Source organism: Paenibacillus sp. NPDC057967 (assembly GCF_042887015.1).
Lineage (GTDB): Bacteria > Bacillota > Bacilli > Paenibacillales > Paenibacillaceae > Pristimantibacillus.
Genome location: NZ_JBHVQB010000005.1, coordinates 169,153 through 399,838 on the forward strand (window position 1 = coordinate 169,153; position 230,686 = coordinate 399,838).

Genomic DNA, 230,686 nt, shown 5'->3' on the forward strand with positions numbered 1-230,686 from the left:
AGGTGGTCTCGACTTCGGGAGAGGATGCGGAGCTATTCTTGGTCCCTAAGGCGAATGAGAGAGATGCGCTGGGCAAAGCGAAATCCATTAAGACGGATATGAAAATAGTTGGTGTAGATACGCTTCAGGAAGCGCTGGATGCTATAGCTGCGTTTGCGTCGAACCGGTAATATGTGAGTTTCGGAACTTATTAATATGTTGTAGTGTGGTGAACCGAATGGTAGGGGCGTTTGCGACTAGCAGAGCGCTTCAGTGCGGAGTTTTGACGGTGGGTACGCGTCAGTGTGTGAAGTAGGTCGACGAGACCGACTTAAGGTGTCTGAAGAGCCTATACAAGCGAAATAGGTCGCTGAGACCGACTTAAAGTGTCTGAAGAGCCCATACGAGCGAAATAGGTCGGTAAAACCGACTTAAACGTATCTCGTGTCTATGGGCGTCTCACTCATCGCTCAACCTAGCCGACGCGTGTTCAAGAGAAAAGCCCGTCAAATCATGACGGGCTTTTCTCTGTAGTCGCGGAACAGCGACGCTGACAGATGGCGTCCGCTCGCGCCGAGCATATAAGCGTTGCTCGCCCTGACGTCCAGGTCGAGGTAGCGGTAGGGTTCAGGCGGCCTGGCGGCGCTGAGCAGGACGGGCAGGGAGGATGTCACGCGCATTCGCTTCAGCAGCGTCCTTCCCCTCTCGGTGAAGCCCAGCACACGAATATACTCTACCCCGCCGGCTAGCTTGTCCGGCGTAAACTCTTCCTGCGCATGTTCGAGCAAGACGGACAGGAGCGCGCGCTGCAGCCGGGTACGGGTGTAGCGCTTCGTCTTGAGCAGCGACAGCAGCTCCCCGAAGCTTGCTTCGCCAAGCTCAGGCATAGCATTCAGTATGCGATGCTCCAGCCCCTCGCTAACATCGCGGTATGACGCCAGTTGAGCCGTATTGATCGTTAATAGCTTATGCATCAATGCGGGCATATAGCGCTCCCAGCTCACAGGCGAGACGCCAGTCGAGGCGCAGGACTGAATGTTCCGGTAGGTTGATACCGGAACAAATGGCTTTGCCGCCTCCAGTGACTCGCTCTCCAGCAGCAGCTTGCGGATTGCCGTCGCGCTGGCGATGGAGCCATCGGTGATCGACTCCTGATGGTATTGCGCTTTTTCGCGGGCAATGGTGTAAGGGCTCATTGCGCCTTTGATGCGCTTCAAAGCAATAAGGTAATGCAAGCCGAGCGTATGGTTCGGCGTATTGAAGGGGAACGAAGCGGCAGCGGCATGGCCCTGCTCAGTCAGATACGCCTGTAGGGCGTCGCTGTAGGCCACAGGATAACTTACCCCTGTGTCCAACTGGTTTCTGAGCAGCGCTTGAAAGCACGGCGGCTCGGAAGCCGCAATCTCCGCTGCTTGCAGCAGAGGAGCGAGCTCGCCGCTCTCGGTACCGAAGCAGAAGGCGTCGACAACGCCTGTCGCCTCCAATAGCGATACCGCGCCGTAAGCGAACCATTCCGCCGCATGCGTCGCATAGGCGACGGGCAGCTCGATGACCAGATCGCAGCCGCCCTCCAGTGCCATGCGGGTCCGTGTCCACTTGTCCCACATTGCGGGTTCGCCGCGCTGCAGGAAGTTGCCGCTCATGACGGCGACTACGGCATCGGCTTCTGTTAATTTGACCGATTGGCGCAAATGATAAAGATGTCCGTTATGGAACGGATTGTATTCTACAATTAGGCCTACAGCGCGCATTGGATTCGCAAGTCTCCCCATCTTCTTGATTTATAGGTGATTTCACTATAGCATAGAGAGGATGCCGCATCACAGCGGAAGATGTCCAATACGAATTACAACGTGAAATTGTTGACAAAAGATCGTTTGAATAGCTATAATAATCTTTGTTTGTTTGGAGTGATGATATGCAGTTTCATATGCAAGAGATGATGGCCAGGGGCCTGAAGGCAACCGTGCAAGAAGCGCTCGATGTGAGCGAATTGTTCAAGGGACGGGCGGATGTAATTGCGGCTGGTCCGCTCCATGTATCGCTTGAGGTTGCTGGTCACGATGGATTCGTAACGGTCGACGGTACACTAACCATCGATTTGGAGCTTGCATGCTCACGTTGTCTTGAACCGACTAAGGAACATACGGTCATTCCCTTCTTCGAACAGTTCAAGCCTCCTTCCAATGAGGAAGCAGACGGCAACACGGACGAAAACGAAGATTTTGTGGAATTGAAATCGGACAGACTGGACCTGTTGCCGTTTCTGGAAGAAGCGCTTCTGGTGTTCATGCCTTTTGCGCCGCTGTGCGGCAAGGATTGCAAGGGACTCTGTCAGACCTGCGGAGAAAACTTAAATGAGCGAACCTGCGAATGCAAAAACGAGCGGATCGACCCTCGCTTTGAATCGCTGAAGGATTTGTTTAAGGAGTAACGGCATTGATTTTGTGAAGGAGGTGGGAAAGATGGCAGTACCTCAGCGTAGAACATCCAAAACTCGCCGCGACAAGCGTCGCACGCATTTCAAACTTGCGATACCGGGTATGGTAAAATGCGAGCAATGCGGAGAGCTGAAATTGGCTCACCACGTATGCAAAGTGTGTGGATATTACAAAACAAAAGAGATCATTTCCCAATAATAATGATTTCCATGATAGCACTTCATCTCGCGGTGAGGTGCTATTTTTTGGTTTCATTGCGCAGAATGACTTTTTTTTATATACTAATTTAGTACCAGGTGATAAAAATATACGCTTAACATATATCTAGTAGGGAATGGTCGGCGATAACGTTTTGCTAGAAATGGCGCTCAGTCATTCCTAATACACATGATGGACAAAAGGGTGAGACGAGCATGGAACGAATGCCCAAGCGCCAACGGCATCAGCTGCTGGCCCAGCATATCGATGAGAATCCTTTTATGACGGACCGGGAGCTGACGCGCCTGCTGAAGGTCAGCATACAGACGATCCGGCTTGACCGGATGGAGCTCGGTATACCGGAGCTTCGGGAACGGTTGAAGCTGATGGCGGAACGTTCCTATGATTCCGTACGCTCCCTGCCGCTTCATGAGGTGATCGGGGAGATTGTGGACCTGGAGCTGGACAAGAGCGGTATCTCAATCTTTGAGATCAGGGAAGAGCATGTCTTCTCCCGCACGTCTATTGCGAGGGGCCATCATGTGTTCGCGCAAGCGAACTCGCTGGCCGTTGCCGTGATCGACGACGCCATCGCGTTGACCGTTACGGCTGACATCCGCTTCATACGTCCGGTAAGGCTGGGCGAGAAATGCATCGCCAAGGCCTATGTCCGTTCGATCTCGGGAGAGCGAAGCAAATCGAAAGTCGAGTTATTCACATATGTAGGTGACGAAATGGTGTTCCAAGGCAACTTCGTCATCTTCAGATCCGCTGGCAACAGGGATGATGGAGGAGGAGAAGAACATGCGGATCGCCATTGACGCAATGGGGGGAGATCACGCCCCTGAGCAGATTGTAAGAGGCGCACTGGATGCCGCGGCCGAATGGCCGGACACCGAGCTGCTGCTTGTAGGCGATAAAGCTGTGATCGAACCGCTGCTTAAGGAAGGACTTCCTTCCAACGTTCAGCTCATTCACGCGGATGAGGTGATCGGTCCGGATGATGAGCCGGTGAAAGCGGTCAGACGCAAGAAGGGCGCATCCATGGTCGTAGCCGGCCAATTGGTCAAGGACAAGCAGGCTGACGCCATGCTCTCAGCTGGCAATACGGGAGCGCTTATGACGACAGGCTTGCTGGTTGTAGGCAGGATGGAGGGCATCGAGCGTCCCGCGCTCGCTTTTGTTTTGCCGACGATGGATGATGTAGGCATTCTGGCGATGGACCTCGGTGCGAACATGGACGCGAAGCCTGAGCATCTGGCACAATATGCGGTCATGGGCAGCATCTATCGCGAGAAGGTGCATGGCATCAAGCAGCCAAGAGTGGGACTGCTGAATGTCGGCACAGAGGCTAAGAAGGGCAACGAAATAAGCAAAGCGGCTTATGAGCTCATGGAGCAGGCGCCGATTCATTTTGTAGGCAACGTGGAATCCAGAGATGTCCTGAACCGGAATTGCGATGTATTGATTTGCGACGGATTCGCAGGAAACATTATGCTGAAGTCGTTCGAGGGCACCGCAGGCACGATCTTCACAATGCTGAAGAGCGCGTTCGGCAGTTCCTTCCTGACGAAGATTGCAGCAGCGATTATGATGCCGCAACTTAAGAAGCTTAAGAAAAAAATGGACTATAAAGAGCATGGCGGAGCGCCGCTGCTCGGCCTCAATGGACTAGTCGTGAAGTGCCACGGCTCATCCGACGCTGTCGCGGTGAAAAATGCGGTTCGTCAGGCAAGAATTGCCCTTCAAGGCAATATGATAGAATCAATCTCTTCTGAAATTAACGGGAAGTGAGTGTGAAGCATGGGTTTGCATCCTGTCGGCATTATTGGAACGGGCAAATATGTGCCCGAACGGATTCTTACAAATCAGCAATTGGAGCAAATGGTAGAAACGAACGATGAATGGATCGTAACGCGGACGGGAATCAAGGAGCGTCGGATGGCAGCGGAAGCGGAGGCAACCTCTGATCTGGCTTATGAAGCGGCAAAGCAAGCGATTGCTGCAGCGGGCCTGACGGCGGAGGATCTCGATCTGATTATCGTATCAACGATTACGCCGGATATGTTCTTCCCGTCCACCGCTTGCCTGCTGCAAACGAAATTAGGGGCAACCAAAGCGGCGGCATTCGATCTGTCCGCAGCTTGCTCCGGCTTCATCTACGGACTGGCGACGGCATCGAATATGATTGCCACCGGCATGTACAAGCATGTGCTTGTCGTAGGCGCGGAGACATTGTCCCGCATTACAGATTATACCGACCGCAACACATGTATTCTGTTCGGCGACGGCGCAGGTGCTGTTGTACTTGGGCAGGTCGAAGAGGGCAGAGGCTTCCGCTCTTTCGAGCTGGGAGCAGACGGAAGCGGCGGCGAGTTGTTGAAGGTTAGCGGCGGCGGTTCGCGTATCCCGTCCTCGGAGCACAGTATCTCCACGAAGCAGCATTACATCCATATGGCAGGCAATGACGTGTTTAAGTTTGCTGTGCGTATTATGGGCAGTGCTGCAGAGGACGCGCTTGCCAAGGCAGGCCTTGCGAAGGAAGACGTAGATCTGCTTATCCCGCATCAAGCGAACATCCGGATTATTCAATCGGCGCTGAACCGGCTGAATCTGCCGGAGGGGAAAGCGATGATCAATTTGGACAAATACGGCAATATGTCGGCTGCATCCATTCCGGTTGCTCTGGCCGAAGCCGTAGAGCAGAACCGCGTAAAGCAAGGCGATACACTGGTGTTCGTCGGCTTCGGCGGCGGCTTGACATGGGGAGCATCCGTACTGGTTTGGTAATATAATGCGGTGACAGGTCCGCTTGTGAAAGCGGATGAACCGTATGGGAATTGGCTTAGGAGGGGAAACGCGTTGGCGAAGACGGCATTTGTATTTCCCGGACAAGGAGCTCAGGCTGTAGGCATGGGCAAGGACGCATACGACGCGTTCGAGAATGTTCGGGACATCTTCCAGAAAGCCGATCAGGCACTGGGCATGGAATTAACCCAGCTTATTTTCGAAGGACCGGACGAGGCGCTTAAGCAGACAGCAAATACGCAGCCGGCACTACTCACGGTAAGCGTTGCGTACTTGAAGCTGCTGGAAGCGAGCGGCCTTAAGGCGGATTATGTAGCGGGCCACAGCCTGGGAGAATATAGCGCGCTCGTCGCGGCGGGCGTATTGTCCTTCGAGGATGCGGTGCGTACGGTTCGCGCACGCGGCTTGTATATGGAGCAGGCCGTGCCTAGCGGGCAAGGCGCTATGGCGGCTGTGCTTGGCGCAGAGCGCGACGCGCTAGGGAGCTTGTGTGAAGCGATTACTGCCGAAGGAAGCGCGGTGGAGCTGGCGAATGTGAACTGTCCGGCTCAGATCGTAGTCTCCGGTACAGCGCAAGGCGTGCAGGCTGTTGTGGAGCGTGGCAAGGATGCGGGAGCGAAGCGGGTCATTCCGCTTGAGGTAAGCGGTCCGTTCCACTCCTCGCTGATGAAGCCAGCGGCTGAACAACTTGCGTCTACACTTGCAGGTGTGACGTTCTCGGATGCATCTGTTCCAGTAGTGGCGAACGTAACGGCTCGTGAAGTGTCGGATGCTTCCGCTATCCGGAAGCTGCTTGTGGAGCAGGTCTATTCTCCTGTATTGTGGGAGGACAGCGTGCGCTACCTGATCGAGCAAGGCGTAGATACGTTTGTGGAAATCGGTTCGGGTACGGTGCTTGCGGGCTTGATCAAGAAAATCGACCGCAATGTCCGTGTCATATCGGTAAATAACATCTCGGCGCTGGATGCGCTGCAGGTGAACTAATCCAAGACGGAGGGGATCCTAATGTTTGCGAGTCTGGAAGGGAAGAAAGCGCTCGTAACAGGCGCTTCGCGAGGCATCGGCCGCGCCATTGCAATTGCGCTTGCAGAGGCGGGCGCCGACGTGGCGATTAACTATTCCGGCAGCGAAGCCGCTGCTGCGGAGACAGCATCCGCTGTTGAAGCGCTGGGACGCCGCGCGATCATTGTGAAAGCGAATGTCGGCAAAGCCGATGAATTCGACGCCATGGTGAAGGAAGTTATCGCGCAGCTTGGCGCGCTGGATATTCTTGTGAATAACGCTGGCATTACAAGAGATAATTTAATTATGCGCATGAAGGAAGAAGAATTCGATCAGGTCATTGAGACAAATCTGAAAGGCGTGTTCAACGGCATCAAAGCGGTTACGCGTCCGATGATGAAGCAGCGCTCCGGCCGGATTATTAACATCTCTTCCGTCGTCGGCGTGCTCGGCAATCCTGGACAAGCTAACTATGTTGCGGCGAAAGCCGGCGTTATTGGCTTGACGAAGGCTAGCGCGAGAGAACTTGCTTCGCGCGGCATTACCGTCAACTGCGTCGCGCCTGGATTTATCCAGACCGACATGACGGACAAGCTGCCGGAGGATATGAAGGAATCGCTGTCCGCCGGAATCCCGCTCGCGCGCCTTGGCGACGCGGCAGATATTGCCAATGCGGTCAGATTCCTCGCATCCGATGCGGCAGCCTATATGACAGGCCAGACGGTCCACGTTGACGGCGGCATGTACATGTAGCAATTAACCTGTGAATGTAGGCCTTTTGCCCAGTAAGGTAAAGATGGCAATTTACATTTAATTCTCGTATAATACGGTGGAGGAGGTGAACCGGATGTCCGAAGTAGTAGAACGCGTAAAACGTATTGTCATCGACCGCCTTGGCGTAGACGAAGCAGAAGTAACCCTTGAAGCTTCCTTCAAAGATGACCTCGGAGCTGACTCTCTTGACGTCGTTGAATTGGTCATGGAGCTGGAAGACGAGTTTGATATGGAAATCTCTGATGAAGATGCAGAGAAAATCACTACGGTGGGAGAAGTTGTGACTTACATACAATCTCATACCTAAGGATGGACAAGTCCCGTTGCGATATACGGGACTTCTCTCCATGTAGCGCATTTTCGACGCTTTTATAACGTTTATAATGAAGCCTAACCGCTTTTCATATAGAAGGAAGATTCATCATTATGGTCTTCTAAATCGCTGTCTGCAGAGGTGAATGCAATGAAACAGAGAGTTGTCGTTACAGGCATGGGGGTCATTACATCGCTAGGTTCCGATTTGGAGCAATTTTGGGGGAACCTGCTTGAAGGAAAGTCGGGCGTATCCGTAGTGGAGGCATTCGATTTCTCCGAATATCCGACGCGCATTGCGGCGGAGGTCAAAAACTTCAATCCCGAAGAGTACGGTTTGGATAAAAAAGAAGCGCGCCGCATGGACCGCTTCGTTCAATTCGCAGCTGTCGCAAGCAAGCTGGCTGTGGCGGACTCGGGCATCAAGATCGGCGAGAATGCCGACGCTGAGCGCGTAGGTGTGATGATCGGTTCCGGCATCGGCGGTCTTGGCACTTGGGAAGATCAGCATAACGTATTGCTGGAGAAAGGTCCGAAGCGCGTTAGCCCGTTCTTCATTCCGATGATGATCGCGAATATGGCATCCGGCCAAGTGTCGATGCTGACTGGCGCGAAAGGTCCTAACAGCACAGCGGTTACCGCTTGTGCGACAGGCACGCACTCCATTGGCGATTCGTTCAAGATGATTCAACGCGGCGACGCTGACGTTATGTTCGCCGGCGGTGCGGAAGCAACAATTCGTCCGACAGGCATGGCCGGCTTCTGCTCGATGCGCGCGATGTCGACGCGCAACGAAGAGCCTGAGAAAGCAAGTCGTCCGTTCGATGTGGATCGTGACGGCTTCGTAATGGGTGAGGGTGCAGGCGTGCTCGTACTGGAGTCGCTTGATCATGCCATCGCTCGCGGCGCTAAGATTTATGCCGAAGTGGTTGGTTATGGCATGAGCGGAGACGCTCATCACATGACAGAGCCTGATCCGGATGGAGCTGCGCGTTGCATGGTGAAGGCAATCCGTGATGCTGGCATCGAGCCGACCGACATTGATTACATCAATGCACACGGCACATCCACACCGGTAGGCGACAAGTCCGAGACAACGGCTATTAAGAAGACGTTCGGTGATCACGCTTACAAAGTGGCGGTCAGCTCCACGAAGTCGATGACGGGCCATCTGCTCGGCGCGGCGGGCGGCGTAGAAGCCGTTATTCTTGGCCTGACGCTGAAGAGCGGTGTCATTGCTCCAACGATTAACCTGGACAACCAGGACCCTGAGCTCGACCTGGACTACGTGCCGAATACGCCTCGCGAAGCGAACGTGAAGTACGCGCTGTCCAATTCGTTCGGCTTTGGGGGCCATAATGCTACGATCGTGATGAAAGCATATGAAGCATGAACATTTTGACGAGCTGCAGCAGAAGCTGCAGCTCGCTTTCAAACGTCCAAGACTGCTGAGACAAGCGTTCACGCACACCTCTTATGTGAATGAGCATAAGCGGGGCTCGGTACAGGATAACGAGCGTCTGGAATTTCTGGGCGACGCGGTGCTTCAATTGCTCGTCTCTGAATACTTGTTCACCACCTATCCGAAGCGGCCGGAAGGCGAGCTGACCCGGATGCGGGCATCCGTCGTCTGTGAACCGTCGCTCGCTTACTTTGCGGAGCGGATGGAGCTGGGCAAGTATGTGCTGCTGGGACGGGGTGAGGAGCAGCTTGGGGGCAGGCATCGTCAAGCGTTGTTGGCAGACTTGTTCGAGTCGTTTATCGGAGCGATCTTCCTCGATGCGGGGATCGAGCGCACGCGTGTATTTCTGGAAGAGCATATGTTTCCCTTCATCGAATCCAACGACTTTGGCTTGCTCATGAAGGATGCCAAGTCCAAGCTTCAGGAGAAAGCGCAGCATAACGGCCTTGGTCCGGTTGAATACCGCATTGTGGAAGAGCGCGGACCTGCTCATGACCGTGAATTTATCGTCGAGGTATGCCTGGGCGAGGAACGGTATGGCCTTGGAGCCGGTCGCACGAAGAAGGAAGCGGAGCAGCGGGCAGCTGCGGAAGCATGGAATACGCTTACTGCTCAAGACGCGTGAAGGCGCGTGTGGAACAGTTACCGTGGATGCTGGAGAGCGCATGGACTCCGGCGATGATGACCATATCGGATGGATAAGACCTCTTTTGGCCGGATGACGGTACGAAGGGGTCTTTTTGATGGAGATGATAGGTTTAATATGGTAAAATGAGGGTGAAATCCTTGAAGAAGCAGCGTATGCGAGTGAAAGAGGAGATGGACGTATGTTCTATATCGTGCATGTTGTACTTATTGCAGCAGCAGTCCGGACGTTCAGTTATTATGGCGTTGCGACGCCTTATTCGAAAGGCATCCTCTTGGCAACTGGCTTTTCTTTCTTGGCGCTCATCTGCCTGGCACACAATCACGCAGTCAGCCTGTCGGCGGAGGCCAATGACGGCATTGGGATATCCAATGCAATCGCCTATATGATTATTGGCGAGGACAGATGGTCGGTCCAATTGTTCGAATCCTATATGACTGGTTCGATTCTGCTGACCTTTTTGCTGCTTTTAGCTTATCCCTGCATGTTGACAATAGAGAAGAAAGCGAGCAGGCTTCGGCAAGCGGCCGGCAGCGTAGCCGCAACTGAATAAGGAAGTTTATGGAACCTGATTGAGGAGGCGGATAGCCTCTTTTTTGTTGCCTCCAGGCGGTGTGATTACGGATGCGCAGCGTCTGAAATGATTAACGCAAATAACAATTATGTGGTACAATGGTGGGTGAGGTGAAAGCCAAACTATGTTTTTGAAGCGGATTGAATTAGCGGGTTTCAAATCCTTCGCCGACAAGACCGAGCTTGAATTTGTAACCGGTATTACGGCGGTGGTCGGGCCTAACGGCTCAGGAAAAAGCAATATCTCCGACGGCATCCGTTGGGTGCTTGGCGAGCAAAGCGCCAAGAGCCTGCGCGGAGGCAAGATGGAGGATATTATATTCGCCGGCAGTGACGCGCGCAAAGCGGTCAACTACGGTGAGGTTTCGCTTACCCTCGATAATGCGGACGGGGCTTTGCCGCTGGAGTACAACGAGGTTACGGTGACCAGAAGGGTACACCGGAGCGGCGATAGCGAATATATGATTAACAAGCAGCCATGCCGGCTGAAGGATATAACGGAGCTGTTCATGGATACGGGAATTGGCAAGGAAGCTTATTCCATTATCGGCCAAGGGCGTATCGAAGAGATTCTGAGTACGCGCTCCGAGGACCGCCGCGGTATCTTTGAGGAAGCATCTGGCATTGTGAAATACAAGTCCCGCAAGCGCGAAGCGCAGAAGAAGCTCGACGAGACCGAGCAGAATTTGCTGCGGATTCACGACCTCGTGTCGGAGCTGGAGGATCAGGTTGAACCGCTGCGCAAGCAGTCGGAGAAGGCGATTCACTTCAAGGCGCTTAAGGAAACGTTGAAAACCAAAGAAATTTCGATGTACGTACATAATATAGAGACGGTTCATCAAGCCTGGTCACAGGCGACGGACAAGCTGGAGAAGCTTCAAGGGGAGCAGCTTCAGCTATCTACAGTCGTCAGCAAGCATGATGCGCATCTGGAGCAAGACCGTCTTCAATTGCGCGAGATCGAGCAAGAGCTGGATGTCTTGCATGCTTCCATGCTGCAAATCAGCGAGGATGCGGAGAAATGCGAAGGCTACGGCGAAGTGCTGAAGGAGCGCGGCCGCAACCTGGAACAGAACAAGCGGCAGCTGGAGGAATCCATTGCATCGCAGGACGAGCGGATTTTGGCGCTGGTCAAGGAAGAGGCAGAGTTCCGCAGCCGCGCCGCTGCGCTTGAGCTGGAGCTTGCTGAGCTCCGTGTCAAACTGGCAGCCGAGGAAGCGAACCTTGTTGGCGTTGCTGGCGGGGCGGTTGTGGATGCGGAGGAGAAGCTGAAGAGCGAGCTGCTTGACGTGCTGAGCGCAATGGCGCAGCATCGCAACGAAATCCGTTATGCGTCGCAGCAGAGAGAGACGCTTCAGCGTCGGATGGAGCGGCTCAGCGAGGACGAATCGAAGTGGACGGAGCAGATGGCCCGGCTGGATGAGAGGCGCAGCGCGCTGGAGCAGTCACTAGCCGATGCGCTGACTACGCTTGGCACGACAAGAAATCGTATGCTGGAGCAATCGGAAGCGACCAAGTCGCTCACATTGCAACTGGAGGAAGTGATGTCGGCAATCCGCAAGTGGGAGCAGCGGCTTGACAGCCACATTTCCCGGCGGGATACGATGAAGGAGATGCAGGATGCGCTAGACGGCTTTATGCAGGGCGTTAAGGAAGTTCTGAAGTCTGCTAGGCGCGGCTCGGGCGCGGTTGAAGGGGTTCACGGCGCAGTAGCCGAGCTCATCCGCGTGCCGCAGCGCATTGAGGTTGCCGTGGAGACGGCGCTTGGCGGCGCTCTCCAGCATGTCGTCATGGAAGATGAGCGCACGGCACGGGCGGCTATTGCTTTCCTTAAGCAGCGCCAGCTTGGACGAGCGACCTTCCTTCCTCTGGATGTTATCAGGGGGCGGATGGTGCCGGAAAACGACAAGCGGACGTTTTCCGCTGTGGAAGGTTTTGTCGGCGTGGCAGCAGATCTGGTCGGCTGTGATGACCGTTATCAGGCCATCGTGAACAACTTGCTGGGCAACGTGCTGCTCGCGGAGACGCTTGAGCAGGCGAACAAGATTGCATCCAGGTGTCAGTACCGCTATCGTGTCGTTACGCTGGAAGGCGACGTCGTCAATGCCGGCGGCTCGATGACGGGCGGCAGCTTGCAGAAGAAGGGCGCGAGCTTGCTAGGAAGAGGACGGCAGATCGAAGCGCTTGATCAGGAGATTAAGGATGCGAAAGCGACGGTTGCGGAGCTGAAGAACCGATTAAGCGACTTGCGTAAGGAACAATTGATCCGTTCGCAGGATATGGAGGAGCTGCGCGAGAACGCCGAGCAAACCCGGATTCGCGAGCAAGGCATCCGTGCTGAGCTGCAGCAGCTTGGTTCAGAGGCGAAGCATCTGTCGGAACAAAACGCGGTGTCGACCTCTGAGCGAAGCTCACAGACGGAAGAGCGGGAGCAGATTGAGCAGATGGCGGCAGCGGCGGAGCAGCGTCTGGAGCAATTAACGCTGGATGAGGCAAGGCTGCAGGAAGCGATCCGATTGGCCGAGGAGCGCCGCAAGGCAAGCGAATCGGCTAAGGAAGAGCTGCAAGGACAATTGACCGATATTAAGATTGCGGTCGCGAAGACCGATCAAGAGAAGCATAGCTTCGAGGATCAGGCTAACCGCGTGAGAAGCGATATTCAGCGCGCCAAGAGCGAGCTGTCGGGCCTCCGCGCCTTGTCCGAGCAGCAGGTTGAAGAGATGGCAAGACATGCCGAGGAGAGCGTTGCCCAGATTGAGCAGCTCAATCATCTGCGAATCAAGAAGGCGAATTGCGCGGAGCAGACAGACCTGAAGCGGGCAGCCAGAGCGCAGCGCATCGCCGAGCTGGAGCAAGGCGAAAGCGAGACGAAGGAGCAGCGTGCCCAGCTTCGCGTCGTAGAGGATCAGATGAGAAGCACGGAGATTGCCGTTAACCGGCAAGACGTGGAGCTGGACAACCTACTTCGCAAGCTGAGCGAGGAGTATGAGCTCAGCTTCGAGCTGGCGAAGGAGCAATATCCGGTGCCGGAAGATGTGCTTGGCACACAGAACGAAGTCCGCGATTTGAAGCGACAGATTGCCGCGCTGGGCGAGGTCAATCTGGGTGCGATCGAAGAATACGAACGCGTCAAGGAACGTTACGAGTTCCTCTCGGAGCAGAAGAACGATCTGATCGAAGCGAAGACAGCTCTCTATCAGGTCATCAAAGAGATGGACGACGAGATGTCGAAGCGATTCCGGACGACATTCGAAGCCATTCGCGGACATTTTGGCGTCGTCTTCGCCAAGCTGTTCGGCGGCGGACGGGCTGACCTGGTCATGGTCGATCCGGATAGAGTGCTTGATACCGGCATTGATATTGTGGCTCAGCCTCCGGGCAAGAAGCTGCAAAACCTTCAGCTGCTGTCTGGCGGAGAGCGGGCGCTTACGGCGATTGCGCTGTTGTTCGCCATTCTGCAAGTGAAGCCGGTGCCGTTCTGCGTGCTTGACGAAGTCGAAGCAGCGCTGGACGAAGCAAACGTAGCCCGTTTCGCACAATACTTGCGCGAATTCTCGGAGCTGACGCAATTTATCGTCGTGACCCACCGCAAAGGAACGATGGAGGAAGCGGATGTGCTGTACGGGGTTACGATGGAAGAAGGCGGCGTATCGAAGCTGGTATCGGTACGTCTGGAAGAAGAAGCGGGAGAGCCGGTATCGGCTTAAGTGTAACCGTACATGCAGGTTAGGAAAGGTCAGGAGGAACGGCTGGGATGAGTTTTTTCAAGAAGCTGAAGGAAAGCATTGCTTCCAAGACGGAAGCGGTCACGAACGTATTTAAGGAAGGACTGGCGAAGACGCGTACGGCTTTCGTCGAGAAGGTCGAAGAGCTGATTACTCGCCGCAAGAAGATTGATGAAGAGTTTTATGAGGAGCTTGAGGAGATTCTGATTGGTGCGGACGTTGGCGTTAACACGGTGATGACGTTAATCGATGATCTGCGCGCGGAAGTGAAGAAGCGTAAAATCGAAGATGCGTCCGATCTGCAGCCAGTGCTGTCAGAGAAGCTGGTTGGATTGCTGAAGGGAGACGATCATGCCGAGCTGCGAATGGCGCCTCCTGGGGAAATCACGGTTATCTTATTCGTTGGCGTGAACGGCGTCGGCAAGACGACGACTATCGGCAAGCTTGCGCATAAGTTTAAGAGCGAAGGCAAAAATGTATTGCTGGCAGCAGGCGATACGTTCCGCGCGGGAGCTATCGAACAGCTTGAAGTGTGGGGGCAGCGCGTAGGCGTGGACGTCATTAAGCAATCATCGGGCGCCGATCCCGCAGCCGTCATGTTCGATGCCGTTCAGGCGGCCAAGCAGCGCAAGGTCGACGTATTGCTATGCGACACGGCTGGACGCTTGCAGAATAAGACGAACCTGATGGAAGAGCTGAACAAAATTTTCCGCGTCATTCAGCGCGAGCTGCCGGAGGCTCCTCATGAAGTGCTGCTGGTGCTGGATGCGACGACAGGCCAAAACGCGCTTAGCCAAGCGAAGCTGTTCGGCGAGAAGAGCGGCGTGACAGGTCTTGTTCTGACGAAGCTGGACGGTACGGCGAAGGGCGGTATCGTTGTGGCGATCCGCAATGAGCTGAATCTGCCGGTGAAGCTGGTAGGCCTTGGCGAGAAAATGGGCGATCTGCAAACCTTTGATTCCGAACAGTTCGTACATGCCTTGTTCGCGGGCTTGATCAGCCGCGAGTCGGAAGAGCAGCCGCCAGCTGCCAATTAAGTATGGCATTACAGGAAGAATGAACAACGTCTAATGGCGACCGATCAGTCGCCATTAGACGTTTTTTTGTATGCCTTCCATTTTGGCCGTTCGCCGCGACACGGTTCTGCATAATTTAGCGTTTTCTACATCTTTAGCGAAATGCCTCACCTCCGGTGCCAGTCAGGGCAAGGGCTGAGGGGAAATCGGAAGCGGCATGTCCGAAATTGCTCAGCATCGGGAAATCGATAGATTTACGAAAAAAGAGGAGCTTGTATACAATGATGGCGTACGGAGTAATGCAATCGCGAACACAGGGGGTGACGCTTGTACATGAAGATTTGGTAAGCGCATACATGAGGCTCAGTTCGAATGAAAGGAAAGCAAACAAATCGCCATGCATTCGGAATGGAGAGATACAATGAGGAAATTATGCTATTGGGTGATCGCCTTCGTCATCTGTTGCTCTGTCATGGATATGCCCGCTTATGCTGTAGCGGAATCAACGGAGCTATCGCTGTCCGCCTCTAAGGACGCCATAGTCAAGGGCGCTGAGACGGAAGTGCTAGTATCGGCCAATGCGCAGGAGGATGTATACGGAATTGAGTTCATCTTGGAATACGACTCCAGCGCTATGATGCTTCACGAGTCAACGGGAGTCGACTATTCCTTATTTGAAAGCGAAGCGGCTAACCCGGCAACAGGCATCCTGCATCTATCGGCTATTGCCAAACATTCCGAAGACACCGCTGCCGGCGAAACGATAATCGCCAAGCTTAGATTTCGCGCTTTGACATCAGGCATTCATACAGAGATCAAGCTTACAGCGGTTAAAGGGGTTAGCCGTGAGCGGACAACAAGAGAACAGGACGGCCAAGCTTACCCCGACTTGAAGGAAGTAAAGCTGCATGCTGCCTCGCCGCTGACGATCCGGCTATTGCCGTCAGGTGGTCCCGTTGCTCCTGTTGATCCCTCTACATATCCGAGTCAATTGGACATCCGGGGGGAGGCAGATGCCCGGAAAGCGGCTGCGCTCTTGACGGATCGACTCGGACGACCGGATATTCAGTTGGATATCGAAGGCTGGTCGGCGCTTGTCCGGGACACTTCTATCCGCTTGCTGACCATTCATCCCGTTCTGATAGAGGCTGGGCACATGCAGGCTGTATTCAATAATGCCTCGATTACGCCTGCTCTGGATGCTTATGGCTTGCTGCAGCAGGCGGCCAAAGCAGCAGGAGCTGCCGCCTCCTATCCATATGCTCTGACATTAGCGGCGGATGAGCGCGACCGATCGGAGCTGCGTATAGCTTTATCGATTAAGAATCATGTTGTGGCGCTCGGGCTTGGCCTGGAAATGAAAAACAAGCATTTTGCCGTCATGCTGGAGCCGGAACAGCTGTTGTTCGATTCTTCGGGATATGCCAGTCTATCGGTTGACCCGCTTATTCGATCTTCTGAACGGCATGGGATTACCCGAGTGGAGCCGATTGGAAGCTATCGATTTCAGTTCGGGCTGCATCATGAAGCTCCCGCAGCCAAGGTTCGATGGCTCATTCCACCAAGTATGGATAGCGGCCTGGCCGGAGTCTATCGATGGCACGCACCATCCGGGGAATGGGTCTATGTACGCGAGAGCGGGCGGAATGCAGCGGAACGCACGGTTACGACGCATTTGGAGGATGGAGAATACGGCTTTCTGCTCTACGCGAAGGAATTTATCGATCTTGGCTTCACGTACGATGAAGCGGCCCAATCGATCCGTATGCTTGCGGCCAAAGGCGTGGTGAATGGCATAAGCGACGATTCCTACGGCGTGGGACGTCCAGTGACTAGAGCGGAGTGGACCGCCATGCTTGTCCGGGCATGGGGGCTGGACATCTCAACAGAGGAGCAAGCAGGTAGCGCTTTATTCACAGATGTGGAGGATAGTCGCTGGTATGCGCCGTATATCGCTGCCGCTGGCTTGCAAGGGTGGATAACGGGCTATGAAGATGGTTCCTATCGTCCCGACGAGCGAATCAGCAGAGCCGAGCTTGCAGTCATCTTGGATAAGATGAGTTCGGACAAGGGAGCGGGAGCCCATCCAACCGTCCAAAGCTATATTGATGACGCAGATATCCCGCAATGGGCGAAGGCTGCCGTATACCGGTTGCGCACATCCGCACTCATGCAGGGCGACGAGCATAATCGTTTTCTTGCAAATGATGGAATCGGCCGCGACGATGCTGCAGTGGTGCTTATGCGCATCATCAGAGCTTGGGGTTTCGGCTATTCAATTGAACAAGTTCATGAAGCTGACGAGGAGGAATGAGTCATGTTGATTCGGAACAGCTGGCATCGGGCAATCGCCATTGCACTTGCTGCCGTGCTTGCATTATCGCTTTGGGTTTCGGCAGGGACCGCATTTGCATCGCCGGCGGAACTGCGCAACGGCGGGTTCGAGGAGCCTGCAGCCGGAGGCATTATCCCGGGCTGGACAACCTTTATAGCACCCAAGGGAAGCTCCGTTACGTACGAGATTACGGACGAGAGGGCGCATAGCGGCAGCTACAGCCTCAAAATTACGGATAAGGACGGCGCAGATGGCGTGTCGATCTGGTCTCAGGCGATGGACATTGTGCCTGGAGAGAATTACACAGGCTCCGTGTGGATGTATATTGAAGGTTCGTCATTCATGCACAACGGAGCTTCCGTTCCCAATCGCGGCAGCTTTATTATGAGGTTCTACAATGAAGCGGGTCAGCAGGTTGGCTCCGATACGGATGCGCTTATTCATCATACGGGCCAATCCAAGTGGGTGAAGCTGACGACCAAGTCGCTGCAAGCGCCTTCTGACGCCAAGACGGTTCGTTTAATGGCGTCGCTCTCTAATTTTTATCAGACGTCAGGCGCTTTTTATGATGATTTTGAAATCGAAGGTGTTTTTCCCGGAGAAACAGCTCCTGCCGCCCGTTCGTTATCGATAAGCGGTCCTGCGGCTGCGACGGTGAAAGAGAACTATTCGGTCAACCTGGCGGCTATGGGAGCATCCTCCTTATATGCGGTTGAGACTATTCTGTCCTATGATCCCGCCCAGTTCCAGTATGTATCTGTGCAAGCCGCTGAATCGTTCCATGGTGGTGAAGAGGTGTATGCCGAGGCGCGTGAGCTGGCTCCCGGCAGATTAAAGGTGATTGTAACACAGCTAGGCGAGCGTGCTGTATCGGGTGATTCGGAGGTTGCAATCGTGCAATTTCAACCGCTTGCCGCCTCGGCGTCCGCCAAGATTGAGCTGGAGCCCTTCGCTATTGCAGCGAAGCAAGATGCGGACGAGACGGGCGTATCGACCGTATTCCAAGAAGGTATGACGCTGGCTGTAACCGTTAAAGCCCATGCCGGCGATGTGGATGATAACGGCAGAGTTGACCTGGCGGACTTGATTATCGTCGCACAAGCTGTAGGCAGCCCCGCGAGCGGAGCCTATGCCCGGTTTGATCTTAATGGCGATGGTAAAATCGATTTCGCAGATATGGCCATGATTTCACGCTTATTGGTGGAGGGGGATACCGAATGAGGACGAAACGCTATACGCTGGCTCTGCTTCTGTCTGTTGCTCTGATTGCGGCTGCGCTGGCCATCCCGGCTCATCATGCAAGTGCTGCGCCGGCACATCACTTCGGAACGCCGGTCGAATTAGGAGAGCCGATTCAGCAGGCTGCCTTATTTGAAGGAGTATACGGAAAGGAAAACGGTCATGACATGGTTTACACGACGTCTGCGGGCAATCCGGCTATGTTCAATGCGGTGGACCTGGACGCCAACCGGCTGGTGAAGGCCGTGCCGCTGCCGGAAGGGAAAAGCGCTTGGTCTCATACCATAACGCCGGATGGGAGCGTCTATATTGGCGTCTCCGATGGCGGGCCGATTCTGCATCGCTATAATCCTGATAGCGGCACGATCGAGCAACTGGGGACCGCGGTGTCTGATGCAAAGTCGATCTGGTCGCTAACGGTTGATGAGAACGGCAACGTCTATGGCGGTACGTTCGATCAAGGGAAGGTGTTTCAATATAACCCCTCTACAGGACAATTCAGAGATTATGGCGTGATGGTAGAAGGACGGGATTATGTCCGTTCCATTGCTTATCATGATGGATATGTCTATGCCGGCATCGGCTCGATTGGCGATATTGTGAAGCTGAATGTCGAGACCGGGGAGAAGACGCTTATTCCGCTTAAGCCCATTGACGGTGTCCAGCAGTATCCGTTCGTATATGGCCTCGATGTGCACGGCGATTACCTGTTTGCTTTTCTCAGCGGCGACGGCAAGGCGATCTATATCATCTATGATCTGGCAAGTGGCGCATGGCTTGAGGAAGAATATTGGGGAGCGGCAGGATTGCGGGCTTCTCCTGCATACAACGGCAAGGTTTATTTCCTGCAAAACAAAGAGCTAATGGCATGGGACATGGCAACCCGCGAAGCGGTGTCCACCGGCATCTCGTATGGCTCCAGCCTTCGCAATTCAGGCTGGGTGGAGCTTGAAGATGATCCCGGCTTCAAGAATCCAGTGCTTGCTACGGTGCATTATGGCGGCAGCGTCGCCCTATTCGACGTCGAAGCGGGTAAAGTAACGACTCGCCTGCCCGGTATTCAAGGCAGCGCATTGTCTATTCACGCACTGGAGAAGGGGCCTGGGGGCAAGCTGTTCATGAGCGGATATACGGCCGCGACCGCTGCGGTATACGACCCTGCCATTGAGCAGTTCTCGACGTTCACTATGGGGCAAGCGGAGAGCATCGGCATAAGCGGCAGCCGGGTCTACTATGGGGAGTACCCCGGCGCATCCATCCATAAGTATGATACGGCTCTGCCGCTGCAGCCGGATGCGGCGAAGCCGAACCAGAATCCGGTTAAGCTTCTTCAAATCGGAGAATCCCAGGATCGGCCCTATGTGAATACATTCGGAGACGGCAAAGCCTTCTTCGGCACGATACCGTCCTATGGAGAAATCGGCGGAGCGCTAGCCGTATTCGAGGAATCCGATCCGCAGGGCACGCTGCGCGTTTACCGTAATATTGTACCGGGTCAAAGCATTGTAGGACTCGCTTACCGTGACGGCTTGATCTATGGTTCCACGACAATCCGCGGGGGGCTGGACAGTGCAACGCCGGAGACTAGGGCCAAGATGTTTATTTGGGATGTGGCCAAGGAACAGAAGATAGCTGAATGGGAGCCGAATATTCCTGGCGCGTCCAAAGCGCCGATCATGATTAGCGGACTGACCTTCGATAAGGATGGATTGCTGTGGGCGGCAGCAGACGGGGCATTATTCGCGATCGATCCTCAGACGAAAGCTATCGTAAAGAGCAAGCAGATATTCAGCGGCGTGCAAAATTACGGCATGTGGCGTCCGATCCATTTCCGGTTCTCGGATGACGGGTTTATGTATGCTGATCTTTACGGCAAGCTGATTGCCGTTGATCCCGAGACACTGGCTTACGTGGATTCAGGCATTGCGACCGCATTGTTTGATGTCGGCGATGACGGCCGGATTTATTATGCGCAGGAGGGCAGACTCATGAGCGTGGCCCTGGAGGAGGAGCAGTATGCTTCGCCGGGAGAGCTGCGCTTGACTGCACCGATTGCAGCCGTGCCGGGCACAACCTTTGAGATCCGCGTCAGAATGGATGAAGCGGTAGGCTTATATGGTGCCAATATGGCCTTCAGCTTCGATCCTCGCCAGCTTGAATTGAAGGAAATCAAGCGAGGAGACAGCTTTGGCGAAGGAGCTTTTCTGGACAGCCGCATCGATCAGGCGGGAGGCAGCGCATTTGCTGTCGTCTCGGCGACAGGAGCAAACGGAGTGAATGGGAATATGGATATCCTGAGATTGCTCTTCGAAGCCAAAGAAGGGAGCGGCCAAGCTGCAGTCGTTCTGAAGAAGGGTTCGACTGTAGGGGCTGTGCATACGCCGGACAGCGGCGTTCTGTATCCGACCGATCGCGATCTAACCGTCAGTGTAGCATTGAAGCAGCATCGCGAGGATGTGAATGGCGACGGCAAGGTGAGCATTGAAGATCTGGTTGCTGTTGCGAAGCAAGCGGGCAAGCCGGGAGCCGATGAACGATATGATCTGAACGGAGACGGCAAAGTAGACGTCACCGATGTCGCGCTCGTCGCGCTCATTTTATTCGAAGACTAGCGATGAATGGAACTACGCCCGGGCACTTGGTGTCCGGGCATTTCGTGTTGCCAAGAGAGCATCAGGTGGTGACAAGGTCAAAAGCTTGACAGGGCATTTGCCATCCTGTATGATAAGAGTCGTTGCATAAGTGTAAAGGGATTTTCCTTGACGGTAACATTTGCGGCAAGACGAAGAAGGGGGCGACGGGATGAAGGAACATATGCCGGATGCCTTAGCCAGAACGACAAGAGTTAATTTGCTGTTCGACTTCTACGAGAGCTTGCTTACAGATAAGCAGCGTACTATACTTACTTATTATTATCACGATGACTTCTCGCTCGGCGAGATTGCATCCGAGTTCGGGATCAGCCGCCAGGCGGTCTACGACAATATCAAGCGCGCCGAGGGCATTCTGGAGAGCTATGAAGAGAAGCTGTCCCTGCTGGCAAGACACGAGCGGCTGATGGAGATAACCGATAAGCTGGAGCGCGACGTGAAGGCCATCGTGACGAATGAATGGGATAAACAGTCGATCATCGACGCCATCGGGCAATTTCGGGCGGCGGAAGGAACGGCAAGAGAAGGAGGCGGGAGTTCATGGCAGCATTTGAAAGCTTAAGCAATCGGCTTCAGAATGTGTTCAGCAAGCTGAAGGGCAAAGGCAAAGTATCCGAAGCCGATGTCAATGACGCGATGCGGGAGGTTCGCCTGGCGCTTCTGGAGGCCGATGTTAACTTTAAAGTCGTGAAGGACTTTATCGCCAAGGTGAAGGAGAAGGCCATCGGTCTGGACGTCTCGAAGAGCTTCACTCCGGGCATGGTCATCATCGATATTGTCAACAAGGAATTGACGGAGCTGATGGGCGGCACGCAGGCGAAGCTTGCCAAGGCGAACAAGCCTCCGACGGTCATTATGATGGTCGGCCTGCAGGGCGCCGGTAAGACGACCACCTCTGGCAAGCTGGCGAAGCTGCTTCAGAAGGGCAACCATAAGCCGCTTCTGGTTGCCTGCGACATCTATCGTCCGGCTGCGATCAAGCAGCTGCAGGTGCTGGGCGAGCAGATCGGAGCGCCGGTATTCTCGCTTGGGGACAAGACTTCTCCGGTCGACATTGCGAAGGCCGGTCTGCAGCACGCGAAGGATAACGGCAATGATTACGTCATCTTCGATACCGCAGGCCGACTGCATATCGACGAAGAGCTGATGGATGAGCTGAAGCGAATCCATGAGCATGTGTCACCGGATGAGGTTCTCCTCGTTGTTGATGCCATGACCGGTCAAGACGCGGTCAACGTAGCGCAGAGCTTCCATGAACAGCTGGAGCTGTCCGGCGTCGTTCTGACGAAGCTTGACGGCGATACGCGCGGCGGCGCTGCGCTGTCCGTCAAGGCGGTTACAGGTCGTCCGATCAAATTCGCGGCTATGGGCGAGAAGATTGACTCTCTGGAGCCGTTCCATCCGGAACGGATGGCTTCGCGGATTCTGGGCATGGGCGACATGCTGTCCTTGATCGAGAAGGCTCAAGCAGGCATTGACGCGGACAAAGCTGCCGAGATGGAACGCAAGATGCGTACCGCCGAATTCACATTCGATGACTTCCTGGATCAGATGGAGCAGGTTCGTAAGCTGGGGCCGCTGGATCAGATTATGGATATGCTGCCTGGCATGAACAAGATGAAGGGCGGCATGAAGGATCTGAAGGTCGATGAGAAGCAGATCGGCCGCATCGAGGCGATTGTCCGCTCCATGACGAAGGAAGAGAAGCAGAAGCCGGAGCTGCTCAACCACAGCAGACGCAAGCGCGTTGCGGCGGGCAGCGGAACGACCATCGTTGAAGTGAATCGTCTGATCAAGCAATTCGATGATATGCGCAAGATGATGAAGCAATTCTCGTCCATGATGGGACCGAAAGGTCCGAAGGGGCTCAAAGGCGGCAAGAAAGGCCTGAAGGGCATGCTTGGACGCAATATGAAGTTTCCATTTTAATGTGAGATAGACCGCAGTTCATTTTTCGAAGGAGGTGAATGATAATGGCAGTACGTATTCGCTTGAAACGTATGGGTGCTCACAAGGCTCCTTTCTACCGCGTAGTTGTTTCGGATTCCCGTTCCCCGCGTGATGGACGTTTTATTGAAGAGATCGGTACTTACAATCCGGTTGCACAGCCAGCTCAAGTTTCGATCGACGAAGAGAAAGCTCTGAAATGGCTTCAAACTGGAGCGCAAGCTTCCGACACTGTTCGCGACTTGCTTTCCAAAGCTGGTGTTCTGAAAAAGTTCCATGAGCTTAAGCTTCAGAAGTAACGGTTGAAGAGCGGAGGGCTTTGTGATGAAAGAATTAATTCTTGTCATAGCGAAGGCTTTGGTGGATCATCCGGACGAAGTGCAGGTCGGCGTGAAGGATGATGAACGCAGCACGGTTTACGAGTTATCGGTTCATCCCGATGATGTAGGCAAGGTAATCGGCAAGCAAGGTCGTATCGCGAAAGCGATGCGGACGGTCGTAACCTCCGCCTCCGTCAAATCGAGCAAGCGCGTCATCGTCGATATACTTTCATAATGGACTGGCATCTTCAGGGTTGGGACGAATGTCCTGACCCTCTTTGCCGTGTTATAATAGTCGTAACCAACGGAAAGAAGGTATGATGGCATGAACGGGAAATGGTACACGGTAGGCAAAATCGTGAACACGCACGGTATCCGTGGTGATGTGAAGGTATTGCCGCAGACGGATTTTGCGGAGGAACGGTTTGCCCCGGGAGGCAAGCTGCTTATGGTGAATGAGGAGAACGGAGAATCGCGAGAGATCAAGATTATAAGCTCCAGAGAGCAGAAAAACGTTTATCTGCTCAAGCTGGACGGCTTCAACAATATTAACGAGGTCGAAAAATACAAGGGCTGGCTGCTGAAAATCTCCGAGTCGGAGCAAGGTGAGCTGGAGGAAGGGCAATACTACTACCATCAGATTATCGGCTGCGCTGTCGTCACAGAAGAGGGAGAAGAGCTCGGTGTCATTGCCGAAATTTTGAGCCCCGGAGCCAATGACGTGTGGGTCGTAGATCGTCCGAAGTCGAAGGGCAAACAGCTTCTGCTGCCGGTGATCGATGAGGTCGTATTAGATGTCAATGTAACGGACAAGCGGGTTACCGTAAGGCTGATGGAAGGATTGATCTAGCGACGTGAGAATTGACGTATTGACGCTGTTCCCGGAGATGTTCGAAGGTGTGTTCGGAGCAAGCATTCTGGGCAAGGCGAAGGAAAAAGGAATCGTATCGCTGGAAGCGGTCAACTTCCGCCAGTACTCGGGTAACAAGCATAACACCGTGGACGATTATCCGTACGGCGGCGGCGGGGGCATGGTACTGAAGCCAGATCCGGTGTTCGCGGCAGTAGAGGATCTGCAGACGGACCCGGGTATCAAGCCTCGCGTTATCCTGATGTGCCCGCAAGGGGAGACGTTCACGCAGAAAAAAGCAGAGGAGCTCTCGAAGGAGCAGCATCTTGTCCTCATCTGCGGCCATTACGAAGGTTATGACGAGCGTATTCGGGAGCATCTCGTGACGGACGAGTTGTCTATCGGGGATTATGTGTTGACTGGCGGAGAGATACCCGCTATGACGGTTATCGACAGTGTCGTCAGGCTGCTGCCCGGCGTGCTCGGCAATGAGACGTCCGCGGTAACGGACTCCTATAGCACGGGATTGCTGGAACACCCTCACTATACAAGACCTCCTGAATTCAGGGGATGGAGCGTACCGGATATTCTCGTCTCCGGGCATCATGCCAATATTGAAGCATGGCGAAGAGAACAATCGCTTCTGCGGACGCTGGAGCGCCGTCCCGATCTGCTGGAGACTGCGGAGTTGACCGCAAAGGAGAAGAAATGGCTGGCTTCCTTGCCCAAACGGGAGAATACCGAACAACAATAAGGGAATGCGGCTTCCGGAGGAGGCTGCATTCCCTTATTGGCTGTAAAGCTATTCTTCCGCCTGAAGCGGCGTGTAGAAGTCCTGAGTATAATACACTTGATAATAACCGCCAATCGCAACACCGGTGCCCAGCCGAGTCAGCTTGGCGTTAAGCAGCGTCTCGCGGTGGCCAGTCGTTGAATTTAGAAGAGTATAATGTGCGAATATACTATTGTCGAAGCCGGCGGCAATGTTCTCCGAGGCTAGCCGGTACGATATTCCTTTTGCTTTCATGCGGTCGAACGGCGTTTTATTGTCCAGGTTTTTGTGGCTGAAAAACTGCTTGTCCCGCATGTTCTCGCTATGGCTTCTTGCCGCTGAGCCAGCTAGCTTGTCCCATTGCAGCACGGGAATGCCTCTAACGGCGCGCTCCGCGTTGACGAGATCGAATAATTGCCGTTCCATTGCGTCGCGGAACGCTGTGTTTTTGCCGTTTGGCGCTTGTTTGGACAATGAGTTTTTTTGCCGCAGGATGCCTGAGATCTTGTCCCCGTCTTGCGAATCGATGAACAAGGTAGTCTGGATTCCATTAGCCGTATACGTATAATAGGTTTCCTTCTTCTCCGCATCGGATGTGCCGCTGAGTCCCTTTCGGGCTTCGCCTAGCGCAAGGCCTGTCGTAAGGCCGCCGGGAAGGCTCCAGTCTTTTTTCGACATTGAAAACTGGGCTGCAATCTTGCCGTCCATGACGCCATACATTGCTAGCTGTGCATGGTTCCGGTTATATACATACCAACTGTACGAATATTCGCTTGGGTCGATACGATCCGGCTTGCCGAGCTTGAAGGTGAGCTTCTCTACCTGATCTCCGATGTCAATGCCGTGCAACCCGGCAGGCTCCTGCTGAACCTTGGTACCCGACAGCTGCCTCGTGTGATCTTTGAGCATGAACAGAAAGGTCAGCGCCTCTGCTCGCGTGACGCCGCCATCCGGCACAAATCCCTTAATGGTCGCTGAGGTGCGACCCTTGGATATGCCTTCGTCCAGCAGCCACTGAATCGCTTCATTTTCAGAATAATGCTTGCCGCTTGCAGCCGTTGCCATTAACAATGCCGCTTGTCCCCTTCGGAAGCTTCCGCGGTCATTATTGAAGGATACGGGCCAACCGAAGCGTTCCGCAAACTGGTAATACGAGTCGTACCATTGGCTTCCTGCGCTGGCTTCGGGCAGAGCTGATCCATATGCTCTCAGGAGCATGGCGAGAAATTCAGCTTCGCTTACCGCTCTGTCAGGTTGAAAGGTTCCGTCCTCGTAGCCTTTCGCCAGTCCTTCGTCCAACGCCCATTCGATGTACGATGAAGCCCAGTGGCCTCTCGTATCGGTTAAGGCTTCCGACCATACCTGCTCGGCTGGCGCGATAGGAGAGAGGAGCAAGCCTGCCACTGTCATCATGCTAATGATTGTTTTTGCGGGTCGTATGGGAACCGCCTTTAGGCCAGGTTCCGTTTTATGTGGCAACAAGGCACACCTCCATCTGACTCATATGTCAATGACAGTATACATGAACATGCCAGGTGGAAGAAACCAGTTGATTTGTGCATCTAACTATGGTAAAATTTCTAATGTTGTTCGTAAAGTCGGACGGTCCGCTATAAGCGAAGATCGGCTCAGAGGAGTCCAGGAGCTTACATGAACGTCTATGGTGGAAGGAGTGAACTCAATGAATATCGTACAAGCAATTACTCAAGAACAATTGCGTAGTGATCTTCCTAGCTTCCGTCCTGGTGACACGCTGAAGGTTTACGTTAAAGTTATCGAGGGAACGCGTGAGCGTGTTCAGCTGTTCGAAGGCGTTGTTATTAAACGTCGCGGCGGCGGAATCAGCGAGACTTTTACGGTGCGCAAAATTTCTTACGGTGTTGGCGTGGAAAGAACTTTACCAATCCATTCGCCTAAGATCGACAAAATCGAAGTAGCACGCCGTGGTAAAGTACGTCGCGCTAAGCTGTACTACCTTCGCAATCTGCGCGGTAAAGCTGCTAGAATTAAAGAGATTCGCTAAGAACAAACGTCAAGAGGGGCTTGCGCAAACAAGCTCCTTTTCGTTTTTTTATCGCTACCCTTACATATTACAGCGTTAAAGGAAAGAAGGCGAAATGGATGGATTCGCAACATCGCAACGAGGATAAAAGCCCGGATGAAACAATCGGCGCTTCACCCAACGAAGCGAACCGTCAATCCGACGAGATGACGGGACGTTCCACCAGACAGCGTTCTGGTGACAAAAAAGGGGGAGCGTATAAGGAAATTGTAGAATGGATCAAGGCGCTCGTCATTGCGGTCGTACTTGTATTTTTCATTCGCCAGTTCCTGTTCTCGCCGTTTATCGTGGACGGACCGTCTATGGAGCCTAACTTTGAGTCGGGCGAGCGGTTAATCGTAAATAAAATTTTGTATACGTTCAGCGAACCGAAATTCGGAGAAGTGGTCGTATTCGACGTTCCGGAACAAGGACGCAAGTTCATTAAGCGCGTAATCGGAGTGCCGGGAGACAAAATCAAGCTCGAAGGCGACGATTTGTACCTTAATGATAAGCTGATTGAGGAACCTTATATTAAGCAAGCGATTGAAGAAGCTCACGCCAGAGGAGAATTGTACAATGGCGACGGCACAAGCTATAATTTCCCGAACGATATGGTGCAGGAGATGGTGGTGCCGGAGGGGACGATCTTCGCGATGGGCGATCATCGCGACAACAGCACAGACAGCCGTATGATCGGTTTTGTAGAGGACAAAGAGATCGTGGGACGGGCGGATGTCATCTTCTGGCCGCTCGACAAGATCAGTTTTATCAAGCATCGGTATTAGACATGAGGTGAAGGCATGGCCATTCAATGGTTTCCGGGTCATATGACCCGTGCCAAACGGCAAATTCAAGACAAACTTAAACTTATCGACATTGCCATAGAGCTGCTTGACGCGCGTGTGCCGTTATCAAGCCGAAACCCGATGGTGGACGATATTCTGCAAAACAAACCGAGATTGATTGTGCTCAACAAATCCGATCTCGCAGATCCGAAGACGACGGACAAGTGGATGACTTATTTTGCCCATGAGGGTCATGCGTGTGTCGCCGTCGATTCTCAGACAGGAACCCGAGTAGGCGATATTCCCGCTAAGGCCAAAGAGATATTGCATGAGAAAATCGCGAGGCAAATTTCCAAAGGCATCAATCCGCGCGCTGTGCGTGGCCTGATTGTCGGCATTCCGAACGTAGGGAAATCAACGCTGATCAACCGTCTCGCAGGCCGCAATATTGCTGCTACCGGCGACAAGCCAGGCGTCACGAAAGGTCAGCAATGGATCAAGGTTGGCACAGAGATGGAGCTGCTTGATACACCTGGTATCCTGTGGCCGAAGTTCGAGGATCAATTGGTCGGTTACCGGCTGGCCATGACAGGAGCGATCCGGGAACAAATTCTTAACGTGGACGATATTGCGTTTTTTGCCGTACGTGAGCTGGCTGACCGTTACTGGCCTGCACTGCAGGAAAGATACGAGCTTGAGAAGCCGCCTTCCGATCCCGAGGACAGTGAAGAGATCGTGCGCATCATGGAAGATATCGGCCGTAAGCGCGGTTGCTTGATGGGAGGCGGACGCGTCGATCTGGAGAAGGCGTCTGGCATTATCCTGCGCGACCTCAGAGCGGGCAAGCTGGGCAGAATTACGCTGGAAGCCCCTTACGACGATATGCCTGTGAGAGAACGCTAGGCAGCGTTATGGGGGAAACGGGGGAAAGAAACTTGCTGGGACTGGAACGCGCGGTTTGGAATGAAGGGATAGTCCGCATTGCGGGTGTGGATGAGGTAGGGCGCGGATGTCTGTTCGGCGATGTAGTCGCTGGCGCGGTCATCCTGCCTCCCAATCTTATCATTGATGGAATCAACGACTCCAAGAAGCTGTCCGAGAAGAAGCGCGAGTATCTGTACGATATCATTGCGGAGAAGGCTATTGCCTGGTCCGTCGCGCATGTCGACGCCGAGACAGTGGATCGGATTAACATTAAACAGGCGGCTCGCCTGGCGATGAAGCTAGCTGTGGAATCGCTTAGCGTGCCGGCGCAATACTTGCTAGTCGATGCAGAGAAGGTTGACCTGGAGCTGCCGCAGCAAGCTATTATTAAGGGCGATGCGACTAGCCAGTCCATCGCAGCGGCATCCATTATGGCCAAGGTCACGCGCGACCGGCTCTGTGCCGGCGACTGGGACCGCAAATTTCCCGATTACGGGATTGCCATACATAAAGGGTATGCGACCAAGCTTCATCAGGAGCGGCTGCTTGAGCTCGGCCCGTCTCCTCTCCATCGGCGCACGTTTTTGCGCAAGCTGCTTGGAGAGGTACAGAAATAGATAAACGCTTGTCATTCGGCGAAGAACGCCTTGTTCGTTCTGCTGCTGAAGTGCGGGCGTTTTTTTGTGTTAAAAGGGTAGGATCGCATATTGAAATTCATCATTAATCGGACCTTCAGGGATAGAGGCTGGGGACCGATATACTAGTTATATCTTTTTATGTGGAAGCAATCCGCGGGGCGGAGGAGAATCGATTGTGAATATCAGTCAAATGATGCGAGGGTTGCTGGGAGATGCGGTAAGCGGGGATGCCCGGGCTATGGAATTAAGAGTCGGCCAGGTCGTAAGAGGCGTCGTGGTGCAGACATTTGAAAATAATGAAGCGCTTATTCAAATCAATGGCGTACAAGTTCGCGCCAAGCTGGAGATGCCTATGACGGCTGGTCAGTCAGCTATGCTGCAAGTGCAGCCCGAATCGAATGGATCGCTTGTGATGTTAAAGGCAGTAGATCTAAGCGCGTCCGGCTTGCTGGACGATACGTTCCGGGATTACGCCAAGCAGCTTGGGCTTCCGGATCAGCGCTGGGCGCTTGATATTATTAAGGATCTAAGAAGAGAGGGCTTCCCGTTCAACCGGGCAACAGCGCAGGCATTCCAGGCGGCGCTGGCGGCAATGCCGCGAGGAATGGATGTGGAGCAATGGATGACGGCAGCCGCAGCTGCTTTCAAACGTGGCTTGCCGATGACGGCAACCACAATTGCGTCTATGGGCCAGGTGATGTTCGGCCGTGCGCCGCATGAGCTGATGGACTCGCTGCAGCGGCAACTGGGATCGTTTGTGTCAGGCTCCGGCTCAGCGGAAGCGGGCGTCAATGCGGGATCGGCTCAGCAAGCGGGAGCGCGCGTACTCGCGCTGCTGATGCAAGGCGATGCTTTGTTGCGTGGAGGGCTTGCTGCAAGCGGCAACGGCAGCGGCTCGGCGAGTGGGGCTGCGGCCGCACAAGGTCAAGGGCAGCAGGCGGCTGCAACTGCGCAGACAGCTGCACCAGGGCAATCTGCGCAAGCTGTCACCCAGCATGTCTCCCAGTCCGCAGCGCAGAGTGCTGCGCAAGCTACAGGACAGAGTGTATCGCAAGTTACAGGACAGAGTGCAGTGCAAGCTGCTGCCGGAGGGACGAGCGGGGCTCTTGCCGGACAAGCAGCCGCAACCCAGTCTACAGCACCGGCTGCCGGCACCAACTGGCTTGGCGGCATGATGAAGTGGCTTGGCGTTGATCATGAGCTGCAGCTTGCGAAGGCGGCGACCGCGGTAGATTCCAGCGGGCAGCAGGGGGCAGCGCAGACATCTAAGCAAGCTGCAGCCGATACGGGCTTGTTGCGTCCCCAAACCGGAGCGGCTGGCGCACAGCCTCAAGGCGCAGCTCCAGGTCAGGCAGCGTCTCTGGCGGCTGGTGTCGAAGGAGAAACGCCAGCAACCGTCGCAGCCCGGACTGAGCCGCCTGCGGCGGGAGTGCGAAGCGATACCGCTGCCCTATTGGCAAGAGGCGCGGAAGCGGGTGCCACAGAAGCAGGAAGAGCACAAGCGGCTTCGGCGCAGCCTGCTTCTCAGCAATCTCCACAGGTTACCCAGCCGCTTCAAGCAATTATATCTGATGCGGTGAGTCGCGGAGATCAGATCCCTGCGTCATCGCAGCCTGTCCCACATGCAGCAGCACCTGCAAGCGCAGTGCCGACGGAGACATTGAAAAACGCATTGCTTACCCTTATGCAAGCAAGCGATACGCCACCAGCAATCAAGGAGACCGCTCAGCAGCTTATCCATCAGATTACCGGCCAGCAGCTTCTGCTGACCCCGGAGCGCAATAGCTCTGTGTTCACCCATGTAACGATGTTTATTCCGCTTAAGGATGCTGACGGGGGAACGACAGCATCCGTCCATATCCAGACCAGGCGCGGAAAAAAAGGGGAGCTCGATGCGGATAATTGCCGCCTACTGTTCAATCTCTCCATGGCGTCATTAGGCGATACGCTGGTCGATGTGAATGTAACGGATAAAATCGTCAGCTTAAATATATGGAATGACCATCCTGCGATAGCGGATCTTATCGAGGGCTCGCGTAGCGATATTGCCGAGCGGCTCCATGGCACGGGGTACCAGCTGCTGTCGCTGCGCACCACTCCTCTGCCGAACCGGGATGCAGGAGAGGCGCCGGCGAGCGTGGCGAAGGATAAGAAGCAGCAGGCGCCGCCTGATCTTGCGCAGTTCGCCTCAACGCGGTACAAAGGAGTGGATTACCGGATATGAGCCCGGAGCATGAGAATAAGGACAGGCCGGCGCCTATGCGCAAGGCTGTAGCACTCAAGTATGAGCCCGGGGACCGGGCCGCTCCTGTGCTCGTGGCAAAGGGGCATGGACTAATTGCCGATCGGATTCTGGAGAAGGCAAAGGAAAACGGAGTGCCCGTTCAAGAGGATTCGTCGCTCGTTGAAGTGCTGTCCAAGCTGGATGTAGATCAAGAAATACCGCCAGAGCTGTATGCTTTGGTTGCAGAAATATTGACCTTCGTCTATCAGTCAGACCGGAGAGCGAAAGAGATGATCGATGAGCGCTAATCGCCTGCGAATAGGCCGGATCGGGGAGGCGGAGGCCAAGCGGCGTCTGGAGCTTGGGGGTTATGTTATTCTGGCTGTCAATTGGCGCAGGAGGCAGGGAGAGCTTGACTTGGTTGCCAGAGACGGCGAGCGGATTGTTTTTGTAGAAGTCAGGTCTCGCAGCGCCGCCAGCAGCGGCAGATACGGGACGGCTGCGGAATCGGTCGATCCCCGCAAGCAGAGGCAGGTTCGAATGCTTGCGCAGAAGTATATGCAATTGACTAACCGGCATGACGCCGCTATGCGATTCGATGTGATTGCCGTTACGATCGGTGCTGATGATACCATTGCCGAATATAGACATTATGAAGCCGCATTCTGAACCGGGGGGAACATCTCTTCAGGTTCATGATGCGGCTATGTTGGTTGTTTAATGCTTTACTGAATAGACTGATCCTGCTGATTGGTAAGAGGAGATGATCAGGTCATGCGAGCATCCATACGGCGATATTGGATCGCTTCCGCCACATGCTCGGCTTCGACCGATTCGCTGCATTCGATATCAGCGATCGTTCTTGCTAGCTTTAGCAATCGGTCATACGCGCGCATGCTGATGCCAAGAATCTGGAATGCATTCTCGAGCAGCTTATAGGCATCAGGCTTCAGCATTGCCGTCTTGCGCAATCCCTCGCTAGTTAGCTCGCCGTTGGTCATAGCGCCCCACCTGCGGTTTCTATCCATTTGGATGGAGCGTGCGGCCTCCACTATATCTTTAAGCTCTGCTGTGGAGCAAACGGTATCGTTGCCCGGTTGATCAAAAGAAACCGGCCGCGGTACCTCAATATGCAGATCGAGGCGGTCGAGCAGCGGGCCGGACAGCTTGGAGCGATAGCGCGCTATGACCGGGGCGCTGCAGGTGCATTGCTTCTCTCCATAGTCATGCCCGTAATAGCCGCATGGGCATGGGTTATAGGATGCGGCAAGCATAATGTTGGCAGGGAAACGCACTGTAGCTCGTGCTCTTGCGATCGAGACGATCCGATCCTCAAGCGGCTGTCTCAGCAGCTCCAGCACCATGCGCGGGAATTCCGGCAGCTCATCCAGAAACAAGACGCCGCGATGTGCGAGCGTAATCTCGCCTGGCTTCGGTATCGAGCCGCCTCCGATCAGTCCGCCGGATGAGGTGCTGTGATGAGGAGACCGAAAGGGTGGACGGACCATCAAGCCGCCTGCTCCATCCGGCAGCTTGCCGGCGACGCTGTATATTTTGGTCACCTCCAGCGCTTCTTGCTCAGTCAATTGCGGCAGGATGCCCGGCAGCCGCCGGATCATCATCGTCTTGCCGGTTCCCGGAGGACCGCACAGCAATATATTATGCTTGCCTGCAGCGGCTATCAGCATAGCCCGCTTGGCCTGATGCTGCCCGATAATATCGGCGAAGTCCTCGCAGTCGGGACTCCGTCCTATCTCACTGCCGCTTGCTTCTGGGTTTTCTGCCACAGAGTCATCGATGAACTGGTCCCAGTACGAGGGATAGCCGCTCTTGGGCTTAAGCTCGTGCAAATGAGACAGGGCGTAAATGTGGATTCCGGATATCCATGCGGCTTCTTTCCGGTTGGCAGACGGAAGGAGTACGCGTCTAATTCCCATTTGCTTGGCTTGCTCCAACATCGCAAGCACGCCTGTAACCGGCTTGATTCCGCCGTTAAGCGACAATTCCCCGATGAGCAGGACATCTTCCAAAAGAGAGGCCTCCAATTGTCCGCTTGCAGTCAATATTCCGGCTGCAATGGCCAGGTCGAATGCTGTTCCCTCCTTGCGAAGATCGGCTGGAGCCAGATTGACAGTAATACGGTCCATTGGGAATGAGAAGCCGCTGTTCTTGATCGCGGCTCTGACTCGCTCTACCGATTCGCGGACGGCGGGATCTGGCAGTCCGACTACACTTACTTGAGGAAGGCCGCTGCTAATATCGACCTCTACCGAAATGTTCTTCCCCTCCACGCCGATTACGCTGGCGCTGTGCATGATGCTGAACAAATAAAAGCACCTCCATTGACGGTCAAATCCATCACGAAGGTGCTTCCTCACGTATCTCATTTCATTCGATTGATTCTTATCATAGCGGCAGGGAACATCGCTGTCAATAACAGTCTGCCCTGCGATTAAAAGACATCAATTAGGTCATACTAGTTGGCGTAAGTCAGGCTTTGATCTCATTTTGAGATGATATCCATATCAAAAAGGTTTGCGCTTTCAAGGAAAAACTAAGGAACTGGACAAGGAAAAGTGCTACAATGATAAAGGTTTGTGTACATATGACTGATTCAAGTCTGTGAAATGGAGGATTTCAACAATGAATATCCATGAGTATCAAGGCAAAGCGGTGCTGAAACAGTATGGTGTAGTCGTGCCGGAGGGCAAAGTCGCATTCTCCGTTGACGAAGCTGTCGAAGCGGCACAAGCGCTAGGAACACCGGTGGTTGTCGTGAAGGCGCAAATCCACGCAGGCGGCCGCGGTAAAGCGGGCGGCGTTAAAGTAGCCAAAAATTTGGACGAGGTTCGCGCGTTCGCGAGCGAAATCTTGGGCAAAGTGCTTGTGACTCACCAAACGGGTCCGGAAGGCAAAGAAGTCAAACGTCTTCTGATCGAGCAAGGCTGCGATATTAAGAAAGAATACTATATTGGCGTCGTACTGGATCGTGGCACTGGCCGTGTGACGATGATGGCTTCCGAAGAGGGCGGCACGGAGATTGAAGAAGTAGCCGAGCATTCCCCTGAAAAGATTTTCAAAGAAGTTATCGATCCGGCTGTCGGCATGCAAGCTTTCCAAGCGCGCAAGCTGGCTTACGCGATCAATATTCCAAGTGAGCTTGTGAACAAAGCTGTGAAGTTCATGCTGGCTCTATACACAGCTTTCGTCGAGAAAGACTGCTCGATCGCCGAGATTAACCCGCTTGTTGTAACGGGTGACGGCAACGTAATGGCGCTTGACGCGAAGCTGAACTTCGATTCCAACGCGCTCTATCGCCAAAAAGAAATTCTTGAGCTGCGCGATCTGGAAGAAGAAGACGCAAAAGAAATCGAAGCGTCCAAATATGATCTTAGCTACATTGCGCTTGACGGCAACATTGGTTGCATGGTTAACGGCGCAGGACTTGCTATGGCTACAATGGACATTATCAAATACTACGGCGGCGACCCGGCCAACTTCCTGGACGTAGGGGGCGGTGCTACGAAAGAGAAAGTTACGGAAGCTTTCAAAATCATCCTGTCTGACGAGAAAGTAAAAGGCATTTTCGTCAACATTTTCGGCGGCATCATGAGATGCGACGTTATTGCGGAAGGCGTTATTGCGGCTGCAAAAGAGCTTGGCCTTGACCGTCCGCTTGTCGTTCGCCTGGAAGGCACGAACGTTGAGCTTGGCAAGAAGCTGCTGAACGAATCCGGCCTTAACATCGTCGCAGCTGATTCCATGGCTGACGGCGCGCAAAAAATTGTCGCACTCGTAAAATAAAGCCGCTGAACCTGCGGCTGACGATACGCATACGAATTCAATCAGGGGATGTGAGTTAAGTTGAGTATTTTGGTCAATAAGGATACAAAGGTCATCACTCAAGGCATAACAGGCAAAACTGGCATGTTCCATGCCAAGGGAGCTCTCGACTACGGCACGCAGATGGTAGGCGGAGTAACGCCTGGCAAAGGCGGCACGAACGTTGACATTACGCTGGAGAACGGCTCCGTCGTTTCCCTGCCGGTATTCAACACCGTTCTGGAAGCCAAAAACGCAACGGGCGCTACGGCATCCGTTATCTATGTTCCGCCAGCGTTCGCAGCTGATTCCATTTTGGAAGCCGTCGATGCTGAGCTGGATCTGGTCATCTGTATTACAGAAGGCATTCCGGTTCTGGACATGGTGAAAGTGAAACGTTACATGGAAGGCAGCAAGACGGTTCTGATCGGACCGAACTGCCCTGGCGTAATTACGCCAGGAGAATGCAAAATCGGCATCATGCCGGGCTACATTCACACAGTTGGCCATGTAGGCGTCGTATCGCGCTCCGGAACACTGACTTATGAAGCGGTTCATCAGCTGACGACTCGCGGCATCGGTCAATCTTCCGCAGTCGGTATCGGCGGCGACCCGGTGAAAGGCTCCGAGTTCATCGATATTCTGAGTCGTTTCAACGACGACCCTGACACATACGCGGTTATCATGATCGGCGAGATCGGCGGCACGGCTGAGGAAGAAGCAGCTGAGTGGATCAAAGCGAACATGAAGAAGCCGGTTGTTGGCTTCATCGGCGGCGCAACGGCGCCTCCGGGCAAACGTATGGGCCATGCAGGCGCGATCATCTCCGGCGGCAAAGGTACTGCAGCTGAGAAAATCGCTACGCTGGAAGCTTGCGGCATCAAAGTAGCTCCAACTCCATCGGAGATGGGCTCCACGCTTGTAAGCGTTCTGGAAGAACAAGGCTTGCTAGAGAAATGCATCACTCGCAAGTAAACATATAATAAAGGTAAGCAACCTTTGGACGCCAAGCACGGTGTCTGAAGGTTGCTTTTTTTGTTTGAACGGTTCGTACCGACTTGAATGCTGATCGTTCAGTATAGAACATGGCTAATGGATGTTTTTCATGGAGAGAATCACGGATTCACGCCGTATAAGCTTGGACGTCCAACCTGGGACGGCTTACAAATTTGGCGGCCGACTTGCATTCTGCTTCTCCGTAACGCACAATAGATAGGAATGCAGGCCGGCCCGAAAGAAATGAGGGCTAGTTATATGGATAACGAGCATAAGTTGCGCAGAAGAATGGTCATTGCCTATTATGAACGGCCAGGCATTGGCTGGCATGCCGTTGAGAAAGCGGTGCGTCATCGGTTGTGGCGCAAGCATGACTGGACCTTGCAAGAGTTGCTGGACATCGGTCTTAAGCAGGAGCAAGCGGAGAAGACGGGGCATTTTTTTCGAGATGCTGCCTGGAGGGAAGCGGCGGGCGCAGGAGCGCTTAAGGATCGAGACGATGTAGCTGTCCTTACGCCTTTCGATGTTGAGTATCCTTCCATACTGCTGGAGATCGCGCAGCCTCCCTGGGTATTATACGCCAAGGGGCGATTGGAGCTGCTGGAGCGTCCAGCTGTTGCGATGGTCGGTACGCGAGTGCCGACAGCCTATGGAAGACATATGGCTTCTGCTATCGCTCAGGAGCTCTCTGAGGCGGGGGTTACAGTTGTGAGTGGTCTTGCTCGGGGGATTGACTCCAAAGCCCATGAAGCGGCAATGAAGGGCCCAGGAGGCACGATTGCTGTGCTGCCAACGCCGATTGATACCTGCTATCCGACAGAGAACGCTTCTTTATTTCGGCAATTGAGTGAAAAGGGCTTGCTGCTGTCGGAGACTCCGATCGGCACAAAGCTCCATCCAGGCCAATTTCATCAGCGCAATCGTATTATTGCAGCGCTCAGCAGGGCGACAATTGTCGTCGAAGGTGCTCGCAAAAGCGGCTCGCTGATTACAGCCAAGCACGCGCTTCAGATGGATCGCGAGCTATTTGCTGTCCCAGGACAGATTACGTCTCCAAAAAGCGATGGGCCCAATGAGCTTATACGTGAGGGGAAAGCGCGATTGCTGAGCGAGACGCCGCAGATATTTGAAGAGCTGCCTTGGCTTCTCGACCAAGCCGCCCCATTTGGGAGCGGCGGAGCGCATGATTCAGCGATGCTGGTGACAGAATCGCTAGAGCCGGAGGAGCGCAAATTAATTGCTTTTTTACAGGATCAACCCTTATCCATTAATGAATTGCACGAGCTGTCCGCTATTCCGTTTGGACATTTGAACGCACTTCTGCTAAATTTATGTATAAAACGGAAAATCGAGCTTCAGCCCGGTTCCATATATATAGCATTGTAACTTGTCGTAGAGAGAGGAGGCACCTCGCATGGCAGATTCATTAGTCATTGTCGAATCACCGGCCAAAGCCAAAACGATTGGAAAGTATTTGGGCAGCAAATATATCGTAAAAGCGTCCATGGGTCATATCAGGGATTTGCCTAAGAGCCAGATCGGCGTCGAGGTCGAAAATGATTTTAATCCGAAATACATTACGATTCGCGGCAAGGGCAGCGTGCTGAAAGAATTGAAGGATGCCAGCAAAAAAGTGAAAAACGTCTTTCTAGCGGCTGACCCCGATCGCGAGGGAGAAGCGATCGCCTGGCATTTGGCCCATTACCTGGAGCTGAACGAAAAAGATACTTGCCGCGTCGTATTTAATGAAATAACAAAGCAAGCCGTTAAGGATGCGTTCAAGCATCCGCGGAAAATCAACATGGATTTGGTTAACGCCCAGCAGGCGAGACGGATATTGGATCGTCTGGTAGGCTATAAGATCAGTCCTTTATTATGGAAGAAAGTCAAAAAAGGGCTGTCTGCCGGACGGGTGCAATCTGTCGCGGTGAAGCTGATTATTGATCGCGATAATGAGATTGACGCGTTCGTGCCGGAAGAATATTGGTCGATTACAGCAAAGCTGAGCCATGGCGGCATTGCATTCGAAGCCAAATATCATTCCATTCTTGGAGAGAAGCGGGAGCTTGGCAAGGAAGCCGATGTGCAGGAAGTGCTGCAGGCTATGGGCGGCAATCCGTTCACCGTAGCCCAAGTGAAGGAGAAGGAGCGTCTTCGCAATCCGGCTCCTCCGTTCATTACAAGCTCGCTTCAACAGGAAGCGGCACGCAAGATCGGGTTCCGTGCATCAAAGACGATGTCCGTAGCTCAGCAGTTGTATGAGGGTGTCGAGCTGGGGAAAGAAGGTACGGTGGGTCTCATTACGTATATGAGAACGGATTCGACCCGGATCTCTCCTGTAGCCCAAGAAGAAGCAAAAGAATATATCGTCGACAAATACGGACCGGATTACGCACCAGAGCAGCCGCGTGTCTACACCAAGAAGAACAGCAATGCACAAGATGCGCATGAGGCGATCCGTCCGACATCGATTCTACGTGATCCGGAGACGATGAAGCCATTTCTTTCAAGAGATCAATTCCGGTTGTACAAACTGGTATGGGAGCGTTTTGTCTCCAGCCAAATGTCCTCCGCGATTCTTGACACGATGACTGTCGATATGGAATCCGGCAAGACGGTGTTCCGAGCTACTGGCTCCAAGGTGAAATTCGCCGGGTTTATGAAGGTGTATGTTGAGGGCAATGATGACGGCACCGTTGAAGAACACAAGTTTTTGCCGCAGCTTGCAGTTGGCGACGTCATCCAGTCGGACAGCATCGAGCCTAAGCAGCACTTCACACAGCCGCCTCCAAGATATTCAGAGGCAAGGCTCGTCCGAACGCTGGAGGAGCTGGGCATTGGCCGGCCAAGTACGTACGCGCCGACGCTGGAGACGATCCAGAAGCGCGGGTATGTAGCGATGGAAGAAAAGAAATTTATGCCGACAGAACTTGGTGATCTGGTCATTCAGTTGATGGAGGAGTTTTTCCCCGAAATTCTGGATGCGGAGTTTACGGCTAACATGGAAGGCAACCTCGACCATGTCGAGGAAGGAACGGAAGATTGGGTAAAGGTACTGGCTAATTTCTATGATTCCTTCGAGAAGCGGCTTGAAGTTGCGGAAGAAGAGATGAAAGAAATCGAGATACAAGACGAGGTATCCGACGAGATCTGCGAGAAATGCGGCAGACATCTGGTGTACAAGATGGGGCGCTTCGGCAAGTTCCTGGCATGCTCGGGCTTCCCGGAATGCCGGAATACAAAGCCGATCGTCAAAGATATCGGAGTCGACTGTCCGAAATGCGGCGAAGGCCATATTATTGAGCGGCGCAGTAAGAAGGGCCGCATCTTCTACGGCTGCGACCAGTATCCGGGCTGCGATTATGTATCCTGGGATAAGCCGACCGGCAAGCCGTGCCCGAATTGCGAGGCCATGCTTGTCGAGAAGCGAAATCGCAGCGGCGTGAAGCTGCAATGTGTTTCCTGCGATTATTCGGAGGAAGTACAGGATGATGATCAGGAAGAACAGGCGTAGGGTTTGTAACATGGCCTCGCGCTGACTTGCATATCGCACACACGTAACCACACGTCCTCCCTGCATCAGGGAGGATGATGTTGTTTGAAGGACTTCCTCAGGCTTGGAACTGTTTGCCAAGGCAAGTTTATTATTTGCATATAAAACGCACATTTGGCGCTCTTGTTGATTCTATATTAGATCAGCCGTCCCGATTGTGGTATAATCGATCGTCTGCGCCTTGCAATATCATTTATGAAATGAAAAATAGCATCACGCGATGCAGAACTATTCATAATTACGAATCGCCTTATAGCAAAAATAAAGAATCTTAAAAACCCACCAAGGGTTAATCGCGCGAGCTTGGAGCTTGTCTCCGGGCATTGAGCTGAGTCACACGAATGGTTGCCAGTAGATGGGTTGTATCTGAGTACAAACTGGAGCTTGTCCCGAAAGGGGCTGTTCGCACGAACTGGAGCTTAACCGAAAGGTTTGTTTGCACGATCTGGTGCTTGACTGAAAGGTTGTTCGCATAAACTGGAGCTTGTCCCGAAGGGGCTAAGCGTTCTATGCAGGCAGGCTCAACAAATCCTAGCTGTAGGTATGTTCGTCATTCAGGCGGGTGTCCAGAGGGGCGCAGCACCTTGGGGCCCTCCCTTGGAAGGGAGGGTTTGGGAGGGTTCGAAATCCCTTAGGGGTTTTGGGGTTTAAACTACGGAAAGGAATGAACACCATTGACACAGAAAGTAACCGTAATCGGAGCAGGACTTGCCGGAAGTGAAGCCGCTTGGCAAATCGCCTCGCAAGGCGTGCCCGTTACTTTATATGAAATGCGCCCAGTAAGACAGACGCCAGCCCATCATACGAATCAATTCGCTGAGCTGGTATGCAGCAACAGTCTTCGCGCTAATGGCTTGGCCAATGCAGTAGGCGTATTGAAGGAAGAAATGCGCATGCTGAACTCTATTATCTTAAGCAGCGCTGATCTTCATGCGGTGCCTGCAGGCGGGGCGCTTGCGGTTGACCGCGACGGATTCTCCGGTGAAATTACGAGCAGGCTCCATAATCATCCGCTTATTGAGGTGCGTAATGAAGAAGTAACGGAAATTCCGCAAGACGGCATCACGGTTATTGCTACCGGCCCGCTTACGGCGCCGGATCTCTCCAAGCAAATACAGGGTTTGCTCGGCGAAGAATACTTCTACTTCTACGATGCGGCAGCTCCGATTATAGACAAAGAATCGATTGACATGAGCAAAGTCTATTTGGCGTCCCGATATGACAAAGGTGAAGCTGCTTATTTGAACTGCCCGATGACCGAAGAAGAATTCAACGTGTTCTACGAAGCCATCATCACAGCTGAGAAGGCGGAGCTTAAGGAATTCGAGAAAGAAATTTATTTCGAAGGCTGCATGCCGATCGAGGTTATGATGAGCAGGGGCAAGCAGACTGCTTTGTTTGGCCCGATGAAGCCTGTGGGACTGGTCAACCCGCATACGGGCAAGCTTCCTCATGCGGTTATCCAACTGCGTCAGGATAATGCTGCGGGTACGCTTTATAATATGGTTGGCTTCCAAACCCACTTGAAGTGGGGCGAGCAGAAGCGCGTATTCTCGCTTATTCCAGGGCTTGAGAATGCGGAGTTTGTCCGCTATGGCGTCATGCACCGCAATACGTTCATCAACTCGCCCAAATTGCTGAAGCCGACTTACCAGACTCAAAACAGGGATACATTATTTTTTGCCGGCCAAATGACGGGCGTGGAAGGGTACGTCGAGTCGGCTGCATCGGGCCTGATTGCGGGCTTGAACGCCGCTCGTGTGGCGAAGGGACTCGAACCTCTCATATTGCCTGAGCAGACAGCACTAGGCAGCATGGCTCATTATATTACGACGGCAGATTTCAAGCATTTCCAGCCGATGAACGCCAATTTCGGCTTGTTCCCGCCGCTAGAGAAACGGATCAAGAACAAGAAAGAAAAAAATGAAGCGATTGCGAATCGCGCTTTGGAGCGCATTGAGCAATTTAAACAGGAACATTTATCGTCGGCCGCCGTACAGTAACATAGAGGTGTTCAGCCTATCCGGCTGCGATTTATTCTCAAAACAAGTATTTTGCAACACTATGAATCATAGTACTTAAGCATATGCGCCGGTTGCAACGGTTTGTACCGTAAGAGATGATCCTCTTCATTCGAGGGCGAATACGATTTCTTACTACTTGAAGGAGGCCTGGCCGATGGAAATGCAATTTCATGCGACGACGATCTGTGCGGTTCGTCATGAAGGAAAAGGAGCTATTGCAGGCGACGGTCAAGTGACGTTCGGCAATAGCATGGTGATGAAAAACACAGCGAAAAAGGTTAGACGTCTGTATCGGGGTCAAGTTGTTGCCGGGTTCGCCGGGTCGGTAGCGGATGCGATCACCTTGTTTGAGAAGTTCGAGGCGAAGCTGGAGGAGCACCACGGCAATTTGCAGCGTGCCGCCGTCGAATTGGCCAAGGACTGGCGTTCCGACCGCATCCTGCGCAAGCTGGAGGCAATGATGCTTGTCATGGATAAGAGCGGCCTCTTGCTCATCTCCGGCAACGGGGAAATCATTGAGCCAGATGATGATATTCTGGCTATTGGCTCCGGCGGAACGTTCGCCTTGTCGGCTGCCAGGGCGCTTAAGCGTCATGCACCTGGTATGGAGGCGAAAGAAATCGCGAAGTCGTCCCTGCAGATTGCGGCTGAGATATGCGTGTATACGAATTCGAACATTATTGTAGAAGAAATCGGCTAGTAGAAGAAGCGGAGGCGATGGAGAATGGGAAAAGACGCACTGACACCGCGCCAGATCGTCGCGGAGCTGGATAAATATATCGTTGGCCAGAAGGACGCCAAGCGTTCCGTTGCGGTAGCGCTTCGGAACCGTTATCGGAGAAGCAAGCTGGATGAGACGATACGGGATGAGATCGTGCCGAAAAACATCCTGATGATCGGGCCTACCGGCGTCGGCAAGACCGAAATCGCACGCAGGCTCGCCAAACTGGTCAAAGCGCCGTTCGTTAAGCTGGAGGCAACCAAGTTTACCGAGGTCGGATACGTCGGCCGTGATGTGGAGTCGATGGTCCGTGATTTGGTGGAGATCGCGATTCGCATGGTCAAGGCGGAAAAAACAGAAGGCGTCAAGGATAAGGCGGAGAAACTGGCTAACGAGCGGATCGTTCTGCTGCTTGCTCCTTCCGCGGTGAAGCCGAAGTCGAATAAAAATCCGTTCGAGATGCTGTTCGGCGGCGGCAGCGAAGAGAAGGAAGAGGAGAAAGACCAAGAACAGGATCATTCTCTGCAAGCCAAACGTTATCAAATCCGTGAGCAGCTAGAGGCAGGAAATCTTGAGAATGAAGTGATCGAGATTGAAGTGGAGGACACGTCGCCTAATATGCTCGATATGCTATCGGGCCAAGGTCCCGAAGGCATGGGTATGAATATGCAAGAGCTCTTCGGCCAGCTGATGCCTAAAAAGCCTAAAAAACGTAAGCTCCCTGTGAAAGAAGCGCGGAAAGCGCTCATTCAGGAAGAGGCGAACAAGCTGATCGACATGGACGACGTCATCTCGGAATCGATCATTCGCGCTGAGCAAAGCGGCATTATCTTTATCGATGAGATCGATAAGATTGCCAGCCCTTCACGCGGTTCAGGTCCTGATGTGTCCCGTGAGGGCGTGCAGAGAGATATTCTGCCGATCGTTGAGGGATCAACCGTCATGACCAAGTATGGCCCGGTCAAAACGGACTACGTGCTGTTTATTGCGGCAGGAGCATTCCATGTTGCCAAACCTTCGGATCTTATTCCGGAGCTGCAGGGACGGTTCCCGATCAGGGTGGAGCTGACTAGCCTTAGTCTGGATGACTTTATTAGCATCCTGACCGAGCCGAGAAATGCGTTAACGAAGCAGTATACGGCATTGCTGCAAACGGAAGGCATTGAGGTGGAGTTTTCGCCGGAGGCGATCCATGAGCTGGCGTCTATCGCCGCGGATGTGAATCGCAATATGGAGAATATCGGTGCGCGCAGACTCCACACGATTTTGGAGAAGCTGCTAGAGGACCTTTCCTTTGAAGCGCCTGAGCTTTCTTTGGAGAAAATGACAATTACGCCGGAATATGTGCGCGAGAAACTTGGCAGCATTGCCAAAGATCGCGATCTGAGTCAATATATATTGTAGTGGTTACAGTTTTGGGAGGCATTTGGAAATGAGTTTATTGAACAAGACAAGAACGCTGAACCGGCTGCTCCAGCGAGCGGCCGGCAAAGCTCTCAGCTTCAGAGAAATGGCTGAGGTGCTATGCTCTACCGTGCAAAGCAACGTATTCGTCGTAAGCCGCAAAGGCAAAATTTTGGGTTCAGCAGCCGTGGACGTGTATGATCATGATTTTATCCGTAATCTTACGGGGGACGAGCTTCGCTTCTCGCCAGAGACGAATGCCAGCTTCCTGGAGACAGGAGAATCGATGACTAACGTCAAGCCTGAGCCAGACATGTTCCAGTCGCTGACACGCCTGGGTGACCAGGAAATAATGACAGTAGTACCTATTATTGGTGGCGGTGACCGGCTTGGCACGCTTGTGCTGACTAGGCCATCAGGCTCATTTAATGATGATGACTTGGTTCTTGCCGAATATGGGTCGACGATCGTTGGAATGGAGATTTTGCGTGAGCGCGCTGATGAGATTGAGCAGGAGGTTCGCAGCCGCGCCGTTGTCTCTGTTGCGGTAGGATCATTGTCCTTCAGCGAACTTGAGGCCGTTGAGCATATCTTTGAAGAGCTGGACGGGAAGGAAGGTCTGCTGGTCGCATCAAAGATTGCAGACCGCGTTGGCATTACACGTTCCGTGATCGTCAATGCGCTGCGTAAGCTGGAGAGTGCAGGCGTCATTGAGACGAGATCACTCGGGATGAAGGGGACCTATATCCGGATTTTGAACCATCAGCTGCTGCAAGAGCTCGAAAAGATAAAATCATAGGACCTAGTCCGATTTAACCATGGAAGCCCTATCTTTTAATCAAAGATAGGGCTATTTTCTTATTGTAATAATTTAGGGAATTGATGAAGATATTCGTGTCAGCAATAATCGACAGATTTATCTCATTTTTTTAATGTTTTTATGTCGAATGAAGAAGGAATGAAGATTATTCTGTTGAATAGGTAACTTAAGATTTCTATAGCGAAAGTGGTGAAACTACATGAAATTGTTGAATGGCGCAGCATTTCAACGGATGGAGGCTGCGGCATATGCTGCAGAAATCAGGCAGCGCGTCATCTCGAACAATATTGCTAACGCCGAGACGCCGCATTTCAAACGATCAGAGCTAGTATTCGAGCAATTGCTAGAGGAAACGATGGGGCCAGAACGTAAATTGGCGGGTCGAAGCAGTGACAGCAGACATATTCCGATCGGCTCGAACGCTTCCAGATTGCCAGTTGCTGAGGTCGTAACCGACGAATCGACTACCATGAACAACAATAAGAACAACGTCGACCCTGATCGTGAGATGTCACTTCTTGCCAAGAACCAACTGAGCTATTATTTGTATACCCAGCAAATTAATCATGATCTGAAAATGATGCGTACCGCAATAGAAGGGAGGGGCTAGACGATGAAATTGTCAACGGGATTTGATGTAAGCGCATCGGCGCTAACGGCGCAGCGCATGCGGATGGATGTCATCTCCTCCAATATTGCCAATGCCGAGACAACACGCGGAAGCTTCGTTAACGGAAAGTTCGAACCGTATAAGCGAAAGCTGGTCGTGTTGGAACCGAATGGGCAATCATTTTCGAATGTCCTTGCCAATGAGATGGGGCGCAGTGGAACTGCTCAAGGGGTAAAGGTAAGCCGCATTCAAGAAGACCAGACGCCAAACAAGCTGGTATACAATCCAACTCACCCCGATGCAGATGAAAGTGGTTATGTACATATGCCTAATGTTGACGTAGCAAAGGAAATGGTAGATATGATTGCAGCATCGAGAGCCTATGAGGCGAACGTGACAGCGATCAACGCCACAAAGTCGATGTTTATGAAGGCGCTCGAGATCGGAAGAGGTTAAAAACGATAGAAGACCGGAGGAATATGATGATTCAATCGATGTCATTGGGCCCGGTGGCCCCAGCTAAAATGGTACAGACCAAGCCGATTGAGCAAGCGACTCCGGCTGAGTTGACACAGAGTTTTGGTCAATACCTGCAGACAGCGCTTGAGAGTGTCAGCGCTCAGGAGAAAAATGTCCACAAGCTAAATGATCAGTATTTGGTTGGTCAGGTTGACGTTACGCAAGTGCTTCTGGCGTCAGAACAAGCACATCTCAGTTTGCAGTTTACCTCACAAGTCCGCAACAAGGTTGTTGAGGCATATCAAGAAATTATGCGGATGCAAATTTAATCGTACTTTTTTCCTAGCAAAGTATTTGGGTGAGGTGACAATGTGAACGAGAGATTCGCCCAATATCGCGAACGGCTCAAGCTGTTCTGGAGCCAGATGGGCAAAAAACAAAAAATATGGTTGGGGGCATCTATTAGCGGATTGTTGTTGGCGGTCATCCTGCTGACAATTGTGTTCACGAGAACGGAATATGAGCTTGCGTTCCAAAATCTGGATGCGACAGATTCAGCAGCGGTTATGAGCTATCTGGACGCTAGCAGTATTCCTTACAAGCTTGAAGCCAATGGCACTAGCATCTTAGTACCAAGCAATATCGCATCCCGAGTGAAAGTGGATGCAGGCTCTCAAGGCTTGGTGCAGAATGGTTCTATCGGTTTTGAAATTTTCAGCTCTAATTCGTCTAAGCTTGGCACGACGGAAAATGAATTTAATGTTCTTTACCAGAATGCGCTGAATGGCGAAGTTCAGAAATTGCTTAACGGACTGCAAGGAGTTGAGAGCTCCAAGGTGCTAATCAACTCGCCAGAAGAAAGCGTGTTTTTAAGACCGGAAGACGCAACCAAAGCATCGGCTGCGATCGTCATGCAATTCAAGCCGGGATACAGACCGAATCAAAAAGAAATCGACGGCTATTACAATTTGGTGAGAGCTACAGTCGCGGATCTTGCGATCAAGGATATCACGATTTCTTCCAAGCAGCATGGCGAACTGGTTTCCACTGAGGCAGGTGGAGTCGGAACAGGGAGTACGGACCTGGTTGAGTTGCAGTTCCAGATTCAAAGCAAATACGAGTCGGATCTTAAGAAGAATATCCAGGAGTTCCTTGGTCGTATTGTAGGCACCGACAATCTGGTGGTCAGTATCTCCAGCAGCATGAACTTTGATAAGAAGCTGACACAGGAGAGCCTGGTTAGACCTTTGCAAAATAATAACAACAACGGCATTGTTCTGAGTGAAGAGTTGAACAGCTCGTCTTCAACGGGATCTTCCGCGCAAGCGGGTGGAGTAGCAGGGACGGGCGAGACAGATATACCGGGTTATGAAGCGGCGGGACAAGGCAGCAATTCGTCGGAATCAAACTCGCAAGTTCGGAATTATGAATTTGATCGTATCAATAACAATATCGAATCTGGGCCTTTTGTCCTAAAAGACTTGTCCATCAGTATTGGTGTTGAAGCAGCGCAGCTTAACGACGAGGATTCTAGAGCGGCAATTACCAATTACTTGACTACTTTGGTTCGCTCCCAGCTCGCTGATTCGGGACAGGATGTTAATGATGACGCTCTAATCAACAAAAAAGTTTCGCTTATCGCAAGAAATTTTGCGGAAAGTGCCACGGCAACTCAAACAAGCGGTCTTTCCATGCCTTGGGCAATCGGCATCGGCGTTGCTGCGCTGGCCATTATCGGCGGACTCGTCGTTATGCTCACACGCAGACGGAAACAGGCGCAAGTTGAGGAAGTGGAGATGGCTGCTGCTCCTTCTAAAATGGAGTATCCGACACTTGATTTTGAAAGTGTCAATAACGACAGCCAAGCACGTAAAAATCTTGAAACACTCGCCAAACGCAAGCCTGACGAATTCGTCAACCTCCTTCGCACCTGGCTTGTGGATGAATAGAGGTGCTGTAATTGTCTAAACCAACGCAAGGCTTATCGGGACGCCAGAAGGCGGCAATTTTGTTAATTACACTAGGTCCTGAAGTGTCGGCGCAAATCTTCAAGCACCTGCGAGATGAAGAGATCGAACAGCTTACTCTTGAAATTGCGAATGTACGGAAAGTCGACAGCCATGATCGAGAGCTGATCCTGAGTGAATTTCATCAGATCTGTCTGGCGCAGGAATATATATCGCAAGGCGGCATTACGTATGCCAAAGATATTTTGGAAAAGGCGCTTGGCGAAGCGAAAGCTCTGGAAGTTATCAATCGTCTGACGGCAACGCTTCAAGTACGGCCGTTTGACTTCGCTAGAAAAGCGGAGCCGACGCAAATCCTGAACTTTATTCAAAATGAAAACTCGCAAACGATCGCACTCGTGTTATCGTATCTGCAATCCGAGCAGTCATCGCAAATTCTGTCTTCCTTGCCGCAAGACAAGCAGGCAGATGTTGCAAGAAGAATTGCGCTTATGGATAGCACATCACCGGAAGTTATCTCTCATGTTGAGCGGGTGCTGGAGCAAAAACTATCGGCGACGGTTACACAGGACTATACGAATGCGGGCGGTATTGATTCAATCGTACAAATATTGAACGGCGTAGACCGCGGTACGGAACGGACCATTCTCGATGCGCTTGAGATTCAAGATCCGGAGCTGGCGGAAGAAATCAAAAAACGGATGTTCGTATTCGAAGATATCGTCAATATCGACAACCGTTCCATCCAGCGCATCATCCGGGATATCGAAAACGCAGATTTGCAGCTTGCGCTCAAGGTGGCAAGCGAAGAAGTTCGCGAAGCGATCTTCCGCAATATGTCCAAGCGTATGGCCGAGACGTTCAAGGAAGAAATGGAATTCATGGGTCCTGTGCGGCTGCGTGACGTGGAAGAAGCCCAAACCCGAATCGTGGCTACGATTCGCAGGTTAGAAGAATCGGGTGAAATCATCATCGCACGCGGCGGAGGAGATGATATCATTGTCTAATTTGATTAAATCTTCCAGTGTTATTCCGTTGGATCAACTGAAGCAGCTGAAATGGCTCAATCCTTACCAGGAGCCAGAACGCTCCGATATGGACATGGAGCCGCTCGCGGAACCGGGTCCAGACGAAGAAACGGTGATGCTCCGGGATCAGATTTTGGAGGATGCCGAAACATTTGCCGAAAATCGACTTCAGGAAACCGAGCAGGAATGCGAGAAGATGCTCGCTGACGCACAAGCCCAGATCGATGTATGGTGGCTCGAAAAACGGGAGGCAGACGAGCTTGCCTCTACAGAAGCCAGGACATCCGGCTATGAGCAAGGTTACGCTGAAGGGAAAACAGCATCCGAGGCGCAATTGCGCCAAAACTGGGAATCCAAAATTTCGGAAGCAGCTGAAGTGCTACAGCACGCTTACGCTTCACGAGAACAGATCATTCAAGAGGCAGAGCCGTTCCTGGTGGAGCTTAGCTGTGCTATAGCCGAGAAGATTATCGGTCAGCAGCTGTCGCTAACACCGGATGTAACGATTGATATGATTCGCCGCTCATTATCCCGCAGACGGGAGCAAGGTGTAATTACGCTTTGTGTAGCTCCTTCACAGCTGACATTCGTTCAAGCTGCCCGCGAAGAGCTCCATGCGTCGATTGATTCTCAAGCGGAGCTTCAGATCTTGCCGGACTCTTCGGTCAAGGATAACGGTTGTGTCATACGCTCCGCTTACGGCAGCATTGACGCAAGAATTGATACCCAATTGTCGGAGATTAAACGCGAGCTGATCGCGCTTGCCCATCAGAACGATGAAAGAGGACATGCGGATGAACGCGAGTGATCTGGACGCACTGAAGTATCTCGAACACCTTAGACCGCTTGACCCGGTTCGAGTGAATGGCAAGGTGACGCAGGTTATCGGACTGACCGTTGAATCGGAAGGGCCGGACGCGAGCATCGGCGATCTATGTTATATCTATCCGTCGAAAAGCGCTAAACCGCTGAAAGCGGAAGTGGTTGGCTTTCGAGACAACAAGGTTATCCTGATGCCTCTGGGCGATCTGCATTCCATTAGCCCGGGTTGCGATGTTGTCGGTACTGGCAAACCGCTTACCGTACAGGTAGGCTCCGAGCTGCTTGGCAAAGTGCTGGACGGGCTCGGTAATCCGCTCGACGGCTCGTACTTGCCTAGCCGGATGCATCACTATTCGACCCATAATGAGCCAAGCAATCCGCTCAGCCGCCCCCGGGTGACAGAGCCGCTAAGCATCGGCGTGCGGGCTATAGACGGACTGCTGACGGTCGGCCAAGGCCAACGGGTTGGCATTTTCGCAGGTTCCGGGGTCGGCAAGAGTACACTGCTAGGCATGATTGCCAGAAATACATCAGCGGATGTAAACGTCATTGCTCTTATCGGTGAACGCGGCCGCGAGGTGCTGGAGTTCATCGAGAAGGATCTGGGTCCGGAAGGGCTTGCAAGATCTGTGGTTATTGTAGCTACTTCCGATCAGCCCGCGTTGATCCGGATGAAAGGCGCGTTAATCGCAACGACCATTGCGGAATACTTCAGAGATCGCGGTCTGAACGTCATGCTGATGATGGATTCCGTTACTCGTTATGCGATGGCCCTGCGTGAAGTCGGACTCGCTATTGGCGAACCTCCCGCTACAAGAGGTTATACGCCGTCCGTATTCGCCGCACTGCCCAAGCTGCTGGAACGTGCTGGGACGGGACCGGCAGGTTCGATTACCGCATTCTACACAGTTCTGGTAGATGGCGATGATATGAATGAGCCGATTGCCGATGCGGTACGGGGCATTCTGGATGGACATATTGTGCTCAGCCGCCATTTGGCGCATAAGGGACATTTTCCCGCTATCGACGTACTGGCATCCGTCAGCCGCGTCATGAAGGAAATAGTGACCGAAGAGCAGCAGGATGCAGCTAATGATCTGAAGCGACTTCTTTCTATTTATAAGGATTCGGAAGACCTGATCAATATTGGGGCGTATCAACAAGGTTCCAACAAAGAAATTGATCTTGCTCTCGAATATATAGACGCCATTCATTCCTTTACGAGGCAAAAGACGAATGAAAAAGTGACGCTTAGCGAATCGCAGGAACGATTGGTGAACGAATTTCACAGGAGTTGAGTCATAGGTGGCTTCCTTTCATTATTCTTTTCAAAAAGTCGTTGATCTGAAGACAAGCCAAAAGACCCAACAGGAATGGATGTTATCAAGTGCGTTGGGAGCTCTGTCAGCAGAGGAGAAGTCGCTGCATGAGCTTGAGGAGACGAAGCTTGAATGGGAAGAGCGGCTTCAAGCGGCTTCGCAACGTGCTGTGCCGCTTGCGGAATTGCAGATTATTGGTCAATATCTGGATTACCTGCAGACTTGTATTGAGAGCAAGCTGCTGGATGTGAAGAAGGCAGAGCGGGTCGTCGAGCAGAACCGCTCGAAGCTGGCGGACAGAATGAAAGATGAGAAAGTGTGGCTCAAAGCAAAAGACCATGCCATGGATCGCTTCCGGCAAGCGCTGCAGCTCAAGGAGCAGAATGAGCTGGATGAAATGGCAACTGTCCGCTTTATCATGCCAACCCCATAAGTGAAGCGTAACACCGGCTAGAGGAGTGAGTGGAATTGGCGGATAAAGAAGTAGAAAAACAAGGCTACAACGCATTTGAACGATTGATGTTCATGTTAATACCCATCCTGTTTGTCATCGTGCTGCTTGGCGTGCTCTATGCGATGTTCGATTCAAACTTCCGCAATCGTGCGCTGGAATTCGGACAATCCATTCCTATTGTCAAAAATGTGTTGCCTGAACCACAGGTGACCGGAGGCTCTATGGATGACAGTCAGATCCGCTCCATTAAAATGATGGAGAAGATCGAAGAGCTTGAGACGGAGCTTGCCTCCGTCAAGCAGGAATTGGCTGTTGCAAATGGGGAAAAAGGCGCTCAAACAGATGCGGTTCAGGATTTGCAGTCGGAGAACGCGCTTCTGAAGCAGCAGACCGAAGACAAGAGGTTGGAAGACGAGGAATATGCGGCCAAGATTACGGAACTCGCCAGCATGTTCTCGAAGATGACGCCTAGCAAGGCCGCTCCAATCGTACAGAACATGACGACAGATGAGATCGTATTGCTGTTCTCCTCCATGAGACCGGATGACCGGGTGCGCATTATGGAGAAGATGGATCCGCGCATTGCGGCTGAGGCTACTATGAAGCTGAAGGACAGTCAAAATGCGAAGGACATGCAGATTGCCGCCTTGCAAGCCCGTCTGGACAAAACGGAGAAGGCGGAAGAGAAGCCGGTATCGGCTACGCTTAATCAGGAACAGCTTAATGCGACCTTTACCTCAATGGATGCGAAGAGCGCAGGAGAGATGCTTATCAAAATGATGGAAATCAGCCCTAGCAAAGTGATCCGGATTTTGAATTCAGTAGAAGATGCGGCACGATCCGCCATTTTAACGGAAATGTCCAAAGCGGATAAAACAGCGACGGCGAATATCATGACGAAGCTAATGTCCGGCACATAAGGGTAATGAGCTCCTTCCAGACACTATTGAACGGGAAAGGAGGTGAATACATATGGAAATGATTATTCCAGGCATGGCCGTTACAGGACAAGCATCCGCGATCAGCGGAACAGCAACGACGAAAACAGGTACAGGAGCGGAAGGCAGCTTTAAGCAAGCGCTTGTACAGCAAATCGTCGGAGAGTCGACTCCATCGGGCACGTCCACACAACAAGCGGGACTTCTTGGCATCGTTACGTCCCAGAATACAGTTGTGTCATTAAATGCTGATGAATCAGCGGTCTCAACTGAAGAGCTAATGTCGCTAATTGATGGACTGATGGACAAGTTGGATGCTGTAACCGAGAATGAAGGTGCAGATCCGGACAGCACGCTCGGTCAACTGCAGTCGATGCTGTACGCGCTACAGGCTTTGCTTGCACTTCTCGGTATACCTGCACCACGTACACCGCATATCGCTTTGGATACAGACCAATCCACTGCCTTGAACCAAACGGCTTTTGCAATGAATCAAGCGAAATCTAGTTTGCAGGATGGATTGATTCAACTTCAAGGGTTGCTGCAACAGGGTTCGCTGAAACTAGTCCAAGGCCAAGAGCCGAATGCACTTATTAGCACTCAATTGCAGTCACTTGCTACAGCGCTGATGAGTGAAGGTTCTAGTCAGGAGACGAAATCTGTGAAAACGGAGACGGCATTACCTTCTTGGTTAATATCAGAACCAACAGCCACGAAGGATTCGAGCGCATTGTTGCAACGTTTATCTCAGCAGGCAGTACATCCATCCGTATTGAATGCATTGGCTTCTTTAAATGAAGGCAGAATGGAAACAGCAGCAACAGCAGGGTTAGATGGTCTTGTGGTTGATTCGGATTCTGACATTCAGCTGCCAATCGTTGGACCAAACAATATTCGGGAATATGGCGCACTGTTGACGAGATCTTCCACGCCTACCGCTTTTGTACTGGCGGATAATTTTGCGGACACAATGAATGGATTAATTGTTCAGAAGTTCGATATTCGAGTATTAGACGGTCTGACGGAAGCTAAGCTTAAGTTGTTCCCGGAGCAATTAGGTCAAGTTGACGTTCGCATCTCTATGCAAAACGGTGTGCTGACAGCGATGTTCCAAACGGATACTTCGAAAGCCAAGGATCTTTTGGAAAACCAGATGGCTCAACTAAGAGCAGCACTACAAGCGCAAGGTCTGAACGTCGAAAAACTTGAAGTAACCCAAAGTCCGGCTTCAATGGAGCTGTCGCAGCAACATGGTGGACAAGGCCAACAAGGAAGACAGACATTTGATAACCGTCATGGCGTCGGTGAAGACGAAAATGTGACAGATACTGCATTTGAGTCTGAACTGGTAGAACAAGCGGCGATACAAGGTCTGGGTTATGGGCGTGCTATTAACGAGATGGCTTAATAACCATACACGGGAACAACAAGGCCTACAGATCGGAGGTGAACAGTAGTGGCGAATAGTATACCGACAAATGTAGTCTGGCCGAACTACGATAAGGTTAATGTGCAGGCTGCAGCCAAACGTCAGCCCTCAGACACGCTTGGTAAAGATCAGTTTCTTTCCATTCTTGTCGCTCAGCTACGGAACCAGGATCCGATGCAACCGATGCAGGACAGAGATTTCATTGCTCAGATGGCTCAGTTCACATCCGTTGAGCAATTAATGAATATGTCGGGCGAATTAGCATTGATGCGCCAAAGCATTGGATCGGCATCTAGTCTGATTGGCAAATGGGTTCAGTGGTATGAATATGATGAAGCTGGTCAGGTAACAACTTCAACCGGGCAAGTTGATTCTATCCTTTCTAAGGATGGTATTCTTTACTCCAAAATCGGCAATAAGGAAGTTGCACTGGATTATCTGGTATCTATTTCAGAGAAACAACCACAGGAAAACGGGAACGAAGAGGGTTCAGATGAGGTGGAGACACCATGAGCGATAGTATAAAGATTGGACATTTATATCCGCTTAGAACGACGCCTCTGCAGATTGATAAATCATCAAGAGCTCTGCAAGGTAAATCTACTTCATCCACCGAATTTCACGATTTACTGGAGTCGCAGGTTTTAAAATTCAGTCATCATGCCGAAGTTCGTATGGAACAGCGGGGAATTACTCTCCAGCCTGAGTCTCTCACTAAAATTATGCGTGCTGTAGACGACGCTGCCTCAAAGGGAGCTAAGGATTCACTCATCGTATTCAAAGACATTGCAATGATCGTGAATGTTCCAAGCAGAACCGTTGTTACGGCAATGGATGGAAAGCAAATGCAAAGCAATGTGTTTACGCAGATTGACAGCGCCATTATCTTGTCATGAAGAAGGCTGGACCTAAATAGGAAGCCTTAGGCTGCGGATCGACTGAAGCAGTCTCGAGTCAAATACAACTCATTGGAGGAATTAAGCATGTTGAGATCCATGTATTCAGGCGTTTCCGGTATGAGAGGATTTCAAACCAAGCTCGATGTCATCGGCAATAACATCGCGAACGTAAACACGGTTGGATTTAAAGCCGGTCGCGTGATGTTCCAGGACATTCTGAGCCAAACGGTATCAGGCGTTACCGCTCCTGAAGAAGGAGAGCGTGGCGGTGTAAATGCGAAGCAGATTGGCCTTGGAGTATCCATCGGATCGATTGATACGATCCATACGGCGGGCAGTGCGATGACGACAAATCAGGCGACTGATGTTCGTATTGACGGCGACGGATTTTTCGTCGTATCGGCAGGAGATGGAGCCGAAATGCTGCTAACGCGTGCGGGAAACTTTACACTCGACGCTGCAAGACAACTCGTAACGGCTGACGGTTTGTTCGTTCTTGGTCAAGACGGAGCGCCAATCGTACTGGATGAAGAAATTACCGCATTCAGCATTAGCCAAGACGGAACAGTCCTTGGTGTGACGGTAGATGGACAGGTGGAAGTGGCTCAGTTAGGGATTGCCAAGGTTGTCAATCCAAGCGGCCTTGAGAAGCTTGGCGGCAACCTGTATCGAATGACGGTCAACGCGAATCCGGACGGCGAGTTCGAGCTGTTGGCTGCCAATGACCCTGAATTCGGAACTGGCGCTATTATCTCTGGTCAGCTGGAAATGTCCAACGTCGACTTGACGGCTGAATTCACCGAAATGATCGTTGCACAGCGTGGATTCCAGGCCAACTCCAGAATCATTACGACTTCGGATGAGATTTTGCAGGAAGTCGTTAACCTGAAACGTTAATCGATAATATAGGAATGAACTAAGCGGGAGGCTACCAGCCTCCCCTACATAAGAGGGGGGTAGCTGATGATTACCGTAACGCGTTTAAACGGAACGAAAGTAACAATAAATGCACTTTTTATTGAATTGATTGAAGAGGCTGCTGATACGGTTATAACGCTTACGACCGGCAATAAGCTGGTTGTTAAAGAGAAGACTAGCGAGCTCATCGAGCTGAATCAGCAGTTTCTTCAAACAATTGGCCTCGTTGCAGCGGCCCAAAAGAGTGAATAACAGGAGGGTCCTTCGACATGAAAAAAATGTTGCCTTGGTTAATAACCATTTTGCTATCCATTACGCTCATCGCAATCGTGGCCATATTTTTGTTCAACTCGCTGACTAAAGATCCGTCAGATGCAGAGGCGGCGAAAAAGCCTGTGAAGATCGAAGTATTGTCGGCGAAAGAACGCGTGGAGGTAACATCAGAGCTTAAGGATTTCCGTCGCAACCTAGCGGATTCCAAAAATGTTGTCATTGTTAGCTTTGCATTCCAACTGGATTCCAAGAAGACAAAAGAAGACTTCGACAAAGTGCTGGAGATCGAGATTAAGCCAATCATTAGCCGGACACTTGCAGATATGACGGCAGAAGACCTTAACGGATCTGTTGGCGAAGACGCGCTGGAAGCGAAGCTGCTGAACTTGATTAACCCTGTCATGCCGAAAGGCAAGCTGGTGAAAGTAGAAATTACAAACATTATGGTCGCAAGAATGTAAATCCATCAGTAGCGAGATTCCTCGAAGGGGGTGAGAGAAGTGGTTGATGTTTTATCGCAGAACGAAATTGACGCGCTGCTCGCTGCGTTGTCCTCAGGTGAAATGGATGCTGAGGATTTAAAGAAGGAAGAAATTTCGCGCAAGGTTAGTGTATATGACTTCAAGCGTGCCGTTCGTTTCTCGAAGGATCATATCCGAAGCTTGACACGCATTCACGAAAACTTCGCGCGATATTTGACAACTTATTTCTCGGCGCAGCTTCGCACGTTTGTTCAGATTAACGTCGTTGACGTAGAACAATTGCCTTATGACGAGTTTATCCGCTCCATTCCGAAGATGACGATATTGAATATTTTCGAAGCTGAGCCGCTCGAGGGACGCATGGTGCTGGAGGTTCATCCGAACGTCGCCTACGCTATGCTGGATCGCATGTTAGGCGGACAAGGAATTGCGCCATCAAAGATCAACAATCTGACTGAAATTGAGACGACCATTATGGAGCGCATCTTCGCAAGAACGTTCGACAGCTTGCAGGAAGCGTGGAAGACGGTTATCGATATCTCGCCAAGACTCGAAGCGCTGGAGACGAATCCGCAGTTCATGCAGATCGTATCTCCAAACGAAACGATTGCGCTTATTTCATTCAGCACCAAAATCGGCGATACTACGGGCATGATCAATCTTTGTATCCCGCATGTCGTGCTGGAACCGATTATGCCAAGATTGTCCGTCCATCACTGGTTTGTATCGCAGAAGAAGGAACGGATTCCGGAAGAGGTTGAAATTCTTGAACAACGCGTGAATAAAGCCAAGCTGCCAATCGTAGCGGAGCTGGGAGAAACCTCGATAACGATCCATGAGTTTTTGAACCTGGGGATCGGCGATGTGCTAACGCTCAATAAATCAGTCGATGAAGGTCTGAAAATAAAAGTTGGTGAGAAGTTGAAATTTATCGGCAGCCCTGGCTCGATTCGAGACAAGATGGCTGTTCAGGTGGAAGAGATTGTGAGCGAAGGAGCGGAAGAAGATTATGATGAGTAAGGATTATTTGTCACAAGAGGAGATTGACGCGTTACTTCGTCAATCCTCTAACGAACCAGATGACGTACTGGCTCCATCGAATGAAGTACAGCTTTCCGATTACCTGTCCTCTATGGAGCAAGATGCTTTGGGCGAGATCGGCAACATTACATTCGGCAGCGCTGCTACTGCACTGTCAACCTTGTTGGGAAAAAAAGTAGACATTACAACGCCGCAAGTGACGCTGGTCAGACGCGAAGAGCTCGGCGATATTTTTCCTAAGCCTCATGTTGCGGTAAGCGTTCAATATGTTGACGGATTTGAAGGCATCAATTCCCTGGTCATTCGTACGAAAGATGCACAAGTTATCGCCGATCTTATGTTGGGCGGGGAAGGACAAGTAACAGCTGAGGAACTGAATGAAATTCATATCAGCGCTGTCCAGGAAGCGATGAATCAGATGATGGGCTCGTCCGCGACATCGATGTCTACCATCTTTAATCGATTTGTCAACATTTCGCCTCCAGGCATTGATATTCTGGATGTCAATAACGGAGACGGTATGAATCACTTGCCGCCAGTTGACGTATTTATCAAAATTTCATTCCATCTTACGATTGGAGACTTGATCGATTCGACCATTATGCAGTTGCTTCCGGTTTCCTTCGCAAAGCAGATGGTTTCGACCCTGATGGGAACGACGGAAGAGCCGTTAACGCCGTCCGATGCGCCTGCAACCCAGCACATTGCTGCGGCAGCGGAACAACAAGCAGCGGTGCAGCAGACGGCTGCTGCCAGTGTGCCCGCGCCTCCGCCCGCGATGACGCATCAAGCGCCGCCACAGCCTGCTGGGCAGCCAGCAGCGGCTTACGATCCGTATGGTGCGCCTCCAGCCGGATTCGCCCAAAGCGCAAGTCGCAATGTGAATGTTCAGCCCGTACAATTCGCGAATTTCAGCCAGCCACCATATGCGCCGACTGACGGAACGAATTTGAATTTATTGCTCGACATTCCGCTGAAGGTCACTGTAGAATTAGGAAGGACCCAGAAGCAAATTAAGGATATTCTGGAGTTGTCGCAAGGCTCTATCATCGAATTGGACAAGCTGGCAGGCGAACCGGTTGACATTCTGGTCAATAACAAACTTATCGCCAAAGGTGAAGTCGTTGTTATCGATGAGAACTTCGGCGTTCGTGTTACAGATATCGTAAGCCAATGGGACCGCATTCAAAAATTACAATAACATCCTAGGAGGAAATGAAGATGGCAAACCGCATTCTTATCGTAGATGATGCTGCTTTCATGCGCATGATGATTCGCGATATCTTGTCTAAAAATGGTTACGAGGTAGTAGGTGAGGCCCAAGACGGCGCACAAGCTATTGAGAAATACAAGGAACTGAAGCCTGACTTGATCACCATGGATATTACAATGCCTGAGATGGACGGAATTTCCGCCCTGAAGGAAATTAAAAAGATGGATGGCAACGCTAAAGTCATCATGTGTTCCGCAATGGGACAACAAGCGATGGTCATTGACGCCATCCAAGCAGGTGCCAAAGACTTTATCGTCAAGCCTTTCCAAGCTGATCGCGTAATCGAAGCTATCAAGAAAACACTCGGCTAACGGCGTTTCTTATGGGGAAATCAAGAATGCGCGCGGCGATCCTTACCATCATCGGGCTTTCGACTTTGCCAACAATCGCTGCTGCTGGCTCCAGCGGCAGCAACTCCGATATCGAGCAACCCATAGATATCGCTAACACAAGCCCAGGCGAGCTGCTGGGCAATATGGTTTGGGTTATGGTGGCGCTTGCCATCGTCATCACGCTAATCATTCTGGTTATCAAGTGGCTGTCGAGACGCAACCAGCTCTGGGGAGCCAATCGCTCGATGCGATCTTTAGGCGGCATAGCGCTTGGTCAGAATAGCTCGATCCAGGTCGTGGAGATCGGCGGCCGGGTATACATCGTTGGAGTTGGCCAGCAGATTACGCTGATAGACAAGTTTTTGGATGCTGAAGAAGCTGCCGAGCTTATCGCGTCTTTGGACAACCAGTCGAACACTGCCTGGTCCCCAAAGGATTTGACAAATATGGTGAAGCAATGGCGGAATCGGCATTCAGCACAGCCGGAACCGGGGAAAGAGCAATGGAATTCTTCTTCCTCGTCCTTCGAGCAGATGCTGCAAAACAAGCTGAATAAGCAATCTGACCGCAAACAGCAGCTTGAGGACATGCTGCAAGACCAAAACAAGAATGAACGGTTGATGGAACATGAGAAATAAGAGGTGGCTTTCTTTTACGGCTATCCTGCTGCTGTCCCTCCTCATACATACTCAAGCGTTTGCAGAGCCGCTGCCCGATATCTCCATAAATATCGGAGGCAGTCAAGGGGAACAGCCGGGAACAAGCGCTCTGTCGCTTCTGCTGCTCATTACCGTACTAAGCATTGCACCGGCTATCATGGTGCTTATGACGAGTTTTACCCGAATAGTTGTTGTACTTGGATTTGTACGTACTTCATTAGGCACACAGCAGATGCCGCCTAATCAAGTATTGATTGGACTGGCGTTGTTTCTTACGTTGTTCATTATGGCTCCGACATTTGGGCAAGTGAATGAAGTGGCTTTACAGCCTTACCTGAAGGGAGAAATCTCTCAGACAGAGGCATTTGATAAAGCAGCTGTGCCTATGAAAAAATTTATGTTCTCTCATACGAGGGAAAAAGACTTGCTTCTATTTATGAATTATACGAAAACGGAAAAGCCTGAATCCTTTGAGGATATACCCCTCACGGTACTCATTCCCGCTTATGCAATCAGTGAATTGAAGACAGCGTTCCAGATGGGCTTTATGATCTTTATCCCTTTCCTCGTCATTGATATGATCGTAGCCAGTACGCTTATGGCGATGGGGATGATGATGCTACCGCCGATTATGATATCATTACCGTTTAAGCTGTTGCTTTTCGTATTGGTAGATGGCTGGTATCTGATCGTGAAGTCGCTGTTGCTTAGTTTCAATACATGATGAAAGCTGGAGGGAAAAAGGATGAGTGCTGACTTTGTCATCGGATTGGCGGGCGAAGCTGTCTTTACGGTATTGAAAGCCAGCGCTCCGATGCTTGTTCTTGCATTGGTTGTGGGATTGTTAATAAGCGTATTCCAAGCGACTACGCAGATCCAGGAGCAGACGCTCGCTTTTGTTCCGAAGATTGTTGCCGTCTTTATATCTATTATCGTATTTGGACCGTGGATTCTGAATACGGTTGTCGATTTCACTTACCGTCTACTGAACAATCTTCATCACTATATCGGTTAGGTTGTGGGTGAATGAATGCGATCGTACAAGGCTTTCCTATTTTTTTGCTAATATTTTGTCGAATCACAGCGTTTTTCGTCGTTGCACCTATATTTTCTTCGAGAGGCGTGCCGAATACCTTTAAGATCGGATTAGGTTTTTTTATCTCTTTTATCGTATTTTTGTCCTATGGGATGAGCCAGACCATGGTTCCGGACACTGCTGAGTATGTCGTATTAATTTTAAGAGAAATTTTGATAGGCCTCATGATCGGTTTTATCGTCTATCTATTTTTCGCGGTGGTTCAGACAGCAGGTGCCTTTATGGATATGCAGATCGGATTTGCGATGGCAAACGTCGTTGATCCGCATACTGGGGTTTCTGCTCCGCTTCTCGGTAACTTCAAGTACATGCTGATGCTCGTTGTTTTTCTAATGATGAACGGCCATCATCATTTGTTGGCTGGACTAATGAACAGTTACCAATGGATGCCGCTGGACAACGAATTATTTGGTAGATTAATGAACGGAAGCGTGACGGATTACTTGGTGCGGGTATTCAGCAATACCTTTCTATTGGCCATACAGGTTGCAGCTCCTCTTGTTGTCGCCATGTTTTTAACGGATCTAGGGCTTGGATTCCTGACGAAAACAGCACCACAATTCAACGTTTTCGTTATTGGCATTCCGCTCAAAATTATTATCGGGATTTTCCTGCTTCTTCTTTTGATGCCCGGTCTTGCTTTCCTGTTCGATAAGCTGTTTACGATTATGTTTCAGTCACTTGAAGGATTGTTCGGTATCGTGCAGGGTCCGCCTGCAGGGCAATAGGAGGCATTCTTAGTGCGACACTATCGTTTAACGCTAGATTTGCAATTGTTCAATCAAGAGAAAACAGAAAAAGCAACACCCAAAAAACGCGAGGAATCCAGGAACAAAGGTCAGGTCGCTAAGTCAACTGACCTGCCTGGGGCTTTCATTCTTCTGTTCGCTTTTGCTTCATTTCTTATGTTAGGCAATTATTATAAGTCACATATCAACCAACTTTTTGGAGGTTTATTCCACAATTGGCTAACGATGGAGGTAACCACTGCGAATATGATGGAATTGTTTCTAAATGTTACGAAACAATGCCTGTTCATGTTGCTTCCTATTTTCGCCATCGTTATGGTGATCGGTATCGCAGGTAATGTGATTCAATTTGGTTTTTTGCTGACAGGTGAACCGCTGAAAATGAAGCTGAATAAGCTGAATCCAATTGAAGGCTTTAAACGAATTTTCTCCATGCGCAGTTTAGTAGAGTTTCTCAAGAGTATACTTAAAGTTAGTATTATTGGCATATTAGTCTATTCGACAATTGTACGGGAATGGGACAAGCTGCTGACATTATCAATGCAATCCCTGGAAACAATCTTTTCGTTTACAGCAAGTTTGACCATAAAGTTAGGAATTGAAATTGGTGCTGTACTAGCCGTACTGGCATTCCTTGATTATCTTTATCAAAGGTATGAACACGAGAAAAGCATTAAAATGTCAAAGCAAGATATTAAGGATGAATATAAGAAAACAGAGGGTGATCCTCTCATCAAAGGGCGTATTCGCGAGAGACAGCGCAAAATGGCGCTGCAGCGGATGATGCAGGATGTCCCCAAAGCCGACGTCGTCATTACGAACCCGACACACTTTGCCATCGCTTTGAAATATGATGCCTCCAAGATGGAAGCGCCGACCGTATTGGCCAAAGGGATGGATCACGTGGCCTTGCGGATCAAAGAGATCGCCAAGGAGAACGGCGTCATCACGATGGAAAACAAGCCGCTAGCCAGAGCGCTGTACGAGCGGGCCGAGATCGGGGATGTCATTCCTGCGGACCTGTTCCAGGCTGTGGCCGAGGTATTGGCTTACGTATATAAGATGAAGGGACGCTAGTTGCGGTTCCTGATCTCACAAAAGCTAGGGAGGAGGAAGACATCATGAAAGTTAAAGATTTGTTCATTATTCTCGGAATTATCGGAATCGTACTCATGATGATTATCCCGATCCCGATCTTCCTCATCGACTTGCTGCTTATTTTGAATATTTCGATTGCATTAACGATATTGTTGGTTGCCATGAATACGAGAGAAGCGCTCGACTTCTCCATTTTTCCGGCAATCTTACTGATTACAACACTCTTCCGTCTTGCGCTAAGCGTTTCGACAACCCGAAGTATTCTCCAGAATGCCGAAGCGGGCGAGGTTATCGCCACCTTCGGGAGTTGGGTGGGCGGCGGCGAGGTCGTAATCGGTTTTATTGTCTTCCTTATCCTCGTTGTCGTACAGTTTATCGTTATCACAAAAGGTTCAGAGCGCGTGGCCGAGGTTGCGGCGAGATTTACACTCGACGCGATGCCCGGCAAGCAGATGAGTATCGACGCGGATTTGAACTCTGGTCTGATCAATGAGCAGCAAGCTCGGGAGCGTCGTTCGAAGATTGAGAGAGAAGCCGACTTCTATGGAGCGATGGACGGCGCGAGCAAATTCGTAAAAGGCGATGCGATCGCCACCATCATTATATTAATCATCAACCTTATTGGCGGTTTCATCGTTGGTATGGCTATGCATGGCATGGCGTTCGGTGAAGCGCTGGAGACGTTTTCCATCCTGACGATTGGTGACGGCTTGGTCGCCCAAATTCCAGCACTCCTGATCTCCACAGCTGCAGGTCTGATCGTAACACGAGCGGCATCAGAGGGAAATCTGTCTGAAGATGTTACATCCCAACTGTTCAAGTATCCGAAGATGCTCTACATCGCCGCTGGAACAATTGCGGTTCTAGGTTTGACACCAATCGGCATTCTAAGCACTTGGCCATTCTCAATTATCTTAGCTGTCGGAGCCTACGTCATGCAGAAGAAGCAGGATAAGCAGCTGGAGCAAGACGAATTGCTGGTGGAAGAGCAGCAAATTGAGGAAGTTCGCAGTCCCGAAAGTGTCATCAGCTTGCTTCAAGTGGATCCGATTGAATTCGAATTCGGATATGGCTTGATCCCGCTTGCGGATACGCAACAGGGCGGCGACTTGCTTGACCGTATTATTATGATACGCAGGCAGTGCGCGCTTGAGCTTGGATTGGTTGTACCGGTCATACGTATCCGCGACAACATCCAGCTTAAGCCAAATGAATATGTGATCAAAATTAAAGGGAACACAGTCGCTCGCGGGGACTTGCTTCTGAATCATTATCTAGCGATGAGCCCGGGTTTCGAGGATGATTCTGTCGTAGGTATCGAAACGACTGAACCTGCATTCGGATTGCCGGCTATTTGGATCGACGAAGCGATGAAGGAGCGCGCGGAGCTGTCGGGTTACACCGTTGTTGACCCGCCATCTGTCGTAGCCACTCATCTTACCGAGATCATTAAGCGCCACGCCCATGAGCTGATTGGCCGTCAGGAAGCGAAGATGCTGGTTGAGAACGTTAAGGAATCGTATCCGGCGCTTATCGACGAGTTGATTCCGTCAATCCTCACCATAGGCGATGTGCAGAAAGTGCTGGCGAAGCTGCTTAAGGAAAAAATCTCGATCCGGGATTTGGTCACCATCTTTGAGACGCTGGCCGATCACGGCCACTATACGAAGGACCCCGATATTCTGACGGAATATGTGCGGCAAGCACTATCTCGCCAAATTACACAGCAGTTCTCTCCTGGTGGAGACACACTGCGTGTCATTACGGTAGGTCCGCAGCTTGAGAAGCGAATTGCAGAGTCAGTGCAGCAGACCGATCAGGGAAGCTATATTGCTCTTGACCCGGTATCTACTCAGCAAATCTATCAGAAGCTTAACGAGCATGTAAGCAGGCAGATCCAATCAGGTCAACAGCCGATCGTACTGGCTTCGCCTACGATTCGGATGTACTTGAGACAAATTATTGAACGAACCATGCAGGAAGTGCCGGTATTGTCTTATAGCGAGCTAGAGCCGAATATTGAAATTCAGAGTGTAGGGGTGGTTAATTTATGAGAGTAAAGCGGTACGTCGTGAATGCTCTCCCCGAAGCAGTGTCTATGATTCGTATGGATCTTGGCAAAGACGCGGTCATTCTGGATACAAAGGAAATTAAGGTCGGCGGATTTATGGGCATGTTCCGCAAGAAACGGATGGAAGTGATAGCAGCTGTAGAGACTGGCGCTTCGAAGCAAGGGGAGCTGCCGCAGCGCAAGCCGTCACCGGAAGTGAATGCGGTCGTCGAGCAAATTCTGCAGACCGCTCAGCGTTCTGGAGCGGCTGCGGCGGTCATGGAGCCACCGCAGCCTCAGCCGGAACCAACGATCTCGGATAAGCGAATGGAGCGCGAGCAGTTTATTATTAACGAGATTCGAGATTTGCGAGAGTACATGGTGAAGCTATCCCGTCACCAAAGTGAGCTCCATACCTTGTCCGAACCGATGATCGCGTTGAAAGAACGATTGTTTGAGCAAGAGCTGGACGAAGAATGGTCGGACAAGCTGATTGAGGCCCTGCGTGAATCCGAGCAGAGCGCGGAACGAGTCTACGACCGCACAGAGGTTTGGAACGAATCCAAGCGAATTTTGGTAGAGTGGATTCGGCCATACAGCAACGCCGAGATTAGCAGAGAAGCGCGTGTGGTGCATTTTGTAGGTCCGACAGGAGTCGGCAAAACCACGACGATCGCAAAGCTGGCGGCGGAGCAAACGATTAAGCGGGGTAGAAATGTCGGGTTTATTACTTCGGATACGTACCGGATTGCAGCAGTCGATCAGCTTAGAACGTATGCGAATATTTTGAATGTACCGCTGGAGGTCGTGTTTTCTCCGATGGATCTGCCCAAAGCTTACAAGGCTCTGTCCGAACGGGATTTGATCTTGATGGATACGGCGGGTCGCAATTTCCGAAGTGAGCTTCATGTATCCGAAGTCATTAGTCTCCTGCAGTCCAGTGAGCCGAATGAGACGGTGCTTGTGCTCAGCCTGACGGGCAAAACAACGGATATGGCGATAATCGCCGAGCGCTTCTCCAAATTCGGCATTCAAAAAGTGTTATTTACGAAGCTTGATGAAACGACGGTATACGGAGCCATTATGAATCTGGTTCTAAAATATGGCTTGTATCCTACACACCTGGCTAGCGGACAGAACGTGCCCGATGATATCGAGCGGTTCAAAGCCGGCAGCTATGTAGACCTGCTGCTTGGAGACGCTGAACATGAATGATCAAGCCGAAGCATTGCGACATATGGTCAGACAGCAAGATCATCGCATGGATCGGAAGGAAACACGAGTCGTTACGGTTACAAGCGGCAAGGGCGGAGTCGGAAAGTCAAACTTTAGCCTGAACTTCGCCTTAGCGCTGCAAAGGCTGGGCAAAAAAGTGCTTTTGTTCGACGCCGATATCGGGATGGCCAACATTGATGTGCTGATGGGACAATCCTCGGCTTACAGTCTCTATCATCTCTTGAAGCAAGAGAAGACGATTTGGGATATTGTATGCACCGGGCCGGAAGGACTGCACTACATCGCAGGAGGCTCGGGCTTCAAGGACTTGCTGGAATTGTCGGAAGATCAGCTTGCCAGATTTGGAGCTGAGGTAGAGAAGCTTCATGGCGAATACGACGTCATTCTATTCGATACGGGAGCGGGCTTGTCCAAGGAAACCGTCAAATTCATTACAGCAGCGCAAGAAACGATTGTCGTTACGACGCCTGAGCCGACATCCCTGACAGACGCGTACGCATTGATCAAAATGGTGAAGTCCATGGATCAGAGTGTCGCGTTCAAGCTTATCGTCAACCGTGCTACCGATGAACGGGAAGGAAAAGCGACTGCACAAAAAATCAGTCTTGTCGCCAGCCGGTTTCTCCATTCCGATATTCCATCGCTAGGCATGATTCCAGACGACCCGCTTGTAACAAAGGCGGTGAAACGGCAAGTACCGTTTATGATCGCATATCCGGAGTGCGAATCAGCCGTTGCAGTAGGGCGAATAGCCAAAACGTTTTTGGACATGCCGTTAACCCGCAGGGATTCAAGCGGCGTCAAAGGATTTTTAACAAAATTGTTCAGACTCTCAAGATAATCCTTTGGAATTGAGGTGAGATACGATTGGCAACCTATCGCGTTCTAGTAGTGGATGATTCCGCGTTCATGCGGACCATTATCAGCGATCTCATCAAGCAGGATGAGCAGTTTGTTATCGCGGCGACAGCTGCCAATGGTGTAGAAGCTGTCGCGGCTGTTGCAGAGCATAAGCCGGATGTCATCACAATGGATTTGGAGATGCCGATACTGAATGGTATCGAAGCCCTTCAACTCATCATGAAGCAGACTCCGACGCCGGTCATCATGCTGTCGGGCATTAGCGAAGACAATGCACGCGATACGATCAAAGCTCTACAGTACGGTGCGCTGGACTTTATCCGTAAGCCGTCGATGTCAAAGTCAGGCGATATCCATCAAGTGGGCGAGCAACTGCTGGAGAAGCTGCGGATTGCGGTATTCGCCGGACGAAGCAAAACGGGAACCCTGCCGGAGAGACCGAAGCCAGAGACAGCCGCGCAGACGCAGGAGCCTCGCGTAAAGGCAAGGCCGAAGCCGACCGACACGCCTCTTTCTTCGGCAACCCCTTTACATAAAGTCAAGACAGAACCTTTGCCGGAGGTGAAGCGGAAGTCCGCAGCGCCAAAGCCAGCAGAGAAAACAGCCAAGCCGGAGAGTCGGTCGACAGCTCTTAGCAGCGGATTGCCACCCAAGCAGCCGCTAGTGCAGTCATCTGCCGCACAACAGCAAGCTGCTCGGAAGGCGTCAGGATCGGGGGTGTTCAAGCATATTGTTGCCATTGGTACATCTACTGGCGGTCCAAGAGCGCTTCATGAGGTCATCTGTTCCTTGCCAAGCGGTTTCCCGGCACCTGTGCTCGTCGTTCAACATATGCCGCCCAAATTCACAAAATCGCTCGCGCAACGGCTGGACAGCTTTAGTGCTCTAACCGTTGTAGAAGCGGAACAAGGGATGCGGGTGAATGCCGGTGTCGTACACGTTGCTCCCGGCGGGAAGCATATGGAGCTCGGCAAGGACGCTGCCGGATACTTCATTCGTTTGACCGATCAGCCGCAGCGCAACGGCCATCGACCATCAGTAGATGTGATGTTTGAATCGCTGCTGTCCTTCTCAGAGATTGAACGGCATGCTGTCATTATGACAGGTATGGGAAGCGACGGGGCCAAAGGGCTGAAGGCTCTGGCTGAAGGCGGTGCTGCCACAACGATCGCAGAATCCGAAGAAACCTGTATCGTATACGGCATGCCGCGAGCAGCCGTCGAATGCGGAGCAGCACAGCATATCCTTCCTTTGCATGCGATTGCCGGACGGCTTGCCAGCACAATTTTGACATAAAAGTAGTTCTCATTACGATCATACTAACAGGAGGTGCTTGGAAATGGATATGAACGCGTATTTGTCCATGTTTATCGACGAATCCAACGATCATCTTCAATCCTTGAACGAAAACCTGCTTCAACTGGAAAGCGACCCTGATGATTTAAGCATTGTGCAATCGATCTTCCGCTCGGCGCATACGCTGAAAGGCATGTCGGCGACGATGGGATTTGAAGATTTAGCGGCTTTGACGCATGAGATGGAGAACGTGCTTGACCTGGTGCGCAACAGCAAGCTGAAGATGGACAGCTTTATATTCGATACGTTGTTCAAGGGGCTCGATGCGCTTGAGGCGATGGTTCAAGATATCGTGGCGGGCGGTACGGGAAAAGCCGATGTTACAGCTATTGTCGCTTCGCTCCAGACGATATTGAAAAGCGACTACAAGAGCGGCAGCTCCGCTGCTCCTGCACCGGTGGCAGCTGCAGCTGCAGCTGCACCATCCATTTCAACAAATGCGGCACTCCTGGACCAATTCCAGTCGTCCATTCTGCTGCAATCGATGGAGAGCGGCCATCAGCCGTTTTTCATCCAAGTATCCTTGGAGGAGACTTGTGTTCTCAAAGCCGTCCGCTCTTACATGGTGTTCGACCTGCTGGAGCGCAACGGCGAGATCGTAAAGTCTGAACCCTCCGTACAGGACCTGGAGCAAGAGAAGTTTGACCGTTCCTTTTCCGTCTTTACCATTTCATCCTTAAAAGAATCAGAGCTGCTCCAGCAAATTGGCAACATCTCGGAAATCGCGACGGTTCAGGTTACGCCACTTGATCCTGAATCATTAGCTGCTCTGACAACAGCGCCAGCGGCTGCTGCTGTGGAAGCACCCGCTGCACCGGCAGCGGAAGCGCCGGCTTCGCCAAGCTCCGCGAAGCAAGCATCGGAGCCGGTCAAGAAGACGCCTCCTACGACCGGAGGCGCGGTAGCCAGAACAATTCGTGTCGATATCGAGCGTCTGGATACGCTGATGAACCTGTTCAGTGAATTGCTCATTGACCGTGTCCGTCTGGAGCAGCTTGCGAGTGAAGTGAAGCGCAACGATCTGACGGAGACGGTGGAGCACATGGCGAGAGTCAGCTCCGACCTGCAAAATATTGTTCTGAAATTGCGGATGGTTCCTGTCGATTCGGTATTCAACCGATTCCCAAGAATGATTCGGGATTTGTCCAAATCGCTGGACAAAAAGATCGAGCTGGTTATAACAGGCGCAGATACGGAGCTTGACCGTACCGTCATCGACGAGATCGGCGACCCGCTCGTTCACTTGCTTCGCAATTCCGTCGACCATGGCATTGAGACGATTGCTGACCGTATCGCTGCCGGCAAGCCGGAGACGGGCACCATCCATCTTCGCGCTTATCATAGCGGCAACCATGTCTTCATTGAAGTGGAAGAGGACGGCAGCGGCATTAACCAGGAGAAAGTGCTCCAGATTGCGATCAAGAACGGCGTCGTAACGGAAGAACAAGGCCGCAACCTGACCTCGGATGAGATCAATATGCTGATTTTTGCCGCAGGCTTCAGCACGGCGGATAAAATCTCCGATATCTCGGGCCGCGGAGTTGGTCTTGATGTCGTTAAGACGAAGATCACATCGCTTGGCGGCAATGTAACCGTCGATTCGGCATTTGGCAGAGGCACCAAATTCTCTGTTCAATTGCCGCTAACACTTTCGATTATCTCTGCGATGCTCATTAAGCTGGGATCGGAGAAATATGCGATTCCACTCACTTCGATCGTCGAGACCGGGATCGTGAAGCGGGCCGATATCCTGCAGGTTCATGGCAATCAAATGATTCAGTTCCGCAATTCGATCATTCCGCTAGTATCGCTCAGCAAAGTGCTGGAGTCGCCGGATTATGACGAGACAACAGAGATTGAAACCGAAATTATCGTCATCCGCAAAGGGGACAAGTGGGCAGCGATAATGGTAGATGAGTTCATCGGCCAAAGCGAGATTGTACTCAAGACACTTGGACAATACCTGACTCAAATCCATGCGATATCCGGGGCTACCATACTGGGTGATGGACAGGTTGCACTTATTATAGATCCGAATGCATTGATTAAATAAGGAGGGGTTTTCGATGGGAGAAGAATTAAAGGTTATCGTGTTCGCGCTAGGCAAGGAGGAGTATGGGATTGAAGTCGATAAAGTCCGTACGATCGAGAGATTGTCGCCCATTACCCGCATCCCGAAGACCGCAACCTTCATCAAGGGAGTCATCAATCTGCGTGGTATCGTCGTTCCGGTGATCGACCTTAGAGGCCGGTTCAACTTGTCCGAGACGGAACATACCGAGCACTCCCGTATCATTGTTGTTGCCGTTGCAGACTTGGAAGTAGGCTTTATCGTAGACTCGGCCAACGATGTAATCGATATCGACACCGATACGATCGATTCACCACCGGAGATTGTCGGGGGCATCAAAGCGAAATATCTTCGCGGGATTGCCAAGCTGGGGGAAGGACGCTTGCTTATTATGCTGAACCTTTCGGAAGTGCTCAACAAAAACGAAATTATCCAGCTTGAGCAGCTTGAGGTATAACCTGTGTCGCTATTCGATTCTTTTAAAGCATTTGAAATGGATGTGCTGAGGGAAGTCGGCAACATTGGGGCGGGCAATGCGGCTACCGCATTGTCCAAGCTGCTGGACAAGCCGGTCGATATGGCGGTTCCAAAGGTAAGTCTGCTGCCGTTCGAGGAAGTGGCAGATCGCGTCGGCGGCGCGGAGCAGATCGTGCTTGCTGTCTTTCTAAGGGTAGAGGGCGAAGCTCCCGGCAATATGTTCTTTATTATTGAAGAGCAGTCGGCCAAGCGCATACTGAATCAGCTTCTTTCGATGAATCATCAGGACGAGAATGGCTATTCAGAGATGGAGCTGTCCGCATTATGCGAAATCGGCAATATATTAGCGGGGTCCTACTTGTCCTCACTTGCCGATTTCACACAACTTCCGATGGTGCCATCCGTACCTGCAATCGCTCATGATATGGCAGGCGCAATACTGAGCTACGGCTTAATGCAATTCGGAGAGATGGGCGATTCCGCCTTATTGATCGAAACGACGTTTCTGGAAGATCGGCAATCGCTGGAAGGACATTTTTTCCTAATTCCCGATCCGGAATCGTTTAAAAAAATTTTTAAGGCATTGGGAGTCGAACTGGGATGACAGGGCAAACGTTAGTGAAGGTGGGCATGGCCGATCTGAATATCGCGATAGATGGTGCCGTTCTGAAAACAACGGGACTGGGATCATGTGTTGGACTGACGCTGTACGATTCCCAGAGCAAAGTTGCCGGCATGGCGCATGTAATGCTTCCTTCGTCGGAGATCGCTCGTGAAGCGCAGTTTAATCAGGCGAAATATGCAGATACCGCTATTCCGGAGCTGCTTGAAAGAATGCAGGCCGTAGGCGCCCGGTTAAACCGGTTAGAAGCCAAGATGGCGGGCGGAGCCCAGATGTTCGCGCTTGGCGGCTCGGATACTCTGCGGATCGGGCCGCGTAATGTGGAGTCTTGCACAGCCATCCTGCAGCACTATCGCATCCCGATTCTGGGGGCAGATACGGGAGGCAACTACGGCAGAACGGTAGAGTTCGACAGTTACAAAGGAATCTTGCTCATCAGAAGCGTGCAGCATGGTGTAAAGGAGATTTAAGATGCAAGGTACTTGGCGGTGGAATGTGGTATTCGGCATAACGGGTATAGTTCTGACGGTTCTCTTCTCCATCGGCAACAATCCGTTATCCGTCATCATGCTTAGAAGTCTTTATGCGTTCATCGCATTTTTTGCGCTTGCTTATCCGGCTCGTTTTCTCATGGCTTTTATACTGAAGCCCCCGGCGATGATCGGAGACTCGCAAGATACTGATGAAGCGAAGGGCAGCTCACTTGATATGACGACCCCGGACGAAGACGAAGATCTGAATGAATTGTTGAAAGCGCAAATGCAAGGAGCTACACCGGCGGAAGAGCAGGGACAGGGCGCGGGCAATGATGAGGCTGCCCCGGGGTTCCGTCCGCTGACGCCTCCGCAATTCGTATCTACAACTAATAAACAGCCAGAAGATTTGGCGAAGGCATTACGTCACCTGACAGGAGAGTGAGTCGATGGCTGAGCTGAAGACGCCTCATTTGACTAACATCCAGATGTGGCAAGCTTGGAAAGAACACGGTGATCTTGAAGCGAAGAAGGCATTGATAGAAACGTTTCTGCCTCTGGTCGAGTATGTAACTAATCGCATGGCAATCGGACTTCCAAAGAATGTAATTAAAGACGATCTTGCCAGCAATGGCGTCATGGGGCTGATTGATGCAATTGAGAAGTTTGATTATTTGCGGGGACTGCAATTCGAGACGTATGCTTCTTGGCGCATTCGCGGCGCTATTATTGACGGCTTGCGTCAAGGGGATTGGGTGCCGAGATCCGTACGCGAGAAAGCGAAGCGGGTGGAGGAGGCGTATCAGCATCTGGAGCAGCAGTATATGCGCTCGGTTACAGATCTGGAGGTCAGTTCGTATTTGCAAGTAACTGAAAAAGAATTTACCAATATGCTTCAGGACATCTCCGTCGCAACGATCTGTTCACTGGAAGATCCGATCCGCGAAGAAGAATCAGAGACGCGCATGTCGCTGCTCATCGATGACAAAGCGAAAAATCCGGATTTCAAAGTACACGAGTTTTATTTGAAAGAGTCGTTGGTCAAAGGCATTGAACGATTGACGGAGAAGGAAAGAACGGTTGTATCGCTGTTTTATTACGAAGAATTGTCGTTGAGCGAAATCGCAGAAGTGATGTCGCTATCCCCATCGCGAATTTCCCAGCTCCATTCCAAGGCTATTTTGAGACTGCGTGGAGCATTGGCTAAACATAAAGATCAACTTATGCAGCATTAGAGAGGAGGGAGTAAGGTGGACAATATTCAATTAGATTCATACCTGCGTATCCAGACTTCAGCTGACAAGCTGTCTGCCTTCCTAACATTCAGTCGGATAACGGAAGATTTTGTATGTGCGTCATCGGATTTAGAACAATACTTACGCAGCAAGGGTGTTGTCCATGGACTCCGAATCGATGTGCTGGATCAAATATGCAGAAATCCGCTTGCCTACTGCAGGGAGCAGACCCTGGTCGCACAAGGGGAAGCCCCTGGAGAAGGAAAGGACGGAGCAGTACGGTTCGTCTATGACATGGAAGACAGCAAGCAGCATAAGCCTGCAGAGGATCAAGAGGGTAATGTAGATCTGAAAGAAGTGACCCGGCTAAAAAATGTCAAGCGCGGACAATTGATCGCCGAGCTTGTGGAACCGCTGTCCGGGTCCTCAGGCATGATGGTAACTGGTGAAGTCATTCCTCCAAAATTCGGCAAGAAAGCCCGGTTTAAAATCGGAAAAAATGTTGTGCAAAATGGCGAAAACGCTCTCTATGCTGCAATTGACGGTCTCATTACGATTACCGATAAAGGGAAAATCAATGTTTTTCCCGTGTTTGAGGTGAACGGCGATGTGGATTACAGCGTCGGCAATATCGATTTCGTAGGCACGGTCGTTATTCGCGGCAATGTGCTGACCGGATTCAGGGTGAGGGCGTCAGGCGATATCCGCGTAATCGGCGGTGTAGAGGGTGCAGAGCTGGAGTCAGATGGATCGATCGAGATCACTAGCGGCATTATGGCGAGCAGTAAGGGGCATGTCAAAGCGGGGCGGAATGTTCGCAGTTCCTTTATACAAGACGGGCATGTTTTTGCTGGGGAGGATGTTATCGTCTCGCAAAGCATCATGCATTCAACCGTCAAAGCGGGCAAAAATGTCATTTGTTCCGGAGCGAAAGGGCTAATCGTCGGAGGTCTTATACAGGCAGGAGAGCAGGTTGTTGCACGTACGCTTGGCAACGCTATGTCTACAGCTACAGCAATTGAGGTTGGTGTAAATCCACAGTTGCGCGAAGAATTGTTAGAACTGCGTGGCAACATTAAACAGCTTTTCGAGAGCACGGACAAGTCTGAGAAGGCCCTTGTTATTCTAGATCAGATGGCCGCAGCCGGTCAACTAACACCTGACCGATTGGAGCTGCGCGCTAAGCTCAATGCGACCAAAAGACAAACTCAGTCGATGATTGAGGAATCAAAGGTACGGATGCTAGAGATTGAGAAGATGCTTGAAGGTACTAATTTCTCCAGAATAAACGTGAGCGGGAATGCATTTGGAGGAACAAAAGTTGTTATTGGCCGATATACAAAACATATCAAGGACAGCGTTCAGCGCGTTTCCTTCCGGTTAATGGAGGGAGATATTGCGATGGTTCCTTATCACCCTTAAAAGACCTATAAGTCTAAATAACGGGAGGTGCGGCTTGAATGACCTTTAAGCCACTGGATCTTCAAATGTCGGTTCCGCGTACGCAGGAGTTCAGCGGCATGCAGCAGCAGGCTGCGCAGCGGCCGCTGGCGGAGCAGAACATGCTGGCGAATCAGGCGTCGAAGCAAACGGAAGAACTGCGCAATCAGAATACAGCGGTCGAGCAGTCCTCGAAGCCTCAAGTACGTGCGGATCAAGACGGTGCGAATGATGGCGGGTATAAGCGGGGAACCCGCAAGAAAGCGGATGGCACGGACGAGGAATTGCCAGCTGACGAGCCGGCGGTGCATCCGTATAAGGGTCATCATCTGGATATCAAGCTGTAGATCAGCAGTATAAGTGCGAGTTCAAAAAGTCCGGTTTTCAGTACAACAGCTTATGCTTCCGATGATGCGTTTTTTAAAAACGCCGCAGAAGATGGGATGAAGCTAGGAAATGATGAGCGGAGCGTAGTGGACGCTACGTGAGCACCGGAAGTTCCGGCTGAATGCCATATTCGATGTCGAGTCGGCTTCCTGTTCTGCTTCGTGATCAAAAGTGGACTTTTTGAACAACCACTATAAGCAAAAGAGGCGGGATGCTACATATGGAACCATGGCAATATATCGTACTCGTTGGGGCGGTTGTGGCCGTAGGCGCCTTCGCCATGCCGCGAAAGAAGCCGGACAGTAATGAAGCCCCGCAGTCCGTACGCAATATGGAGACCGCGCTTGATCAGTTTATGGAAAACATGGAGAAGGACAATGAACACCTGATCCGGCTGATTGCGGAATCACAGCAAACGGCCAAGCAGGAGGCCGACAGCAAGGATAAACGAATTGCTACATTAGAAGAGCGCTGCGGGCAGCTCGAAAAACTGCTTCAGGAGTCGCTTGTGAAGCCTGCCGAAGCCCGCTTGCAGGCGGAAAGGACTGCCGCCGGCATGGCGGGGCAAGCAGCCTACGTACCCGCCGAACCCTCCGCTTGGAAGGAAGCGGCGATTACGATTGAGAATCAAAGTCCCAAGTCCAATTCGATCCATGACCGCTACTCGGAGCTGTTCCGTCTGTATGCGGAAGGCAAATCGATCGAAGCCATAGCCAAGAAGCTTGGCATGAACAAAGGGGAAGTCCAGCTCATTATCGGCTTGTCCAAGCAGGAGGGCTCGCTTCATGTTTAACAAACGATCCTTTGTGCTTGGGCTCGGCGTCGGGATTGTCGCGGGAGCCCTGTTGCTGCAGCTATTCATGCTGGGGGAGAACAGCCAGGACAAGCTGAACAAAATGGAGCAGGAATTAAGGCAAGGCGGCTTGCAGGAGGAACAGCCGTCTGGAGGCGAACCATCGCCTGATTCCTCAGCGGGGAATGACCATGCCGTCACGGGACCGCCGGATGCCGCTCCTGAAGGGACCCCTGTGGCGCCTCCTGCGGAAGCTCAGGGGTCCGAAGCGCCGGTTGCGAATGCAGGGACCGTAGAGCCGGAAGAGCTGAAGGAGCCCGCTCAGAAGCTCATCCGGATCGAGCCCGGCTTTAATTTGACCCAAACATCGGAGCTGCTTCTTGCCAATGACATTATCGATGATGCGCCTGCATTCATCAAACAAATGAAAGCCAAGAATAAGCAGGCCAGAGCCGGTTATTTTTTGATTAACGAGAAAGCCGGAATCGCCGGGGCAATCGCCGGCGTAACGGGGCAACCGATTAGCAAGACGGAGGCGGAAGCGTGGCTGGCTGCGCAATAATGGATTTCTCATACGGAAGTGGCAAAGTGTTCTTGCATGGGCACATCATCTATGATATATTAAATGACGGTGTTAAAAACACACGCTGATCAATTCTGACAACGGTGCTTTCGCCAGGCGAAAGTTTTGTCGGAAAACGCGATCGAGCGGAGGGACACACAAAAACCATTACAGGAGGTGTTGAAGAAATGGCGGTTATTTCCATGAAACAGCTTCTAGAAGCTGGGGTACACTTCGGTCACCAGACACGTCGTTGGAACCCGAAGATGGATCGTTATATCTTCACAGAAAGAAACGGAATTTACATTATCGACTTGCAAAAAACGGTTAAGAAAGTTGACGAAGCGTACAACTTTGTTAAATCCGTAGCAGCTGAGGGCGGCACTATGCTGTTCGTCGGCACAAAGAAGCAAGCTCAAGATTCGGTGAAAGAAGAAGCTGAGCGTTGCGGCAACTTCTACATCAACCAACGCTGGCTCGGCGGCACGCTTACGAATTTCCAAACGATTCAAAAGCGTATCGATCGTCTGAAGCAGCTTGAGAAATGGGAAGAGGACGGCACGTTCGAAGTTCTTCCGAAGAAAGAAGTTATCATTCTTCGTAAAGAAAAAGATCGTCTTCAGAAATTCCTGGGCGGCATTAAAGGCATGAAAGGCCTGCCAAGCGCGCTGTTCGTTATCGATCCGCGCAAAGAGCGCATTGCAGTTGCTGAAGCTCGCAAATTGGGTATCCCAATCGTAGGTATCGTTGATACGAACTGTGATCCGGACGAAATCGACTACGTTATCCCTGGTAACGACGATGCGATCCGTGCAGTTAAGCTTCTAACAGCTAAAATGGCTGACGCGATTATCGAAGCGAACCAAGGCGAGCAAACAACAGCCTAATCGCAAACTAAAACATCATTTCGTAACAACAAAGGGTGGTCAGATGGTGCAAACCTCTCACTACCCTTTTTTTGAACAAAATTCTGATGTAAACTTTTAGGAGGGTTTTTCATGGCAGTTAGCGCAAGCGCGGTAAAGGAACTTCGTGAGAGAACGGGAGCAGGTATGCTCGATTGCAAAAAAGCGCTGGACGAAACAGGCGGCGACGTAGAAAAAGCGATCGCATTGCTTCGCGAGAAAGGTCTTGCTGCGGCAGCGAACAAAGCTGGACGTGTTGCGACTGAGGGCGTAGTTGAATCCTACATCCATGCTGGCGGCCGTATCGGCGTGCTGGTAGAAATTAACTGTGAGACTGACTTCGTTGCGAAAACGGATCAATTCCGTGAGTTTGCTAGAGATATCGCGATGCAAATCGCTGCAGCAAATCCGAAATTCGTTCGTCGTGAAGAAGTTCCGGCTGACGAGATCGAAAAAGAAAAAGAAATCCTTAAAAACCAAGCGCTTAACGAAGGCAAGCCTGAGAAAATCGTTGAAAAAATGGTTGAAGGCCGCATCTCGAAATACTATGAAGAGTATTGCCTGCTTGAGCAGTCCTTCATTAAAGATCCGGACAAAACGATCTCTAACCTGCTGAATGAAAAAATCAGCAAAATCGGTGAAAATATTTCGATCCGTCGCTTCGTTCGTTACGAGCTGGGCGAAGGCCTTGAGAAAAAAGTCGACAACTTCGTTGAAGAAGTTATGGCTCAAGCGAAACTGTAATCCGAACGCACAGGCGGGGCGGGGCGTCCGCCCCGCCTTCTTTTCTATAAATGGCATATCGTACAATTCTAGCTTAATCGGAATAAAAAAGAGTGTCCTCGCTTGCGAGGTGCATGATGGAGGTAATAACGTTGGAACATCCTGTATTTAAACGCATCGTCTTGAAAGTGAGCGGCGAATCATTGTCCGGTCAAGAAGGTTTCGGCATTGAAGCTTCCGTTATCTCTTCCATAGCCAATCAAGTGAAGGAAGTTGTTGATCTTGGCGTAGAAGTCGCTATCGTCGTAGGCGGCGGCAACATCTGGAGAGGCATCGCAGGCACAGCCAAAGGCATCGATCGTGCAACGGCGGATTACATGGGCATGCTGGCCACCGTCATGAATTCACTGGCTCTTCAAGACGCGCTGGAGCAAATTGATGTGCCAACTCGCGTTCAAACTTCGATTGCCATGCAGCAAATCGCTGAGCCGTATATTAGACGTCGCGCAATTCGCCATCTGGAGAAGGGGCGCGTCGTGATCTTCGCTGCTGGAACAGGCAACCCGTTCTTCTCGACAGATACGACAGCCGCTCTGCGCGCTGCGGAGATCGAAGCCGAAGTGATTCTGATGGCGAAGAACAAAGTAGACGGTGTATATTCCGCCGATCCATTCAAAGACGAGAACGCCGAGAAATTCGAAGAACTTACATACCTGGACATGCTTAACCGCAATCTGGGCGTAATGGATTCCACGGCATCATCGCTTTGCATGGACAATAATATCCCGCTAATCGTATTCTCCATCACAGAGAATGGAAATATTAAACGGGTCGTGCTAGGTGAGAAAATCGGTACGATCGTGAAAGGAAGTGCCAAATAACATGCCACAAGCGATTAAAAAAAGTGCAGAAGAGCGCATGGAGAAAGCGATCGGCGCGTTAAAGCGCGATCTGTCCACGCTTCGCGCTGGCAAAGCAAGCCCGGCGCTGCTTGACCGTATCCAGGTTGAATACTACGGCGCCCAAACGCCGCTGAACCAGCTTGCGAACATCAATACGCCGGATTCCCGCACGCTGATGATCCAGCCTTGGGACAAATCATCGCTGGGAGCGATCGAGAAGGCGATTTTGAAGTCGGATCTAGGTCTTACGCCATCCAATGATGGTCTATCCATCCGGATCTCTGTACCGCCTCTAACGGAGGAGCGCCGCGCTGAACTGGTGAAGACGTCCAAGAAATTCGGCGAAGAGGCAAAAGTAGCGGTCCGCAACATTCGCCGCGATGCCAACGATGACGTGAAGAAGCTTGAGAAAACGGATATTTCCGAAGACGAGTCGCGTCGCCATCAGGACGATATCCAGAAGACAACAGATAAATATATCGCAGAAGTAGAGAAAGTTCTTTCTGCCAAAGAAAAAGAAATTATGGAAGTTTAATTCACGCTTTAGCCCCTCCGACAGGTGGGGTTACGTTTTTATTGATCATACGAAGAGGGATGGGCATTACAGCCCATCCTCGAAGTACTCCGATAGACGATTGTTCTTATCGGTTGGGAGGAAGCTAGATGATCAAGCGACTTTGGGCAAGACTAAGCGAATCATTCGCACCGAAGCCGGCTTCAATCGAGACGGGTCATGTGCCGAGGCACGTAGCCATCATTATGGATGGGAATGGACGATGGGCCAAGAAACGCGGTTTGCCGCGTATGGCAGGCCATCACTCCGGGATGAAAACGGTCAAGCGCATTACGATTGCGGCGGATCGGCTTGGGATACAATATTTAACCATGTACGCCTTCTCTACGGAGAACTGGAAGCGTCCTAAAGCTGAAGTCGACTTCCTGATGAAGCTGCCGCAGCAGTTTCTGGAGATTGAGCTGGACGATTTGATTGCAAACAATGTGCAAGTGCGCATGATGGGGTCCAGGGATAACTTGCCTCCCCACACGATACATGCCTTGGAAGAAGCAGTCAGCAAGACAGCCAGCAATACGGGGCTTGTCCTTAACTTCGCTCTAAATTACGGCAGCCGCATGGAGATGCTGGATGCGATCAAACATATTGCGCTCGACGTAAAAAACGGCAAGCTGGATGCGGAAGCAATCGACGAAGACGTCATGTCCAGCCGGTTGCTTACCAGTGACATTCCTGATCCGGATTTGCTCATTCGTACAAGCGGCGAGCTGCGGCTAAGCAACTTCATGCTTTGGCAGCTAGCATACAGTGAGTTTTGGTTTACGGATGTATATTGGCCTGAATTTACGGAAAAGCATTTCCACGAAGCCATTGAAACCTATCAACGACGCGGTCGGAGATATGGCGGACTATAGCATCAAACGACGGAGTGTGACTTGGCATTGAAACAACGATTGATTACAGGTGTCATTGCAGGCGCAGTGTTTGTCGCCCTGGCCGTATTGGGCGGAGCCTTTTATACAGGATTGCTGGTGCTGCTTGCCATTATCGGATTTTATGAATATACCCGTATGAACGGCTTTTCTCCGTTTCACCCTTCTGCGTTGCTTGGCTTCGCCGGAGTGCTGTACTTCGTCCTTCCGTGGGAGGCATGGGGTGTCAGCATGCCCTCGCCGCTCACGATTATGTGGATGCTGGCCTTTCTTCTGCTTGCCGTCACGGTCGTAACCAAAAACAAAACGACCATAGACGGCGCTTCGCTCATGCTGCTTGGCGCGTTATATGTGGGTTATGGTTTTGCTGCCATGATTGCAGTTCGCGACATGGGTGAGCATGGCCTGTTCTGGACGTTTTTATCTTTTGGTTGCATATGGGCTTCGGATATCGGCGCGTATTTCACCGGCCGGGCCATTGGCAAGACGAAGCTATGGCCTTCCATTAGCCCAAACAAAACGATTGAAGGCGCAATTGGCGGCGTTGTACTGTCGTTAATTGTAGCCGTTGTGTTTGCCATTCTGGGTCCGGATACAGTCAGTATCGGCAGAGCGCTGCTGATTGGCGTTGTTGCAGCCATCGCGGGACAATTCGGCGATCTGATTCAATCGGCGTACAAACGTGTGCGGAACATTAAAGATACAGGCAATTTGCTTCCCGGCCACGGCGGCGTGCTCGACCGCTGCGACAGCTGGTTGATCGTATTTCCGCTATTATTGTTAACGGAGCTTATCCCTGTTTAAGTTGGAGGTACTTTAGTTGAAGAAGATAGCGCTATTAGGCTCAACAGGGTCCATAGGCACGCAGACGCTGGACATCGTCAGGCATCAGCCGGACCGCTTCTGTGTCACTGCCTTGTCAGCGGGAAGCAATGTGGAGCTCGTCATCGAGCAAGCGAAAGAATTTAGACCCGCATTAGTTAGTCTTGCTTCAAAGGAGCTGGCAGAGCAAGCACGGCCTTATATGCCGCAGGGAACGCGTGTAACCTACGGTGAAGAGGGGCTGATCGAGGTTGCCGCCGGAACGGATGCGGATACGGTAGTGACCGCCATCATTGGCAGTCGAGGACTGCCGGCAACACTGGCAGCGATCCATGCCGGCAAATCGATCGGGCTCGCGAACAAAGAGACGCTGGTCACGGCGGGACATATCGTCATGCAGCGCGCCATGGAGCGCGGTGTGTCGATTTTGCCGATCGACTCTGAGCATTCTGCTATCTATCAGTGTCTGAATGGCGAGAGACGGAGCGACGTGCTCGGCATTACGCTGACAGCTTCCGGCGGCTCGTTCCGAGATCGCACGAGGGCAGATCTGGCTGGCGTCACCGTGGAGGATGCGCTCAAGCATCCGAACTGGTCGATGGGCGCCAAGATTACGATTGACTCTGCTACCATGGTGAATAAGGGTCTGGAAGTCATTGAAGCCAAATGGCTGTTCGGCCTGGATTACGAGCAGGTGAATGTTCTTATTCATCCAGAGAGTATTATTCATTCTTTTGTTGAATTCAACGACCACAGCATTATCGCTCAGCTCGGCATGCCGGACATGCGCGTTCCTATCCAGTATGCACTGACGTATCCGGAGCGGCTTCCTACTCCTACCGAGCGCCTTAACCTCGCAGAGATTGGCAAGCTTAATTTCAGAACGATGGATTACGAGCGTTTCCCGTGTCTCAGACTCGCTTTCGATTGCGGGCGTTTGGGACAGTCCGCGCCGACGGTGTATAATGCAGCAAACGAAGTGGCGGTAGCCCGATTCCTGAACAGGGAAATTTCCTTCCTCGATATCGAGCGGGTGCTGGAAACTGTAGTAGAGCGGCATAACGTATGCGATGTCCATGATTTACAGACGATTGCCGAAGTGGACGAGTGGGCTCGCGGACTAGCCGCGACGGTCTGACCCTGCCGAAAAAGTGGTTCTCTTGTATCGGGCGGGAGAATAATGATAATCTATGTACAGGCCGTAACGAACAGGAGGCAACACGTCTATGGGGATGATTCAGGTCGTCTTATCGACCGTGCTCGTATTTTTCGTCATTGTGACGATACATGAATGGGGACATTACTATTTTGCCAAGCGGGCGGGTATTCTCGTCAGGGAATTTGCGATCGGCTTTGGGCCGAAGCTTCTTTCCGTCAAACGCGGCGAAACCAGATATACACTGCGGCTCATACCCGCTGGCGGATTTGTCAGGATGGCGGGCGAAGATCCCGAGATCGTGGAAGTCCAGCCGGGGCAGACAGTAGCCGTTCGGATTAAGGATAATCAAGTCACTCGCATCTTCCTCGATCGACTGGATGAGCGGACAGGTACCGTTCGCGGCGAGGTGGAGGATGTTGATTTGGAGCGCAGGCTTTCGATTTCCTTGCTGGTAGAGGGAGAATCGGAGCGATACGACGTTCACCCGCAAGCGCTCGTTATTTCCAAGGGCAGAGACACACAGATCGCGCCGATTGACAGGCATTTCGGCAGCAAGTCGGTGGGCAAGAAAGCAATGGCGATATTTGCCGGACCGATGATGAATTTTATTCTGGCATTCGTGCTCTATGCCGTGTATGCTCAAATGGTAGGCGTACCGGTGGAGAATCCGGATAAGCTGATCATTAGCTCCATTGAGGAGAAAATGCCCGCAGCCGGAGTGGATCTGAAAAAAGGCGATGTGGTGGAATCCGTGAACGGCGTCAAAATCGGCGCGGATTTGGAACAAATGATCGATATCATCGGCAAATCGCCTGGCAAACCGGTCGAAATGATCGTGAACAGGGACGGCCAAGTACATACGATCAAAGTCACTCCAATGTTGAATGAGCTCGGCGTCGGCAAGGTCGGCATCAGTGCGTCGCCGCCGATGAGATCGGCTACATTCACCGAAACTATTTCAAGAGCCGCAACACTCATGAAGGTGTCAACAGAGTTTATATTTGAAAGCTTCAAAATGCTGGTTACCGGTCAATTCAAGCTGGAGGACCTGGGCGGTCCGGTCAGAACGGCTGATATGACAGCTGAGATTGCGCGTAAGGGCATAGTCCAATTGACGTCCTGGACGGCATTGCTTAGCTTGTACCTCGGCATATTCAACTTGCTGCCAGTTCCAGCGCTGGACGGAAGCAGATTGATCTTCCTTGGCCTGGAGGCTGTGCGAAGAAAGCCGATTGATCCGAATAAAGAAAGCATGGTGCATTTCGTCGGATTTGCGATGCTGATGCTGCTTATGCTTGTTGTGACCTATAATGATATTTTACGATTAGTTCGAGGGGGGTAGTCTGTCGCTCATGTCAAAGGAAAAAGGATTTGTAACGGAAATTACGCCGCAAAGCGAAGATTTCTCTAGATGGTATATCGATGTAATCAAAAAAGCGGAGCTTATGGATTATTCGCCGGTGCGCGGCTGTATCGTTTTCCGTCCGGAAGGCTATGAGCTGTGGGAAAACATTCAGCGTGATCTGGACCGCCGCTTTAAGGAAACGGGACATCGCAACGCCTATTTCCCTCTATTCATTCCCGAGAGCTTCTTCCAGAAGGAAAAGGAGCATGTCGAGGGCTTTAATCCGGAGCTTCCGTGGGTAACGGAAGCTGCGGGCGAGAAGCTGGAGGAGCGTCTGGCGATTCGCCCGACCTCCGAGACCATGATCGGCCACATGTACGCGAAATGGATTCAATCCTATCGCGATTTGCCGGTCCTCATCAACCAATGGGCTAATGTGGTGCGCTGGGAGAAGCGCACGCTTCCTTTCCTTCGCACAAGTGAATTCCTGTGGCAGGAAGGCCATACCGCTCACGAGACTGAGGAAGAAGCGCGCCAGGAAACGATGCAGATGCTTGATGTGTATACAAGCTTCGTAGAGGACTTCCTTGCTATTCCGGTCATTAAGGGCGAGAAGACACCTTCCGAGCGTTTCGCTGGAGCTGTGGATACTTATTCGATCGAAGCGATGATGAAGGACGGAAAAGCCGTACAAGCCGGAACTTCGCATTATCTGGGCAATAAATTTGCTATCGCATTCGATATCAAATATTTGGACCGCGAGAATACGCTTCAATTCGCTCATACCACATCGTGGGGCGTCAGCACGCGCTTGATCGGCGCGTTGATTATGGTTCATGGTGACGACCGCGGCTTGGCTCTGCCTCCGAAAGTAGCGCCAACGCAAGTCATTATGATTCCAATCGGACCTGCCAAGATGCGTGAGCAGGTGGTAGGACGCGTGGACGAGCTGTATGCTGAGCTGAAGAAAGCGGGTGTGCGCGTACGCGTAGACGACCGCTCCGATGTGAGCCCAGGCTGGAAATTCAACGAATACGAGATGCGCGGCGTACCGCTGAGACTGGAGCTTGGTCCTCGCGATATGGAGAATGGTGTTGTCGTTCTCGTATCCCGTATCACGGGCGAGAAGCGGATCGTGAAGCAGGATAACCTGATCGCTGAAGTGGAAGCAATGCTGGAGGAGACCCATCAGGAGATGTTCAACCGGGCGAAAGCGTTCCGTGAAGAGAATTCACGTACCGTTGATACGCTGGATGAGATGAAGGCATTCCTGGAAGAGCAGCGCGGCTTCGTAGAAGCCGGATGGTGCGGTTCTGCGGCATGCGAGAAGCAAGTGAAGGAAGAAACTGGCGCGACTAGCCGCAATATTCCCTTCGAGCCTTCGGTTCACAAGACTTCTTGCCTCGTGTGCGGTGATGAAGCGAAGCATACGGTCGTCTTTGCCCGCGCTTATTAAGAACTGAATAGGGTTTTCGGTTCGGATCGACAGGAGCTGATTGTGATGAGCCTAACCGGTAACAAGCGACAGCGCTTCGAGCTGCTATTGCAGCAAGCGGGGCTGCCGCAAGAACTTATTCATACGTATTTTAAGGATGGTTATATAGATCAGGTTGTTGTGAGCAACAGCAACCGCGAATGGACGTTTTGCATCCGCAAGACGTCCATGGTTCCTTTACAAGCCTATAACGGATTATGCCAGGCGGTAAGGATGAAATTCGAGCATATTGCCGCGATAACCTTTGTGTTCCAGTATGATTCGGTTGTGGAGACAGAGAATATCGTTATGCAATATTGGCCGCTCTTCATCGAGTGGGCTCAGCGCGAGATTGCGTCAGTAAACGGCTGGCTTCAGAAGGCGTCCATCGAAGCTCTAGGAAACAGCATTACGCTGTCGCTGCTCGACTCGACGGGACTGGAACTGGCGAGAAAAAAGAAGGTGGACGATGCAGTCGCTGCCTTCTATAAAACCTATTTTGATCGGGATTGCCAGGTTAAGCTGGTCGTAGGCGAGGCAAGACAAGAGATTTATGAAGAGTTTCAACAAAAAAAGATGCAAGAAGAGCGCGATGCTGTTCAGCAACTGATGGCTGATGCGATGGTTGAATCGGCAGCTGGCGAGGATAATGGCGAAGAGGTTGTTCGCCTTGCGGTCGGCTATGACATTCGTGAAGAAGCCGTGCCGCTTATGAACATTCAGGATGAAGAGAAGAAGATTACGGTGCAAGGCGCGGTGTTCGGACTGGATATGAAGGAACTACGCAACGGCAGCACGTTGTTCATCTTCAACGTCACCGACTTCTCTGATTCTATCGCCATGAAGATGTTCGCCAAGACGAAGGACGATGTGAAAGTTCTCTCCCAGCTTGCGAATGGCAAATGGATTAAGGCGCGGGGAAGAATCGAATACGACCGCTTCATGCAGGAGCCTGAGCTTGTAATGATGCCGAATGATCTTCATGAGATCAATTCACCGCCGGAGCGGGCTGACAAGGCCGAGGAGAAGCGTGTCGAATTCCATCTTCATACGACGATGAGTACGATGGACGCCGTGACGCCAATCGGTGAATATGTGAAGATGGCGGCGAAGTGGGGGCATAAGGCAATCGCCGTAACGGATCACAGCAATATTCAATGTTACCCGGATGCCGTGAAAGCTGCCAAGAAGCATGGGATGAAGGTTCTGTTCGGACTGGAGGCGAACGTCGTCAACGATGCAGTGCCGATGGTTTTGAACTCGCGTCCCGCCCCTTTAGCAACTTCCACGTACATCGTATTCGATATCGAGACGACGGGCTTGTCCGTCGTGAACAACAAAATTATCGAGCTCGCGGGGGTGAGGATGCAGGACGGCAAGGAAATCGACCGTTTCTCCACCTTCATCAACCCGCATGAGAAGATTCCTTATCATATTCAGCAGTTGACGAATATTAATGACGATATGGTCAAGGACGCTCCGGAGCTTGAGCCGAAGCTGCGCGAGTTTATCGCGTATATCGGGGACGATATTCTGGTCGCGCACAACGCCAGATTCGATATCGGGTTCATCCAGGCCAACTGCAAATCACTAGGTTTGCCGGAAGTCACGAATCCCGTATTGGATACGCTGGAGCTGGCCAGATTCCTTTATCCGAACATGAAGAATCATCGTCTGAATACGCTGTCTGACAAATACAAGATCAGTCTTGAGAATCATCACCGCGCTGTTGACGACTCCGTAGCGCTCGGCGGTGTGTTGTTTGGACTGATTGGAGACGCTGCAGAGCGCAACATTAAAGATTTGCATCAGCTGAACGATTATGTCGGGCTGGATTTGTCCAACGCGCGGCCGTTCCATTGCAACATCTACGCGCTTAACGCAGTGGGTAAAAAGAACTTATTCAAATTAATTTCATTATCTCATACCGAACATTTCAAACGGGTTGCCACCATTCCGAGAACCAAACTAGTGGCGCTACGGGAAGGGCTGCTTGTCATATCCGGTTGCGAGAAGGGCGAGTTTTTCGAATCGGTGCTTAATAAGTCGCAGGAGGAAGCACAGGAAGTTGCGGAATTTTACGATGTGCTTGAAATTCAGCCGATCGACTTCTATATGCATCTGGTTGAGAAAGGGCTGGTAGGCAGCCGCGCAGAGATCGAAGGTGCGATGCGCCGCATTTGTGAGATTGCGGACGAGCTTGGAAAACCTGTCATTGCGACGGGCAATGTGCATTATTTGAACCCTAGAGACAAGATGTACCGGGATATTACCATTCATGGCATTACGGGCTTCAGCCCGCTTAAAGGACAGCGCAAGCCGGATGCCCACTTCCGCACGACGGAGGAGATGCTGAAGGAATTCGCCTTCCTCGGCGAAGCCAGAGCGAAACAGGTTGTCGTGACGAATACGTCGGAGCTTGCCGATCGCTTCGAGACGTACGACATGTTTCCGAAGGAGCTGTTCACGCCGAATATCGATGGCGCGGATGAAGAGATTCGCAATACGTGCTACGAGACAGCGAAGTCCATGTATGGCGACGAGCTCCCGCAGGTTGTGATCGATCGGCTGGAGAAGGAGCTTGTGCCGATTATTAAGTACAAGTTCTCCGCCAACTATCTGATATCCGAGAAACTGGTGAAGAAGTCCAATCGTGACGGTTATTTGGTCGGCTCCCGGGGTTCCGTAGGCTCTTCGGTCGTAGCTACGTTTCTTGGTATCTCTGAGGTTAATCCGCTACCTGCACATTACTTGTGCCTGAACACGGATTGCCGACACAGCGAGTGGTTCCTCGACGGCAGCGTTCCAAGCGGCTTCGACTTGCCGGTCAAGGCTTGTCCGCATTGCGACAAACCGATGAAAGGCGAAGGCCAGGACATCCCGTTCGAGACGTTCCTTGGCTTCAAGGGTGATAAAGTTCCCGATATCGACTTGAACTTCTCTGGGGAATATCAGCCTATTGCGCATAACTATACAAAAGTGCTGTTCGGTGATAAAAGCGTGTTTCGAGCGGGAACAATCGGTACCGTAGCGGAGAAGACGGCGTATGGCTTTGCCAAGAAATACGAGGAAGAGCATCAAAAGAAGTGGCGCGGAGCAGAGCTTGCGAGACTGGCAAGCGGCTGTACCGGCGTTAAGCGGAGCACAGGCCAGCATCCCGGCGGCATCGTCGTTGTTCCTGATTATATTGAGGTCGAGGATGTAACGCCGGTCCAGTTTCCGGCAGATGATACGAGCGCGGAGTGGAAAACGACGCACTTCGATTATCACGCCTTTGATGAAAACTTGCTTAAGCTTGATATACTGGGACACGATGATCCGACTATGATGAGAATGCTGCAGGATTTGACCGGGGTCGATCCCACGACGATTCCGATGAACGATCCTAAAGTCATGAGCATGTTCAACTCGACCGCAGCGCTTGGCGTTTCGCCGGAACAAATCCGATCGGCCGTCGCTACCTACGGCGTACCGGAGATGGGGACGAAGTTTGTAAGACAGATGCTTCAGGAGACGCAGCCGTCTTCCTTTGCGGATTTGCTGCAAATTTCGGGATTATCCCACGGAACGGGTGTATGGCTGGGCAACGCGCAGGAGCTGATCAAAAAAGGAACGTGCAACATCAAAACCGTAATCGGCTGTCGTGACGATATTATGCTTTATTTGATCTACAAGGCCGGTATGGATGCGGGACTGGCGTTCAAAATTACGGAGAGCGTGCGGAAGGGCAAAGGCCTTACGCAGGAGTGGATCGATGAGATGAAGCGCTGCAAGGTGCCGCAGTGGTATATTGATTCCTGCCTTCGCATTGAATACATGTTCCCGAAGGCGCACGCGGCTGCTTATGTTATATCTGCAGTGCGTACGGCCTTCTTCAAGCTCTATTATCCGATTCATTACTACGCGACTTACTTTACGGTTCGGGCGGATGATTTCGATTTGGAGCTGCTGTGCCAGGGATACGACGCCATTCTCCGCAAGCTGATTGAGATTGAGGCGAAGGGCTTTAATGCGGCGCCGAAGGAGAAAAACATGGTGGCTCAGCTGGAGATGTCGCTGGAGATGACGGCAAGGGGTTTCTCGTTTAAGCCGATTGATCTGTACCGTTCCGATGCGATTAAGTTCCAGGTGGAAGGCGAATCGCTTATTCCGCCGTTTGCCGCAATTGCAGGAATTGGCGATAATGCCGCTCGCAATATTGCGGCAGCGCGCAATGACGGCGAATTCCTCTCCATTGAAGATTTCCAGATGAAGTCCAAGGCGACGAAGACAATCATCGAGGTGCTAAGCGGTATGGGCTGCTTCAGAGGTTTGCCGGAATCCAACCAACTATCCTTGTTCTAATCACGCCCCATGAGAGTTGTTATCATACGGGATGACTAGAAATCATTTCTTGTCACGATTATGCGGTTATGATATAATTTTTGTGGCAATGATGAGGATAGATTCTTGATGCAGAAGAGTGGGGAAACCCACTCTTTACGTTTTGTATTCGGCAATATCACATTGCAACCTATACAGGAGGTTAACCCAATTTGAGCACATCCACTATCAAATCCGCCATTGAGGCTATGGTTCTCCCATTTCTCAATGACAATGGCTTTGAACTGGTCGACATTGAATATATCAAGGAAGGCAGCAATTGGTTTTTGCGCATTTTCGTAGACAAGGAAGGCGGAATTGACATCGACGAATGCCGGCGTATCAGCGAATACGTCAGCGAGCAGCTAGACACTAACGATCCTATCTCCGGAGCCTATTTCCTTGAAGTATCCTCACCAGGAGCGGAAAGACCGCTGAAGAAGCCTGAAGATGTGCGCAAGGCGATCGGGAAGTATGTCTATGTCACGACTTACGAGCCGGTAGACGGCTCCAAGGAGTTTGAAGGCACGCTGCTATCGTTCGACGGCGAAACTGCCGTTGTTCGTATTGGCAAAAAAGAGCATGACATTCCTTACGAAAAAGTCGCCAGCGCCCGCTTGGCTATCCAATTTTAATTTTTGCTTCTATTATGAAAGGGGGAACATCGTTCCAATGAGTATGGATTTTATTGAAGCGTTGCAGGAAATCGAGAGAGATAAAGGTATCGCTAAGGATGTGCTGCTTGAAGCGATTGAGGCCGCTCTAATTTCCAGCTACAAACGCAATTTCAACACTGCGCAAAACGTGAGAGTCGATATAAACCGTCATACCGGCGTCATTAAGGTATACGCGCGCAAAACCGTTGTTGACGAGGTGCTTGACCCTCGCCTGGAGATTACGGTAGAAGCGTCTCGCGAGATCAACCCGCATTACCAGCTGGACGACATCGCGGAGATTGAAGTAACGCCGCGCGACTTCGGCCGCATCGCCGCTCAGACAGCGAAGCAAGTGGTGACGCAGCGTATCCGCGAAGCCGAGCGCGGTTTGATCTACAATGCTTTTATCGACAAAGAAGAGGATATCGTGAATGGTATCGTGCAGCGTCAGGATGTTCGCAACCTGTTTGTTGATCTGGGCAAAGTAGAGGCTGTGCTGCCTCTGACCGAGCTTATGCCAACGGACAAGTTCAAGCATGGCGACCGCGTGAAATCGTTTATTACGAAGGTAGAGAATACGACTAAAGGTCCTCAAATCATTTTATCCCGCACGCATCCAGGACTTCTTAAACGATTGTTCGAGCTTGAAGTGCCCGAAATCTATGACGGCGTCGTCGAAATTCGTTCCGTTGCGCGCGAAGCGGGATTCCGTTCCAAAATCGCGGTTCATTCCCGCAATGACGAAGTCGATCCGGTCGGTTCCTGCGTCGGCCAAAAAGGCATGCGCGTACAGACCATTGTAGGCGAGCTGAAGGGCGAGAAGATCGATATCGTGCGCTGGTCGGAAAATGTGGAGGAATATGTAGCGAACGCACTTAGTCCTTCCAAGGTCCTTGAGGTTATTGTATTCGAGCAGGAGAAGATGGCGAGAGTCATCGTGCCGGACTACCAGCTGTCGCTGGCGATCGGCATCAAGGGCCAGAATGCAAGACTTGCAGCCAAGCTGACGGGATGGAAGATTGATATTAAAAGCGAGACGCAGGCGGAGCAGGAGTACGGACGTCCAAAATCGGCTACTGGTACGATGCATCAGGATTCCGTATCCATCGACTAATCCGTTAGCGGCTAATACGCTGACAAAGGAGGGTGTACGGTGAGACCGAGGAAAGTACCGCTTCGCAAGTGCGTCGCTTGCCAGGATATGATGCCGAAGAAGGAGCTCATTCGGGTCGTGCGCACACCGGATGGAGAAGTCGGCATCGATTTGACCGGCAAAAAAGCCGGTCGCGGAGCATATCTGTGCGGGAAAGTCGCTTGCTTCAAACTTGCGAAGAAATCGAAAGCGCTGGACCGGGCATTGAAGCAGCCTGTCGGCGAGCATATATACGATCAGCTGGAACAAGATTTCATTGCGGTGGAGGAGCAATTCATTGCAACAAAGGAGCAGACGCCGGATGATGAAGACGAATAAGGTGCTGTCGCAGCTCGGAATGGCGATGAGAGCGGGAAAGCTCATCACTGGTGATGAAATTGTGCTCAAAGCTGTAAGAGCAGGCAAAGCCCATCTCGTCATTCTCGCAGGAGATGCGTCCGACAACACGAAGAAAAAATTTCGAGATAAATGCGGCACCTACGGAATACAACTCGCCGAGGCATTCGATCGAGAGCAGCTAGGAAGGGCGATAGGCAAGCCTGAACGCGTCGTGCTGGCGGTTACCGATATGCAATTCGGAAAAATGATTGGAAGTCATCTGAGCCAAAATACGGAGGTGGATTCTATTGAGCAACAAACAGGACAGCAAAGACAATAAAGACAAGCTGCGCGTGTACGAATACGCGAAGTCGCTTAATATGAGCAGTAAAGAAATTATTACGATCCTAAAACGCTTGAATTTGCCAGTGAACAACCACATGAGTGTCATGGAAAATCAAATGGTGCATAAAGTGGAAGGATTCTTCCGGGATATCAAAGCGAACGCTGCGGCAAAGCGCGCCCAAGAATCAAGCGGCGCAGCCGTATCCGCAGCTCAGGCGCCTGCCAATCGCGGGCAATCTTCTCAAAGCGGGCAACAGACCGCGAATACAACATCTCAAGACAGACAGGGGACAATGAACTCTATTAATACGAAAACACAACAACCTTCAGAGCAGCAACGTGAACAAAGACCACAGCAAAGCAATCAAGGTGCTCGTCCATCCGGCCAAGGCCAACAAGGTCAAGGCGGCGGCAACCGTCCATCCGGTCAAGGCCAGCAAGGCGGCAATCGTCCGTCCGGCGGCCAAGGCTATCAAGGCAATCGTCCGTCCGGTCAAGGTCAGGGCGGAGGCAACCGTCCATCCGGCGGTCAAGGCTATCAAGGCAACCGTCCGTCCGGTCAAGGCCAGGGCGGCTATCAAGGGAACCGTCCAGCAGGCCAAGGTCAAGGCGGCAATCGTCCGTCCGGCGGCCAAGGCGGCGGCTATCAGGGCAATCGTCCTGCCGGTCAGGGTCAAGGCCAAGGCGGAGGCGGCAACCGCTCCTTCGGTCAAGGCGGCTCAGGCGCACCATCCGGCAATCGTCCGGCTCAAGCTCCACAAGGACAAAGCCGCAGCTTTGATTCCAATGCAGGCAGATCGCAACCTCGCAGCGGCAGTGATGACCGTGGCGGCAACAAGAACAACCGCAGTGGCGGCAATCAGAAGCGTTTCGAGGACGGTCGTCCAGGCTATGGCGGCAACCGCGGCAACAACCGTGGCGGCAAAGGCCGTAACAACAGAGGCCCGCAACAGCCTCCGCGTGAGAAAATCGACAATACACCGAAGAAAATTATTGTCCGCGGCACGCTGACTGTCGGCGATCTGGCGAAGCTGCTGCATAAGGACGCTTCTGAAGTCATCAAGAAGCTTCTATTCCTCGGCGTAATGGCGACGATCAACCAGGAAATCGATATGGATGCGATTCTTCTGATCGCTGGCGAATACGGCGTAGAAGTTGAAGTGAAGATTCCGGTTGAGGAAGACGACTTCGAGAACGTGGAAGAGAACGATGACGAAGAGGTTTTGATTGGCCGTCCTCCGGTTGTGACCATCATGGGTCACGTCGACCATGGTAAAACAACACTCCTGGATTCGATTCGCAAAACGAACGTAACAGGTGCTGAAGCCGGCGGCATTACACAGCATATCGGCGCATACCAAGTCGAGATCAACGGCAAAAAGATTACGTTCCTGGATACACCAGGCCATGAAGCGTTCACGCTCATGCGTGCACGCGGTGCACAAGTAACAGATATTACAATTATCGTCGTAGCTGCGGATGACGGCATCATGCCTCAAACGGTAGAAGCGATCAACCACGCGAAAGCGGCTGGCGTACCGATTATTGTTGCAGTGAACAAAATCGATAAGCCGGAAGCGAACGCGGATAAAATCAAGCAAGAAATGACGGAGTATGAGCTTGTGCCTGAAGAATGGGGTGGCGATACGATCTTCGTTGAAGTGTCCGCCAAGCAGCGCATTAATCTGGAAGGCTTGCTTGAGATGATCTTGCTCGTTGCAGAAGTGAACGAGTTCAAGGCAAATCCGAACAAGCGCGCCAGAGCAACGGTTATTGAAGCCGAGCTGGACAAAGGCAAAGGCCCAGTCGCACGTATTCTCGTGCAGCACGGTACGCTTAAGATCGGTGACGCATTCGTTGCGGGCAACTGCTTCGGCCGTGTCAGAGCGATGGTGAACGATCGTGGCCGCAGACTGAAGGAAGCAGGTCCTTCGACTCCGATTGAGATTACAGGCTTGACTGAAGTTCCGCAAGCGGGCGATCCGTTTATGGTGTTCGAAGACGAGCGCAAAGCACGCGCAATCGCAGAACGCCGTGCGATCAAGCATCGCCAATCCGAGATGGGCGCGAACACGCGCGTTACGCTGGATGATCTGTATACGCATATCAAAGACGGAGAGATCAAGGACCTTAACGTGATTATTAAAGCCGACGTTCAAGGTTCCGCGGAGGCGCTTAAAGGCTCCCTGGCGAAGATTGATATCGAAGGCGTGCGCGTCAAGATTATTCATAATGGCGTAGGCGCCATTACAGAATCGGATATCATCCTGGCATCCGCTTCGAATGCAATTGTCATCGGCTTTAACGTCCGTCCAGACCCTCAAGCGGAAGCGACAATTGGTCAAGAGAAAGTTGACGTGCGCATGCACCGCGTTATTTATAACGTAATTGACGAGATCGAGCAAGCCATGAAAGGCATGCTGGATCCGATCTACAAAGAAGTTGTTATCGGCCATGCCGAAGTGCGCAACGTATTCAAGGTAACGAAAGTCGGCGCAATTGCCGGTTCGATGATTGTGGACGGCAAGATCACGCGCGCTGCAGAAGCAAGAGTCATTCGCGACGGTATCGTCGTCTATACAGGCAAAATCGACTCCCTCAAACGGTTCAAGGATGATGCCAAAGAAGTGGCCCAAGGCTATGAGTGCGGTATAACGCTTGATCGCTTTAGCGATATTAAAGAGGGAGATATGATTGAAGCGTTTGTCATGGAAACGGTAGAGAGGTGATTAAAGCATGGCAAAAATACGCGTAGGACGGGTCAGCGAACAGATTAAAAAAGAGCTGAGCCAAATTATCCAGATGGAGCTCAAAGATCCTCGTATCGGATTCATTACGGTAACTGGTGTCGAGACAACCAGCGATTTGTCTCAAGCTCGCATCTATCTGAGCGTGCTTGGCAATGACGAACAAAAGGAAGCAACACTTAAAGCATTGGCAAGTGCAACAGGCTACCTGCGTTCCGAGCTGGGCAAGCGCATGAAGCTGCGCCATACACCGGAGCTGCTGTTCAAATTCGACAGCAGCATCGAATATGGCAGCCGCATTGAATCGCTGCTTGAAGATATAAACCGCGGGAACGAATCGAATTGATGAGCGGTAACCAAATGGTACAGCAGTTGGATGAAGCATTGGCCTTTATAAAGGCCAATGCTTCCTTCCTTGTCGTGTCGCATGTTCAGCCGGATGGAGACGCCATCAGCTCGACGCTGGTCGTCAGTTGGCTGCTTGAACGACTAGGCAAAAAGGCAGTCATGATCAATGAGAGCGAGCTGCCTGGCCGTCTGCAATATTTGCGCGGCTTTGACCATATCCTATCGTTAAAGCATGAGCAGCTGGACATTTCCTTCGATGCGGTTATCGCGATCGATTGCGCCGATTATCGCCGCATTGGAGACGTGGCCTCCATGTTTCCGGAGAACTGCCGCCTGCTCAACATCGATCATCATCCGACGAATAACGGCTTTGGTACCGTTAATGTCATTCGTCCCGAAGCCGCGGCGACAGTTGAAATATTGTACGATCTGATCATTCATGCGGGATTCACGCCGGATCTGGAATGCGCAAAGGCCATCTATACAGGTCTGCTTACCGATACGGGCGGATTCCGCTATTCCAATACAACCCCTCGCGTCATGGAGATTGCCGCCAGCTTGCTGGGACTCGGCGTATCCGGAAGCGAACTTGCTGATCATCTGCTGGAGAAAATGACGATTGCCAAGCTGAAGCTGCTTCAAACCGCACTTGCGAGATTGACCTTCAGCGAAGATTTGAAGATCGGCTGGCTCTACATCGGCAAGGAAGACCTGGCCGCGTGCGGGGCCGTTCCTGAGGATCTGGAAGGCATCGTGAATTATGCGCTTAACGTAGATGGCGTAGAAGTCGGCATTCTCTTCAAGGAGACGAGCGATGGCGCCGTGAAAGCCAGCATGCGTTCAGCCGGCAAGGCGGATGTTGCGGCAATTGCCCAATCCTTTGGCGGAGGCGGACATGTGCGCGCATCCGGCTGCAGATTGGAAGGGCCGCTTGGGGGCGCGATGAGCGGTTTGGTAGAAGCAGTTAGAAAGGCGTTGGTATAACCGATGGATGGTATTTTGGCCGTTTGGAAGCCGGAGGGCTGGACATCTCATGATGTCGTAGCCAAAGTTAGACGGCTGCTTAAGCTGAAACGAGTTGGACATACCGGCACACTGGACCCTATGGTTACGGGTGTATTGCCCTTATGCCTTGGCCGGTCCACAAGGGTCGTTGAATATGTGCAGGAGAGGCCTAAAGCCTATGAAGCGGTACTCAGACTGGGCATCGCTACCGACACGGAGGATCTGACGGGCGAGATCATCGACCGACAGCCAGTCGGGACGCTCAGCGAAGCTCAAATCGAGGAAGTGCTGCAACGGTTTCTCGGGACAATCGATCAGGTTCCTCCCATGTTCTCGGCGGTCAAAGTAGACGGGAAGCGTCTGTATGAATTGGCGAGAGAAGGGAAGACGGTGGAGCGCAAGTCCAGGGAAGTCACCATTCATGCGATTTCCTTGCTGAAAGCGGATTTGGAAGGCGACCAGCCTGAAATTACGTTTTCGGTTGTTTGCTCCAAAGGCACGTACATTCGTACGCTATGCGTAGATATCGGAAAAGCGCTTGGGCTTCCCGCTACGATGGCGAAACTGATTAGAACGATGTCAGGCGGCATATCGGCGGAGGGATGCCTTACGCTGGAGCAGATTGCTGAGCTGGTTCAAGCCGGTGAGCTTGAGCAGCATCTCATTGCGGCTGATCAGGCGATTGCCCATATTCCGTATGCGACGGTATCACCGCATTCCGCGCAGCAAGCGCTGCGGGGCCAGAAGCTGCAGCTGTCGCAAGCTGCTCTGGGAGCTGGGGAGTGGAAGCAGGATGAGCTTGTCCGCTTGTACGAATCTTCCGCGGGCGGAAGTTTTCTTGGCATATTCCAAGTCGATGTCGACACCTCGCAGGTGAGACCAGTCAAAGTATTTTCGGATTCCAGCCAACCCTAACATCACGACGATTGACCCGGGATTCACCGCACAACGTTAGCTGGACTTCCGCGAAGGGCGATGCGTCATTCGCGGAAGCACCATTAAAGTTCATGTAGAAATGCAGGTGTCATCGATGGAAATTATTCCTTTATCATATCCTTTGAGTCAAGCGGACGGCTGCAACGGCAAACCAATTGCCGTTGCGATGGGCCATTTTGATGGTGTGCACCGCGGCCACCAGAATGTCGTAAGGCAAGCTGTAGCGCATGCCCGCAAGTCGGACATGTTATCAGCCGTCTTGACCTTCTCACCGCATCCCAAAGAAGTATTGGGCCACGGCGACCAGTATTACCGCTGCTTGACGCCAATGGAGAGCAAGATGAGATTATTCGAGGAGCTGGGCATCGACGTTGTGTTCGTGATGAAGTTCGACCATACGTTTGCGGCTTTGACGCCGGGGCTATTCGTATCGGACGTGCTGATCCCGCTAGGCGTGAAGCATGCCGTCGTCGGCTTTGACTTTACGTTCGGCAACCGGGGCTCGGGCAATGCGGAGATGCTCCGCGAGCTTGGCGGCAGCGATTTTACGATCGATATCGTCGAGCCGCTCTTCGAGAACGGCAAGAAAGTAAGCAGTACCTATACGAGAGAATCGCTGGAGACAGGCGACCTGGCGATGGCCCATACCTTGCTAGGCCGTTCGTATGAGGTCGTCGGCACGGTCGTCCATGGAGACGGAAGAGGACGAACGATTGGCTTCCCTACAGCGAATCTGGAATTGAAAGCTCCTTATGTCTCGCCAAGCCTCGGCGTATACGCCATTACGGCTCGGGTGGACGGCAAGTCATACAGCGGCGTGCTGAATCACGGGATGAAGCCAACCTTCAACAAGTCGGAGATTGTACCGGTGATGGAAGCGCATCTGTTCGACTTCGACGAGGACATCTATGGTATGGAGATGGCCGTACAGTTCCGATACTTTATTAGACCGGAGCAGAAGTTTGGTTCTGTCACAGAGCTGATTGCACAGATTGCCGCGGATTCTGATCGGGCGAGAGCACTGCTCACCGAACTTTAAGCGGGCTTTTCTCGACAAACAGGGAACACTTATGCTATACTTTAGAATGTTGTGACTGGCATAGGGTTCATTCTGTGGACGAGCAGCCAGCCGCATACTGAACCTTAGCTTGGTTGCCCGATCTCACCGTCGGCAGCGAGGCTAATGGCGATTACAAAGAAGGAGGTGAACTAGGATGGCAATCACTCAAGAACGCAAAAATGAACTGATTGAAACTCACAAAACTCACGCGAGCGATACGGGTTCTCCTGAAGTTCAAGTCGCTATCCTTACGGAAAACATCGTGAACTTGACTCAACACTTGCGCGAGCACAAGAAGGATCATCATTCCCGTCGCGGCTTGCTGAAGATGGTTGGTCAACGCCGTAAGCTGCTTGCTTACCTGAAGAACAAAGACGTAAGACGTTACAGCGCATTGATCGAAAAACTCGGCCTTCGCCGTTAAAACATGCGTGACGAAAAGCAACCTGATTCATCCCGACCTCCAGTTCACTGGAACAGGGGTTCGGGTTGCTTTTTGTAATAGGAAAAAGGAGGGACTATGATGCTTCAACGTATTGAAATGTCGCTTGGCGGCAGACCATTGGTTCTGGAAACAGGACGATTGGCCAAACAAGCCAATGCGGCAGTTACGGTTCGTTATGGAGAGACGGTTATCTTATGTACCGTTACCGCTTCTTCGGAACCAAAAGACTTGGATTTTTTCCCGCTGACTGTCAACTATGAGGAACGTTTGTATGCTGTCGGCAAAATTCCTGGCGGATTCATTAAGCGTGAAGGAAGACCGAGCGAAAAAGCGATTCTGTCCAGCCGTTTGACAGACCGTACGATTCGTCCACTATTTCCGGATGGATTCCGTAATGACATTCAAGTTGCGAATATTGTAATGAGCGTGGATCAAGACTACTCGCCAGAAATCGCGGCAATGATCGGCACTTCCGCTGCGCTTTCGATCTCCGATGTACCATTTAACGGCCCTATTGGCGGGGTTGTTGTGGGTCGTGTGAACGGACAATTCATTATTAATCCAACGGTAGCTCAAGAGCAAGAGACAGATATTTTTGTCGTTGTCGCAGGTACTAAAGATGCGATTATGATGGTAGAAGCTGAAGCTAGTGAGGTTTCGGAAGCTGTCATACTGGAAGCGATCATGTTCGGACATAACGAGATTAAATCCATCGTCTCGAAGATTGAAGAACTGCAGGCACTGACCGGCAAAGAGAAGATGGCTGTTAAGCTACATACGGTAAATGCTACTGTCAACAGTGATGTTCGCGCCTTTGCTTCCGCACGTCTTGTGGATGCGATCAAAATTGCGGAGAAGCACGCGCGTCAAGAAGCGATCGATGCGGTTAACGCCGATACTGTCGCTCATTTCGAAGCGCAATATGCGGATACGCCTGAGCTGTTGTCCGATGTGAAGGAAGTACTGTACGATATCGTCAAGGAAGAAGTGCGCCGCTTAATCACGCATGATAAAGTGCGTCCAGACGGCCGCGGACTCGACGAAATCCGTCCAATCGAATGCGACGTTGCACTGCTGCCTCGTACACACGGCTCCGGCCTGTTCACACGCGGTCAGACGCAAGCGCTTAGCATCTGTACGCTCGGAGCAATGGGTGACGTGCAAATCCTCGACGGCATCTCGCCAGAGGAAACGAAGCGCTTCATGCATCATTACAATTTCCCGCCATTCAGCGTAGGCGAGGCTCGTCCGTTGCGTCCTCCTGGCCGCAGGGAAATCGGCCACGGCGCTCTAGGCGAACGTGCATTGTCGAAGGTTATTCCATCGGAAGCGGACTTCCCGTACACGATCCGCCTGGTGTCCGAGGTTCTGGAATCGAACGGTTCAACTTCCCAAGCTAGTATCTGTGCAAGTACGCTTGCAATGATGGATGCCGGTGTTCCGATTAAAGCGCCTGTAGCGGGTATCGCAATGGGTATGATCAAAGACGGAGACCACTTCTCGATCCTGTCTGATATTCAAGGCATGGAAGATCACCTTGGTGATATGGACTTTAAGGTTGCGGGTACTGCTGAGGGTGTAACAGCCATTCAGATGGATATCAAAATCGACGGCATCGACCGCAGCATTCTGGAGCAAGCGCTTGAGCAAGCACGTCAAGGACGGATGCACATTTTGGGCAAAATGACCGAAGTGATGTCCGCGCCGCGCACGAATTTGTCCAAGTATGCGCCTAAGATTTTGACCCTTCGCATTAACCCGGACAAAATCCGTGACGTTATTGGCGCCGGCGGCAAAATCATCAACAAAATTATTGAAGAGACCGGCGTAAAAATCGATATCGAGCAAGACGGCATGGTATTCATTGCTTCTTCGAATGAAGAGATGAACCAAAAGGCCAAAGCGATTATCGAGGGCATCGTGAAGGAAGTCGTGATAGGCGAAATTTATCTTGGAACGGTAAAACGCATCGAGAAATTCGGCGTATTCGTCGAGATTCTGCCTAACAAAGACGGACTTGTCCATATCTCCCAGCTGTCCACAGAGCGCGTAGCGAAATGTGAGGACGTTGTGAAGATTGGCGATCAAATTACAGTTAAGGTGACGGAGATCGACCAGCAAGGCAGAATCAATCTGTCGCGCAAAGCGATTCTTACGGCAGAGGAGCCTGCTCAGTCTTAAGACGAGCGGGCTATCCCCGGCCCAGCCTATAGCATAAGCCAAAGAGTCAGAGCCATCTGTCTCTTTTTTGTTTTTATGGAGACGAGCATATTCTTGTCCTCCTGCTCATACATTGGTTCATGAGCGCATAGGCACCTGTCTCTCGCGCGACTGATGGAAATGGAGTGGGGCATATGCATCTGAAGAAAGCCGCCGCTATTGCGGCGAGTATGCTGATGATACTCGTTTTCGTAAAAATGAACGGGGATATTGCATCCTTCATTGCTACAGTCAAGGCGGGTGACGCAGTTCAGGCAATCGGGCAGCCCGTTTATTCAGAGGAAGAGAAGCGGGAGCTTTATCAAGCGATCGTAGCGGAAGCGGAGACAAGGTCGGTCGCGCCGATCGATGCGCGATTAGATCGCGTATGGTTTGCGATTCCTGGCTATAATGGACTATCCATCGATATCGACAAGACTTATGAGGCTGCGCTGAAGGCGCCGCGCAATAGTCCGATTTCTTATCAATACAAAGAGATTGCGCCGAAAATTCAGCTATCCCAGCTAGGGCCTCAGCCGATCTATCGGGGCAACCCGGAGAAGCCGATGATTTCCCTCATGATTAATGTGGCATGGGGAAATGAATATATGGATCCGATTCTTCAGACGCTGCAGGACAAAGGAGTTAAGGCAACTTTTTTCCTGGACGGCAGCTGGCTGAAGAAAAATGTGGATGTGGCCAAAAAGATTCAGGAGGCAGGTCATGAGCTGTCCAATCATGCGTATTCCCATCCGGATATGAAGTCCTTAAGCAGATCAGAGCAATACAATCAGATCGCGAAAACGGAGCAGCTTTTGAAGGAGCTTTTGCAAGTCGAAAATAAATGGTTTGCTCCTCCATCAGGATCATACAATGCTGCCACCGTGCAAATCGCAAGAGATCAGGGGCTGAGCACTGTACTGTGGACAATCGATACAGTCGATTGGCGGAAGCCGCCAGCTGATGCGGTTATCCGAAAAATTTCTTCAAAGCTGGAGCCTGGATCGCTCATCCTCATGCATCCGACGGCAACCACTCGCGATGCGCTGGCCGGTATGATCGACAGTGCGTTCGCCAAAGGCTACGCGATCGGCACGGTCAGCGAGACGTTGTCATCCGATCGAGTGATTCCACGTGTTGAGGGAGCTCACGTATTTTGATATAGTGGTATCATTCATGTTTGAAGCTTGCGAAGCAATTTTTGCTTCACAAGACTTTAGCTAATGATTACGAAGTTTGTTCTTACTTCGTAAATTTAGGAGGGCAACAGTTGAACAAATATACGCTTAGCAACGGACTGCGCGTTGTCGTGGAATACATACCGACTGTGCGTTCGGTCTCATTCGGCATTTGGGTGAAAACCGGCTCGCGCAATGAGACGAAGGATAATAACGGCATTTCCCATTTTATCGAGCACATGCTGTTCAAAGGAACAGAGAAGCGCACCGCCAAAGATATCGCCGACCTGTTTGATGGCATTGGCGGCAATGTGAATGCTTTTACGGCTAAGGAATATACCTGTTACTTTGCAAAGGTGCTTGATGAGCATCTTCCTCTGGCAGTGGATGCGCTATCCGACATGTTCTTCAACTCCCAATTCGATGAAGGAGAACTGGCGAAGGAGAAAAACGTCATATTAGAGGAAATCGCCATGTACGAAGATACGCCGGATGACAAAGTGCATGACGAAGCATCTCGCGCATCGTATGGCCAACATCCGCTCGCTTATTCCATCCTGGGCATTAAGGAACGTCTGGAAGCGATGGGGCCAGATACGCTCAAAGGGTATATGAAAGAGCGCTATACGATTGAGAATATAGTTGTTAGTGTGGCTGGCAACGTAGAGGAAGCGGGGCTGCTGGAGTTGCTGGAGTCTCACTTCGGTGGATTTTCCAACCATGCGGAGCCTACGGTTCCCGAGGCGCCGGCATTCCAGGGAGAATATATCTTTTATAAGAAGAAAACGGAGCAGAACCATATCTGCATGACCTTCCCCGGATTGTCGAATAAGGATAAGCAGCTTTATGCCATGATTTTGCTTAATAATGCGCTGGGCGGAGGGATGAGCTCGCGATTGTTCCAGGAGATCAGAGAGAAGCGGGGACTTGCTTACTCTGTGTATTCCTATCATATGGGCTATGCCGATTCCGGCTTGTTTACCGTATATGCAGGAACAGCTCCAAAGCAGACAAAAGAAGTGCTTGATCTGACATTGGAGCAAATCAACGAGCTGTCTGTCAAAGGACTGGCCGAGGATGAGCTGCATCGCGGGAAGGAGCAGCTGAAGGGCTCGCTCATTCTAAGTCTGGAGAGCACAAGCAGCCGGATGAACCGGATCGGCAAAAACGAACTAATGCTGGGTCAGCATTACACGCTTGACGAACTGTTGAAGCGAATTGATAATGTGACCATGGAAGATATACAAGACGTCACGAGGAAGATGCTTGCTATGCCGTTCGCGGTCGCCATGGTCGGATCAAGCGACAAGGAAGCGTCTAAGCTTAGGAGGGACCAATATGTACCAGGTGCTGTTTAAACGATTGGAAGGCAATGATGATATCGCGATTCCGCGCAAAATGTCGGAGTGGGCAGCGGGCTTTGACCTGCAGGCGGCGGTAGGCGAACCGCTCGTCCTGGCTCCCGGCGAGCGGATGCTGGTGCCGACAGGATTTGCAATGGCAATGCCAATGGAGCTTGAAGCACAGATCCGACCACGAAGCGGGCTTGCTTACAAGCATGGCATTACGTGCCTGAATTCTCCGGGAACCATTGATGCGGATTATCGCGGCGAGGTGAAGGTGCTGCTCGTTAATTTGGGCCAAGAGCCGTTCACTATTGTACGCGGGGAGCGGATTGCGCAGATGGTATTCCAGGAGGTTCCGGCTGTTGTCATCGAAGAGGCAGCGGAATTGCCGGATACGGTGCGCGGCGCTGGCGGCTTCGGACATACCGGCGTGAAGTAACGGAATAAGAAGGCATAAGGATCGGAGCGATTAAGCGCTTCGATCTTTTTTTATTGTTTTTTCACCCCCCTTTGGGCGCAAGCATACGATAGTCTATATCTATTTGCCAGAAGGGAGTGAAGCCCGATGTTAACTGGCGTTCAAGTGCTGCTGCTTGGCGGCGACGCGAGACAGCTTGAAGTGATTCGTAAGCTGAGCGAGCTGGATGCTTCCGTCACGGTATGCGGATTTGACGGATTGCATTCATCGCTTGACGGCGCCGTACATGCAGAGTTCGATGAAACGCTGTTCGAAGGTGCAGACGCTCTGCTGCTGCCTGCGGTCGGGACCGATGAACAGGGGTTAATCCATGCTGTATTCAGCGACCGCGAGATGAAATTGACGGATGCGCATTTCGCGAGACTGCCGCAGCATTGCACCGTTTATACCGGAATGGCAAAGACTTATTTGCGGCAGCTATGCGAGACCCGCGGACTTTCGCTGATCGAGCTGTTCGATCGTGACGATGTAGCGATCTACAATTCCATACCTACAGCGGAAGGCGCTTTGATGATGGCGATCCAGCATACCGATATTACGATACACGGGTCGAGTTCCATGGTGCTTGGTTTCGGCAGAACCGGATTCACCATGGCAAGAACGCTTCAGGGATTAGGTGCCAAAGTGAAGGTCGGCGTCAGACGTTCTGAGCATTTCGCACGGGCATCCGAGATGGGCTTCGAGCCTTTCTATATGGGCGGTTTGCTCCAAAATGTGGGCAATATCGACTTGCTTTTTAATACAATTCCGACTATGATAGTCACAGCGCAAATTATCGCAAATTTACCATCTCGGGCCGTTATTATCGACCTTGCGTCGAAGCCTGGCGGAACGGATTTTCGTTTCGCGGAGAAGCGGGGAATTAAAGCGATGCTTGCACCCGGACTTCCCGGTATCGTGGCGCCTAAGACAGCTGGACGTATCATAGCGGATTGCTTGAGTCAGTTGATTATGGACGATACGATTAAGCGGGGGAATGGGATATGAATTGGAATGGAATGACGGTCGGCTATGCCCTCTCGGGTTCCCATTGCACATTTGCCGAAGTGATGCCGGAGATTAAGCGATTTGTCGATGCGGGTGCGAACGTTGTGCCTATTGTGTCGAATACGCTGATTACGACGGATACAAGATTCGGCACGGCGAAGGAATGGCAGGAGCAGCTTACCGGTATTACAGGCAATGAAATCATTTCGACGATTGTGCAGGCGGAGCCGCTCGGTCCGTCGAAGCTGCTGGATGTCCTTGTTATTGCTCCTTGTACGGGCAACACGACAAGCAGACTGGCAAATGCGATTACCGACAGTGCGGTGCTTATGGCGGCAAAGGCGCAAATGCGCAACAGTCGTCCCGTTGTACTCGCCATTTCGACGAATGACGGTCTTGGATTGAATGCCGCTAATATAGCAAAATTATTAGTGGCTAAACATATCTATTTTGTGCCTTTCGGTCAAGATAATCCGATTCAGAAGCCGAATTCCCTGGTTGCCAGAATGGATCTGGTTATGGAAGCGTGCGAGGCCGCTTTGCAAGGCAAGCAGCTTCAGCCTCTGCTGATAGAGAGACATTCCTGATACTAACACTGAAGAACAACTAAGAACTGGAAGATGCCAGGCAGCGGCTGGCGGATGTGCGGGCATGATACTCGGCCTGACCATGAAGCCAATCAGTAATACCCGCTTGCGGCGGATACGTCAGAATGACTTGCGTATCCGATAGCCGCTTGAATCGCGACCTCGTTCATAAGCGCGGTCTCGGTATGCGGATTATCTCCGAGAACCTTCTAAACAAGCGCTGCAAGGAATACCGTTCAGATCGTCGAATACACATCACATAAGGTTAATGGATAAGGCACGGGTATGACGCTGCTTTCGTCTTCGGTCGATGATGGAGGCTGACGGTATGCGAATTTTGGTTCAGAAATTCGGAGGAACCTCGCTGTCTACCGATTATGCAAGAGAACGTGTTATTCATCATATAACTAGAGAGCGGGAGAGCGGATATGCTGTCGTGGTCGTCGTCTCGGCCATGGGCCGCAGAGGCGAACCGTATGCGACGGATACGCTGCTCTCGCTTATTCGTGACAACGGCAATTCATTGCCTGCACGCGAGCTGGATATGCTGCTCGGCTGCGGGGAAATCATCTCTGCAGCCGCTTTATGCAGTATGCTCCAGTCCCATGGCATTCAGGCAGCCGCTTTAACAGGCGGAGGAGCAGGCATTGTGACCGACGAGCAATTCGGTTCCGCGCGAATTAAGTCCATCCAGACAGAGCGCCTGCTCAAGCTGCTGCATGACGGGAAGGTTGTCATCGTCACCGGCTTTCAAGGCGTTACGGCAAGCGGTGATATGACGACTCTGGGGCGCGGCGGCAGCGATACATCCGCAACGGCGCTTGGCGCTGCTTTGCGAGCGGAGATGATTGATATTTATACGGACGTAGACGGGATATTGACTGCAGATCCCCGAATTGTCAGCGAGGCCAGACCTCTTGATGTGGTAGGGTATGCGGAGATAGGCAACATGGCCAGGCAAGGAGCTAAAGTCATTCATCCGCGTGCTGTGGAGATCGCGCAGCAAGCCCATATTCCGGTCCGTGTCCGATCTACCTTCTCCGATGGGACGGGTACGCTCGTAACAGACAAGTCAGTCATCAAAGTTGAACAGGCCTTTAAGGATAGACCGGTGACGGGCATCGCACATGTAGCGGGCGTTACGCAAATAACGGTAAGGGCGTTAGAGGGCCGATCAGATATGCAGTTGCAGGTGTTTCAGACGATGGCCAAACATCATATCAGCGTCGATTTTATTAATGTAACACCAAGCGGAGCCGTATACACGGTATTCGATCAGGATGCCCGGCACGCCTTAGAGCTGCTGGCGGCAGGGGGATTCACCCCCCAGGCGATACACGGCTGTGCCAAAATATCAGTCATAGGCGGGGGGATGAATGGTCAGCCCGGCGTGATGGCTCGCATCGTTGAGGCTTTAACGGAGCAAGGCATTACCATCATGCAGTCCGCCGACTCCAATACGACGATATGGGTGCTCGTACAAGAAGCGGATATGGCTAAAGCGCTGCGGGCCCTGCATGCCAAATTCGACCTTCACCGATAGGTTTATAGAGTTATGAATAAAAATCATGCTATAATACGATACAGTGCTAATGAGGTAAGTTTGTTTTCAAACTTTATCATATAAAGCTAGTTGCTCCACAAACTTTAGGCGAATGCTTAGGAAGCAAGTTTGTTTCACAAACTTTAAGCGAATGCTTACGAGGCAAGTTTGCTTCGCAAACTTTAAGCGAATGCTTACGAGGCAAGTTTGCTTCGCAAACTTTTAGGAGGTTCCCAGATGGAATTCGGAAGATTGATCACGGCAATGGTAACACCGTTCGACGCACATGGACAAATTGATTGGCAAACAGCTGGGAAGCTAGTCGATTACTTAATAGAAGAGCAGCAAAGCGACAGTCTGGTAGTCGCCGGGACAACAGGGGAATCCCCGACGCTCTCGGACGGCGAGAAGCTGGAGCTGTTCCGTTTTGTCGTGAAGCATGCAGCGGGCCGCTGCAAGGTTATTGCAGGCACGGGGAGCAATAATACAGCCCATTCCATCCACCTGACGCAGGAGGCGGAAGCATGCGGCGTTGATGGAATCTTGCTAGTTGCTCCGTACTACAACAAGCCATCCCAAGAGGGCTTGTACCAGCATTTCAAAGCCATTGCGGAAGCAACCAAGCTGCCTATTATCCTCTATAATGTAGAGGGGCGCACAGGTGTTAACATCTCCGTCGATACGACGCTCAGACTGGCTCAACTGGACAATGTAGTGGCGACCAAGGACTGCGCATCGCTGGAACAGCTGACCCAAATCGTCAGCGGGGCACCGGAAGGCTTCCTCGTATACAGCGGGGATGACAGTGCGACGCTGCCGGCATTGTCAGTGGGAGCATACGGCATTGTAAGCGTGGCAGGTCATATCGTAGGCGCCAAAATGAAGCAAATGATCGATGCTTATGTAAGCGGCAAGGTCGCAGAGGCAGCGCGCCTGAACGGTGAATTGTTCCCGATCTTCAAAGGACTATTCTACTGTCCGCATCCAGTGCCGAATCCTGTCGCTGTCAAATATGCGCTAGGGCTGAAGGGACTGCCAGTCGGTTCGGTACGTCTGCCGCTAGTGGACGCGGACGATGCAGAAGCCAAGTTTTTGCGCGACCTGGTCTTGTAATATATAAAATTATTTATACTTGAGCCGGTGCATACAGCGCCGGCTTTATTATTTGCTAAAGACTCCCGTCAATAAGTTTGAAACGATTGACTTGTATGACTTGTGTTCCAGCTTTTTCATCATGTATAATGAAATCAAGTGAATGGGTGCGGCAAAATTGAACATGAAGAAATGATCGTCAGAGCGGCATCTGACGTTTATTGTAATACGCATAGATTGCAAGTTTATTTGTTTTTTTCACATTACATTTACCGTAGGAGGTATAGATCCACTTGTCTAAAAAGAACAACCAGGATAAGCTGCTTATATTTGCACTAGGCGGAGTAGGCGAAATTGGTAAAAATATGTACGTTATTCAGTACAACAACGATATCGTTGTTGTTGACTCCGGCCTGAAATTCCCAGAAGAGGACATGCTCGGCATTGATATTGTCATTCCGGACATCTCTTATTTGACAGAGAATCGCGACAAAGTTCGCGGTATTCTCATTACCCATGGTCACGAGGATCATATTGGCGGTTTGCCTTATGTTCTCAGACATCTGAATGTGCCGGTATATGGCACGAAGCTAACGCTTGGACTTATTGAAGGAAAATTGAAGGAAGCGGGCTTGCTCGGAGAAACCAAGCGTATCCTCATTAACGCCGATTCCGAAGTTCAAATGGGCTCCATTCGCGCGACCTTCTTCAAGACTAATCACAGTATCCCGGACTCCGTTGGCGTCAGCCTGGATACACCGGAAGGCATTGTCGTTCATACGGGCGACTTTAAATTCGATCATACACCGGTCAACGATCAATTCGCCGACTTGCAGCGCATTGCCGAAATCGGCAGCCGCGGCGTTTTGGCACTGTTGTCCGACAGCACGAACGCGGAGCGTCCGGGCTACACACCATCCGAGAGCAATGTCGGCGAAGAACTGGAAGACATATTCCGCAAGTCGACACAACGTGTAGTCGTTGCGACATTTGCATCGAACGTACATCGGATTCAACAAATCATTAACGCCTCGATCGCAACTCGCCGCAAGATTGCTGTCGTAGGTCGCAGCATGGTCAACGTAGTTGGCATCGCTTCAGAGCTTGGCTACTTGAACATTCCAGAAGGAATGATTATCGAGCCGGAAGAAGTGAACAAACTTGCTGCCGATCGAGTGGTAATTTTGTGCACAGGCAGTCAAGGCGAGCCGATGTCGGCGCTTACACGCATGGCACGCTCCACGCATCGCAAGGTTGACATTTTGCCAGGGGATACGGTGATCATTGCCGCGACGCCAATTCCGGGCAACGAGCGTTATGTTGGACGTACGGTAGACGAGCTGTTCCGTCTTGGCGCTAACGTCATCTACGGCCCAGGCTCCGTATCCGGCGTACACGTATCCGGTCACGGCAGCCAGGAAGAGCTTAAGCTTATGCTCAACTTGATCAAACCGAAGTACTTTATCCCAATTCATGGCGAATACCGCATGCTTCGCCAGCACGCCAAGCTTGGCGAATCGATTGGCATGGAACGTGAGAATATCTTCGTTATCGATAACGGCGATACCGTGGAATTCCAAGGCGGCAATGCTCGCAAGGGCTCTAAGGTCCAAGCAGGCAATGTCCTGATTGACGGTCTTGGCGTTGGAGACGTAGGCAATATCGTGCTCCGCGACCGCAAACTTTTGTCCCAAGACGGTATCCTTGTTGTCGTCGTTACCCTCAGCAAGCAGGACGGCACGATCATGTCCGGTCCGGACATTATCTCGCGCGGCTTTGTCTATGTACGCGAATCGGAAGGTCTTCTTGATGAAGCGAACCGCATCGTAACATCGACGCTGAACAAGTTGATGAACGATAAAGTGAACGAGTGGGCATCCCTTAAGACCAATGTAAAGGATGCGCTCGGCAGATTCCTATATGAACAAACGCGTCGTCGTCCAATGATACTGCCGATTATTATGGAAGTGTAAGCGACGTAAACCCATCACCTATGAAGCGCTCTTTTATCCTATGAGGATGAAAGAGCGCTTTTTGTTGTTAGACATGGCTGCCAATAAACCTGACTTCTTCTTAACGGGTGCTGTATAAAATTATGTCTCCATTCCATACTATGACGAGCTATTCATTGCCATCAAAGGGGACATGACCAAATGACAAATCCGTTTGATCCAACAGCTTACAGAAGCGACCAGCCGGACCCGGCTATGCCGGATGACAAGAAAAAGATGGGCAGTGTTGTGGAAAATATTCAGCAGCTTGGTACAGCGTTAACTCCTGTGCCGACGGAATCGAATATTTTTTGCATGACCATTATTGGTCAGGTGGAAGGGCATCTCATATTGCCGCCGCAAAATAAGACAACCAAATACGAGCATATTATCCCGCAACTTGTCGCTGCAGAGCAAAACCATAAGATTGAAGGCGTGCTGATCGTATTAAACACGGTAGGCGGCGATGTGGAAGCAGGACTTGCGATTGCGGAGATGATTTCCTCCTTGTCGAAGCCTACGGTGACGCTTGTACTTGGAGGCGGACATTCTATTGGCGTTCCGATTGCTGTTGCTGGCAATAAATCATTTATTGCCGAGACGGCTACGATGACCATTCATCCCATCCGGATGAACGGATTGGTCATTGGCGTACCTCAGACCTTCGAGTATTTGGATAAAATGCAGGAGAGGGTTGTTCGATTCGTCACCTCCCACTCCAAGGTTATGGAGCATACCTTCAAGGATCTGATGTTCAAGACAGGAGAGCTGACACGAGATATCGGAACAACTGTTATCGGTACGGATGCTGTCCGGCATGGTTTGATTGATGCAGTAGGCGGGCTGGGCGAATCGCTGCGGGAATTGAATGCGATGATTGAAATGCGCAGAGCCTCTATGCCGATGCCGATGCCGATGCCGGGAGGCGTGCCGCAATGACGCTTCATACTGTAATGCCGTTAGAACTGGTGCTGCAAGGCATCCATGATGAGCAGGACAAACCCATGCATGAGGTGACGGTGAGAGGCATCAAAATGCAAGTTATTCCCGTTGCGCCTGGCATGGGACGAATTGTACGTTTATTGGATTGCAGCCTTCACGATTATTTGAACCCGGCTTTCATGCCGGGCGCTGTGATCCCCTACAACGAAATAAAAGAATAAGTGTTCCCATTGTTGCGCTCATTCGTAGCCCCTTAACCAATATCTGTGCTATAATGGTAGACCAGAGGTGACGGAATTGGCGAAGAAAAAGAGACGAAAGAAATCCATTGGCGCTCAATTAAAATACGAAGTTTACGGCATATTGCTTATTACGATATCGATCATTGCCCTGTCGGGCGAAGCGGCTGTAGGCCGCGCATTGTCCAAGCTGTTCGGCCTTGCTCTAGGCAAGTTTTATTTTGTGCTGGCTCTTATCGGGGTTTACGTTGGACTTAGCGTTATGGTGAAGCGGGCATGGCCCAAAAGTTGGTCAAGCAGAAGGACAGGCCTCCTTATTCTCGTGCTCGCTTTCACATTAAGCAGCTCCATCTCCGAGGTGAATCTCCGTTTTGCGGGAGTGGAGCGGGAAGCGCTATCGGGTGGAGTGATTATGAGTACACTTGGCACCGATCTCAGAGATCAATTGATTTCGGTGTCGCCTGCGAATGATGTATCCATACGAGACAAGACGATTAGCGGCGGTTATATCGGCGCGATTCAATATTCCTTATTATTTATGTTGTTTGGCTACTACGGTGCTCTAATTATTAATATTGTGATGTTCGCAATCTCCATTATGTTGATTACAGGCAAATCTTATGTCGAATTGCTGGGAGTCATACGCAAACGGGCAGGAAGCATGTACAAGCTGCTCATGGCTAAGCGAAGCGCGATGCGCAAGCGAAAAGCTGCGAAAGTTGCCATCGTTGCCGCACAGGTACAGCCCAATGATCATGATGGGACGATGGAGGACGAGGATGATTATCAGCCCGCTCCGCGACGGAAGCGCAAGTCTCTGTTTTTTGCGTGGAAGCAGGAGGGGCAGCAGGAATCAAAGGCTCAGGACCAGCAGGACGAATGGCAGCTGTCACAGCATGAGCATTCCGAGACGAGTGCAAAGCCGGTCTGGGAGAGTGAATTGGCTGGCGATTGGGAGCCTTCCGGAGAGCGTCCGGTCAATACCGAAGCTACTGTAACTAACGACAATGAGCCTCCTTGGGCGGTTGCTGATCCAGAACCAGGTTCAGCTATACATAATGAATGGAATACAGACGGAGCATCTACTGCGCCAGCTTTGGAAGACGAGCAGGTGTGGCCGCGCCACGACGCAGAGCCGGAAGATCAATCTTTGACTTCTGACGTTTCTTCTAGCGAAGAAGCATATCATCCAACTGATGAGGAGCTACCCGAGAGTGTAGAACAGCGATCCAATCCTCTCCTAGACTCTGAAGCCATTATTGCGGATGGAGATACGGAGGGAGCTGTTCCGAGAAGGCCGGTCGATGGGGAGTCTCCAGCGGAAAAGCCGTATATGCTTCCTCCGTTCACGCTACTGCATAAGCCGAGCGGAATGGCCAAAGGATCGGATGCTACGGATATGTATGACTCCAGACGGAAGCTTGAAGCGACCCTCGAAAGCTTCGGCGTGAAGGCGAAAGTACTGGATGTTGTACGCGGCCCTGCAGTTACCCGTTATGAAGTACAGCCAGCAACCGGCGTGAAGGTCAGTCGGATTGTGGGCTTGACCGATGATATTGCGCTTGCGCTGGCAGCGAAAGATGTGCGCATGGAGGCTCCCATTCCGGGGAAATCGGCTATCGGCATCGAGGTTCCGAACATGGAAGTATCGGTTGTCACGATGAGAGAAGTAATGGAAACACCTGCGTTCCATAACTCTTCCTCCAAGCTGTCTATTGCATTCGGCAGAGATATTTCCGGTCAGACGATCGTCGGCAACCTGGCCAAGATGCCCCATCTGCTTGTAGCCGGGGCGACGGGCTCCGGAAAATCGGTATGTATCAACGGCATAATTACGAGCATTCTGTACAAAGCTCATCCTGACGAAGTGAAGTTTTTGATGATCGACCCTAAGATGGTTGAGCTTAATGTGTACAACGGCATCCCTCATTTGCTGGCGCCTGTCGTGACCGATCCACGCAGAGCATCGCTTGCGCTGAAAAAGATTGTAGTAGAGATGGAGAAACGGTATGAGCTGTTCTCCAAGTCGTCCACGCGCAATATTGAAGGCTACAATACACTAATGGCAAATAATCCGTCTGCAGTGCTTCCTTACATTGTAGTTATTGTAGACGAGCTTGCGGATCTGATGATGGTAGCGGCGGGAGATGTCGAGGATTCCATTGCCAGATTGGCACAGATGGCCCGTGCAGCCGGGATTCATCTGATTATCGCCACCCAGCGGCCGTCGGTTGACGTTATTACCGGCGTGATCAAAGCGAATATTCCGTCGCGTATTGCGTTTGGCGTATCGTCGCAGGTTGACTCGCGAACCATTCTGGATATGGCCGGAGCCGAGAAGCTGCTGGGCAGAGGCGATATGTTGTTCCTGCCTGTAGGCATGTCGAAGCCGATTCGTGTGCAAGGCGCGTTCCTATCTGATCAGGAGGTTGAAGCGCTTGTCGCCTTCGCGCGGGATCAGGGTGAAGCGGTCTACAAAGAAGATCTGGTGCCGGAAATCGAGGAAGAAACAGAAAATCAGGATATGATGCTGGATGAGCTGTTCGATCAAGCCGTCCAAATCGTCGTTGAAGCGAAGCAAGCTTCCGTCTCGCTTCTGCAGCGGAGAATGCGGGTCGGCTATACGCGAGCGGCCAGAATGATTGATCAGATGGAGGCGAGAGGCGTCGTTGGTCCGTATGAAGGCAGCAAGCCCCGCGAGGTGCTAATGACGCTGGAGCAGCTGCAAGCAAGTCGGGTCAGCTCTTAGTCCAAATGCGATAATCGCCTGCATAGAAGCTGGGGAACTTTCTCATACTAGAGTTAGGTAACGCTACCTAAAGCGAACTAACTTGCAAGAGAAAGGCAGATCCCTACATGAGAAATCGTTTGTTAGCGGTGACCTTGATCATCGTTCTGCTCGTATGCGGTACCTTTTCCTTATTCAAAGGGAATAGCCGCGAGTCGACAGAAACGTTCAGCAATGCAACACTTAAGGTTGGATCCACAGGCCAGGATGTGTATGAGCTGCAAGGACGCCTTACGTTTCTCGGCTACTACAACGGGAAGATAGATGGCGTATTCGGCTCCAAGACCAAAGGCGCGGTTACATGGTTTCAATGGAAGTTCGGTTTGAAATCGGATGGCCTTGTCGGTGCAGATACGAAGAAGAAGCTTGTGAACGCGACCAAAGCTTGGAAGCCTGGCCAGACAAGCGGCGGTACGGGGCAAGCGCCGCCATCCGGAGGCAGCAGCGGCGGAGGTGCAGGTTCAGGAAGCAATCTTGCGCCATCCAATAAGCTTGGCCTATCCGAGAATGATATTCAAATTATGGCTAATGCCGTTTATGGCGAAGCGAGAGGTGAGCCTTATGAGGGTCAAGTAGCAGTGGCTGCTGTTATATTGAACCGCGTGAAATCACCAAGCTTCCCAGATACGGTATACGGTGTCATCTTTCAGCCGCGTGCCTTCACAGCAGTGGCTGATGGCCAGATCTACCTGACTCCGAATGCCAAGGCCAAGGAGGCAGTCATGGATGCCATTAACGGCTGGGATCCTTCAGGCGGCTGTCTCTACTACTTCAATCCGGTAACAGCGACATCGGCCTGGATATGGACTCGGACACAGGTAAAGACGATTGGGAAACATATATTTTGTATGTAAGCATGCCGTCAGATAGGCCTGGGATAAGAGAAGCAGCCGCTTCTGCGTGAGCGCAGTGGCGGTTGCTTCTTCCATTTCCATTAGGTTAAAATGGTAAAAACGGCATCTATGAAGGGAGCAAACCGCGTGTCCTTATTCCAAAGGGGGCAGCTGCAGCGAGTTAGACTGCATGTTCTGCCGACGAAACGATTCAAGACGTTTGCGATATCTTTGTTTGCGGGCATTCCGTTAAGTGAGGATACGGTGACGCCGATTGCCCTTATTCCCTTCGTTCTGCGCCGGGGTACGGCTAGAACGCCGGAGACAATCGCGTTTCGCGAGAAGTTGGACGATATGTACGGAGCAGGCTTTGGTTTCGATGTATATAAAAGAGGAGATTCCCAGATCGTACAATTTCGAATGGATGTCATCAATGACCAGTTCGTAAGCTCAGAGCAGTCATTGCTGGCTGCTTCTCTGCAATTTCTTGGCGATGCCCTGACCGATCCGCTCAAGGAAGGCGGCGGATTCCGCGCCAAATACGTGGAAGCGGAGAAAGCGACGCTGAGGAAGAGGCTAGAGGCTATTGTCAACGATAAGATCCGTTATGCCGCAGAGCGCTGTCTGGAGGAGATGTGCGCCAATGAACCGTACCGTCTTCATCCGCTCGGCAAGCTGGAGGAGATTGACGGCATTACGCCAGATGCGCTGTTCCGCCATTACGAAAAATGGCTCGACCGCGCTGCGCTGGATTTGTATGTTGTAGGCGACACCTCGCTGGAGGAAGTGACGCAGCTAGTCGCAGAGGCATTCAAGCTGAAGCCGGGTATGCCTGCGCGCTATTCCATACCAGACGTTAAGCATGACGTTCATGACATCAAGTATGTTGTGGATGAGCTGGATGTAAGCCAAGGCAAGCTCAACATGGGCTTGCGTACGGGGATCGGCTACGACGACAAGCTGTATCCTGCTGCGCTCATGTACAATGGCATCTTGGGCGGATATCCGCATTCGAAGCTGTTCATTAATGTGAGGGAAAAGGAAAGCTTGGCCTATTACGCGGCATCTCGGCTTGACGGGCACAAAGGGATTTGCACCATCCAATCGGGCATCGAATTCAATCATTACGAAAAAGCGGTAGCCATTATCAAGCAGCAATTGGAGAGTATGGCGAGCGGCGAGCTGTCCGAGCTTGAAATCAATCAGACCAAAGCGATGATATCGGGGCATCTGCGCGAGCTGCAGGATTCGGCCTACGAGATGCTCTCTTATGATTTCAACAGTGTCCTGACCGGCAATGAAAGAACGTCGGCACAGCTGCTGGAGCAAGTTCAGGGCGTTACCGCAGACGATATTGTAGAAGTGGCGAAGCGCGTTCAGCTCGACACGGTCTACTTCCTGCGCGATCGAAAGGAGGCTTAAGCGATGGAGACGCTGAATTATCCCAATGTACAGGAGAAGTTGTACCGCGAAGTGCTGGATAATGGCCTTGAAGTAATTGTCCTGCCAAAGGAAGGCTTCCAGAAAACGTACGCTACCTTCTCCACCAAATATGGTTCCGTCGACAATCGCTTCTCTGTCGGCACTCAGGAGGCAGTCCGGGTGCCGGACGGGATCGCGCATTTCCTGGAGCATAAAATGTTCGAGGAGCCGGAGGGCGATATCTTTGCTGTATTTGCTTCGCAAGGCGCTTCGGCGAATGCTTACACGACGTTTGACCGGACGGTCTATCTCTTTTCGGCAACGGAGCAAATCCATGCCAATCTGGAGACGCTGATCAACTTTGTGCAGAAGCCCTATTTCACGGATACCAATGTGGATAAGGAAAAGGGCATCATCGAGCAAGAAATCAATATGTATAAAGACAATGCGGATTGGCGTGTATACTTCGGGCTTATTGACGCTTTGTATCACAACCATCCCGTACACATCGATATCGCCGGCACGGTAGAATCCATTTATCAGATCGACAAAGAAACGTTGTACCGTTGCTATGAGACCTTCTATCATCCGTCCAACATGCTGCTGTTTGTTGTTGGCGGAGTGGATGTGAAGGAAATCTTCGACTTGGTGAAGGCCAACCAAAAAGCGAAGAACTTCGAGCCGCAAGGTCAGATCGAGCGTTACTTTGATGAAGAACCTGTTTCTGTGAAATTTCCACGCAAAGTGGCGCAATTGTCGGTTTCGCTGCCTAAGTGCATGCTGGGATTCAAGGAGAAAGGGGTCGGCTTGACTGGCGAGGCGCTGCTTCGCAATGAAGTGACGACGAAGCTGATGCTTGAAGCCTTGATTGGCCCGAGCACGAAGCTGTACCAGTCACTATATGAACAAAATTTAATTTCCGATTCATTCGGTCATGAATACAATTCCAGCAGCGATTACGCGTTTTCGGTCATTGGCGGAGATACGCCCGATCCGGATGCTTTAATTGAGGCCCTGCGTTCAGGCATTACTTCAGCTGTTAACCAGGGCATCGAACAATCCGCATTCGAGCGTTCGAAACGCAAAAAAATCGGAAGTTATCTTCGCATGCTGAACTCCCCCGAATCCATAGCGGGTGAATTTACCCGATACCGATTCCGCGATGCCGATATGTTCGATGTGCTGGGCTTCTATGAGGCGTGCACGCTTGAAGAAGTGAATCAGCGTCTTCGCGAGCATTTTGATTTCGAGCAGCTGGCTGTCTCCATCGTAGAGAAACCAGCAGCGAAATGATGAAAAATTTGCAGGAGACGACAGTATTGATCACCGGGGGGAGCCGTGGCATAGGCGCTGCGATTGCAAAGCGCTTTGCCGCGGAAGGGGTCAATATTGTTCTCCATTATCTGGAATCACATGAAAGCGCGAATGAGACCGCAAGAATGTGTATGGCGCTTGGAGCCAATGTCATGACGATCTCCGCTGATCTTCGCTCGCGTGAACAATTGTTGAGAATGCGCGAGAAGTTGGAGAGTCATGACATTCGTCCGGATATTCTGGTGAATAACGGCGGAATCTCGCATTATGGCATGCTGGCTGACGTGACGGAGCAGGAATGGGATGATGTGATGTCTGTCAACCTGAAGGGAATGTTTCTTTGTACGCAGCTGTTCATGCCGAGCATGATCGCGCAGCGATACGGCCGCATCATTAATGTATCTTCTGTATGGGGCATGTCAGGCGCGTCTTGCGAGGTGCTTTATTCCACGACAAAGGGCGGGATGAATGCATTCACGAAAGCGCTGGCCAAGGAGCTTGCTCCATCCGGGGTTACCGTGAACGCTGTTGCTCCGGGAGTGGTGGATACGCTGATGATGAACGGGTTTAATCAGGAGGAGAAAGCGGCTTTGCAGCAGGAAATCCCTGCCGGCCGCTTCGGCTCCGCCGAAGAAATCGCATCGCTTGTTTATTTTCTTTCCTTGCCGGAATCATCTTATATTACAGGTCAAATAATTAGTCCGAACGGTGGATGGCATACCTGAGCTTCGTCATATTCAGCCTAGAATTGAATAAGTCGCTGCGGAAATGCGCAGAATAGGACTGTTGATGATTCTTTTCTATCCCACACCAACCTTAGGAGGCGAAGAGGCATGTCAACGGTCCTGACGAATTTCGAGACATGGAAGCATTTTTTGGCCGATCGCGTATCTCAAGCGAAAAAGATGGGGCTGACGGAAGATACGATCGCCAATCTGGCGTTCGAGATCGGATCTTTCCTTGACGAAAAGGTTGATCCCAAAAATGATGAAGAACGCATTTTGAAGCAGCTTTGGGATATTGGCGACGAAACAGAGCGCAAGACAGTCGCAAGGCTGATGGTCAAGCTCGTCGAGAAATCGTAGCACTTATACCGGTCAGCAGGAAAGCCTCCAGAAGCGGAGGCTTTTCTGCAATGTTTTGTTTCATTGCAGGATAATGACGAAAATTGTAGAATAGATGATTAAAGGTATGTTTATGGGGAAGAAACTTGATTTCTGGCCTTATACTCTTTATTATTCAGGTTTAGGACGGTGACATCGTTGGAGACGAAGCAATGGTATATGGAATACAAGATACATAAGAACCGCCCTGGCTTGCTTGGAGATATTGCTTCCTTGCTCGGTATGCTGGAAGTAAATATTATGACGATTAACGGCGTAGAGGACCGCACTCGCGGCATGCTGCTTCAAACCAATGACGATGTGAAGATCGATCTTCTGGGCAAAATGCTGCAGAAGGTTGATAATATTACGGTGAATAAGCTGAGAACGCCTACAATTGTAGATATATTGGCTGTGCGCCATGGCCGTTATATCGAAAGGGACTCCGACGATCGGAAAACCTTTCGTTTCGTAAGAGACGAGCTTGGCTTACTCGTGGACTTTCTTGGGGAAGTATTCAAGCGAGAAGGCAATCAAGTGATTGGTCTTCGCGGCATGCCGCGCGTCGGGAAGACGGAATCGATCATAGCAGGCAGTGTCTGCTCCAATAAACGCTGGGCCTTTGTATCATCTACTTTGCTTCGTCAGACGGTTCGCAGTCAGTTGTCCGAGGAAGAGATGCAGCCCAACAATATCTTTATTATTGACGGAATCGTGAGCACGATACGCTCGAATGAGAGGCATCATTCCCTGTTGCAGGAGATTATGGCGATGCCGTCAACGAAAGTAATTGAGCATCCGGACATATTTGTTAAGGAATCGCATTACGATTACAGCCATTTCGATATTATTATCGAACTGCGCAATACACCGGATGAAGAGATTTCATACGAATCATTCACTGCCAACTATTCGGACGATTTCTAATCCAATCGGAAGGAGGCATTTCCATGTCTGAATTAGGTGCTTTGCTGCGCAAGGCCAGAAATGAAAAAGGCTTGTCGCTCGATGATATTCAAGAGCTGACCAAAATTAGAAAGCGGTATTTGGAAGCGATCGAATCCGGCGACCATAGTGTATTGCCAGGGACTTTTTACGTGCGCGCTTTCGTCAAGAATTATTCGGAGGCTGTTGGTCTTGATCCGGATGAAGTGCTCAGGCTTTATCAGCATGAAGTGCCAGCACCTGCCGTCGAGCCGACAACAGAGCCCATTCCGGTGCGCAAGCCGAGAAAGGTGAAGTCGGGCGCCTCCGAGCGGCTTGGGAAGATTGGCTTTAATGTTGTGATGTGGTGCTTTCTAATTCTAATCGTTGTTGTCATCTGGTACTTTGCTTTTAACAAGGATAATAAATCGCCGGGCAAAGTAGACGACACTAAAATTACGGAAAACTCGAATCCGCCAGAGCCGACAACGAATACAAGCGCGCCGCCTGTATCGCCTACCCCTCCGCCGCCTACGAAAGCTCCGGCGACTGTAACCTTCAACAGCAAAGTAGGGAATGTCGATATGTATGATATCGGTCCTGCGGGCGTCAATCATAAGGTTGAGTTGAAAGTTAAGGGCGGACGTAACTGGGTAGGCGTACAGGAAGGCAGCAAGTCGGGCAAAAAGCTGTATTATACGAATGTGGAAGACGGAGAAGTCTTGACATTTGATTTGACGACACGGCTATATATTAATGTAGGGCGTGCCGACTTTACGGAAATATGGATCGATGGCGTGCTCGTGCCGGACGGCGACCGCTCAAGCTCCAAGCAGCTCCTTATCAATCCGCTGATGGAAGAGGGAGCCCAAGGCGAAGATGGAGCAAGCGGAGGAGAAACCGAAGGCGGCGGTGAAGCGCCGGATTCGATCACTGGCGAATAGGCTGGCCGTATTACATAGCAAAGGGGAGAATAGGATGAGTTCAGAAAGCTCGTTCGATATTGTGTCAAAGGTGGATATGCAGGAGCTTGCCAATGCCATTACGCAAGCGGAGCGGGAGATCGAGACGCGCTTCGACTTCAAGGGCAGCAAGAGCAGCATTGCGCTGGAGAAAGAAGAGCTGGTCGTAGGCTCGGATGATGATTACAAACTGAAAAGCGTCATCGACATTTTGCAATCCAAAATGATCAAGCGCGGCGTGCCGATTAAAAATATGGATTACGGCAAAATCGAAGGGGCATCCGGCGGGACCGTCAAGCAGCGGATCAAGCTGAGACAAGGGATCGAACAGGATATTTCCAAAAAAATCAATATTCTAATTCGCGATTCCAAGCTGAAGGTTAAGAGCCAGATTCAAGGCGACCAGATTCGGGTAACGGGAAAAAGCCGCGACGATTTGCAGGCTGTTATGGCCTTGCTTAGAGGTGCTGATTTGCCTGTGGAGCTTCAGTTTACGAATTACCGCTAATGCGTTTAGAAGGGATTTGACGATAGACAAATGACTGAGAGAGTGAAAGTTGTCACGCTTGGATGCGAGAAAAACTTAGTCGACTCCGAAATCATGTCAGGATTAATCCACGAACGCAGCTTCCGGCTTGTCAAAGAACACAACGGCAGCAAGTTTATCGGGAAAGAAATTGACGTGCTGGTGGAACGTTACGACGGCCGCAGCGATGTTTATATTGGCAGATCGATGTACGATGCGCCGGAAATCGACGGCGAAGAATTCGTCTCGAACTGCCGCGCACCAATAGGAACCATACAAAAAGTACGCGTTACGCACGCGTATGAGTTTGACCTTTCCGGGGAGGGTATCGCGTGAATTTAGCGAATAAGATAACGCTGGCAAGAATTTTCCTTGTCCCAGTCATCATGTTTTTCCTGCTTATGAAGTTGGACTTGGGCACGCTCAGCTTCTCCGATTTTGAGATTACATATAATCAGATCGTAGCTGCACTTATCTTTATCATTGCAGCGAGCACGGATGGTCTGGACGGTTATATTGCGCGCAAGAACAAAATCGTGACGAATCTTGGCAAGCTGCTTGACCCGCTGGCCGATAAGCTGCTGGTAGCAGCTGTGCTAATCTCGCTTGTAGAGATGGACAAGCTGAACGCGCTGATCGCCATCGTTATTATTAGCCGAGAGTTTGCTGTGACCGGCTTGCGTCAAATCGCATTGCTGGAAGGCTCCGTCATGGCCGCAAGTGCCTGGGGCAAATGGAAGACAGCCATTCAGATCACAATGATTATTGCGCTCTTGATCAACAATTTCCCGTTTGCGCTGATCGATTTTCCGTTCGATTTGATTGCAAGCTGGGCGGCTGCCATTATAACGGTCTATTCCGGCATTGATTATTTTGTGAAGAACAAGCACCTTATACCGGTTGAATAACCTGGCCTGGCTCGCTGTTTTCCGGCGAACAGGTTTAAGTCGAAAGAGAGCACTTTCCCACACCCGGGAGAGTGCTCTTCCTATCATGATTCATATCAGCCGCACGGGCTGGAGAAGGGGGCAACGATGAAGGCGGAAATTATTGCGGTGGGGACGGAGCTTCTCCTTGGACAAATTGTAAATACGAATGCGCAGGCGATATCCCAGAAGCTCGCCGAGCTTGGCATCGATGTTTATTTCCAGACGGTGGTCGGGGATAATGCCGGCCGGTTAAGGCAGGCGATTGAAATCGGACGTGGACGCGCCGATCTGCTGTTGTTCACAGGAGGCCTGGGACCGACCCAGGACGATCTGACGAAAGATGTGCTGGCACAATACTTGAATCGCAATCTGATCATCCATGAGCCATCTATGGCTGTTATAGAAGAGATGTTCTCATCCAGAGGGATGGCGATGGTCGAGAGCAACCGCAGGCAAGCGCATATGATCGAAGGAAGCGAGCCGCTTCATAATTCGACCGGACTTGCGGTTGGGAACGCCCTGGAAGCGGACGGTACCCTGTATGTGCTGCTTCCCGGTCCGCCAAGAGAGATGAAGCCGATGCTGGAAGGACCGGCTCAGGACTGGATCCGTTCCATGCTGGGCGAGGAGGTGCCGTTGTTCTCGCGTCTGTTGAAGTTCGCCGGAATCGGCGAGTCCAATCTGGAGGCGAAGCTGCTGGACCTGATTGAAGGTCAGGAAGACCCCACCATCGCTCCATATGCGAAGGAAGGCGAGGTGTCGGTGCGCGTCTCGACGAAGGCACGGACTTCCGCAGAGGCGGATAAGAAGATTGATGCCACCGTCGATGCGATTAAGGAACGCATCGGGGAGCATCTCTATGCCCAAACGGACATTCCAATCGAAGAGGCGATTATAAAGCTTCTCAGAAGCTCCAGACGCCGTCTGGCAAGCGCTGAGAGCTGCAGCGGCGGATTGTTCGCCGAGCTCGTCACGAACGTGCCTGGCAGCAGCGGAGAGTTCGTAGGAGGCGTTGTCACCTATACGAACGTCATGAAGAACAAGCTGCTCGGAATCCCGATGACCCAGCTTGAAGGCCCGGAGGCGCCTGGTGCAATCAGCGAGTCTACGGCAGCAATGATGGCCGAGAACGTACGGCTGATGTCCGATGCCGACTTCGGCGTATCGCTGACCGGCGTAGCGGGACCGGCGGAATCGGAAGGCAAGCCTGTCGGACTCGTCTATTTCGCGGTAGCAGAGCGGGGCAAGGATCCGGTGGTCTATACGGCGAAGCTGAGCGGCGGTCGCTCTATGATCCGGCTGCGCGCTGTGAAGGCGGCGCTATACCGGCTCTGGCTTGCCCTGCAAGCATAAAAAGTGAAATTTTTGTTGTCAAATGTCGAGGCAGACGATATAATTAGTCCTAATTACCGGAAGAACCGTGGCGAAGATTACTTTGCTGCGGTTTTTTTATGTCTTCTTCGCCGCTGGATGGGAGTGGAGGGGAGGGCGTGAGAACAAAAATTACGAATGTGTGTTCGAAAAAACTATTGGCAACCAGTCCGAAATAAGGTATCATACTAGTATAAATAGTGAAGGATGTGAGTGGGTTGGCGGATCGTCGCGCAGCATTAGATAACGCACTACGTCAAATTGAGAAGCAATTTGGCAAAGGCTCCATTATGAAATTGGGTGAATCGACACACATGCAGGTTGAGACCGTGCCTAGCGGCTCGCTTGCTCTAGATATCGCGCTCGGCATCGGCGGATTGCCGAGAGGCAGGGTAATTGAAGTATACGGACCGGAATCGTCAGGTAAGACGACCGTTGCCCTTCATGCCATTGCAGAAGTACAACGCATCGGCGGACAAGCCGCTTTCATTGACGCGGAGCACGCGCTGGATCCCCTTTATGCCAGCAAGCTGGGCGTCAACATTGACGAATTGCTGCTTTCGCAGCCGGATACGGGCGAGCAAGCCCTTGAGATCGCGGAAGCGCTTGTGCGAAGCGGCGCAGTCGATATTATCGTAATTGACTCCGTTGCGGCGCTCGTGCCGAAGGCGGAGATCGAAGGCGACATGGGTGACTCTCACGTCGGCCTGCAGGCCCGTCTGATGTCGCAAGCGCTTCGGAAGCTGTCCGGCGCTATCTCGAAGTCGAAGACGATCGCTATCTTTATCAACCAGTTGCGTGAGAAGGTCGGCGTCATGTTCGGCAATCCGGAGACGACACCGGGCGGACGCGCACTTAAGTTCTATTCCAGCGTGCGTCTGGACGTACGCCGCATCGAGACGCTGAAGCAAGGCAATGATATGGTCGGCAACCGTACCCGTATCAAGGTCGTGAAGAACAAGGTTGCGCCTCCGTTCAAGCAAGCCGAGATCGACATCATGTACGGTGAAGGCATCTCCAGGGAAGGCAGCTTGATTGATATCGGCGTAGAGCAGGATATTGTTCAGAAGAGCGGCGCCTGGTTCTCGTATAGCGGTGAACGTCTGGGCCAAGGACGTGAGAATGCCAAGCAATTTTTGAAAGATAACAAAGAGCTTGCGGCTGCAATCGAGAAGCAAATCCGGGAAGCCAGCAACCTGTCCGCAACCGCTACGCCAGCTAATTTCTCCGCTGATGAAGATGAGGACGATCTGGATTTCGACGAAGAATAATTGTATCGCGTTCGCCGCTCTCCATGGGGAGCGGCGACGTTTTTGTATAGGGAGGTAAGTAACCATGGGCATGGACCGGATAGACCATGAAGACGGGTGGATCATCGGGACAGTCAAGCGGGACCGCGCGGAGAAGAAGCGATACGTGATCTTCCCTGATCCCGAGACAGAGGAGCCGTTGCTTTCTGTACATGAAGATATTATGATTCGCTTCAGACTGCTCAAAGGGCAGTTTCTTCCGAAAGCTGAGCTGGAGGATATTCGGAATGAAGACGAGCGGTATAAGGCTTATGCGCTCGCCATTTATTATTTGGGCACCAAGCCGCGGACGAGAAAAGCGATTGCTCAATATTTGGGACGCAAGGAGCTTCAAGAGGGCAATATTGAATATGCGCTGAACCGTTTAGAATCCGAACAACTTGTGGATGATGAACAATATGCGCGTCAATTCGTAACAAGCCGGATGCGCAGCGGACTAAAGGGCAGGCTGATGATCAGGCAGGAACTGCAACAGCGTGGTGTCCCGAAACAAGTCGCAGCGGAAGCGGTGACAGAGCTGGATCACGAGAGCGAGCTGGATGCGGCCAAAACATTGGCGGAGAAGAAAAGCAGGTCAGTAAAAGGCGACCCGAAGCAGCGTAAGGCCAAGCTGATGGCATTTCTGCTGCGCAGGGGATTTCCTGGAGATATCGTGCGCGAAGCCATTCGCGGCATAGAGTGGAAGGACAAGGATAGTGGGGAGCAGGAAGATGATGGCGTTTTGCTTGACAACTGATTTTATGTAAAGATAAAATGAGGTTGTATTCCTTCACAATTTTGAATCGATTTTTCTTCCAAAAGTTGATTCGAAACGATTTATTTCGTCAAAATGGAACATGATGAAACGGTATGAAACCGGTTGAAAACCTAATAACATCCCAAGCAATGCCTTGGTGTATGCAGCAAGGAGGTGAACAAGATGGGAGATGTAAGCATCTGGATCTTGATTCCGATCTTTATCCTTGTTGGCGCAATTTTCTTTGGGATTGGTTATTTTACTCGAAAGTCGATTGCCGAGGCGAAAATTTCAAGCGCTGAGCAAGCTGCGGTCCAAATCGTAGAAACTGCGAAGAAAGACGCAGAGGCACAGAAGAAAGAAACGGTACTCGAGGCGAAAGACGAAGTCCACAAACTACGTGCAGAAGCTGAGAAAGACATCCGCGAGCGGCGCAATGAGGCGCAACGTCAGGAACGACGCCTGCTCCAGAAAGAAGAGTCGCTGGATAAAAAATTAGAAGCGCTAGAACGCAAAGAAGAAACTGTAGCCAACAAGGAGAAAAGAATCGAAGAAACACAAGAGCAGATTGACTCCATTTATAAGCAGCAGCTTAGCGAACTTGAACGTATTTCCAGCTTAACAATGGAGGACGCTAAGTCAATTATTTTGACCAATGTCGAGCAGGAAGTACGTCACGAGACCGCACAAATGATCAAGGAAATTGAACAGCAAGCGAAGGAAGAAGCAGACAAAAAAGCACGTGACATTATATCGCTGGCGATTCAGCGTTGTGCGGCCGATCATGTGGCGGAGACGACGGTATCCGTTGTTACCTTGCCTAATGAAGAGATGAAGGGCCGTATCATTGGTCGTGAAGGCCGTAATATCCGCGCTTTGGAAACATTGACCGGTATCGATCTCATTATCGACGATACACCGGAAGCGGTCATTTTGTCAGGCTTTGACCCGATTCGCCGCGAAATTGCTCGAACTTCCCTTGAGAAACTGGTGGCGGACGGTCGTATTCACCCTGCGAGGATTGAAGAGATGGTTGAGAAATCCCGCAAGGAAATTGACGAACGTGTCCGTGAATATGGTGAACAGGCGACATTCGAGGTTGGCGTTCATGGATTGCATCCGGATCTGATCAAAATACTAGGACGGCTTAAATATCGGACTAGCTATGGTCAGAACGTACTCAAGCATTCCATGGAGGTTGCATATCTGACAGGATTGATGGCAGCGGAGCTTGGCGAGGATATTACGCTGGCGAAGCGCGCAGGATTGCTGCATGATATCGGCAAAGCGCTTGACCATGAAGTGGAAGGCTCCCATGTCGAGATTGGCGTTGAACTGGCCAAGAAATACAAGGAGCATCCAGTCGTGATCAACAGTATCGCTTCTCACCATGGCGATACGGAAGCTACTTCCGTCATCGCGATGCTGGTCGGAGCGGCGGACGCCTTGTCCGCAGCACGTCCGGGAGCGCGCCGTGAGACGCTGGAGACGTATATCAAGCGTCTGGAGAAGCTGGAAGCTATTACAGAATCGTTCGACGGTGTCGAGAAGTCTTACGCGATTCAAGCGGGCCGCGAGGTGCGCGTAATGGTACAGCCTGAGAAGATCGACGATACGGAAGCGTTCCGTCTTGCTCGCGACATTACGAAGAAGATCGAGAGTGAACTCGATTATCCGGGACATATTAAAGTTACGGTTATTCGTGAGACAAGAGCAGTGGAATACGCGAAGTAACATGCATATGCATTCGGAGAAGTGGCTGCTTGTCAGCCACTTTTCTGCATTGCAGGCTTATAAAGGATGGATAGCAGGATGAATGTATTATTTATTGGTGACATAGTAGGGAATGTGGGTCGAAGCGCGCTGAAGCAAGTATTGCCGGCACTGCGCGACAAATACAATCCGCACATCATTATTGTAAACGGCGAAAATGCCGCCGCTGGCCGGGGCATCACCAAAAACATCGCACGCGAGTTTTTTGAGTGGGGCGTTCACGGGATTACGATGGGCAATCATACTTGGGACAACAAGGATATCTTCGAATGGATCGATGATGAGCCGAGAATCGTACGTCCTGCCAACTTTTCGCCGCAGGCGCCAGGACAGGGGATGGCGATCATTAAGGCGAACGGCAAGCAATTGGCCATTATCAATCTGCAAGGCCGTGCGTTTCTGCCGCCGATCGATTGTCCGTTTCAGACGGCTGACGCTCTGATCGAGGAAGCTCAGAACACGACAAAAGCAATTCTCGTCGATTTCCATGCGGAGGCGACATCCGAGAAGATTGCCATGGGCTGGTACCTGGATGGAAGAGCATCGATCGTGCTTGGTACACACACGCATGTTCAGACGAACGATGATACGATATTGCCGGAAGGAACGGCTTATATTACCGATGTTGGCATGGTCGGCTCCAAGGAAGGCGTGCTTGGCATGGAGAAGGGCGCGGTGCTTCATCGTTTCCTGACCCAGCTTCCATCCCGATTCGTCGTGGACGAAGGCAAGTGGCATCTGCACGGGTTGTCGGTACAGATCGATGATGCGACCGGCAAAGCGACCAAGATGAACAAGATCCGGCTGACGGAAGATGAATGGCTGCTAATGTAGCGAGGAGGCTGCTCGGGGTGAGCAGTCTTTTTTTTGCGCGCAAAAATCAGACAATTCAGAACTGTTAGTAAAGTTCGCGCGATAAAAGCAGGAATTTTTCGCCTTCTCTCGAATAGTATTTTAGAAGTGGAATCCATCCAACATTCCAGGGGAGGTACTTTTTATGGACGTATTAAAAGTATCAGCGAAGTCCAATCCGAATTCCGTCGCAGGTGCGCTGGCTGGCGTATTGCGCGAACGCGGCGGTGCCGAGCTTCAGGCCATTGGCGCTGGTGCATTGAATCAAGCGATTAAGGCGGTAGCCATTGCGCGCGGGTTTGTCGCCCCTAGCGGTGTGGATCTCATTTGCATCCCTGCGTTTACGGATATTGTCATTGACGGAGAAGACCGGACTGCGATTAAACTTATAGTGGAGCCGCGCTAACGGTTCCGCATGTATACGCCTCGACATCAGCCTGTTTACCCCGTAGACAGGTTTTTTGCTTTGAGATAAGCCGAGAGGATGAATGGTTATGGCTATTGTGGATTTTCATTGTGACGTATTGTCCAAGCTGCTGAGGGACCGGGAATTAACCTTTCAAGGAAATAAGCCGAGTGTTCTGGATGTGACACTGGACCGGCTCAAGGCAGGTCATGTCATCTTACAGACATTTGCTGTGTTTATATCGCCAAGCCGTCCCGATTATCATGACATGGACCCGATCCTGGAAAGTATAGATCTATTTTATGAGAAAATATTGAGCTTTCCGGAGCTGCGGATCATACGGACCGTGTCTGACCTCGATGCATGTATCCAGGACGGCAAGATTGGCGCTCTATTGTCCCTTGAGGGCGTGGGGGGACTGAGAGGCAGGCTATCGATGCTGCGGCTCCTGAAGCGGCTTGGCGTGCGGGCAGCGGGGCTTACATGGAATGATGCCAACTGGGCGGCGGACGGCGTTATGGAAGCCAGGTCCGGGGGATTGACGGACCAGGGAGCCGCATTTGTACAGGAGTGCAATAGATTGGACATCATCGTCGATGTATCGCATCTGTCGGAACGGGCTTTTTGGGATGTCGCCTCACTGTCGTCAAGGCCCATTGTCGCATCGCATTCCAATGCGCGCGAGCTGTGCGATCATCCCCGCAACCTGACGGACTTGCAGATCAGGGCGATTATGGATAGCGGCGGATTGATCGGCATCACGTATGTGCCGCAATTTGTCCGTGCTGCAGGCGACGTGACGATCGATGATGTGCTGCGCCATGTAGAGCATATATGCGCCCTTGGCGGGGAGAAGCATCTCGCGCTTGGATCGGACTTTGACGGGATTGATCGCCATGTGCAAGGCTTGTCGCATCCTGGACAAGTTGTGGCGCTGCAAGAGGCGCTGATGAAGAGATATAGCCCAGAGCAAGCCCAAGGCATCTTGTCCGGGAATGCTCTCTCATTCCTGAGGGGACAACTCCCCGTGAACTAAACAGAATTTGATCTCGCGGCGATATGGGAATGATCGAAACAAACTATCTTTTATCTAAGCGTTTACATCTTGCAAAACCGTGACCTCAAACATAAAATTGTTGTGACTATAATCGTTTCTATTATATAATGCTTAATGTTGTCGAATTTTCATGCACCTTCATGAAGCAGAGGAGATGGGCATTTTGATAAGTCAATTATCTTGGAAGATTGGCGGACAGCAGGGTGAAGGCGTAGAGAGTACCGACCGTATTTTTTCCACAGCGCTTAACCGGCTAGGTTACTACTTATATGGGTACCGTCATTTTTCATCACGTATAAAAGGCGGTCATACAAATAATAAAATCCGTATCAGCACGAAGCCGATTCGGGCGATCTCGGATGATCTGGATATTTTGGTCGCATTCGATCAGGAGAGTATTGATCTGAATGCTCGCGAATTGCGCAAAGGCGGAGTCATCGTAGCGGACGCCAAATTCGATCCGGCCGTACCGGATGGAATCGACGCCCGCTTATTTGCTGTGCCGATTACGAAGATGGCCGAAGAGCTTGGCACATCTCTTATGAAGAACATGGTAGCTTCCGGCGCATCATGGGCATTGCTCGGCCTGCCGCTTGAGGTGTTCAACCAAGCGGTGGAAGAAGAGTTCGGCCGCAAAGGACCGGCGATTGTGGAGAAGAATATTGAAGCGGTGAAGCGCGGCGCCGAGTTCGTGCTGGAGCAAGCGGGCGGACCGCTGGACGAATTCAAGCTGGACGAAGCAGACGGCAAGCAGAAGCTGTTCATGATCGGCAATGAAGCGATCGGACTTGGCAGCATCGCGGCTGGCTGCCGGTTGATGTCCGCCTATCCGATTACACCGGCATCTGAAATTATGGAATATCTTATTAAAAAGCTGCCGAAGTTCGGCGGTACCGTCGTTCAGACAGAGGACGAGATTGCGGCTGTTACGATGGCGATTGGCGCGAACTATGCCGGTGTCCGTACTATGACGGCATCCGCAGGGCCAGGTCTGTCGCTGATGATGGAGGCCATTGGTCTGGCAGGTATGACCGAGACGCCGCTAGTTATTATTAACACGCAGCGCGGCGGCCCATCGACCGGCTTGCCTACCAAGCAGGAGCAGTCCGACTTAAATGCGATGGTATACGGCACGCATGGCGAGATTCCGAAGGTCGTCATTGCGCCGGCTTCCATCGAGGATTGCTTCTACGATATGATAGAAGCGTTCAATGTGTCAGAGCAATATCAAGTTCCTGTCATTGTGATGACAGACCTGCAGCTATCGCTGGGCAAGCAGTCCTGCGAGCCGCTTGATTATAGCAAGGTGCAAATCTCGCGCGGAAAACTGGTGACAGACGCTCCTGCACTGGAAGGACCGGAGCTGTTCAAGCGCTATGAGTTTACCGAAGACGGCATCTCTCCGCGTGTGCTGCCGGGCGAGAAGGGCGGATTGCATCACGTGACAGGCGTAGAACATGACGAAGTGGGCCGTCCGTCTGAGAACGCAGTGAACCGTCAGCGCATGATGGATAAGCGTCTCAATAAGCTGAATAGTCTATTGATCCGCGATGCGATTCGCGTCGATGCGCCAAATGATACACCTGATTTATTGATTATCGGCATGGGATCGACGGGCGGAACGATCGATGCGGCTAGAGCTATGCTAGAACAAGATGGGGTGAAGACGAGTCATATTACGGTTCGCCAAATCCATCCGTTCCCTACGGATGCGCTCAAGCCTTATTTGGAAAAAGCCAAAAAAGTCGTTGTTATTGAGAACAATGCTACGGCTCAGCTGGCTGGCCAAATTAAAATGTACGCGGGCTTCTCCGAGAAGATCGAAAGCCTGCTGAAGTACGACGGCAATCCATTCCTTCCGCTTGAAGTCTATAAAGCAAGTAAGGAGCTGAGCTAAAATGGCAACGTTCAAAGAGTTTCGTAACAATGTGAAGCCGAACTGGTGTCCAGGCTGCGGAGACTTCTCGATTCAGGCCGCGATTCAGCGCGCCGCAGCGAATGTAGGATTGGAGCCGGAGCAGTTGGCGGTTATTTCCGGCATCGGCTGTTCCGGGCGGATATCCGGCTACATTAACGCATACGGTCTCCACGGCATTCATGGCCGTGCGCTTCCGATCGCACAAGGCGTCAAGCTCGCCAACCGCGAATTGACGGTCATTGCTTCGGGCGGCGACGGCGACGGCTTTGCAATCGGCATGGGGCATACGGTTCATGCGATTCGCCGTAACCTGAATATTACGTATATCGTGATGGATAACCAGATCTATGGCTTGACGAAAGGCCAGACGTCTCCACGCAGCGCGGAGGGCTTCAAGACAAAGTCGACGCCGGAAGGCTCGATCGAGACGACGCTTTCTCCGCTGGAGATTGCCATGTCGGCAGGCGCAACCTTTGTGGCCCAGTCGTTCTCCAGTGATCTGAAAGGATTGACGAGTCTGATCGAGCAAGGCATCATGCATGAAGGCTTCTCCTTGATCAACGTATTCAGTCCATGCGTCACGTTCAACAAAATCAATACCTACGATTGGTTCAAAGAAAATATCGTCAACCTGGAGCAATTCCCGGATTACAATCCGAGCGATCGTGTAGCGGCCATGAATAAAATTATGGAGACGAACGGCATGCTGACGGGCTTGATCTATCAGAATACGACTCGCAAGTCTTATGAAGATATGATCTCGGGCTTTAAGCCTGAGGGATTGGCGAAGCAAGAGCTTGCCATTTCTGAAGAGCAATTCGATCAGCTTGTCGCCGAATTTAAATAAATGCTATGATAAGCATACGGCTCGGGGGCCGTATGCTTTTTTATAGCTATTAAGGAATAAATCAAGAGAACAGGAGTGCAACAACATGAGCAGACAAGTACCAGTAGGCGTATCGGCACGACATATCCATCTATCGGAGGAACATGTACATATATTGTTCGGCGAGGGTTATCAATTGACGGAGATGAAGCCATTGTCACAGCCGGGACAATATGCGGCGAATGAGACCGTGGCTGTTACTGGCCCGAAGGGCTCCTTCGGCAAAGTGCGCATTCTGGGTCCGGTGCGCAAGCGCACGCAGCTTGAAGTGTCCCGCACCGATGCATTCGCGCTGGGCGTTAATCCTCCAGTACGCGAATCCGGCGATATTGCAGGATCTGAAGGAATTACAATTCAAGGTCCAGCTGGCGAAGTTGTCATTGAGGAAGGCGTAATTGTGGCAGCGCGCCATATTCACTTCCATACAAGTGACGCGGAGCGCCTCGGCATTGCCGATAAGCAAAAGCTGCGTGTTCGTGTAGGCGGTGATCGCGGCGTGGTGTTCGAGCATGTGGTCGCACGCGTCTCGGCTGACTTTGCGCTTGATATGCATATCGATACGGACGAAGCGAATGCGGCAGGCGTGAAAAATGGAGACATAGCGGACATTATCGATTAGTTAGATTGGATCAGCGAGGAAGGCTCTTTGGGTGTGAAACCCGAAGAGCCTTTTTTTTGCTGCATGTCAAATTCTGAATTGACTTAACCGTTCATAGTGTATATATTATATATATACATTAAATACATGATAGACGGTGGTAGATCTATGAATATCATTTTATCGAATGCGTCCGATGAGCCCATCTACGGTCAGATCGTCCGGCAGATTCGCAGTCTGATCTTGAATAGTGAGCTGTCTCCTGGACAGAGCTTGCCATCCATACGCCAGCTTGCGAAGGATTTGGGGATTAGCGTCATTACGACGAAGCGTGCCTATGAGGAGCTGGAGAAGGAAGGGCTGATTGATTCCGTTGTGGGCAAAGGCTCTTTCGTCTCCGGAGCCAACCCTGAGTTTATTAGAGAGCAGCGGCTTAAGCAACTGGAGAGCAAGCTGGCTGACATAGTCGAGGAGAGCCGTTCCCTTCAGTTGACCTTGGAGGAGCTCTTCGACCATATTCGACTTATTGATCAAGGGATGGAGGAGTAGAGAATGGAACAGCATGTCATTGAAGTACGCAACTTAACCAAACGCTTCAAGAGGTTTGCGCTGGAGGATATTCAGCTCGATATACGGCAGGGGTTTATTACCGGATTGATCGGAGCTAATGGAGCGGGCAAGAGTACACTTATCCGGCTGATTATGGGAATGGCGGTTCCCGCGGCAGGAGAGATTCGCGTCTTCGGACGCAGCGTTCAGAAGCAGGAGGCGGAGATTAAGGAACGGATCGGCTTTGTAGCGGATGACAGCCACTTCTACGAGCAATTGACAATAGGGATGCTGAAAACCATTTACGCACCGTTCTACAAGAAGTGGGACGATAGATTGTTCAAGCGGTATCTGGACCGTTTCGAGCTGTCTCCCAAGGCCAAGGTACAAAGCTTGTCCAAAGGGATGAAGATGAAGCTGTCGCTGGCGCTTGCTTTGTCCCATCAAGCCGATTTGCTCATCATGGATGAGCCCACAGCAGGCCTTGACCCCGTATTTCGCAGAGAGCTGCTGGAACTGCTTGCCGAGCTTATGCTGGATGAGCGCAAGTCCATTCTGTTCTCGACCCATATTACGACCGACCTTGATCGTGTTGCCGATTATATTGCTTTTCTTCATAAAGGAAGCCTGGTCTTCAACGAGTCGAAGGAAGGGCTCTTTGATCGGTACGGCCTTGTGAAAGGGAGCAATGAGCTGCTGGATGCGGATGTTCGCAAGCTGTTTGTCGGTATTCGTGAGACGGGCACCGGATTCGAGGCGCTGACGGATAACCGTCAATCGGTGGAGTCGTTACTCGATGGCCATGCGCAGGTAGATAGGCCGACTCTGGAGGACATCATGTTCTTCACCGCGAAAGGAGCGGCGGCGCATGTATAACCTCATTCGAAAAGAAGTTATTGTGCTGAGGTGGTATTTCCTTTTTAATGCAGGCTATGCGTTAGTGTTTGGCGTATTTTTGCAGTCATCCTTTAGTCCGCTAATGATCAGCATGCTTCCTCCTATTATGATGATGATGTTCGCTGCCAATATGGAGCTTCGCAACAAGGCTATGATGTTTATCGGGACACTGCCGATCAGCCGCAAGCAAATCGTATCTGCTAAATATGTTACGGTCTTTTTCTATTATCTTATCGGACTCATCTTAATGGCTGTGATCCATGCCGCTAATGAATTTGCATATTCGGTTGAAAATACGATGGCTATGAGTGCCGAGATTACAATCCTAATGATATTGCTGTCCTTCAGCTTTACGATGCTATATGCAGCGTTTTATTATCCGATTCAATATTGGCTCGGGGTCAAATACTCGAATATCATTTCATTCGTGTCTATCTTTTTTATGGTCATTGTGCTCAGTACGGTTGCGAACATTATTGAGAAGTTCTCTGATTATCTAATAGCGAATGAATTTGTTGTTATCGGCATTCCTGCGCTTAGCCTATTGCTCTTTTATGGTTCGTACCGGCTATCGCTGATCATATTTACGCGGCAGGATATGGCGGGCTAGACCGTGAAAGGGGAGTTTGACATTATCGCCTTGTTTTATCTGTTACGAAAAGATTTTATTGGGCTAAGGTGGTATTTTCCCTTTGTGGCGATCTTTGCTCTTATATTTGGCTGGAATTTTCGAACTTCAGTCTCGCCGCTTTTGATCCTAGTGTTGCCGACTGTAATGATGGTCATGCTGACAGCCAGTATTGAATTTCGAAGCAAGAGCATGATGTTTGTATCCACATTACCGATAAACCGCAAACAGATCGTCTTAGCCAAATATACAGGGATAACCATTCAGATACAAAAAAGCAGCTTGCATCGATGCAAGCTGCTTTTCTTATATTGCAGTTAGTGACCCATCATCATAGATACATCCGGCTTGTCGGATGCGGCAACACCGTCATCCTGTTGCTTCGGCTTGCGAAGCAGCAGGGCAACCAGAATGCCGAACACGCCGATGCAGGACAAGACGAAGAAGGCGTCACCGAATGACAGGTATGGAATTTCCGGTCCCGGGTTCTGAGCGGAATAATGCTTGATCCGGTCCGCCAGAAGCGTAGACAGACCCGCAATGGCGAAGGAACTCATAACCTGCTGAGCCGCGCCTGTAAGGGACGTTACCCGGCCGACAAGATGTCTTGGCGCGGATTGAATGATGTGTGTATTAAGCGGCATCATGGAGAAGCCCATGCCGGAGCCCAGCAGCACAAGTGGCACCATAATTTGCGGAATCGTCGTATCCACCGTAATGTTGGACAGTAAGTATGCGCCCGTCGATACAAGGAGCAGACCGAAGATAACGACAGGCCGCGCGCCCACCTTATCGAACAGCTTGCCGCCGATCGGCATGAACACCCCAGCCGAAAGCGCCTGAGGAAGCAGGATCAAGCCAGTCTCGAACGCGGAGTAGCCTTTCGCCTGAATCAGGAATAGCGGAATAAGGAAGAGCGTTCCGAACAAGGCGATTTGTACGATCCATTGCAGCACGACGCCGCGCGTGAAGTCGGCGGATTTGAATACGCGAAGCTCCAGCAGTGGATTCTTGCGGCGGAGTTCTGCAACAATGAAGATGACAAGGGCGACGCCGCCGACAATCAGACCGATCAGTGTTTCCGGCGCTGTCCAGCCGCTGCCGCCGCCGTGCTCGCTGCCTGCGGAGCTAATGCCGTATGCAAGCGCCGCAAAGGCTAGCGGAGCGAAGATCATACCCAGCAAGTCAAGCGCAGGCACCGTCTGACGCTCCAGATTCGGCAGTGTGCGAAGGCCGATAATGACGGCAATAATGCCGATTGGCACATTGATCAGGAAGATCCAATGCCATGTTGCATATTCAACCAGCCAGCCGGCAACGACAGGGCCGGAAGCGGGAGCCAGCAGCATGGGAATGCCGATCATGCCCATGACAGCTCCTTGCTTGCCCGGAGGGCTAAGCCGGTAAGTGAAAGCCATTGCGATAGGGGCAACCATACCGCCGCCCAGACCTTGGATGACACGGAAAACAATTAATTGCTCGACGGTTCCGGCAAGGCCGCAAAGGATCGAGCCGATCGTGAACATGACGACAGATAGCAAAAAGATCTTTTTGGCTCCGAATTTGTCGGACAGCCATCCAGCCAGCGGAATGACGGCCGCTTGTGCAAGCGCATAGCCGGTTACCGTCCACTGAACAAGAGTGAACGTGCTTTCGAATTCCACCATGAACTGGTTCAAGGCGACATTCATAGCCGTTCCATCCAAAATGACCATAAACATGCCTACGATGATCGCTAAGAGCGGAAGCATGATGCTGCGTATGGATGGTTCGCCGTTATGCGGTGCTGGTATTGAAGGTGAAGCCATTGCGTATTCCTCCTATCCCATAAAGGGTGTTCTCTTTCTTTCATTGACCTGCCGCAGCACCAACGCTAAAATAAAGGTGGACGACAGACTGCGGACAATTGTCCGCATTTCTGAATCATATAGAGGAATCCATTAAAAGTCAAACGAATTTTTTGGTTATAACGGTTCTCTTGGAAGAGAAAACATATGATATTTATAGAGCATGAAATAGATAAATTGAAGCAAGGAGAATTGAGATGTCGGCGACTGAAAACAACCGATCCAAGGAAGAGCTGAGCAAATGCATTAAGGATATCGCTACGCAATTGTTCAGCGAACATGGCGTAGAATCGGTCAGTATGCATCAGATTGCCAAGTCGGCTGGAGTAGGGCAAGGCACGCTGTACCGAAGGTATGCAAATAAAGCCGATTTATGCATTGGACTCATGCAGGATACCTTCGATCAGATGCAGAGCACAATCAACGGTTATATCCGTGAGACGGCTAATCGGCCTGTTCACGAGAGGCTCCGTGGGGTTATAGGGATTCTGCTCGATTTTCTGGGCGAGAAATCGAAGATGCTGGGCGTGATACAAGCGCAGCTTATGACCGAAAGTAATAAAGATGACTTCTATCAGTCTCCGCCCTACCTATTCATGCATGGCATCCTGACAGATCTATTATCCGAGCTGCCTGACGAAGACAGGCTGAAGCAGATCGACGCGCCTTTTATCGCACATTCGTATATCGCGGTATTGTCCCCCCATACTTACAGGCATCTTGTATGCGTGAAAGGGTATAGCCACGAGCGGATTTATGAGCAGTTTTGCAGCTTGTACATCGATCCCTTGTTCAAGTCCTGAGGCTTCTGGCAGGCTTTGGATCGCAATCGCTTCCAAAAGCTGATGTACCAATGGATTAGGCAAGGTCGATGTGGTATAATTTTGTATTGTTGTGTTGGAATGAATTTGCAGTAGCATGACGGATCTAGCATAAAGGAAGTGACAAGAGACATGACGAAAGAGACTCCGAAAGCGCCAGCCGCTGCAGGCGGCAAAGGCGAAAAGGACTATTCCAAATATTTCGACTTCAGCGATGCCAAAATCCTGAGCGAGGAGGATGGCGTCACGACTCTACGCATTAAAGGGCGCAACATCCAGCTATCTTCCGCTCCTTCCTATAAAGACGAGAAAAAACGGGGCAAAGAAGAGATTCAGGTACATTATGACTTTTCCATTCCGGAGGAATTGCGGACGATGGGAAGGGGCAAGCATTATTTGATTCAAACCTATGGCTGCCAGATGAATGAGCATGATACCGAAGTGATGAAGGGCATGTTCGAGGAGATGGGCTATACCGCCACGGAGGACCGGAGCGAGGCGGATGTCATCCTGCTTAACACATGCGCGATCCGGGAAAATGCGGAGGACAAGGTGTTCGGCGAGTTGGGCCATCTGAAGGTGCTGAAGACAGAGAAGCCTGATTTGCTGCTAGGCGTTTGCGGCTGCATGTCCCAGGAGGAATCCGTTGTAGGGCGTATCTTGCAGAAGCACTCCTTTGTCGATATGATATTTGGGACTCACAATATTCACCGCTTGCCGCATTTGCTTCAGAATGCCTATTACAGCAAGGAATTAGTCGTCGAGGTGTGGTCCAAGGAAGGCGACATTATCGAGAACATGCCGAAGAAACGCGAGGGCATGCGAGCATGGGTGAACATCATGTATGGCTGCGACAAGTTCTGTACTTATTGCATTGTGCCATATACGCGCGGCAAGGAACGCAGCCGCCGTCCGGAGGACGTCATTGCCGAGGTGCGCGAGCTGGCGCGCCAAGGGTATAAGGAAGTGACGCTGCTGGGGCAGAACGTCAATGCGTACGGCAAGGACTTCGAGGATATCGCATATCGGTTCGGCGATTTGATGCACGATATGTCTAAGATCGACATTCCGCGAATCCGCTTTACGACCAGCCATCCGCGAGACTTTGACGATCATTTGATCGGGGTGCTGGCAAGCCGCGGCAATTTGGTGGAGCATATCCATCTTCCCGTTCAGTCGGGCAGTACGGAAGTGTTGAAGCGGATGAGCCGCAAATATTCGCGCGAGATGTTCCTTGACCTGGTGTCACGCATTAAGAAAGCAATACCGGATGTCGTGTTAACCACGGATATTATCGTAGGCTTCCCGGGTGAGACGGACGAGCAATTCGAGGAGACGATGTCCCTTGTGCAGGAAGTCGGATTCCACTTTGCCTATTCGTTCATCTATTCTCCGCGCGAGGGCACGCCTGCAGCCGGTATGGAGGACAACGTGCCGATGGAGACGAAGAAGCGCCGTCTGCAGCGGTTGAATGGGCTTCTGGCTGCACTTAGCCGTGAGAAGAACGATGATATGCTGGGCGAAGTGATTGAAGTGTTGATTGAAGGCGAAAGCAAAAACAATGCCAATGTTCTTTCGGGACGCACCCGGACGAATAAGCTTGTCCATATGGAAGGACCCAAGGAGTGGATCGGATCGTTCGTGCATGCGAAGGTTACCGAGACGCAGACCTGGTATATCAAAGCAGAGCCGATACTGTCGGCTTTAGACGAAGCCGTTAGCTAACGGCCATTACAGGAGAGATGACGAATGGCAGAACATCAACATGAGCATGGCGTAGCTTGCAGCCATCATGGCGGCACGACGGATATCCCGTCGTTCCATACGCGCGATCTGATCGTGAAAGAAGACATTATGGCGAAAGCCAAGGAGCTTGCGGAAGTGATATTCCATTCCGACGAAGTTCAGCTATACCGCCGCGCAGAGCAGCAGATTAACACCAATGAACGCGTACAGGTGCTGATCAACCAAATCAAGAAGAAGCAGAAGGAAGTAGTCGCGTTCGAGAAAACATTCAAAAATCCGGATATGGTAAAAAAAATCGAGACGGAGATGGAGTCGCTTCAGGACGAGCTGGACGGCATTCCGATCGTAACGCAGTTCCAGCAAAGCCAATCCGATATCAACTATCTGCTTCAGTTGGTTGTAACGGTTATCCGCGACACCGTGTCAGACCGCATTAATGTGGAAGACGCGAGCGAGCCTGATCCCGAGAATTGCAGCGATTAATAAATAAAATGAACAAAAGCCGCTTGCCGGCTACGGCTGATTGCCGTAGGGGCGAGCGGCTTATTTTCTTGGTTTGTCATTTAGCCTTGGGCTTCGCGAGGAGCGGCTGCAGCCGTCTCGGCTGCGTCTGCGCTGCGGAACCGGAAGACAAATGAAGCAAGCGATACGGCTGCCAGCGCGCCAATAAACGCTTTGATGGCGTCGCCTGGCAGGAAGGAGCTGCCGACGATAAAGGTTTTGGTCCAGGTATATTCAGCTGTATATTTCATCCATAGCAATCCCGGAACATAAGACAGCATGGAGCTGAGGATAAAGAAGATAAGAAAAAATCCGATGAGCGCGTAAGCCTTATTCGAGATGATGCGCTTCGACGTCAGCAGCTTATGTACCGCAATACTGGCGAACATAGCGCAGAACGGGAAGGCAAAGATGAATCCGCCGGTCGGCCCGATCAGATGCGGGATTCCGCCCTTGCCGCCGAACAAAGGCAATCCGAAAGCAGAGAGTACAATGACGACAAATATGCTGGCGAACGCAAGCCGGGGCCTGAGGAACAAGCCGGACAATATAACGGCGAAGGTCTGCAGCGTAATGGGAATAACGGAGAAGTTGAGCTTCATCTGCTGCATGCTCAGCACGATGAACAATGCGGCGAATAATGCGACGTACACGAGTGATCGAATAGAAATGGATTTCATGATCGATAGAATCTCCTTTTCATACTTGCGGAATTATTGTTAACCAATTATTATGTATTCAGGTTAACAAATCGAATTCTAGCACAGCCTTTCGATCATGGGAAGAGGTAAGGGGAAATTTTTTTGAGTCAACATATACAGCTTGAACTAATCGATGTCTCTTATGCGCCGATCTCATTGGCAAGTGAGCCGAGCGCAGATGTACTCGCGGATATTCATTTGACAGTGAATCGCGGCGAATGGATTACGATACTAGGTATGAACGGGAGCGGGAAGAGCACGCTTCTGAAACTAGCAGGAGGTCTCATCCGTCAAGGCGTTCGGGGCAGCCTTCATAGAGCGGGCAGCCAGGGCGGGAAGCCGATACCGATTGTCATGCAGCAGCCAGACGCGGGCCTGGTTGGCTCCACGCCATGGGAGGACGTGGTCACCTTGCTGGAGCGGCAGGGGGCTCCAGCCGATGGTCTGGTTCTGCGCGCGGAGCAAGCGCTTAGGGAGGTTGGTCTTGAAGGCCGCATGCATCAGCCCCTCGATACGTTATCCGGTGGCCAGAAGCAGCTCGTAGCCATTGCAGGCTGTCTCGCGGCAGATGCTCCTATTCTGCTGCTCGACGAGATCACCGCGATGCTCGATCCGGGGATGACCGCGATCGTGTGCGGTCATGTCAGGCGCTTGCATCAGCAAGGAACGACCGTGCTTTGGATAACCCAGCGCCTGGAGGAGCTGCTTCCGGGGGATCGTACGCTCGTCTTGAAGGACGGCCGTATCGTATTTGACGACTCAGCCGGAGCGCTATTCCGGCGTACGGCCTCGGAACCCCCGGATAGTCCGGGAGAGCAGGTAGGCTTCGTGGCTCCTTATACGGTTAAGGTTGGATGGGAGCTTGCGGCACAGGGGATTGAGCTTCCGTTCATTCCATTAACGGCGGATCAGCTGGCAGAGGCGGTGACTGGCTATGGCCGCTGATTGGCAGTTGGACAAGATTAGTGTGTATGCTTCCGGGGACACGGAGCAAGCGCTGCTGCAAGACGTGAGTATGCGTATGGAAGCGGGGAAGATTATGCTGCTGCTGGGCCATAACGGAGCGGGGAAATCAACGCTGCTGGAGAGTCTGGCGGGCCTTCGTGAGCTGGGAAGCGGATCGATAAAGCTGGGAGAAGAATCCTTGTGGACGGAGAAGGGAAAGAAACGGCTTAACAGCGCTGTCATCCGCCGCATAGGCATTGCTATGCAGCAATCGGAAGCGCAATGGTTCGCATCTACCGTTAGAGAGGAGCTTGCCTTTACGTTGCGGCCTTACCGTATGGAAGGCCCGGAAGCAGATGCTCGCATGCAAGCGGCCATGAGCAGCATGGGGCTGGATGGTTCTCTCCTTGAACGAGACCCCTGGACGCTCAGCGGCGGCCAGCAGCGCAGGCTGGCCATCGCTTGTCTCCTGGCATGCGAACCGGATTGGCTGCTGCTGGATGAGCCAACGGCAGGTCTGGATACAGAGGGCATCCAGCGCTTGGTCAGCATGCTGTCGGATTATCGGGCGTCTGGTCGCGGAGCGATCGTAGTGACGCATGATCTTGAGGCACTGCTGCCATTAGCAGATAGCTTGATCATTATACGCGATGGCAGAGCATACGAAGCAGCTCCCGCTGAGGCGGCGCTGGCGCTGGGCGCAGCCTCGCCCCAAGCGATGCTTGCGGAAGCGATGCTTCAAGACAAGGGCTTACTGAGTGAGAGAAGCCCGATCCCCGTAACGAAGGGAATGGGTGATTCATTCTGGCAACGGCCGGAAGAGCTGGCCCGGCGCTTGGCTAGGGAACTGCTGAGTAAGGAGACAGCGGCAGCTGCTGAACAGGTCCAACCGCAACCGGAAGCGAAATTTACTCATCCAGTAGCACGCGCTGGCAAACCAATTGAGCAATTATATGATTATGATACGGGGAGCGATACTGCTAGCAGGGCAAGTGAAAGGGATACGAATCGCATAAAGCTTGAAGAAAAATTCGATCCCAGAGCGCTTGTCTCCGCTTATTTGATCCTGACGACAGGCTTTTTAACCCTCAATAGCTTGCCCAAACTTGCTGTTGGTGCGTTAATTGCCAGTGCGTGCATCTTGCCCTTTCGCAAGCTGCTTATTCCGTTGTTGCCAATCATTCGAGGGTTTCTTTATTTTTCCCTCGCTTTTATTCTGATCGGAGCAATATCGTTGCAGCCGTTCGAGCTGCAATGGAGCAAGTCCGAGCCCCTCGCTATTAGAATGATTCAGCTATGGTTCATTATGATGCTCGGGATGCCGCTGCTCACGCTCATGTCACCGATTCGATTGCAGCGGGGACTGGAGCAAACATTCGGATGGATGACCAAGCTACGAGTGCCGATTCATTCGCTTAGCTTGCTGGTTATGCTGATCTTTCGTTTTATTCCGTTGCTTATGAAAGAATGGGGCCGGTTCGCCAAGATTGTGAAGGCGCGTGGAAAGTCCACGGCAAGGGGAAGTGCCATTCCGCTTCGGCTGCTCCCCTATCTGTTCGTTCCTTATATCCGTGCCATCCTTCGGATGGCAGAGAGCATGGCGGACGCCTTGGAGGCAAGGGGGTTCGGTCAGCATGCAACCCGTACGACCCAAGGCTTCAAGCTCTCTTTTACAAGCGCGGACGGGAGGCTTTTGCTTGCTGCTATTGCAGCTTGCGCAATATTGTTAGCTGCCCGATTCTGGTTGTAGCGTAAGCATTCGGGCCAACCATCGATCTGCTTCGCCAATCCAATGACCTTCCGAATCGGCCTGCAGCGTATGCCAGCCTACAGCGGCGCCTTGGCGCAAATTCTTGTCCTGATCATCGATGAACAGGACAGGGGCCGAGGCTGGAAGCAAGCTGCTGGCATAGTCGTAGAGCTCTCGCTGGGGCTTGCTCATGCCGACCTGGCTGGAGATAGTGACGGTGGTCAGAAAAGGCCGGACCGATTCTAGAATAGGATCGACCCAGGCAGACAGATGATTGCTTAATATATGAATATCGGCTTGTTTGTTCCACTTTGGCAGTTCAAGCAGACCAGGCAGCGGGGTCAGGCTCTCCAACAGGATGGCCTGGCCATGCGCAGCGCTTAGGGATGGAACCTGAGAGCCGATCCAATCCCAGAATTGCACCTCAGACCAATGTCCAACCCATAATCCCCGACTCAATTCTTCTTTATATTTGGCATATAACAGCTCCACCGGAGACTCCGCATGTTTGGCGACCTCATTCCAGAAGCGGGGCGACAGATTGGTCGCAAGCACGCCTCCGATATCCAGCATCAACTGAGGTCGCCTGTCGCTTGCTGCTGAATAACCCTCATTTTTTTGATCAATCATACCGTATTCAACCCCTTATCATCTTCACTTTATCTTATTCTCTCGTTGATTGTCACGCAGAACACTGTGAACCTGCAAAGTGCCTGCCTGCTTACTCTACGCTCATCTTATCGCGCGACAAAGTGTCGGCGAAGCGGAAACGTCAGCCCATGTTGTTTCGTATAAGGGATAGGTTGTAGACTATAGGTAGTAAAGCAATCATTCCTAAATGATATCACGGAAAGAGGAGGCCTCTATATGGAGCAAGAACAAACACAACCAAAGGGAAACAGATGGCTAAAAGAAATCAAGGACTGGACGCTGTCGCTAGGCATAGCGATCGTCGTCGCGCTATTATTCCAAAATTATGTGTATGCGCAAACCGAGGTACATAACGTATCGATGCAGAACACGCTGGTAGAAGGCCAGCGGCTGATTGAGGACAAATGGTCCTATCGATTCAATGATCCGAAGCAAGGAGATATCGTCATCATTAACGGACCGGAACATGAAGATGGCCGGCTGGTGAAGCGGATCATTGCGCTGCCGGGACAAACAGTTGATATGAAAGACGGTTACGTGTATGTCGACGGGATAAAGCTGGAAGAATCCTACGCGAAGGGGCTTACTTATCCCGATGTTGTAGAAATTCCTTTCACCGTACCTGAAGGGCATGTATTCGTCATGGGTGACAATCGAGAAAAAAGTATGGACAGCCGAGCATTCGGAGCAGTAGCGCTCGATAGTCTGGAGGGCAAGGCGGTCTATCGGATTTGGCCGCTCGGCAAGTTCGGAGGTCTTCAATAGGCATTCCCGCTGAAACGTAATAATTTTGTAATAAAAGCGTTCAGTTTCGTTTAGAAATGGTCTTTATGATAGACGATAGGTGAAAACATTGATTTCATCGAATACACGGAGTGTGAAGCAGTGTCTATAAAGGTAAAGCTTTATATGTCTTACCTGGCCATGGCTTTTGTTCCGGTGATCCTGCTCATGCTGTTTATGCTTTTTATTTTCTTTGCCGGTGAGAAGCAGGATTTGCGGGAGTTTACCGACGCCAAACAGAACGAGAGCTTTAATCAGGCGATTATCTACGGAGAGTTGTCTTATGTCATTCGGGAAGATACGGCGAAGCTGGAGAATGAGGCGTTTCTGAAAGGGTTGCAGGAGCGGCTTATGGAACAGTGGGCCGGTTTTATGCTTACCCGAAGCGGAGAGGTTACGGAGGTTTCGCCTTTTCTGCAGGAACTCTCACCGGATGAGGATTGGAAGGTGCTTGCCGACCAGCCTCCGGAGCAGATGTCCTTCAGACTTTATCGGTTCACTTCTCATGAGATCGAATTTGCTTACCCGGATGGAAGTCCTGGAACGATGGTCTTGTTCCATCGTGCGGAACCTGTCCCCATATTCTGGCACCCGCTCACGCTGCTGGCAGGCCTGCTCTTTGTCTGTCTGACGAGTCTGCTGCTGACCTACTTTGTTTCCCGCAGCATCATCCGGCCGATTCAATCGCTGCGTACGGCAGCGCTCCGAATCAAGGAGGGAGATCTGACGCATGAGCTTCGCACGAGGAAGGCAAAGCTAGGCAAGCAGAATGAAGTCGACCAGCTTGGCTCCGCCTTCGAAGAGATGCGTATCCGGCTGAAGCATTCCATTGAGCAGAGCTTGCAATATGAGGATAACCGAAAGCAGCTGTTATCGCATATCTCCCATGACCTGAAGACGCCGATCTCTGCAATCAAAGGATATGTGGAAGGCATTATGGACGGCATTGCCAATACCGATGAGAAGCGTGTGCGATATATGCATACCATCTATCGCAAGGCTACCGACATGGACCAACTGATCGACGAGCTGTTCCTCTTCTCAAAGCTGGATCTGCAGAAGGTTGCTTACGACTTCAAGGTCGTCGATATTGGCCGATATGTGGAAGATTTCATGGGCGAGCAGCGCTTCGATCTGGAGAAGGCGGGCGTTGCCTTGAAGTTCGAGGACTTCTCCGAGGGAGGACTACAGGTTGCGGCTGACCCTGATAAGCTGAATCGTGTATTCACGAACATCTTGAACAATTGCGTGAAGTATATGCAGCAGGATGTCGATGATCGGGAAGACGTGATTACGGTAAGGATAAGAAGTGAAGATGAACACGCCATCATCGAGATCGATGATACCGGTCCCGGGATTGACTTGGCAGATTTGCCTCATATCTTTGACGGCTTCTATCGGGCGGAGCAGTCCCGAAACTCAGAGACCGGCGGCAGCGGGCTGGGACTTGCCATCGTCAAGCAGATGACGGAGGGGCATGGCGGCTTTGTCTGGGCGGAGAACTTGCCGGAGGGAGGAGCGCGCTTCTGCATCAAGCTTCCCCTCAGAACGGCAATCAAGGCGGTGAACGAGCATGAAGAACATATTGATCATTGAAGATGAGAAATCGATCGCCGAGCTCGAACGCGATTATTTGGAAAGTCATGGATATCAAGTGCAGATTGAAGGCAGGGGCGATATCGGCCTGCAGCTGGCGCTTGATGGCAACTATGATCTGATTATCGTGGATGTGATGCTGCCGAAGCTTGATGGCTTTGAGATTTGCCGTGAGATTCGGGTGCGTCAGAACACCCCGATTATTATGGTGACATCCAAGAAGGAAGATATAGACAAGATAAGAGGACTGGGGCTTGGAGCCGATGATTATATGACGAAGCCATTCAGTCCTAGTGAGCTTGTCGCACGTGTCAAAGCCCATCTTTCGCGCTATGAGAGGTTGACGGCTGATAAGTCAAGCCTTGGGCAGCATATCCAAATTCGCGGCCTTACGATTGATAAGGAGGCGCGGCGCGTCACCATACATGACGAAGAGGCTATGTTGACCACCAAAGAGTACGAGCTATTGCTGCTTCTTGCGTCCCATCCCAACCGCGTATTTGAGAAGGAGAAGCTGTTCGAGCGGATTTGGGGGCTGGATTCCAATGGCGATGCGGCCACGGTAACCGTCCATATCCGGCGGCTTCGCGAGAAAATCGAGCACGACCCGTCCAATCCCCAATATATCGAGACGATCTGGGGCGTTGGTTATCGGTTTAAGGTATAGCAGAAAGAGAGATAGAAGACGAGGAGTGGAGAGCATTGAAAAGTGTTATTAAGTTTTCATTGAACAACAAGTTCGCACTGTGGATCATGACTCTCATCATCCTGTTCTCCGGTCTATACGCCGGCACGAGCATGAAGATGGAGACGATTCCGGATATTACGATTCCGATCGTCAGCGTAACGACGGTATATCCGGGCGCGGCCCCGGAAGAAGTGATGGAGAAGGTTACGAAGCCAATCGAGCAAAGAACGCGTAATTTGAGCGGCGTTAATAATGTATCCTCGACCTCCTTCGAGAATGCTTCCTCCGTCGTCATCGAATATACGTACGAGACCGATATGGACAAGGCAGCCGAAGAGGTGAAGAGCCTTCTGTCGGAGCTGAAGTTTCCGGAAGGCGTTCAGGCGCCTGGTGTCTCCCGCATCAGCATGAATGCGTTCCCGGTGCTGTCGCTCAGCTTGTCGAATGACGGGCTGGAGCTGGATCAGCTGACCAAGCAAGTAACGGAAAATATTTTGCCTCGTCTGGAAGGCCTTGACGGCGTAGCGGATGTACAGATTTCCGGACAAAACATCATGGAAGGCGAATTGGCTTTCAACGCTGAAGCTTTGGCTGCAACGGGCTTGACCGAGGATGCTGTGAAGGGCATCATTCAAGCTTCCGCGCTTTCTGTGCCGCTTGGCATCTTCGAATTCGGCGATACCGAGAAGTCGATTCTGGTAGACGGCAACATCGTAACCGAAACGGATCTGAACAACCTTGTGCTGCTTCCAGGCGTGAAGCTAAGCGATGTTGCGGATCTGAAGATTACCGGCAAAGCGGAGTCCGTATCCCGCACGAACGGCAAAAACGCAATCGGCATCAGCATTGTCAAATCAGCCGACGCCAATACAGTCGATGTCGTCAATCGGGTGAAGGATAACATTAAAGAGCTGGAAGAAGCGAACGAAGGGCTGACGATTACGGTTGCGTTCGACCAAGGCGAGCCGATCGAAGCATCCGTTCATACGATGCTGAGCAAAGCGCTGATTGGTGCGCTGGCGGCTGTCATTATCATCCTGTTGTTCCTGCGCAATATTCGCTCAACTATTATATCCGTCGTATCCATCCCATTGTCGATTCTGATGGCGATGCTTGCGCTTAAGCAGATGGATATTACGCTGAACATTATGACACTTGGCGCGATTACCGTTGCGATCGGCCGCGTCATCGATGATTCCATTGTCGTCATCGAGAATATATACCGAAGAATGTCTCTCTCCAGCGAGAAACTGAAGGGCAAGGACCTCATTCTGGAAGCAACGCGGGAAATGTTCGTGCCGATTATGGCTTCTACGGTCGTAACAGTAGCCGTATTCCTGCCGCTCGGATTCGTATCCGGCATGGTTGGGGAAGTGTTCATGCCATTTGCGCTGACTGTCGTATTCGCCTTGGCAGCATCGCTCGTCGTCGCGGTTACGGTCGTGCCGATGATGGCGCATATGATGTTCCGCAACGGACTTAAGGCAAATCAAATTCATGAAGATAAACCTGGACGCCTGGCGCTTTGGTACAAGAAAGTGCTGCGCTGGACGCTGGATCATAAGTTCGTCACCTTTGCAGCAGCCGTGCTGCTTCTTGTAGGCAGCTTATTCCTGGCTCCTGTAGTCGGCTTCAGCTTCTTGCCGGCCGATGAGCAGAAGTCGATGATTATTACGTATAGCCCTGCTCCTGGTGAGACTCGCGACCAAGTAGAGGAAGTCGCGCTGGCGGCTGAGAAGGTTTTGATGGAACGTGAAGGGATCTCCGTCGTGCAATACGCGGTAGGCGGACAAAATCCGATGAGCCCGGGCGCTTCCAAATCGGGATTGTTCAACCTTTCCTATAACAAAGATTTCAAAGGATTCACAGAAGAAAAAGAAAAAATCATTCCGCTGCTGCGCGAGCTTGGCGGACAAGGCGAATGGAAGGAGCAGGACTTCTCCGGCGGCCTTGGCGGTTCAACCATTACGATGAACGTATATGGTCCAGATATGAAGGCGTTGCAGCCTGTCGTTGATGATCTGATGGCCAAGCTTGGTGAAAATTCGGATCTGAAAAAAATCAGCTCCAGCTTGTCCGAGACCTATGATCAATATCGTATCGTCGCTGATCGCGACAAGCTAAGCCAATATGGGCTGACAGCAGGTCAGGTCGCCATGGCGCTGAGTCCTGTGCGTGACCGTCCGCTTCTGACAACAATTGAGAAGGACGGGGAAGACATTAATGTCTACCTGCAAGTTGAGGAGAAAACGTACCGCAATCTGTCCGATCTGGAAAATGTGATGATCATGTCGCCGCTTGGCATGGAAGTTGCTCTGAAGGATTTAGTGAAGATTGAAGAAAGTGAATCGCCGAACACGATTACGCGTCTGAACGATCGAATCTATGCATCGGTATCCGCTGATGTAGCGGCATCCAATGTAGGCGCAGTATCTGCAAACATTCAGAAAACAATCGACAGCATGAAGCTTCCGGGCAACGTCAATATCGACATGGGCGGCGTTACGGAGCAAATGAATGAGACATTCTCACAGCTTGGCATGGCGATTCTGGCGGCAATAGCGGTCGTATATCTCGTGCTGGTGCTGACGTTCGGCGGAGGATTGACGCCGCTGACGATTCTGTTCTCGCTTCCGTTCACCGTTATCGGCGCTATGCTGGGCTTGCTTGTTACGGGCGAGACCATTAGTGCAACTGCGCTTATCGGGGCTCTAATGCTCATCGGTATCGTCGTCACGAACGCAATTGTATTGATCGACCGCGTCATTCACAAAGAGAATGAAGGGCTCACGGTTCGTGAAGCGCTTCTGGAAGCCGGCGTAACGCGTCTGCGTCCGATTCTGATGACGGCGATCGCAACTGTCGGAGCTTTGCTTCCGCTCGCATTCGGCTTCGAATCCGGCGGCTTGATCTCCAAAGGCATGGCCGTTACCGTTATCGGCGGCTTGACGAGCTCGACGCTGCTTACGCTCATTATCGTACCGATCGTCTATGAATTCCTGAATCGGAAAAAAGCGAAAAAAGGCGCTGCAGCGGTAACAAAATCCTAATAGGAAGTTTTGAGATTGCAGCCCTGTGGATAATCGTCCACGGGGCTGCTTTTTTGATATAATGACTGTGGAATAAACGGGAATGAATGAGATCATTTTTATCACGGATAGATAGGGAGAGTGGCAACAGAATGAATCCGCAATCGACTAAAATAGGCTTTATTGGAACAGGCGTCATGGGCGGCAGCATGGCGAGCCACGTACAGCAGGGAGGTTACGAGGTTCATATTTATACGCGTACAAAGGAAAAGGCGCTCCCGCTTATCGAGCAGGGCTTGATCTGGCAGGAGACGCCATCCGATCTGGCACGGGTCTGCGACGTTATTGTGACGATGGTCGGTTATCCGTCCGACGTGGAAGAGCTGTATCTGGGGCCGTCCGGCCTGATTGACTCCGCTCGCAGCGGGACGTACTTTATTGATATGACAACCTCCAGTCCGGCATTGGCAAGACGCATCTACGATGCGGCTAACGCGCGCGGCATGCATGCGCTGGATGCTCCCGTATCGGGCGGAGATATCGGTGCGCGCAATGCGGCGCTGACCATTATGGCTGGCGGCGATCGCGAGGACTATGAAGCGGTGCTGCCGATCCTGTCGCGAATGGGTAAGCAGATGCTGCTGCAAGGCGCAGCCGGAGCTGGCCAGCATACGAAGATGGCCAATCAGATTGCGATTGCCTCTACGATGATTGGCGTATGCGAAGCGCTTATCTATGCAAAGAATGCCGGGCTTGATCTGGACAATGTCCTCCAGAGCATAAGCGCCGGAAGCGCAGGCAGCTGGTCACTCAGCAATCTGGCGCCGCGCATCGTTGCCGGGAACTTTGAACCGGGCTTTTATGTGAAGCATTTTATTAAGGATATGGGCATTGCGCTTGATGCTGCAGCGGAGATGGACATAGAGCTGCCTGGCTTGGCGCTTGCCAGAGAGCTATACCAGCGAATTGCTGACACGGGACTGGGAGATAAAGGAACTCATGCGCTCTACAAAGCTTGGGACTAGCGGCCGAATCCGTTCATTTGTGACTAATAGTGATATACCGCTATGACTAAACAACGGCTTGCCTGGTTAAACTAACCACAACTCTGCCAATTTGGCGTAAGATAGGGAGATGGTTTTCGATTATAGGCCAGGTCGTTGTGAAAGCGATATTCCTGCTTCTGAGCATTGCGAATCCGGATGCGCAAGCGTTCGCTGATCCTGCTGCTGCCGTTCAAGCTGCCGCCCCGGCATATGCGAAGTGGGGCAAGCTTGCGATGGAAGAAACAACCAAAGCTTATCGCGGAGCTTCCATTGTGGATTATAAGTATGAAGGAAGGTTCAGTGGAGCTGAGGGAACAGCGGAGGAACGATTTCTGCTGTGGCTGCGACAGGAAGGCCGTGAATTCGGAGTCCGTGTAACGTTAACGATACAGACGGAGTCGGAGAATCTGCTGACTGTTAAGCTTATGGAGATGAACTAAATAAGGAACGCATTGAAATAGATCAGACAAATAGATGGGATAACACTCTTGTGTATGGCATGTTTTAAAGGACCAGATTGCATCAAATGAAATGATGTTCAAACGTACAAAAGGCATGCTCCTCTTATATTCAACGGAGCATGCCTTTTTCCTGTTTGCTAGCTATTGACGAAGTTGTCTGGCTTCGAGTTGATATCCTGCACGACCTTGTCGACGGCCTCCCAAGCCTGATCGAAGGAGAAAATGCCCATGGAGACGGCCTCGAATTGGGTACGGAACACATCGACTAGTGCTTGCTCTGCCGGTTGGATTAATTGAACAGCAGACATTGACATTGTTCCGGATGAGCCGGTTGCAAGAAGAGGATCCAGCGGAAAGTCTCCAATATCGAGATGCTCCGAATAGGTGACGAACCCTTCTGCTAGGTTATCGGAGGCGATGCGTTCCGCTGCATCCTTGCTCATCAGATACTTCACAATATCCCACGCTTCTTCGCTGTAAGTGCTTTCAGCATGAATCGAGAGCCTTGTAGAAGTGTAGACGGAGCTGCTCCATTGGCTGGAGGGATCTTTTGGCAATTCGATGAGTGCCCAATCGTCGGATGTTTCGTTATTTTTTAAGATGTTTTTGAGATAGGAAGCCCTGCCAATATATAGTCCGGTACGAGTCAGATTAGGGTTGTTAGTAATCATTTGCTGAGATTTGATCGTGTTCTTGAACGTATCCTCGAACAGCTGTTCGAACAATTGGCGCCATTCGATATTATTAATCATGAGCTGATTATTTTCAATTCGCTGCAAGCCTAGTATGTTCTCTCCTACCCAGGAGTAGGAATAATACCAATCGCGATTGATCTTATATCCGGTGGCGGAGGAGTCCTTGGCCTGAATAGCCAAAGCCGATTGGCGGAATTGATCCCAAGTCATCGGGGAGGTCGGTTCCGTTATGCCCAGCTCACGGTATAGCTTGCGATTGACAAATAGCAGTTCACGGTCGAATGTCGGGCTTAATGCGGTCAATTTGCTTTTTGCATTGAGCTGGCTTTCCGTAAATTGCTTCTGGATGTCGTTTAACTCGACGCGGTCGCGTGTCAACAGAGGCGCCATGTCAAGCAGCGGGTAATCTTCGATATAATAATCCGGGGGCATATTCATATGAAAATCCGGCTTCTCCTCTTCGATAATTTCAACCAGACGCTCATCCCATTTATCCAACTCAATTTCTTCTTTTACCATTTGTCTATACACATCGATAACCTGAAAGCTAATATGTGGAAACTTTTCATTTAAAAGCGGCATATAGAGCGGGAAATCTTGGGACGATGCCAATACCTTCATTGTAATCTCTTTTTTTTCTTCCTTGCCAATGCCAATGGCTGAGCAGCCTTGCAGGAGAAGGGCCAGCAGAAGCAGAGCGGAAAACCAATTGAATTTTGCCGATTTCATTTATAATCGTTCCCCCTTTGTATGTATTCTTTCACAAGCCTATGTCCTGTAGCGGCTGCGCTAATAGATTAGAAATAAAAATAGCAGCAAATACATGGAAAAGTATAAAGTTTCATTTATTTATATAAAAATAAGCATCATCTCCTTTTATTCAAATAATTGTATATTTCTAAAATAACCCAGTATACTATTTTCGTCAATCTATACCACCGTGCAGATATAGCTCTGATCTTTTCCGTAGTCTGCATGGCATCCATCTAAACTTTGGCAAATAAAGCAACCATTCCTCTCCCATATTCGTTACAATTAATAACAGAACATAGAATAGAAATGAGGGTGTCCGCGTGAAAAGTAGATGGAAGCGGCTCATTGCATGGCATACGGCAATGATGATGGCGTGCGTACTGATTACGGCTGTATACATACCGAAGGCTGCAGCAGCAGGTGAAGACGGAGGAATCGCCATTCAGAAGAAGGTTGGCTTTCAAGGCTCGTATAAGCAGAACAAATGGTATCCGGTCAGTGTGACTATGACCAATCATACAGGCGAAGACAAATCAGGCGAAGCCGTATTGTCCGTGATTAACTCTCAGGGCATTACGACTGATCTTGTGGTGCCTGTTGATCTTCCTGTCGGCTCGCCCGTAGAGGTTTCCTTTGCGCTGCCGGGTAACGTACTGAACAAGGATTCAAGTCTGATCCGGTTTTTCGAAGGATCATACAAGAGCGGCAAGGCTGTGCCGATCATCGGAGTGGACACGCTGGAGGGGCGAGCGATTGGAGGATCTGTAATCGGCGTCGTCTCGCGCGATCCCGATACGCTTAACTTTATGCCGACCTTGAACCTTAAGGGCTATGAGATTAAGGTTATTCCCTTAACTCCTGAAGAGCTGCCGTCAGACTCGGTTATGCTTGATATGCTCGACGTGTTGGTTATTAACGACATGCCGACTGCCGAATGGAATAAGTCATCTGTGCAAGCCATCAAGGATTGGGTCGTGAAAGGCGGAACGCTTGTGCTGTCGGGCGGAGCCGGTTATGCCAAATCGTCGGAAGCGTTCCGTGATATTGCTGCAGTCGAGGCGACCGGTCTGGCCAAATTGGAACATGCGGATGTACTTGCCGCTTCCGGCGGCGGCGCGGAGCTGAAGCTGGAACAGCCGATTACCGTTTCAAGCGGCCGAATTGTGGCGGGCACGATTGAGATGGCGGATGGAAGCTTACCTCTAGCCGTCAACCGGGAGGTAGGCTTTGGCTCCGTCCTCTATGTGGCCTTTGATCCTTCCCTGTCGCCGCTTGCGGCTTGGCCGGGAAGCGCTACGCTGTGGTCCAAGTTTTTGAAGGACTCTTTATCCAATCCGTTAGGCACAGGCGGCAGCCGGGTCAGCGTGTCTTTCTACAGCGATTTGCAAGGCACCCTGAATTCGGCGATTGACCAATTCCCTTCGATTAAGCCGCCGTCCTTTCCGCTGCTGCTACTGATGTTTGGATTATACGTGCTGATTGTCGCGCCGCTGCTGTACGGAGTGCTGGTCAAGACGGATCGCAGGGAATGGGCATGGTGGCTCATCCCTTCCGTCTCTATTATTACGGGAGTTCTCGTCTTTTTCATTGGAGCGGGAGACAAGCGAAGCACGCAGTCGCATACCATAGAAGTTATTGAAATGTCAGTGGACGGCCGTTCGGTTATTTCGGGAGCGACGGCCATATTCAATCCGACAGGCGGGACAGTAACCGCAGAATTCGGCGAGAACCGGCCGCTCGGCATGTATTCCGACAACAACTGGGTCAGCATGCTGCAACTGAACGGCAATTTTCAAATCATCGACCGGACAGACAGCGTCCAGGCGGTATGGCGTTCCGTTCCTTATTGGTCGACCCGCAAGCTGTGGATGGAGCGTGTGGTCGCAAGTCCCGGAGGGAACGGAGGAATCAAGTCGGAGTACTTGGAGGAGAATGGTTCTATCCAGGTTGTTGTGACCAATGAGACCGGAACCGATCTGACCCGCGTATCAATGCTCTTGAACGGGCAAGTGAAGTCGATCGGGGATTTGAAAGCAGGGGAAAGCTCTACGATAAGCAATATAAGCTATAACATGCCGCCGGTTATTGGAAGCTACTACGATTATTCGGGGATGATTTTCCCTTATGGCACCGTCGGCGGCGTCAAGGATGAATGGCAGCGGGAGCGCGAAGTAATACGCGGCTATTTCGATCATTTGAATAGCCTTCCGTCAATGTCTGCGCCGGTCATTGTCGGCTTCAGCAAGGATCATGAGAGCGGCTATAAGGTAAGCGGGAGCAAAGTGAAATCGGATAATCTGAAAATGTGGGTGCAGGAGCTGCTGCCGATCAATCGGATTGGAGACCGTGTATTTGTTCCTGCCGGCGTTATCAAGCCGCTAATTACTTCAAGCAGTTTGCAAGTGCTGCAAGGCTACGGCAACGGTGTGATGCAGGTAGGCGCGGGCACGGCTGAGTTGGAGTATATGATTCCCAGTGGCGAGCGAATCGCCTATGACAAGCTGGATATTCAATTTGCGCAAGGGTTTGGCAACGCGGGTGTGGATTGGAGCATCTGGCATGAAGCCGCTGGCGAGTGGAGACTGATTCAGGGCGATCTTGGCGCACCAAACGAATATATAACGGAACAAGGAACGATTCGAATCAAGCTTGATGTGCAGAATCAGACGGAAACCGTATTTCCTCACGTTGTCCTGGAAGGAGAGGAGCTGAGCTCATGAATGAACAGAGGGCGGAATTAAACGTTAATACGGGCGAGGAAGAACTCTTCCAGAAAGGGCAGCCCATGATTGAGATACGCGGTTTGGCGAAGCACTTCGGCAGCTTCCAAGCGCTCAAAGGGATTGATCTGACGATTGCCAAAGGAACGGTATTCGGGTTTGTCGGGCCTAATGGAGCAGGCAAATCGACCACGATGTCAATACTCGCTACACTGATGGCGCCTAGCTCCGGCTATGCCAAGGTTGACGGCTTCGATGTCATACAGCATCCTCACGAAGTGAGGAAGAGGATTGGCTACATGCCGGATTTCTTCGGTGTATATGATCAGTTCAAGACGGTTGAATATTTGCATTTCTACGGAGCCAGCTATGGCATTCCGAAGGCGGAGCGTGAAGCGCTTATCCCTCAGCTGCTTGAGCTGGTGAATCTGAGCGATAAGAAGGACGCTTATGTCGATACGCTGTCGCGCGGCATGAAGCAGAGGCTTTGCCTCGCCCGCTGCCTGGTGCATGATCCCGAGCTATTGATTCTGGATGAGCCGGCATCCGGTCTAGATCCGCGTGCCAGAATCGAGATGCGCGAAATATTGAAAGAATTGAAAGCGATGGGGAAGACAATTATTATTTCGTCGCATATTCTGCCGGAGCTTGCGGAGATGGTCGACGAAATTGGCGTTATCGAACACGGCTCCATGGTTGCGGTAGGTAATGTGGCAGATATCCAAAACAGGCTGCGCGTCAAGCGCTTCCTGCATGTCCGCCTGATAGGCCGGGAGGAGGAGGCCGAGCAGTTCCTGCGCGAACAGCCGTATGTCAATCAGCTGCTCCGGGACGAGAGCGGCTGGCAAATTCACTTTGGCGGGCATGACGAGGAGCAGGCGGCTTTGCTGGCATCGCTTATGGCAGCCGGCTTCCGTGTCGTCTCCTTCAGCGAGGCACAGACGAATCTGGAGGATGTGTTCCTGGAGATTACCCGGGGAGGAGGCGGAATCGAATGAGAAACGGCGAGACAAGAGGCTGGTTAGGCAGGTTCCATCCCATTAATCCGGTATTGGACAAAGAATTTCGTCTGCGCATGAGAACGCCTAGGGCGATGTGGACGTTGTTTTTCTATTTGATCGCGATCGGTTTATTGGCATTCGCGGCAATTTATTTGACCCAGGAGATGTCCGGGCGCGGCGGTGTATCCTTTAATCCTGAGCAGAGCAAGGTGCTCTTCTATTTCCTCGCTATGGCTCAGCTTGGCCTGGTGGCATTCATGGCGCCGGGACTTACCGCTGGGGTTATAAGCGGAGAACGCGAGAAGCAGACGCTGAATTTGCTGCTGACGACACAGCAAAGCTCGGCTACCATTATTATTAGCAAGCTGTTGTCCTCGCTTAGCTTTATGGTGCTGATCGTGTTCAGTACGATTCCGATTTATAGCATGGTGTTTTTGTACGGTGGCATATCTCCGAAGCAGATGGTGCTGGTCTTTCTATTTTATTTGTTCATTATGCTGGTGCTAGGCTCCTTTGGCATCTTTTTCTCTACCTTGCTGAAGAAGACCATGCTTTCGGTTATTTCCACTTATGGCGTCACGTTGTTCCTGTTTGTTGGAACGGCGATTCTCTATTTTATCATGATGAATGTGACATCGAATTACTATTACGCCCAGCCTTCTGGAGTGGCGTCCAATTACAGCTGGGTTGGCCATATTCTTGCGTGGAATCCGGTAGCGGCGCTCTACAGCATTCTTGATCCTTCGATTTCGGATGAAGTGTTTAGGTCGGGCCGGTACGGCGGTCAAGTCGGCAGAGGCGCGCCGATGCCGCTGTGGCTGGAATTTATGCTCATCTATTCGGTGCTTTCGGCTGCCGCATTATGGATCGCGATCCGGAACCTGCGGCCAACGTCAAGAAGGAGATAACCCAGTACAGGGAGGAGAGGAATGAGGATGGCAGGGAAATCCTTAATGGAACAGTTGAAGCCCGTCCGCAGACGCTTGACATGGTTCAGGCTGCGGCGCATGGTTTTGAGCGGCTTGCTTGCGGGAAGCATGGCGGGCGTGCTTGTGCTAGGCGCTGCGAGATTGTGGCCTCTCCTTCATGCAGTCATCCTTTGCCTCTCTTTTGTGCTAACCGGTCTTCTTGCAGGCGTGTGGTTTGGATTATGGAGAAGCGTATCAGAGAAGGAAGCGGCAAGGGAAATGGACAAATCCGATACGGAAGACGCTATTGTGACAGCGCTTGACGGGCTGGACGCTTATGAGGTGGAAGAGGAACCAGTCATTGTCCGGCTCCAGCGCGAGGAAGCGACACTGGCTGCCGGTCGGTATGTCTCCGAGCTCAAAGAGCGATTGCCATGGCCTTCATGGCGCACTGCCCGGCCCGTTTTATTCGGTCTGGCGGTGGTGTGGGCGGGAATCGTCTTATTGCTGTTGATTCCGAATCCGCTGCAGGAATTGGCAGAAGCGCAAGCGGAGATTAAATCCTCGGTTGCCGAGCTGGAACAGGTCGTGCAAGGATTGGAAGATGAGCTGGAGAAACTGGAGCTGCCGCAAGGTGCGAAGGAAGAGATATTGAAGCCGCTTGATGAGCTTCGCAAGGAGCTGTCATCCGGCGGCATGAAGCCTGCAGAGGCACTGGAGAAGCTTGCGGAAGCGATGCGGGAGCTGGAGCGGGCTGCCGACACGGCCAAGGAAGCTGTTCAGCGACTGGATGCCATTGCAGAAGCGATGAGCGGTCAGCCGCAGCTGAGGCCGCTTGGAGCGGCGCTGCAGGATCATGACTCGGCGGCGGTGTCTCAGGCGATTGATGATGTTCGCTCCAGCCTGAAGCAGCTTACTGATGCGGAGCGTGAGCAGCTGGCTCAAGCGCTGGAGAAGCTGGCAGAGCAATGGTCTCAGGAGCTAGGCAATCGTGCAGATACGCTAGTGTCGGCTTTTGAAGAGGCGGCGAAGCAGGTTCGGGATAATGGCGAAGCAGACTCAGAAAGCGGAGATGCGCTTAGCGGGCTTGAAGAAGAACTCGGCCGAGAGCTGACGCAAGGGGAGCTGGACCAGTTGGCGAGGGAGATGGTCGAGCAGCTTGGCCGCAGCGGTGAAGCTATTGCCGACAGTATGCGCAGTCAAGGGGCTGGCCCATCCATTCCGTCGTCATGGGGCGGCGCCGCTTCAAGTGCCGGATCAGGAAGCCAAGGTTCGGCAGGCGGCCAGCCCGGCTCCAGTGGCAGCGGCGGTCAAGGGAATGGAAGCAATCCAGGCAGCGAAGAGGGCACAGGCTCCTCCGGCAGCGGCCAAGGAACCGGCAGCGGATCGGCATCGGGAAGCGGTCAAGGAACCGGTAGCGGACCGGCATCGGGAAGCGGTCAAGGTGCTGGCAGCGGATCGGGATCGGGAAGCGGTCAAGGTGCTGGCAGCGGACCGGGATCAGGGAGCGGTCATGGTGCTGGGAGCGGTTCGGAATCGGGAACCGGCCAAGGTACTGGCGGCGGCGCAGGGTCCGGTAATGGAGCCGGATTGGGAGCTGGCAGCCGGACGCTGGTAACGACACCCCGCACAATGGCTGGCCCGGGCGACGTCTACGTGGATGGCGGGCCGTCTACAGGCGGGCAGATCGAACAAGGCGGACAGTCTCCGATGATCGACGGGTTGACTCGGCCATATGAAGAGGTATACAGCGAATACGCGGCGGAAGCCAAGCAGTCGCTGGGCCGATCCTCGCTGCCGGCAAGCATGCAGGATAAAGTAAAACAATATTTTGACGAGATCCAGCCCAATCGCTAGATTGATTGAATGATAGATTGAGATCGGAGGAACTGCGCATGATTGAATCGAAGGAGCAGCTTCAGGCTGCCGTAGAGAAGATTGGGGCGCTTAAGCAAGAGATAGCCAAAGTGATTGTCGGCCAGGAGACGGTCGTTGAGCAATTGCTGTGGAGCCTGCTGGCAGGCGGACATGCTTTGCTGGAAGGGATACCGGGACTAGGCAAGACGATGCTGGTACGGACGGTAGCGGACACGGTGTCACTGTCTTTTTCACGAATTCAGTTCACGCCGGATCTGATGCCATCCGACATTACGGGGACGACGCTAATTGATTTTGGCGCGCACGGCTCGGCATCCCAGCGTTTCCAGCCGGGACCAATATTCGGCAATCTGGTGCTTGCCGACGAGATTAACCGGGCTACGCCGAAGACGCAGAGCGCTTTGCTGGAGGCTATGCAGGAGGGGACGGTTACTGCCGGCGGGATCAGCCATGTGCTGCCAAAGCCGTTTTTTGTACTAGCCACGCAAAATCCGATCGAGCAGGAGGGAACTTATCCGCTCCCCGAGGCTCAGCTTGATCGCTTCCTGCTGAAGATCGGTGTCGAATACCCCACCAGGGAAGAGTTGAAGCAGATTGTGCTGCGCACCACCTCCATGACTTCTCCTGCGGCACGATCCGTTATGACGGGAGAGGAATTGATCGGTCTTCAGCAAGCGGCCAAAGGGCTGCTGGTCGCTGAGGATGTACTGGATCTGGCAGTCCGAATTGTGATGATGACGCATTCGTCCGAGCACGACGCGCCAGATGATGTGAAGCGTTATGCACGGTTTGGTGCGGGACCCAGAGCTCTCCAGGCATTAATCTCCATCGGCAAGGTTCGCGCGTTATGCAGCGGCAGAATGCATGTATCATGGCAGGATTTGCGCGCAGCTGCTTTGCCGGTGCTGCGGCATCGCGTCGTGTTGACGTATGAGGCGCAGGCGCTTGGCGTGACATCGGACCGACTGGCGGAATCCATTTTGCAGTCGATTGAGGCCAATCGTTGAGCCGGGAGCAATCAACTGGTCCGGTGTCTGAATCTGGACCTGCAATGGGCTCCATGACTGCCGAGGAGTCATTCAGGCTCTTATTTCCTGATCCTGGCCTGCTGGCTGAGGTAGAGCGGCTTCGTCTTGCTGGCGGCAACCGGCTAAGAGGAACGATGGCCGGCAAGCGGCGGTCGGCTATGCTGGGCGGTTCGCAAGAATTTGCCGACTATCGCCCTTACGTGCCGGGAGACGATATCAGGCGGCTGGATTGGAATGTCTACGGCCGTACAGGACGCGCTTACATTCGCCAATATTGGGATGAGCAAGAGCTCCATGCAAGCATGTATGTGGACGTCTCGCCTTCAATGGCGTTCTCGGGAGGCGCTGCTTGCACGAAGCTGCAATATGCCTTGAGGCTGGCTACGCTCATTTCGTACGCGGCGCTGGTCGGCGAAGATCGGGTAGAAATTCGTCTCTTCAATCAGAGCGGCATGATCGAGCATCTGCCTGCGATACATGGCAGACCTTCCTTCATGAAGCTGTACCGATTCATGGCGGAGCGTTATCGCGGCAGCCGAATGCCTCAAGAGAGAGAACAAGGAATAGCGAAGAGGGATACCCCCTCGGCTCCGGGCGTACAGACACCGGTATCGGATTTATCCGTACCATTCCAGACGTCCGGGGCGCTTCCGAGACGCTCAGGCATCTCCTGGCTGTTCACGGACGCGATGTTCGAGAAGGGAATCGAGGAGACTTTGCTTACGCTTGCGGCTGCAGGCCAGCGGGTAGTTCTGATCCAGCTGCTGTCGCCAGAGGAGCTTCGCCCTGAGTGGACTGGCGAGCTGAATCTGATCGACAGCGAGCTTGCGACGGGCAAGGAGGTGGCGGTATCGGAGAGGCTGCTTAAGCAATACCGGGAAGAAGTGGCCGACTACCGGGAGACGCTGCGCAAGGCTTGCACTGAACGCGGGGCGGATTATGCATTCGTCGATACGAGCATGCCCATAGAGAATGTTATTCGCGAGTTTGCTGCTATATATGGCATTTTGGCTCGATAGCAAGTTTGCAGGGCTACTTCTCATGATGATTATGGGGTTGGCCCTTTGTTCTTTAGGGAGATGGCTTGGCAGACATACGATTCAGAAATCTGCAATCTGGCAATCGTTCGTGGATAGCAGGAGTCGCAAGAAACGATAGAAAGGAGGAGCATGATGCAATTTCTGTCCGCAGCATCGGCATGGTTCTTCGTGTCACTGCTTGTCATTGTGGCTATGTATCTATTGAAGAAGACTTACCGGAATACGGAAGTGGCAAGCCATTTGTTATGGCGGCGGCTGCTGCAGGAGCAGGAGGCGAATCGTCCTTGGCAGCGACTGCGCAGCCGCTTGCTCCTCCTTCTCCAGCTGCTTGCGGCAGCGCTGCTTGTCCTTGCTTTGATGGAGCCCGTCAGCATGAAGCCCTACAACTCGGATGAATTGGCAGTGCTTGTGATAGACCGCTCAGTCAGCATGACGGCGTTAGCCGAGGCTGAGTCTGCGGCCAATCAGAAGACCAAATTCGAGCTTGCCATTGATGCGGCGAAGGATTGGGTTGACCAGCAGCCCGAGAATCGGCCCGTCAGGGTCATTGCAACCGGCGCTGTCCCGGCGGAGATTGCTTCCTTAGCGAACAGCCGTCAGGACTTGTACCGTGCGCTTGATGAATTGACTCCTTACTACGGACGAACGGATCATACCGCAGCTCTTTCGCTTGCCGATTCCTTGCATTATGGACAAAGCGGCGGTATCACGGTGGTTTTTACAGACGGCAAGTGGAGGGATGCGGAGGAAGCGAACGGCTTGCAGCTGTTTCACCCTCTTCAGGTTGTGACAGTCGGCTCGGAGTCTGCGGATCAGAATGGCTCCATCCTGCACTTCGGTATTCGTCCTGATGCCGGTAAGCCGGGGTATCACCATGCTGCGGTAACGGTGCGCAATGACGCTGAGCGGGAGAGGGAATATACAGTAGAAATCTATTCCGGACATGAGGATCGCCCTCTCGAGCGCATAGCCGCGCGCAAGGTCAGCATTGCTCCTGGAGAATGGGGGAGCGTCGAGCTATCCGGCCTGGCCCCGGCTGCATATTACAAGGCTCAACTGCTTCCTATGAATGATAGTGTTCGAACGGATAATGCGGCTTATGGGTTTCCGGTCATCCAGCGCAGCAACCAAGCACTTGTTGTTTCGAACGAAGGGAATATGTTTTTGGAGAAAGCGTTGCTGCTTTCGGGCGTTATCCCTGTCAAAGCGAGTGCCAGTTCGGTCCCGCCAAGCGGAGAGCAAGCGACAGGGATTGACTGGATTGTGGTAGATGGCGCTTACGAGCAATTGCGGGATGATCAGGCGTGGGCGGCGCTGCTGGCAAGCAAGCCGCTTTGGCTGATTGATCACCCGTTGGCTGGCGAGAGATCGGTAGTGCCCAAGAATACAGTGGTACAGGCTCAGGAGCATGCCGTAACGTCTTATATCACGTTAGCGGATACGCATATCGGACGAATGCATCAGCTGGATCAAAGGGATGGGGACTGGGGAGAAGCCGTACTTACGTATGGGGGCGTTCCAGCGATTCTTGCGGGAATCGTAGAAGGCAAACCCCGGCTCCGGTATACGTTCAAGCTTCAGGATACGGATCTGCCGCTTCGTCCTGAGTTCCCTGTTCTCGTCCTCCAATCCTCTCAATGGATGAGTGGCGGGTCGCAGGGAGAGCTTGGAACAGCTGCCGCCGGAGAGAGGCTTGCGGCATCGCTGCATGCGGAGATTGAGTATGGGGAATGGGAGACGGTGGAACAAGCAGGGGCCGGCACCATGCAGGAGCATCGTCAGTTGAAGGAGCGGCTATCCCTGTCGGATACGGGTGGAATGATTGAAGCGCCAGAGATACCGGGATTGTACCGCTTGCTGGAGCGGGGGGCGGATGGTGAGCTGCTTGCGAGCCGGTATCTGTCGGTTACGGCTCATCCGGAAGAGCTGCTGCCTGCGGCTGAGCTTCAGTTGAAGGGGATATCCCAAGGGGGGCTGCCGGGGGGCAGCTCCGAGTCGAATGAAGATCTGCCGGCTGCTGCCAATCCGCTATTGCCTTGGGTTATCCTATTGATTCTAATTGTCCTGTTGGCGGAATGGGAGGTGTATCGACGTGGGCATGCAAGCTAATTACCCGTGGATGTATACCCTGTTAGTGCCATGGCTTGCCTATATCTACTGGATGCACCGGCATACGCCGCGTCTGGGAGGAGCCCGCAAACACACGGCTATTGCGGTTCGCTCCCTCATCATACTGCTGCTTATTGCCCTGCTGGCAGGAATTCATCCCTATCGATCCCTTGATCAACGGCATGTTGTATTTGTGGCGGATCGCTCCGCCAGCATGAACCATGATGCGCTTATCGGTTCCTGGATTGCGGAGGGATGGAGCGGCAAGTCGGAGCGGGATACAGGCGCCATTATCTCTGCCGGCTTGCAAGCCGTAACAGACCGAGCGCGTTCATCCCAGCAGCTTCCGAGCGAGACGGCATACGACTTCCGCACGTCGCTGAATGCTCGGCATACCGACTTGTCGAGAGGCTTGCAGATGGGAGCGTCGTTGCTTGGCAAGGACGGCGGACGAATCATTCTCCTGTCCGACGGCGAGCAAAATGCGGGAGACGCACTTCGCCAGTCGAGACTGCTGAGAGAAGCAGGCATCCGTGTGGATACGGTCTATATCGCATCCGGACAGGAACAGGATGCGGCAATCGATGAACTTCTCGTCCCGCTTTCGATCAAGCAAGGAGAGACCTTCAGCTTGCAGCTTGCCGTGCAGAGCACCTTTGACGGAAATGCGGAAATTCGGCTATACGAGGATGACCTGGAGATGTCCGTCTCTACGATTCAACTGGAACGAGGGGAGAACCGGTTCTCCTTGCAAGGTGTAGGGCTGGAGCCAGGATTCCACCGGTACCGGGCGGAAATTCACGCGTCTGGCGACGAGCAGCCTGCTAACAATACGGCTTACGCCTTCAGCCGGGTCAGCGGTCCTCCTGCGGTCCTCATTGTGGAAGGGCAGCAAGGCTCTTCTGGCAACATCGAAGAGGCGCTTGCCGCATCGATGATCGGTTACGACACGATTGCGCCGGAACAGCTGTCTCTGGAGCTGGCGCAATATGCGATGTATGACAGCATTATTCTCCATAATGTGCCTGCGACCCGCATTGCCGAGAAACCAATGGAGTGGATTGGCCGCGCTGTCGGCGACTACGGCATAGGGCTCCTGATGCTTGGCGGGGAGGAGAGCTTTGGGCTTGGCGGTTACTTTCATACGCCAATCGAACGGGCGCTGCCTGTCTATATGGATTTGCAAGGCAGGAAGCAAATTCCATCACTTGGACTTGTGCTGGTTATCGATCGTTCGGGCAGCATGTCAGACGGCAAGCTGGAGCTTGCGAAGGAAGCGGCAATCCGGACGGTGGAGCTGCTGCGTGATGATGACAAGGTTGGTGTCATTGCTTTCGATTCGGGACCAGACTGGATTGTCGAGCCGACGGCGTTGTCCGAACGGGATGATGTCATCGCGAAGATTCAGGGCATACAAGCCGAAGGCGGTACAGAAATTTATTCGGCACTAGCCGCCGGTTACGAGGGTTTGTTGAATACGGATGCGCAGCGCAAGCACATGATTTTGCTCACAGACGGCCAATCCGCAGGCAACGGAGCTTACGAATCCGTGACTGCCGGTATGAACGAACATGGGATGACCCTGTCGACGGTCGCCATCGGCGACGGAGCGGACCAGGCACTTCTGGAATGGCTGGCGAGCAAAGGGAAGGGTCGTTATTACTTCACCAATGATCAAAGCACAATCCCTGCTATCTTCAGCCGCGAGACGGTATTAATGTCCCGGACTTACGTAGTGGAGGGTGATATGAGCCCCACCATTGGCCAAGCAGGAGACTGGGGACGATTATGGCAGGATGGCGTGCCGCAGCTTCGCGCATATATTGCGACAACGGCCAAGGAGCTGGCTGAAGTGGCGCTTTGGTCGCATGAAGGCGACCCGATTTTGTCCCGATGGACATATGGTGCCGGACGTACAGTAGCCTGGACAAGCGATATGACGGGCAAGTGGGCGCCGGATTGGGTGACATGGAGCCGATTGCCGCAGGTGCTTGCCGAGTGGGTGAAGTGGACGTTCCCTCAATTCGACAGTTCGCCTTACCGTGCGAGGACGGAGATGAACGGCGGGGCCATCAAGCTGATTGTGGAGTCGACTGGCGGAGCGGATATCGTACCGGAAGGCGGTCTTGCAGTCAGCCTGGAAGGCGAGGATGGCAATCAGGAGGTCAAGCGGCTCATGCCAGTAGCGCCGGGCCGTTATGAGACAACGATTCCTGAGCTTGCTCCGGGCGCTTATTTGTCCTATATCGGAGGGTACGGAGCCGAAGGTGCAGAACCTTCAGTAACAGGCGGGATCACGACAGGACTGGTTGTGCCGTATGCGGCGGAATACCGGATCGGCAATCACGAAGGGGAGGAGCTCCTGGCGAAAATCGCGAATCTCACCGGCGGCAGGACACTTAGTCTGGCAGAGGCAAAGGAAAGCTACCGGTTCCAGCCGGCTTCATATAAGCAGCCGTATGATTGGTCGCGTGAGCTTCTGCTGCTGGTTTTGCTGATGTGGCTGGCTGATATTGCAATTAGAAGGCTTTCCGTTCCGTGGGCGCGAATGGGACAAGCTTTGTATGCTCCGATTCGTAAAATGATGCCCTCTGGCAAACATGCAGAAGCGGCTGGCGTACCGAGCCGGCCGATCAGCCGCTTGAAGCAACGAGCGAGCGAGCGCAGCCGTTTTTACAACCAGAGTAATCGGAACGGATCTTCACTGAACACTGCTGAATCAGCCGCGGCCGCTCGAATCCAGGAGAGAGCGGAACCCGCAGAGCGGGACCAATCAGATCGTCTATCAGATAATCGCAGCGAAAAGAAAAAACCTTCTCAGACTGGAAGCCAAGCGCCAACAGAACGGGGTGAAGCCGGCGAACCGCTTCGGGCGGAGAAAGCGGCAAGCACAGAAGCGGATGCCGGACGGAATGAAGCGGCGTCTCAGGCAACTATCAACAGGCTACTGGCAGCCAAGCTTAAAAATAAGCGTTAGCCAAAGGTTGTCATGGACATTCGTTCCTGTACACGATACAATGCTTTCGAATGGATGATTACGAAATGAAGGGTGATGAATAGATGTATCGCGAAATGACAACTTCCGAGCTGCAAGAGCAGCTGCAATCCGGGGTTAAACTAAATTTGATCGATGTGCGTGAGCCGGAAGAATGGGAGGAAGGCCATATTGCGGAAGCGAGATTGATTCCGCTATCCGAATTTCAAGCCCGTGCCCATGAAGTGCATGACGTTGAAGGCGAAGTCGTATTTATTTGCCGCAGCGGCGGCAGAAGCGGACGTGTATGCGAGCATTTGAGTCTCCAAGGCTTTGATGTCGTGAACGTAGCAGGCGGCATGCTGGCATGGAGCGGCGATGTCGTGACTGGCCAATAAATAAGGTTCAAGGAACGGGAGAAGGCGAATGAAGCCAGATCCCGTTTTTTTTACGTTTATGAAAGGCTTCGCATGCCCAAAATAAGGATGTATGGACTTTATGTTAATTTTGTTTACATCATCCTGGCTCGCGGTATATAGTAAGGTTCAATTCAAATGTCAAAATGCTCGTTTATGCATCCGGTCTATATAAAGCCTGGCGGCATTTGCAAATATGGAGGAGGTCTCTATCATGACGAATCGGATGCTAACCTTGCCGAAAGTGGATCTGCACTTGCATCTGGACGGAAGCGTGAAGCCGGCTGCGATTATGGATTTTGCTCGCGAGATTGGCGAGAGGCTGCCTGTCGAGGAGCCGGAGCTGCTGCTCCCGTATATGCGGGTAGAGGGTGAATGCAAAAGCCTGATTGAATACTTGAACAAATTCCACTTTGTCGGACAGTTTCTTCATACGCCATTTTCGCTGGAGCGTACAGCCTACGAGGTGGTAGAGCAAGCCTCTGCTCATCGCTGCATGTATATCGAGGTGCGATTTGCGCCCCAGCTTCATCGGAAGCTGGGAATGACGGTAGAGGATGCCATTCAGTGCGTGGTGAGGGGATTGCAGCAAGGCGAACGAGATTTCGGCGTGACGGCGCGCTGTATCGCCATTTGCCTCCGGGGGCATTCGGAAGAGCTGAATCGCGAGGTGATTCGGGCGGCTTCGTTATTTTTGGGCAGAGGTGTTGTTGCCGTTGATTTGGCAGGTGCGGAGGCGGCATATCCGGCTGAGCTTTACCGGGATATATTCGCCATGGCCCGTGAGCGCAGCCTTCCGATCACCATTCATGCAGGCGAGGCAGCCGGGGCGGTCAGTGTTCGTACAGCTGTCGAGCTGCTTGGCGCAGATCGGATCGGCCATGGCGTACGGATGAGAGAGGATGCCGCCGTAGTGGAGCTGATCAGGCGCGAGCGCATTCCGCTGGAGCTATGCCCCATCAGCAACTTGCAGACCAAAGCGGTCGAGGATTTGTCGACATACCCCATCAGGGAATATTTTGATCTCGGCATCCCGGTCACCGTCAATACCGACAATTTGACGGTATCCCATACAACAATTACGAAAGAATACGAGCTGCTTCATGCTGAGCTGAGCTTCTCTGAAGCAGAGATTGCCCGAATTGCGCAGAACGGAGCAGAGGCCGCATTCCTTCAAGGCGAGGAGAAAAGGGATTTTCTCGCTCGGTTCGATCAGCAGCTTGCGCTCTGGCAGTCTGAGGTTAGATAGCCAAGTCGTCTTTAATCAAAAGCGCGATGCGGATGCGCAAGCTATCTGACGGATTTCGAACCTGCAAGCCGGTCTGCTGTTCAATCCGGTTCAAGCGGTACAGCACGGTATTGCGATGAATATAGAGCCCTTTTGCCGTCTCGCCGATATGGCATTGATTATCGTAAAAGACGCGAAGCGTCTTGCGCCACTCGCGCTGCTCGCTCTCATCAATACCGCTCCATGTCTCGAACGTTTCCTGTAAAAATTTTTGTAAATCATCCACTGGAATCTGTCTTAACAAGTCGGTAAATTCCTTCGTATGATAATACTGGACAAACCGCTGCTTGTTATGGCTTCTGCCCAACCGGTAAGCGTCCAGAGCCTGCTTGTAGGCGTTTGGGATATCAGCAAGCTTATTGATCGGAGCGCTTATTCCGTACGACAAGCTTATGTCCTCCTCACCGGACAACCTCTCGGATATCCCCGCCAACAGCTGCGATAATCTCAGCTTCCCGTCCGCCGAAGAGCCAAGGAGCTCCTTGGCGGACAACAGGGCTATGCATTTGTCCTTCAAGGTGAACAAGACAAATGGCATGCCCAGCCTCCCGAATTCTTTCGTTAGCGAATGATAGAGAGAATCGTTTTCTCTCGCTCTCCGTTCAGCCTCTGCATGATCTTGGCCAGCGACAGTTCCTTCGTCGGTATCCCTTCCGCATACGACGCATAACATCGATTCCGCCGGGAAGAGGCCATATTGCTTGCCCCGATGGATTATTTCCTGCTCGGAAGCCATTTCTCCTTGAATCAGCTCCGTAAAAAACTCGATCTTGAACCTGCGGGCCCTGTCCTTGACCGCCTGCGTCTTTAATAATTCAAAGCCTAGCACATGCGCAGCCTGTTCCAGCGCCAACGCATGCAGCTTGCGCATGACCCCCTCTTTGGAAAAAGCGATAATATAGCCCGGACGTTGCGGCGTCGGTATGGGTTGAAGGAAGACATAACATGCGCCATCCGATGGCAGTGCGTTCATGATGGGATAGACGCCCGGTGCAAGCTGCTGCTTGGCGGCCTGCGAAATCCATTTGTTCAGAAGATGAATATTGGGCTTGACTGTAGAGGACAGACTGATCAGCTCCAGCTTGGAGCCGAGGATGACGACGGGGTTTGCGATCAATTGAGCCAGCTTGTCGACGATCTCTGACAGCCCTTCTCCATTCAGGATGAGATTGAAGAAGGTATGGTGGGTATCAAGCGCATAGCTGAGCTCTTCCGTCTTGTTCTGAAGGATGCTGCTTAGCGCACCGTTCAGCACTTCTCCAAGCGAATAATCGAGCGGCAGCTCCAGCAGCGGGAATTGGAGCCGGTTCGCTTCTGCGAGGACGGAGGAGGGAATCTCTTCGAGAAACCGGTTTGTCTTAATGGCGAGCCCTGCGCATCCGGTCTGGGCCATATGGGAAACTAGCGTATCCAATGATTCGGGATGGCCTTTCAACGCATAATCAGTGGTCAGCAGCAATTCGTTCGGCTTCAGCAAACGATTGGTATCCGGCACATCCATTATATTAACCGAGTTTACGCTCCGGTTCAGCCCCTCGGCGCCTGCAGTGAGCCGTGCGTTTTGTAGTGCCGGAATTTGAATAAGATCCTTTAACAGCATGATTCATCGCCTCTCTATGTAAGGTTATATAACATAATATACGGGATTTGGATGCGAAAGTGAATAGCTTTTTTTCTTCCTGTTAGTTATTTTGCACGAATAGCTTCTTATTTTTTAGTGATCTTAAACAATGACAATCGATATTAAGCATCATATGATAGTTTCAAACACATTTATGTGATATAACATAACATTTATATAACTTCTGATCGGGATATCGTAGAGCGATCAGGCGAGGGGGAGTAGGGTTGGATCGTGCAAAACAATCCGAGCCGCTAAGGAAGCAAGCCGCTTATTCGATAACCGGCTTTGGAAGACTGCGAGCGATAGGGTCCTATGCTGAAGGCTGCGCGACGATTAGTCCGGTATACCCGGAGGAGCGCCTGGCCTCGGAATTGTTCCAGAGGCGGTTCGGCTGGTCTCATCCCATTGCAGGAACGGTAGGCGACGCGATGGAGGCATTACTGATCAGCTTGATTCGCCCTAGCGAGTCGGTGCTCGTACTGGTGAACGGCCCGCTTGGGAGGCGAATGGCGGATCTATCCGAACGGCTGGAAGCTGATGTCATTCTAATAGAGCAGAGCTGGGGAGAGCCGTTCGATTCCGACGATATAGAGCGGGAGCTGAGGAAGCACAGGCCATCCCTTTTGGCAGTTGCCCACGGTGAATGGGTGACGGGGCGATGCCAGCCGCTTGATCGAATCGGCAAGCTGTGCGGTGAGCTCGACATACGTATTGTCGCCGATTGTACGGCAACAGCTGGTCGAATGCCGATCCGATCGGAGGAATGGCATCTGGATGCGGCTTTCGGATCGATCGGAGCCGATTCCGACGTCACGCAAGGAACGACGATCGTATCATACAACGATCGTATACTGGCAAAGCAGCTGCATCGCCGATGGGGAGATAGTCCGTTTCTTCAGCTATGCGAAGACTGGAGGAACGCCAAGCGATACCCCGCATCATTTGGAGAACAACATGCCTCTGCGGAGTCGGCACTTCAACAATGGATGGATGATGGCAGACGTAACGGTCAGGTTGCAGAGGAGAGGCTTCATGCCGAAGCTTTGGAACAAGGCATGCATGCGATGGGGCTTCTTCCGGCAATGGATACGGAGAGCAAGCTTCCGTATGCGGCTTGTGCATGGGTGCCGAGAGGCGTGGATGGCAAAGAGATTTCACGCAGGCTGCAAGAAGTGCGGGGATTCAGGCTGGATCAGATTGAACGGCGTCACTCCAACGCTTACTGGTCGATTGCGGCAATAGGGAAGCAGGCGGATAGATGCCGCGTTCTGGAGCTGCTCGCCGTGCTGGAGACGGAGCTGCTGGGGGCGGGATTCCGCTTCACGCGCGGGAGCGCGGTGCAGGCGGCGACTGAACGATATGGAAGAGAGCCGGGACGGAGCATGATGGATATAGGAGGAATGATACATGGTGAAGCGGCATGCGAATTGGAGTAACGGCGAACAGGCGGCATTTGTAGAGCGATACGGGCGTTTATTTGATTGCTCGCCATGGGTAGCTGAGAAGGCATGGCATTGCAGGCCATTTCGAACGCGGCAAGAGCTGCTGGCGTCGATGGCGGTAATTGTGATGGAAGCCGAGGAGTCTTTGCAGCTTCAATTGCTTAGGGCACATCCTGAGATGGGTGCGAAGCTGAGAATGACAGCAGCTCCAACGGATGAGCAACGTGGCGGGCTGGATCGCTTGGAGCGTGATGAGGCGTATATTTTCCAGCGCATGAATACCGTATATCGGGAGAGGTTCGGGTTTCCGTTTATTATGGCTGTGAAAGGGCTGACGGCCGATATGGTAGCTGATTCCTTGCAGAAGCGGATGATGAATACAGCGGAACAAGAGAAAAGGCACGCCTTGCTGGAAGTATGCAAAATGGCGGCATTCCGACTTGCACATGTGGAGGAGGACTCCGTTATTGGCTAGCGGGCGGGGGAAATAAGGATGGGCGGTAGACTGACGACGCATGTGCTTCATACGGCTAGCGTTCTACCCGTCGTCCATGTCGTGGTCGAGCCTTTATATGAAAATGCTGACCTGGGATCTTATCTTAATCATTCTGGTATGGTTGGCTGCCGGTTGGCGAGCGCAACATGTCTGCTTCGGAGTTCAAGGTACGGGGTGTGCCTTATGAGAAAGCAGTGGTTCTAGACCACTTAAGACAGGGGAGAAGGATGCGCTATGGCGATGGAATTGGCAGAATGCAAGGATGCGGGGTTTGCGAGTGTATGGCAGCCCGGAAGCGTGGAAGAGGCTTGGCGGCTGAAGCGGAGCTTCGGGGAGAACTCCAGCTACGCAGCTGGCGGCACGCTGCTTCGCATGCAGAGGCATAACGGCATCAGACCGGAGCGGAAACATCTGATCAGCCTGCTCGGCATTCCGGAGCTGCATAACCTCCGGTTGTCGGACGGGGCTGTCAGCATTGGCGCGGGTGCAGCGCTGAACGAATGCCGCCGGCATCCGCTGCTGAAGCGGCACGGCGAGCTGCTGGTCACCGCAATTGACCAGATTGCGGAGCCAGCCTTCCGTCATCTGGCTACGATCGGCGGCCATGTATCCAGCCTTGTCGGGGATGCGGTGCCGGCGCTCATGGCAATGAATGCCCAATTGGTCATCTTTCGCGGGAGGGGCTGGAGCCGCTGTCCCATTCTGGACTGGATTCAAGGAAAGGGAGGCGCGCGCGAGCCGGGTGATTTGCTCGTGAGAGTGGAGATTCCGGTCGTTAGTGAACGCGATACGGACCGTGCGCAGGAAGAGATGTTCGCCTTTTATGAAATAGTAGGCCGGCGGGAAGTGTTCATCCCATCGCTTGAGACGGTTGCCGCGCAAGGCAAGATAGCTGAGGACGTGCGCATTACTGAGCCGCACATATTGGCGGAAGGCGGCACGGCCCTGCCAGACCGGCAGATGGAGGCGGAGCGGACGATAAACGGAACGACCCTTAGCGACCATATGCTTGGGTTAATCCATGAAGCGATTAAAGGACAATACATGGCGGCGGAGAATCTGTTCGCAGGTTCGGCTTACCGGAAGGAGGCTACCGCGAATCTGATCTCTGCACAGCTATGGAAGATGATAAAGCGGAAGTAATCCACCACAGGGCAGGTTCTCGGACTGAATCGGCTCGGCATTATCCAGCCGGATCAGTCTGTCCTATGTGAGGACATAGATCGTTACGTCGGCAATGCAATCACTGCCTTAGTCGACGATTCCTGGGCGGAAGCGGCATAGGCCCTTTCGCTTATTGAAGTCCCGCCTATCCCGGTGGAGAATGCGAATACACGAGTTGCTGCTTATGCATGCCTTAAGGTTTATGGTATGATATGGATAAGCGTCAGCGATTCGATGAGCAAGCAGCCGGTGCCAGAAGCCAGAGCTGCTGCCGCTTGATCTGCAGGCGGAATTTCATTGCAAGTGCGGCCGGCACAGTACAGCCAATCGCAGAATGCTGCTGGAATTCGGCGTGACATTCGGAACATTATAAGGTGTGCCAAAAGCGTCGCGTTGCCGGAACTTCTTCCGGTACGCGCCGCTTTCTTTTCAAATGCGGGGGACTTAAAATCCTGCGGGATCAAGACAGGACATCAAGGCTCGTACGCACGCAAATCAACTTCAGGATAGGTGATTGTTATGAATATACGAAAAATTAGATTCCACGAACCAGATCATACGCCATCGAGCGAGGATCGGGACGAATACGAAAAGGATTACGCGAGGCTCATCCAATCGCCGGCTTTCCGGCGGCTGCAGGGTAAGTCGCAAGTATTCGGCGCGGGCTCCGGGGATTATTACCGGACGAGGCTGACCCATTCTCTCGAAGTGTCTCAGATAGCAAGAGAGGTTGCTCGCAGACTCGGCAAGACGTATCCGTTTCTAGCGAATAATGAGCATCCCGGATTGAAGCTCGTACCCGAGGTTGTGGAATGTGCGGCGCTTGCGCATGATCTGGGGCATCCGCCGTTCGGGCATAAGGGCGAGGAGGTGCTGGATCGGATTTTGAGGGACCGGTATGGCGTGCCATATGAGGGCAATGCGCAAAACTTCCGCATCCTTATGTTTCTGGAGAAGCGGGCTGGCAGTGAACGAGGATTGGATCTGACGGCTGCCGTCCTGCTGGCGATCAACAAATATCCGTATAATATGGATGAGCCCGGTCGGATGAAGGGTGTCTACCCGATGGAATGGAAGGGCATCGAATATTTGCGGGATCTATGGGGGATGCCGGCAGGCTGCAGTACGCTGGAGGCGCAGCTTATGGATCTTTGTGATGACATTGCCTATTCCACCCATGATATCGAAGATGGTATTCGCGCTGGCAAGATCCTCTTGACTGAGGAGTTTGTCGAGGATGATCATTTGGTAGAAGGAGTCGTGCGGGAAATCCTGGATGACCCAGCTAGTATAGCGGCGGTACAGTGGGAGAGCACGAATCTGAAGGCGATGGTGCGCCGGGTGCTGGAGAGCTATTATCGCGAGTGGAAATCAATCTTCGTCCAGTACGGACGAGAGACTTCCCGCACACGCCGGGAGATGAAGGCCAGATGGGTGAGCAAGTTCGCGAGCGGCGTCGGTATTATCGACGACCCGAAGACCGGCTGGAAACGCGTGACGTTCGTTAAGGAAGGCGCCGAGGATTTGGAACTGCTGCGTACGATGGAAATTTTGAAGAAGCTTGCTTGGGTGACGCTGATCAAAGATTTTCGGGTGCAGCGGCTGCAGAAGCGCAGCGAAAACATGCTTATCCGGCTATGGGACAGTCTGGAGCAATACGATACGGGCAGATTGCTCTTGCCGCCGGATTGGGTGGAAAGCTATGACAACCAGAAGGGCGAATGGCCATGGGAGCGGGTTGTCGCTGACTATATTGCCGGCATGACGGACGCTTATGCTGAGAAAGTGTATACCGAATTATTCGCAAGCCGTTCCGGTTCGATCTACGAGCGGGATTAAGAAGCGCTATCTATAGATTCCAATCATGCAATCCGTCTTGCGCTCATATAGTGTAAGGCGGCGGTACAGGCCCCGGCGTCGCAGACGTTCGGGGTTTTTCGCTGATTGGAGGTTAAGTGGCCATGATGGATACGGGTAATCGGAATGGATATAGCCAGGAGCTGGATTTTACGATACAGGGGATGAGCTGCGCGGCATGTGCAGCCAGAATCGAGAAGACACTCAGTCGGATGGAAGGCGTAACGGAGGCGGCGGTGAGCTTTCCGCTGCGTACTGCGTGGGTGCAGGTGAGCGGCGGTCAAGTCACGAAGGAGCGGCTAGCGGAGAAGGTGGGACAGCTCGGATTCAGCGCCAAGCTGAACGAAAGCGCAAGCGAGGGGCTGCACCGGGAGCGGAGTTGGCTTCGTCTTCGGCTTATTGCGGCGATCCTGCTAACGTTGCCGCTAATGGCCGGCATGGCGACGCATCTGCCGGGGTTGCAGCCGGTTGCCGAACTGCTGCCGGATATTCTGTTTTTGCCTTGGCTGCAGCTCGCGCTTGCGACGATTGTTCAGTTTGTGATCGGGATGCCGTTTTACTTTGGCGCCTATTATGCGGTCAGGCAGCGGAGCGCCAATATGGATGTATTAGTGGTGATCGGGACGACGGCAGCCTATTTGTATAGCCATTATGTCGTTTTTCGAGACGGGTTGTTCGATGGCGGGACGCATGGGTCGCCTCTGTACTTCGAGACGTCCGCTGTCGTGATGACGGCGATATTGCTGGGCAAATATATTGAAACATCCGCCTCATTAAAGGCTCAACGGGAGTCGATCGGCTTTGATGAGCTGCGGGTGCAGTCGGCGCTTGTCGAGCGAGGCGGGACGGTCACTTCTCTGCGAACCGAATATGTGCGCAAAGGGGATATCGTCCATGTGGGTGAAGGGGAATTCGTACCTGTAGATGGAATGATCCAGCATGGCGAGTCGACGCTGGACGAATCGCTGCTGACGGGCGAGAGCGCTGCCGTCGCCAAACGATCGGGAGACGGCGTGTGGGCAGGGACGCGCAACGGCTCCGGCAAGCTGACGGTTGTTACGGGAGCGGCTGGTCACGAAACCTTGCTTAGCCGTATCCAGGAGCTTGTTCATCAAGGCCAGCGGGCGAAGTCTTCGCTGCAATCGCAAGTAGACGCCGTCGCCAGCTGGTTTGTCCCCGCCATGCTGATCGCCGCGGTCTTGACCTTGGCCATATGGGGGCTTGCCATCGAGCCGGGCAACTGGAGTAAAGCGGCGTTATGCGCCATAGCTGTCCTATTGGCGGCCTGTCCGTGCGCGCTTGGTCTTGCCGCGCCGATCTCGCTAGTTATTGCATCAGGGCGGCTCGCCAAGCGGGGCATTGTCGCCAAGGAAGCGGGCGCGGTGGAGCGGCTGGCCTCGATTCATACGCTTGTACTGGACAAAACAGGCACGCTGACCGAAGGCAAGCCAAAGGTCAGCTTTGTCGGTCCGATCGGGCTTGGCCGTTCATCTCTTCTTCGATTGGCGGTTGCGCTGGAGTCAGAATCTTCGCATCCATTAGCGGACGCTATAAGGGATGAAGCGGGAAGAATTGGGCTTGTTACGCCTGATGCGGAGCGAATCGCTTATGCGGCGGGAGGAGGCGCACTGGGATGGATACGCGGTGTACATACGGTGATCGGCAATGCCAATTATGTCGAGAGTCTTGGACTTGAAATATCGCCAGAAGCAAGGCGGCAGGCATCGGAGCGGGAGGCGCATGGAGAGACAGTCGTTTACGTTATGGAAGGGGGGGCTTGTGCAGGCGTAATGGGATTCAGAGATCGGCTCAAGAGCGACGCCGCTCAGATGGCAAGAGAGCTTAAGCGCCTGGGCGTCCAGCCGATCGTCGCGACAGGCGACCATGCAGCTCCCGCGAATGCCGTCGCCAAAGCGCTCGGCGTTAAAGAAGTCCATGCTTCCATGCTGCCGGAGAGCAAGCTGGCGCTCGTGGAGCAGCTTAAGCGGGGAGGCAAGCGGGTCGCGATGGCAGGCGACGGATGGAACGATGCGCCTGCGCTGGCTGCAGCCGATGTGGGCATTGCGATGGGAAACGGCACTTACGGCGCCCTTAATGCGGGGCATATCACGCTTATCTTCTCCAGGCTGCAGGCGATTACGGAGGCGATCCGCCTTAGCCGACTGGCGATAAGGAATATCCGGCAAAATCTCGTATTTGCGCTCTGTTATAATGCCGTCATTATTCCCTTTGCGGCTATCGGCTATCTGCAGCCGTGGATGGCGGGTACAGCGATGGCGCTCAGCTCTGTATCGGTCGTTGCCAATGCGCTTCGGCTAGGACCTCGCATGGAACGGTCTGCGGAGAGGAACCGCTAATGTCGCTCAGCCTGAACGGAATTGGCCTCATAATGTTGACGGGATTGTTCAGCGCTCCTCATTGCATCGGTATGTGCGGCGGCATCGTATCGGCTGTATCGCTGCAGTCGGCTGCTTCTGCCAGACGATCGATGCTGCTTTATAACGCGGGTCGGATCGTTTCCTATTCGCTGCTAGGGGCTGCTATGGGGGCGGTTGGCTCGTTTGTCGATGTCGCCGGCAGATTCGCGGGGATCAGAGGGCTTGCTTCCATTATTGGCGGCTGCTTCGTCCTGCTATGGCTATGGCGGAAAGTGCAGATCCCGTTCCTGAACCGCTTGTCAGGGAGGCTTCATCAGGAGCTGGCTTCCGGCGTACGTGTCTCCGAGCGCAAAGAGACGGCTCACTTGCTGGCAACGGGCTTTGCATTCGGCTTCCTGCCTTGCGGCTTGACCTATGCGATGAGCATGAATGCTGCGGCTACCGGCTCATTGGCGGAGGGGGCGGTCGTGATGGCTTTGTTTGGCCTTGCGACTATGCCAGCCCTTGTGTTTGCCGCTTCAATTGCTGCGTTGGCCAACAAACATTGGCGGCGTTTCATGCGTCGAGCCGGCGTCGTGACAGCCGTCGCCGTCGGCCTGATCTCGATTCTAAGAGGACTTGCCGCGAATGGAATCATCCCGTCCGTATCGCCGTGGCTATGGTAGTTCATGATAGGCTCGGTTGGTGAGATAGTGTTGTGTGACACGCTTAATCGTGCGGAAACGGCGACACTGGTAAAATAGTGTTGTGTGACATTTTTAATTGCTCATAACGAGTGAAAATGGTGAAATAAGGTTGCGTGGCACGCCAATTCGCTGAAAACGCCTAAAATGGCAAGCTTAAATAGACCGCTTTTAGCGTTCGGGTTACGATGGCGTCTCGGTCGCCGTCGATGGTCAGCGAAGCTTTCCATAGACCAGGCATTAACGGCACCCCTTCGCCAGAGTATAGGCCTGGCGCCGTCTCGGTTAAGGAGAAATCGAAATCGCCGCAGACCATGCTAATCATCTCCAGCTTGATATCGAGCTGCGCTCCCTGTAGCGGGTTACCCGAAGCATCGCTCATTTTTAACTGAAAGGTGTTGCTGGCGAGGACGGTGGCGGGATAATCGACAATATTCCATTCCAATTGTCCGCCGTTATAGCTGTGTACGGTAATGGCGGCATCCGCAGAGATAGCCTGAGGCCTGAGCATGAGCACGATCATTGCAACCACGGCTATCCCTGTCACGAAGAATAATGTCCAGGAAATCCAGCTTCTGCGGCTGGAAGGGGATGTGTGATCCGACGAATTTACAGCTTTGGTCATCTTGATGCCTCCTTATACGATGAGCAATCATACATCTGTAGAACAAGTAATCCGAAGTTGCCCGATGAACATATGGTCGCATAAGGAGGTTCGAACACTAGATCGTTGGCTGCCCGTTATACATTACCTATGTCGGAAGATGAGCGGTTTATGCCTTGCTGAGCTTGGCCGAATGTCAGTGTGATCGCGCAAATGGATGGACAATTGCGGGCGGGAAGTGTATAGTAACTACTGATATTTTAATAGTTGAAAGCAATGAGGTGCTTTGCGAGGCGCAGCATGTCAACCACAGCGGACAAGCTTGATGTTCGCCTGTGTGTCGCAAAAGCTTAATAGGGAAGCCGGTGCAATTCCGGCGCGGACCCGCCACTGTAAGGAGGGCATGAACACGAATCCGCGATTCGTGTGTGCCAACGCAGCCGTAGTACGTCACTGAGCGATCAGCTCGGGAAGACGCGGCATGCGACAATCCGAGCCAGGAGACCTGCCTTTTTGTATGAACGCTGTTACCTACGTGGACTTAGGGAGGTGTTGGAGAGGCATGTTTCGCTGCGCGTATCGCGGCGATTGACACGGGCGTTTCCGGCACAGGGGCCGGGGATGCTTTTTTTTGTGTCCAAATGCAAGATGCAGAAGCAATTCTGCAATAAAAATGACGATCTGATACAGGAGTGAATGAGAAAATGAAGGTAATGTCTTGGACAAAAATGAAAACAGCCGTAAGCCTGCTGCTCATTATGATGATGGTAGTGTTGGCGGCATGCGGTGCGACCACAGATACAGACAAGGGCGCAGTCAACAGCAATAACCAGACCGAACAGGGCGCATCGGCATCCCCAAGCCCGGAAGCAACGCCGGAACCATCAGAGGAAGCCAGTCAGACGACCTATCCGTATGAGGTAACCGACGCCACAGGCACAGCCATTACGTTCGAAAAAGCGCCAAGCGCTATCGTTACGCTGGTGCCAAGCGAAACCGAAACGATATTCGCGATCGGTGCAGGCGCACAAGTGGTAGGCGTCGACGAGTGGAGCAACTATCCGGAGGAAGCAGCGTCCATCGCCAAGATCGGCGATATGACCACGAATATTGAGGCTGTGACTGCGCTTAATCCCGATTTGATCCTGGCTTCTTCTTCCATGAATGTCGATGCCATTGCGAAGCTGCGCGAGCTTGGACTGAATGTCTACGCCACAAATCCGAAAACCTACGATGAAGTAGTTGCCAAAGTAGAGGAAATCGGTAAAATTATGAATATGCAAGCTGGAGCCGCAGAAGTTGCGGATCATATGCGCGAAGTGAAAGAGCAAGTGACGACTGCGGTTAAAGACGCAGAGAAGAAAAAGGTTTACCTGGAGTTTTCGCCTGGCTGGACAGTTGGTTCGGGAGAGTTTTTGGACGAGCTTCTGACGTTGGCTGGCGGCATTAACATCTCTGCGGCGCAGCCTGGCTGGTTCGAAGTTAATGGCGAAGAAGTCATTACGCAAAATCCGCAGCTGATTATTTACCCTGATTTCGGAGAGGAGAAGAGCTCCATCGTCGCAGGTATCGAGACGCGTCCCGGCTGGGAAGCAATCGATGCGGTGAAGAACAATCAAATGTTCGCCGTAACCAACGATCCGCTTGTGCGCGTTGGTCCTCGACTGGCGGACGGACTGCTTGAGCTTGCGAAAGCGATCCATCCTGAGCTTGTCAAATAAATGTTGCGAATAAAAGGAATAACGTATGGAGGAGCAGCTTTGCTCCTTCTTGCTGTTTCTATGATAGCTAGCCTGTCTATCGGCTCCGCAGGATTGTCCTTTGTGGATGTATGGGGCATATTGATTCACCAGCTTCCGGGAATGCCTGATCCCGCCGACAAATGGACAAGCGGGGAAATTGCGATCGTGACGCAGGTGCGGCTTTCGCGGATATGGCTGGATGTGTTGGTTGGCGCTTGTCTTGCGCTGGCGGGAGCAGGATTTCAAGGAGTGCTCCGTAATCCGCTAGCCGATCCCTATACGCTTGGCGTTGCATCGGGCAGCTCTGTCGGGGCTGCGTTTATTATTTTGACAGGCATGCAGCTTGCGCTTGGCCTCTGGACGATACCGGTGGTCGCCTTCACTACGGGGATTCTAACCTTGCTTGCGGTGATCTGGCTATCACGCAGCAGGGGCGTCATGCAGATCGAGACGATTATTTTGTCCGGCGTCATTATTCAATCGTTCCTCGGTGCGTTCGTATCGCTCATGGTGTCGATGTCGCAAGGGGTCGTCAACCAGATCCTGTTCTGGATTATGGGCTCGCTGGCTCATAGAAGCTGGGAGCATGTATATATGATGATTCCATTCCTGGTCATCGCGCTGCCTATTCTGCTGTACTTCAGCCCATCCTTGAATCTGTTCACGCTTGGTGAGAGGCATGCCTCCCATCTGGGGGTTAAGGTGGAGCGGACCAAGCTGATTGTCATGATCATATCTACGCTGCTTACAGCTGCGGCTGTGTCGGTGTCCGGTGTTATCGGATTCGTAGGTCTCGTGGTGCCGCATCTCATTCGCCTGATTGTAGGGCCGGATTATCGGCTTATTATTCCGCTTGCAGGCATTGGGGGCGGGATATTTATGTTATGGGCGGATACGCTGGCACGCAATGTGCTCAGCCCCAAAGAATTGCCGCTTGGAGTCGTAACGGCGCTAATCGGCGCTCCGTTCTTCGCCTATTTGCTGCACCGCAGGATGAAGGTGGAAGGAGGGGCTAAATCTTGAGTCTGGTTGCCAAGCAAGTCGGCGCTCTTATACAAGGAGCGTCTGTGCTGGAGGCGATATCGGCTACGTTCGAACGAAATCGCATCTATGGCATTATTGGTCCCAATGGCGTTGGCAAATCGACACTGCTCCATATCTTGTCCGGCTCGGATGCGCCAAGCTCGGGGACGGTCACGCTTGACGGCATTCCGCTATCCGATATGCCGGGGAAGACACTGGCCCGAAGGCTTGCTGTCTTGCAGCAAGGCGGGTTGCCGCCAGTTGGATTTACGGTACGTGAAGTGGTGGCTATGGGGAGATTCCCCCACCAGAACTGGCTTGGCGGAGAGCAGGAGGATCCCGAGTCTATTATAGACGGGGCGCTCCATGCAATGGGGTTAGTCGACCTTCAAAGCCGCAAGCTGCATCAGCTAAGCGGCGGAGAACGCCAGCGTGTGGCGTTGGCGAAGCTGATGACCCAGCAGCCGGAGATCCTGCTCCTGGATGAGCCGACTACCTATCTCGATATCGGCTATCAGATCGAGCTGCTGGACACAGTGAAGGCATGGCAGAAGCGTAAAGGCCTTCTTGTTATCGCCGTATTGCATGACTTGAATCTGGCCTCCTTATATTGCGATAAGCTCATCGCCTTGCACAAGGGACGGATTACGGCGGAGGGAACGCCTGAAGAGGTGCTGCAGCCAGTCGTGATTGAACGGCTGTATGGAGCGAAAACGACCCTCATCAAGCATCCCGCAACGGGAGTGCCGCAATTAATATTGCAGCCGGGATCAGAGTAAAGCTGTGCCAGAGATGTTATTCAGGCTTAGCTGATATGAATCCATGTATATCAATTAAAGCGGTTCTGGTTTAGAAGCAACACGCGTAAGTATGCGGCCAGTGTTGCCTATGCGGGAGTTAGCTTAGTCTAGCGAAAACGGCAAACGGAAATAGATCAGCCAGTTGAGGGGGAAGTCATAAGCATGAACAATACCGAACTTGAGGAGCGTCTCTTTGCAGTCCTGAGCGCGATTCCGGCTTTCGATGAAGAAGCGGCCCGCCGGGCGGAGCTTCATTCCGATCAATTGACGAAGCCGCCGGGCAGCCTTGGCAAGCTGGAGGCGATTGCGGCTCAGCTCGCAGGAGCGACAGGCGAGCTATGGCCGGATTTGTCCAAGCGGGCGGTCATAGTGATGGCCGCTGATCACGGCGTATGCGAGGAGGGCGTCAGCGCTTTCCCGCAAGCGGTTACGCCGCAGATGGTTCATAATTTCTTGAGTGGCGGCGCTGCTGTCAATGTTCTGGCGCGCCAGGCAGGGGCAGAGGTGGTATGCGTGGATATCGGTGTCGCAGCCGAGCTCAAGCATGATAATCTCGAAAGCCGCAAAGTCGTATGGGGTACCCGGAATATGGCGAAGGAAGCCGCGATGACCCGGTCGGAAGCCGTTGAAGCCATTATGACCGGCATTGCTGTCACCCAGGCACAAATCGCGAAGGGAACGCGATTGTTTGCAACAGGGGAGATGGGCATCGGCAATACGACAGCGAGCGCTGCTATCACATCTGTCCTTGCGGACCTTTCACCCGAGCTGACCGTTGGCCGCGGCACTGGCATTAATGACGGTGTGCTCGCCCATAAGGTTGAAGTGGTTAAGCGCGCAATCGAGCTGAATCAGCCGAATCCCGGCGATCCACTAGATGTTCTCGCCAAGGTAGGCGGCGCGGAAATTGCCGGTCTTGTCGGCGTTATAATCGGATCGGCAGCGAATCGTTGTCCGGTCGTGATAGACGGCTATATTTCCACGACGGCGGCGCTTGTCGCTTCCAGGCTGTCGCCGCGCACGGTTCCGTATATGCTGGCTTCCCACTTGTCGCATGAGCTGGGCCATTCCAGGCTTATGGAGGCGATCGGCTTGTCTCCGCTCATTCATCTGGAGATGAGGCTGGGCGAAGGCACGGGAGCGGTACTCGGCTTCCATCTGCTGGATGCTTCGCTTCTTCTTATGCAGGAGATGGCGACCTTTGACAGTGCGGGAATATCGAAGTCATAACCGGGAGGAAGGCTCATGGCTATACTGATTACAGGCGGCGCGCGCAGCGGCAAAAGCCGCTTCGCGGAACAATACGCAGCCAGGCTTGGAACCCATGGCGTCTATATTGCCACTTGCCAGCCTTACGATGAGGAGATGAAGGAACGTATTCGCCTGCATATGCGGGATCGTGAAGCTTCTGGCTTCCGTTGGGAGACGAAGGAGGAGCCGCTGGAGGCCGCAGCCTTGCTTCGCAAGCTTGCCTTGGACTTTGCGGATGAAAGCCGTGAGGCCGCAGCTGAAGGCAGGCCCTGGACGGCACCGCCTGTGCTTCTTGATTGTATAACCCTATGGCTCACCAACTGGCTTCTGCATTCGGAGGAAGAACAGGGTGGGGCTGACCGGCTCGCCCGTCAGACGGACGCATTCATTGAAGCCGTTCGAAGCTATCCGTATCCGCTTCTGCTTGTTACGAATGAGGTAGGAGACGGAATCGTGCCGGAATATTCGCTAGGCCGCCGATTCCGTGATGAAGCCGGCAGGCTGAACCAGCGGCTGGCTGAGATATGCGACCGCGTCTTTCTGGTTACGGCGGGTATTCCCGTCGAGCTGAAGGCAATCGCATTCCGGTGGGACGAGCTGTGATCTTCTATAGTGTGCAAGAGCTGCTGCTGCTTGCGATGGCAGCCGTTGTCATCGATTGGATAATAGGCGACCCCAAGTGGCCTACTCATCCCGTCATTTGGATTGGACGGCTCATCAAAGGGTTGGAACGCCTGTTGTATCCGAAGGATATGTCTGCATCGCCATTTGCGGCCAAGCTTCGCGGATGCCTTCTGACGCTAATTACGATCATAGTCAGCTGGGGAGTCATGACGCTGATCGTATGGACTGCGGATGCTGTCCATACATGGTTGGGGTATGCGGTGTCCGCGTGGTTCATCTCGACAACGCTGGCAGTCAAAGGGCTGAAGGATGCGGCGATGCTGGTGTATATGCCGTTGACAGGGGGCAATCTGGAAGAGGCGCGCCGTTACGTCGGCTATATTGTGGGCAGGGATACCGATGGCTTAAGCGAGCCGGAGGCAGCCAGAGCGACGATCGAGACAGTAGCTGAAAATACGGTAGACGCCTTCCTGTCGCCGCTGCTGTTCGCGCTGATCGGAGGCGCTCCGCTTGCAATGCTGTACCGGTCTGTCAATACGCTCGATTCTATGGTGGGGTATCGTAACGAAACGTATATCTACTTTGGCCGATGCTCTGCCCGGCTTGATGATGTGCTGAATTATATCCCGGCTCGGCTGACCGGCATCCTCATGGTTGCGGCAGCTGCCTTGCTGCCGGGGATGAAGCCAGGCCACAGCTGGCGGTCGATTCGAGCGTTCGCTTCCCTACATCCCAGCCCCAATAGCGGGATACCGGAATCCGCGGTAGCGGGAGCGATCGGCATTCAGCTCGGCGGGGTCAACCGATACTTTGGCGTAGCGAGCGAGAGAGCTCGCATGGGCTGGAAAACCCGTGAGCTGGAGCCGCGGGATATACGGGCTTCGATACATATCTTATATGCAGTCAGCGTATTGGCGCTGGCGGGAATGGGAGTGGCATGGTTATGTCTCTTGTAAAACTGCATAGGCAAGCGGTTGTGGCCGCCTTTCAATTTTTGACCAGAATTCCGGTTCCGGTCGAAGTGCCGTTCGAACGTCCGGTTTTGACGAGAAGCATCGCCTATTTCCCGTTAGCCGGGGCCGCTATCGGCTTATGTCTGGCTGCTGCGTCTTGGGCGCTGCCGCATGTTCTTCCTCCTTGGCCGTCCGCAATTGTACTGCTTGCGGTCTGGATTGGCTTAAGCGGAGGGCTGCATCTGGACGGCTGGATGGATACGGCTGACGGAGTGCTCAGCCATCGGTCGAGAGAGAGAATGCTTGAGATTATGAAGGACAGCCGGGTTGGCGCCATGGGCGTCATTGCGGCTGTTCTTTTGCTGCTCTTAAAGTCTTCGTTAATCGCCTGGTTAATGGGCGGCGAGTATAGCGGACATGTAGCGATTCCGACCATTCTTGTCATGAGTGCGGTATGGAGCCGCGCTTGGATGGGCGTCGCCATTGCTGGATGGAAGCCTGCTCGACCGAACGAGGGGATCGGACGGTTATTCCACAGCGTTAAGCTGGTCTATGCGCTGATTGCAGTCGTATTGGCTTTTGTTATTTCATTTACTTCATTAATGATTAATAACATTAATTTAATTGAAGCCATGCTAATTGCTGGAGCCGGCTGCATCCTTACTCTACTTACAGGCGGAGTGATGTCCGTCTGGCTTAATCGGAAGCTTGGCGGTTTGACGGGGGATACATACGGCGCGATGAATGAGGCAGTAGAGCTTGCCATGCTGGCGGCAGTTGTTATTTGGGCTTATTAACCGAGCTGAAGCCAGGCATGTCATCCGCCTTTTGTGAACAACAGTGAGGTTTATTGCGTATCGAATTAAGCAGAAATGGATGGTTGCTACCAAACAGGCAGAAGGAGAGAGAAGCTATGCTTGAACGTTATGGACATGGCGGGGATCTGAGAACGGCGGAGGAATGCTTCGGGCTGCCTTCCTCCTCGTTCCTGGATTACAGCTCCAACATGAACCCGCTAGGCCCGCCTGATGCGGTCCGCGAAGTATTGGCACAGTATACAGCTTTAATCGACAGATACCCGGACCCTGTCGCAAGAAGGCTCTGTACCATGCTGTCGCAAAGACACGCAATTGAAGAGGGTGCCATCTTGATCGGCAACGGAGCCGCCGAACTGATCGATCTTGTTGTGAGAGCGACCCGCCCTGAAGCGGCTGCGGTCGCCGTTCCGTGTTTTTCGGAATATGGAGATGCGATCCGCAAGACGGGAGCAGCGCTGTACGAAGGGCCGCTCTATGAGACAGAGCAATTTCGATTGAATAAGCGATGGGTAGAGGAGTCGCTGAAGCGCTCCAATGCGAAGCTGTATATGGTGGGTTCTCCGAATAATCCGACTGGCGCGCTCATCGAGCCTGCTCGGGTATACGAGCTGTTGGATAGCGGCGCCACGGTTGTGGTGGATGAAGCATTTATGGATTTTGTGCCGGAGGAAGAGCGCTATAGCCTGGTCCGGGAGGCGGCGCAAAACCGCAATTTGTACGTCGTCCGTTCCATGACGAAGTTTTATTCGATTCCGGGCATCCGGCTCGGCTATATCATCGGACATCCGGACTCGCTTGCTGAGCTGAGCAGATTGCAGGTGCCTTGGAGTGTCAATTCGCTCGCCCAATCGATCGGTGAGGCTGTACTCGGCGATGAGGCGTTCGCCCAAGCTTCCTTGCGCTGGCTGCAGGAGGAGAGACCTTGGCTGTCCCGTGAGCTTGAAGCGCTTGGATTCCGCGTGTATCCGGGCGAGACGAACTATCTGCTGCTGCGATTGCCGGATGGCTGCGGCCTGAGTTCGGCAGAGCTTCAACGCGCAATGGGGGCAAAAGGCGTGCTTATCCGTGACGGCTCGCACTTTCCGGGACTGAATGGGCGATATATTCGCGTTGCGGTGAAGCTGCGCGAGCAGAACGCGCGGTTGGTTGATGCGCTGAGGACTAGCATGTCGATGTCGGAACAGGAGGGCAAATAGCTTATGAAGGGGAATGAAGCTGGGCCAGAGCACAGTATGATTACGGATCGTAAAACGGTGATGGGCAAAACGCTGATGATCCAAGGGACGGCCTCCGATGTCGGCAAGAGCCTGATTACGGCCGCCTTATGCAGGATCTTCACTCAAGACGGCTATCGGACGGCTCCGTTCAAATCGCAAAATATGTCCCTTAACTCCTATGTCACTTGGGACGGCAAAGAGATTGGACGCGCTCAAGGCATGCAAGCCGATGCTTGCGGCATTGCCGCGACGACAGATATGAACCCTATTCTGCTCAAACCTACAGGCGAGATGTCGTCACAGGTGGTCGTTCATGGCAAGCCTCTCAGAGATTATGAGGCCCGGGAATATCGCGAACGCTATCTTCCTATAGCGGGAGGGATTGCCCGGGAATCGCTGCGCATACTGCGAGAGTCATACGATATTGTGGTGCTGGAGGGCGCGGGCAGCCCGGCGGAAATTAATCTGAAGGACCGGGACATCGTCAATATGAACATGGCGGCATGGGCTGATGCGCCTGTCGTGCTCGCAGCGGATATTGATCGCGGCGGCGTATTTGCATCGATAGTCGGGACTCTGGAGCTGCTGGAGCCTCTCGAGCGGGATCGTGTATGCGGATTTGTCATTAACAAATTCCGCGGGGATGTCGCGCTGCTGCAGCCGGGTCTGGATTGGCTGGAGGAGAGGACGGGCAAGCCTGTGCTTGGCGTCCTCCCGTATTTGCCGGGACTGGAGCTGGAGGACGAGGACTCGCTGTCGCTCAGCGGTACTAGGGCTGCGGATCAACGCCGTCCGGCGACTCTGACATCAAACACCGACCTTCAAGGGGGGGCGGAGAGGCTGGATATCATCGTGATCAAGCTTCCCCGTATATCCAACTTTACCGATGTCGATCCGCTTTTTGCGGAACCGGACACAGACGTGCGTTTCGTCGAGCACGCTCATGATTGGGGGGCGCCTGATCTGGTCCTGTTGCCCGGCAGCAAAAATACGATTGCCGATCTGGCTTGGCTGCGGGAGCAAGGGCTTGCTGAGCTTGTCTTGGATCATATTCGAAACGGTGGAAGGGTCGCCGCCATATGCGGCGGCTACGAAATGCTGGGAGAGCGACTGCTAGACCCGTATGGCGTAGAGTCAAAGCAGCCGGAATGCCCGGGACTCGGGCTGTTTCCGTTCAATATCGAATTCCAGCCCATCAAAACAACCGTGCGAGTGGAGGGGACTGCGCGGCTGGGAGGAAGCGGCGAGAGCTGTCCGATCGACGGTTATGAGATTCATATGGGTCAAATGATTCCAGGCAGCCCGGATCTGCTGAGGCCATTCCTCATCCATGAAATACACGATGGACAAGCCTCTACTGTCGGCGAAGCCTTCCGGCCGGAGGGCATATCCACGCAGGACGGCAAAGTCTGGGGCACATTTATGCACGGTATTCTTCATAATGACAGCTTCCGGAGAGCATGGCTGAACGAAGCAAGAGCAGATAAGGGCTGGGCCGCTATGCCAGAAGTCGTTCGGTTCCGCGAGAGGCGCGAAGCGGCTTTCGACCGGCTGGCGGATACGGCGAGGGCTCACTTGGATCTTCCCCGCATTTACGCTATTGCGGGGTTAAGGGAGGAGAAGCCGGATGACGCAGCCCTTTCGTAATGATACCCGGTATGCCTCCCGCTGCTGGAACGGCTTGGCGGCAGAACTTAAGGAAGACAGGATTGAAGTGAGGCTTCCTCATATCTGCTATACGTTAAGCAGTGCAATCTGGCCTGGCGGATTCTCTATGGCAGACGGTTTTGTCAATTGGAAGGTACCGCTGGACTACCGCTGCGACGATCCCGTCTCCGATTTTAAGCACAGATGCGGGGATTGGGGGTTTCGCCCGAATTCGACGGTAGGCTTCCTGACAGCGGCCAAGCTGACTCATGCTTCCGTGACGGAGATGACAGGAGACCGGTTCCGATTGCTGTGCATAACGACCGTAGGGACTCGCAATGCGGCTCGGGCAGGGCTGAAGCGGGAGACGTATTCCGCCTATGCGCCGGGGACGATTAATACGATCCTGCTGCTTGATGCTAGAATGACGGAATCCGCCATGGTGAACGCGGTAATTACTGCCACGGAAGCGAAGACGGCAGCGCTGCAGCGGCTGGATATTCGGGAAGCGGCTAACGGGCAGTCTGCGACCGGGACGACTACGGATGCCATTGCAATCGGTGCAAGCCAGTCTGCGGAGTGGGGGGATGCCGTTCATGCCTATGCCGGAGCGGCTACGACAATCGGCTGTGCGATCGGCGAAGCGGTCTATGAGACGGTGCTGGAGGCCGGAGCTACCCAGCATGAGGTCTAAACCGGCCTGAATGGGGCAAGGCTGATAGGATAGAGGATCGGCAATTGGAAGATTGAAAGAACAGGTTAACTTGGGAAATGCCAAGGATTACATGAGTAGTGTGAAATTAAGTTGCAACTTTTCCAATTGTTGAGCGTCTATAGGTGTGGGCTTGAGCCTGGCGCAGACCGGCAAGCTATCCTATTTTACTAGATTGAGGAGTTGTGACTGAATGCTGCAACCTAGAAGGAGCAAAAAAGTTAAAGCGGCTGCATTAATTCTCTCCGCCATGTTAATGACCGCACCGATCAGCCATGCGTCTGCCGGAGAGACGCCGATTACTTCAGGAACGACTTACGTTGTGTTCTATCTGGACAACAAGGAAGCCTTCCTCAACGGACAACAAGTGACGCTGGATTCGCCGGCGGTCGCGCGCAAGGGCAGAAGCTATGTGCCAGCCAAGTTTCTCGGCGACGCCTTCGGCATGAAGGTGGAGTGGCAAGAGAAGACCCGCACCGTGCTCATGGTTACGCCAACGCATGAGATCTTGCTGGATACCGTGAACAAGCAAGCTTGGGTGAACGGACTCGCCTATCCCTTCGACGATGTGGCGATGCTGCTGAATGGCAGGCTGATGATCAAGCTGACCTGGCTGTCGGATTATATGGGCGCTACATATACGTACAATGAAGAGCTTCGCCGCATTGATGTCATCCACGTGAATAAGCCGGAGGGCAATTATAACCCTGAATTGAACAATTCTGCGCCTATCGCAAAGTTCGCGCTGGGCAAGCAGACTTACCGCATCGGCGAGCCGATCAAATATGTGAATCTCAGCTATGATCCCGATGCAGAAGGGGTGAAGCTGGAGTGGACAGGCAAGGAAGACGTGTTCTTCAAAGCTGGAACTTATCCCGTCACGCTTGTTGCAACGGACAAGATGGGGCATAAGAGCAAGCCGTTCACGCGTAATGTTGAGGTAACGAACGAGGTGTATCTGAGCGAAGCGGAATATCCGATCTATACCAAGCCGGCTGGCAGTTATATCACTACCAACTGGAGTACGCTGTACAACAATTACTTCAACTTGCCGGATGTTCCGAAAAAGGTGACGGAGGACAAATCGCGTACGCTGCTCATGAGCGACAGCCCGGAAACGTTCCGCGAGCTTGGCATCCTGTATCAGGACAGCATTAACGGCAAGGGCAGATTGTACGCCGACCATCTGAACGGCACGGACAAGACAGTGAGCTTCGCAATTATGGCTACCAACAAGTCCGATAAGCCGGTCACGATACGCACCACGAATAAAGGCGAGGTGTATCCGTCCATCTATGCGCATCTGATTGGCAGCGAAGCTATGGTCGATTATCTGATGGATGATACGGTGGAAGAGACGATGACCATTCCGGCGGGCAGCACCTTCGTCTACAAGCAATTCCCGGACTTCTACCCCGGATCGGGCGTCAATCTAATGTACGATGTGGAGACTGACGGCGAAGTGCAGTTTACTTTCGCCGCTTCGGACAAAGTATCGAATGCGATTCTGGATATGCCGAAGCTGCCGTTCACCGGGCATATTCGCGGCACATTCCAGATTGCGGGCTTCGATTGGGGACTCGACCTGACGGCGAATACGTTCAAGAAGCCGATGAAGCTGGTGATCGGCGACGGCAAGACGGATGCCTTCCAGAAGGGCTATGATCCTCAGCGCGGAACAGAAGCTTTACTAAACGGCAATTACGGCACCGTGTACAAGATTCACTCCGACAAGCCGCGGAAGATGGCGATTATGATTCTGGCCAAAGGCGGTCCGTTCAAAGGGCCGTTCAAAATAAACGGAGAGTTGGTCAAGGTGCCCGCATCGGGCGTACTGACCGCATTCGACGGCATGATTATTTTGCATAAAACAACGGGCAAGGAAGCGAGTCTGGACATTGAGTTCAGTCCTCCGGCCGGATCGGCGTTCCCGATCAACCTGATCTTCTATCCGCTTGACGATCGGGCTCAATAAGCGTTCGCAAGCATCGTTGCTTCCCTTAGGAGCAGCGATGTTTGTTTTTGTGAGGGGAAACAGGGGGAATAGACGCTATAAAGTAGACAAACCGCCTGTGAAAGCGGTAAAATATAATGCTTAATAGATTCGGACGATGGGGAGAGGATGTCAGGACATGAGTACGAATTCCGGCGCAGGCCAAGGGCAAGCAGAACGGCTGACCAAAAAGCAAATGACATTGGTAATCGGCATTATCGGAGGCATTTTGCTATTTGCCGGTATTCTATTCATGATCTTGTACAGCTCTCTAAGTAACAGATCGCCGGGAGCCGATGCGCCGCTGGAAGCCATTACCCAATACCGTTATGAATACGCCGAAGCTGCGAACGGTATGAAGCTCCATGCGCTCGTGACGAAGCCTGCATTTGTCACGCTTGATGTGGTACGCGAGAATGTGACGCTGACAAACAAGGTTGGCATCAATGGCGGTTTCTTCTACGGCGACACTTTGATCAGCATGGGGATCGTCAACGGCCGTTCTGTCAATGGAGCGGTCAATGCGTACGGAAGCGGCGGAGAAAATATGAAGTATGCGAGAGGGACGCTGGTCTGGGACGGCGCCGCCGATTCGCTCTCCGTACAAGTGGTATCAACGGATTCTGAAGTAAAGGTCAAGGATCATACCCGATTCTGGGCGCAGGGCGGCATCAGCATGAGCCTGGGGGATGACGCCGGCTGGGTGAGTCAGACGGTGGCAGAGAACACGCCGTTCCCGGATGAGCAGCGTCTGCGCTCCGCTGCCGTATACGATGACGCAGGCATGCTGTACCTCATTGTGAGCGAGACAGGCGGCACGCTGCATGAATTCAGAACGGCGATTCTCGGCACGATCGGCGCTGGACGGCTTGTGGACGGCATCTTCTTGGACGGGGATGGTTCATCTCAATTGCTGAGCAAGGAGATGAAGCTTGCCGGGGATACTCGTCCCGTTCTGCAAATGCTGCGGATCATAAAATAGGTTCATCAAGGAAATAGCTGGAAGGTTGGAGGAATCGGGACGATGACACATTTGCCCATCGATGAGGTGCTGCCCCAATTGCTGCTTGCGCTGCAGAACGGGAACGGCGCGGTTCTTGTAGCCGAACCCGGCGCCGGCAAGACAACAAGAGTGCCGCTCGCATTGCTGGGACAATCATGGCTGGGCGGGAAGAAAATAGTGATGCTGGAGCCGCGGCGGTTAGCCGCACGTTCGGCAGCTCAATTTATGGCTCAAATGCTGGGGGAGAAGGTCGGGGAGACAGTCGGCTACCGCGTTCGACTGGATTCCAAGATCGGGCTGCGTACCATAATTGAGGTCGTAACGGAAGGCGTTCTGACGCGGATGCTGCAGGAAGACCCGTCACTTGATGAAGTCGGCGCGGTCATATTCGATGAATTCCATGAGCGCCATCTTCATGGCGACTTGGGGCTTGCCTTGTGCCTGCAGGCACAATCGCTGCTGCGCGAGGAGCTTCGGCTGCTCGTGATGTCAGCGACGCTGGAATCCGAGCCGGTAGCCGCTTTGCTGGGAGACGCTGCGGTCATCCGCAGCAAGGGACGAAGCTACCCTGTGGAAACACATTATGCGCCAGCGAGGTCAACGGCCCCCCTGGAGCAGGCAATTGGACAAGCAATCGGACAAGCCATGCGGGAAGCAGAGGGAGACGCGCTGGTGTTCCTTCCTGGAGCGGCCGAAATTCGCAAAACGGGGAACTGGCTGCGGGGGCAAGGGCTGCCTCCCGGCGTTCGTCTCGCAGAGCTGCATGGCAGCCTCTCACTAGAGGAGCAAGCTTCTGCGATTACGCCCTGCGCGCCGAATGAACGCAAGATCGTGCTCGCAACATCGATCGCAGAGTCCAGCCTTACTGTGGAAGGTGTCAGAATTGTGATCGACAGCGGCTTGTCGAGAGTGCCGAGGTTCTCTCCGCGCACGGGCTTAAGCCGTCTGGAGACGGTGCAGGTATCGCAAGCTTCCGCTGATCAGCGGCGAGGACGCGCCGGCCGCCTGGCGCCGGGGCATTGCTACCGAATGTGGACCGAGCAAGAGCAGAATCACTTGCTGCCTCAAACCAAGCCAGAGATGCTGGACGCGGATTTGTCAGCGCTGGCGCTGGAGCTGGCTGTATGGGGTACGCCTGATCCAGCAGAGCTGCAATGGCTGACTCCGCCGCCCCAAGCTGCGTATGAAGGCGCAGTATCGCTGCTCCAGAGCTTGAATGCGATGGACGATCACGGCAAGCCGACACCGGCAGGACAGCGAATCGCCAGGCTGGGCATGCATCCCCGTCTCGGCGCGATGCTGCTTGCGGCGGAAGATCGGCCTGCTGCGCTGGAGCGGGCTTGCGAGCTGGCGGCGCTGCTGAGCGAGCGGGATTTGCTAGGGACTGAGCGCAATGTGGATATGGCTCTTCGCGTGGATGCGCTGCACAGAGCAGGCGGCACCCTGCCAGCGGCTCATCGGATCAAGACACAGGCCCAGCAGTGGAAGCGAAGAATGGAGGAGCGGCGAGCAGATGCTGCCGCTTCGCTCCATCCGCAGAAGCGGTCCGAGACATGGTCGGACGGCTCGCTGCTTGCCAGCGCCTACCCGGACCGGGTAGCTCAGCGAAGACCGGATGGCCGATATGTGATGGCTAACGGACGAGGGGCGGTTCTGCCGGAGCTGCAGCCGCTGTCGCGATCGCCTTACCTCGTCATCTGCGAGCTGGACGATGCCGGTGCGGAAGGGCGGATTCGCCTCGCTGCAGACATCAGCCAAACCGAGCTTGAAGCGGGCTTGTCCGCGCTTCTGGCGAAAGAGGAAGCGGTGGATTGGGATGCCGGGACGCAGTCCGTTCGCGCAAGGAGGCGTATCAGGCTGGGGGCGATCGTACTTAGCGAGGTTCCGCTTGAAGGACCGGACCCGGAGGCAGTAGCGGATACGCTCTTGCGAGGCATTAGGTTGAAGGGCATCTCAGCGCTGCCTATGAGCAAGAATGCCATTAGTCTGCTTGGCCGCATGCGGCTGATGAGCCTGAGCGGCGATCCGCAGTGGCCCGACGTGTCTGAGGAGGCATTGCTCGATACGATGGAGCTTTGGCTTAAGCCGCATATTTATGGCATGAAAAGCCTTGCCGACCTTAGCAAGCTGCCGATGGCGCAACTGATCGGCGACCGGATGACCTGGAATCAGGCGCGTCAGCTGGATGAGCAGGTTCCCACTCATATTGCGGTGCCTAGCGGCTCGCGGATTCCGGTTGATTACAGTGATCCGGGTTCCCCCGTGCTTGCCGTAAGGCTGCAGGAGCTGTTCGGCTGGAGGGAAACACCGAGACTGGTGAACGGCAGACTGCCTGTAACGCTGCATTTGCTGTCCCCGTCTCAGCGTCCTGTGCAAGTGACCAAAGATTTGGCCAGCTTCTGGGAGCACGCGTATTTCGAGGTAAAAAAGGATTTAAAGGGACGATATCCCAAGCATTATTGGCCGGAAGATCCCTATGAGGCGGTCGCGACAAAACGGGCAAAACCAAGACCGTCCACATCATAGAGCCAGGAAGGAGTGCAGCCGCAATGAATTGGCTACCAATCGTATTCGGATATTGGATTCTGCTTAGTCTGTACGGATTTGTGCAGATGGGAATGGATAAGCGCCGGGCACAAAGAAGAGCAAGGCGCATTCCGGAACGCCGGTTGTTTTTTGTGGCGGCTATTGGCGGTGCGGTGGGCACCTGGTACGGTATGAAGCTGTGGCGCCACAAGACGAAGCATCATTCTTTTACTGTAGGAATTCCTTATCTGGTTGCGGTACATATTCTTGTGCTGCTGTTGGTTACCGGCTTCTGGATAAGGGGAGTCGCTGCCTAATATAATGTTTGCGTATCATTCATTCAAGCTGGGTCTCCTTACGGGCTCGGCTATTTACGGTTAGGAGGGAAAGGGAAATGTCGGAGAAATCAGCACAGCAATTGGAACAAGAGAGGCTCGACGGCGCTCTTAGAGACATAGAGGAACAAATTGGGGGCATTGGCCCCCGGTATACCGGGGATGACTTTACCGAGCAAATGCTCGACCTGCAGCGTGAGGAACGGAAACGGCGTCTGGAGATTGCAAGGAAAGAGCCGTATTTTGGCCGGATGGACTTTCAGGAGCTTTCTCAGGACGGTCGGAAGCCGGCGGTGCCGGAGCATGTCCAGGCGCTCTATATTGGCAAAGCAGGGGTAGCCAAAAACGGCGGCAACGAGCTGCTGGTCATTGACTGGCGCGCGCCTGCCGCAAGCATGTTCTATTCCTTCACAGGCGGCGACGATCCGGCCGCTTACGAATCGCCTGACGGCGAGGTGACGGGGTACGTCCATCTGAAGCGAAACTTCATGATTCGCAGCGGAGAAATTATCCGCTTGGTGGACAGCTACGTCCGGGGGCAGGAGGAGGGCGCAGTATCGGATGAATTCCTGTTGTACCGGCTGGGCGAGAACAAGGACAATAAGCTGCGGGATATCGTCTCCACGATTCAGGGCGAGCAGGACCGCATTATCCGGGCAGAGCGCGGCAAGGCGCTGTTTATCCAGGGGGTTGCGGGCAGCGGCAAAACGACTGTGGCGCTGCATCGGCTCGCATTCTTGCTCTACCAATACGAAGGCAGAATTCGGGCGGAGCGAATGATGATCTTCGCGCCAAACCGAATGTTTCTTGATTATATTTCCGGTGTCTTGCCGGAGCTTGGTGTCGGCGATATCGGTCAGACGACGTTCAGCGATTGGGCTGTGGAATTGCTTGAGCATGACATTAAGCTGGCTGATCCTTCAGAGACGATGGCTTACTGGTTCGAGGAGCATCGGACAAACGAGGAGCTGGAGCAGGCATCCGGCCGCTGGAAAGGGAGCCTGACGTTCAAGCAGGCGATCGACGAGCGGCTAGCTGAACTGCAGGCCAGTATCGTGCCGACGAGCGAGTTTAGCCCGCTGGACGGCTTTCTGCTGACGCCGGAGACGATGCGGGAGTGGTATGACACGGATTATGGGGAAGAGACGATCATGGTGAAGCGAGACCGTCTTGCGAGCCGAATCAAGCGCTGGCTGGAGTCGGAGCTGAAGCATCGCGGTGTGGCTGACAAGAAGAAACGGTCGGCTGCACTAGCCAAGCTGAACGCCTATGTGAAGCGTATCCCGTCCTTCACCGCTGTCAAGCTATACGCCTCGTTGTTCAAAGGCAAAAACGCGCTGCCTCAAGTGCCGAAGCCCATCGCAAAAGCGACAGCGGAGCGTATTGGAGCAGGTGTGGCAGCAGCGGAGGACCTGGCGCCGCTTGCTTATATCCAGCTTAGATTGTATGGGCTGAAGGTGTCGTTATTCGATCATATCGTCATTGACGAAGCGCAGGATTATTCGCCGTTCCAGCTGGAGACGCTGCGGCTTTGTCAACGCACGACCTCCATGACGATTCTAGGCGATCTGCAACAGGGGATTCACGGCTATGCCGGCATTCAGAGCTGGAGCGAGCTGATGGATTTGTTCTCCGGGGAGGATACCGGATTCTTCGAGCTCAATCGAAGTTATCGTTCTACAATGGAAATTATTGATTTCGCCAACATAATTCTGAGCGGCATGACCGGAGGCGTGAAGCCAGCTGTGCCTGTATTCCGGAGCGGCGATCCCGTGGAGACACAAGCCGTACCAGATAAGGAATGGCTGTCTGAGCTATATGCGACCGTATCGGAATGGCGTAACAAAGGGGAATATGACACCATATCCGTCATTGGCAGAACAGAGCGCGAATGCGAGGAAATTTATAATTATTTGGCGGATCAAGGTCTGAAGGCTTCACTTGTGCAGAGCAAGCAGCCTACTTACGGCGGCGGTCTGACAGTCGTGCCTGTCTATCTGTCCAAAGGTCTGGAGTTCGACGCTGTGCTAATTGCGGATGCAGGCAGTGACAGTTACGACGAGATGGACGCCAAGCTGCTTTATGTCGGCTGCACGAGAGCTCTGCATAAGCTGAAGCTGCTGTATCGCGGGAACAAGTCTTCGCTTATTGCCGGGCGACAAGCATCGTTCTTAGAAGGTAGATGATAGATACAATCCAGCATCCATGATGCCAGGTTCAGGCGTGTTGCCCGTTGCGATTCATTTCGTGAACGGGCATACTGACCTGCATAGAGCCAATAGAAATTCATGCCATCCTACAATAGATGAATTGCCTTAGCCGAAATGGTCCATTCTCGGCGTTTTTGCGATGACCCTTGTCATAAGCCGACTGTTGCTTGCTCATTCGCGCGTCCCTTTCCGTTTCAGTATAATATAGGAAATATGTTGAGATTGTCAGCCGAGAGTGAGAGATTCCTAGAGAATGGTAGTTCAACAGAAACGATCGATTGCTAGCAGCACTTATTTTTTGGTGATCCTGCTCGCCGTTGTGTTATTGATCGCGGCCTCTGCGATGAAGGGCAGCTTGAAGGAGTCTTCGCCAATTCCGGCTGAAGGCGTATTGCAGTTGGAGAATTGGAGCCTGCAGAAGGATGGAAGAGTATCGCTCGCGGGAGAGTGGTCGTTCTATTGGGACGAGCTATTGACCAGCGGAGAGCTTCAATCACGCGAACCTGAACTCCATGCGGGTACGATCGTACGCGTGCCGCAACCTTGGAGTCATTACAATCTGAATGGGCTTAGGCCCCATCATAAAGGATATGCGACTTTTCGGCTAAAAGTAGAGTTGCAGTCCTCAGCTGATGTGCTGGCTTTAAAAATACCGGTTCTGCCAACCGCATACAAAGTGATGGCGAACGGAAAGACGATAGCAGAAGGCGGCAAGGTTTCCGATGGGGAAGAGAACGCCATCGCAGCCTATCTGCCCCAAACGGTCTTCTTCAAGCCGCAATACACTGCACTTGATCTGATTGTCCACATCTCCAACTATACGGAACGGGACGGAGGCATGGTGGAGGCGCTCGAACTCGGCAGCGCGGAGCATATGCGGATGCTCAGAGACCAAGAGCTGGCAGGAACGATGTTTTTTCTCGGTTCAGCCATCATTATCTCACTGTATTATTTCTATTCCTGGATCATGTACGGCTTCGTACTGGCTGCGTTATACTATAGTATCCTGTGTATTCTGGCTGGGATCCGTATGCTAGTTATTGAACATATGTTTATCTTGCAGCTTGTTCCCGGCTTGTCGGTGAACTGGCTGACCTTTTTGGATTCTCTCTCGCTGTATGGAGGCATTGCGATTACGATCCTGTTTGTCCATCAGTTATTCCCGAATGAATTCAATAAGAGTGTTATGAAGATGCTGGCATGGACGGGTATTCTGTTCAACCTGACTTTGATCGTAGTGCCGCTTCACTTGTACCCGGCGATTCGGTTAGCGTTTTATTTCTATGTGTTCGTGATAGGCGGTTATGTGCTGTATATGCTCATGCATGCCATCAGGCGCGGCAGGGAAGGGTCCATTGCCCGGCTTATGGGATTGGTGCTATGTGTGCTGGCGCTCTTCCATGATTATTTGCTGAGCCGCAATGTGACTATGTTGTTCAATAAGCCGATCCTGTATTATGTCATTTTTTTATTAATTTTTATGGAGACAACCGACTTCTCCAGGCGGTTTCTGGAACCGCGCTTGCCCGCGCGCATCCGCTCCCCGGATCATTCCAATCAGGAGAAGGAATTTCCCTTAGCAGCAGAAGGGAGCTCCAACAGCGCAGCGCCGGAACTTGCGGCAGTGAGGACGGATCAGGGAAGCGGGACGACACTGCATATTCTCGTCGTGGCCGAAGACTGCTGCTCGCTGCGAATGATTCATGATACACTGACGGACGAGCGCTATCATGTCGCATCGGTGATGAACGGTTCGGAGGCGCTCGTGTATATCGATCAATTCCGCAAGCTGGATGTGATGCTGCTGAACGGATCGGTTCCGGGGATGTCCGGCATCGAGCTGGTTCGCCGAATTCGATCCAGATACAGCCATGCGGAGCTGCCGATCATCATGATGAGCTTCAAAGAAGGTGTGACAGATATGCAGGAGAGCTTTCGGGCAGGTGTCAATGATTTTCTGCTGAAGCCGTTCCATGCCCATGAGCTTCACGCACGGATCGATATGTTTCTAGAGATGAAGCAGCTCGCAGAGTCAGCCGCAACCTCCAATATCGCTATGCTGCAGGCTGAGATCAAGCCTCATTTTTTGTACAATACGCTGAACACCGCGCTGTCGCTCACGCTGGAGGAGCCGCAGAAGGCGCATGACCTGCTGCTGAAGCTCAGTTCCTACTTGCGAAACAGCTTCCAGATGAAGGATACGAGCAAGTTCATTGGCCTCAGTGAAGAAATCGAGCTGGTGAAATCTTATTTGTATATCGAAAAGGCCCGATTCGGTCATCGTCTGCAAATTGAATATGATATCGACGATTCATTGGATATTACCGTACCACCATTAATTATTCAGCCCATCATGGAGAATGCGGTTAAGCATGGTGTGACTCAAAAACAGGAAGGGGGAAAAGTTAAGCTGACGGCCAGAGCCGATAACGGATACCTGATAATTATCGTCGAAGATAACGGAGCAGGTATGGCGCTCGAACGGGCAGAGACTTTGCTGCGATCGGATGCGAGGTTAAGCGGAATGGCCTTAATGAATATTCACCAAAGGCTGCTGCTCATCTATGGGCAAGGCTTGAACATATGGAGCGAGCTTGGGAAAGGGACCAGGGTCGAGATTCGCATCCCGGAGCAGGGAACGGACTGGTCGTGAAAAGAAGATGCCGGATTCCTTTTCAGTTTGCTTTCAGCCAAACGCCTTATAATGAAAATAGTGCTGTCGAACTATGGCGAATGCCGTCAAAATGGGCAGTAGAGCGCATGCATTACGTTTAAAGGGGTAATCAGATGCAGCATTATGGAGCAAGATTATCGGATCACGTCCCGAAAATAGCGGTTGGCACAGAAGATGAGGAAAGCTATAAAATTGCAAGATTCATGCTTTTGCTGGCCGGCCTTGTTGTAGACCAACTTAGATTCAATCGCTCAATCGGAGGCGGCGGCCAGGTCGTAATGCCTCCGTTCGGCAAGACATTAACGGATGAGCTTGGCGAGTGTATTCTTCACTTAATTCGTGAGGCCAGCGTGCAAGACGTGGAGCTGCCGCTGGTCGTTACCATGCTGAAGTCCGGCAAGAGACAGCCGATATCCGTCAGAGACGCCTATGAGCCGGGGTATTATTGGGTAGACATCAGCGACTTCACAACCGCTAAGCCGCTCATGTACTCCATCTTTGTGAAAACGTATGTCCACTCCTGCGATGCAAGCAGTCTCGGGACGGATCTGACGCGATAATTGCGACTGCCCGTATGAAGGGCCGAGGAGGTGTGCAAAGCGCAAAATCGCATCGTGGGAGCATTCCGGGATGCTCGGCACGCCTATTAGATCGAATATTCGGATTGGATGCGGCAGGGGGTTGTTGAGGTGAAGAAATGAAGATCAGGGTAGGAATTGTAGATGACGAGGCTCCGGCTTTAAAGCGCATTTGCAAAGTGCTCTCCGGTTATGACAACGTCTCCATTGAAGGCATACATACGGATCCGGCGATGCTGCTTATGGAAGCAGAAGGCGGGAAGTTCGATCTGGTGCTGCTGGATATGGAGATGGCCGTCATGCATGGATTGGAGCTTGGCCGGCGGATCTACGCCATTCAGCCAAAGGTGCAGATCGTATACATCACCGCCTTTCAGCAATACGCCCATCAAGCCTTCGATGTTGAAGCGCTGGATTATATTATGAAGCCGGTCACCAAAGAAAGCATGGGGAGAGCCCTGAACCGGTTCGTAGCCCGTCAGGCGCTTACCATGCCAAGCAGAACGATGAAAGCGGTTATTAAATGTTTCGGCTGGTTCAGGGTCGAGACGGAACATGGCGTTCTTGTCAAATTTCGCAACTCAAAATCGAGAGAATTGTTGGCGCTTCTCTTTATTAACCGGGGTTCCCCGGTCAGCAAAAGCAAAATCATAGAAGCATTATGGTCCGGCAAAGATGTCGAACGAGCGCAGGTCAATCTTCACTCCACCGTCTATCAGCTTCGCAAGGATTTGGAACAGCATGGATTATTCGACATCGTAGAGCAAGATAAAGGTGAAGGCGGCAGCTACCGACTTAAAGCTCCGCCTCTTCGTGATGAATGGACCCAATTTACCGATTTATGCGGAACTTATCGAACGGATCAACATATACGTCACGCGCGGGAAGCCGTGCAGCTGTATCAGGAGGGATTTCTGAAGGAGCATGATTGGGAATGGGCAGCCGCAGCGAAGCTGAAGGCTGAATCTGATTTTCATGTCATGCTGGAAGCTGTTATCCGATATGAGCTGAGCGGCGGACATTATGCTGATGCGCTGCCGTATCTGTATCAGATGGTTGCCTCTAATCCCTATCACGAAGAATATCAGGCCCGAATTATTGCCGCGCATCTGCTGGAGCATGATCCTCTGGCTGCTGAAGCGCATTATGATAAAATATCCCGCTTATTCCAAGAAGATTTAGGCGATCCGCCTTCCTTTACCCTTCGGCAAGTAGCCGTTAACCCGGAAAAGTATATGCATACATAACGTGAGGACCTGGCCGCTGGCCGGGTCTTTCTTGCATATGCGCGTGCACGTCCGATCTCGGTTGCTTGCGGTGGATTTCAGCGTTCTTTCAGTCTCAATCTCTATAATGAATACAGAAATGTCGAATTATGGCGGAGGTTTCCAAATAATTAGGAAGAGAGACATGGTTATGGACTCGCGATACACCATTCACCAATCGAAGCTCCCGAATGATGATCTGATTCAATGTTACTGTGAAGCGGTCCGATACGGCTGCGATCCTTACTTTATCCGCATATTGGCGAATACGATTACGGATCGCGGACTGGTGGTTCCAGAGGAAGGCGAATGCGGACATGGCAAGTTAGCTGACCCAATCGGCAGCCGCATTCAAGACGGACCTCGTTTCTAATAATCGAGTATCCTCCACGCGTTCGAATGTGCTAATCTATAACAATGACACCAGCAATCGTGGAGGAATGATAGACGTGGATTTTCGCATGCATTATTTATCTTTTTTTGTTATTCATACCGATGGCGAGCAATCGACGGCCTCGTCGGGCAGGCGCTTTAAGCATTATCAGACGCTGGATGGCGACGATTACGAGCAGAGTGAGCTTAAAAGTTTCCTGGATGACGAATTTATCCGGATTGTAAAACGGAAAGTAGAGCGCAATCCCAATACGGCGAACGCCCCGACGAAGATCGGCCGCTTTATGGTCGAGCCGGGCTATGAGCTTGGCAGCAACCAGAACTATAATCTGTTCCAGCGACTGAGAGACGCGGATTCGAAGGATCGATTCCTCGGCATAACTGACGAACTGGTCCGCATCTATATGGATACAAGCGCAGTGCGCGGCGGCGCATTCATCATTGCGCTGTCCACGCTAAATACGTATTTCAATGAGCCGTTTCTCTTTTTGCTGAAATGCGATTTTGAGCCGAAGATTGCCCGTATCTCGGATGAGCGCAGTCTCATCGCGCAGGTGGATATGGCGATCAGCGCACGCAGCATCAAGTCGATTCAATATCCTCATATGCATGAAGAAGGTTCGCTTGATCATTGGGAGCTGAAGATTCATCAGGCATCCCATGCCAGGTACTTCGAGGATTTCTTGAAATACGTCTCCTACGAGAAGCCGCTGCCTGAAGTGATTGGCGAACAGGTCGTAGAGATGGTGCATCAATATATTGCCGACAAGTGGCAGGATGAGACGAGCACGGAGCGAAGCGAGGAAGTGAACGCGGTAGAGGTATGGGCTGCGAGCGAGAAGCGCGACCTGCAGGAATGGTGGTCGCAGGAGCAGGTAGAGCATGCTTCAGCGGCGCTCGTGGAGCAAAAGCCGGATTTGCCGTTTTCCTTCAAGCTGGGAGGAGTGACGGTGAAAGGGCTGCTGTCGGACTTCGGTGACAGCATTCACTTCGCCAAGCATAACGGAAAGTATGTAGTCGTCATTGAAGGCGACGGCTTCCAGTTCGAGAAGGGCATGTCTCCTGTCGAGTTGCTGCAGCCGCGCGAACTGTCGGAGGTGCTGCCGATTATCGGGACGAGCCGGCCGGCGGAAGAGGACGCCGCTGACATCGATAGAGGCGGCTACCGGACGAGCGATGGAGAAGATGATTCTCCGCCTTGGTAACGCAAGAAGATAACGCTAGACACTGCCATGGAGTATGAGGGTTTCCAATACGGGCAAGGCTGTATAAGTGGAGAAGCCGTGTAGGCTTCTTCGCCTATCTATGCCACCTGAAGGGAGACACTCCATGGCTCTTAATCTTATTCTTTTTGCGCTGCTGCTCCTGTTTACGGCATTTTTTGTTGCGACGGAATTTGCGATTATACGGATGAGAGCGAGCCGTGTGCAGCAAATGGTAGACGAGGGCATCAAAAACGCCAAAGCGATCCAGCAAGTAACGACACATCTGGACGGCTACCTGTCCGCCTGCCAGCTTGGCATCACCATTACGGCGCTGGGACTCGGCTGGCTGGGCGAACCGACGATCGAGAAGTTGATTCATCCTTTGTTCGATTGGGCGGGCATTCAAGGCCAGCTTGCGACCGCTCTCTCCTTTATCATAGCCTTTATGCTGGTGACCTACTTTCATGTGGTGCTGGGGGAGCTTGCGCCGAAGACGGTCGCTATTATAAGATCAGAGAAGGTGAGCCAATTCACGACTCCCTATATCATTCTGTTCTATAAAGCGATGTTCCCGTTCATCTGGCTGCTGAACGGCTCCGCGAACAAGCTAGTGCGGCTGCTGGGCTTTCATCCGGCGAGCGAGCACGATGCTCATTCCGAAGAAGAGATACGCATGATTCTGTCGGACAGCTATGAGAGCGGGAAGATCAACAAACACGAATACGGCTATGTGAAACGTATATTCGATTTTGACGAACGGCTCGCGCGTGAAATTATGGTGCCAAGGACCGACATGGTATGTCTGTATATCGAGAACAGCAAAGAAGAGAACATTGACATCATCAAGAAAGAGCAGTATACGAGATTCCCCGTCGCCAAAGGGGACAAGGACAATATCATCGGCATTCTCAACACCAAAAATTTATTTCTACACGACTTTAACAACAGCGACGCAACAGAGTTGAAAAAAATCATTCAACCGCCGCTCACCGTGCCGGACGCGATGCCGGTCAATCAGCTGCTGCGCATGATGCAGCTAGAGCGGACTCACCTGGCCATCCTTCTCGACGAATATGGCGGAACGTCCGGACTCATTACGATTGAAGACATGATCGAGGAGATCGTAGGTGACATCCGTGACGAATTTGACGAGGATGAAGAGCTGGAGATTGAGAGACTGGAGCAAGAGCATTATCTGGTAGACGGAAAAGCGCTACTCAGCGAAGTGAATGAAGCGGTGGGGCTTCAGCTTCACAGCGACGAAGCGGACACGATCGGAGGCTGGCTCTACATGCAGAAGCCCGATCTGCCGGAAGGCCAGAGGTGGAGCTACGACAACGCGATCTTCGTCATTAAGGAACGTGACGAGCATCGCATCCGGAAGATTGAAATTTATACCGATTCGGCCGAAAGTGAAATGAGCCAGTATGGACATGCATAAGCTTTAAGAGAGGCCGGACTGCCGTGGCAAATGATTGGGGAGAGTGAGCAAGATGGAAGACATTATAAAAGTGATTATTATGGGCATAGTGGAAGGCTTGACGGAATTCCTGCCCGTATCGTCGACGGGACACCTGATTCTGACAGGTGAGCTGCTGAACTTCAAGGATGAGTGGGCCAAGACGTTCGAGGTTGTCATTCAACTCGGAGCTGTACTCGCGGTGCTTGTCCTGTATAGACAAAGATTCGCCAAGCTGCTTAATTTCAATTTAAAGAAGGGCAGCGGTCTAAACGCGATGCATGTCGCATTAGCCATGCTGCCGGCATCTGTGCTGGCTGTACTGTTGCATAGCGTGATCAAGAAACATTTGTTTGGTCCGACAACTGTGTTGGTTGGTTTGGTCTTAGGCGGTATATTAATGATCGTAGCGGACAGGTCGAAGCGGAAGATTGTAGCAGAGGAGCTTGACGATATTACGTACAAGCAAGCGTTCATCATTGGCTGCTTCCAGATTCTATCGCTCTGGCCGGGCTTCTCCCGATCCGGTTCGACGATCTCCGGCGGTATGCTGGTCGGTACAAGCCAGAAAGCGGCGGCAGAGTTTACGTTCATCGTCTCCGTGCCGATTATGGCGGGCGCGAGCGCAGTTGACCTGATTGGCAGCCGTGAGCATTTGACAATGGGGCACATGCCCCTGTTCCTGATCGGGCTTATCTCTGCTTTCGTTGTGGGGATGATCGCAGTTGTCACCTTCATCAACATGATGAAGAAGCTTCGTCTGAGTTATTTTGCATATTACCGTTTCGCGCTTGCGGCATTATTTTACTTTATCATTCTGTAATTCGTCCGTACAAAGACAGATAGCCCGGATTTACGCTTTTGCAGCGTGAATCCGGGCTTTCTGCCGTTTATGAACGATGAGTCATCAGTTGGGTTCGCCGCTGCCTGGATAGGCCCGGCTTTGCGCGACATTCTGCTCGTGACGCAGCAGCCATTCCTTGCGCCACAAGCCGCCGGCATAGCCCGTAAGCGTGCCGTTCGAGCCAATGATGCGATGGCAAGGAATGACAATGCTCAGCTTGTTCCTGCCGTTCGCGCTGCCGACGGCGCGGACAGCCTTCACATTCCCGATCTCTTCGGCCAGGCTTTGATAGGTGCCGGTCTTGGCAAATGGAACACCCTTCAACGCGTTCCATACTTGCGATTGAAAGGCCGTGCCTTCATGGCGATAGGGAAAGGAGAAGTCCCACCGCTGGCCGTTAAAATACTCCTCCATTTGCTTGGCGCATTGCTGCAGCGCAACCGGCGTATCGGAATGGCATAGATAGACATGCGCATCCCGATCGGGAAAAAGAATCGAGACCACCTCCGTGTCAGTCCCGACAATCTCCAGCACCCCAATAGGGGTATCCATATCCAGCTTATACATTGTCATTGTGTCCGTTCCTCCTGTGGCGACTGTCTCGTCTTCCGGTATTCGGCAGGCGAGCTTCCCTTGACCTGCCGGAACGCCTTATAGAAGCTGGAGGGACTATGAAATCCGGTCTCATAGCAAATATCCAGATTCGACATTTCGGTGTACAAAAGCAGATGAGCGGCCCGGTCTATCCGGATTTTTTCCAGAAAAACACGTGGTGTAACGGCAGTCTCCTGCTTGAACAACCGCTCCAAATGAAAGGCGCTCAGACCGACATGACTGGCGATATCCCGCAGCTCCAGCTTTTGCTTATGATGCCCGATCAGAAATTCTTTCACCTGGCGGACAACACCGACATTCGGCGAATGCTGGCTCTCCGGTCGGCATCTCTTGCAAGCACGGTAACCGGCCTTCTCCGCGTCGTCCATATGACGGTAGAACGCTACATTGACTTTCTTCGGTTTACGGGAACGGCATGACGGACGGCAATAGATCTTGGTTGTTTTCACAGCGGTATAAAACAATCCGTCATAGCTGCTGTCGCATGCAATAATGCGCGACCACATTTCTTCAAAGGATAACGGGGTCATTGTTTGGCCTCCTGCGTCTCCTGTCTTGTCTTATTACGATATCATCTTATCAGGGCAAAGGGGTGCGCTTCGTCCTCATTCTTGCTCTTATGGTCCCGGAAGGGCAATGAAACGAAAGACATCCGCAGCTGCCCCTTAGGGACGTATGCGGATGCCTTCATTATTCTGCGGTTCTAATCACGCAGCAGCTTGCGGTCTACAACGAATGGGCCAAACGGCAATACAGAAGCGGCACAAGCGGCCGCAAACTTCCAGAATGACCAGCGATGCTTAAGCGTAACGTGAATAACAGCCAAAATATAAAGAACAAACAAAAGACCGTGCAAACTGCCGACAATTGCAACCATCCCAGGCGAATCGGCCCAATACTTGAGCGGCATAGCTATGAAGAGCAGGATCAGGAAGGATAACCCCTCCAATATTCCGATCACCCGTAGTCTGCCAATTGCGGTTTTCAACATGTTGTACCTCCGGTTCGTCATCTCATGGGCTTGGTTCTCGCCGCGGGGCAAGACCCTCCCATAGCAATTCTACGATTTCGGAGGAGGTTTGTTCCACAGTTTGCAAATCGTTCACAATCTCCTTGCGGTTGCGTACAGTCATCATTGCGGTGAAAACATGAGAGAGCAGCATGGGATCGTTCCTGACGATTTCACCTTCGTCCATCGCGCGCTGAAAAACGCTTGAGAGTAGCTTGTGAAGCGCTTGTTCACCATCGCGAATGCGGATGACTTGCTCTTCGGCAAGTCCAAGGGATGCTTCTCTCATCATCGACTCGAAATCGATATGGGCATTGCGCATATGACGGCTAGCGACCTCCAGCAGCCTCTCCTTAAGGGTACCGGGACCATTCACGATCTTAGCAGTTTGGTCATGGGCGATTTTCAGCACGAAGAGAAGGCATTCCGTGAAGAGCACAGCTTTGTTGCTGAAATAATAATAGACGCTGGCTTTCGTAACGCCGCAGGCTTGCGCTACGCTCTCAAGCGATACTTTCTCAAATCCCTGTTCCATGAACAGCTGCGAAGCTGTACGCAAAATTTGTCCCATCGTTGGCGGGATGCCGGTCGCTTTTGGACGGCCTGGTCTGCGCTTGGGCGGTGTGGGTTGCAAATGCGTATCCTCCATTCAAAAAAAATTCAAATCTATAGGTTGATTAATTAACCTTCGGGTATATATAATTAATTCATCGCAACACTTTTATTATAACGTTAAGTTGGAAGGAACGAAACGGAGGAGTAGAGAATGTTCAACAAGTTGGCATCATTTTTTGCGGGAAAGTACGCCAGGTGGGTGACGATCTCAATCTGGGTCGCTCTAGCGGCTATCTTAACCATCGCCTTGCCTCCCGTCGGGGATCAGGAGAAGAACAATGCGCCCAATCTGCAGGCGGATAGCCCGTCTGTCCTTGCGGACGAGATGATTAAGCAATATTTCCCGAGCGGGGCGGGCGTTCCCGCACTTATTGTATGGCATCGCGAAGGCGGGCTTGCCGATGCGGATTATGCGGCGATTCAAGCATTGACCAAAGAGCTGGCTGAGAATCCGCTTGAAGCGCAAGGAGAGCTTGTTCCGTTGCACTTAATGCCGATGCCGGCTCTGCAGCAATTCGCTTCGGAGGATAGGTCGACGCTTGTGCAGCCAGTCGCTTTCGCTGAGGCGACCGAGACGGAGTTGCTGAAGGAAAATATGGAGAAGATCAAAGAGATGGCGACGGCAGCTGTCGGCTCCGACCCGTTCGCAGTTCCGATCGAGGGAGCATCTGACCTTAGCGCTCGTATTAGCGGCCCGGTCGGCATCTCGATCGACGCTACGGAGCTGTTCCAAAATGCTGACTTTGTCTTAATGGCGGCGACAGTGCTTCTAGTGTTGGTGCTGCTGCTCTTGATCTACCGTTCGCCAGTGTTGGCCTTTATTCCGCTTGTTGGAGTCGGATTCGCTTACGCGGTCACAAGCCCGCTGCTTGGCTGGATGGCAGGCGAGGGGTGGATTACGGTAGATTCGCAAGCGATTGCGATTATGACCGTACTGCTGTTCGGTGCAGGTACCGACTATTGCTTATTCTTCATTACACGCTTCAGGCAGGAGCTGACGAAGGAGAGCAGCCGCTCCATTGCACTGGTGCGTGCGTTCAAGGGAGCCTCCGGCGCGATTGCGATGAGCGGCTTCACTGTCGTGCTTTCCTTGTTCGCACTGCTGCTCGCCAAGTATGGTGCCTATGACCGCTTTGCAGTGCCGTTCAGCCTTGCCATCCTGATTATGATGATTGCCAGCCTGACGCTAATCCCTGCGCTGATGTCGGTCATTGGCAGGAAGTCCTTCTATCCGTTCATCCCGCGTACGGAGGAGATGGAGAAGGAGCGGGCGGCGAAGAAAGGGAAGCCTTATGAGGCCAAAGCAAAGCGCAAAACGATTAGCGACAGGGTCGGCAAGCTAGTTGTAAGCAGGCCATGGACCGTAACGATTGCCTGTATCGCGGTGCTTGGCGTATTGGCTGCCAGCTCGACCGGCATCAAATATACGTACGATCTGCTTTCTTCCTTCCCGGAAGATATGCCGTCGCGTGAAGGCTTCACAGTCATTCAGAATAACTATGCGCCTGGCGAGCTTGCGCCGGTGTCCGTCGTAGTGCAGAATGGCGAAGCAGCCGATCTTGCAGGCAAGCTGAGCGCTGTGAAAGAGGTCGATCATGTCTCTGAACCAACGGTGAGCGAGGTTGATGCCGCATACTCGTCATACAGTGTGGTATTGAATGTCAATCCGTATTCACAAGCCGCGATGGACGCGATTCCGCATATTAGAGATGCTGCGGAGCAGGCATTGACCGATGCGGGGGCTGCTGATGCGCAAGAAAAGCTATGGATCGGCGGCCAGACGGCTGAGCAATATGACACCAAGGTACTGACGGATCGGGACAATCGTGTCATTATGCCGGTTGTAATCGGGCTTATCGCTGTTCTGCTGCTGCTGTATCTAAGATCTGTTACCGCGACGATCTATCTGATTGGAACCGTATTGCTGTCGTATGTAGCAGCGCTCGGACTAGGCTGGCTCATTCTTCATCATTTCATGGGCTTCGACGCGATACAGGGTGCGATCCCGCTTTATGCCTTCGTATTCCTCATTGCGCTAGGCGAGGACTACAACATCTTTATGATCTCCAGCATCTGGCAGAAGCGAAAAACGATGCCGCTGCTGCAAGCGATCCGGGAGGGCGTAAGCGAGACAGGCAGTGTCATTACATCTGCAGGCTTGATTCTGGCAGCAACTTTCGCTGTACTTGCTACCTTGCCGATTCAGGTACTCGTCCAATTCGGCCTTATAACAGCGATTGGCGTATTAATGGATACGTTTATCGTAAGACCGTTTCTTGTTCCGGCCATCACGGCAATCTTGGGCAAACGCGCTTTCTGGCCTGGCAAAGCTGTGACTGTCGAAAAATCGAAGCAAGTTCAATATAAGTAATAAAAGCGCATGCCCGGGGATACTTACGTGATGATAAAGCCGGAAACCCCCGGTTGGCGTCGTTTGTAAAGGCAAGGCTCACTGCGGAAATATCGCAGCGAGCCTTTTTTCGTCTTGATGTAATCAGGATGATAACCATTTTTTTGTAACTTTTTTCGTTGTTTGAACGTCTCTCTAATAAACCGTGATGGATAGAGAAAGAGGAGGGTACACGGATGAAAACTGGAAAGTTAGTATGGATAAGTATCGTGGCTGCGGTACTGCTCGGGAGCTTCGCGATCGGCCCCGAGGGGGCAAGCGCATGCAGCTGTGCGTTTCCGGGCAGCGTCAGCGAAGCGAAGCAGAACAACGATGTGGTGTTCGACGGTACGGTGAAGGGCAAAAAAGAACCTGTGCGCTTGTTCTCCAAGTCATCAGCTGATCTTGTAACATGGACGTTCGAGGTGCATGAGATATGGAAAGGAAAAGTGTCGCCGACGATTGCGGTCACCTCTGCCCAGTCCGGCGCAAGCTGCGGCTATGAATTTCAGGAAGGGTCCAGGTATATCGTCTATGCTCGAAATTCGGGAGATTCACTGGAAGTCAGCTTATGCAGCCGAACCGCTCTTCACAGCGCAGCTGGGACGGACTTGGCTGAGCTCGGCATAGGCAGTGTGCCGCCGCAGCCTGGGGCGGGACAACATGTTGGAACGGCGAGCTCTCTATGGTGGGCGGTGTGGGTAGGTGCTGCCGCTATTCTTCTTGTGGTCATCATCATCATGCGTCAACGTAAGAAGAGAAGGCCGACGAGCATGTAAGGCCAGTGCTGCCGTCAGCATGTGCGCTTCGATAGATCATTAAATCAGAAACATAGCTACAATGGTCGTGACGACCAGGCCGATGACGACTGGCTTCAGGTTGCGTCTGGCCAGCTCAAAGGGGCTTACTCCACAGATCGCAGCAGCGGGAATGAGCGCCCACGGGACAATCGTGCCGCCGCCAACCCAGATTGCAGCAACTTGACCAAGCGCCGTTAGCGTAGCGATGCCAGAGCCGATCGCATGGCCGAACAGCTGTGCGATGGAGCCGGCAAGCGAGATGCCGGAGAAGCCCGAACCATCAAGCCCTGTGACTGCGCCTACAACTGCTAATGTGACGGAGCCGACAACGCCGTTGACCGGCACTTCATGCGCCAGTGCAACGCCCAGGTCGTTCACGATACCATTCGAAGCCTCAGGCAGCTTCTCGCCGAACATCGCGAAGAAGCCGGCGTCGCCCAGGTAGAAGAAAGCGGCGATCGGAATGACAGGCCCGAACACACGGAAGCCGAACAGAAAGCCGTCAATCAGATACCCTGTCGCTTTCTCCAATCCTTTTCCCCGATGGGCCATCATCGTGATGACTAGCATGATCAGGATAGAGGTGCCGCCGATCAGCGCGGTAGCGTCCCCCCCTTGCAGGTTGAAGGCGAACATAGCCGCTACGTTCAGCGCATAGAGAATTGGAATGATGATGGCCAATATTCGCTTGGCAGCAAGAGACAGCACATCGTTTTCTGCGTCGTCCCGCTCTGCCGTATGGCTCCCCGTGTCATTCACCGGCTCAATCAACCCGTCATTCCATCGTCCTGTCCGCATATCGCGCTTCATCAGCCAGAAGGCTGTGACCGTTGTGATCGCTCCCATTACAATGACTAGAGGGATGCTGGCTTGCATGACCTCGTTAACGGGTATGCCTGCAGCAGCGGCAGTAAGATTAGGCGCTCCTTGAATAATATAATCGCCGGATAGCGCAATTCCGTGTCCGAACAGGTTCATGGCTACGGCTGCTCCAAGCGCGGGCAGGCCTACGCGGAGCGCAACGGGAAGCAGTACGGCTCCGATCAGAGCGACAGCAGGTGACGGCCAGAAGAAAAGCGAGGTCACCATCATGATGAGGCCGATTCCCCAGAAGGCCAATGAAGGCGTTCTCATGAATTTGGCGAATGGTGCAATCATGACTTCATTAATGCCCGTTCGAATCAGAATCCGGCTCATGGCAACAATAATGGATATAATGAGAATCGTACTGATTAATTCCTTAATGGCATAGATAAAGCTGTTGAATATTCCACTGACGGAACCTTCAATCGAAGCAGTGGCCAGAATGCCAATACCCAGAATGCCTGCGATACAGACAAGCGTGGTGTCTCTGCGCATGATCATAAAGCCTATGATCGCCACTACAAAGACGAGATAAACCCAGTGAACCGCAGCTAACTGAATAGCCATACGCGATCATCCTCCCAGATGCAACGTAACCGGAGTACCGGCTATCGTACTGTAATGTATGCAGGGATGGACATAGGCGTTCACCTGGATTGTACCTGATCATGAATCCGGTTGCGCCTACTGGTAGGCTATGCTATCCTACTAACGATATGGACGAGATGCGTCTTGTACAGCAAGAACGGAAAGGATGACCAAAGAATGATCACGGTAAACATCATGGATGCGGCGATGACCTATTCAAAGGGAGACGGCTACGTCGGAAAAGTACACTTTAGTGTTGAAGGGCATACGCATGATTATGAGATTACATTGCATAGCAAGCGCGGCACGGAGTGGGGCTACGGACTTTTCTTTTTGAACAAATCGGGGAAAGAAGAGCAACTGGAACAGGTGGAGGACGAGCTGGAGGAGAATGACGAATTATTCGATCAGCTGGTTCAGGCAGCGAAGGACAAGCTGGCGCAATAATGATGAAAGCCCATGTCCGAGAGGATCGTCCTCGTGACATGGGCTTCTTCGTTCGGCATAATGCCGTTATGCGGAATGATCGATAAATTTCTTTTTATTCTTGCTCTTGATGTAGCGATATGTGATATACCCAGCTGCGACAACACACAAGAGGATCAGAATCCATGTGCCATAGGATGAGATTTCGTTGGAGAGATCTTGAACCTTGTCCCCGACAAAAGCGCCGAGGATGAAGTAAACCATTGTCCATACAAATGCCGAAGGATACGCAAACAGCATAAAGCGCATAAATCTCATTCGGTTAAGTCCCATCACGTAAGGGGTTACATGGCGCAAGAACGGAAAGCATAAACTGATGCTAAGCGCATAGCCGCCGTATTTCTCGCTGAGCTCTTCCGATTTGTCGAGAAACTTGGAAATGTTTTTCTTTCGGCGAAACCAGTTGGACAGCTTGGCGCCCGAGAATCGGCCGATGCTGTACCCGAACGTCATGGCAGAGCAAATGCCCAGGAAGGTCATCAAGTAAGCGGGAGCCGGTGACAGTGCGCCGGCAGCGGATAATGCACCGCCTGTCATGACGACGGCTTCGTTCGGAATGGGCAAGCCGATTAGACCGAGACAGAGCACAAGGAACAGGGCTACATAGCCGACCTGCTCGATAATGGACAGCAATAAGTCATAAGCCATTTTAGAAACACGCTTCCTATTCTCCTATAGTTTCGTGAGTATGGGAATCTAATGTACAAGAGTAACACAAATCGGACGGATTTCATATCTTTCATACGCGCCGATGATTTGAACGTTTCGAATTTAACCTTTTCGTAACTTTTTCCTGTCGAAGCAACGCTATAATTAGGGTTAGCTTACGTGCAAGATGAAGGAGCGAAGGGGAAAATGTTGAAATTTGGACAGAAAGTAGCAGCTTTGCGAAGCTGTGAATCCATTACATATACGATATGCTTATCGATGCTTGGCGATGAGACTGCCGCTTGTGAAGCTGCTAAGCGGGTTCTTGCCGAATTGTTCCAGGACCCGGAATTTTGGAAAAGGGAGGAGCCGCAGCGCCAGAGCTACATTATGCGCCAGTGCTTCGGCTTCTGCATGATTCCGAAAGGAGGCCTGTGCTCGGAAGCGGCATCGACCTGCGTGTCGTAACGAAAGGACTTATACCCTATGAAGGAAGAAATAACAGAATCATCACGTACAAAAATTACAGTCGCTCTATTCGTAGCGACTTTTCTTGCTGCGATTGAAGGCACGATCGTGGGCACAGCTATGCCCAGCATTACAGGCGAGCTGCAAGGCGTCCAGCAGTACAGCTGGATCATCTCTATTTATTTGTTGGCAACGGTTATTACGACGCCGATCTACGGAAAGCTGTCGGATTTGTATGGCCGAAAGAGAATGTTCATAATCGGCGCGCTGATCTTTCTGGCCGGATCGATGCTGTCGGGCATTGCACAGTCCATGACCGGGCTGATCTGGTTTCGCGCGCTGCAAGGGCTTGGCGCTGGGGCGCTCACGACGATTCCATATACCATTATAGGTGATTTGTACCCGTTCGAGAAGCGGGCCAAGGTTCAAGGCTGGATGTCCAGTATTTGGGGGATTGCCGGTATCTCGGGTCCGCTGCTTGGCGGTCTTCTTGTCGATTATGTATCCTGGAGAGCGATCTTCTACATGAATTTGCCATTTGGCATTGTGGCCCTTATCATGCTTTCTCTTGCCATGAAAGAGAAGCTGGAGAAGAAAAAACGCCATATTGATTATCCGGGTATCGTTGTATTCAGCGTTGGCATGTTCTTTTTCCTCTATGCGATGTCTCTTTTGCGGGGAGAGGGCGGGGATACGCAAGGCGGCTGGGGAACGGCGGCGTTATTTGGTTTGTCCGCCGCGCTCCTTGCATTTTTCATCTGGATCGAAAAACGTTCGCCTGAGCCAATCATTCCGCTTCAGCTATTCCGAAGCCGGCTAATCTCTATGGCGAATCTGATCAGCTTCCTGTTATGTGTCATTAATGTAGCTGTTATCTTCTATTTGCCGCTATGGTTCCAAGGAGTATACGGCAAGACGGCTACCTATTCCGGCATTTTGATGATCCCGTTGTCCATTGCTTGGCCGCTCGGCTCGATTCTGGCGGGCAACCTGATTGCCAAGACGGGATTGCGCATGATATGCATCATTTCAGCCTGCTTCCTGCTTGTCAGCAATGCGGGTTTTGCGCTGGTTAACAGCTCATCATCCATTTGGCTGCTGGTCTTCTATACCTTCCTCTCCGGCATCAGCTTCGGGTTGACGTTGACGGCACTCACGGTTGCGGTCTCCTCGGCAGTCGGCAGGGAGCTGCGCGGCGCGGCGGTTGCAAGCAATAACTTTATCCGTACGCTGGGGCAGACAATCGGTATCACGGTGTTCGGCCTGATGCTGCATACCGGGACCGCGAATGATATTGATCCGGCCGTACTGGAAACGAGCCTGCATCATATCTTCATCTGGGTCGCTTGGCTTTCGGTCGGGGTTTTGCTGCTATCCTTTATTACACCGAAGCAGGCGCAGGAAGAATCGCTCCAGGCCGGCAATCACGCATCATGACGCAAAGCGCAGAGGGGTAAAGACGCCATGGGATTGTTAATGAATGACGAAATCGAGCAGCTTGCGAAGGAATGGCGGATCAAGTCCGTAATCGTCTATCGTAACGGGGAGCTGCTGGAAGACTGGCATGACGGAGGCACTGATACGCTTGGTCCGCTCTATTCGATTACCAAAAGCGTGCTCTCCGCGCTAATCGGAATCGCTCAGGCTCGGGGAGAGATCGGCAGCATTGATCAGCCGCTCGGCGATTATTTGGACGTATTGCTGCTCGATGAGCAGTCGCGTCGGAAGATTACGATCAAGCACTTGCTTACGATGACGCCGGGCTTCGAATGGCCGGACTTCGACAAGCCCTATAAGGAAATGCGGGCATCTGCCGATCCTGTCGCTTATACACTGGCTAAGCCGGTCATCCATGAACCTGGTCATGCGTACACCTATAATTCTGGCGGATCCCATCTTCTGTCCGCCATTCTGACGGCGGCAACAGGTAAATCGGCAGTGCACTATGCGAAGGAGCGGCTTTTCCAGCCGCTAGGCTTCGAGGCAGCCCGCTGGTCTGAGAAAAACGGGATCAGCGAAGGCGGTACAGGGCTATCTCTATATGGGCATGACTTGGCCAAGATTGGCATGCTGTATATGCAGGGCGGAAGCTGGAACGGGTCGGAGATTGTATCTCCCGCATGGATTGAAGAATCCGTTGCCCTGCATCACCGCGGCTTGCTGCATTATGAGCCGCCAATCTACGGCGGCTACGGCTATCATTGGTGGATCTCTCCGGAGTCCTTTAATGGATGCGCCGATTGCTACTTTGCATTCGGCCATGGCGGACAGCACCTGATGAATATCCCTTCAATGGGTCTGACCATTGTTATCCGGAAAAAAATTACGAAACGCAATGATGCCAAATGGGCGAGAGAGCTGATCTTCCGGTATCTGGTTCCCATGGCGCTAAAGTAAGCTCATACATATTCTATTGCGGCGCCGCATTATAATGGCCTTTCTTTTAACCCCACCCTAACCTTCAACAGCCGCGTATTTCTGCATCTCATGCATACGGATGCTGTCCCGATTCGCTGCGGACAGCATCTACATATGCCTGCATATTCTACCCACCATCTATGATAAAGCAATTCTTGATTCGATCTGCCCGTAATCCTAATACGGGACTCGTGCAGACGACGCCTGTTACCGATAGAAAGGCGGATGATGACAGATGAAAAAACGATTCTGGTTTTGCTTGATTATTTTGATCGCCCTAGCGGGCTGTGCCTCTTCCTCTCCCGATGGAGAAGGCGTCGTATTCGACACAGACGGCAAGCAAATTCTCGTACTCGATTATTCTGCTGAACCGTATCTCGGCATGTCTTGGAATGATATTTTCACGGACTATGAAGGTTCTGCGATCTGGCTGAATGCCTATTCCTCTCGCTTCAAAGTCGGCGACCGTGTTCAATACTGGATGAACGGAGGGGTTAATGATTCCTATCCGAGCCAGGGGGGAGCGCGAAAGGTAAAGAAAATGGGGCAGGCTCCGTCATCTTCCCCAATAGTCCCTACGACTGATACATCTTCCGTCCATCCGCAGCAGACGTTCACGTTCCCGGACGAGATTAAGCTTGCTTACCGGACGCTTGATGTTGTGGAGCTGGCGGAAGAAGAGCCTGGACCGGATTGGGAGAAGCTTCAATCGTTGGCTTTTGGCATGGCGAATCATGAAGCTGTGGAGCTTCATATCTATAACGCTGAGGCGGACGGGGACGGGACTGCCGCTGCTGTACATGGCATTTTGCAATGGAAGGACATGACTGATCCGCTGCTTGATCTTCTTCCCGGCATGCAACTGGATGCGCCGAGTCGATGCATCGATCTATGTGTGATGCAGCAGCTTGTTGCGGGTACCGAGGGAGCTAAGTTTCTGGGCAGGCTTCCGCTGATGGCGGCAGGTCCCGGCTTGTACAAATATCTTCTTGTCGACGGGAATGACGAGAGTCAAATATATTCTTTCGATGCTTGGGGCAGGCTGCAAGAGGCCGATATGGACCGTGACGGCATAAAGGAGATGGTGCTGGTTTTCGAAGGGCTGGGCAATCATTCCCCGGATCTGTTTTTCCTGCGCTGGCAGAACGAGAGAATGGAAATCAGCCAATCGTTTCTGGAAAGCCTGTCTGCCGATCAAGGCTATCTGGCGGAACTGAAGCGACTGGATGATGGAGCGAATGTGGTGCGTGTCTACGATTTGTCGAACGAAGCGGTCTATTCGGATTATCTAATGAAGAATGCGACAACGTGGGAACGCATCGCATAAACATCTAAATATGAAAAAAATAGATAGATTATCTACTATTCCTTTCAAGACGTGAAAATGTATAATTATTAAGCGATTGATGTTGTATTCTATTCATGATTAGCGGGGTTAAGCGAAATGCGAGAACATAAACATGTGACTCAACGGGTTCAAGAGATTGTACCCGTATTAAGGGAAACGCTTACCGGACGTTATGCCATAGCGCTCGGCGGGTCGTATGCCAAAGGATATATGGATGAGTATTCCGACCTTGATTTCTATGTCTATACAGAAGGGGTCAAGCCGCTGGAGGAACGCCGGTCGCTTCTCTCCGCCATCGCCGATGCGGATCAGTCCTGTTATATCGATGAGCGTATCGATGGCACGTTATGGGGCGGCTGCGCGGATTTCTACTGCAAAGGAATGAAAATCGAGACAAGCGTAAAATCCATCTCGGTCTATGAACAGGCGATACAGGATTGCCTTGCAGGCAAAATTTTTGTGGAGCCGACGTTCTGGACGCTGAGCGGGTATTATAATTATATTTGTTTGTCGGAAGTGAGCTTTGTACAGCCGCTGGTAGATAAAAAGGGCATATTGGCAGAGTGGAAGCGGCAAGTGAGAGTTTATCCTAACAAGCTTAGGGAAGCGATCATCCAGCAATTCTGGTGGAAATCAACGTTTTGGCTGGACAATTTTCATTATCTGAGCGCGATCGAGCGCGGAGACTTTGTCTATGCGTCAGGCATCGCCCAACAAACCTTTCATTCTTTGCTCCAGGTGTTGCTGGCGGCCAATGAAACCTATTTTAAAGGCGATAAGAAGATCGGGAAGCAGTTATCCGAACTAGCCTTCTGCCCGGAGCCGCTCATCCATGAGCTGGATTTTCTGCTTGGCGCTCATCAGGAGATAGCGCTATTAAAGCGTCAGCGGCAATTGCTGCTAGAGATTACGAACGCAATAAAGGGTTATTTGACCGATCGGAATTGGATTTAGGCGAGGAGCTTAATAGGATACAGAACGCTTAGCCAGATGACGGAACTATTTATTGCGATGATGCGGTACTCTATGTCAGAATAGAGAGAGACACGATAAGCTGTTGCTTATATCATACTAGAAGAATAGAGGAACGACGTTGAAATTCAGACCATGTATCGACCTTCACGCAGGGAAAGTGAAGCAGATCGTAGGCGAGACGCTTAACGACGCCATTATCGAAAATTTTGTATCCGCCCATGATTCCGGTTATTATGCCGATTTGTTCAAGAAGGACGCATTGACGGGCGGGCATGTCATCATGCTGGGCCCAGGCAATGAATCTGCCGCAGAGCAGGCACTCGCTCGTTATCCAGGCGGCCTGCAGATCGGCGGCGGCATCACGGCAGACAACGCGGCTGCTTATTTGGAGAAAGGCGGGTCGCATGTTATTGTGACCTCCTATATTTTCCGCGACGGGCAGCTAAATGAAGATCATCTTCGCCGAATCGTATCCGAAGTCGGCAAGGAGCGCCTGGTCATCGACCTAAGCTGCAAGGAGAAGGATGGCAAGTGGTTCGTTGTAACGAATCAATGGAAGCAATTCAGCGACTTCGAAGTGAATGAGGCGAATATTCGGGAGCTGGAAGGATACTGCGACGAATATTTGATCCATGCGGTAGATGTCGAGGGCAAGCAGAGCGGCATTCAGGAGTCGCTTGTCCGTGATCTGGCGCAATGGGTTGCGATTCCGACGACCTATGCGGGCGGTGCCCGGTCGATTGCTGATATGGAGCGATTCTTGGAGCTATCCGGCGGCAAGCTGGATTTGACTATCGGCAGCGCGCTTGATATATTCGGCGGCAAGCTGCCTTATGAGGAAGTTGTTGCATTCAGCAAAGGATTGCAGCAAGCCTGATTCCTATAATGAAACAATACGACCGGCAGCAAGTATGTCGGTCGTTTCTTATTCACATGCACATAGGGAGGGAAGCGCTGATGAGATCCTATTGGATTTGGCTGGCCATGCTGCTAACAGCATGGGGACTTGCTATGTTCGGGCATGGGGAGTCTTTGCCGAACATGCCTTGGCGCCTGTTGATAGGTGCAGTGGGCATGGGCGCTTATTTCCTTGTTCCCCTTGCCGGCCGAGTACCTGTCGTCCAGCTGCTGCTGCTTGCCTTGCTGGCAATTGCAGCCACCGCCAGTCTATGGCCGGAGCCGGGAGGAGAGCCGAATCCGTATACGCTGCTGCTCCTCGCTCTTATTGCGGGGAAAGGGGCGTACCGGCTGCCGCTTGCCAGTGCTTGCTCCATTGGCGTAATAAGCTGGCTTGGTGCGCTGCTGCCGACGTTTGCCCGGCTCCCGGGTTTTTCCGTTTATTTTATAACTTTTTTTGGTTTATTGGCCGGTGCCGCTTTTGCGGCATTCCGCCTTACATATGCAAGCGAGCGCCATGAGATCGCACGGGGAGAGGCACTCCTTGCGGAATATCGGAAGCTCAGGCGGCTGCTGGCAACAAACGAAAAAGCCGCAAGACAAGAAGAGCGCGCGCAGGTGGGCCGCGACATTCATGATTCGGTAGGCCATAAGTTGACAGCGCTGCTCATGCAGCTGGAGGTGTTTCGGATGGGGACACGGGACCCGGATACGGCTGAGAAGCTTGGTCACTTGAAGGAGCTGGCAAAGGAGAGCCTGGACGATACGCGCAGCGCTGTGAGAGCGCTCAAGGATGACGAAGTCGGCGGTCTGTCCGCGGTAATCAACCTGATCCGAAGGCTGGAAGTGGAGAGCTTCCTGCGTGTCAACTTTAATCTGCGGCACGGCGCGCTTACAGCGCCCTTGACCCCGGCCCAGTCGGTAGCGCTCTACCGGGCAGTACAAGAATCGCTGACGAATATGATGAGGCATAGCGGAACGAAAGAAGCGGACATTATTTTTGAGGCGCCGGGAGGAGGCGTATTCCGGTTCGAGGTACTGCATCCGATCCAGCAAGCCAAGCCTTATCGGGAGGGCTTCGGCCTCCGCTCCATGAGAGAGAGAATCGAGCAAGCCGGCGGCAAGCTGGACATTATCCAGAATGAAAAAACATTTATCGTAAGCGGTACACTGCCGCTTGTTGCAAAGGAAAGGGGCATGGCATGAATCGAATCTTATTGGCCGAAGACCAGGCAATGGTGCTGCAAGGATTGAAGATGATGATTGAGACCGATGCTGGGCTAAAGGTAACGGGCGAAGCCGCTAATGGCAAGGAAGCGGTCCAGCTTTGCGAGAACGGCATCTTCGATATTGCCGTGCTCGACATCCGTATGCCCCTTATGGATGGTCTCGAGGCGGCAAGAATCATCCGTTCGCGATGGCCGTCTATGAAAATTCTGATACTGACTACCTTCAACGACGACGATTATGCGATGGAGGCGCTGAAGAGCGGAGCGAACGGCTATATGCTGAAGGAGGCTGAGCCGGAAGCGCTGCTGCGCTCAATTAAGAGCTGTCTGGCCGGCGGATTGTCGCTGCAGGAGGATGTAGCAGCCAAGGTCATTCCCCGGCTGCTAATGAACGATCGCCAGCAAGCGGAGGTAGACCCCGCAATTACGCCAAGGGAAAAAGATATAATCAGGCTGGTCGGCGAGGGTCGCAGCAATGCGGAGATTGCAAGCGAGCTGTCCTTATCGGTCGGCACGGTCAAAAACCATATTAGCGTCGTGCTCGACAAGCTGGAGCTTCGCGATCGAACCCAGCTCGCCATATACGCGATCCGACATCATGTGGTCTGAGTTGCATGGATACACGCAAGCGGATGGCCGGGCTGTCTACAGAAACATGACGGAAGTCATGGTTAAGACGCAGCTTCGTGACGGAAGACAGTGGGGACACTGTCTTTCTTGCTTTACACTGAATGACAGAAGCTGCAGCATAATAGCTTACTCTATACCGGATGGGAGAATTGGATCATGCTGGAAGCAGTAGAGCTGCGCAAAACGTTCAAGGGCAAGACCGTTGTGGACAACATCAACCTGTATATGGAGAAGGGTGAGGCTATTGGGTTGTTGGGACCTAACGGTGCGGGCAAATCCACGACGATATCCATGATATCCTCGCTGCTGTACCCGTCAAGCGGAGATGTACGGCTGGAAGGACGGAGCGTCCTGAAGACGCCAGGCGAAATTCGCCGCATGATAGGCGTAGTGCCGCAAGAAATCGCATTGTACGAAAAGCTGTCCGCCTATGAGAACCTGCGTTTTTTCGGAAGCATCTATAAGCTGAAGGGGAAGCATCTTGCGGAGAGAATTGCCGATACCCTGGAGCTTGTTGGATTAACTGAGCGTCAGCATGAGCTGATTAAGACGTTTTCGGGAGGGATGAAGAGGCGCATTAATATTGCGGCGGCGCTGCTGCACGAGCCGAAGATCGTCATCATGGATGAGCCGACAGTCGGGATTGATCCACAATCTCGCAATCATATTCTCGATACGGTCCGCAAACTGAACCGGGAGAAGGGCATGTCTGTCCTGTACACTAGCCATTATATGGAGGAGGTGGAGCAACTGTGCAGCCGCGTATACATTATGGATCACGGCCGGCTGATCGCATCGGGGACGAAAGAAGAGCTGCTGCGCATTCTATCCGGTGAGGAGACGATGGTTGCTCAGTTATCCAAGCCATGCCCGGAGCTGGTGGAGGAGCTGCGCCGTCTGCCGTTCGTCAGATCGGCGGAGGAGACGGAGGATGGCGTCAAGCTGATCGTCACCAAGCAGAGCGGCATTCTGACAGAGGTCGTTCAGGCTGCGGAGCGAAACCGCGTGCAGATCGTTCACTTCCAGGTCCATACGCCAAGCCTCGAAGATGTGTTCTTGCATCTGACCGGCCGCAAGCTGCGGGATTAGGAGGAGATGCAGCATGTTTCCTTATTTGAAGAAGGATCTTCTGATCTTCTGGCGTGACCGCAGCGAAATGCTGGTCGTGCTGCTGGTTCCTGTCGTGCTTAGCGTCATATTGGGTTTTGCGCTGTCCAGTTGGATTGAAGGAGAACCAAGCGAGCGGTCGGTAAGCATCGCGCTGGTGGTCGAGGATAACGAGGAGTCGGCAATTGCGGCATTCAGAGATACGGTCCAGACGCTTAATCGAGATGAAGAGTGGAAGGCAAGTGTGCTTCATGCGTCGGAGAGCTATCCATTGATTGAAGGATTGCGGATGACGTTCGCCAGCGATGAAATAAAGGAATGGATTCATACCGTCGAGACCAGTACTGAGCAAGCATCTGAGCTGCTAGAGAAGAAGGAAGTGTCAGCTGTTCTGACGATACCATCCGGCTTCTCGCTGCAGACGCTTAAGCGCGCATGGCTGGAAGAAGGAGACGGCGGCACTGTCGTCGTGACCGCACCTGACCATTCCATTAAGCTGGACATGGTGATGGGAGTAGTGGATCGCTATGTGCGAGAAGCGAATGTCGGGATGGGGCTACGTTATGTGCTGCAAGAGGCACCTGGGCAGCAGCAGGTGAATGAGGGTGACCTCTCATTGCCGAAGGGCGGTGTTGAACTGCTCGATAGCGTGAAGCCGCTGACCAGTTTTCAATATTTCAGCGTCTCCATCGGCATGATCTTTACGGTGTTCATCGCGGCAACAATTGCTCTTCATGCTTCAGGAGAGAAGCGGGAGCGAGTGATTGAACGGATACGGCTTAGCGGCAACAATCCCTTCCATTATCTTGGAGGCAAGCTTGTCGCATCGTTTATGATTGCCTGTATGCAATTAACTAGTGTGCTAACGATATGCCACTTTGTCTTGGGTCTGTTTCATGGCAGATCGGCTGGATTCTGGATTGGCATTGCCTTAATCATTATGATGTTTTCATTTATGGTCGCATCCATGGCGTCCGTCTTCACCTCCGTCATGTTCCGCATGAGCAATGTGGATGCGGCGAATGCGTTGTTCAATCTTCTATTAATTATGATCGGTGTGATTGGCGGCGGATTTGTCCCGCTGTATGTGCTGCCTGAATGGCTGCGCTCTATCGGGGAATGGACGCCCAATGGCCACGCGCTCACGATGGCGCTTAGCTGGATTCAGTATGAGGATGCTGGCAGGTTATCTTCACAATTGCTGTTTCTGTTCATCTATGCGATAGTACTGGTCGCTGTTAGCGCATTGGTCTATCCAAGAAGGGGGCGGGCGATATGATAGCTGTATTTTTGGCGCAATGGAGACATGATCGCCGCTCGCCTGCCCTTATTCTGGTCTTTATCGGGATCAGTATTGCGGCTACGCTGTTATTCAGCTCGAATATGAATGGCACTCCCGAATATGCGGTATTTCCGGATAAAGGGATCGGTCATGAGGAAGCGGAGCAGCGGGTGCAGCGAATGAATGATTCTGACAGCTTCTCGTTTATGCTGAAGAGTGAGGAGAAGGCGATCCGCGATGTGCGCGAAGGCCGGACACATCTGGCTGTGAGACTGATGGCAGAGGGCGAATATCGGATCGTCACGGCGGGTGAAGGGCTTAATCAATCAATGGTATCGGAGCACTTGAACCGAATCGTTTCGGAGGATGGAAGGCTTGCGCATGCAGCGGGCCTGACTGGCAAAGAAGGAGCTGCATACCATACATTCGAAACCTTTATGGCCAGCCCTCCGCTGCATACCAATGTAGTCCGTCCGGATGGCAGGACGCTTGTCGGCAACGATATGAGCATACAGCTGTTATTTGGATTTACGTTATTTCTGGCCATGTTCACGATCGGCTTCAAAGTCAATTCGGTCATGGAAGAGAAAGCGTTCGGTATCTGGAAACGGGTTATCTTGTCCCCGGTCACCAAAACCGGCATGTATATGGGCCACTTGTGCTACAGTCTTATTATCGGCTTGATTCATTCGGTGACTGTCTTGTTGTTCTTCGATCTAGTCCTTGGCTATGATCTGGGTACTCAATATGGACTTATGCTGGTCATCATTATGCTTTATTCCGCAGCTATCGTATCGCTTAGCATGCTGCTAGCGGGAGTCGTGCGAACGCCTGAGCAATTTCAGATGCTCCTGCCTGTGGTATTGCCCATTATGCCGCTCATGGCGGGAATCTACTTCCCGCCGGGTTTGATGACGAACAAGCTGCTGCTGCTTGCCGGTGAATTGCTGCCCATCACGCATGCGGTACATGCACTGAAGCAGGTAGCCTTGTATGATGCTGGCTGGGCAGAGATTCTGATGCCGGTGGCAAAGCTTGCGTTAATAGGCGTGATCTGTATGGGGATCGGGATTAACCTGGTTGAGCGGCGCAAGGCGTAATGATCTTTTTTCAGCAAATGAAACCCCTTCGGAGCCTTGGTGCTGCGGAGGGGTTTGTTGCGTTATGATTGGTTCTTTCTTGATTGCTCAAGAAGATGTATAATCGTGGAAGCGCATAGCATACAGCCCAATCGGCATCGCCGTAAGAAAGGAGCCGCTAATGGAATTTAAAGGAGCCGTACCGATTCTTCGCATTTTTGACGAAGACAAAGCGAAGGAATTTTATCTCTCTTTTCTGGAATTCAGCTTGGATTGGGAGCATCGTTATGAAGCCGATTTCCCCTTGTATGCTCAAGTGTCCAAGGGCGGCTGCGTGCTGCATCTGTCTGAGCATCACGGTGATTGCACGCCTGGATCGGCCATAAGGATTGAAGTGGAGAATGCAAAGGCATGGCAAGAGCGCTTGTTAGCCAAGCAATACGGTTATGCGCGTCCGGGCTTCTCGGAGGAGTGGAATGCGGTCCAGGTCACAGATCCGTTCGGCAATCGGCTGCATTTTTATTCAGAGAAGAAGGAGCAGGACAAATGTTGATGAACATAGCCAAAGAAGTGGCGGTTGCAGCCGCTTACGAGGCAGGAAGATATATAAAGGAACGATTCGGTTCGATCATCCGAATAGATGAGAAAGACGAGCATGGCGATCTGGTGACAGAGGTTGATCTTGAAGCGGAGGCTATTATTCTGGCAAAGCTTCGCAGTGTATTCCCGGACCATGCGATCCGGTCGGAAGAAGCGGGTGATGACGGCAAGCAATGCGAGTGGCAATGGCTCGTCGATCCGCTTGACGGCACCAATAATTTTGCGGTGGGGCTGCCTTTATTCGGCATCTCGATCACGCTTATGCGGCGGCGCGAGCCGGTGCTGTCCGTCATCTATGAGCCGATAACCGATCGGTTGTACACAGCAATCGTTGGAGAAGGGGCGAATTGCAATCAACGTCCGGTGTCATTGAATCCGGCACGAGCTTTCGTCAAGGCGAGAGTCGGCTGGATTCAGGGCCATGCTGTTCAGCAGCGCGATGAGGCTGTACAGCTTCGGCATTATATCGATGTGCATACGAAACGAATGATGCGCCTATGGGCGCCGACGCTGCAATGGAGCATGCTCGCAAGAGGCGATCTTGATGCCATTATGGTCTATCATTCGGAGGGCGAGGACTTGTACTCCGGCATTCTGCTTGCGATGGAGGCAGGGGCCGTTGTGGTGGATTTCGAAGGCAATCCGTTCTCAGGCTCGGCCGATCAGCCTTGTCTGATTGCGTGCCATCCAGAGCACATGTCAACCTTTATGAGCATGGTGGCGGAAGGCATGAAGCGTTAGTCCTGACATAGGATAAAGACCAACAGGAAGGAACTGTATGTGATGGAGCTACTGCGGGAAATCTATGAACGTGATCTGGGTCTTAGCGGGCGCGACGCCACCTCGCGCAGACATGGCGGCAATTTCTGGATGCGCCGGGCCGTCAGAGGCATTATCTTTAACACTCGATATGAAGTCGCGTTGTTGCATAAGAAGGACGGGAACTATTATAAGCTGCCTGGCGGCGGCATCGAAGCTTCGGAGACGATGAAGATGGCGATGCAGCGTGAGGCCAAAGAGGGATTAGGCGCGGAAGTCGAGCTGACGGATGACATTGGCCTCGTGATTGAATATCGGGATGAACGGGAGCTGCTGCAGTTCTCATACGGGTATGTTGGACAAATTCGGACCAATGAGAGTGATCCTTCCGTGGAAGAGGCTGGGGCATCGCTCAGCTGGCGCTCCTTGAAAGACGCCATCCAGCTCATGGAGAAGCATGAGCCGGCCACCTATGAAGGACGCTTTATCCATGAGCGCGATTTATGCTTTCTGAAGCAACTACATCGATAAGGAGCCATACATCATGACAGCAGCGCTTCTAGGCAGCTTTATCTCTGCAATGGCAACGGTGCTTGGCGCCGTGCCACTCTTGTTCGTTCGATCATTGTCGGAGAAGTGGAAGGACATTCTGATCGCCTTTACAGCCGGGATCATGGTATCGGCTTCCACATTCGGCTTGCTGCCGCAGGCGCTGAACGAGTCCGGCTTAATCCCGCTCACCATCGGATTGATTATCGGGGTGGTCGTGCTTGATCTGCTGGAGAAAAACATTCCGCATATCGATATCGAGCAGAAAAGGGGAATCAGCTCCTTCGACTCCAAGTCGCTGCTTGTTGTTATTGCGCTATTTATACATAACATCCCTGAGGGCCTTAGTACCGGATTCAGCTATGCCAGCTCCAATGAAGGTTTGGGACCGATGGTTGCGATAGCCATTGGCGCGCAGAATATGCCAGAGGGACTGGTGCTGGCCATCTTCCTCATGCAATCGAGAGTGAGCAAGCTGAAGCTGATGCTGATCGTGACGCTGACGGGCCTTGTGGAGGTTGTATCCGCAATTGTCGGATACTTTGCCGCCAGCTATGTTGAGATGCTGATCGGTTACGGTCTAGCCTTTGCTTCCGGGGCGATGCTGTTCATTGTCTATAAGGAGCTTATTCCGGAATCGCATAGTCACGGGTTTGAAAGACCGGCAACCTATTCCTTTATTGCCGGCTTGCTTGTAATGATCTACATCAGTTATTTCTTCGGCTGATGCCGTGAACATAGAAAAGGAGTGCTGCCGGCTTAAGCCTGAGCGGCACTCCTTTTCTGCGTTACAGATTAATTAGCAGGCTTCTCGTTATGGCGGACTTGCTTGGGAGACGCTTTCGTGTCGTCAGCCAGTTTATCGCCGAATTGATCCAGCCTGGACGGGCTTGCGGCAGGACCGTCATTGTCGGGCTTGTTGTTTCTTCCGGACATGCTCTTCACCTCCATCCGTATAGGATGAACTGGAAGTGAAGGCTTATGCATGCTTCGGGAAACGGATGCATCACACCATTACAGATTCATGTAGTAGATGACGGTTGCGTCGAATCCGCCTTCGGAGGAGCGGGCAAATCCGGGGATGCGCCCGGCTTCTGTATAGCCAAGCGACTTGTAGAGCTCGTTGGAGGGATCGCCAGCTCTCGTATCCAGAATGAGCAGACTTCTGTTTTCCTTCTTGGCTTGCTCGTGGGCCGTATGCATCAGTGTTCTGGCGATTCCATGCCTGCGCGCTGTTGGATGGACCATCAGCTTGGCGATCTCCGCCCGATGCGCAGCATTCTTCTTCATAGCAAGCTGCAGCTGAATCGTTCCGACTATTCTGCCGTTCAAGACAGCTGCCCATAAGAATATGCCGGGTTCAGTGACGCTCCGCCAGTATTGCTCAGCTTCTTCACGCGATAGAGGAGAGAGGAATCCAATGGAGGCGCCGTCTTCTACGACGTCTTGCAGCATGCCCGACAGCCCGGCGATATGTTCGGGAGTGAGCTGCGGCAGCAATTGAATCAATGGTGATGTAAGCATGCGTATGGCTCCTTTACCCATGATAATGTCACTATTCATCTACTTCTATTATATGAGCCCGAATCGTTTCAGAAAAGTGCCGGCTGCCTTTGATTTTTCTTTCTTGCTTGAGCTTTCCTCCGGTGTCTTCCGTTCAGCCACAAACGCCTCCAATTCCGCTTTCCTCTCCTGCTCCTCTACCCGGTCCTTCCATAGTTGACCTGGAACATAATCATGCCACAGCATCGTCACCACTCCTGTTCTCCTGTATATGAATCCCATTATGCACTCGCAAAAGGGGTAGAAAAAGTGTATAATCGAAGATGATTATTTCCCCTTTTACATACTAAGGCCTCTGGCGGAGGAGGGCATCGTCATGATTAGTGAAGAACGGTATTTGATGATGTATAGCAAAGTGGCAGAGTCAGTCGGCTCGGGCAAGCCGATCGAAGTATCGCTGGAGAGCCTCGCTGAAGCGCTGTATTGTACGCAGCGCAACGTAAAGTTTATCGTTCGCAAGCTGGAGGAGGAAGGGTTCATTCATTGGCAAGCGGGCCGCGGCCGCGGGAACCGCTCCAAGGTGACCTTTCTCTATCCGAAGGAGAAGAAGCTACTGGAGCTGGCTCAGTTCTATGCGTCAAAGGGCGAATACAAGCATGCGTTCGAGCTGATTGAGGGCTATGGGGAAGGTACGGGAGTGCGGCATCAATTCGTGGAATGGATGAACAGCCACTTCGGATACAGAACGGAGCTGATCGATGATCTGGAGGCGGATTTGCTTAGGCTGCCGGTCTATCGTCCGATTCTGACCCTGGATCCGAAGGATTTGTATTTTGCTTTTAGCGCGCATATGGTTAAGCAACTGTTCGATTGTCTGGTCAAGTATGACCGCGAGACCAAGAAGATTATCCCTTCACTTGCACATGCGTGGGAGCATGACGAGGAGGGAAGGGAGTGGACCTTCCATCTGCGGAAAGGCATTGCATTCCACCATGGGCGCGACCTGGAGGCAGATGATGTCATCTATTCCCTGGAGCGACTTAGAGGCAGCTATGCTTCGGGCTGGTTCGTGCGCTCGATTACGGAGATCGTGAAGAGAGGGCCGCGCACCGTAACGATCAAGCTGGAGAAGCCCAATTGGCTGCTGCTCCGCTACTTGTGCTCGCCGGGCATGTCTATTGTGCCGCATGATCTGGTCGAGCAGAATGAACAGTTTTGGCAGCGTCCGGTCGGGACGGGACCGTTCCGCTTCGTGGAATGGACAGCAGATCGCTTCATTATGGAGGCCAACCCGCATTATTTCCAGGGCAGGGCGCATCTGGACGGGGTCATTATCGTCACGATGCCGGAGGATACGGCGGCTTTCGCGAAAAACTGGGATCAACTGCTGATCGATCATGACTCCAAGGATTTTAAGCCTGCGCAGGGTTGGAAGAAGGTCGAAAACGTCTCGAACGGCTGCAGCTTGCTCACTTGGAACCGCTGCAAGAGCGGGCCTCAACAATCGCCGCACTTCCGCAAGGCAGTCGATCTCTTGATTGACCGCTATCGGATGGTTACCGAGCTTGGAGAAGATCGGATGCATCCAGCCAGCGGTTTCTATCCGGGCGAGGAGTCCTACAAAGGAGCCACCTGCCAAAATGTAGAGAGAGCAATAGAACTGCTCAAGCAATCCGGTTACCGGGGAGAGCCTATCAAGATTGCGACCTACGGTATCCATGAGAAGGATGCGCGCTGGCTGCAGCGGGAGCTGACCGCGCATGGCATTACAGTGGAGGTCATTCTGGAGAACTGGATGAGCATTCGTGAGCGAAAGGTGTTGTCTGACGCGGATTGTCTATTGTACTGCGTCGTATTTGCCGAGGATGAGGTATGCATGATCGAGCTGTTCGAGCAGACGGGGAATTTCTTGCGGGAGCATCTGGACCCGGAGCTGCTGCAGTGGGTAGAAGCGAAGATTGATAAGGCGCTGGCGTCCAAGGAGACGGATGGGCGTTGGAGAGA

Annotated in this window: 216 protein-coding genes, 2 pseudogenes and 1 riboswitch (2 of these 219 running past the window's edge); of the genes and pseudogenes, 200 read left to right on the forward strand and 18 right to left on the reverse strand. The window is 52.2% G+C overall.

All coding sequences use genetic code 11. The annotated features are described in order from the left end of the window. A protein-coding gene (locus ACFVSO_RS14395; RefSeq protein ID WP_387474627.1) for a S16 family serine protease crosses the window boundary here: on the forward strand, window positions 1-170 show its end. It extends 910 nt beyond the left edge of the window; only the last 170 of its 1,080 coding nucleotides appear in the window; the start codon falls outside the window, past its left edge; its stop codon occupies window positions 168-170. Between the two features lie 315 nt (window positions 171-485). Here ACFVSO_RS14395 and ACFVSO_RS14400 read toward each other — a convergent pair whose 3' ends face one another. After that, the gene (locus tag ACFVSO_RS14400) at window positions 486-1,730 is read right to left on the reverse strand and encodes a nucleotidyltransferase (RefSeq protein WP_387474629.1); all 1,245 of its coding nucleotides are present in this window, start codon (window positions 1,728-1,730) and stop codon (window positions 486-488) included. A gap of 167 nt (window positions 1,731-1,897) precedes the next feature. Between ACFVSO_RS14400 and ACFVSO_RS14405 the strand changes: the two genes are divergently transcribed. The 22 genes from ACFVSO_RS14405 to trmD all read left to right on the forward strand — a co-directional run bounded on the left by ACFVSO_RS14405 (window position 1,898) and on the right by trmD (window position 25,032). Further along, window positions 1,898-2,413, forward strand: a complete 516-nt coding sequence (locus ACFVSO_RS14405) for a YceD family protein (protein ID WP_387474631.1) — start codon at window positions 1,898-1,900, stop codon at window positions 2,411-2,413. A 31-nt stretch (window positions 2,414-2,444) separates the two neighbouring features. Beyond that, window positions 2,445-2,618 carry a 50S ribosomal protein L32 gene (rpmF, locus tag ACFVSO_RS14410; protein WP_116043433.1) on the forward strand — a complete coding sequence of 58 codons (174 nt, stop codon included), beginning with the start codon at window positions 2,445-2,447 and terminating at the stop codon, window positions 2,616-2,618. 224 nt (window positions 2,619-2,842) lie between these two features. Continuing rightward, the gene (gene fapR, locus ACFVSO_RS14415; protein ID WP_387475340.1) at window positions 2,843-3,439 is read left to right on the forward strand and encodes a transcription factor FapR; all 597 of its coding nucleotides are present in this window, start codon (window positions 2,843-2,845) and stop codon (window positions 3,437-3,439) included. Continuing rightward, window positions 3,423-4,412 carry a phosphate acyltransferase PlsX gene (plsX, locus tag ACFVSO_RS14420; protein ID WP_387474633.1) on the forward strand — a complete coding sequence of 330 codons (990 nt, stop codon included), beginning with the start codon at window positions 3,423-3,425 and terminating at the stop codon, window positions 4,410-4,412. The genes fapR and plsX overlap by 17 nt, the downstream gene beginning before the upstream one ends. Before the next feature lie 9 nt (window positions 4,413-4,421). Continuing rightward, window positions 4,422-5,408 carry a beta-ketoacyl-ACP synthase III gene (locus ACFVSO_RS14425; protein WP_387474634.1) on the forward strand — a complete coding sequence of 329 codons (987 nt, stop codon included), beginning with the start codon at window positions 4,422-4,424 and terminating at the stop codon, window positions 5,406-5,408. 72 nt (window positions 5,409-5,480) lie between these two features. Beyond that, window positions 5,481-6,410 (forward strand): ACP S-malonyltransferase, encoded by a 930-nt coding sequence (gene fabD, locus ACFVSO_RS14430; RefSeq protein WP_387474636.1) that lies wholly within the window; start codon window positions 5,481-5,483, stop codon window positions 6,408-6,410. 21 nt (window positions 6,411-6,431) lie between these two features. Next, entirely contained in the window at window positions 6,432-7,181 is a 750-nt protein-coding gene (gene fabG / locus ACFVSO_RS14435; RefSeq protein ID WP_387474638.1) for a 3-oxoacyl-[acyl-carrier-protein] reductase, read from the forward strand. 94 nt (window positions 7,182-7,275) lie between these two features. Next, window positions 7,276-7,509 carry an acyl carrier protein gene (gene acpP / locus ACFVSO_RS14440; RefSeq protein ID WP_120106762.1) on the forward strand — a complete coding sequence of 78 codons (234 nt, stop codon included), beginning with the start codon at window positions 7,276-7,278 and terminating at the stop codon, window positions 7,507-7,509. Between the two features lie 156 nt (window positions 7,510-7,665). Then, window positions 7,666-8,907 (forward strand): beta-ketoacyl-ACP synthase II, encoded by a 1,242-nt coding sequence (gene fabF / locus ACFVSO_RS14445; RefSeq protein ID WP_387474641.1) that lies wholly within the window; start codon window positions 7,666-7,668, stop codon window positions 8,905-8,907. Then, the gene (gene rnc / locus ACFVSO_RS14450; RefSeq protein ID WP_387474643.1) at window positions 8,897-9,601 is read left to right on the forward strand and encodes a ribonuclease III; all 705 of its coding nucleotides are present in this window, start codon (window positions 8,897-8,899) and stop codon (window positions 9,599-9,601) included. The genes fabF and rnc overlap by 11 nt, the downstream gene beginning before the upstream one ends. Window positions 9,602-9,803: 202 nt before the next feature. After that, window positions 9,804-10,175 (forward strand): hypothetical protein, encoded by a 372-nt coding sequence (locus tag ACFVSO_RS14455; protein ID WP_387474645.1) that lies wholly within the window; start codon window positions 9,804-9,806, stop codon window positions 10,173-10,175. A 145-nt stretch (window positions 10,176-10,320) separates the two neighbouring features. Next, window positions 10,321-13,902, forward strand: coding sequence for a chromosome segregation protein SMC (smc, locus tag ACFVSO_RS14460; RefSeq protein ID WP_387474647.1), 3,582 nt, complete (start codon window positions 10,321-10,323; stop codon window positions 13,900-13,902). A gap of 47 nt (window positions 13,903-13,949) precedes the next feature. Further along, window positions 13,950-14,957 (forward strand): signal recognition particle-docking protein FtsY, encoded by a 1,008-nt coding sequence (gene ftsY, locus ACFVSO_RS14465; protein ID WP_387474649.1) that lies wholly within the window; start codon window positions 13,950-13,952, stop codon window positions 14,955-14,957. A 400-nt stretch (window positions 14,958-15,357) separates the two neighbouring features. Next, on the forward strand, window positions 15,358-17,250 hold the full coding sequence (locus ACFVSO_RS14470) for an S-layer homology domain-containing protein (RefSeq protein WP_387474651.1): 1,893 nt from the start codon (window positions 15,358-15,360) through the stop codon (window positions 17,248-17,250). Between the two features lie 3 nt (window positions 17,251-17,253). Continuing rightward, a complete protein-coding gene (locus ACFVSO_RS14475) occupies window positions 17,254-18,492 on the forward strand; it encodes a cohesin domain-containing protein (protein WP_387474653.1) in 1,239 nt (412 codons plus the stop codon). Continuing rightward, window positions 18,489-21,122: a dockerin type I domain-containing protein gene (locus ACFVSO_RS14480; protein WP_387474655.1), complete on the forward strand. Its 2,634-nt coding sequence runs from the start codon at window positions 18,489-18,491 to the stop codon at window positions 21,120-21,122. The genes ACFVSO_RS14475 and ACFVSO_RS14480 overlap by 4 nt, the downstream gene beginning before the upstream one ends. A 190-nt stretch (window positions 21,123-21,312) precedes the next feature. Next, on the forward strand, window positions 21,313-21,723 hold the full coding sequence (locus tag ACFVSO_RS14485) for a putative DNA-binding protein (protein ID WP_387474657.1): 411 nt from the start codon (window positions 21,313-21,315) through the stop codon (window positions 21,721-21,723). Further along, window positions 21,702-23,090, forward strand: a complete 1,389-nt coding sequence (gene ffh, locus ACFVSO_RS14490; protein ID WP_387474659.1) for a signal recognition particle protein — start codon at window positions 21,702-21,704, stop codon at window positions 23,088-23,090. The genes ACFVSO_RS14485 and ffh overlap by 22 nt, the downstream gene beginning before the upstream one ends. Window positions 23,091-23,134: 44 nt before the next feature. After that, complete coding sequence (gene rpsP, locus ACFVSO_RS14495; protein WP_387474661.1) at window positions 23,135-23,407, forward strand: 30S ribosomal protein S16; 273 nt, start codon at window positions 23,135-23,137, stop codon at window positions 23,405-23,407. A 25-nt stretch (window positions 23,408-23,432) separates the two neighbouring features. Further along, on the forward strand, window positions 23,433-23,663 hold the full coding sequence (locus ACFVSO_RS14500) for a KH domain-containing protein (protein WP_387474664.1): 231 nt from the start codon (window positions 23,433-23,435) through the stop codon (window positions 23,661-23,663). 90 nt (window positions 23,664-23,753) lie between these two features. Then, window positions 23,754-24,278, forward strand: coding sequence for a ribosome maturation factor RimM (gene rimM / locus ACFVSO_RS14505; protein WP_387474666.1), 525 nt, complete (start codon window positions 23,754-23,756; stop codon window positions 24,276-24,278). A gap of 4 nt (window positions 24,279-24,282) precedes the next feature. Further along, entirely contained in the window at window positions 24,283-25,032 is a 750-nt protein-coding gene (trmD, locus tag ACFVSO_RS14510; protein WP_387474668.1) for a tRNA (guanosine(37)-N1)-methyltransferase TrmD, read from the forward strand. A gap of 48 nt (window positions 25,033-25,080) precedes the next feature. Here the strand turns inward: trmD and ACFVSO_RS14515 are convergent, their stop codons facing one another. Then, window positions 25,081-26,529 carry an S-layer homology domain-containing protein gene (locus tag ACFVSO_RS14515; protein ID WP_387474670.1) on the reverse strand — a complete coding sequence of 483 codons (1,449 nt, stop codon included), beginning with the start codon at window positions 26,527-26,529 and terminating at the stop codon, window positions 25,081-25,083. 202 nt (window positions 26,530-26,731) lie between these two features. Here ACFVSO_RS14515 and rplS point away from each other — a divergent pair, with 202 nt between their 5' ends. From rplS to ACFVSO_RS14550, 7 genes are all read left to right on the forward strand, one after another. Next, window positions 26,732-27,073 (forward strand): 50S ribosomal protein L19, encoded by a 342-nt coding sequence (rplS, locus tag ACFVSO_RS14520; RefSeq protein WP_387474672.1) that lies wholly within the window; start codon window positions 26,732-26,734, stop codon window positions 27,071-27,073. Window positions 27,074-27,258: 185 nt separating this feature from the next. Next, window positions 27,259-27,879, forward strand: a complete 621-nt coding sequence (lepB, locus tag ACFVSO_RS14525) for a signal peptidase I (RefSeq protein WP_387475342.1) — start codon at window positions 27,259-27,261, stop codon at window positions 27,877-27,879. A gap of 15 nt (window positions 27,880-27,894) precedes the next feature. After that, entirely contained in the window at window positions 27,895-28,782 is an 888-nt protein-coding gene (ylqF, locus tag ACFVSO_RS14530) for a ribosome biogenesis GTPase YlqF (protein WP_387474674.1), read from the forward strand. Window positions 28,783-28,814: 32 nt separating this feature from the next. Then, on the forward strand, window positions 28,815-29,420 hold the full coding sequence (locus ACFVSO_RS14535) for a ribonuclease HII (RefSeq protein WP_387474676.1): 606 nt from the start codon (window positions 28,815-28,817) through the stop codon (window positions 29,418-29,420). A gap of 196 nt (window positions 29,421-29,616) precedes the next feature. Next, the gene (locus ACFVSO_RS14540) at window positions 29,617-31,665 is read left to right on the forward strand and encodes a hypothetical protein (RefSeq protein ID WP_387474678.1); all 2,049 of its coding nucleotides are present in this window, start codon (window positions 29,617-29,619) and stop codon (window positions 31,663-31,665) included. After that, complete coding sequence (locus ACFVSO_RS14545) at window positions 31,662-31,973, forward strand: EscU/YscU/HrcU family type III secretion system export apparatus switch protein (protein WP_387474680.1); 312 nt, start codon at window positions 31,662-31,664, stop codon at window positions 31,971-31,973. Before ACFVSO_RS14540 ends, ACFVSO_RS14545 begins: the two co-directional genes overlap by 4 nt. Then, window positions 31,963-32,334 carry a YraN family protein gene (locus ACFVSO_RS14550; RefSeq protein WP_387474682.1) on the forward strand — a complete coding sequence of 124 codons (372 nt, stop codon included), beginning with the start codon at window positions 31,963-31,965 and terminating at the stop codon, window positions 32,332-32,334. The genes ACFVSO_RS14545 and ACFVSO_RS14550 overlap by 11 nt, the downstream gene beginning before the upstream one ends. Window positions 32,335-32,432: 98 nt before the next feature. On the opposite strand, the gene ACFVSO_RS14555 is transcribed toward ACFVSO_RS14550, so the two are convergent. Beyond that, complete coding sequence (locus ACFVSO_RS14555) at window positions 32,433-33,992, reverse strand: YifB family Mg chelatase-like AAA ATPase (RefSeq protein WP_387474684.1); 1,560 nt, start codon at window positions 33,990-33,992, stop codon at window positions 32,433-32,435. Window positions 33,993-34,308: 316 nt separating this feature from the next. Here ACFVSO_RS14555 and sucC point away from each other — a divergent pair, with 316 nt between their 5' ends. From sucC to ACFVSO_RS15060, 101 genes and pseudogenes are all read left to right on the forward strand, one after another. Then, entirely contained in the window at window positions 34,309-35,469 is a 1,161-nt protein-coding gene (gene sucC, locus ACFVSO_RS14560) for an ADP-forming succinate--CoA ligase subunit beta (RefSeq protein WP_387474686.1), read from the forward strand. A gap of 60 nt (window positions 35,470-35,529) precedes the next feature. Continuing rightward, window positions 35,530-36,462 carry a succinate--CoA ligase subunit alpha gene (sucD, locus tag ACFVSO_RS14565; protein WP_387474688.1) on the forward strand — a complete coding sequence of 311 codons (933 nt, stop codon included), beginning with the start codon at window positions 35,530-35,532 and terminating at the stop codon, window positions 36,460-36,462. Window positions 36,463-36,741: 279 nt separating this feature from the next. Further along, the gene (gene dprA / locus ACFVSO_RS14570; RefSeq protein WP_387474690.1) at window positions 36,742-37,869 is read left to right on the forward strand and encodes a DNA-processing protein DprA; all 1,128 of its coding nucleotides are present in this window, start codon (window positions 36,742-36,744) and stop codon (window positions 37,867-37,869) included. A gap of 28 nt (window positions 37,870-37,897) precedes the next feature. Then, entirely contained in the window at window positions 37,898-39,997 is a 2,100-nt protein-coding gene (gene topA / locus ACFVSO_RS14575) for a type I DNA topoisomerase (RefSeq protein ID WP_387474692.1), read from the forward strand. Window positions 39,998-40,710: 713 nt separating this feature from the next. After that, window positions 40,711-42,039 carry an FADH(2)-oxidizing methylenetetrahydrofolate--tRNA-(uracil(54)-C(5))-methyltransferase TrmFO gene (gene trmFO / locus ACFVSO_RS14580; protein WP_387474694.1) on the forward strand — a complete coding sequence of 443 codons (1,329 nt, stop codon included), beginning with the start codon at window positions 40,711-40,713 and terminating at the stop codon, window positions 42,037-42,039. Window positions 42,040-42,214: 175 nt separating this feature from the next. After that, a complete protein-coding gene (gene hslV / locus ACFVSO_RS14585; protein WP_387474696.1) occupies window positions 42,215-42,760 on the forward strand; it encodes an ATP-dependent protease subunit HslV in 546 nt (181 codons plus the stop codon). A 24-nt stretch (window positions 42,761-42,784) separates the two neighbouring features. Next, a complete protein-coding gene (hslU, locus tag ACFVSO_RS14590; protein WP_387474698.1) occupies window positions 42,785-44,185 on the forward strand; it encodes an ATP-dependent protease ATPase subunit HslU in 1,401 nt (466 codons plus the stop codon). 28 nt (window positions 44,186-44,213) lie between these two features. Further along, window positions 44,214-44,984, forward strand: a complete 771-nt coding sequence (codY, locus tag ACFVSO_RS14595; RefSeq protein ID WP_387474700.1) for a GTP-sensing pleiotropic transcriptional regulator CodY — start codon at window positions 44,214-44,216, stop codon at window positions 44,982-44,984. Window positions 44,985-45,204: 220 nt separating this feature from the next. After that, entirely contained in the window at window positions 45,205-45,615 is a 411-nt protein-coding gene (gene flgB, locus ACFVSO_RS14600; protein ID WP_387474702.1) for a flagellar basal body rod protein FlgB, read from the forward strand. Between the two features lie 3 nt (window positions 45,616-45,618). Further along, complete coding sequence (gene flgC / locus ACFVSO_RS14605; RefSeq protein WP_387474704.1) at window positions 45,619-46,071, forward strand: flagellar basal body rod protein FlgC; 453 nt, start codon at window positions 45,619-45,621, stop codon at window positions 46,069-46,071. Window positions 46,072-46,097: 26 nt separating this feature from the next. After that, window positions 46,098-46,403 (forward strand): flagellar hook-basal body complex protein FliE, encoded by a 306-nt coding sequence (gene fliE / locus ACFVSO_RS14610; RefSeq protein WP_483875066.1) that lies wholly within the window; start codon window positions 46,098-46,100, stop codon window positions 46,401-46,403. 42 nt (window positions 46,404-46,445) lie between these two features. Further along, window positions 46,446-48,023: a flagellar basal-body MS-ring/collar protein FliF gene (gene fliF / locus ACFVSO_RS14615; protein ID WP_387474708.1), complete on the forward strand. Its 1,578-nt coding sequence runs from the start codon at window positions 46,446-46,448 to the stop codon at window positions 48,021-48,023. Between the two features lie 11 nt (window positions 48,024-48,034). Next, the gene (gene fliG, locus ACFVSO_RS14620) at window positions 48,035-49,048 is read left to right on the forward strand and encodes a flagellar motor switch protein FliG (protein WP_387474710.1); all 1,014 of its coding nucleotides are present in this window, start codon (window positions 48,035-48,037) and stop codon (window positions 49,046-49,048) included. After that, a complete protein-coding gene (locus ACFVSO_RS14625) occupies window positions 49,041-49,877 on the forward strand; it encodes a FliH/SctL family protein (protein ID WP_387474712.1) in 837 nt (278 codons plus the stop codon). The genes fliG and ACFVSO_RS14625 overlap by 8 nt, the downstream gene beginning before the upstream one ends. Next, on the forward strand, window positions 49,864-51,189 hold the full coding sequence (gene fliI / locus ACFVSO_RS14630; RefSeq protein ID WP_387474714.1) for a flagellar protein export ATPase FliI: 1,326 nt from the start codon (window positions 49,864-49,866) through the stop codon (window positions 51,187-51,189). The genes ACFVSO_RS14625 and fliI overlap by 14 nt, the downstream gene beginning before the upstream one ends. A 7-nt stretch (window positions 51,190-51,196) precedes the next feature. Further along, window positions 51,197-51,643 (forward strand): flagellar export protein FliJ, encoded by a 447-nt coding sequence (fliJ, locus tag ACFVSO_RS14635; protein ID WP_387474716.1) that lies wholly within the window; start codon window positions 51,197-51,199, stop codon window positions 51,641-51,643. Window positions 51,644-51,672: 29 nt separating this feature from the next. Next, the gene (locus ACFVSO_RS14640) at window positions 51,673-52,584 is read left to right on the forward strand and encodes a MotE family protein (RefSeq protein ID WP_387474718.1); all 912 of its coding nucleotides are present in this window, start codon (window positions 51,673-51,675) and stop codon (window positions 52,582-52,584) included. A gap of 52 nt (window positions 52,585-52,636) precedes the next feature. Next, window positions 52,637-54,010 carry a flagellar hook-length control protein FliK gene (locus ACFVSO_RS14645; protein ID WP_387474720.1) on the forward strand — a complete coding sequence of 458 codons (1,374 nt, stop codon included), beginning with the start codon at window positions 52,637-52,639 and terminating at the stop codon, window positions 54,008-54,010. A 48-nt stretch (window positions 54,011-54,058) separates the two neighbouring features. Then, complete coding sequence (locus tag ACFVSO_RS14650) at window positions 54,059-54,544, forward strand: flagellar hook capping FlgD N-terminal domain-containing protein (RefSeq protein ID WP_387474722.1); 486 nt, start codon at window positions 54,059-54,061, stop codon at window positions 54,542-54,544. Further along, entirely contained in the window at window positions 54,541-54,927 is a 387-nt protein-coding gene (locus ACFVSO_RS14655; protein ID WP_387474724.1) for a TIGR02530 family flagellar biosynthesis protein, read from the forward strand. Before ACFVSO_RS14650 ends, ACFVSO_RS14655 begins: the two co-directional genes overlap by 4 nt. 87 nt (window positions 54,928-55,014) lie before the next feature. Beyond that, window positions 55,015-55,827, forward strand: coding sequence for a flagellar basal body rod protein FlgG (gene flgG / locus ACFVSO_RS14660; RefSeq protein ID WP_387474726.1), 813 nt, complete (start codon window positions 55,015-55,017; stop codon window positions 55,825-55,827). A gap of 66 nt (window positions 55,828-55,893) precedes the next feature. Then, entirely contained in the window at window positions 55,894-56,100 is a 207-nt protein-coding gene (locus ACFVSO_RS14665) for a flagellar FlbD family protein (protein ID WP_116043501.1), read from the forward strand. A gap of 17 nt (window positions 56,101-56,117) precedes the next feature. Continuing rightward, window positions 56,118-56,582 (forward strand): flagellar basal body-associated FliL family protein, encoded by a 465-nt coding sequence (locus ACFVSO_RS14670; protein WP_387474729.1) that lies wholly within the window; start codon window positions 56,118-56,120, stop codon window positions 56,580-56,582. Window positions 56,583-56,621: 39 nt separating this feature from the next. Continuing rightward, window positions 56,622-57,623, forward strand: a complete 1,002-nt coding sequence (fliM, locus tag ACFVSO_RS14675) for a flagellar motor switch protein FliM (RefSeq protein ID WP_387474731.1) — start codon at window positions 56,622-56,624, stop codon at window positions 57,621-57,623. Continuing rightward, window positions 57,613-58,845, forward strand: coding sequence for a flagellar motor switch phosphatase FliY (gene fliY / locus ACFVSO_RS14680; protein ID WP_387474733.1), 1,233 nt, complete (start codon window positions 57,613-57,615; stop codon window positions 58,843-58,845). Before fliM ends, fliY begins: the two co-directional genes overlap by 11 nt. 20 nt (window positions 58,846-58,865) lie before the next feature. Then, entirely contained in the window at window positions 58,866-59,228 is a 363-nt protein-coding gene (locus ACFVSO_RS14685) for a response regulator (protein ID WP_387474735.1), read from the forward strand. A 26-nt stretch (window positions 59,229-59,254) separates the two neighbouring features. Further along, window positions 59,255-59,887, forward strand: a complete 633-nt coding sequence (locus ACFVSO_RS14690) for a flagellar biosynthetic protein FliO (RefSeq protein ID WP_387474737.1) — start codon at window positions 59,255-59,257, stop codon at window positions 59,885-59,887. Further along, window positions 59,877-60,632, forward strand: a complete 756-nt coding sequence (gene fliP, locus ACFVSO_RS14695) for a flagellar type III secretion system pore protein FliP (RefSeq protein ID WP_387474740.1) — start codon at window positions 59,877-59,879, stop codon at window positions 60,630-60,632. Before ACFVSO_RS14690 ends, fliP begins: the two co-directional genes overlap by 11 nt. A gap of 21 nt (window positions 60,633-60,653) precedes the next feature. Beyond that, window positions 60,654-60,923 (forward strand): flagellar biosynthesis protein FliQ, encoded by a 270-nt coding sequence (gene fliQ / locus ACFVSO_RS14700; protein WP_387474742.1) that lies wholly within the window; start codon window positions 60,654-60,656, stop codon window positions 60,921-60,923. Between the two features lie 11 nt (window positions 60,924-60,934). Next, on the forward strand, window positions 60,935-61,732 hold the full coding sequence (fliR, locus tag ACFVSO_RS14705) for a flagellar biosynthetic protein FliR (RefSeq protein ID WP_387474744.1): 798 nt from the start codon (window positions 60,935-60,937) through the stop codon (window positions 61,730-61,732). Between the two features lie 12 nt (window positions 61,733-61,744). Next, window positions 61,745-62,830, forward strand: coding sequence for a flagellar biosynthesis protein FlhB (flhB, locus tag ACFVSO_RS14710; RefSeq protein ID WP_387474746.1), 1,086 nt, complete (start codon window positions 61,745-61,747; stop codon window positions 62,828-62,830). A gap of 44 nt (window positions 62,831-62,874) precedes the next feature. Then, on the forward strand, window positions 62,875-64,905 hold the full coding sequence (gene flhA / locus ACFVSO_RS14715; RefSeq protein WP_387474748.1) for a flagellar biosynthesis protein FlhA: 2,031 nt from the start codon (window positions 62,875-62,877) through the stop codon (window positions 64,903-64,905). Beyond that, window positions 64,902-66,116: a flagellar biosynthesis GTPase FlhF gene (gene flhF, locus ACFVSO_RS14720; RefSeq protein ID WP_387474750.1), complete on the forward strand. Its 1,215-nt coding sequence runs from the start codon at window positions 64,902-64,904 to the stop codon at window positions 66,114-66,116. The genes flhA and flhF overlap by 4 nt, the downstream gene beginning before the upstream one ends. Continuing rightward, window positions 66,109-66,978: a MinD/ParA family protein gene (locus ACFVSO_RS14725; protein WP_387474752.1), complete on the forward strand. Its 870-nt coding sequence runs from the start codon at window positions 66,109-66,111 to the stop codon at window positions 66,976-66,978. Before flhF ends, ACFVSO_RS14725 begins: the two co-directional genes overlap by 8 nt. A gap of 26 nt (window positions 66,979-67,004) precedes the next feature. Beyond that, the gene (locus ACFVSO_RS14730; RefSeq protein ID WP_387474754.1) at window positions 67,005-68,294 is read left to right on the forward strand and encodes a protein-glutamate methylesterase/protein-glutamine glutaminase; all 1,290 of its coding nucleotides are present in this window, start codon (window positions 67,005-67,007) and stop codon (window positions 68,292-68,294) included. A gap of 43 nt (window positions 68,295-68,337) precedes the next feature. Continuing rightward, window positions 68,338-70,407: a chemotaxis protein CheA gene (locus tag ACFVSO_RS14735; protein WP_387474756.1), complete on the forward strand. Its 2,070-nt coding sequence runs from the start codon at window positions 68,338-68,340 to the stop codon at window positions 70,405-70,407. Window positions 70,408-70,420: 13 nt separating this feature from the next. Continuing rightward, window positions 70,421-70,882, forward strand: a complete 462-nt coding sequence (locus ACFVSO_RS14740; protein WP_387474758.1) for a chemotaxis protein CheW — start codon at window positions 70,421-70,423, stop codon at window positions 70,880-70,882. A 3-nt stretch (window positions 70,883-70,885) separates the two neighbouring features. After that, entirely contained in the window at window positions 70,886-71,506 is a 621-nt protein-coding gene (locus ACFVSO_RS14745) for a chemotaxis protein CheC (RefSeq protein ID WP_387474760.1), read from the forward strand. After that, entirely contained in the window at window positions 71,503-71,994 is a 492-nt protein-coding gene (locus tag ACFVSO_RS14750; RefSeq protein ID WP_387474762.1) for a chemotaxis protein CheD, read from the forward strand. Before ACFVSO_RS14745 ends, ACFVSO_RS14750 begins: the two co-directional genes overlap by 4 nt. Before the next feature lies 1 nt (window position 71,995). Then, entirely contained in the window at window positions 71,996-72,442 is a 447-nt protein-coding gene (locus ACFVSO_RS14755; protein WP_387474764.1) for a hypothetical protein, read from the forward strand. A 4-nt stretch (window positions 72,443-72,446) separates the two neighbouring features. Next, window positions 72,447-73,232 (forward strand): FliA/WhiG family RNA polymerase sigma factor, encoded by a 786-nt coding sequence (locus ACFVSO_RS14760; RefSeq protein WP_387474766.1) that lies wholly within the window; start codon window positions 72,447-72,449, stop codon window positions 73,230-73,232. A gap of 15 nt (window positions 73,233-73,247) precedes the next feature. Continuing rightward, entirely contained in the window at window positions 73,248-74,654 is a 1,407-nt protein-coding gene (locus ACFVSO_RS14765; RefSeq protein ID WP_387474768.1) for a flagellar assembly protein A, read from the forward strand. Window positions 74,655-74,692: 38 nt separating this feature from the next. After that, complete coding sequence (locus ACFVSO_RS14770) at window positions 74,693-75,019, forward strand: hypothetical protein (RefSeq protein WP_387474770.1); 327 nt, start codon at window positions 74,693-74,695, stop codon at window positions 75,017-75,019. 260 nt (window positions 75,020-75,279) lie between these two features. Beyond that, window positions 75,280-75,852: a DUF6115 domain-containing protein gene (locus ACFVSO_RS14775; RefSeq protein ID WP_387474772.1), complete on the forward strand. Its 573-nt coding sequence runs from the start codon at window positions 75,280-75,282 to the stop codon at window positions 75,850-75,852. Continuing rightward, on the forward strand, window positions 75,845-76,414 hold the full coding sequence (locus ACFVSO_RS14780; RefSeq protein ID WP_387474774.1) for a hypothetical protein: 570 nt from the start codon (window positions 75,845-75,847) through the stop codon (window positions 76,412-76,414). Before ACFVSO_RS14775 ends, ACFVSO_RS14780 begins: the two co-directional genes overlap by 8 nt. 188 nt (window positions 76,415-76,602) lie before the next feature. After that, complete coding sequence (gene rpsB, locus ACFVSO_RS14785) at window positions 76,603-77,301, forward strand: 30S ribosomal protein S2 (RefSeq protein WP_119801345.1); 699 nt, start codon at window positions 76,603-76,605, stop codon at window positions 77,299-77,301. Between the two features lie 111 nt (window positions 77,302-77,412). Beyond that, the gene (gene tsf, locus ACFVSO_RS14790) at window positions 77,413-78,063 is read left to right on the forward strand and encodes a translation elongation factor Ts (protein WP_387474776.1); all 651 of its coding nucleotides are present in this window, start codon (window positions 77,413-77,415) and stop codon (window positions 78,061-78,063) included. 131 nt (window positions 78,064-78,194) lie between these two features. After that, window positions 78,195-78,923 (forward strand): UMP kinase, encoded by a 729-nt coding sequence (gene pyrH, locus ACFVSO_RS14795; protein ID WP_387474778.1) that lies wholly within the window; start codon window positions 78,195-78,197, stop codon window positions 78,921-78,923. Window position 78,924: 1 nt separating this feature from the next. Then, window positions 78,925-79,479 carry a ribosome recycling factor gene (gene frr / locus ACFVSO_RS14800; protein WP_387474780.1) on the forward strand — a complete coding sequence of 185 codons (555 nt, stop codon included), beginning with the start codon at window positions 78,925-78,927 and terminating at the stop codon, window positions 79,477-79,479. Between the two features lie 128 nt (window positions 79,480-79,607). Continuing rightward, window positions 79,608-80,372, forward strand: a complete 765-nt coding sequence (locus tag ACFVSO_RS14805) for an undecaprenyl pyrophosphate synthase (protein ID WP_387474782.1) — start codon at window positions 79,608-79,610, stop codon at window positions 80,370-80,372. Window positions 80,373-80,399: 27 nt separating this feature from the next. Next, a complete protein-coding gene (locus tag ACFVSO_RS14810; RefSeq protein WP_387474784.1) occupies window positions 80,400-81,194 on the forward strand; it encodes a phosphatidate cytidylyltransferase in 795 nt (264 codons plus the stop codon). A 16-nt stretch (window positions 81,195-81,210) separates the two neighbouring features. Then, complete coding sequence (locus ACFVSO_RS14815; protein ID WP_387474786.1) at window positions 81,211-82,350, forward strand: 1-deoxy-D-xylulose-5-phosphate reductoisomerase; 1,140 nt, start codon at window positions 81,211-81,213, stop codon at window positions 82,348-82,350. An 88-nt stretch (window positions 82,351-82,438) separates the two neighbouring features. After that, the gene (rseP, locus tag ACFVSO_RS14820; protein ID WP_387474788.1) at window positions 82,439-83,713 is read left to right on the forward strand and encodes an RIP metalloprotease RseP; all 1,275 of its coding nucleotides are present in this window, start codon (window positions 82,439-82,441) and stop codon (window positions 83,711-83,713) included. Between the two features lie 10 nt (window positions 83,714-83,723). Further along, entirely contained in the window at window positions 83,724-85,172 is a 1,449-nt protein-coding gene (gene proS / locus ACFVSO_RS14825) for a proline--tRNA ligase (protein WP_387474790.1), read from the forward strand. 45 nt (window positions 85,173-85,217) lie between these two features. Continuing rightward, a complete protein-coding gene (locus ACFVSO_RS14830; protein WP_387474792.1) occupies window positions 85,218-89,534 on the forward strand; it encodes a PolC-type DNA polymerase III in 4,317 nt (1,438 codons plus the stop codon). 191 nt (window positions 89,535-89,725) lie between these two features. Next, window positions 89,726-90,187, forward strand: coding sequence for a ribosome maturation factor RimP (gene rimP, locus ACFVSO_RS14835; protein ID WP_387474794.1), 462 nt, complete (start codon window positions 89,726-89,728; stop codon window positions 90,185-90,187). A gap of 37 nt (window positions 90,188-90,224) precedes the next feature. Continuing rightward, window positions 90,225-91,322: a transcription termination factor NusA gene (nusA, locus tag ACFVSO_RS14840; RefSeq protein ID WP_387474796.1), complete on the forward strand. Its 1,098-nt coding sequence runs from the start codon at window positions 90,225-90,227 to the stop codon at window positions 91,320-91,322. A gap of 39 nt (window positions 91,323-91,361) precedes the next feature. Beyond that, on the forward strand, window positions 91,362-91,679 hold the full coding sequence (gene rnpM, locus ACFVSO_RS14845; protein ID WP_387474798.1) for an RNase P modulator RnpM: 318 nt from the start codon (window positions 91,362-91,364) through the stop codon (window positions 91,677-91,679). Continuing rightward, on the forward strand, window positions 91,666-92,019 hold the full coding sequence (locus ACFVSO_RS14850) for a L7Ae/L30e/S12e/Gadd45 family ribosomal protein (protein WP_387475344.1): 354 nt from the start codon (window positions 91,666-91,668) through the stop codon (window positions 92,017-92,019). The genes rnpM and ACFVSO_RS14850 overlap by 14 nt, the downstream gene beginning before the upstream one ends. Continuing rightward, complete coding sequence (gene infB / locus ACFVSO_RS14855) at window positions 91,988-94,753, forward strand: translation initiation factor IF-2 (RefSeq protein WP_387474800.1); 2,766 nt, start codon at window positions 91,988-91,990, stop codon at window positions 94,751-94,753. The genes ACFVSO_RS14850 and infB overlap by 32 nt, the downstream gene beginning before the upstream one ends. A gap of 7 nt (window positions 94,754-94,760) precedes the next feature. Continuing rightward, the gene (gene rbfA, locus ACFVSO_RS14860) at window positions 94,761-95,117 is read left to right on the forward strand and encodes a 30S ribosome-binding factor RbfA (protein ID WP_387474803.1); all 357 of its coding nucleotides are present in this window, start codon (window positions 94,761-94,763) and stop codon (window positions 95,115-95,117) included. Beyond that, on the forward strand, window positions 95,117-96,103 hold the full coding sequence (locus ACFVSO_RS14865; protein ID WP_387474805.1) for a DHH family phosphoesterase: 987 nt from the start codon (window positions 95,117-95,119) through the stop codon (window positions 96,101-96,103). Before rbfA ends, ACFVSO_RS14865 begins: the two co-directional genes overlap by 1 nt. Before the next feature lie 3 nt (window positions 96,104-96,106). Then, the gene (truB, locus tag ACFVSO_RS14870) at window positions 96,107-97,039 is read left to right on the forward strand and encodes a tRNA pseudouridine(55) synthase TruB (RefSeq protein WP_387474807.1); all 933 of its coding nucleotides are present in this window, start codon (window positions 96,107-96,109) and stop codon (window positions 97,037-97,039) included. 115 nt (window positions 97,040-97,154) lie between these two features. After that, window positions 97,155-98,099 carry a bifunctional riboflavin kinase/FAD synthetase gene (locus ACFVSO_RS14875; RefSeq protein WP_387474809.1) on the forward strand — a complete coding sequence of 315 codons (945 nt, stop codon included), beginning with the start codon at window positions 97,155-97,157 and terminating at the stop codon, window positions 98,097-98,099. A 175-nt stretch (window positions 98,100-98,274) separates the two neighbouring features. Beyond that, window positions 98,275-98,544, forward strand: a complete 270-nt coding sequence (rpsO, locus tag ACFVSO_RS14880; protein ID WP_119801362.1) for a 30S ribosomal protein S15 — start codon at window positions 98,275-98,277, stop codon at window positions 98,542-98,544. 99 nt (window positions 98,545-98,643) lie between these two features. Next, window positions 98,644-100,746, forward strand: a complete 2,103-nt coding sequence (gene pnp, locus ACFVSO_RS14885) for a polyribonucleotide nucleotidyltransferase (RefSeq protein WP_387475346.1) — start codon at window positions 98,644-98,646, stop codon at window positions 100,744-100,746. Window positions 100,747-100,919: 173 nt separating this feature from the next. After that, window positions 100,920-101,924, forward strand: coding sequence for a polysaccharide deacetylase family protein (locus ACFVSO_RS14890; protein ID WP_387474811.1), 1,005 nt, complete (start codon window positions 100,920-100,922; stop codon window positions 101,922-101,924). Between the two features lie 110 nt (window positions 101,925-102,034). After that, the gene (locus ACFVSO_RS14895) at window positions 102,035-103,300 is read left to right on the forward strand and encodes a M16 family metallopeptidase (RefSeq protein WP_387474813.1); all 1,266 of its coding nucleotides are present in this window, start codon (window positions 102,035-102,037) and stop codon (window positions 103,298-103,300) included. Then, complete coding sequence (gene dut / locus ACFVSO_RS14900; protein ID WP_387474815.1) at window positions 103,281-103,727, forward strand: dUTP diphosphatase; 447 nt, start codon at window positions 103,281-103,283, stop codon at window positions 103,725-103,727. Before ACFVSO_RS14895 ends, dut begins: the two co-directional genes overlap by 20 nt. Before the next feature lie 126 nt (window positions 103,728-103,853). Next, on the forward strand, window positions 103,854-104,753 hold the full coding sequence (gene dpsA, locus ACFVSO_RS14905) for a dipicolinate synthase subunit DpsA (protein WP_387474817.1): 900 nt from the start codon (window positions 103,854-103,856) through the stop codon (window positions 104,751-104,753). Next, entirely contained in the window at window positions 104,750-105,340 is a 591-nt protein-coding gene (locus tag ACFVSO_RS14910; protein WP_387474819.1) for a dipicolinate synthase subunit B, read from the forward strand. The genes dpsA and ACFVSO_RS14910 overlap by 4 nt, the downstream gene beginning before the upstream one ends. A gap of 328 nt (window positions 105,341-105,668) precedes the next feature. Next, complete coding sequence (gene dapG, locus ACFVSO_RS14915) at window positions 105,669-106,883, forward strand: aspartate kinase (protein ID WP_387474821.1); 1,215 nt, start codon at window positions 105,669-105,671, stop codon at window positions 106,881-106,883. A 237-nt stretch (window positions 106,884-107,120) separates the two neighbouring features. Further along, on the forward strand, window positions 107,121-107,996 hold the full coding sequence (gene dapA, locus ACFVSO_RS14920) for a 4-hydroxy-tetrahydrodipicolinate synthase (RefSeq protein ID WP_387474823.1): 876 nt from the start codon (window positions 107,121-107,123) through the stop codon (window positions 107,994-107,996). Window positions 107,997-108,268: 272 nt separating this feature from the next. Next, on the forward strand, window positions 108,269-109,948 hold the full coding sequence (locus tag ACFVSO_RS14925; protein ID WP_387474825.1) for a ribonuclease J: 1,680 nt from the start codon (window positions 108,269-108,271) through the stop codon (window positions 109,946-109,948). Window positions 109,949-110,182: 234 nt separating this feature from the next. Then, window positions 110,183-110,905 carry a ClpP family protease gene (locus tag ACFVSO_RS14930; protein ID WP_387475348.1) on the forward strand — a complete coding sequence of 241 codons (723 nt, stop codon included), beginning with the start codon at window positions 110,183-110,185 and terminating at the stop codon, window positions 110,903-110,905. Further along, window positions 110,902-111,129, forward strand: coding sequence for a YlzJ-like family protein (locus ACFVSO_RS14935; protein WP_387474827.1), 228 nt, complete (start codon window positions 110,902-110,904; stop codon window positions 111,127-111,129). Before ACFVSO_RS14930 ends, ACFVSO_RS14935 begins: the two co-directional genes overlap by 4 nt. A 76-nt stretch (window positions 111,130-111,205) precedes the next feature. Continuing rightward, window positions 111,206-113,896, forward strand: a complete 2,691-nt coding sequence (locus tag ACFVSO_RS14940) for a DNA translocase FtsK (RefSeq protein WP_387474829.1) — start codon at window positions 111,206-111,208, stop codon at window positions 113,894-113,896. Window positions 113,897-114,003: 107 nt separating this feature from the next. After that, a complete protein-coding gene (gene sleB, locus ACFVSO_RS14945; protein ID WP_387474831.1) occupies window positions 114,004-114,789 on the forward strand; it encodes a spore cortex-lytic enzyme in 786 nt (261 codons plus the stop codon). Window positions 114,790-114,897: 108 nt separating this feature from the next. Beyond that, window positions 114,898-116,190: an EF-P 5-aminopentanol modification-associated protein YfmF gene (yfmF, locus tag ACFVSO_RS14950; protein ID WP_387474833.1), complete on the forward strand. Its 1,293-nt coding sequence runs from the start codon at window positions 114,898-114,900 to the stop codon at window positions 116,188-116,190. Window positions 116,191-116,193: 3 nt separating this feature from the next. Beyond that, window positions 116,194-117,483 (forward strand): EF-P 5-aminopentanol modification-associated protein YfmH, encoded by a 1,290-nt coding sequence (gene yfmH, locus ACFVSO_RS14955; protein ID WP_387474835.1) that lies wholly within the window; start codon window positions 116,194-116,196, stop codon window positions 117,481-117,483. Continuing rightward, window positions 117,483-118,229: an elongation factor P 5-aminopentanone reductase gene (ymfI, locus tag ACFVSO_RS14960; protein WP_387475350.1), complete on the forward strand. Its 747-nt coding sequence runs from the start codon at window positions 117,483-117,485 to the stop codon at window positions 118,227-118,229. The genes yfmH and ymfI overlap by 1 nt, the downstream gene beginning before the upstream one ends. Window positions 118,230-118,337: 108 nt before the next feature. Further along, entirely contained in the window at window positions 118,338-118,589 is a 252-nt protein-coding gene (locus tag ACFVSO_RS14965) for a DUF3243 domain-containing protein (RefSeq protein ID WP_119801377.1), read from the forward strand. Between the two features lie 177 nt (window positions 118,590-118,766). Then, entirely contained in the window at window positions 118,767-119,534 is a 768-nt protein-coding gene (locus ACFVSO_RS14970) for a DUF3388 domain-containing protein (protein WP_119801378.1), read from the forward strand. A 23-nt stretch (window positions 119,535-119,557) separates the two neighbouring features. Further along, window positions 119,558-120,475 carry a helix-turn-helix domain-containing protein gene (locus tag ACFVSO_RS14975; protein ID WP_387474838.1) on the forward strand — a complete coding sequence of 306 codons (918 nt, stop codon included), beginning with the start codon at window positions 119,558-119,560 and terminating at the stop codon, window positions 120,473-120,475. 34 nt (window positions 120,476-120,509) lie between these two features. Beyond that, a complete protein-coding gene (locus ACFVSO_RS14980) occupies window positions 120,510-121,001 on the forward strand; it encodes a YajQ family cyclic di-GMP-binding protein (RefSeq protein WP_387474840.1) in 492 nt (163 codons plus the stop codon). A 150-nt stretch (window positions 121,002-121,151) separates the two neighbouring features. After that, window positions 121,152-121,355 (forward strand): annotated as a pseudogene (locus ACFVSO_RS14985) (30S ribosomal protein S12 methylthiotransferase RimO); the annotation flags it as partial. Beyond that, the gene (pgsA, locus tag ACFVSO_RS14990) at window positions 121,352-121,927 is read left to right on the forward strand and encodes a CDP-diacylglycerol--glycerol-3-phosphate 3-phosphatidyltransferase (RefSeq protein ID WP_387474842.1); all 576 of its coding nucleotides are present in this window, start codon (window positions 121,352-121,354) and stop codon (window positions 121,925-121,927) included. The pseudogene ACFVSO_RS14985 and the gene pgsA, both read left to right, overlap by 4 nt. 126 nt (window positions 121,928-122,053) lie before the next feature. After that, on the forward strand, window positions 122,054-123,301 hold the full coding sequence (locus ACFVSO_RS14995; RefSeq protein WP_387474844.1) for a competence/damage-inducible protein A: 1,248 nt from the start codon (window positions 122,054-122,056) through the stop codon (window positions 123,299-123,301). Between the two features lie 236 nt (window positions 123,302-123,537). Beyond that, a complete protein-coding gene (gene recA / locus ACFVSO_RS15000; RefSeq protein ID WP_387474846.1) occupies window positions 123,538-124,590 on the forward strand; it encodes a recombinase RecA in 1,053 nt (350 codons plus the stop codon). A 64-nt stretch (window positions 124,591-124,654) separates the two neighbouring features. Then, a complete protein-coding gene (locus ACFVSO_RS15005; protein ID WP_387474848.1) occupies window positions 124,655-125,365 on the forward strand; it encodes a RecX family transcriptional regulator in 711 nt (236 codons plus the stop codon). A 183-nt stretch (window positions 125,366-125,548) separates the two neighbouring features. Next, window positions 125,549-127,099: a ribonuclease Y gene (rny, locus tag ACFVSO_RS15010; RefSeq protein ID WP_387474850.1), complete on the forward strand. Its 1,551-nt coding sequence runs from the start codon at window positions 125,549-125,551 to the stop codon at window positions 127,097-127,099. A gap of 78 nt (window positions 127,100-127,177) precedes the next feature. Next, window positions 127,178-127,972, forward strand: a complete 795-nt coding sequence (locus ACFVSO_RS15015; RefSeq protein ID WP_387474852.1) for a TIGR00282 family metallophosphoesterase — start codon at window positions 127,178-127,180, stop codon at window positions 127,970-127,972. A 163-nt stretch (window positions 127,973-128,135) separates the two neighbouring features. Next, the gene (locus tag ACFVSO_RS15020) at window positions 128,136-128,396 is read left to right on the forward strand and encodes a stage V sporulation protein S (RefSeq protein WP_006036664.1); all 261 of its coding nucleotides are present in this window, start codon (window positions 128,136-128,138) and stop codon (window positions 128,394-128,396) included. Window positions 128,397-128,484: 88 nt separating this feature from the next. Next, window positions 128,485-129,432, forward strand: a complete 948-nt coding sequence (locus ACFVSO_RS15025; RefSeq protein ID WP_387474855.1) for a dipeptidase — start codon at window positions 128,485-128,487, stop codon at window positions 129,430-129,432. A 184-nt stretch (window positions 129,433-129,616) separates the two neighbouring features. Beyond that, the gene (locus ACFVSO_RS15030) at window positions 129,617-131,350 is read left to right on the forward strand and encodes a 2-oxoacid:acceptor oxidoreductase subunit alpha (protein ID WP_387474857.1); all 1,734 of its coding nucleotides are present in this window, start codon (window positions 129,617-129,619) and stop codon (window positions 131,348-131,350) included. 1 nt (window position 131,351) lies between these two features. After that, window positions 131,352-132,218 carry a 2-oxoacid:ferredoxin oxidoreductase subunit beta gene (locus ACFVSO_RS15035; RefSeq protein WP_387474859.1) on the forward strand — a complete coding sequence of 289 codons (867 nt, stop codon included), beginning with the start codon at window positions 131,352-131,354 and terminating at the stop codon, window positions 132,216-132,218. Between the two features lie 85 nt (window positions 132,219-132,303). Beyond that, a complete protein-coding gene (locus ACFVSO_RS15040) occupies window positions 132,304-132,876 on the forward strand; it encodes a phosphate propanoyltransferase (RefSeq protein ID WP_387474861.1) in 573 nt (190 codons plus the stop codon). Window positions 132,877-133,023: 147 nt separating this feature from the next. Beyond that, a complete protein-coding gene (locus ACFVSO_RS15045; RefSeq protein WP_387474863.1) occupies window positions 133,024-133,404 on the forward strand; it encodes a GntR family transcriptional regulator in 381 nt (126 codons plus the stop codon). 3 nt (window positions 133,405-133,407) lie between these two features. After that, window positions 133,408-134,280 (forward strand): ABC transporter ATP-binding protein, encoded by an 873-nt coding sequence (locus tag ACFVSO_RS15050; RefSeq protein WP_387474865.1) that lies wholly within the window; start codon window positions 133,408-133,410, stop codon window positions 134,278-134,280. Next, entirely contained in the window at window positions 134,273-134,911 is a 639-nt protein-coding gene (locus ACFVSO_RS15055; RefSeq protein ID WP_387474867.1) for an ABC-2 transporter permease, read from the forward strand. The genes ACFVSO_RS15050 and ACFVSO_RS15055 overlap by 8 nt, the downstream gene beginning before the upstream one ends. A 3-nt stretch (window positions 134,912-134,914) precedes the next feature. Beyond that, window positions 134,915-135,250 carry an ABC-2 transporter permease gene (locus ACFVSO_RS15060; RefSeq protein WP_387474869.1) on the forward strand — a complete coding sequence of 112 codons (336 nt, stop codon included), beginning with the start codon at window positions 134,915-134,917 and terminating at the stop codon, window positions 135,248-135,250. Here the strand turns inward: ACFVSO_RS15060 and ACFVSO_RS15065 are convergent. Further along, window positions 135,247-136,737, reverse strand: coding sequence for a DHA2 family efflux MFS transporter permease subunit (locus tag ACFVSO_RS15065; protein WP_387474871.1), 1,491 nt, complete (start codon window positions 136,735-136,737; stop codon window positions 135,247-135,249). The genes ACFVSO_RS15060 and ACFVSO_RS15065 overlap by 4 nt on opposite strands. Before the next feature lie 236 nt (window positions 136,738-136,973). On the opposite strand from ACFVSO_RS15065, the gene ACFVSO_RS15070 reads away from it, so the two are divergent. From ACFVSO_RS15070 to ACFVSO_RS15080, 3 genes are all read left to right on the forward strand, one after another. Then, complete coding sequence (locus ACFVSO_RS15070) at window positions 136,974-137,579, forward strand: TetR/AcrR family transcriptional regulator (RefSeq protein WP_387474874.1); 606 nt, start codon at window positions 136,974-136,976, stop codon at window positions 137,577-137,579. Window positions 137,580-137,729: 150 nt separating this feature from the next. Beyond that, entirely contained in the window at window positions 137,730-139,322 is a 1,593-nt protein-coding gene (gene miaB / locus ACFVSO_RS15075; protein WP_387474876.1) for a tRNA (N6-isopentenyl adenosine(37)-C2)-methylthiotransferase MiaB, read from the forward strand. A gap of 24 nt (window positions 139,323-139,346) precedes the next feature. Next, window positions 139,347-139,826, forward strand: coding sequence for a YlbF/YmcA family competence regulator (locus ACFVSO_RS15080; protein ID WP_387474878.1), 480 nt, complete (start codon window positions 139,347-139,349; stop codon window positions 139,824-139,826). Between the two features lie 80 nt (window positions 139,827-139,906). Here ACFVSO_RS15080 and ACFVSO_RS15085 read toward each other — a convergent pair whose 3' ends face one another. Then, on the reverse strand, window positions 139,907-140,524 hold the full coding sequence (locus ACFVSO_RS15085; protein ID WP_387474880.1) for a biotin transporter BioY: 618 nt from the start codon (window positions 140,522-140,524) through the stop codon (window positions 139,907-139,909). Window positions 140,525-140,647: 123 nt separating this feature from the next. Here ACFVSO_RS15085 and ACFVSO_RS15090 point away from each other — a divergent pair, with 123 nt between their 5' ends. Next, on the forward strand, window positions 140,648-141,490 hold the full coding sequence (locus tag ACFVSO_RS15090; protein ID WP_387474882.1) for an energy-coupling factor ABC transporter ATP-binding protein: 843 nt from the start codon (window positions 140,648-140,650) through the stop codon (window positions 141,488-141,490). Continuing rightward, entirely contained in the window at window positions 141,480-143,240 is a 1,761-nt protein-coding gene (locus ACFVSO_RS15095) for an ATP-binding cassette domain-containing protein (RefSeq protein ID WP_387474884.1), read from the forward strand. Before ACFVSO_RS15090 ends, ACFVSO_RS15095 begins: the two co-directional genes overlap by 11 nt. On the opposite strand, the gene ACFVSO_RS15100 is transcribed toward ACFVSO_RS15095, so the two are convergent. Next, window positions 143,217-143,870 carry an HAD family hydrolase gene (locus ACFVSO_RS15100; RefSeq protein ID WP_387474886.1) on the reverse strand — a complete coding sequence of 218 codons (654 nt, stop codon included), beginning with the start codon at window positions 143,868-143,870 and terminating at the stop codon, window positions 143,217-143,219. The genes ACFVSO_RS15095 and ACFVSO_RS15100 overlap by 24 nt on opposite strands. 237 nt (window positions 143,871-144,107) lie before the next feature. Here ACFVSO_RS15100 and lepB (ACFVSO_RS15105) point away from each other — a divergent pair, with 237 nt between their 5' ends. The 6 genes from lepB (ACFVSO_RS15105) (at window position 144,108) to ACFVSO_RS15130 (ending at window position 151,473) form a co-directional block, all read left to right on the forward strand. Continuing rightward, window positions 144,108-144,656: a signal peptidase I gene (gene lepB, locus ACFVSO_RS15105; protein ID WP_387474888.1), complete on the forward strand. Its 549-nt coding sequence runs from the start codon at window positions 144,108-144,110 to the stop codon at window positions 144,654-144,656. Window positions 144,657-144,776: 120 nt separating this feature from the next. Continuing rightward, a complete protein-coding gene (locus ACFVSO_RS15110) occupies window positions 144,777-146,270 on the forward strand; it encodes a sensor histidine kinase (RefSeq protein WP_387474890.1) in 1,494 nt (497 codons plus the stop codon). Further along, window positions 146,248-146,937, forward strand: coding sequence for a response regulator transcription factor (locus tag ACFVSO_RS15115; RefSeq protein WP_387474892.1), 690 nt, complete (start codon window positions 146,248-146,250; stop codon window positions 146,935-146,937). Before ACFVSO_RS15110 ends, ACFVSO_RS15115 begins: the two co-directional genes overlap by 23 nt. A 35-nt stretch (window positions 146,938-146,972) precedes the next feature. After that, a complete protein-coding gene (locus tag ACFVSO_RS15120) occupies window positions 146,973-150,008 on the forward strand; it encodes an efflux RND transporter permease subunit (RefSeq protein ID WP_387474894.1) in 3,036 nt (1,011 codons plus the stop codon). Window positions 150,009-150,139: 131 nt separating this feature from the next. Beyond that, window positions 150,140-151,012, forward strand: coding sequence for an NAD(P)-dependent oxidoreductase (locus tag ACFVSO_RS15125; RefSeq protein ID WP_387474896.1), 873 nt, complete (start codon window positions 150,140-150,142; stop codon window positions 151,010-151,012). 137 nt (window positions 151,013-151,149) lie between these two features. Continuing rightward, entirely contained in the window at window positions 151,150-151,473 is a 324-nt protein-coding gene (locus ACFVSO_RS15130; protein WP_387474898.1) for a DUF3889 domain-containing protein, read from the forward strand. A gap of 158 nt (window positions 151,474-151,631) precedes the next feature. Here the strand turns inward: ACFVSO_RS15130 and ACFVSO_RS15135 are convergent, their stop codons facing one another. Beyond that, window positions 151,632-152,918 (reverse strand): ABC transporter substrate-binding protein, encoded by a 1,287-nt coding sequence (locus tag ACFVSO_RS15135; RefSeq protein ID WP_387474900.1) that lies wholly within the window; start codon window positions 152,916-152,918, stop codon window positions 151,632-151,634. 344 nt (window positions 152,919-153,262) lie between these two features. Between ACFVSO_RS15135 and ACFVSO_RS15140 the strand changes: the two genes are divergently transcribed. The 10 genes from ACFVSO_RS15140 (at window position 153,263) to add (ending at window position 168,265) form a co-directional block, all read left to right on the forward strand. Next, the gene (locus ACFVSO_RS15140; protein WP_387474902.1) at window positions 153,263-155,662 is read left to right on the forward strand and encodes a hypothetical protein; all 2,400 of its coding nucleotides are present in this window, start codon (window positions 153,263-153,265) and stop codon (window positions 155,660-155,662) included. Between the two features lie 65 nt (window positions 155,663-155,727). Then, window positions 155,728-156,660, forward strand: coding sequence for an ABC transporter ATP-binding protein (locus ACFVSO_RS15145; RefSeq protein WP_387475352.1), 933 nt, complete (start codon window positions 155,728-155,730; stop codon window positions 156,658-156,660). Next, entirely contained in the window at window positions 156,657-157,571 is a 915-nt protein-coding gene (locus ACFVSO_RS15150) for an ABC transporter permease (RefSeq protein ID WP_387474904.1), read from the forward strand. The genes ACFVSO_RS15145 and ACFVSO_RS15150 overlap by 4 nt, the downstream gene beginning before the upstream one ends. Window positions 157,572-157,598: 27 nt before the next feature. After that, window positions 157,599-159,428, forward strand: coding sequence for a hypothetical protein (locus tag ACFVSO_RS15155; RefSeq protein WP_387474906.1), 1,830 nt, complete (start codon window positions 157,599-157,601; stop codon window positions 159,426-159,428). 38 nt (window positions 159,429-159,466) lie between these two features. Further along, complete coding sequence (locus tag ACFVSO_RS15160) at window positions 159,467-160,456, forward strand: AAA family ATPase (protein ID WP_387474908.1); 990 nt, start codon at window positions 159,467-159,469, stop codon at window positions 160,454-160,456. A 23-nt stretch (window positions 160,457-160,479) separates the two neighbouring features. Next, complete coding sequence (locus ACFVSO_RS15165; protein ID WP_387474910.1) at window positions 160,480-161,496, forward strand: DUF58 domain-containing protein; 1,017 nt, start codon at window positions 160,480-160,482, stop codon at window positions 161,494-161,496. 150 nt (window positions 161,497-161,646) lie between these two features. After that, complete coding sequence (locus tag ACFVSO_RS15170) at window positions 161,647-163,626, forward strand: VWA domain-containing protein (RefSeq protein ID WP_387474912.1); 1,980 nt, start codon at window positions 161,647-161,649, stop codon at window positions 163,624-163,626. Next, the gene (locus ACFVSO_RS15175; RefSeq protein WP_387475354.1) at window positions 163,616-166,603 is read left to right on the forward strand and encodes a VWA domain-containing protein; all 2,988 of its coding nucleotides are present in this window, start codon (window positions 163,616-163,618) and stop codon (window positions 166,601-166,603) included. The genes ACFVSO_RS15170 and ACFVSO_RS15175 overlap by 11 nt, the downstream gene beginning before the upstream one ends. An 83-nt stretch (window positions 166,604-166,686) precedes the next feature. Beyond that, entirely contained in the window at window positions 166,687-166,998 is a 312-nt protein-coding gene (locus ACFVSO_RS15180) for a rhodanese-like domain-containing protein (RefSeq protein ID WP_387474914.1), read from the forward strand. Between the two features lie 232 nt (window positions 166,999-167,230). After that, window positions 167,231-168,265 carry an adenosine deaminase gene (gene add, locus ACFVSO_RS15185; protein WP_387474916.1) on the forward strand — a complete coding sequence of 345 codons (1,035 nt, stop codon included), beginning with the start codon at window positions 167,231-167,233 and terminating at the stop codon, window positions 168,263-168,265. Here the strand turns inward: add and ACFVSO_RS15190 are convergent. After that, entirely contained in the window at window positions 168,258-169,904 is a 1,647-nt protein-coding gene (locus ACFVSO_RS15190) for a PucR family transcriptional regulator (RefSeq protein ID WP_387474918.1), read from the reverse strand. The two genes, add and ACFVSO_RS15190, sit on opposite strands and share 8 nt — an antisense overlap. A gap of 248 nt (window positions 169,905-170,152) precedes the next feature. On the opposite strand from ACFVSO_RS15190, the gene ACFVSO_RS15195 reads away from it, so the two are divergent. The 7 genes and pseudogenes from ACFVSO_RS15195 to ACFVSO_RS15225 all read left to right on the forward strand — a co-directional run bounded on the left by ACFVSO_RS15195 (window position 170,153) and on the right by ACFVSO_RS15225 (window position 177,930). Next, window positions 170,153-171,364: an aminotransferase class V-fold PLP-dependent enzyme gene (locus tag ACFVSO_RS15195; protein WP_387474920.1), complete on the forward strand. Its 1,212-nt coding sequence runs from the start codon at window positions 170,153-170,155 to the stop codon at window positions 171,362-171,364. Then, window positions 171,336-171,845, forward strand: a complete 510-nt coding sequence (gene uraD / locus ACFVSO_RS15200) for a 2-oxo-4-hydroxy-4-carboxy-5-ureidoimidazoline decarboxylase (RefSeq protein ID WP_387474922.1) — start codon at window positions 171,336-171,338, stop codon at window positions 171,843-171,845. Before ACFVSO_RS15195 ends, uraD begins: the two co-directional genes overlap by 29 nt. A gap of 255 nt (window positions 171,846-172,100) precedes the next feature. Next, window positions 172,101-173,009 (forward strand): FAD binding domain-containing protein, encoded by a 909-nt coding sequence (locus ACFVSO_RS15205; protein WP_387474924.1) that lies wholly within the window; start codon window positions 172,101-172,103, stop codon window positions 173,007-173,009. A 274-nt stretch (window positions 173,010-173,283) separates the two neighbouring features. Continuing rightward, window positions 173,284-173,403 (forward strand): annotated as a pseudogene (locus tag ACFVSO_RS15210) (aromatic ring-hydroxylating dioxygenase subunit alpha); the annotation flags it as partial. A 146-nt stretch (window positions 173,404-173,549) separates the two neighbouring features. Continuing rightward, complete coding sequence (locus tag ACFVSO_RS15215; protein ID WP_387474926.1) at window positions 173,550-174,869, forward strand: deoxyguanosinetriphosphate triphosphohydrolase family protein; 1,320 nt, start codon at window positions 173,550-173,552, stop codon at window positions 174,867-174,869. 122 nt (window positions 174,870-174,991) lie between these two features. Continuing rightward, window positions 174,992-177,244 carry a heavy metal translocating P-type ATPase gene (locus tag ACFVSO_RS15220; RefSeq protein ID WP_387474928.1) on the forward strand — a complete coding sequence of 751 codons (2,253 nt, stop codon included), beginning with the start codon at window positions 174,992-174,994 and terminating at the stop codon, window positions 177,242-177,244. Continuing rightward, on the forward strand, window positions 177,244-177,930 hold the full coding sequence (locus ACFVSO_RS15225; RefSeq protein ID WP_387474930.1) for a sulfite exporter TauE/SafE family protein: 687 nt from the start codon (window positions 177,244-177,246) through the stop codon (window positions 177,928-177,930). The genes ACFVSO_RS15220 and ACFVSO_RS15225 overlap by 1 nt, the downstream gene beginning before the upstream one ends. Before the next feature lie 160 nt (window positions 177,931-178,090). Here ACFVSO_RS15225 and ACFVSO_RS15230 read toward each other — a convergent pair whose 3' ends face one another. Next, complete coding sequence (locus tag ACFVSO_RS15230; RefSeq protein ID WP_387474932.1) at window positions 178,091-178,573, reverse strand: FixH family protein; 483 nt, start codon at window positions 178,571-178,573, stop codon at window positions 178,091-178,093. A 288-nt stretch (window positions 178,574-178,861) separates the two neighbouring features. Next, window positions 178,862-179,079: riboswitch (cobalamin riboswitch) on the forward strand. A 177-nt stretch (window positions 179,080-179,256) separates the two neighbouring features. Between ACFVSO_RS15230 and ACFVSO_RS15235 the strand changes: the two genes are divergently transcribed. From ACFVSO_RS15235 to ACFVSO_RS15340, 22 genes are all read left to right on the forward strand, one after another. Continuing rightward, window positions 179,257-180,273: an ABC transporter substrate-binding protein gene (locus ACFVSO_RS15235; protein ID WP_387474934.1), complete on the forward strand. Its 1,017-nt coding sequence runs from the start codon at window positions 179,257-179,259 to the stop codon at window positions 180,271-180,273. Further along, on the forward strand, window positions 180,274-181,317 hold the full coding sequence (locus ACFVSO_RS15240) for a FecCD family ABC transporter permease (protein ID WP_387474936.1): 1,044 nt from the start codon (window positions 180,274-180,276) through the stop codon (window positions 181,315-181,317). Next, a complete protein-coding gene (locus ACFVSO_RS15245; protein WP_387474938.1) occupies window positions 181,314-182,096 on the forward strand; it encodes an ABC transporter ATP-binding protein in 783 nt (260 codons plus the stop codon). Before ACFVSO_RS15240 ends, ACFVSO_RS15245 begins: the two co-directional genes overlap by 4 nt. A 183-nt stretch (window positions 182,097-182,279) precedes the next feature. Further along, the gene (gene cobT, locus ACFVSO_RS15250) at window positions 182,280-183,347 is read left to right on the forward strand and encodes a nicotinate-nucleotide--dimethylbenzimidazole phosphoribosyltransferase (RefSeq protein ID WP_387474940.1); all 1,068 of its coding nucleotides are present in this window, start codon (window positions 182,280-182,282) and stop codon (window positions 183,345-183,347) included. 15 nt (window positions 183,348-183,362) lie between these two features. Next, the gene (locus ACFVSO_RS15255; RefSeq protein ID WP_387474942.1) at window positions 183,363-183,971 is read left to right on the forward strand and encodes a bifunctional adenosylcobinamide kinase/adenosylcobinamide-phosphate guanylyltransferase; all 609 of its coding nucleotides are present in this window, start codon (window positions 183,363-183,365) and stop codon (window positions 183,969-183,971) included. Further along, window positions 183,968-184,948 carry an adenosylcobinamide-phosphate synthase CbiB gene (cbiB, locus tag ACFVSO_RS15260; RefSeq protein ID WP_387474944.1) on the forward strand — a complete coding sequence of 327 codons (981 nt, stop codon included), beginning with the start codon at window positions 183,968-183,970 and terminating at the stop codon, window positions 184,946-184,948. Before ACFVSO_RS15255 ends, cbiB begins: the two co-directional genes overlap by 4 nt. Next, a complete protein-coding gene (cobS, locus tag ACFVSO_RS15265) occupies window positions 184,936-185,742 on the forward strand; it encodes an adenosylcobinamide-GDP ribazoletransferase (protein ID WP_387474946.1) in 807 nt (268 codons plus the stop codon). Before cbiB ends, cobS begins: the two co-directional genes overlap by 13 nt. 116 nt (window positions 185,743-185,858) lie before the next feature. Beyond that, complete coding sequence (cobD, locus tag ACFVSO_RS15270; protein WP_387474948.1) at window positions 185,859-186,959, forward strand: threonine-phosphate decarboxylase CobD; 1,101 nt, start codon at window positions 185,859-185,861, stop codon at window positions 186,957-186,959. A 3-nt stretch (window positions 186,960-186,962) separates the two neighbouring features. Next, window positions 186,963-188,627 carry a cobyric acid synthase gene (locus ACFVSO_RS15275; RefSeq protein ID WP_387474950.1) on the forward strand — a complete coding sequence of 555 codons (1,665 nt, stop codon included), beginning with the start codon at window positions 186,963-186,965 and terminating at the stop codon, window positions 188,625-188,627. Next, window positions 188,608-189,321 carry an adenosylcobinamide amidohydrolase gene (locus ACFVSO_RS15280; protein WP_387474952.1) on the forward strand — a complete coding sequence of 238 codons (714 nt, stop codon included), beginning with the start codon at window positions 188,608-188,610 and terminating at the stop codon, window positions 189,319-189,321. The genes ACFVSO_RS15275 and ACFVSO_RS15280 overlap by 20 nt, the downstream gene beginning before the upstream one ends. A gap of 211 nt (window positions 189,322-189,532) precedes the next feature. After that, window positions 189,533-191,314: a copper amine oxidase N-terminal domain-containing protein gene (locus ACFVSO_RS15285; RefSeq protein WP_387474954.1), complete on the forward strand. Its 1,782-nt coding sequence runs from the start codon at window positions 189,533-189,535 to the stop codon at window positions 191,312-191,314. 157 nt (window positions 191,315-191,471) lie between these two features. Further along, window positions 191,472-192,314 carry a phosphodiester glycosidase family protein gene (locus tag ACFVSO_RS15290; RefSeq protein ID WP_387474956.1) on the forward strand — a complete coding sequence of 281 codons (843 nt, stop codon included), beginning with the start codon at window positions 191,472-191,474 and terminating at the stop codon, window positions 192,312-192,314. Window positions 192,315-192,356: 42 nt separating this feature from the next. Continuing rightward, complete coding sequence (gene hrpB, locus ACFVSO_RS15295; protein ID WP_387474958.1) at window positions 192,357-194,861, forward strand: ATP-dependent helicase HrpB; 2,505 nt, start codon at window positions 192,357-192,359, stop codon at window positions 194,859-194,861. A gap of 23 nt (window positions 194,862-194,884) precedes the next feature. Beyond that, window positions 194,885-195,178 (forward strand): DUF1294 domain-containing protein, encoded by a 294-nt coding sequence (locus ACFVSO_RS15300; RefSeq protein WP_387474960.1) that lies wholly within the window; start codon window positions 194,885-194,887, stop codon window positions 195,176-195,178. Window positions 195,179-195,255: 77 nt separating this feature from the next. Beyond that, a complete protein-coding gene (locus ACFVSO_RS15305) occupies window positions 195,256-197,382 on the forward strand; it encodes a HelD family protein (protein ID WP_387474962.1) in 2,127 nt (708 codons plus the stop codon). A gap of 277 nt (window positions 197,383-197,659) precedes the next feature. Next, window positions 197,660-200,059 carry a histidine kinase gene (locus ACFVSO_RS15310; RefSeq protein ID WP_387474964.1) on the forward strand — a complete coding sequence of 800 codons (2,400 nt, stop codon included), beginning with the start codon at window positions 197,660-197,662 and terminating at the stop codon, window positions 200,057-200,059. A 134-nt stretch (window positions 200,060-200,193) separates the two neighbouring features. After that, on the forward strand, window positions 200,194-200,640 hold the full coding sequence (locus ACFVSO_RS15315) for a hypothetical protein (RefSeq protein ID WP_387474966.1): 447 nt from the start codon (window positions 200,194-200,196) through the stop codon (window positions 200,638-200,640). Between the two features lie 137 nt (window positions 200,641-200,777). Continuing rightward, on the forward strand, window positions 200,778-201,905 hold the full coding sequence (locus tag ACFVSO_RS15320; RefSeq protein ID WP_387474968.1) for a response regulator: 1,128 nt from the start codon (window positions 200,778-200,780) through the stop codon (window positions 201,903-201,905). Window positions 201,906-202,068: 163 nt separating this feature from the next. Further along, window positions 202,069-202,296: a sporulation histidine kinase inhibitor Sda gene (sda, locus tag ACFVSO_RS15325; RefSeq protein ID WP_387474970.1), complete on the forward strand. Its 228-nt coding sequence runs from the start codon at window positions 202,069-202,071 to the stop codon at window positions 202,294-202,296. Window positions 202,297-202,372: 76 nt separating this feature from the next. Continuing rightward, window positions 202,373-203,521: a DUF3900 domain-containing protein gene (locus tag ACFVSO_RS15330; protein WP_387474971.1), complete on the forward strand. Its 1,149-nt coding sequence runs from the start codon at window positions 202,373-202,375 to the stop codon at window positions 203,519-203,521. Between the two features lie 124 nt (window positions 203,522-203,645). Then, window positions 203,646-204,962: a hemolysin family protein gene (locus ACFVSO_RS15335; RefSeq protein WP_387474973.1), complete on the forward strand. Its 1,317-nt coding sequence runs from the start codon at window positions 203,646-203,648 to the stop codon at window positions 204,960-204,962. Between the two features lie 52 nt (window positions 204,963-205,014). After that, on the forward strand, window positions 205,015-205,803 hold the full coding sequence (locus tag ACFVSO_RS15340; protein WP_387474975.1) for an undecaprenyl-diphosphate phosphatase: 789 nt from the start codon (window positions 205,015-205,017) through the stop codon (window positions 205,801-205,803). Window positions 205,804-205,887: 84 nt separating this feature from the next. Here the strand turns inward: ACFVSO_RS15340 and ACFVSO_RS15345 are convergent, their stop codons facing one another. The 4 genes from ACFVSO_RS15345 to ACFVSO_RS15360 all read right to left on the reverse strand — a co-directional run bounded on the left by ACFVSO_RS15345 (window position 205,888) and on the right by ACFVSO_RS15360 (window position 208,082). Continuing rightward, entirely contained in the window at window positions 205,888-206,397 is a 510-nt protein-coding gene (locus ACFVSO_RS15345; protein WP_387474977.1) for a methylated-DNA--[protein]-cysteine S-methyltransferase, read from the reverse strand. After that, window positions 206,394-206,969: a bifunctional transcriptional activator/DNA repair enzyme AdaA gene (locus tag ACFVSO_RS15350; RefSeq protein ID WP_387474979.1), complete on the reverse strand. Its 576-nt coding sequence runs from the start codon at window positions 206,967-206,969 to the stop codon at window positions 206,394-206,396. The genes ACFVSO_RS15345 and ACFVSO_RS15350 overlap by 4 nt, the downstream gene beginning before the upstream one ends. Window positions 206,970-207,142: 173 nt before the next feature. After that, window positions 207,143-207,430 (reverse strand): DUF3817 domain-containing protein, encoded by a 288-nt coding sequence (locus ACFVSO_RS15355; RefSeq protein ID WP_119801443.1) that lies wholly within the window; start codon window positions 207,428-207,430, stop codon window positions 207,143-207,145. A gap of 22 nt (window positions 207,431-207,452) precedes the next feature. Continuing rightward, a complete protein-coding gene (locus ACFVSO_RS15360) occupies window positions 207,453-208,082 on the reverse strand; it encodes a TetR/AcrR family transcriptional regulator (protein ID WP_387474981.1) in 630 nt (209 codons plus the stop codon). Window positions 208,083-208,214: 132 nt separating this feature from the next. Between ACFVSO_RS15360 and ACFVSO_RS15365 the strand changes: the two genes are divergently transcribed. Beyond that, entirely contained in the window at window positions 208,215-210,434 is a 2,220-nt protein-coding gene (locus ACFVSO_RS15365; protein WP_387474983.1) for an MMPL family transporter, read from the forward strand. A 215-nt stretch (window positions 210,435-210,649) separates the two neighbouring features. Continuing rightward, entirely contained in the window at window positions 210,650-211,231 is a 582-nt protein-coding gene (locus tag ACFVSO_RS15370; RefSeq protein ID WP_387474985.1) for a hypothetical protein, read from the forward strand. 39 nt (window positions 211,232-211,270) lie between these two features. On the opposite strand, the gene ACFVSO_RS15375 is transcribed toward ACFVSO_RS15370, so the two are convergent. Then, on the reverse strand, window positions 211,271-212,683 hold the full coding sequence (locus ACFVSO_RS15375; protein ID WP_387474987.1) for a hypothetical protein: 1,413 nt from the start codon (window positions 212,681-212,683) through the stop codon (window positions 211,271-211,273). A gap of 198 nt (window positions 212,684-212,881) precedes the next feature. Between ACFVSO_RS15375 and ACFVSO_RS15380 the strand changes: the two genes are divergently transcribed. Continuing rightward, the gene (locus ACFVSO_RS15380) at window positions 212,882-213,151 is read left to right on the forward strand and encodes a hypothetical protein (RefSeq protein WP_387474989.1); all 270 of its coding nucleotides are present in this window, start codon (window positions 212,882-212,884) and stop codon (window positions 213,149-213,151) included. Between the two features lie 66 nt (window positions 213,152-213,217). Here the strand turns inward: ACFVSO_RS15380 and ACFVSO_RS15385 are convergent, their stop codons facing one another. After that, on the reverse strand, window positions 213,218-213,838 hold the full coding sequence (locus ACFVSO_RS15385; protein ID WP_387474991.1) for a DedA family protein: 621 nt from the start codon (window positions 213,836-213,838) through the stop codon (window positions 213,218-213,220). A gap of 207 nt (window positions 213,839-214,045) precedes the next feature. On the opposite strand from ACFVSO_RS15385, the gene ACFVSO_RS15390 reads away from it, so the two are divergent. From ACFVSO_RS15390 to ACFVSO_RS15460, 15 genes are all read left to right on the forward strand, one after another. Next, complete coding sequence (locus tag ACFVSO_RS15390) at window positions 214,046-214,306, forward strand: hypothetical protein (RefSeq protein WP_387474993.1); 261 nt, start codon at window positions 214,046-214,048, stop codon at window positions 214,304-214,306. An 18-nt stretch (window positions 214,307-214,324) separates the two neighbouring features. Beyond that, entirely contained in the window at window positions 214,325-215,743 is a 1,419-nt protein-coding gene (locus tag ACFVSO_RS15395) for an MDR family MFS transporter (RefSeq protein ID WP_387474995.1), read from the forward strand. 27 nt (window positions 215,744-215,770) lie between these two features. Continuing rightward, window positions 215,771-216,703: a serine hydrolase domain-containing protein gene (locus tag ACFVSO_RS15400; RefSeq protein ID WP_387474997.1), complete on the forward strand. Its 933-nt coding sequence runs from the start codon at window positions 215,771-215,773 to the stop codon at window positions 216,701-216,703. A gap of 256 nt (window positions 216,704-216,959) precedes the next feature. Continuing rightward, window positions 216,960-218,051, forward strand: coding sequence for a YobA family protein (locus tag ACFVSO_RS15405; RefSeq protein WP_387474999.1), 1,092 nt, complete (start codon window positions 216,960-216,962; stop codon window positions 218,049-218,051). A 117-nt stretch (window positions 218,052-218,168) separates the two neighbouring features. After that, on the forward strand, window positions 218,169-219,026 hold the full coding sequence (locus ACFVSO_RS15410) for a nucleotidyltransferase domain-containing protein (RefSeq protein WP_387475001.1): 858 nt from the start codon (window positions 218,169-218,171) through the stop codon (window positions 219,024-219,026). A gap of 139 nt (window positions 219,027-219,165) precedes the next feature. Beyond that, window positions 219,166-219,924: a phosphoribosylformimino-5-aminoimidazole carboxamide ribotide isomerase gene (gene hisA, locus ACFVSO_RS15415; protein WP_387475003.1), complete on the forward strand. Its 759-nt coding sequence runs from the start codon at window positions 219,166-219,168 to the stop codon at window positions 219,922-219,924. 80 nt (window positions 219,925-220,004) lie between these two features. Further along, a complete protein-coding gene (locus ACFVSO_RS15420; RefSeq protein WP_387475005.1) occupies window positions 220,005-221,150 on the forward strand; it encodes a sensor histidine kinase in 1,146 nt (381 codons plus the stop codon). Further along, window positions 221,147-221,782 (forward strand): response regulator, encoded by a 636-nt coding sequence (locus ACFVSO_RS15425; protein WP_387475007.1) that lies wholly within the window; start codon window positions 221,147-221,149, stop codon window positions 221,780-221,782. The genes ACFVSO_RS15420 and ACFVSO_RS15425 overlap by 4 nt, the downstream gene beginning before the upstream one ends. 177 nt (window positions 221,783-221,959) lie before the next feature. Beyond that, window positions 221,960-222,892 (forward strand): ABC transporter ATP-binding protein, encoded by a 933-nt coding sequence (locus ACFVSO_RS15430; RefSeq protein WP_387475009.1) that lies wholly within the window; start codon window positions 221,960-221,962, stop codon window positions 222,890-222,892. Window positions 222,893-222,905: 13 nt separating this feature from the next. Further along, a complete protein-coding gene (locus ACFVSO_RS15435; RefSeq protein WP_387475011.1) occupies window positions 222,906-224,189 on the forward strand; it encodes an ABC transporter permease in 1,284 nt (427 codons plus the stop codon). Next, complete coding sequence (locus ACFVSO_RS15440; RefSeq protein ID WP_387475012.1) at window positions 224,186-225,292, forward strand: ABC transporter permease; 1,107 nt, start codon at window positions 224,186-224,188, stop codon at window positions 225,290-225,292. The genes ACFVSO_RS15435 and ACFVSO_RS15440 overlap by 4 nt, the downstream gene beginning before the upstream one ends. Window positions 225,293-225,452: 160 nt before the next feature. After that, window positions 225,453-225,824 carry a glyoxalase superfamily protein gene (locus ACFVSO_RS15445; protein WP_387475014.1) on the forward strand — a complete coding sequence of 124 codons (372 nt, stop codon included), beginning with the start codon at window positions 225,453-225,455 and terminating at the stop codon, window positions 225,822-225,824. Beyond that, the gene (locus ACFVSO_RS15450; protein ID WP_387475016.1) at window positions 225,818-226,612 is read left to right on the forward strand and encodes an inositol monophosphatase family protein; all 795 of its coding nucleotides are present in this window, start codon (window positions 225,818-225,820) and stop codon (window positions 226,610-226,612) included. The genes ACFVSO_RS15445 and ACFVSO_RS15450 overlap by 7 nt, the downstream gene beginning before the upstream one ends. Window positions 226,613-226,654: 42 nt before the next feature. Continuing rightward, window positions 226,655-227,161 carry an NUDIX hydrolase gene (locus tag ACFVSO_RS15455; RefSeq protein ID WP_387475356.1) on the forward strand — a complete coding sequence of 169 codons (507 nt, stop codon included), beginning with the start codon at window positions 226,655-226,657 and terminating at the stop codon, window positions 227,159-227,161. A 13-nt stretch (window positions 227,162-227,174) separates the two neighbouring features. After that, on the forward strand, window positions 227,175-227,906 hold the full coding sequence (locus ACFVSO_RS15460) for a ZIP family metal transporter (RefSeq protein ID WP_387475018.1): 732 nt from the start codon (window positions 227,175-227,177) through the stop codon (window positions 227,904-227,906). A gap of 68 nt (window positions 227,907-227,974) precedes the next feature. Here ACFVSO_RS15460 and ACFVSO_RS15465 read toward each other — a convergent pair whose 3' ends face one another. From ACFVSO_RS15465 to ACFVSO_RS15475, 3 genes are all read right to left on the reverse strand, one after another. After that, the gene (locus ACFVSO_RS15465) at window positions 227,975-228,115 is read right to left on the reverse strand and encodes a hypothetical protein (protein WP_387475020.1); all 141 of its coding nucleotides are present in this window, start codon (window positions 228,113-228,115) and stop codon (window positions 227,975-227,977) included. 78 nt (window positions 228,116-228,193) lie between these two features. Beyond that, window positions 228,194-228,703 (reverse strand): GNAT family N-acetyltransferase, encoded by a 510-nt coding sequence (locus ACFVSO_RS15470; protein WP_387475022.1) that lies wholly within the window; start codon window positions 228,701-228,703, stop codon window positions 228,194-228,196. Between the two features lie 48 nt (window positions 228,704-228,751). Further along, entirely contained in the window at window positions 228,752-228,928 is a 177-nt protein-coding gene (locus ACFVSO_RS15475; protein WP_387475024.1) for a hypothetical protein, read from the reverse strand. A 130-nt stretch (window positions 228,929-229,058) separates the two neighbouring features. Between ACFVSO_RS15475 and ACFVSO_RS15480 the strand changes: the two genes are divergently transcribed. Beyond that, window positions 229,059-230,686 carry the 5' portion of an SgrR family transcriptional regulator gene (locus tag ACFVSO_RS15480; protein WP_387475026.1) on the forward strand. It continues 163 nt past the right edge of the window, so only the first 1,628 of its 1,791 coding nucleotides appear in the window; its start codon is at window positions 229,059-229,061; the stop codon falls past the right edge of the window.

Excerpts from the sequence above, each read along its gene's own strand:
- ACFVSO_RS15235 (WP_387474934.1), top strand. The coding sequence starts at position 179,257 with ATGAAGGTAATGTCTTGGACAAAAATGAAAACAGCCGTAAGCCTGCTG.
- ylqF (WP_387474674.1), top strand. The coding sequence starts at position 27,895 with ATGGCCATTCAATGGTTTCCGGGTCATATGACCCGTGCCAAACGGCAA.
- ACFVSO_RS14480 (WP_387474655.1), top strand. The coding sequence starts at position 18,489 with ATGAGGACGAAACGCTATACGCTGGCTCTGCTTCTGTCTGTTGCTCTG.
- ACFVSO_RS15285 (WP_387474954.1), top strand. The coding sequence starts at position 189,533 with ATGCTGCAACCTAGAAGGAGCAAAAAAGTTAAAGCGGCTGCATTAATT.
- ACFVSO_RS14475 (WP_387474653.1), top strand. The coding sequence starts at position 17,254 with ATGTTGATTCGGAACAGCTGGCATCGGGCAATCGCCATTGCACTTGCT.
- dut (WP_387474815.1), top strand. The coding sequence starts at position 103,281 with ATGTACCAGGTGCTGTTTAAACGATTGGAAGGCAATGATGATATCGCG.
- ACFVSO_RS15215 (WP_387474926.1), top strand. The coding sequence starts at position 173,550 with ATGAATATACGAAAAATTAGATTCCACGAACCAGATCATACGCCATCG.
- uraD (WP_387474922.1), top strand. The coding sequence starts at position 171,336 with ATGGTGAAGCGGCATGCGAATTGGAGTAACGGCGAACAGGCGGCATTT.
- ACFVSO_RS14775 (WP_387474772.1), top strand. The coding sequence starts at position 75,280 with ATGGAACCATGGCAATATATCGTACTCGTTGGGGCGGTTGTGGCCGTA.
- ACFVSO_RS15155 (WP_387474906.1), top strand. The coding sequence starts at position 157,599 with ATGGCAGGGAAATCCTTAATGGAACAGTTGAAGCCCGTCCGCAGACGC.
- ACFVSO_RS15190 (WP_387474918.1), bottom strand. The coding sequence starts at position 169,904 with ATGCTGTTAAAGGATCTTATTCAAATTCCGGCACTACAAAACGCACGG.
- add (WP_387474916.1), top strand. The coding sequence starts at position 167,231 with ATGACGAATCGGATGCTAACCTTGCCGAAAGTGGATCTGCACTTGCAT.
- ACFVSO_RS15335 (WP_387474973.1), top strand. The coding sequence starts at position 203,646 with ATGGCTCTTAATCTTATTCTTTTTGCGCTGCTGCTCCTGTTTACGGCA.
- ACFVSO_RS15355 (WP_119801443.1), bottom strand. The coding sequence starts at position 207,430 with ATGTTGAAAACCGCAATTGGCAGACTACGGGTGATCGGAATATTGGAG.
- ACFVSO_RS15045 (WP_387474863.1), top strand. The coding sequence starts at position 133,024 with ATGAATATCATTTTATCGAATGCGTCCGATGAGCCCATCTACGGTCAG.
- sleB (WP_387474831.1), top strand. The coding sequence starts at position 114,004 with ATGAGAAATCGTTTGTTAGCGGTGACCTTGATCATCGTTCTGCTCGTA.
- ACFVSO_RS14740 (WP_387474758.1), top strand. The coding sequence starts at position 70,421 with ATGGGAGAAGAATTAAAGGTTATCGTGTTCGCGCTAGGCAAGGAGGAG.
- ACFVSO_RS15405 (WP_387474999.1), top strand. The coding sequence starts at position 216,960 with ATGAAAAAACGATTCTGGTTTTGCTTGATTATTTTGATCGCCCTAGCG.
- ACFVSO_RS15460 (WP_387475018.1), top strand. The coding sequence starts at position 227,175 with ATGACAGCAGCGCTTCTAGGCAGCTTTATCTCTGCAATGGCAACGGTG.
- ACFVSO_RS15315 (WP_387474966.1), top strand. The coding sequence starts at position 200,194 with ATGCAGCATTATGGAGCAAGATTATCGGATCACGTCCCGAAAATAGCG.
- ACFVSO_RS14890 (WP_387474811.1), top strand. The coding sequence starts at position 100,920 with ATGCATCTGAAGAAAGCCGCCGCTATTGCGGCGAGTATGCTGATGATA.
- ACFVSO_RS15350 (WP_387474979.1), bottom strand. The coding sequence starts at position 206,969 with ATGACCCCGTTATCCTTTGAAGAAATGTGGTCGCGCATTATTGCATGC.
- ACFVSO_RS14690 (WP_387474737.1), top strand. The coding sequence starts at position 59,255 with ATGCGCGCGGCGATCCTTACCATCATCGGGCTTTCGACTTTGCCAACA.
- rbfA (WP_387474803.1), top strand. The coding sequence starts at position 94,761 with ATGGCAAAAATACGCGTAGGACGGGTCAGCGAACAGATTAAAAAAGAG.
- ACFVSO_RS15290 (WP_387474956.1), top strand. The coding sequence starts at position 191,472 with ATGAGTACGAATTCCGGCGCAGGCCAAGGGCAAGCAGAACGGCTGACC.
- nusA (WP_387474796.1), top strand. The coding sequence starts at position 90,225 with ATGAGTATGGATTTTATTGAAGCGTTGCAGGAAATCGAGAGAGATAAA.
- ACFVSO_RS15025 (WP_387474855.1), top strand. The coding sequence starts at position 128,485 with ATGGCTATTGTGGATTTTCATTGTGACGTATTGTCCAAGCTGCTGAGG.
- ACFVSO_RS15390 (WP_387474993.1), top strand. The coding sequence starts at position 214,046 with ATGTTGAAATTTGGACAGAAAGTAGCAGCTTTGCGAAGCTGTGAATCC.
- dprA (WP_387474690.1), top strand. The coding sequence starts at position 36,742 with ATGGATAACGAGCATAAGTTGCGCAGAAGAATGGTCATTGCCTATTAT.
- lepB (WP_387475342.1), top strand. The coding sequence starts at position 27,259 with ATGACGGGACGTTCCACCAGACAGCGTTCTGGTGACAAAAAAGGGGGA.
- ACFVSO_RS14500 (WP_387474664.1), top strand. The coding sequence starts at position 23,433 with ATGAAAGAATTAATTCTTGTCATAGCGAAGGCTTTGGTGGATCATCCG.
- lepB (WP_387474888.1), top strand. The coding sequence starts at position 144,108 with ATGGAGCAAGAACAAACACAACCAAAGGGAAACAGATGGCTAAAAGAA.
- ACFVSO_RS15180 (WP_387474914.1), top strand. The coding sequence starts at position 166,687 with ATGTATCGCGAAATGACAACTTCCGAGCTGCAAGAGCAGCTGCAATCC.
- ACFVSO_RS15435 (WP_387475011.1), top strand. The coding sequence starts at position 222,906 with ATGTTTCCTTATTTGAAGAAGGATCTTCTGATCTTCTGGCGTGACCGC.
- ACFVSO_RS15475 (WP_387475024.1), bottom strand. The coding sequence starts at position 228,928 with ATGCTGTGGCATGATTATGTTCCAGGTCAACTATGGAAGGACCGGGTA.
- flgG (WP_387474726.1), top strand. The coding sequence starts at position 55,015 with ATGTTGAGATCCATGTATTCAGGCGTTTCCGGTATGAGAGGATTTCAA.
- ACFVSO_RS14760 (WP_387474766.1), top strand. The coding sequence starts at position 72,447 with ATGGCTGAGCTGAAGACGCCTCATTTGACTAACATCCAGATGTGGCAA.
- ACFVSO_RS15440 (WP_387475012.1), top strand. The coding sequence starts at position 224,186 with ATGATAGCTGTATTTTTGGCGCAATGGAGACATGATCGCCGCTCGCCT.
- ACFVSO_RS14470 (WP_387474651.1), top strand. The coding sequence starts at position 15,358 with ATGAGGAAATTATGCTATTGGGTGATCGCCTTCGTCATCTGTTGCTCT.
- fabG (WP_387474638.1), top strand. The coding sequence starts at position 6,432 with ATGTTTGCGAGTCTGGAAGGGAAGAAAGCGCTCGTAACAGGCGCTTCG.
- ACFVSO_RS15375 (WP_387474987.1), bottom strand. The coding sequence starts at position 212,683 with ATGGCTATTCAGTTAGCTGCGGTTCACTGGGTTTATCTCGTCTTTGTA.
- ACFVSO_RS15100 (WP_387474886.1), bottom strand. The coding sequence starts at position 143,870 with ATGATTGATCAAAAAAATGAGGGTTATTCAGCAGCAAGCGACAGGCGA.
- fliI (WP_387474714.1), top strand. The coding sequence starts at position 49,864 with ATGAACGCGAGTGATCTGGACGCACTGAAGTATCTCGAACACCTTAGA.
- ACFVSO_RS15305 (WP_387474962.1), top strand. The coding sequence starts at position 195,256 with ATGTCGGAGAAATCAGCACAGCAATTGGAACAAGAGAGGCTCGACGGC.
- ACFVSO_RS15220 (WP_387474928.1), top strand. The coding sequence starts at position 174,992 with ATGATGGATACGGGTAATCGGAATGGATATAGCCAGGAGCTGGATTTT.
- ACFVSO_RS15450 (WP_387475016.1), top strand. The coding sequence starts at position 225,818 with ATGTTGATGAACATAGCCAAAGAAGTGGCGGTTGCAGCCGCTTACGAG.
- ACFVSO_RS14935 (WP_387474827.1), top strand. The coding sequence starts at position 110,902 with ATGACGCTTCATACTGTAATGCCGTTAGAACTGGTGCTGCAAGGCATC.
- ACFVSO_RS14780 (WP_387474774.1), top strand. The coding sequence starts at position 75,845 with ATGTTTAACAAACGATCCTTTGTGCTTGGGCTCGGCGTCGGGATTGTC.
- ACFVSO_RS14805 (WP_387474782.1), top strand. The coding sequence starts at position 79,608 with ATGATCAAGCGACTTTGGGCAAGACTAAGCGAATCATTCGCACCGAAG.
- dapG (WP_387474821.1), top strand. The coding sequence starts at position 105,669 with ATGCGAATTTTGGTTCAGAAATTCGGAGGAACCTCGCTGTCTACCGAT.
- ACFVSO_RS14545 (WP_387474680.1), top strand. The coding sequence starts at position 31,662 with ATGAGCCCGGAGCATGAGAATAAGGACAGGCCGGCGCCTATGCGCAAG.
- ACFVSO_RS14485 (WP_387474657.1), top strand. The coding sequence starts at position 21,313 with ATGAAGGAACATATGCCGGATGCCTTAGCCAGAACGACAAGAGTTAAT.
- ACFVSO_RS15160 (WP_387474908.1), top strand. The coding sequence starts at position 159,467 with ATGATTGAATCGAAGGAGCAGCTTCAGGCTGCCGTAGAGAAGATTGGG.
- ACFVSO_RS15125 (WP_387474896.1), top strand. The coding sequence starts at position 150,140 with ATGAATCCGCAATCGACTAAAATAGGCTTTATTGGAACAGGCGTCATG.
- proS (WP_387474790.1), top strand. The coding sequence starts at position 83,724 with ATGTCAAAGGAAAAAGGATTTGTAACGGAAATTACGCCGCAAAGCGAA.
- ACFVSO_RS15055 (WP_387474867.1), top strand. The coding sequence starts at position 134,273 with ATGTATAACCTCATTCGAAAAGAAGTTATTGTGCTGAGGTGGTATTTC.
- ACFVSO_RS15365 (WP_387474983.1), top strand. The coding sequence starts at position 208,215 with ATGTTCAACAAGTTGGCATCATTTTTTGCGGGAAAGTACGCCAGGTGG.
- fliQ (WP_387474742.1), top strand. The coding sequence starts at position 60,654 with ATGAGTGCTGACTTTGTCATCGGATTGGCGGGCGAAGCTGTCTTTACG.
- ACFVSO_RS15175 (WP_387475354.1), top strand. The coding sequence starts at position 163,616 with ATGCAAGCTAATTACCCGTGGATGTATACCCTGTTAGTGCCATGGCTT.
- ACFVSO_RS15310 (WP_387474964.1), top strand. The coding sequence starts at position 197,660 with ATGGTAGTTCAACAGAAACGATCGATTGCTAGCAGCACTTATTTTTTG.
- smc (WP_387474647.1), top strand. The coding sequence starts at position 10,321 with ATGTTTTTGAAGCGGATTGAATTAGCGGGTTTCAAATCCTTCGCCGAC.
- ACFVSO_RS14550 (WP_387474682.1), top strand. The coding sequence starts at position 31,963 with ATGAGCGCTAATCGCCTGCGAATAGGCCGGATCGGGGAGGCGGAGGCC.
- fapR (WP_387475340.1), top strand. The coding sequence starts at position 2,843 with ATGCCCAAGCGCCAACGGCATCAGCTGCTGGCCCAGCATATCGATGAG.
- sucC (WP_387474686.1), top strand. The coding sequence starts at position 34,309 with ATGAATATCCATGAGTATCAAGGCAAAGCGGTGCTGAAACAGTATGGT.
- ACFVSO_RS15115 (WP_387474892.1), top strand. The coding sequence starts at position 146,248 with ATGAAGAACATATTGATCATTGAAGATGAGAAATCGATCGCCGAGCTC.
- ACFVSO_RS15170 (WP_387474912.1), top strand. The coding sequence starts at position 161,647 with ATGATGCAATTTCTGTCCGCAGCATCGGCATGGTTCTTCGTGTCACTG.
- ACFVSO_RS14425 (WP_387474634.1), top strand. The coding sequence starts at position 4,422 with ATGGGTTTGCATCCTGTCGGCATTATTGGAACGGGCAAATATGTGCCC.
- hslV (WP_387474696.1), top strand. The coding sequence starts at position 42,215 with ATGGAAATGCAATTTCATGCGACGACGATCTGTGCGGTTCGTCATGAA.
- miaB (WP_387474876.1), top strand. The coding sequence starts at position 137,730 with ATGACGAAAGAGACTCCGAAAGCGCCAGCCGCTGCAGGCGGCAAAGGC.
- ACFVSO_RS15230 (WP_387474932.1), bottom strand. The coding sequence starts at position 178,573 with ATGACCAAAGCTGTAAATTCGTCGGATCACACATCCCCTTCCAGCCGC.
- ACFVSO_RS15275 (WP_387474950.1), top strand. The coding sequence starts at position 186,963 with ATGAAGGGGAATGAAGCTGGGCCAGAGCACAGTATGATTACGGATCGT.
- yfmH (WP_387474835.1), top strand. The coding sequence starts at position 116,194 with ATGGAGACGCTGAATTATCCCAATGTACAGGAGAAGTTGTACCGCGAA.
- ACFVSO_RS15445 (WP_387475014.1), top strand. The coding sequence starts at position 225,453 with ATGGAATTTAAAGGAGCCGTACCGATTCTTCGCATTTTTGACGAAGAC.
- ACFVSO_RS15340 (WP_387474975.1), top strand. The coding sequence starts at position 205,015 with ATGGAAGACATTATAAAAGTGATTATTATGGGCATAGTGGAAGGCTTG.
- hrpB (WP_387474958.1), top strand. The coding sequence starts at position 192,357 with ATGACACATTTGCCCATCGATGAGGTGCTGCCCCAATTGCTGCTTGCG.
- ACFVSO_RS15240 (WP_387474936.1), top strand. The coding sequence starts at position 180,274 with ATGTTGCGAATAAAAGGAATAACGTATGGAGGAGCAGCTTTGCTCCTT.
- rpmF (WP_116043433.1), top strand. The coding sequence starts at position 2,445 with ATGGCAGTACCTCAGCGTAGAACATCCAAAACTCGCCGCGACAAGCGT.
- tsf (WP_387474776.1), top strand. The coding sequence starts at position 77,413 with ATGGCAGTTAGCGCAAGCGCGGTAAAGGAACTTCGTGAGAGAACGGGA.
- ACFVSO_RS15380 (WP_387474989.1), top strand. The coding sequence starts at position 212,882 with ATGATCACGGTAAACATCATGGATGCGGCGATGACCTATTCAAAGGGA.
- ACFVSO_RS15070 (WP_387474874.1), top strand. The coding sequence starts at position 136,974 with ATGTCGGCGACTGAAAACAACCGATCCAAGGAAGAGCTGAGCAAATGC.
- flgC (WP_387474704.1), top strand. The coding sequence starts at position 45,619 with ATGAAATTGTCAACGGGATTTGATGTAAGCGCATCGGCGCTAACGGCG.
- ACFVSO_RS15455 (WP_387475356.1), top strand. The coding sequence starts at position 226,655 with ATGGAGCTACTGCGGGAAATCTATGAACGTGATCTGGGTCTTAGCGGG.
- ACFVSO_RS14735 (WP_387474756.1), top strand. The coding sequence starts at position 68,338 with ATGGATATGAACGCGTATTTGTCCATGTTTATCGACGAATCCAACGAT.
- ACFVSO_RS15280 (WP_387474952.1), top strand. The coding sequence starts at position 188,608 with ATGACGCAGCCCTTTCGTAATGATACCCGGTATGCCTCCCGCTGCTGG.
- ACFVSO_RS15015 (WP_387474852.1), top strand. The coding sequence starts at position 127,178 with ATGAATGTATTATTTATTGGTGACATAGTAGGGAATGTGGGTCGAAGC.
- ACFVSO_RS15255 (WP_387474942.1), top strand. The coding sequence starts at position 183,363 with ATGGCTATACTGATTACAGGCGGCGCGCGCAGCGGCAAAAGCCGCTTC.
- ACFVSO_RS14930 (WP_387475348.1), top strand. The coding sequence starts at position 110,183 with ATGCCGGATGACAAGAAAAAGATGGGCAGTGTTGTGGAAAATATTCAG.
- rseP (WP_387474788.1), top strand. The coding sequence starts at position 82,439 with ATGGGGATGATTCAGGTCGTCTTATCGACCGTGCTCGTATTTTTCGTC.
- ACFVSO_RS15005 (WP_387474848.1), top strand. The coding sequence starts at position 124,655 with ATGGGCATGGACCGGATAGACCATGAAGACGGGTGGATCATCGGGACA.
- ACFVSO_RS15095 (WP_387474884.1), top strand. The coding sequence starts at position 141,480 with ATGGCCGCTGATTGGCAGTTGGACAAGATTAGTGTGTATGCTTCCGGG.
- ACFVSO_RS15020 (WP_006036664.1), top strand. The coding sequence starts at position 128,136 with ATGGACGTATTAAAAGTATCAGCGAAGTCCAATCCGAATTCCGTCGCA.
- flhA (WP_387474748.1), top strand. The coding sequence starts at position 62,875 with ATGAAAGTTAAAGATTTGTTCATTATTCTCGGAATTATCGGAATCGTA.
- ACFVSO_RS15145 (WP_387475352.1), top strand. The coding sequence starts at position 155,728 with ATGATTGAGATACGCGGTTTGGCGAAGCACTTCGGCAGCTTCCAAGCG.
- rpsB (WP_119801345.1), top strand. The coding sequence starts at position 76,603 with ATGGCGGTTATTTCCATGAAACAGCTTCTAGAAGCTGGGGTACACTTC.
- ACFVSO_RS15470 (WP_387475022.1), bottom strand. The coding sequence starts at position 228,703 with ATGCTTACATCACCATTGATTCAATTGCTGCCGCAGCTCACTCCCGAA.
- ACFVSO_RS14665 (WP_116043501.1), top strand. The coding sequence starts at position 55,894 with ATGATTACCGTAACGCGTTTAAACGGAACGAAAGTAACAATAAATGCA.
- dpsA (WP_387474817.1), top strand. The coding sequence starts at position 103,854 with ATGTTAACTGGCGTTCAAGTGCTGCTGCTTGGCGGCGACGCGAGACAG.
- rimM (WP_387474666.1), top strand. The coding sequence starts at position 23,754 with ATGAACGGGAAATGGTACACGGTAGGCAAAATCGTGAACACGCACGGT.
- ACFVSO_RS14770 (WP_387474770.1), top strand. The coding sequence starts at position 74,693 with ATGACCTTTAAGCCACTGGATCTTCAAATGTCGGTTCCGCGTACGCAG.
- yfmF (WP_387474833.1), top strand. The coding sequence starts at position 114,898 with ATGAAGGGAGCAAACCGCGTGTCCTTATTCCAAAGGGGGCAGCTGCAG.
- ACFVSO_RS15080 (WP_387474878.1), top strand. The coding sequence starts at position 139,347 with ATGGCAGAACATCAACATGAGCATGGCGTAGCTTGCAGCCATCATGGC.
- ACFVSO_RS15395 (WP_387474995.1), top strand. The coding sequence starts at position 214,325 with ATGAAGGAAGAAATAACAGAATCATCACGTACAAAAATTACAGTCGCT.
- rny (WP_387474850.1), top strand. The coding sequence starts at position 125,549 with ATGGGAGATGTAAGCATCTGGATCTTGATTCCGATCTTTATCCTTGTT.
- ACFVSO_RS14455 (WP_387474645.1), top strand. The coding sequence starts at position 9,804 with ATGTTCTATATCGTGCATGTTGTACTTATTGCAGCAGCAGTCCGGACG.
- rplS (WP_387474672.1), top strand. The coding sequence starts at position 26,732 with ATGAATATCGTACAAGCAATTACTCAAGAACAATTGCGTAGTGATCTT.
- ACFVSO_RS15320 (WP_387474968.1), top strand. The coding sequence starts at position 200,778 with ATGAAGATCAGGGTAGGAATTGTAGATGACGAGGCTCCGGCTTTAAAG.
- ACFVSO_RS15420 (WP_387475005.1), top strand. The coding sequence starts at position 220,005 with ATGAGATCCTATTGGATTTGGCTGGCCATGCTGCTAACAGCATGGGGA.
- ACFVSO_RS14755 (WP_387474764.1), top strand. The coding sequence starts at position 71,996 with ATGCAAGGTACTTGGCGGTGGAATGTGGTATTCGGCATAACGGGTATA.
- ACFVSO_RS14830 (WP_387474792.1), top strand. The coding sequence starts at position 85,218 with ATGAGCCTAACCGGTAACAAGCGACAGCGCTTCGAGCTGCTATTGCAG.
- fliR (WP_387474744.1), top strand. The coding sequence starts at position 60,935 with ATGAATGCGATCGTACAAGGCTTTCCTATTTTTTTGCTAATATTTTGT.
- ACFVSO_RS14865 (WP_387474805.1), top strand. The coding sequence starts at position 95,117 with ATGAGCGGTAACCAAATGGTACAGCAGTTGGATGAAGCATTGGCCTTT.
- ACFVSO_RS14750 (WP_387474762.1), top strand. The coding sequence starts at position 71,503 with ATGACAGGGCAAACGTTAGTGAAGGTGGGCATGGCCGATCTGAATATC.
- truB (WP_387474807.1), top strand. The coding sequence starts at position 96,107 with ATGGATGGTATTTTGGCCGTTTGGAAGCCGGAGGGCTGGACATCTCAT.
- ACFVSO_RS15225 (WP_387474930.1), top strand. The coding sequence starts at position 177,244 with ATGTCGCTCAGCCTGAACGGAATTGGCCTCATAATGTTGACGGGATTG.
- hslU (WP_387474698.1), top strand. The coding sequence starts at position 42,785 with ATGGGAAAAGACGCACTGACACCGCGCCAGATCGTCGCGGAGCTGGAT.
- ACFVSO_RS14975 (WP_387474838.1), top strand. The coding sequence starts at position 119,558 with ATGTCTGAATTAGGTGCTTTGCTGCGCAAGGCCAGAAATGAAAAAGGC.
- rpsP (WP_387474661.1), top strand. The coding sequence starts at position 23,135 with ATGGCAGTACGTATTCGCTTGAAACGTATGGGTGCTCACAAGGCTCCT.
- ftsY (WP_387474649.1), top strand. The coding sequence starts at position 13,950 with ATGAGTTTTTTCAAGAAGCTGAAGGAAAGCATTGCTTCCAAGACGGAA.
- rpsO (WP_119801362.1), top strand. The coding sequence starts at position 98,275 with ATGGCAATCACTCAAGAACGCAAAAATGAACTGATTGAAACTCACAAA.
- ymfI (WP_387475350.1), top strand. The coding sequence starts at position 117,483 with ATGAAAAATTTGCAGGAGACGACAGTATTGATCACCGGGGGGAGCCGT.
- cobT (WP_387474940.1), top strand. The coding sequence starts at position 182,280 with ATGAACAATACCGAACTTGAGGAGCGTCTCTTTGCAGTCCTGAGCGCG.
- plsX (WP_387474633.1), top strand. The coding sequence starts at position 3,423 with ATGCGGATCGCCATTGACGCAATGGGGGGAGATCACGCCCCTGAGCAG.
- ACFVSO_RS14910 (WP_387474819.1), top strand. The coding sequence starts at position 104,750 with ATGAATTGGAATGGAATGACGGTCGGCTATGCCCTCTCGGGTTCCCAT.
- ACFVSO_RS15400 (WP_387474997.1), top strand. The coding sequence starts at position 215,771 with ATGGGATTGTTAATGAATGACGAAATCGAGCAGCTTGCGAAGGAATGG.
- ACFVSO_RS15150 (WP_387474904.1), top strand. The coding sequence starts at position 156,657 with ATGAGAAACGGCGAGACAAGAGGCTGGTTAGGCAGGTTCCATCCCATT.
- ACFVSO_RS14400 (WP_387474629.1), bottom strand. The coding sequence starts at position 1,730 with ATGCGCGCTGTAGGCCTAATTGTAGAATACAATCCGTTCCATAACGGA.
- ACFVSO_RS14850 (WP_387475344.1), top strand. The coding sequence starts at position 91,666 with ATGAAGACGAATAAGGTGCTGTCGCAGCTCGGAATGGCGATGAGAGCG.
- topA (WP_387474692.1), top strand. The coding sequence starts at position 37,898 with ATGGCAGATTCATTAGTCATTGTCGAATCACCGGCCAAAGCCAAAACG.
- ACFVSO_RS15410 (WP_387475001.1), top strand. The coding sequence starts at position 218,169 with ATGCGAGAACATAAACATGTGACTCAACGGGTTCAAGAGATTGTACCC.
- ACFVSO_RS15050 (WP_387474865.1), top strand. The coding sequence starts at position 133,408 with ATGGAACAGCATGTCATTGAAGTACGCAACTTAACCAAACGCTTCAAG.
- ACFVSO_RS15430 (WP_387475009.1), top strand. The coding sequence starts at position 221,960 with ATGCTGGAAGCAGTAGAGCTGCGCAAAACGTTCAAGGGCAAGACCGTT.
- ACFVSO_RS14655 (WP_387474724.1), top strand. The coding sequence starts at position 54,541 with ATGAGCGATAGTATAAAGATTGGACATTTATATCCGCTTAGAACGACG.
- ACFVSO_RS15425 (WP_387475007.1), top strand. The coding sequence starts at position 221,147 with ATGAATCGAATCTTATTGGCCGAAGACCAGGCAATGGTGCTGCAAGGA.
- ACFVSO_RS14685 (WP_387474735.1), top strand. The coding sequence starts at position 58,866 with ATGGCAAACCGCATTCTTATCGTAGATGATGCTGCTTTCATGCGCATG.
- ACFVSO_RS14405 (WP_387474631.1), top strand. The coding sequence starts at position 1,898 with ATGCAGTTTCATATGCAAGAGATGATGGCCAGGGGCCTGAAGGCAACC.
- acpP (WP_120106762.1), top strand. The coding sequence starts at position 7,276 with ATGTCCGAAGTAGTAGAACGCGTAAAACGTATTGTCATCGACCGCCTT.
- ACFVSO_RS15370 (WP_387474985.1), top strand. The coding sequence starts at position 210,650 with ATGAAAACTGGAAAGTTAGTATGGATAAGTATCGTGGCTGCGGTACTG.
- dapA (WP_387474823.1), top strand. The coding sequence starts at position 107,121 with ATGGAATTCGGAAGATTGATCACGGCAATGGTAACACCGTTCGACGCA.
- flgB (WP_387474702.1), top strand. The coding sequence starts at position 45,205 with ATGAAATTGTTGAATGGCGCAGCATTTCAACGGATGGAGGCTGCGGCA.
- ACFVSO_RS14875 (WP_387474809.1), top strand. The coding sequence starts at position 97,155 with ATGGAAATTATTCCTTTATCATATCCTTTGAGTCAAGCGGACGGCTGC.
- fliY (WP_387474733.1), top strand. The coding sequence starts at position 57,613 with ATGATGAGTAAGGATTATTTGTCACAAGAGGAGATTGACGCGTTACTT.
- ACFVSO_RS14995 (WP_387474844.1), top strand. The coding sequence starts at position 122,054 with ATGAAGGCGGAAATTATTGCGGTGGGGACGGAGCTTCTCCTTGGACAA.
- ACFVSO_RS14980 (WP_387474840.1), top strand. The coding sequence starts at position 120,510 with ATGAGTTCAGAAAGCTCGTTCGATATTGTGTCAAAGGTGGATATGCAG.
- ACFVSO_RS15135 (WP_387474900.1), bottom strand. The coding sequence starts at position 152,918 with ATGAAATCGGCAAAATTCAATTGGTTTTCCGCTCTGCTTCTGCTGGCC.
- fabF (WP_387474641.1), top strand. The coding sequence starts at position 7,666 with ATGAAACAGAGAGTTGTCGTTACAGGCATGGGGGTCATTACATCGCTA.
- cobS (WP_387474946.1), top strand. The coding sequence starts at position 184,936 with ATGTCTCTTGTAAAACTGCATAGGCAAGCGGTTGTGGCCGCCTTTCAA.
- sda (WP_387474970.1), top strand. The coding sequence starts at position 202,069 with ATGGTTATGGACTCGCGATACACCATTCACCAATCGAAGCTCCCGAAT.
- ACFVSO_RS15345 (WP_387474977.1), bottom strand. The coding sequence starts at position 206,397 with ATGACAATGTATAAGCTGGATATGGATACCCCTATTGGGGTGCTGGAG.
- rnc (WP_387474643.1), top strand. The coding sequence starts at position 8,897 with ATGAAGCATGAACATTTTGACGAGCTGCAGCAGAAGCTGCAGCTCGCT.
- ACFVSO_RS14965 (WP_119801377.1), top strand. The coding sequence starts at position 118,338 with ATGTCAACGGTCCTGACGAATTTCGAGACATGGAAGCATTTTTTGGCC.
- ACFVSO_RS14725 (WP_387474752.1), top strand. The coding sequence starts at position 66,109 with ATGAATGATCAAGCCGAAGCATTGCGACATATGGTCAGACAGCAAGAT.
- ACFVSO_RS15385 (WP_387474991.1), bottom strand. The coding sequence starts at position 213,838 with ATGGCTTATGACTTATTGCTGTCCATTATCGAGCAGGTCGGCTATGTA.
- ACFVSO_RS14670 (WP_387474729.1), top strand. The coding sequence starts at position 56,118 with ATGAAAAAAATGTTGCCTTGGTTAATAACCATTTTGCTATCCATTACG.
- ACFVSO_RS15205 (WP_387474924.1), top strand. The coding sequence starts at position 172,101 with ATGGCGATGGAATTGGCAGAATGCAAGGATGCGGGGTTTGCGAGTGTA.
- ffh (WP_387474659.1), top strand. The coding sequence starts at position 21,702 with ATGGCAGCATTTGAAAGCTTAAGCAATCGGCTTCAGAATGTGTTCAGC.
- codY (WP_387474700.1), top strand. The coding sequence starts at position 44,214 with ATGAGTTTATTGAACAAGACAAGAACGCTGAACCGGCTGCTCCAGCGA.
- ACFVSO_RS15035 (WP_387474859.1), top strand. The coding sequence starts at position 131,352 with ATGGCAACGTTCAAAGAGTTTCGTAACAATGTGAAGCCGAACTGGTGT.
- fliP (WP_387474740.1), top strand. The coding sequence starts at position 59,877 with ATGAGAAATAAGAGGTGGCTTTCTTTTACGGCTATCCTGCTGCTGTCC.
- flhF (WP_387474750.1), top strand. The coding sequence starts at position 64,902 with ATGAGAGTAAAGCGGTACGTCGTGAATGCTCTCCCCGAAGCAGTGTCT.
- pnp (WP_387475346.1), top strand. The coding sequence starts at position 98,644 with ATGCTTCAACGTATTGAAATGTCGCTTGGCGGCAGACCATTGGTTCTG.
- ACFVSO_RS15085 (WP_387474880.1), bottom strand. The coding sequence starts at position 140,524 with ATGAAATCCATTTCTATTCGATCACTCGTGTACGTCGCATTATTCGCC.
- frr (WP_387474780.1), top strand. The coding sequence starts at position 78,925 with ATGCCACAAGCGATTAAAAAAAGTGCAGAAGAGCGCATGGAGAAAGCG.
- ACFVSO_RS15040 (WP_387474861.1), top strand. The coding sequence starts at position 132,304 with ATGAGCAGACAAGTACCAGTAGGCGTATCGGCACGACATATCCATCTA.
- fliE (WP_483875066.1), top strand. The coding sequence starts at position 46,098 with ATGATTCAATCGATGTCATTGGGCCCGGTGGCCCCAGCTAAAATGGTA.
- ACFVSO_RS14645 (WP_387474720.1), top strand. The coding sequence starts at position 52,637 with ATGGAAATGATTATTCCAGGCATGGCCGTTACAGGACAAGCATCCGCG.
- ACFVSO_RS15465 (WP_387475020.1), bottom strand. The coding sequence starts at position 228,115 with ATGTCCGGAAGAAACAACAAGCCCGACAATGACGGTCCTGCCGCAAGC.
- cobD (WP_387474948.1), top strand. The coding sequence starts at position 185,859 with ATGCTTGAACGTTATGGACATGGCGGGGATCTGAGAACGGCGGAGGAA.
- ACFVSO_RS15300 (WP_387474960.1), top strand. The coding sequence starts at position 194,885 with ATGAATTGGCTACCAATCGTATTCGGATATTGGATTCTGCTTAGTCTG.
- ACFVSO_RS15065 (WP_387474871.1), bottom strand. The coding sequence starts at position 136,737 with ATGGCTTCACCTTCAATACCAGCACCGCATAACGGCGAACCATCCATA.